Source organism: Streptomyces sp. NPDC088766 (genome assembly GCF_044750845.1).
Taxonomy (GTDB): Bacteria; Actinomycetota; Actinomycetes; order Streptomycetales; family Streptomycetaceae; genus Streptomyces.
This window is the reverse complement of the sequence record NZ_JBIVKQ010000002.1, coordinates 278,269-504,568: the sequence shown is the minus strand read 5'-3', so window position 1 is coordinate 504,568 and position 226,300 is coordinate 278,269. Positions and strand designations below refer to the sequence as shown.

The following is a 226,300-nucleotide window of genomic DNA, read 5'->3' as shown; positions in this document are numbered from 1 at the left end:
CGCCCGGCAGCTGGCCCGGCTGGAGCGCGACACGCGGTCCGAGCTGGGCATGAGTGGTGCCGGGGAGCCGACGCGGGTGACGGTGGCGGTCAACGCGGACTCGCTCGCCACCTGGTTCCTGCCCGCCCTCACCCGCGTACCGCGCGAGCCGCCGTTCTGCTTCGAACTGCACCGGGAGGACGAGACGCGGACGGCGGAACTGCTGCGTGAGGGCCTGGTGATGGCCGCGGTGACCTCCCTGCCGGACGCCGTCACCGGCTGCTCGGTCAGGTCGCTGGGCTCGATGCGCTACTTCGCCGCCGCGAGTCCCGGCTTCGCCGCCGCGTTCCTCGACGGCGTGCCGCTGGGCGAGGGGCTCGCGCGGGCGCCCGTGGTCACCTTCGACCGCCGCGACGACCTCCAGGACGCGTTCGTACGGCGGTTGCGGCGCGGCCCCGACGGTGCGAGCCGGCTGCGGCACGCCGTGCCGACCTCGGAGGGCTTCCTCGACGCGGTGGCGGCCGGGCTCGGCTGGGGCATGGTGCCCGAGTTGCAGGCCCGGAAGCTGCTGACGGCCGGGCGTCTGGTCTCCCTCGCGCCGGAACGTCCCCTCGACGTCCCCTTGTTCTGGCAGCAGTGGAAGCTCGACTCCCCCGCGCTGGCCGCCGTGACGACCGCCGTCGCGGAGACGGCGGCGAAGACCCTGCGGGGCTGAGCGGGTGGCCGGGGCCGCGGCCACCGGTCCGTGCGGCCCGGTTTCACTTCCGTCCTGCCGGTGACCCGATCAGGAGCAAGTATCCGGAACCGCACACGACTTCGATCGCAGGTGACTTCGATGGACGACTGGCGACAGAGCGCCGCGTGCCGCCATGAGGACCCGGAACTCTTCTTCCCGATCGGCACCTCGGGTCCGGCACTTCTGCAGACCGAGCAGGCGAAGGCGGTCTGCCGGGGCTGCCCGGTGCGGGAACAGTGCCTGGAATGGGCGCTGGAGACCGATCAGGGCCTCGGCGTCTGGGGCGGCACGAGCGAGACCGAACGGCGCGCCCTCAAGCGGCGCATCAGGGCACGCCGCAGTTCGTGATCCCCGCGCGGGGCGGGCCGGTTCTCACCGGCCCGCCCCGCGCGTCGGGCCGTCGCGCCTCCTGCCGGGCCGTCTCCTCGCGCCGCGCCGGTCACCGCCGGCCGTGCCACGAGGCCCCCGCCGGTTCAGCCGTCCCGCGGTGCCGCGGCGGCGGGCGGCGGGCGGCGGGCGGCCGCAGGGTGAACACGCTCCCGGCGCCCGGCGTGCTCGCCGCCCGTGCCGTGCCGCCGTGGGCCGCGGTCAGCGGGCCGGGGAGGCCCGGTCGCCCATGACGACGACCGGGTGGCGGGCGAGGGCGAGGAGCAGTTCCTTCATCTGCCGCTCGGCGATGCCGACGCAGCCGTGGGTGGGCCCGCCGTGGTCGACGTGGATCCAGATGCCCCCGCCGCGCCCGGCGCCCGGCGGCCGGGTCCAGTCCAGCAGTGAGGTGCCGGGCTTGCGGTTGCAGTCGATGGCGATCACGCAGGCGAAGGAACCGGCCGACGGTTCGCCCTCGAAGCCGGTGCCGGGCGCGGGGAGAGGCGCGGCACGGGCGCGGTGCGTGATCATGACTCGACCTCGGCCGAGAGGCGTGAGGAACCGGTCGGGTCCTCAGGGCCGGTTGGGCTTTCCCTGGGCGTACAGCCAGGTCCTGAACAGGTTGTCGAGGTTTTTGCCGGACATCTTCTCCGCCAGGCGCTCGAACTGGGCAGTGGTGCCGTGGCCGTTGCGGTGGTCGGACGCCCAGGCGCGCAGGACGCGGAAGAAGGCGCGGTCGCCGACCGTGGTGCGCAGGGCGTGCAGGGCCATGGCGCCGCGGGCGTAGACGGGCGTGCCGAAGATGTTCGCGCCGCTGCCGGGGTCGCCGGGCGGGAATTCCCACAGGCCGTCACTCGCCGGGCGGGCGTACAGCGCGTCGAAGGCGGCCTGGGCGCTCGCGCCGCCGTGCTGTTCGTCGTAGAGCCACTCGGCGTAGGTGGCGAAGCCCTCGTTGAGCCAGATGTCCTTCCAGGAGGTGAGGGAGACGGAGTCGCCGAACCACTGGTGGGCGCTCTCGTGGACGAGGGTGCTCAGGTCGGGCGCGCCGTCGTACACGGGCCGGGTCTGGGTCTCCAGGGCGTAGCCGACGTCCGGGGCGTGGTCCACGATCGACCCGGCCGCGCGGTACGGGTACGGGCCGAACAGGCCGCTCCCCCATGCGAGCACGGAGGGCAGCTTCGCCAGCACGGGCCGGGCGGCGGTCGCCTCGCGGGGGTCGACGGCGTCGTAGACCCTGATGCCGTCGCGGGTGGTGTACTGCCGGACCTGGAAGGTGCCGACGGTGGCCGTGGCGAGGTAGGCGGCCATGGGCTCGGCCTGCCGCCAGCGGTAGGTGGTCCTCCCGTGCGCGGTCCGCTTGCCGAGGAGGACGCCGTTGGCGACGGCCGTACGGCCCTCGGGGACGGTGATGGTGAAGTCGTACGAGGACTTGTCGGTGGGGTGGTTGTTCGCGGGGAACCAGGTCATGGCGCCCTGCGGCTCGCCCGCGACGAACGCGCCGTCGTCGGTGGGGATCCAGCCGTCGGGGGAGCCGTCGGGGTCGGTGACCGGGCCGGGGGTGCCGGAGTAGGTGACGGTCACCTGGAACCGCGCGCCCTTGCGCAGGGCGCGGCGCGGGGTGACGACGAGTTCCTGGCCGTCGCGGCGGTGACCGGCCTTGACGTGGTCGACGGTCAGGGCGGTGACCTTCAGGCCGTTGAGGTCGAGGTCGAAGCGGCTCAGTGACCGGGTGGCGCGGGCGGTGAGGACCGCCTTGCCGTCGAGGTGCCGGGTGGCCGGGTCGTAACGGAGGGTCAGATCGTAGTGGCCGACGTGGTAGCCGCCGTTCCCGGCGAGCGGGAAGTAGGGGTCGCCGACACCGGGCGTGCCCACCGGACCGGCCGCGAGCGCGGGGTCGGCGGCCGTGAGCAGTGCGGCCACGGCCACGGGTACGGCCGCGAGGAGGGCGGGGCGTCTGCGGAGGTGTGTCACGTGCGCTCCTGGGGGGTGACTGGTGGTCAAACATGATCAGACTAGGCACCGGGCCCTTCGGATTCGCCCTCGTTCAGGTCAAGCCGTGCGGCGCGGGCGGACGGTCCGTGCTTACCCTCGGCACCACCGCCCGCCCCGTGGAGAGGCCGCCCATGAGTGTCCGCGTACGCCGCGTGTACGAACCGCCCGAGCCGGAGGACGGCGTCCGCGTCCTCGTCGACCGGCTGTGGCCGCGCGGTCTGGCCAAGGAGGCGGCGCGGGTCGACGAGTGGCCCAAGGCACTGACCCCGTCGAACGAGCTGCGCCGCTGGTACCACGGGGGCGACGGTTCCCACGAGGAGTTCGTGCGCCGTTACGAGGCCGAGCTGACCGAGCCCGAGGCGGAAGAACTCCTGTGTCACGTGAGGGAGTTGGCGGCCTCGGGGCCGGTGACCCTGCTCACCGCGGTGAAGGAGCCGGAACACAGCCACGCGGCGGTCCTGGCCCGTCTCCTCGGCTGAGGACGGGCCGCCTGCCCGGCCCTGGGGCTCTGCGCCTGCCCGGCCCTGGGGCCGGGCAGGCGGCCCGACGGTGGAGCGCACCCCCGCCCGGGCCGCGAGCGCGCGGCCTCCCGGGCCGGGGCTCAGCCCGGTCCCCGGCCGGCCCCTTCACGGCGGCGGTACCCGGTCGACCCCTTCACGGCGGCGGTCCTCGGCCGGCTCCGTGCGGCGCCCGGTACCGGCCAGGGGGGCGCCGCACCGCAGTCGCCGGGGGCAGGCCGGTCCCGGCCTCACCCCGTCTGCCGTGCCGCCGCCCGTCCCGCCGCGCGCCCCGAGAAGAGGCAGCCGCCGAGGAAGGTGCCCTCCAGGGCGTTGTAGCCGTGGACGCCGCCGCCGCCGAACCCGGCGACCTCGCCCGCCGCGTACAGGCCCTCGATCGGGCTGCCGTCGGCGCCGAGGGCGCGCGAGTCCAGGTCGGTCTGGATGCCGCCGAGGGTCTTGCGGGTGAGGACGTGCAGCTTGACGGCGATGAGGGGTCCGGCCGCGGGGTCGAGGATGCGGTGCGGGGTCGCGACGCGGCCGAGGCGGTCGCCGATGTAGCGGCGGGCGTTGCGGATGCCCTGCACCTGGGCGTCCTTGCCGTACGGGTTGGCCATCTGGAGGTCGCGGGCACGGATCTGGCGGCGCAGGCCGTCGGCGTCGAGCAGTGCCTCGTCCGTCAGGCCGTTCATCTTCTCGACCAGCCGGTCCAGGGTGTCGGCGACGACGAAGTCCGCACCGCGGTCGAGGAAGGCCTGCACGGGGGCCGGCGCGCCCTTGCCGATGATGCGGTCGCGCAGGACGGCCTTGCGGTCCTTGGCGGTGACGTCGGGGTTCTGCTCGGAGCCCGACAGCGCGAACTCCTTCTCGACGATCTTCCGGGTGAGGACGAACCAGGAGTGGCCGTACCCGGCGATGTCCTCGGTGGTGCGCAGGTGCCGGAGGGTGCCGAGGGTGTCGTAGCCCGGCAGGCAGGGGTCGGGCAGGCGGCGGCCGAGGGCGTCGAACCACATCGAGGACGGGCCGGGCAGGATGCGGATGCCGTGACCGGGCCAGATGGGGTCCCAGTTGCGGACGCCCTCCGTGTAGTGCCACATGCGGTCGCGGTTGACGAGCCGCACACCGGCCTCGGCGCTGATGTCGAGCATGCGGCCGTCGACGTAGGCGGGGACGCCGGTGACCATCTCGGCGGGCGGGGTGCCGAGGCGTTCGGGCCAGTGGCGGCGGACCATGTCGTGGTTGGCGCCGATGCCGCCGCTGGTGACGACGACGGCCTGGGCGGTCAGCTCGAAGTCGCCGACGCGCTCGCGGCTGGAGGAGACACCGCGCGGCGAGTCGTCGGGCGCGAGGACCGTGCCGCGTACGCCCCGTGCGGCGCCGCCCTCGACGACCAGCTCGTCGACGCGGTGACGGTGGTGGAAGGTGAGCAGCCCGTCCCGGGCGGCCTGCCGGGCGTACCGCACGAACGGCTCGACGACGCCCGTGCCGGTCCCCCACGCGACATGGAAGCGGGGCACGGAGTTGCCGTGCCCGTCGGCGCGCAGGTCGCCGCGCTCGGCCCAGCCGACGGTCGGTACGAAGGAGATGCCGTGCCCGGCGAGCCAGGTCCGCTTCTCCCCCGCCGCGAACTCGACGTAGGCGCGAGCCCAGCGCACCGCCCAGGAGTCCTCGTCGTCGGTGCGGTCGAACCGGGCGCTGCCCTGCCAGTCGCTCCAGGCGAGGTCGAAGGAGTCCTTGACGCCGAGGCGCCGCTGCTCGGGCGAGTCGACGAGGAACAGCCCGCCGAAGGACCAGAACGCCTGGCCGCCGAGGTTGGCGGCGTTCTCCTGGTCGACCAGGGCGACCCGCCTGCCCCTGCTGGTGAGTTCGTGCGCCGCGACCAGGCCGGCGAGGCCCGCTCCGACGACGATGACGTCCGCGTCCATGGCGACCGTTGCCTTTCTCATTCGGGGTGCTTCTCGAGGGCTTTTGCGGGGGCTTTTGCGGGGTGGCGCTCCGGGATGCTCCCGGGGTGGGCGCCGCCTTCGGTCAGCAGCGCGGTGAGGAGCTGCTTGAGCCAGGCACGGGCACCGTCCACGTCCTTGTCGAGCAGCAGTTGGGTGGTGACCCCGTCGTAGGCGGCGACCACCGCGCGGGCGGCGGCGTCGGCGCCGCCGAGGACGGCGGGCAGTGCGTCGGGACCGCGGTCGCGGCCGAGCCGGTCGGCGATGGCGCCGCGGAGCGTCGCGCGGTGTTCGAGCAGGGTCCGGGCGACGGCCGGGTCGCGGGCGGCGTGCACGAGGAAGTCCGTCTTCACCAGCAGCCAGTCGTGGTCGAGGAGCAGCACCTCGGTGACGCGGTCCACGGACGCGGGGACGTCGAGGCCTGGTCCGTCCCCGGCGAGCGCCTCGGCGACCTGCCGGGCGATGAGGTCGGCGCGCTGCCGGTAGAGGGCGAAGAAGAGTTCGTCCAGGCTGGCGAAGTTGGAGTAGAAGGCGCCCCGGCTGTAGCCGGCGGCCTCGCAGACCTCCTCGATGGAGACCCGCCCGAAGCCCTTGGCGGCGAACACCTCGAAGGCGGCGTCGAGGAGGTTGGCCCGGGTGCGCACCCGGCGCCGGGTGACACGCCTCGTCGTCCGTTCCTCCGCCATGTCGGGCCTCCGTTCGATACGGGAATGTATCCGATGCATTCGTGTATCGAAAGGCTCGCGACAACAACAACAGCAGCAACAGTCACGGCCACGGCCAGAGCCACGGCCAGAGCCACGGCCGGAGCGGCGGCACCGGACGTCGCGGGGAACCCGGAGCGGCCGGGAACCGGACCGCGGATCCGCCCCGGCGTCGTCGCCCGCCGGCGATCTGCTTTGCTGTCCCCGTCGGGCACGGACCTCACCCACGGGACGATCATGCGGGCAGACGTACGGCAGGTCGCGGACGGCACCTATCTGGTGCACGGCAGCAACACCAACTGGGTGATCCTCACCGAGGGCGACGCCGTCACCCTGATCGACACCGGCTACCCGGCGGACCGGCAGCGGCTGCTGGACTCCCTCGCCGCGGTGGGCAGTTCACCGCGGGCGGTCACCGCCGTCCTCGTCACCCACGCGCACAACGACCACCTCGGGTCCGCCGAACACCTGCGCACCGCGTACGGCACGCCCGTCCAGCTGCATCCGGCCGAAGTCCCGCACGCCCGGAGGGACTTCCTCCAGCAGGTGAGCGTCGGCACGGTGCTGCGCAACGCCTGGCGGCCCGGGGTCCTGCCGTGGATGGTGCACGCGCTGCGCTCCGGCGGCACCGAACAGCACCCGGTCACCGCCCCGGAGCCGTTCCCCGCCGCCACCGGCAGCACCGGCGCGCTGGACCTGCCGGGCCGGCCCGTGCCCGTGCACACCCCCGGCCACACGGACGGCCACACCGTCTTCCACCTTCCGCAGGCCGGGATCCTCGTCTCCGGTGACGCGCTGGTCAGCGGGCACGCCACCTCGCGGATCCGGGGGCCGCAGCTGCTGCCCGGCATGTTCCACCACGAACGGGCCCGCGCGCTGGCCTCGCTGGACGTGATCGGGTCCCTGGCGGCCGACACCCTGCTGCCCGGCCACGGGCCGGTGCACCGGGGGTCCGTGCGCGAGGCTGCCCAGCGGGCCCGGGAACACGCCGTCTAAGGTCAGGCCATGGCTTTGCAGATCAGCGCCACCAACCCGGAGCACCCGGCCCTCCTGCTGGAGCTGCCCTGGCAGCTTCCGCTGGAGGAGTGGCCCGAGGACATTCTCGTACCGCTGCCGCGCGGCATCTCCCGGCACGTGGTGCGCTACGCCCGCGCCGGCGACGAGGTGATCGCCGTCAAGGAACTGGCCGAGCGCCCGGCGCTGCGCGAGTACGAGCTGCTGCGCGACCTGGACCGGCTGGGCATCCCGGCCGTCGACCCGCTGGCCGTGGTCACCGGCCGCGCCGACCCGGCGGGCGACCCGCTGGAGCCGGTCCTGGTCACCCGGCACCTGGGCGGGTCGATGCCGTACCGGTCGATGTTCGAGACGACCATGCGGCCGGCGACCATGCACCGGCTGATGGACGCCCTGGCGGTGCTGCTGGTGCGGCTGCACCTGGCCGGGTTCGCGTGGGGCGACTGCTCGCTGTCCAACACCCTGTTCCGGCGCGACGCGGGCGCCTACGCCGCGTACCTCGTCGACGCCGAGACCGGTGACCTGCATCCGCAGCTGAGCCCCGGACAGCGTGACTACGACCTCGACCTGGCCCGCGTGAACATCAGCGGCGAGCTGCTCGACCTGGAGGCCTCCGGCGCCCTGCACCCGTCGGTCGACCCGGTCGAGTTCGGCATGGAGATCTGCGCCCGCTACCAGGGGCTGTGGCAGGAGCTGACCCGCACCTCCGTCTACCCGGCGGGCAAGTACCACTACATCGAGCGCCGCATCCGCCGGCTCCACGAGCTGGGCTTCGACGTCGCGGAGATGCAGATCGAGCACTCCTCCAACGGCGACACGGTCACCTTCGTGCCGAAGGTCGTCGACGCGGGCCACCACCAGCGGCAGTTGCTGCGGCTGACCGGCCTGGACACCGAGGAGAACCAGGCCAGGCGGCTGCTGAACGACCTGGAGAGCTGGATGGCCACCCAGGACGACTACGCCCCGGGCGACCCCCTCGCCGCCCGCCCCGAGGTGCTGGCGCACCGCTGGGTGCGGGACGTGTTCCGGCCGACCGTGCGGGCCGTGCCGCTCGAACTGCGCGGCTCCATGGACCCGGCGGAGATCTACCACGAACTCCTCGAACACCGCTGGTACCTGTCGGAGCGCGCACAGCACGACATCGGCCTCGACACGGCCGTGCAGGACTACATCGCCAGGATCCTGCCCCGCGCGCGGGAGACCCTGGAGCCGACGACGCCGGAGTGAGCCGGACGCCCGGGGAGCCGGGGTCCGGCCCGCGTCACTCGTGCGGGACCACGGCCACGGGGCAGTCCGCGTGGTGCAGCACGCCGTGCGCCACCGAGCCGATCCGGGCGCCGACCGCGGTACGGCGGGCCCGCCGGCCGACCACCACCAGCTGGGCCCGCCCGGACACCGACAGCAGCACCTGGCCGGCGCTGCCGATCTCCACGTGCTCCACCACCGGTACGTCGGGGAAGCGTTCGCGCCACGGGGCGAGGGCGTCGGCCAGCGCCTTCTTCTCGTACGGCTCCAGGCCGCCGGCGTCGTCGAGCAGCTTGAGCGAGGCGGGGCTGTACGAGAACACCGGGGGCAGGGTCCAGGCCCGCACCGCGCGGACGGAGGCGCCGCGGGCGGCCGCCGTCTCGAACGCGAACCGCAGGGCGGGCGCGCTGTCCTCGGGCGAGCCGTGCTGGCCGACCACGATCTCGTGCCCGGCCACCTCGGAGCCGGCCTTGTCCCCGGCCCGCACCAGGACGACCGGGCGGCGGGCCTCGGCGATCACCTGCTGGCCGACCGAACCGAGCAGGAAGCCGACGACCGCGCCGTGCCCGCGCGAGCCCAGCACCAGCAGTTCCGCCTCCGCCGCGGCGGCGACCAGTGTGTCCGCCGGCTCGCCCTCCAGGACGTCGCTGGTCACCCGCAGCCCAGGGTGGCGTCCCGAGACCTCGCTGACGGCCTCCCGGACGGCGGCCCGCACCCAGTCCCGCTGGGCGCCCCGGTCCGCCACCTCGGCCGCCGTGTCCGGCTGGAACCGCCAGGCGTGCACCACCCGCAGCGCCAGATCCCGCCGTACGGCCTCCCTCGCCGCCCAGGCAAGTGCCGCCAGGCTCTCTTCCGTTCCGTCGACCCCTGCCGTGATCGGGCCCGTCATCCCGCCGCCTCCCCGCTTCGCTCCACCGAATCGATTCGTCGGGTCCAGTCTTCACCACTGGCCTTCCGGTCATGACCTCGGAGTCGGGACAGGTGATCATCGACGCCGCCGATCCGGTGGCGCCGGGGCGCTGGTGGGCCGGGGCCCTCGGCCGGGTCGTGGTCGACGCCGACGCCGCCGACGCCGACGCCGAGTTCGAGATCGGGCCGGCCCCGGACCGGCTGCCGGGCCCCCTGTTCGTGTCGGTGCCCGGGGCCAGGACGGTCAAGAACCGGCTGCATCTGGACTTCCGGCCCGAGGACCAGCGCGCGGAGGTCGACCGGCTGCTGTCCCTGGGGGCGCGCCCCGCCGACGTGGGGCAGGGCGAGCAGACCTGGGTGGTGCCGGAGGATCCCGAGGGCAACGAGTTCTGCGTGCTGAGCGCCCGCGGGGGCTGGGACCCGTCCCGGTCCGACCGCGCGCGCCCGACCCCCGCCCCCCGCCCCCGCCCCCGTCGGCCGGCGGGCGCCGTGCCGTGTAGACCGACAGTGCCCCGTCCTGTACCGGGAGCGCACGGCCCCACCGGCCCCGGAGCGGACGCGGGCGATCGAACATACGATGGGCGGGAACCGGCGCGGGGCCCGCCGTGCCGCGAGTCCTGAACCCTCGGGGTGGGAGACGTATGGCACAGGCCGCCGAGACCGCGCGGACCGTCATCCTGACCGTGGACGACGACCCGGGGGTCTCCCGCGCCGTCGCCCGCGACCTGCGGCGCCGCTACGGCGGCGCGTACCGGATCGTGCGCGCCGAGTCCGGCGAGTCCGCGCTGGACGCCCTGCGCGAGCTGAAGCTGCGGGGCGACCTGGTGGCCGTGATCCTCGCGGACTACCGCATGCCGCGGATGAACGGCATCGAGTTCCTCGAACAGGCGCTGGACGTGTACCCCGGCGCGCGGCGCGTGCTGCTGACCGCGTACGCCGACACCAACGCGGCGATCGACGCGATCAACGTGGTCGACCTCGACCACTACCTCCTCAAGCCGTGGGACCCGCCGGAGGAGAAGCTCTACCCGGTCCTGGACGACCTGCTCGCGGCCTGGCGCACCAGCGACCACCGGCCCGTGCCGGCCACCAAGGTCGTCGGGCACCGCTGGTCGGCGCGCTCCTCCGACGTGCGGGAGTTCCTGGCCCGCAACCAGGTCCCCTACCGCTGGTACTCCTCCGACGAACCGGAGGGGCGGCGGCTGCTCGCCGCGGCCGGCGCCGACGGCCGGCGGCTGCCGCTGGTGATCACCCCCGACGGCACCCCGCTGACCGAGCCGGACGCCCCCGAGCTGGCCGCCCACGTGGGGCTGGCGACGACCCCGGAGGCCGAGTTCTACGATCTCGTGGTGATCGGCGGCGGCCCGGCCGGGCTCGGCGCGGCCGTCTACGGCGCCTCGGAGGGGCTGCGGACGGTGCTGGTGGAGCGGTCGGCGACCGGCGGGCAGGCCGGGCAGAGCTCCCGCATCGAGAACTACCTCGGCTTCCCCGACGGCGTGTCCGGCGCACAGCTCACCGACCGGGCCCGCCGCCAGGCCACCAGGTTCGGCGCCGAGATCCTCACCGCGCGCGAGGTGACGGGACTCGAGGTAAACGGCCCCGCCCGCGTCGTACGGTTCTCCGACGGCTCGGCGGTCGCCGCGCACAGCGTGATCCTGGCGACCGGTGTGTCGTACCGGCAGCTCCTGGCGCCGGGCTGCGACGACCTGACCGGCTGCGGGGTGTTCTACGGCTCGGCGCTGACCGAGGCGGCCTCCTGCCAGGGGCAGGACGTGTACATCGTGGGCGGCGCCAACTCGGCGGGCCAGGCGGCGATGTACCTGGCGCGGGGCGCCAAGTCGGTGACGCTGCTGGTGCGCGGCGAGTCCCTGGCGTCGTCGATGTCGTACTACCTGATCCAGCAGATCGAGGAGGCGCCGAACATCTCGGTGCGCACCCGTACCGTCGTGGAGGCCGCGCACGGGGAGCAGCACCTGGAGCGGCTCACGCTGCGGGACGTGGACAGCGGGGCGAGCGAACTCGTCGACGCGCAGTGGATGTTCGTGTTCATCGGCGCGGCCCCGCTGACCGACTGGCTGGACGGCACCGTGCTGCGCGACGAGCGCGGGTTCATCCTGGCCGGGCCGGACCTCACCCCGGACGGGCGGCCGCCGGCGGAATGGGAGCTGGACCGGCCGCCGTACCACCTGGAGACCAACATCCCCGGCGTGTTCGTGGCGGGCGACGCGCGCGCCGAGTCCGCCAAGCGCGTCGCGTCCGCCGTCGGAGAGGGAGCCATGGCCGTCATGCTCGTCCACCGTTATCTGGAGCAGTCGTGAGCGGGACGCCGATGCCCTGCGACACGGCCGAGATCAGCACGCTGTTCCTGTTCGAGAAGCTCTCCCCCGAGCAGCTCGGACGGCTGTGCGCCGAGGGGCGGGTGGAACGGTTCGAGGCCGGTCCGGTCTACACCGAGGGCGACCCGGCGACCTGCTTCTACGTGATGATCGAGGGCACGGTGGTGCTGTACCGCCGGGTCGGGGGCGACGACGTCGAGGTCAGCCGCACCTCGCAGCGCGGTGTGTACGGGGGCGCCATGCAGGCCTACCTCGGGGACCGGGTGCCGCAGGTCTACAACAACTCGATGCGGGTGACCGAGCCGACCCGCTTCTTCGTGCTGCCCGCCCAGTCGTTCTCGGACGTCATGCAGGAGTGGTTCCCGATGGCCGCGCACCTGCTGGAGGGGCTGTTCTTCGGTTCGAAGAGCACCCAGCGGGCCGTCGGGCAGCGTGAACGGCTGCTGGCGCTCGGCTCGTTGTCGGCCGGGCTCACGCACGAGCTGAACAACCCGGCCGCCGCGGCCGTACGGGCCACGGCGACGCTGCGGGAGCGGGTGGCGAAGATGCGGCACAAGCTCGCCGTGATCTCGCAGGGCGCCTACTCCCGCGAGGTGCTCGCCGGACTGATCGAGATCCAGGAGCGCACCGCCGAACGGGTCGCCAAGGCCCCGGTGCTGAGCCCCCTGGAGGCCTCCGACCGGGAGGACGAGCTGACCGACTGGCTCGACGACCACGGCATCCCGGAGGGCTGGCGGATCGCGCCGACGTTCGTGCAGGCCGGACTCGACGTGGACTGGCTGGAGCAGGTCGCGGCGGCCGTGGCGGCCGACATCCTGCCCAACGCGATCGGCTGGCTCAACTACACTGTCGAGACCGAGCTGTTGATGGACGAGATCGACGACTCCACCAACCGGATCTCCCATCTAGTCGACGCGGCCAAGCAGTACTCGCAGCTCGACCGCGCCCCCTACCGGGTCGTCGACGTCCACGAACTCCTCGACAGCACCCTGCTGATGCTGTCCGGGAAGATCGGACAGAGCATCGAGGTCGTCAAGGACTACGACCGCAACGTGCCGGACGTCCCCGCGTACCCGGCGGAGCTGAACCAGGTGTGGACGAACCTCGTCGACAACGCGGTCTTCGCCATCAAAAGCGCCGGCGGGGAAGGCACGCTGACCGTGCGGACCGCGCGCGAGGGCGACCGGCTGCTGGTCGAGTTCGGCGACACCGGGCCCGGCATCCCGGCGGACATCCGCAGCCGGATCTTCGACCCCTTCTTCACCACCAAACCGGTCGGCGAGGGCACCGGCCTCGGCCTGGACATCTCCTGGCGGATCGTCGTCAACAAGCACCACGGCAGCCTCCAGGTCGAGTCCGCGCCGGGCGACACCCGCTTCCAGGTACTGCTGCCGCTGACCGCGCCGCCCGCCACGACCGACGCCGGCGTCGGTGCCGGCACCGGCACCGGCACCGGCACAGAAAGCACCTCCGAGACCGCCTCCCACACCGCCGAGGAGCCCGTATGACCGACGCCCACGCCCTCGATCCGAGCGTCCCGCCGAGCGGCACCGGCTGCGTCGAGTGCGACGCGAGCGGCGGCTGGTGGTTCCACCTGCGGCGCTGCGCCCGGTGCGGCCACATCGGCTGCTGCGACTCCTCCCCCGCCCAGCACGCCACCGCGCACTGGAAGTCCACCGGACATCCCCTGGTGCAGAGCTTCGAGCCGGGCGAGGACTGGTTCTGGGACTACGACGGCGACGAGCTGTACGAGTCCGGCCCGGACCTGGCGGAGCCGTCCTGCCACCCCCTGGACCAGCCCGTGCCCGGCCCGGCGGGGCGGGTGCCGGACGACTGGGCGCGGTCGCTGAACCGCTGACGCCCGGCAGCCCCGCCCGGGAGACGGCCGTACGACTGCGGGCGGCGCCGCTGCCGGCGCGGGTGGACGCCCTCGTCCGGCGGGGCCGCCCGGCGCCCGTCGCGTCCGGCCGGAAGGGACCGGCCGTCCTCACGGCCCGCGAACGGGACGTCCTGCGGCTGCTCGCCCTCGGCCGCAGCGACCGGCAGATCGGCGAGGAGCTGTTCATCAGCGGCAAGGCGGCAAGCGTCCACGTCTCCGGCATCCTGGCGAAGCTGAGCGCGGCCGGCCGCACGGAGGCGGTGGCGATCGCCCACCGGGAGGGACTGCTGGAGACGGAGGCGCCGGGCCGAGCGCGGGCGCGGCCCCCTCCCCCGCCGCCCGCCCGCGGCGCCCCGACGGCCCGCCGTACCGCGGCCCGCCCAGTGATCTGCGCCTCACAGGCAACCCGGCCCGCCGCACGCACGTCTTGACCGGCAACGACACGCGGCATCCGGTGACACCCGCCCCGGCCGTCTCTTCGGACGGGGCGATTTCCGGACGCACTATACACGCCATGTATACACACTGTGCATACATGGTGGCCGAAAGGAATCGATGTACGGCAAGGCTTTCGCCCCGGAATACCAGGGCGCCCTCACCACCCTGTCCGTGAACTCGTCCCTGGTCGACGTACTGACCGCCGGCACCGAGCAGTTGGCGGCGGCCGAGCGGGCCGGTGAGCGGGCCGAGGTGGCGCGCTCCGGGCTCGCGGTCGCCGAGGCGCACCGCCGGCTGGGCCAGGTGCGCGAGGCGGACCGGGCCTGGAAGGCGAGCTATCGCGCGGCCCGGGACGCGGGCGACGTGGCGGCGATGGCGTGGGCCCTGTGGAGCGGCGGCACCCTGGCCCGGCAGCGGGGCGCCTTCCCGTTGGCCCGGCGACTGCTGGCGCTGGCGGCCGACCTCGGGGAGCGCGGCGGGGACGTCGTCGTCCGGGGCTACTCGCTGGCCGGGCTCGCGGAGACCGGCCGCATCCAGGGCGACTACGAGGCCGTCGGCAGGCTGCACGAGCAGCTCCTGGCCGAGGCCCGCCGGCGCGGCGAGGCACGGCACACGGTGTGGGCGCTGGAGGGCATCGCGCAGATGCACCGCAACTCCGGGGACTTCGACACCGCCTGCACGCTGTTCCAGGAGGCGGCCGAGATCTCCGCGCGCGCCGACGACCGGCGGGGCCATGCCTGGGCGCTGCGCGGCCTGGCGGACGTCGTCTCCGTGCGGGACGGCGACACCGAACGCGCCCTCGCCCTGCTGGCCGAGGCGGAGACGGCCTGCCGTGCGATGAACCTCACCGGCGCGCTGGCCTACAACCACAAGATGCGCGGCAACGTCCTGTACCGGGCGGCCCGTTACGCCGAGGCGCGGGACCTCTACGAACAGGCCCTCGCGGAGTTCGGCGCGATGAGCGAGCCGCGCGGCACCGCCCTCGCCCGGCTCGGACTGGCCAAGTCGCTGGCCCGCCTGGGCCGTGACCGCTCCGAGACGGCCGCGGAACTGTCTTCACTGGCAGCGGAGTTGGAGCGGATCGGACTGCGGCACGCCCGGGAGATGGTGGCGCGGGCCGAGGAGGAACTCGGCATCAAGGCGGCCGCCGGCCGTCCGGGTGACCAGGCCGCGGAGACCGTACGGTGACGGCGCTCTCCACCACGGCGCTCTCCACCACGGTGGTCCCGCCGGCGTCGACGAAGGGGCCGGCCGCCCCCGCCGCCCCCGCCGTCCTCGACCGCTGCCGCACGCTGGTGCGACCCGCGCTGGCGGAAGCGGTCGGCCGACTGCATCCGTGGGTGGGCGAGATGGCCGCGTACTCCTTCGGCTGGTGCGAGGTGGGCGGGGCGCCCACCGCCGCGTCCGGCGGGAAGGGGCTGCGGCAGGCCCTCGCCGTGCTCGGCGCCGAGGCGGCGGGAGCGCCCGCACGGGCCGGGGTCGCCGCGGCCGTCTCGGTCGAACTCGTGCACGCCTTCTCCCTGTTGCACGACGACATCATGGACGGCGACCCCACGCGAAGGCGCCGCCCCACGGTCTGGAAGGCCTACGGCACGGGGCCCGCGGTCCTCGCCGGTGACGCCCTGTTCGCCCTGGCCGTCGAGACCCTCGCCGCGGCCCCCGGCGGCGCCGGCGGCGTACGGCTGCTGTCCGGGGCGCTCGCCGGGCTGGTCCACGGGCAGGCCGACGACCTGCTGTTCGCCGCGCGGCCCTGGTCGGGGCCCGAGCGGGTGCGGCCGGACGCGTACCGGGCGATGGCCGAGGGCAAGACCGGCGCGCTGCTGGGCTGCGCGGCCGCGCTGGGCGCCGTGCTCGGCGGGGCCCCCGAGGCGACCGTCACCGCGCTGGACCGGGCCGGACGGCATCTCGGGATCGCCTTCCAGGTGGTCGACGACCTGCTGGGGATCTGGGGCGATCCGGCCGTGACCGGCAAACCCGTCCACGGCGACCTGCGCGAGGGCAAGAAGACCTTTCCGGTGCTGGCGGCCCTGGAGTCCCCCCGGCCGGCGGCCCGGCGCCTCGCCCGGCTGCTGGAGTCGGGGGGCGACCCCGTCGAGGCGGCGGCACTGGCCGAGGAGGCCGGAGGCCGGGCGGCGGCACTCGCCGAGGCGCGCCGGCAGGTGTCCGCCGTGCAGTCGGCGCTCGCCGGGGTGCCGCTGCGGGCGGGGGCCGCGGACGACCTGCGGTCGCTGCTGGACTTCCTGGTGCGACGCGACCTCTGACCACCGCCCGGACCCCGGTTGACCCGGTCCACCGCCGCGCGACAGGGTGCGGGGAGCGCGCGCGGCACAGCGCGCAGGAAAGGTGGTCGTCTTGATCGGCATCACGGACATCGAAGCCGCGGCGGAGCGGATCGCCGGGCACGTCGTCCGCACCCCGACCCTCCCGAGCCCCGGACTCTCCGGGCTGCTCGGTGTCCCCGTCACCGTCAAGCTGGAGCTGCTCCAGCGCACCGGTTCCTTCAAGGCGCGCGGGGCAACGGCGAAACTGCTCTCGCTCTCCGAGGCGGAGCGGGCGGCGGGGGTGGTCGCGGTGAGCGGCGGCAACCACGGGATCGCGGTGGCGGTCATGGCCGCCGCCCTCCACGTGAAGGCCACGGTCGTCATGCCGCGTTCGGCGCCCGCCCGTGCCGTCGAGATCGTCGAGGAGGCGGGCGCGTCGGTACGGCTGACGGACGGGATGGGCAGCGCCTTCTCGCTCGTGAACGACCTGCGGGACGAAGGGCTCACCCTGGTCCACCCGTTCGACGACCCGGTGGTGGTCGCCGGTCAGGGCACCGTCGGTCTGGAGTTCGCGCGGGACGCCGACGAGCTGACGGACGTCCTGGTCAGCGTCGGGGGCGGCGGGCTGATCTCCGGTGTCGCCGTGGCCCTGCGGGCGCTGCGGCCGGGGGTGCGGATCTGGGGGGTGGAGACCGAGGGCGCGGAGGCGATGGCCCAGGCGCTGAAGGCCGGCGGTCCGGTGCCGGTGGAGGTGTCGTCCATCTCCACCACGCTGAGCGCGCCGGCCGTCGCGCCGCTGACGTACGAGCACGTCTCGGCGCTGGTGGGCGAGGTGCTCGTGGTGCCGGACCGGGAGGCCGTACGGGGCTGTCTGGAGCTGGCCGAGCACGCGAAGGTGTGGACCGAGCCGGCCGCCGGATGTCTGCTGCCGGCCGCCCGGCGGGTCGTGGAGCGGGTGGGCCCCGACGCCCGGCTGGGGCTGGTGGTCTGCGGGGGCAACGCGTCGGCCGCGGACATGGCGTCCTGGGCCGGGCGTTTCGGTCTGCGCTGAGACCGGAGAGCGTCCGCGGCGGCCGTCGTCGGGGAACGGGCCGACGGCCGCCGCGGTGTTTTTGGCCGGCGCCCGCCGCCGGCGTTTCCGCGGGCGCCCGCCGCCGGCGTTTCCGCGGGCGCCCGACGCGGGCGTTTCCCGGGCGCCCGAAGCGGGTTCACCGCTGGTTGTACGGCCGGACCGCTCGAAGTCATTTCCTCTCCTCGCACATGTGCGCGCCATTTTTTGAATGAAAGACAGAAATCCCGCCCGAGTCGCGCCGCTCTTGAACGCACACCCTCTCGACCGCCGTACCACTGGGAAAGGTGAGCAGACGGGGTTCAGCGAGGGATGACCATGGTCAAGGCGCACGTCTCCACGCACGAGTTGGTCGCCGGTCGCTACCGGCTCCTCGACGTCGTCCACCGCGAGACGAACCGCGTCAGCTGGTACGGGGAGTACGCCGACGAGTCGGCCGGTTCCCGGCCGTGTCTGGTCACCCGGATCGGACTGCCCGCGGACCTCGCCGAGGAGGACGCGCACCGGGCCGCCGAGCGCGTGGTGCGGATGTCCGAGACGATGGCCCGGGTGTGCCCCGGCCGGGTCGCCACCGTCCTCGACGCCCTCGCGGAGGCGGGGTCCCTGTGGACCGTGACCGAGTGGATCGACGGCCTCCCTCTGGGCCAGCTGATCGAGCAGCGGCGCGTGTTCCCGGTCGCCCGCGCCGCCCGGATCGGGCTGGAACTGCTCGACGTGCTGGAGGCGGCCCACGGCGAGGGCATCACCCACGGCGAGCTGAGCCCCGGTCAGGTGTTCGTGCGGACGCGCGGCCCGGTCGTCGTCACCGGCTTCGGCCTCGCGGGCGCGACCCTCGCCCCCCGACTGGCGGCCCCGGCGTACGCCTCCCCCGAGCAGGCACGCGACGAACGCATCGGGCCGGCGGCCGATCTGTGGGCGGTGGGCGCGATCCTCTACACGGTCGCCGAGGGCCGGCCGCCCTACCGGGACCGGGACCGGCCGGAGGCCACGCTGAAGGGCGTGGACCGGCTGCCGCTGCGCACCCCCCTGCGGTCCGGTCCGCTCGGGCCCGCCGTCCAGGGCCTGCTGCGCAAGGACTCACGGGAGCGGATGACCCGGCCGACGGCGCGCCAGAGCCTCGTCCGCGCCCTGGACGAGGACACGCACGCCGTGCCCGCGTCCCGGCCGCGGCGGGCGTACGCCGTCGCGCGGGTCGCCGGTCCGCGGTGGAGCGGGCGGACGGTGGCGGCGGGGACCGCGCTGGCCGTGGTCACGGTGGCGGTCGCCGCGCTGGCCGCGACGGGCCAACTGCCCGGTGTCGAGCGGACGGCGTCGGACGGTGCCCAGGCCGGCCCGGCCGCGCCCGGCGCCACGGCCGGCGAGGACGGCGCCGACAGAGTCACCGGCGTGCCGGCGCCGAGCCCCAGCCGGCCGGCGCCCGCCTCGCCGCCCGTGGCCTCCCCGGAGGCGAGCCCGCCCCCGGCCCCGGCTCCGAGCCCCCCGGCCGCCTCCCCGTCGGGCACCACCGGGACCCTGCCGGCCGGCTTCCGGGTCCTGCGGGCGCCCGAGGGCTTCTCCGTCGCCCTCCCCGAGGGCTGGACCCGGCTGGAGACCGCGCGCTCCGGGGACCTCGCCTACCGGGTCACCTTCGGCGCCGAGGGCGACCCGCGCACCCTCGCGGTCACCTACAGCAAGCGGGTCGGCCCGGATCCGGTGGCCGTCTGGCGCGAGGACGTGGAGCCGGAGCTGCGCAGGGCTGACGGGTTCGAGCGCATCGGGGCGATCGAGGCGACGACGTACCAGGGGTACGAGGCGGCCGACATGGAATGGCTCGTCGACGTCGACGGCACCCGGGTGCGCACCTTCGGCCGCGGTTTCCTGCTCGGCGGCCACCGCGGCTTCTCCCTGCGCTGGACGACCCCCGCCGCCGACTGGGACACCACCGCCAACCGGCAGGCCCTGGACGCCTTCCTCACGACCTTCCGGCCGGGTCAGGCCTGATCCGGCCCGATCCGGCCTGATCGGGCCCGACCCGGACGAGAGACCCCGGGTTCCGCCGGAAGGCCCCCGGCCGCGCGGCGCGCGCAGCCTGCGCAGCGGGCCGCCGTGCAGCGGCTGGGTGGCCCAGCGGGCGGTGAAGGTGCCGTCCGGGAGGGTGCAGGTCACCCGGAGCCGGTGGGGGGTCTCCAGAAAGGCGAGGTCCGCGGTGAGGGTGTCGCCGTCGCTCCAGCCGCCGCTCGCCGCGAGGGGCACGTCTTCCTCGGTCACGGTCCAGGCGCCGGTCCCCAGACGCGGTGTCAGGCGGTCGTCGTCCTCGGCGAGGACCAGCGTCCAGCCGTCGCCGTCCGCCGTGACGGTGACACCGGTGAGGCTCGGCAGGTCGGCACGGACACCGCCGTACGGGTTGAGGGCGGCGCCCCGCCACTCCCGCGGGCGTTTTGGCGGTGCGGGCTTTCCGGGGCGGGCGGAAGGGCGAGGCGGGTGAGAGACGGCCGGCCAGTGCCGTGTCGGCGTCCCGGGGGCCGGGCAGCGGGGCCGGACGGAAAACCCTAGCCGCGTTCCCGGGCGGGGACCGCGTACACCAGCAGGTTCCGCTGGTAGCCGCCGCGTTCGCGGTCGTAGGGGGGCGCGCAGGTGACCAGCGTCAGGACCGGCTGTCCGTGGCGCCGGAACACCTCGTCGGGGAGCCTGTCCTTGTCGACCACCTCGCGGGCCGTCACCTCGTACCGCACGGGGGGCGCGTCCTCGCGGGCCACGGTCACCTCGTCGCCCTTGCGGACCCGGTACAGCTTGGCGAAAGCGCCCAGGTCCCCGGTGCGGTCGTCCACATGGCCGACGAGGACGGCGGAGCCGGCGGAGGCGCCCGGCGCGGGACCGTAGCGGTACCAGCCGGCCTGCCCCGCGTTGTCGGGGACCTCCACCGTGCCGTCGTCGTCGACGCCGACGCCCTGCACCCGGGCGTCCAGGGAGACCCGTGGGACGCGCAGCGCCATCGGCTCGGACACCGGTCCGGACCCGTTCCCCGCCTCGCCCGGTCCGGGGTCGTGGACCCCGAACGAGGTGACGGCCGCGGGCTCCTGGGCCCGCGGCCGGTCACCGAAGTCCGACGGCACCGAGGCCCCGGACGGCCACAACGACCAGACCAGCAGCGCCGCCAGGACGGCGGCGACGACCGCGGCGGCCCGGACGGCCGCCGCGGAGGGCCGCCCGCCCCTGCGGGAGGGACGCACGGCCGTCACTCGCTCCGGGTGTACCGGCGGCGGGCGGCCAGCAGGCCGGCGACCGCGACGGCCCCCGTGGTGCCCCAGGTGAGCCAGGCGGTGGCGGAGTGGTTGTCGGCGGCCATCGCGCCGCTCTCACCGGCGTCCACACCGTTCGGCGCGGAGTCCGTGCCGCTGATCGTCTGTGTCTTCAGCGCGAGGTTCTTGTCCTGGGCGCTCCCCCAGGCGTAGACGACCGTGTGGGAGCCCTCGGCGAGGTCGAGGTCTGCGGGGCCTATGACCACGGTGTCGGTCCCGGCCAGGACGACGTCGGCGTTCACCGTGCCGGCGGGCACCTCGAGCGACTTCTCGTTCGGGTTGGTCAGGCCCTCGACGACCGGCTCGCCGCCCGCGCGGACGTCCACGGCGGGTGCCGCGGCCACGTGGCGGACGGTCAGCCGCGACTGGCCGGCCGGGACCTTGGAGGTGTCGTTGACGAACGCGGTGAGCGTGGGGTTGCCCTGGGCGTCGAGGTGGGCCGCGAGCGTGGCGTTCGCCCCGGCCGGGACGTCGACGCTCTTCCGGATGGCGGGATCACCGTCGGGGCCCTTGCCGTCGGGGAAGACCTCGATGTCGTAGGTGCCCGGGTCCAGGGACTGGGGCTCGGTCAGGGTGCCGGGCTTGAAGTCGGGAAGCAGTTCTTTCCCGTTGGCGTACACGTCGACGGTGAGGCCCGGAACGCCGTGGAACACGGACACGGACGCCTTTCCGTTCTCCTGCGCCGCACCTTCCGCGAAGGCGGGGACGGCCACGGCGAGGGACAGTACGCAGGCACTGGCGGTGGCGGTGGCGATCTTCCTGCTGCGTGAGTTCATGGGAACTCCCTTCGTGGGGGGGGACCCCCGTCACAGGTGGAGCCCGGCTTCCCGACGAGTGGTTCCTCGGGTGCACCGCGCGACGGGTTCCTCGGTCGGAGGCCCGGCCGACCTCTCACCGGCGTACGGTGTACGGCGTGCTGGCGGGGCCGGTGTCACGTGGGCTGCCGGGACGGTGTCACTGCTGATGTCACATGTGCTGTCGGTTGACGGCGGGCCGGCCCGGGCGCCTCTGAACGGGGCCCGGCACTTCGCTCTCCGCCGCCGGGAGGCGACGCAGGCGGTCCTCGGGGAGCGTCCTGCCCCTCGTGACACTTGATCCAGTATGGGATGCCGGGCGCCGGTCCGCCATTTGTCCTCGTACGTCCCGCCCGCGGCCCGTTTCCGCCCCCGTCCGCCGGGGGACCCGGCGCCCATGGTGCGAATCGGATACACGATGATGACCGAGCAGGCCGGCCCCCGTGAACTGGTCGGCCATCTGGTGCGGGCCGAGGAGGCCGGCTTCGACTTCTCGGTGACCTCGGACCACTACTTCCCGTGGCTGCGGTCGCAGGGGCACTCGCCGTACGCGTGGAGCGTGCTGGGCGCCGCCGCCCAGGCCACCTCCCGCATACCGCTGATGACCTACGTGACCTGTCCCACGGTCCGCTACCACCCGGCGATCGTGGCGCAGAAGGCGGCCACGATGCAGCTGCTGTCCGAGGGCCGCTTCCGGCTGGGGCTGGGCTCCGGGGAGAACCTCAACGAGCACGTGGTGGGCGGCGGCTGGCCGCCCGTGAACGTGCGGCACGAGATGCTCGAGGAGGCCGTGGAGATCATCCGCGCGCTCTTCGAGGGCGGCCACGTGACGCGTCACGGCACGCACTTCGACGTCGACTCGGCCCGCCTGTGGGACCTGCCCGACCAGCCGCCGGAGATCGGCATCGCGGTCTCCGGGGAGCAGTCGTGCGCGCTCGCGGGCCGCCTCGCCGACCTGGTGATCGCCACCGAACCGAAGCCGGGGCTGCTGGAGGCCTTCGACCGGCACGGCGGTTCGGGCAAGCCGCGCGTGGGCCAGCTGCCGGTCTCCTACGACCCCGACCGGGACACCGCGGTGAAGCGGGCGCACGCCCAGTTCCGCTGGTTCGGCAGCGGCTGGAAGGTGAACTCCGAGCTGCCGCACCCGGACTCCTTCGAGGCGGCGACCCGGTTCGTCACCCCGGACGACGTGGCCGCGTCGATCCCCTGCGGCGACGACCCGGACGCCTTCGTCGAAGCGGTCCGCCCCTACGCGGAGGCCGGGTTCACCGAGGTGGCCCTGGTGCAGATCGGGGGTGACGCGCAGCCGGCGTATCTGGACTGGTCGGAGAAGACGCTGCTGCCGGCGCTGCGCGAGGCGTTCGCCTGAACGCGTTCGTCCGACCGGGTTGACCCGGCCGTGTGCGCCCCCGCCCCCGTGCGTCCGGCCCGTCCACCCGGTCCCCCGCCGGCGTGACGGGCGCGGGCGGCGCCGGTGGCCGTGTCGCGGCCTGCGCGGGCCCGCGTGCCACGTGCTGAGCGCCCGCGCTGCGCGACCGGGCCACGGATGCCGGACGGGGGGGGGGGGGGGGGGGGGGGGGGGGGCGGGCCCCCCCCCCCCCCCCCCCCGCCCCCGTCCGGAAGGCGCCTCAGCGGGAGGTGTAGCGGTGCCGGGTCCACATCGGGATGCCGAACCAGAACAGCAGGTACCAGGCGACCACCGCGGTGACCAGGTAGGGCACGTAGGCGTCGTGGGTCGCCACCCGCAGGATGAGGAGCAGGGCGGAGGTCATCGTGGCGAGCAGCAGCACCAGGCCGGTGAAGGTCATCCGGGAGGCCCAGGTGACCGCCTCCGGCTTCACCCGCCGCCCGGAGACCAGGCGGTGCAGGGAGACCGGTCCTATCAGGGCGCCCGTCGCGCAGGCGCCCAGGACGACCGTGACGAGGTAGATCGCGTGCTCGGTTTCCCCGAGGCTCGCGTAGCGCGGGGTGAAGACGACCGTGAGCAGGAAACCGAAGAGGATCTGCACGCCCGTCTGGGCGACGCGGACCTCCTGGATCAGCTCGCCCCACTTCCGGTCGGCTCTCTCCTCCTCGGTCTCGTCACGGCCTCTGCGACGCTCGTCCCCCACTGCGGTGCCCACGTGTCCTCCCCGGTTCGAGTAAATGTTCTCCCGGCGAGTACCCGCTGATCGGCGTTTTTCTCCGCCCGGTCGCGGTTCCGGCTACCAGCGGCCCTCGACCTGCTGCTCGATCCGCCGCTCGTACAGGTCCCGGACCGCCGTCAGGGTCTCCTCGGACAGCTCGGGCAGGCGGGCGGCGGCCGCGTTGGCGCGGGCCTGTTCGGGGGAGCGGGCGCCCGGGATCACCGTGGTCACGCCGGGCTGCCGGACGATCCAGCGCAGCGCGAGCTGGGCCGGGGTGTACCCCTCGGGGGCGAGGGCGGCGAACTCGGCGGCGGCCTCGACGCCGGTGGCGTAGTCGATGCCGGAGAAGGTCTCGCCCTGGTCGAAGGACTCGCCGTGCCGGTTGTAGGTGCGGTGGTCGTTCGCCGGGAAGACGGTGTCCTTGGTGTACTTGCCGGACAGCAGGCCGGAGGCGAGCGGCACGCGCGCGATGATGCCGACGCCGGCCTCGCGGGCGGCGGGGAGCACCTCGTGCAGCGGCTTCATGCGGAACGGGTTGAGGATGATCTGCACGCTGGCCACGCCGGGCCGGGCGATCGCCGTGAGGGCCTCGGCGCAGGTCTCCACGCTGACGCCGTAGTGGGCGATGCGCTCCTCCTCCACCAGGGTGTCGAGGGCGTCGAAGACCTCGTCCGTGGAGTAGACGGGGGTGGGCGGGCAGTGCAGCTGCACCAGGTCGATGCGGTCGACGCCGAGGTTGCGGCGGGATCGGTCGTTCCAGGCGCGGAAGTTGTCGAGGACGTAGTTCTCGGGGATCTGGTCGACACGGCGGCCCATCTTGGTGGCGACCAGCACGTGCAGGTCGGGCCGTCCGCTCAGGAAGGCGGCGATGGTCTGCTCGCTGCGGCCGTCGCCGTACACGTCGGCGGTGTCGAAGAAGGTGACGCCCGCCTCGGCGGCCGCCTCCAGTACCGCCAGGGCCTCCTTGTCGTCGACGTCACCCCAGTCGGCGCCCAGTTGCCAGGTACCGAGACCGATGACGGATGCGTGCTGACCAGACCTGCCGAATTCGCGCTCGTCCATGGGGGCAGTCTGTCATCCGTGACGGCCGGGTGCGGAACCGGCCGGTCCGGTCTGTCACCTGCGGTTCGTCCGTCGGCGCGGGCCGGACGGTGGGGGTGCCCGGACCGCCGGGCCGCGGCGGTCGGCGGTCCTCCCGGTGGGGCCGTGCTCAGCGCGGGGTGCCGTGGGGCTGCTTCCGGGCGGCCGGGGTCCTGCTCTGCGCGGTCCTGGCGAGCCGGGGGCCGAGCCAGCGCTTGAGGCGGCGCAGGGCTTCGAGCTGCCCGGCGGCCTTGTCGAGCCGGTAGTACAGCTGGGGCGGGACGTAGGGCAGCAGGGGCGAGTGGCGCTGCCCGAGCAGGGCGAACATCTGCTCCGGGGGCAGGTCGATGTAGCGGTCGAGGTTCTCGTACCACTGGGCGCTGTGCCGGGCGGCGCTCTGCGGGGTCAGCAGGGCCGCGGTGCGGTCGCGCTCGTAGCGGGTGAGGGCCTGGGGGAGGCCGGGGCTGTCCCGCAGGGCGTCGGCGAGCGCGAAGGCGTCCTCCAGGGCGAGGGTGGTGCCGGCGCCGATGGAGTAGTGGGTGGTGTGGGCGGCGTCGCCGAGCAGGACGACGTTGTCCCGGTGCCAGGTGCGGTTGGTCAGGGTGCGGAAGGTCAGCCAGGCGGCGCCGCCGTCGCCGCAGGCGCGGCCGATCAGGGGGTGGCCGTCGAGAATGTGCGCGAACAGCTTCTCCAGCCGCGCCGTTGCGCCGGCGTCCTCCGCCCGGTCGAGGCCGAGGCCGGTCCAGGTCTCGGGGGAGCACTCGATGACGCAGGTGCTCCGTTCGGAGCTGAACGGATAGCCGTAGCACCAGATCCAGCCGTGGCCGGTCTCCACGAAGGCGAAGGTGAAGGAGTCGAAGACCTTGGTGGTGCCGAGCCAGACGTACGGGTTGCGGCCGGAGGTCAGCCGGGTGCCGAAGTGCCGGGTGTGGCGGGTGCGCAGGGCGCTGTGCACGCCGTCGGCCGCGACGACCAGATCCGCCTCGGGCAGGGTGTCGGGAGTGATCTCGCGCTCGAACTCCAGGCGTACGCCGAGTGCGCGGGCGCGGGCGGCGAGGATCTCCAGGAGCTTGTGGCGGCCGATGCCGTGGCCCTCGTCGCCGGGCTGACGGGTCACCAGGTCCCTCACGTGGGCGACGCCCTGGTTCCAGCGGACGGAGTTCTCCTCGACGGCGCGTGCCGACTCGGGGTCGCGGGCGTGGAGTTGGTCGAGCAGTCCCCGCCAGTAGGTGACGCCCCAGCCGTAGGTCGAGCCCTCCGGGTCGCGTTCGTGGACGGTGATGTCGTGGGACGGGTCCTGCCGCTTGAGCAGGATGGAGAGGTACAGGCCGGCGGGCCCGCCGCCGACGCAGGCGACCTTCACGCGCACCCCCAGGAATGACGAATTGTGGCCGATCGACGACGCACAGTAGCAGCAGTCGCGGCCGGTCACGGTGGGACCTCCTTCGCGATTCCATCACTTTCTCCACGTGAGCCACACCACCGGCGGAGCGGTCGCGCGCGAAGGATCACCGCAAGGACCCCTCCGGGGAGAGGAATTGCCCCTGCCGGGGCCGACGGCACCGATACGACACGGCACCTGGGATCGGGGTACGTCCCGGCGGCGGGCACCCCGGACGTGGTGGACCCGCACGGGACCATGAAGCCGTGGAACGACACCACCCCGGCGGACCTGCTCGACCACACCCCTCGCCACGCGTTCGACTCCGCCTGGCACCCCTCGCCACGCCTTCGACTCCGCCCGACCGCGGCCGGATTGGCCACCGGGGTCACGGGTACCCGAGCGCCACGTACCCGCCGAGAGCGAGGAGGAGACGACCGTGACGCAGGTCGAGGAATCCATCGAGGTCAGTGTCCCGGTGCACACGGCCTACAACCAGTGGACGCAGTTCGAGACGTTCCCCGAGTTCATGGGCGGGGTGGAGCGCGTCGAACAGCGCACCGACACGCTCACCCACTGGGTCACGGCGGTGAACGGCGTGCACCGTGAGTTCGACGCCGAGATCACCGAGCAGATCCCGGACGAGCGGGTCGCCTGGACGACGGTGGCCGGACAGGCCCGGCAGGCCGGCGTTGTGACCTTCCACCGCCTCGACGACGACCGCACGAAGGTCATGCTGCAGCTGGAGTTCGAACCCGAGGGTCTCGCCGAGACCGTCGGCGACAAGCTCGGCTTCGTGAAGCGGCAGACCAAGGGCGATCTCAAGCGCTTCAAGGAGTTCATCGAGGAGCGCGGTCTCGAGACCGGCGGCTGGCGCGGCGCGGTCGTCTGACCGGTGCCGCCCAGGTCACCCGGCGGCCGCCGTGCGGCAGTCCGGGTGGCCCCAGCCCTGATCGTTCTTGGCGATCGGTTCCCCCGACGCGTAGGGCCGCCCGCACACGCAGCGGCCGGGGAACTTGGCTTTGATCGTGCGGGCGGACGAACCGCCGGGCCGCCGGGGCGACGTGCCCCCGGCGGCCTTGCGGCGTGCGCCGGACTTCGCCGGGACGTCGGGGGCGGGGGGCGGCTCGGGCGAACCGAGGGCGCTGCCCGCCGGCTCCTGGACGATCGCCGCCTGGCTGGCGGCCCGGTCCGCGAAGTCGTTCAGCTTGTCGCCGTCCACCTGGTGGGCGGGCACGTAACGGAAGTCGACCGTGCGGCCGTCGAGCAGTTCGTCGATGCGCACGACCAGGTCCTGGTTGGCGACCGGCTTGCCCGCGGCGGTCTTCCAGCCGTTGCGCTTCCAGCCGGGCAGCCAGGTGGTGACGGCCTTCATGGCGTACTGCGAGTCCATGCGGATCTCCAGCGGTACGTCCGGGTCGACCGCCGCCAGCAGGCGTTCCAGGGCGGTGAGTTCGGCGACGTTGTTGGTGGCCTTGCCGAGCGGGCCCGCCTCCCAGCGGGCCGGTGCCTCGGCGCCGTCGGAGATCACCCAGGCCCAGGCCGCCGGACCGGGGTTTCCCTTCGAGGCCCCGTCGCACGCGGCCACCACTCGTTCACGCATGCGCACGATCATGCCATGCCCCGGCCGGGGCACTCCGAGGGAGCCCGTGACTGCCCCGCGGATCCTCGCCGCGGTGGCGGCGGTGTCCTGGGCGGCGGGGTGGCGGCACCGTGCGGACCGGCCCTCGGGGCCGGAAACGGGCGGCGCGACGACGGCGACCGTCTCGCCGCCCCCGTGGGCCGGGGTGCGGTCGTCGCGATCCGCACCGGGCCGGAAGGCCCTCACCCGCTTCGAGATCCCCCGGCCGGGATCTCCGTCACCGACCTGCGTGGACAGAACACCTAGTGCTGTGACCGGAAAGGTTCACCGGCTCGCGACGTCCGGCACGGCTCCCCCACGCTCGGCTTCGCTCGCGCGGGAGGGGCCCCCACCGCCGCGTTGTCGCATCACCCGAGTACATCCGGTACGCGGGCAATGCTCCGCCTTGCGATGCACCGCACCGGGCGCCGCGAGCTTTCCGGCAAACCTTTCCGGCCACAGCACTAGGGTTCGCGGGGCGGATCGTCCGGCGTCCCCTTCTGGGACCGGCCGTACGGCATGTCGCCCGCCGTGAGGTGTTCCAGGACCTCGGCCAGTTCCTGGCAGGCCCGCTCCACCGAGCGGCGGGTGTTGCGCTGTTCGGTGATGACGGCCGAGAGCAGCAGGGCGGTCAGGGCCATGGTGCCGTTGAAGGCCTGGAGTTTGCCCATGACCTCCGTCCGCGTCAGGTGCGCGAAGGGGCCGACTCCGTCGGTGGCCGCGACGGTGGCGAGGACCGAGGTGAACAGGGCGCACAGCATGCTGCCGGCGAGCTGGAAGCGCAGGGCCGCCCAGATCAGCAGCGGGTAGACGAGGAAGAGCACACTGACGGAGCTGTTGGTGGCCAGCGGGATCACCGCGAGGGCGATGACGGCCAGGCCCGTGGCCTCCTTCCAGCGGGTCAGGGGCGGCGGCCGACGGGCTGCGTGCACGACGAGCAGGACGGGCGTGACGATGAGGACGCCCATCGCGTCGCCGACCCACCAGGCCAGCCAGACGGGCCAGAAGGCGTGCGCGGGCAGCTGGTCGGTGAGGACGAGGACCCCGACACCCACGGTCGAGCTGATCAGCATCGCGGTCAGCGCCCCGAGGAACACCAGGGCGAGACCGTCGCGCAAGCGGGAGAGGTCGTTGCGGAAGCCCACCCTGCGCAGCATCAGGCAGGCGCAGACGGGGGCGGCGGTGTTGCCCGCCAGGTTGAAGACGATGGCGGGGTCGGGCGAGGTGATCGACAGGATGACGAGCAGCGCCCCGAGCGCGATCCCGGCCCAGCAGCGCAGTCCGAGGATCAGCAGGCAGGCGACGGCGACGCCGGACGGCGGCCAGATGGGGGTGAAGATCGCGCCCTCGACGACGAGCTGCCGCAGCAGGCCCAGCCTTCCGGCCGCGTAGTAGCAGGCCGCGACCGCCGCCGTCTCGGCGGCGAGGACGGCCGCCCGGCGCAGATCGCTGTCACCCACCACAGCAGCCATCAGACACCGGGCCCGTGCCCACGGCGAGGCGGGGGGCGCGGGGACCGGCCCTATGGCTGAACGTGCGGTCCCCGTTCGTCGTCGTCCACCGCGTCGCGTCCGACGACCAGGACGGCCGCGTCGTCCTCGTGCCCGACGCGCTCGGCGCCCCTCATCACGGCGGTGGCGAGGGCAGGGGCGTCCAGGCCGGCGCCGGCGGCGACACCGGCGAGCCGCACGGCCTGGTCCAGGCCCTCGTCGACGCTCATCGAGGGCCCCTCCACGACGCCGTCGGTGAGCAGGACGAACACTCCGCCCCGGGTGAGCCGGTAGCGGGTGACCGGGTACGTCGTCCCCGCCAGGACGCCGAGGGGCGGGCCGCCGTCGTCCTCGGCGATGCCGGACCTGCCGTCCGCGGTCGCCCACACGCAGGGGATGTGACCGGCGCGGGCGCTCTCCAGCACGCCGGTCGACGGGTCGAGGCGTATGAAGGTACAGGTGGCGAAGAGGTCGCCGCCGAGGGAGAGCAGCAGGTCGTTGGTGGCGGCGAGGAGTTCGCCGGGCTCGCCGGTGACGGAGGCGAGGGCGCGCAGGCCGACGCGGACCTGGCCCATGAAGGCGGTCGCCTCGATGTTGTGGCCCTGGACGTCGCCGATGGACAGGCCGATACGGCCGTCGGCCATCCGGAAGGCGTCGTACCAGTCGCCGCCCACGTTGAGGCCGTGGTAGGCGGGCGCGTACCGGACGGCGAGCCGGTAGCCGCGCACGGTGGGCAGGTCCCTGGGGAGCATGCCGCGCTGGAGGGCGATGGCCAGTTCGACGCGGGAGCGCTGCAGCTCCGCGCGTTCGCGCGCCTGGGCGGTGAGCGAGCCGAGCCTGGCCAGCAGTTCGTCGCCGTCGTCCGTCGGGCGCTTGCGGGACATGGCTCCCTCCGGAGAGGACGGTAGCCCCTTCGGGGCGAAATTCACCTTTTACGTTTATTGGATGATACCGACAGGTCCACGGTCGGGAGCGGTGGGCCGAGGCGGGCCGTCCGGGAGCCCGGGGCAGCCGCCGCCCCTGGTCACGGGGATACCGGGCGCCGCCGCGGCGCCCGGCTCTCGGTCCTGCCCCGGAGCGCGCCCGCCCGGGGCCTCGCGCGAAGCAGGACGTCCGCGGCCCCGGGCCGGGCCGCGCCGCCCGCTGCCCCGGCTGCGCGTACGCGGCGCTGCGGTCGGTACCGGAAGGACCGGCACCTGTGGCTGACGCCGTGGACTCGGACGACGGGGCCTCCCGCCTCACCGTCGTCCGAGCCACGGCACGGGCACTACGCGGCACGGGCACCACGCGGCGCGGGCACCACGCGCGCGTCAGCCGCCGAGAGCCGTCATCACCACGTCCTTGGCCTCCTCCTGCACCCGACGGAGGTGGTCGGGGCCGAGGAACGACTCGCCGTAGATCTTGTACACGTCCTCCGTGCCGGAGGGGCGGGCGGCGAACCAGGCGTTCTCGGTGGTCACCTTGATGCCGCCGATGGCCGCGCCGTTGCCGGGCGCCTCGGTGAGGACGCCGGTGACCGGCTCTCCGGCGAGCGTGTCCGCGGTGACCTGCGCGGGCGAGAGCTTGGCGAGCAGCGCCTTCTCCTCGCGGGTCGCGGGGGCGTCGATCCGGGCGTAGGCGGGCTCGCCGAAGCGGGCCGTCAGGGCCGCGTAGTGCTCCGAGGGGGTCTTCCCGGTGACTGCGGTGATCTCGGAGGCGAGCAGCGCCAGGATGATGCCGTCCTTGTCGGTGGTCCACACCGAGCCGTCGCGGCGCAGGAAGGACGCGCCGGCCGACTCCTCCCCGCCGAAGCCGAGTGAGCCGTCGGCCAGACCGTCCACGAACCACTTGAAACCGACGGGCACCTCGACGAGGCGGCGGCCGAGATCGGCGGCCACTCGGTCGATCATGGAGGACGACACCAGGGTCTTGCCGATCCCGGTGTGCTCGGGCCACTGCTCGCGGTGGGCGTAGAGGTAGGCGATGGCGGCGGCCAGGTAGTGGTTGGGGTTCATCAGGCCCGCGTCCGGGGTGACGATCCCGTGCCGGTCGGCGTCGGCGTCGTTGCCGGTGGCGATGTGGAACCGGTCCCGCTGGTCGATGAGCGAGGCCATCGCGTACGGCGACGAGCAGTCCATGCGGATCTTGCCGTCCCAGTCCAGCGTCATGAACCGCCAGGTGGGGTCGGTGAGCGGGTTGACCACGGTCAGGTCGAGCCGGTGCTCCTCGGCGATCCGGCCCCAGTAGGCGACGGAGGCCCCGCCGAGCGGGTCGGCGCCGATGCGGACGCCCGCGGCACGGATCGCGTCCAGGTCCAGCACGGCCGGCAGGTCGGCGACGTACGCGCCGAGGAAGTCGTGGCGGCCCGTGCCGGGGGCGGCGAGCGCCCTGCGGTAAGGGACGCGGCGTACGTCCTTCAGACCGGCCGCGATGATCTCGTTGGCGCGGTCCTGGATCCAGGAGGTCGCGTCCGAGCCGGCCGGGCCGCCGCTGGGCGGGTTGTACTTGAAGCCGCCGTCACCCGGCGGGTTGTGCGATGGGGTGACGACCACGCCGTCCGCGAGGCCCCCCGTACGGCCCCGGTTGTGGGTGAGGACGGCGTGCGAGACGGCCGGGGTGGGCGTGTAGCCGTCGGCGGCGTCGATGAGCACCGTCACGTCGTTGGCGGCGAACACCTCGAGGGCGGTGACCCGGGCGGGCTCGGACAGGGCGTGGCTGTCGGCGCCCAGGAAGAGGGGGCCGTCGGTGCCCTGCGCGGTGCGGTACTCGCAGATGGCCTGGCTCGTCGCGGCGATGTGGTCCTCGTTGAACGCGGTGTTCAGCGAGGAGCCGCGGTGCCCGGACGTGCCGAAGGCCACCCGCTGCGCCGGGTCGGCGGGGTCGGGGTGCAGCGCGTAGTACGCGGTGACCAGCCGGGCCACGTCGACGAGGTCCTCGGGGCCGGCCGGCCGGCCCGCTCGTTCGTGCTGCATGGTCCGTTCCTCCGCTTGGGTTGATCCGTCGCTCGCCGTCCCATCTTTCCTCGTCGGCGGGCCGGTCCGCGAGAGGGCCCGGCCCGCGGCCGCGTGCGGCGACGGCGCGGGTCAGTGTCCCGAACCGTGCCGGCCGCCGAGCTGGTCACGGTGGCGGGGGTCGCCCAGGTACGTGTCCACCTCGAAGACGGGTGCCGACCGCACCTCGTCCTTGGTCCGGGAGACCTGCACGATGCGCGCCCGGTGGTCGACACCCATGACGGCGTCCGCCGGGAGCACCACGTCCTTGCCGAGGAACCAGACGCCGGTGCGCACCACCAGGAACTGCGGGCCGAGGTCGGCCGAGTACTTGCCGATCCTGCCCGCGCGACCGTCCGTGGCGTCCACCTGGTAGCCGGTCAGGTCGTCGTCGGGCGTGTGTCCGGCGGTCGGGACGCTGTGCTCTCGGTATTCGCTCACGATGTCCTCCCTGGGGTCGTGTCCTGGTTCCTGCGTGTGCCCGGTACGGCGCGCGGCAGACGTTCGGGAAGCCGGTTCCGGCGTCCCCGCGCGCGGCGGGCCTTCCGGAAGTCCCTTCCGGCCCGCGCTCGCGCGGGGCCGGGCTCAGATGTCGGAGTCGATGCCCGTGACCGCCGCCGGGCCCAGCGGGGCGTCGCTCTCGTCCAGGCCGGACTCGCGCAACGCCGACTGCGCGAGGAGCCGCGCGCGCTCCTCGGCGTGCGGCGCGCTGTCCGCCTCCACGGTCAGCCGGATGGTGAACGTGTCGTCGTCGTTCAGGGAGAGGGCGTCGAGGTCCTCGGCGTTCCCCATCTGCGTGCGGTGCGGGTCGGCCGGCCTGAGGGAACGGCCGATCCGGGCCCGGGTGTCGGCGTCGACGCCGGTGGTGAAGGTGCCGGGAACGCTGATCACGTAGGTCGTCATGGCGATCCTTTCCTGGGTTGTCTCCTCGCCTACCCCGAGTTCCGCCCGGCCATCGGAACGCTGCCGAACCTGCCCCGATCGGCGGGGTTTCCCGGAGACGAGGTTTCCCGGAGACGGGGTGTCCCGGAGACGGGGTGTCCCGGAGACGGGGTGTCCCGGAGACGGAGAGGTGGCGCGGCACGGGGCCGCCGCCCGGTCCGCACCGCGGCCGATCCGCACCGCGGCCGGTCCGCCCGACGGGCTCCGCAGCGCGCTCGAGCGCCGGGCCGCCCCCTCGCGCACACGTCGGCGGGCCCGCCCCCGGGTTCGGGGGCGGGCCCGGCCGAAGGTGCCTTCAGTGTCTGCGGCCCCGCGCCGACCAGCCCGCGCCGATGCCGCCGACGTGGAGGGCGAGCAGGGTCAGGCCGAGCAGCATGATGTTGGTGGAGGTGAAGGCGTCGTTGGTGGAGATCTCCGCCGCGTTGATCAGAAAGGCGATGAAGAACGCCACCGCCGCGATGATGGCCAGCAAGAGGTCCGTCCCTTCGGGGGTTGGGTGCCGGTGTCGGCCCGGTCGGGTCCGTCATTCTGCGGATGCCCCGGACCGGGCCGTGGACACGGCTCAACTCGCAGAAGTCGTACGGGTGTCTGAGTAGCCGTACTCAGGCGCGGTCGCCGTGCCGCCACGAGACTGGGCTCACTCAGCCGACCCCGACCGGAAAGGGCCCGCCGTGCTCACCCGTGCCGCCTCCGTCCTGGTGCCCCTGTTCGGGCGCCTCACCGTGACCAGTGAACTGCGGATGCGCCTGTCCGCGGGGACCATCTTCGCCGCCAACCACGACTCCCTGGCCGACCCCGCGGTCGTGCTGGCCGCGCTGCGCGGGCTCGGCGTGGAGCCCGTGGTGATGGCGACCGCGGGGCTCTGGCGGGTGCCGGTGCTCGGCCGGGTGCTGGCCCGCGAGGGGCACATCCCCGTCCACCGGCGCTCCGCACGCGCCGCGCACGCCCTCGACGCCGCCGCCGAGGCCCTCGCCGACGGCCGGCACGTCCTGCTCTACGGCGAGGGCGGGCTGCCGGACCGCAGGGACGCGGCGCCCGGCCCGCCGGAGGCCTTCCGCACCGGAGTCGCCCGCCTCGCGCAGGTCTCCGGTGCCCTGGTGGTGCCGGTGGGTCACGTCGGCGCCCGGCGGATCTCCTCGGGTTCGACGGCCAAGCAGATGGCGGGCGCCCTCACGGCACCGCTCCGCCGCCCCCACTGCCACGTCCACGTCGGCGCCCCGATGCGACTCCCCGCGGAGGCCCGCACCGGCACGGCGGCCGCCCGCACCGCCGTCACGGTCGCCTGGCGCACGGCGGCCCGGGCGGCGGGGGAACGGGACTTGGAGCTGGGCCTGGTGTGAAGGGCCGGACCCGGCGGGTGCTGGACGGGGGTCTGCCGGACGGCGGGCAGTGGGGCCGGCCGGCGGGCAGGTGGCAGGGCTGCCGGTCCGCCGGGCAGCAAAGGGCACCCTCCGGCCGGTCCGCCTCAGCCCTCCCCAGAGCCTTTGGCCCGCGGCGGCCCCCCGGAGCCGGCGCCCGGCGGTGGTGCCGTGCTCTCGCGCAGGACCAGGCGGGTCGGTACGAGGGTCGTGCCGCCCGGGAAGCTGTCCCGGCGCATCTTGCTCAGGACCGCCTGCACGCAGAGGCGGCCGACCTCGGCGAAGTCCTGGTGAAGGGTGGTCAGCGGGGGCAGGAAGGAGCCGGCCTCCGGGATGTCGTCGAAGCCGATCACGCTGACGTCCTCGGGGACGCGCCGGCCCCGTTCGTGCAGGGCGCGCAGCAGACCGAGGGCCATCTGGTCGTTGGCGGCGAAGACGGCGGTGCAGTCCTCGCGGGCGGCGAGTTCGAGGCCGGCGCGGTAGCCGGACTCCGCCGACCAGTCGCCCCGGACGAGGGGCGGGACGGGGCGGCCCGCGTCGGTGAGCGCGCCGCGCCAGGCGTCGGCGCGGCGCTGGGCGGCGAAGGACTCCGCGGGTCCCGCCAGGTGCCACACCGTCAGGTGGCCGAGGTCCAGCAGGTGTTGGACGGCCGTGCGGGTGCCGCCCCACTGGTCGGTGTCGACGACGGTGTAGTGGCTGCCGGCGTCGGAGTCGACGACCACGACCTGGACGTGCGGCGGCAGGACGACGGTGGCCGCGTCCAGCAGGTGGACCTCCATGATGACGATGACCGCGTCGACGGCGAGCTCCTCCAGGCGGGAGAACGCGCCGCGCACCTCGTCCTGGGTGGGCACGGCGACCGGCAGCAGCGTCACCGCGTAGCCCTCGGCGGCGGCGGAGGTGGCGATGGCGTCCAGGGTGCGCATGTTGCCGGTCGTGGACAGCGTGAAGGTGATCACGCCTATGGTGCGGAACTCGCCGCGTTTGAGGGCGCGGGCCGCACTGTTCGGCCGGTAGCCCAGCTCCTTCATCGCGGCGAGGACCTGCTGCCGGGTCTCCTCGTTCACACCGGCGTAACCGTTGGACACCCGGGAGACGGTCTGCGAGGACACGCCCGCGAGACGTGCCACGTCCGCCATCGAGGCGGTGGCCCGGCCGCGGCCGCGGGCGCCCCGCTCCTGGACGCCCCCCGCCGGGCCCCCGGCCGTCCCGGCCTCGCCCGCCGGAGCCCTTTCAGCCATCTCCACGCGTTGCCCCCCTCTTCCTCTCGCCGCCGCTTCGAGGGTCTCCGCAGATGACCCTTGACCGTGGTTATCGGGGCAGTGTAGACATGCCGCCATCAGATGTTTACGTAAACATAACAGCTCGCCAGACCTCTTTACGGTGGCTGAATGTTTGCGTAAACATCGTGGCGGTGCACGCGGCACGTCGGCGCGACACCGCCTGTTCCAGGACTGGATGAGCGAGGAACGACATGACGACGCTGCAACCGCCGGTGGCCGCCGAGCCGCGGCCGGCGCCCCCTCCGGCGAAACGGGACCGCCGCTCGTGGACGGGCTGGGGCTTCATCGGCCCCTTCGTGGCCGTGTTCGCCCTGGTCTTCCTGGCGCCGATCGTGTATTCGATCTACCTCAGCCTCTTCCGGGACCAGCTCATCGGCGGCACCCAGTTCGTCGGCTTCGACAACTACACGCAGGCGCTGCAGGACGACCAGTTCTGGAGCGCGCTCGTGCGGGTGTCGCTGTTCCTGGTCGTCCAGGTACCGATCATGCTGGGCATCGCCCTGCTGGTGGCCCTGGCGCTGGACAGCGGCCGGCTCTACGGCAAGAGCTTCTTCCGCATCACGATCTTCCTGCCGTACGCGGTGCCCGCCGTGGTCGCCACCCTCATGTGGGGCTTCATGTACGGCACGAAGTACGGCCTGGTCGGCGACATCAACGGGGCGTTCGACGTATCGCTGCCCGACCCGCTCTCCCCCGACCTGGTGCTGGCCTCCATCGGCAACATCGTCACCTGGGAGTTCGTCGGCTACAACATGCTGATCTTCTACTCGGCGCTGCGCGTCATCCCGAACTCGCTGTACGAGGCGGCGGAGATCGACGGCGCCGGACAGATCCGCGTGATCACCGCGATCAAGCTGCCCGCCATCCGGGGCGCCCTGGTCATCGCGACGATCTTCTCCATCATCGGCAGCTTCCAGCTGTTCAACGAGCCGAACATCCTGCGGCCGCTGGCCCGCAACGCCATCACCACCGACTACACGCCGAACTTCTACACGTACTCGCTGTCCTTCAACGGCCAGCAGCACAACTACTCCGCGACGGTGGCCATCATCATGGGCCTGATCACGATGGTGATCGCCTACGTCGTGCAGCTGCGCGGCATGCGCAAGGGAGCGTGACCCGATGAGCAGCCCTCTCACCACCGCCTCCCCGGCCGCACCCGCCAAGACCCCCGGTCCCGGCCGCGGCGCGCCACGGCTGCGCAAGGCGCGCAGGCACTCCCCCGACAAGCCCAAGCGCAGCGTGCTGCTGACGGTGCTGACCTCGCTGATCGTCGTCTACACCGTCGTGCCGCTGATCTGGCTGGCCATCAACGCCACCAAGACGCAGGCGGGCCTGGCCGACTCGTCCGGGATGTGGTTCGCCGACGACTTCGCGCTGTGGGACAACATCCGCGACACGTTCACCTACCACGACGGCGTGTTCACGCGCTGGCTGCTGAACACCCTGATGTACGTGGTGCTGGGCGCCGGCGGGGCCACCCTGCTGGCGGTCCTCGGCGGATACGCGCTGGCGAAGTTCGACTTCCCCGGCAAGCGCGGCATCTTCGCCACGGTCATCGGCGCGGTGGCGGTCCCCGGCACGGCCCTCGCGGTGCCCACCTTCCTGATGTTCAGCAAGATGGGCCTGACCGACACCCCGTGGGCGGTGATCATCCCCTCGCTGGTCTCGCCGTTCGGCCTGTACCTGATGTGGGTGTTCGCCACCGAGGCCATCCCCACCGAACTCCTCGAGGCCGCCCGCATCGACGGGGCCGGCGAGGCGCGCACCTTCTTCACCGTCGCCCTCCCGCTGCTCGCCCCCGGCATCGTGACCGTCCTGCTGTTCACCACGGTCGCGACCTGGAACAACTACTTCCTGCCGCTGATCATGCTCAAGGACTCGGACTGGTACCCGCTGACGCTCGGTCTGAGCGCGTGGAACTCCCAGGCCGAGACCGTCGGCGGCGAGGTCATCTTCAACCTGGTGATCACCGGTTCGCTGCTCACCATCCTGCCGCTCATCGCCGCGTTCCTGCTGCTCCAGAAGTACTGGCAGTCGGGTCTCGCCGCAGGCAGCGTCAAGGAGTGACCGCGCGGCTCCCCGGCCGCCCCCTCAGCCCCACATCACGCACCACCACCCTCACCCCGTCCCACCCACGAAGAAGTGGAAACACCCTCATGCGCAGAAACACCGGCCGCCTGCTGCGCGGCATAGCCCTCCTGTCCACCGTGGCCCTGGGCGCCACCGCCTGCGGCGGCTCGGACGACGACTCCGCCGAGAAGGCGGTCTCCGCCTCGGACGTCCAGGCGGCCCTGAAGAAGGGCGGCACGGTGACGGTGTGGTCCTGGGAGCCCACGCTGAAGACGGTCGCCGCCGACTTCGAGAAGAAGTACCCGAAGGTCAAGATCAACCTCGTCAGCGAGCGGTCGGGCGACAAGCACTACACCGCGCTGTCGAACGCGATCTCGGCCGAGAAGGGCGTCCCGGACGTCGCGCAGGTCGAGTACTTCGCGGTGAACCAGTACGCCCTCGGCAAGGGCCTCACCGACCTGGCCCCCTTCGGCGCCGACAAGCTGGCGTCCAAGTACACGCCCGGTCCGTGGAACGCCGTGAGCGAGGACAAGGCGGTCTACGGCCTGCCGATGGACTCCGGTCCGATGGCGATGTTCTACAACAAGAAGATCTTCGACAAGTACAAGATCGCCGTCCCGACCACCTGGGACGAGTACGTCGACGCCGCGCGCAAGCTGCACAAGGCCGACCCCAAGGTCTACATCGCCAACGACACCGGCGACGCCGGCTTCACCACCAGCATGCTGTGGCAGGCCGGTTCGCGTCCGTACAAGGTCGACGGCACCAACGTGAAGATCGACTTCAGCGACGCGAAGGCCAAGAAGTACGCGGAGACCTGGCAGAAGCTCATCGACGAGAAGCTCCTCGCCCCGGTCACCGGCTGGACCGACGACTGGTACAAGGGCCTCGGCGACGGCAGCATCGCCACCCTGACCACCGGCGCCTGGATGCCCGCCAACTTCGTCACCGGTGTGCCGAACGCGGCCGGCCAGTGGCGCGCGGCCCCGATGCCGGCCTGGACCAAGGGCGACAAGGCCAGCGCGGAGAACGGCGGCAGCTCGCTGACCCTGCCCTCGCTCGGCAAGAACAAGGAACTCGCCTACGCCTTCGTGGAGTACGCCAACTCCGGTGACGGTGTCCAGACCCGCGTCAAGCAGGGCGCCTTCCCCGCCACCAAGGCGGAGCTGGAGTCCCCCGAGTTCCAGAGCACCAAGTTCGACTACCTCGGCGGCCAGGAGGCGAACAAGATCTTCGCCGAGTCCGCCGCGAACGTCGCCAGCGACTGGACGTACCTGCCGTTCCAGCAGTACGCCCACTCGATCTTCAACGACACGGTCGGCAAGGCCTACGTCTCGAACACCAAGCTCGTGGACGGTCTGAAGGCCTGGCAGGACGCCTCGGTGAAGTACGCCGAGGAGCAGGGCTTCACCGTCGAGAAGTAGGACAGCACCAGACGCAGGGCGGCGCGGACGGACTCCGCGCCGCCCCCGTGCACCACACCCCGGAAGGACCGCCATGATCTCCACCCTCCACTCCCGCCGCCGCGGAGCGGACGGTGACCCCGCCCCCCGACTGGCCTACGGCGCCGACTACAACCCCGAGCAGTGGCCACGGGACGTGTGGGAGGAGGACGTCCGGCTGATGCGTGAGGCCGGCGTCACCGTGGTGTCCGTGGCGATCTTCTCCTGGGCCCGGATCCAGCCCACGCACGACACCTGGGACTTCGGCTGGCTCGACGAGGTCATGGACCTCCTGCACGCCCATGACATCGGTGTCGACCTGGCCACCGCGACCGCCTCCCCGCCGCCGTGGCTGACCACCGCCCACCCGGAGATCCTGCCGGTGACGGCGAACGGCGAGACGGTGTGGCCGGGCGCCCGTCAGCACTGGCGTCCCACCTCCCCCGTCTTCCGCGAGCACGCCCTGCGGCTGGTGCGGGAGCTGGCGGCCCGGTACAAGGACCACCCCGCGCTGGTCGCCTGGCACGTCTCCAACGAGCTGGGCTGCCACAACGTCTACGACTACTCCGACGACGCGGCCCGCGCCTTCCGCGGCTGGCTGCGCGCCCGCTACGGCACGCTGGAGGCCCTCAACAACGCGTGGGGCACGGCGTTCTGGTCGCAGCGCTACAGCGACTGGGAGCAGATCCTGCCGCCGCGGCTGGCCGCCTCGCACCCCAACCCGACGCAGCAGCTGGACTTCAAGCGCTTCTCCTCGGACGCGCTGAAGGACCACCTGCGCGCCGAGCGGGAGATCCTCCGCGAGCTCACCCCCGAAGTGCCGGTCACCACGAACTTCATGGTGATGGGCAACACCAAGGGCATGAACTACGCGGACTGGGCCGACGAGATCGACTTCGTCTCCAACGACCACTACGTCCACCCCGGGCCGCAGGACCGCGACGAGCTGTCCTTCTCGGCGAACCTGACGAGCGGCATCGCCGCCGGGCGGCCCTGGTTCCTGATGGAGCACTCCACCAGCGCCGTGAACTGGCAGCCGGTCAACGTGGCCAAGCGGCCCGGCGAGCTCGCCCGTGACGCGCTGCTGCACGTGGCGCACGGCGCGGACGCGGTCTGCTACTTCCAGTGGCGGCAGTCGGCGGCCGGCGCCGAGAAGTACCACTCGGCGATGGTCCCGCACGCCGGCGCCGACAGCGACCTGTTCCGCGCGGTGACCGCGCTCGGCGCCACCCTGAAGACCCTCGCGCCGGTCGCCGGGACCGAGCGGGAGACCGCCCGGGTCGGCATCCTGTACGACTGGGAGTCGTGGTGGGCCAGCGAGCAGGACTCGCACCCCACCTCCCTGCTCGACTACCGGCAGGAGGCGCTCGACTGGTACTCGGCGCTCCTCGCCCTCGGTGTCCGCGCCGACCTCGTCACCACCCGCGCCGACCTCTCCCGCCACCAGGTGCTGATCGCACCGGTGCTGCACGTGGTCCCCGCCGAGCTGGCCAAGGAGCTGACCCGGTACGCCGAGCGGGGAGGTCACCTGATCACCACGTACTTCTCCGGTGTCGTCGACGAGAACGACCACGTCTGGCTGGGCGGCTACCCCGGCGCCCTGCGCGAGCTGCTCGGCATCCGCGTGGAGGAGTTCGGGCCGCTGCTGGCCGGGGAGAGCGTGGAGCTGGACGACGGGACCACGGGCACCCTGTGGACCGACCGGATCACCGTCGCCGACGCCGACACGCAGGTCCTGGCTGGCTACCGCACCGGTGCGCAGGCCGGACGGCCCGCCGTCACCCGCCGTACCACCGGGGAGGGTTCGGCGTCCTACGTCTCCACCCGCCTCGGCGTCGACGGCCTGGTGTCGCTGCTGCCGCGGCTGCTGGAGCCGGCCGGGGTCGCGAGCGAGCTTCCGCAGGAGGCACGCGGCCGGGTCGAACTGACCGTCCGGCGCGGGGACGCGGGACGCTTCCTGTTCCTGGTGAACCGCACCGACGACACGGTGCCCGTGACCGGACTGGCCGGGGACGTCCTGGTCGGCGCCGGCGGCACCGACGGCGCCCTGGTCCTCGGGCCGCGCGAGGTGGCCGTACTGCGCCAGAGCGCCGGCTGAGGCGAGCGCCACACCCACCGCACGACTCCTCGGCACGGCACGCACCCGTGCCGAGGGCCATGCCCTCCCGCCCCACCGGCGGGAGGGGCCCATGCAGCGACCGCACCGCAGTTGGGAGAACAGATGGCACGCCGTACCCGCAGCAGACGGACCCTCGGGGCCGCCTTACTGACCGCCCTGGCGACGGGGGCCGCCCTGCTCGCCGTTCCGGCGCAGGCCGAGGCCGCCGCGGCCGTCACCGTGACGCCGGACCCGTCGTACCGGCAGGAGAAGTTCGAGGGATGGGGCACCAGCCTCGTCTGGTTCGCCAACGCGACCGGCGACTACCCGGCCGAGATACGCGAGAAGCTCGCGAAGCTCCTCTTCGACGACGACGGGCTGGCGCTCAACATCGCCCGGTACAACATCGGCGGCGGCAACGCCCCGGACGTCGAGGACTACCTGCGGGCCGGCGGCGCCGTCGAGGGCTGGTGGAAGGCGCCCGCGGGCACCACCCGTGAGGACACCGACTGGTGGAGCGCCGACGACCCGGCCGACTGGAACGAGGACGCCGACGCCACCCAGCGCTGGTGGGTCGACCGGATCAAGAACGACATCGACCACTGGGAGACGTTCAGCAACTCCCCGCCGTGGTTCATGACCGTCAGCGGCTACGTCTCCGGCGGGTTCGACTCCGGTGCCGAGCAGCTCAAGCCGGAGTCCGTCGACGACTTCGCCGCCTATCTGGCGGGGGCGACGAAACGGCTGGAGAAGGCCGAGGGCATCAAGGTCGACACGATCGACCCCTTCAACGAGCCGAACACCAACTACTGGGGCACCCGTCTCGGTGCGGACGGCAAGCCGGTCGGCGGCCGCCAGGAGGGCGCCCACATCGGCCCGGCCGTCCAGCAGCAGGTCCTCGCCGCCCTGGCACCGGCGCTGAAGAAGGCGAAGGTCAAGGCGGACATCTCGGCGATGGACGAGACCAACCCGGGCATCTTCGCCACGAACTGGAACTCCTACTCGCAGGCCTCCCGCGACCTCGTCGACCAGATGAACGTCCACACCTACGGCACCGGGCAGCGCACCACCGTGCGGGACCTGGCCAAGGCGGCGGACAAGCCGCTGTGGATGAGCGAGGTCGAGGGCGACTGGGGCGACGGCCAGAGCTTCACCGACATGCGCCCCGGTCTCGGGCTCGCCCAGCAGATCGTGAACGACCTGCGCGAACTGGAGCCCAAGGCCTGGGTGTTCTGGCAGCCGGTCGAGGACCACGACAACATGAGGCCGGGCGGCGAGTCCGCGAAGGGCGGCAACTGGGGCAGCATCCAGCTCCCGTTCAGCTGCACCTCCGAGGACACGCTGGAGTCCTGCCCGATATACACCAACACCAAGTTCGACACCGCGCGCAACTTCACGCACTTCATCAAGCCCGGCGACCGGCTGATCAAGGTGGACGACACCTCCAGCGCCGCCGCCGTCACCGCGGACGGCAAGGGCGCCTCGCTCGTCCACGTCAACAGCACGACCGAGGCCCGCACGGTCACCCTCGACCTGTCGAAGTTCCGCAGGATCGGCAAGGACGCCACCGTCACCCCGGTGGTCACCAGCGCCGACGGCAGGCTCCGGCCGCAGGCGCCGATCGCGGTCGCCGACGGCAGGGCCACGTTCACCGTGCCCGCCCAGTCGGTGACCTCCTTCACCGTCGAGGGAGTCTCCGGCGTCGCCAAGGACGCCCCGCTGATCCGCAAGGGCCACACCTACACGCTGACCGGCGTGCAGAGCGGCAAGGCGGTCACCGTCGCCGCGAACGGCACCGGCCTGGTCCTCGGCACCGGCAACGGCACCGTCGCCCAGCAGTGGCAGCTCGACGCCCGGTACGGCGAGACCGGCGCCCGCCAGCGCTACGTGTTCGCCAACCCGGCCGAGGGCAGGCGGCTGGCCGTCCGTGACAACGTGCCCGTGGTCGAACCCGACACCGGTGAGCGCGACCCCGCCACCGAGTGGATCATGTCGACCACCGGTGACGGGACCTGGACCCTGGTGAACCCCGCCACCGGCCGGGTCCTCGAGGTCGGCGGCCAGGCGACCCACGAGGGCGCCGCCGTCACGACCTGGCCGCCCAACTCCGGCTCCAACCAGCGCTGGAGGGTGACGGACGTGACCGACGCGTCCTGACCCGTGGTACCGCAGTCCCGAGAAGGCCGCGCCCGCACCGTGTCGTCGACGGTGCGGGCGCGGCCCTTCGCGCGCCGGGTGCGGGGCGTCAGGAGCGCTTCGCCCGGCGCCCGCCGCCGCGCTCGGCCGCCCGCCACAGCTCCGGCAGCTCCCGTTCCCGGTCGGCGGCCCCGGCCTGCTCGCGGCCGTACAGCAGCCCCCAGGTGAATCCGGGTTCGCCGGCCCGGTGGGCCGCCACGGCCTGGCGGCGGAGGGTCTCGCGGGCCACGACGCTGTCGTGGTGGTCGCCGAGCGCCTGCTGCACGGCCTTGACGTGCCTGCCGAGGCGTTTCGCGGTGCCGCCGAGGGCCGGCCGGGCCGCCTCGGCCGCGTACCGGACCCGCTTGGCCCCCTTGCGGGCCTGGTGGAGGGCGGCGTCGCGCTCCGGGCCCGTGGGCGTGCGCAGGGCGCGCTCGAGGCGGCGGGCGAGGCGGTCGTGCTCCTTGCGGAGCGCCCCGGGCAGGACCTCGGCCGGCTTCCGGGCGGACTTCGGGCGCAGCGGCGGGTGGGTGGTCAGCCGGTCCAGTGTCTCCAGGAGGGTCACGTAGCGGGGCGAGGACAGTGCCGTGAGAGTGCGGTCGCGGGCCTCGGCCGAGCGGGCGGCGTCCCACATCTGGAGGCGGGCGGAGACCGGGCCGAGGACCAGTTCGCCGGGCAGCGCGTCGACGCCGCCGCGCAGCCGTTCCAGCAGCACCTCCTGGTCGCGTTCGGCGCCCAGTTCACCGCCGAGCCACTTCAGTTCGGCGCGGACCGGCTCGGTGACCGCGCGGTCGAGGAGCGGACGGTAGGAGCGCAGGCAGCTGCGCAGCCGGCGGCAGGCGACGCGCATCCGGTGCACCGAGTCCGGCAGGCCGCGTCGTACGGCCGGGTCGAGGTCGACGATCGCCCGGACCTGCCGGGTCAGGTAGGCGAGCACGTGCGCGCCGGCGGTACCGGGGGTGCCGGCGGTACCGGGGGTGCCGGCGGTACCGGGGGTCGACTGCGGGGCGGGCAGGGCGCCGGGCACGGTGTCGTTCAGGGCGCGGACCGCCTTGGACGGGGCGGCCGAGCGGGTGAAGCCCTCCTTGCCGAGCGCCTTCTCGACCCGCTTCAGCACGGTGGCGGCGGGTTCCTCGGCGACCGCCTCGACCTCCAGCTCCGTCCAGGAGGTGTGGCCGCGGTCGCCGCGCAGCGAATCGGCGCGGACCCGGTCGAGCGTCAGCTCGGCGAGGAGGCCGCCGTCGGCGTCGAGCAGTTCGCGCACGGTCCGGTCGGTGCGCAGGCGCAGCACCGGTTCGAGGCGGGCGCCGCGGGTCCGGGAGAGCACCAGGTCCCGCAGGGCGTCGGGGATGTCGCCCGGGTTGCCGTGATCGTTCGTCCCGAGGGGGGCGCGGATCTCCTCGCGGGTGTCCCCGCCCAGCGGCAGCTTCAGGTGCCAGCCGGCGTCGGAGCCGCCCTCACGGCGGCGCAGGGTGGCAGAGGCGCGCAGCAGGCGCAGGTCGGCGGTGTCGTAGTACACCGCGTCCAGGTCGTGGCGGCCCCCGTCGGCGAGCGACCAGCCGGTGCCCGCGCCGGTCAGCCGGGACAGGCGGGGAAGGTCACCCGCCGCCGGCACCTCGTACTTCCGTTCGATCTCCCGCGTCGACTCGGTCATGCCTACCCGGTTGACACGATCCGCCGGATCAAACCTCCCGCGGGCCCGCGGGCACGGGACTCGGCAGGTCGACGGCGTGCCGGGAGGGCACCGCGGCCGGGATCCGCTCCAGCACGCCGCCCGCGAAGACGTCGTAGAGGGGCAGCGTCTCCAGGTGGACGTAGCCGATGTGGCAGTCGCAGACGGCCAGCGGGCAGGGGCGGGGGCGCAGCGCGGCGCGGTAGGAGCCGTCGTAGAGGTTGCCGAGGGGGGCGGGGACGAAGTGGCAGCGGCGGACCGTGCCCTCGCCGTCGACGGAGACCACGGAGTCGCCGGTGCGGCAGGGCAGGCCGGCACTGGTGTGCGGGTGGCGGCTGTACGGGAACAGCGGGTCGAGGTCCGTCCACCGGGCGGCGTCGGCGTCGCTGTAGGTGTGGCCGTCGGCGGCGTTGATCCACAGGTAGACGTGGTCGGGGAGGTCGGCGCGCAGGCGGCGGGCCGCTTCGAGGTGGCCCGGCAGGCCGACGACGCCGACGCTGAAGCGGATGCCGCGCGTGGCGAGGTCGCGGCACTTGGCGAGGAAGCGGTCGTAGGGGGTCTGGCCGGGGTGGTAGGTGCACCACAGGGCGAGGGTTTCGGGGTCCGCGTCGGCGAGCCAGTCGGTGCGGCAGCTGAGGTTGGTCTGGATGGCGACCCGGCGGATGTGCGGGAGCCGGGACAGGTCGGCGAGGGTGCGCCGGTACCAGGAGCGGACCAGGCCTTCGCCCCAGGGGGTGAACAGCAGGGAGAGGCGGTCGTCGGTCTGCCGCGCGGCCCAGTCGGCGAAGCGCTCCAGGGCGGCGCGGTCGGCGCGGAGCTGTGCGCCGGTGTCGCGCCGCTTGGCGAACGGGCAGTAGGGGCAGTCGTAGTCGCAGGAGGCGAGGGGGCCGCGGTAGAGGAGGGTCAGGTCCATGACCGGTGCTCACTTCCTCTCGTAGGCGGCCATGGCGGCCCGTACGGCCGGGGAGAACAGGGCGGGGCCGATCGCGTCGGAGTGGGCGAGGCCCTCCGGCGTGAGCCGGAGGACGGCCGGGTCGCCGGTCAGCCGGCCCTGGTCGGCGAGGCGTTCGAGTTCGGGGCCGAAGTCGTCGGCGGGGGTGGTGCCGAAGCGGGCCCGGTAGTCGTCGGTGCGCAGGCCGTCGGCCTGGAGGAGGGACTGCAGGAGGTGGCGGCGGCGCGCCTCGTGGCCGTCCATGGCGTGGCCGACCTCGGCGTGGGCGAAGTCGGTGGTGGAGACGTAGTCGTCGATGATCGCGCGGACCTCGTGCATGCCGACGGCGTAGTCGAAGGAGTAGTGCAGGCGGGCCGTGTAGGAGCGGGCGCCGCAGCCGAGTCCGATCATGCCGTCGGTCTGGCAGGCGTAGTCGTCGGCGCCCTGGGAGGGGGCGTCCGTGCGGCGGAACATGCGCATGGACCGCTGGGTGTAGCCGTGGGCGAGGAGGTGGTCGCGGCCGGCCCGGTACAGGCGCAGCCGCTGTTCGTCCCATTCCGGGTCGGGGCCGCCGCGGCGGCGGTCGAGGCCGGTGAGGGGGCGGACGTAGAGGGGGTAGAGGTACAGCTCCTCGGGGCGCCAGGCCAGGGCCGCGTCGAGGGAGTGGCGCCAGGTGTCCTCGGTCTGCCCGTCGATGCCGTAGATGAGGTCGATGTTGAGGACCGGTACGCGGGCGTCGCGGATCCGGCCGAGGGCGGCCTCGACGTCGGCGCGGCGCTGCGGGCGCACGGCGGCGCGGGCCTCGGAGTCGACGAAGCTCTGCACGCCGAGGCTGAGCCGGGTGGCGCCGCGGCCGGCCAGGACGGCGAGCCGGTCGGCGGTGGCGGTGGCGGGCGAGGCCTCGACGGACAGGGGGACGGCACGCAGGTCGGCGCCCATGCGGTGCTCGGCGATGTCGCAGAGGCGGTCCAGTTCGGCCGCGGTGAGGAAGGTGGGGGTGCCGCCGCCGAAGGCCGCGGTGGCGAAGCGCACCTCGTCGGTGTCACCGAGCGCTTCCCGTACGGCGCCGGCCTGGCGTTCGAGCGCGTCGAGGTAGGCGCCGGTCAGGCCGTCGGGGGCGCCGATGCGGGTGAAGAGGTTGCAGAAGCCGCAGCGGACCTCGCAGAACGGGATGTGCAGGTAGAGGGAGAGGGCGTCCTTGGGTTCGGCCGCCCACAGGGTGCTCAGCGCGGGGCGGTCGGGGAGTGCGCGGTAGGCCGTCTTGTGCGGGTAGGCGTAGACGTAGTGCTGGTAGGGGCTGGTGCGGGTGGTCGGCTCGCTGATCGGCTCGGTGGTCGGCTCGGTGGTCGGCTCGGCGGTGGTCATCCGGTGGCCTCCGTCGGACGGGGTGCGGGGTCGAGGAAGAAGTGGGCGTAGGGCACGGTCCACACCGACTCGTGGCCGAGGCGGTGGCCGGTGTAGCCGTCGTCGCCGTAGGCGGTGCCGTGGTCGGAGCAGACGATCGCGAAGCAGCGGCGCCGGCTGCTCGCCGCCGCGAACAGCCGGCCGATGTGCCGGTCGACGTACTCCAGCGCGGCGGCGTGCGACGCGCGGGTGTCTCCGGACTCGCGGGTCGCGCCGGGCAGGTGGAACCAGTTCGGCTGGTGCAGCGCGGAGACGTTGACGAACAGGAACAGGCGCTGTTCGCCGGGTAGTTCTCGTACGACGCGTTCGGCGCGGGCCACCTGGTTCTCGAAGGAGCGGGGCGAGGTGACGCCGAACTCCGGTGCCCAGTGGGACTCGTGGAACAGGCCGGGCAGCACCGAGCCCAGCGGGCCCTGCTTGTTGAAGAAGCCCACTCCCCCGACGCACACGGTGTGGTAGCCCGCCTTCGCCAGGCCGGACACGAGGTCGGGGGTGTCGAAGACGAAGGTCCTGTCGGCGGTGGTCTCGCTGCCGGCGAAGCTCGCCGCGAACAGGCGCGGGTGCGGTCCGGGGGCGGCCGGGGTGGGCAGGAACCCGGCGAAGATCGCCTGGTGGGAGGCGTAGGTGAAGCTGCCGGGGGCGTGCCGCTCCTCCCAGCGGCCGCCGGGGAGGTGGCGGGCCAGGTGGGGGAGGCGGCCGGCGGCGGCGAGTTCGGCGGCGACGTCGTGGCGGAGGGTGTCGAGGGTGACGAGAAGGAGGTCGTGGCTGCCCACCACCTGGTTCATGTCCGGCTGGTCCGGGTCCGGCTGGTCCGGGTCCGGCTGGTTCGGGTCCGGGTCACGCATGGGGTGTTCCTGTTCTGTGGCGGGCGGGGGCGCCGCCCAGGGCTGCGGCCACCTGGGTGGCGTAGGTGTCGAGGCCCTCCGCGCCGCTGCCGGGGAGGCCGGTGAGCCGGGGCAGCAGGTCGCCGAAGGCGTTCACCTCGCCGACGGCGGCTCTGCGCCAGTCGACGGCCGGCAGCAGGTCGACTCCGACGCAGAGGGTGCGGGGGAAGCAGGCGGCGGCCCGTTCGCACACGCCGAGCAGGTCGGACCAGCGGGCGCCCGCCGCCGCCACGGCCTGCCGGACCGCTTCGAGGTCGCCGCGGCTGCCGCCGAGGTGGAGGTTGGTGAGGGGCGAGCGGCTGGTGCGCACCACCGCGTGGGTGGCGCGACCGGCCACGACGACGACCCGCAGATCGGCGGCGCGGCCCTGCTGGGAGGCCTTCGGCAGCCAGCGTTCCAGGTGCAGGCCGTCGGGGGCGAGCGCGTCGACGACGGCCGCGATGTCCCGCTCGTCCTGGTAGCGGCGGACCCGGAGCGAGTTGAACAGGCGCCCGTCGGAGGTGAGTTCCACCGAGGTGGTGGCCCTGATCCGGCCCGGTCCGCCCGTCTCCACGGCCAGCACGCCCGACGCGGACGAACCGTGCGCGGGTTTGACGAACAGCCGCGGCATCCGGTGCTCCCGCATCAGCGCCCGTACGTCGTCCCAGCCGCGTACCGGGGCGGCCGCGGGGCCCGAGGTGGGCGAGGCCGGGACCGGTACGCCGGCGGCGTCGAGGACGGCGTGGCAGCGCCGTTTGTCGAACAGCACGGGGAGGTCGTCGGGATCGTCGAGACGGATGCCGCCGCGCAGGCCGGCGAGCGCGGCGGTGAAACCGGCGTACCAGCGGGCCGAGCCCTCGACGCGGGTGGGGTCGGCGGTGCCGCGCAGCAGCCGGTCGACGTCCGCGTTCTCGCCCGGTGAGTCGATCCGGACGATCTCCTCGGGGCCGAAATCGGCTCCGCCGGCGCGCAGGACCTCCGCCCAGGCGACCACGCGCGGGGCCGGCAGGCCGGCCGCGCGCACGGCGTCCGCGAAGAGGGTGACGCGGCGGTTCCCGGGATTGCCGACGACCGCGAAGCGGGGCCGCCGGGGGGAGGCCGGCCGCTGCATGACGTCCTCTCGTGGGGTGTTCGGGTGCCTGCCCGGTGCAGGGGTGTTCCGGGGTGTGCCGAGGGGAGTGCTCAGGGGGTGTTCACTCCCCCACGGCCACGTACCGCCACACCGTGCCGTCGTCGTCCTGGTCCTCGTCGGCGTCGTCGCGGTCGAGGTCCACCTCGACGCCCTCGGTCTCGACGGTACGGCGGATCCGGTCCGTCAGGGCCTCGCTGAGGTAGTGGTGGTGGAGGTCGAGCTTCTTCAGGTGGGTGAGGGGCTGTCCGGCGAGGAGTGCGGCGCCGCCCTCGTCGGTCAGGACGCCCATGGACAGGTCCAGGACCTCCAGGCGGGCGACCACCGGTGCGGAGGCGACGGCCGCGGCGACGGCGTCCTGCATCTCGCTGTTGCGCAGGGCCAGGTGGCGCAGGCGCGGCAGGCGGGCGCCGGACAGGATCGGCTCCAGGTCGGCGACCTCGCTGTCGCCGCCGTAGTCGGGGGTGCCCAGCCACAGGTCGAGGTGCTCCAGCGCGGGCAGGTCGCTGGCGCCGATGCCGCGCACGACCTCCGCGGGCAGACCGCCGGACTCGATGGTGAGCCGGCGCAGGGCGCCGTGCTTCAGCGCCGGGAAACGCAGGCCCGAGCCGCCGCGGACGCCGAACTCCTCCAGTTCGGGGTAGGCCGCGAGGAGGGGCGTCAGATCGGTCTGGTTGATCCAGGAGATCTCGCACTCCTCCATCACCATGTCCCCGACGAACAGGGCCCGCAGCGCGGGGAACCGCTCGCGGGCCGCCACCAGCGCCTCGACGACGGCGGTGGGCTCGCTGTCGTACGCCTCCTGCCAGGCGCCGACGATCAGCGCACGCACGCGGGTGGTGTCGACGGCGGCGCAGAAGCGGGCGAAGGCCTGCGTCCACTCCTCGTCGGCGTCGTACACGTCGCTGGTGACGCGCCAGGCGAAGGCCTCCGCCTCGGGGAGGTCGCCGGTCGCCGCGTCGGGGCCCGGGAAGGTGTAGGCGGGCAGCCGGTACAGCGCGTCGAGGTGGTCACCGATGGTCATGCGGCTGCTCCTGGGGAGGAAGAGGGTGCGTTCCGTGGTGACCGCAGTTCTACCAACAGGCACTGACAGGACCGGTGGCGGGGCGGTGGTCGGGGCGCGGTCCGGCCGGACGTGGTCCCGGGCGTTGTCAGTGGGGGCGCCTACGGTCTGCGTCATGAGTCCGGCGCGTCCCGCGCCGGCGGGAGGGAGGGCCGTTCGTGTACCGGCAGGGAGACGTGCTGATCGTTCCGGTGGCGGAGGAGGCCGTGCCCGCGCACGTCGCCGCCGCGCCCAAGGAGCCGCGCGACCGGCGGGGCCGGCTGGTGCTGGCGCTGGGCGAGGTCACCGGGCACGCCCACGCGGTCGTCGGGCCGGGGGAACTGGTGCGGGAGCCGGGGCCGTTCGGCCCACTGCTGCTGCATCTGCCGCAGGGCGGCCGGGTGGTGCACGAGGAACATGCGGTGATCCCGCTGCCCAAGGGGTGGTTCCGGGTGATCCGGCAGCGGGAGTACGTGCCGGGGTCCGTGCGGATCGTGGCGGACTGAGCGGGTGGGGACGAAGACGAAGGTGACGGAGGAACGGATGACCGGCACGGGCACCATGGACACGGCGGACACCATGGACGCGGCGGACGTGCAGGAGACCGCGGACACCCGCGGCACCACGGGTACGCGGGGCGCGGCGGACACCCGGGACGCCGCCGGGGAGGTCGGCCTGTGGCGCGCGTGCGCGGCGGCGGCCGTGCCCGCCGACCGCCCGGCCGCCGAGGCCGGTGTCCGGCTGGCGTACCGGCGGGCCGGGCTCGCGGAGCCGGAACGGGTGCTGTGGGCCGCCTCCCCGCGCGAGGCGGTCGCCCTGATACGCACGCTGCGGGACCGCGGCCCCAGTGTCCGCGAGACGGTTCGCACCGCTCCTTGGGCAAACGAACGGGCGCGTTTGCACGACGAGTTGGGGGCGGCGGGGTGGGCGGCGCACTGGGCGGCGACGGGTGGCCGCCTGTGGGAGACCACACAGGCCCTGGTCGAGCGGATCCGGCGGGGCGTGCTGGAGGAGTCGGCGGGCGGGACCGGCCCCGGCGGCCGGGCCGCGGAGACCGAGGTGCGGCTGCTCCTGCTGGACGCCGTGCTCGGGCAGCACGACGCGCCGTGGCTCGCGGCGTTCCCCACCGACCGGGAGCCGCTCGACGGGCTGGCCGCGGTGTGCCGCACGGCCGGCTGGTGGTGGCCGTTCGCCGAGGTCGCGGTGGTGTGCGAACGTCCGGTCGCGCTGCACCGGGACGAGGCGGGCCGACTGGACCGCGGGGACGGCCCGGCGCTGGCGTATCCCGACGGTTTCGCCCTGTACGCCTGGCGCGGCATGCCGGTGCCCGCCGCGTTCCTCGACGAGCTGACGGCCCTGACGCCGGAGCGGATCCGGGCCGAGGAGAACGCCGAGCTGCGCCGGGTGATGCTGGAGCACTACGGCTACGACCGCTATCTGACCGACTCCGGGGCGCGTCCGCTGCACCGGGACGCCACGGGGACCCTGTGGCGGATCGACCTCGACGGCGACGAGCCGGTGGTGATGGTGGAGGTCCTCAACTCCACGCCGGAGCCGGACGGCACCCGGCGCACCTACTGGCTGCGGGTGCCGCCGTCGACCCTGACGGCCCGTGCGGGGGTCGCCTGGACGTTCGGGCTGCAACCGGAGGTCTACGCGCCGGTGCGCGAGACCTGAGCGGGGCGCCGGGAACGGGCCAGGTGTCCGCAGGGCCGGGTCCGGTCTCCGCGGGGCCGGGTCAACCGGGCGTCATCTTCTGCACACGGCGGTGACCGCGGCGAGTCGGCCGCGGTCACCGCCCGAAAAGTTTCCTGCTTCACGGGGCTTGCCGGACCAGAGAAGTCATCAGTTAAATCAAGTCGTGAACTAAGCCGCTGTTCCGACGGGTTGTTCACACCGCGCCGAACCCGCGCGCTCCCGCACCCGTCCGTGCCCACCTGTACTCACCCACCCGCACCCACCCGCACCCACCCGTCCGTACCCACCCGCACTCACCCCGCAGGGAACCAGCATGAGACTCAGATCCCTGGGTGTCGCGCTCGCCGCCACGGCGGCGTTGCTCGCCCTTCCCACGACCCAGCCACCCGCGGCAGCGGCCGACACCCTGCTCTCCCAGGGCCGGACGGCCACCGCGTCGTCGACCGAGAACGCCGGCACCGCCGCCGCCCTCGCCGTGGACGGGAACACCGGCACCCGGTGGTCCTCCGCCGCCACGGACGCGCAGTGGCTCCAGGTCGACCTGGGTGCCACCGCCACCGTCACCCGGGTGGTCCTCCAGTGGGAGACCGCCTACGGGAAGGACTACCGGCTCCAGATCTCGGCGGACGGCAGCAGCTGGACCGACCTGAGGACGGTCACCGGCGGCGACGGCGGCACCGACGCCCACGACGTGTCCGGCCAGGGCCGCTACGTCCGGATGCAGGGCGTGCACCGGGCCACCGCCTGGGGCTACTCCCTCTGGGAGTTCCAGGTGTACGGCACCCCCGGCGGTACCGCTCCCGGCACCTGCGACACCGCGAACGCGGCGCAGGGCAGGCCCGCCACGGCCTCCTCGACGGAGAACGCCGGCACCCCCGCATCCGCCGCGTTCGACGGCGACGACGGCACCCGCTGGTCCAGCCAGGCCTCCGACCCCCAGTGGCTGCGGGTCGACCTGGGCTCGGTGCGGGACCTGTGCGGGATCGACCTGAACTGGGAGGCCGCCCACGCGAAGGACTTCCAGATCCAGGCCTCCGCGGACGGACAGACCTGGAACACCCTGCGCAGCGTGACCGACGCGACCGGGGGCAGGGCGGGTTACGACGTCAGCGGCTCCGGCCGTTACGTGCGGATCAACGGCACCACCCGCGCCACGCCGTACGGCTACTCGCTGTGGGAGGTCGCCGTCCACACCGGCACCGGCGGCACGCCCCCCGTCCAGGGCGGCGGCGACCTGGGGCCCAACGTCATCGTCGTGGACCCGGGCACCCCGAACCTCCAGCAGAAGTTCGACCAGGTCTTCGCCCAGCAGGAGTCGAACCAGTTCGGCTCCGGGCGCTACCAGTTCCTGCTGAAACCCGGCACGTACAACGGCATCAACGCCCAGCTCGGCTTCTACACCTCGATCTCCGGGCTCGGGCTCAACCCCGACGACACGCAGATCAACGGTGACATCACCGTCGACGCGGGCTGGTTCAACGGCAACGCCACCCAGAACTTCTGGCGTTCGGCGGAGAACCTGGCCGTCCGCCCGGTCAACGGCACCGACCGGTGGGCGGTGGCGCAGGCGGCGCCGTTCCGCCGGATCCACGTCCAGGGCGGCCTCAACCTCGCGCCGAACGGCTACGGCTGGGCCTCCGGCGGCTACATCGCCGACTCGAAGATCGACGGCACCGTGGGACCGTACTCCCAGCAGCAGTGGTACACCCGCGACAGCTCGGTCGGCGGCTGGACCAACGGCGTGTGGAACATGACGTTCACCGGTGTCCAGGGCGCCCCGGCCACCAACTTCGACACCGGCCCCTACACCACGCTGGACACCACCCCGGTCTCCCGCGAGAAGCCGTTCCTGTACCTCGACGGCGACGACTACAAGGTGTTCGTGCCCGCCAAGCGCACCGACGCGCGCGGGGTGTCCTGGCCGGCCAACGCGGGCGGCACCTCGATCCCGCTGAGCCGGTTCTACGTCGCCAAGCCGGGCGTGACGGCCGCCACCGTCAACGCCGCGCTCGCCCAGGGCCTGCACCTGCTGTTCACGCCCGGCGTCTACCACCTCGACCGCGCGATCGAGGTGAACCGCGCCGACACGGTCGTGCTGGGTCTCGGCCTGGCCACGCTCGTGCCCGACGGCGGCGTGGACGCGATGCACGTGGCCGACGTCGACGGCGTCCGGCTCGCCGGGTTCCTCATCGACGCGGGCGCGGTCCGCTCCGACGCGCTGCTGCGGATCGGCCCGGCCGGGTCGAGCGCCGACCACGCGGCCAACCCCACCACCATGCAGGACGTGTTCGTCCGCATCGGCGGCGCCGGCCCCGGCCTGGCGACCGACTCGGTGGTGGTCAACAGTGACGACGTGGTCATCGACCACACCTGGATCTGGCGCGCCGACCACGGCGAGGGCGTCGGCTGGGAGACCAACCGCGCCGACTACGGCCTGCGGGTCAACGGCGACGACGTCCTGACCACGGGACTGTTCGTTGAGCACTTCAACAAGTACGACGTCGTCTGGAACGGCGAACGCGGGCGGACGGTCTTCTTCCAGAACGAGAAGGCCTACGACGTCCCGAACGCGGCCGCCGTCACCCACGACGGCATCGTCGGCTACGCGGCCTACAAGGTGGCCGACACGGTGAACGAGCACGAGGCCTGGGGGCTGGGCAGTTACTGCAACTTCACGTCCGACCCCTCGATCGTGCAGCACCACGGCTTCCAGGTCCCGGTGAAACCGGGGGTGAGGCTGCACAGCCTCCAGGTGATCTCCCTGGGCGGCAAGGGCCAGTACGCGCACGTGGTCAACGACACCGGGGCGCCGACCTCGGGCACGGACACCGTCCCGTCCAAGATCACGCAGTTCCCGTGAGACGGACGTGACCGCCTGCCGGTACGGCGACGACGACCGCCGTACCGGCAGGCCCGGCGTACCGGCAGGCCCGGCGTCCGGCCGGGGCTCGCGTCGCGGCGCCCGTCCCGGTCAGACCTCGGCGGAGCGGGCCACGACGTCCGTGACCTGCCGGTGGACGACCGCACGGGCCTCGGCGGGCAGGGCGCCCAACTCCGTGCGGTCCAGAACGTGCAACGCCTCGTCGGGACCGGCCGCGCACGGGACGCTCTCGCTGAGCACCTCGTAGCCGTCGCGGGCGGCGACCCGCAGGAGCCGGCGGCCGTCGCCGTCGGCGTGGACGGCGGTCGCGACGACGAAGGGCGGCGGTCCGCCCGCGTCCGCGGGAGCCTTGTGGTAGCCGCTCACGACGGGGTCGCGCCAGCGCAGTCCGAGCATGAGGTGGCGCTTGGCCACGGTCTCGGCGAGATCGGTCTCGTACACCCGGTCGGACTCGAGGACCGTGGCCCGCGCGTCCAGGACGAGGGCGGCGGGCAGCAGACACCGCAGCGTGCTGCCGACGATGTTGCCGCCGACGGTGGCGGTCCTGCGCACGGCTCCGGTGCCGACGCCGGCGGCCGCCCCGCGCAGCACCTCCGGCGCCTCGCCGCCGATGCGGTGCAGCACCACGGCCGCTCCCAGCGTCCCGCGCCCGACCTCGTTGGCCTCGGGCAACTCCCTGAGCGACATGGCCAGTTCGGGAAAGCCGTCGCGCTGCCAGGTGGCCCACACAAGGGTGGCCCCGCCTATCGGTACGGCACCCTCGGCGAGGCATTCCTGCGCTTCGGACACGGAGGTGGGAAGACGCAACAACACGGCGGCCGACCTTCCTTCCCGGGGAGGCCGGCGGTGCGGAACCGACGCCTCCGCCATGTGGTCACGGGCAGAGCGCATTCTGCCCACGCCCGTGGGGGCGCGTACAGGGCTCACTGCCTCGCCGTGTGCGCCCCTCGGGTGGGGGACGGCCTGGGCGCCGGCGCGGTGGGGCTGGGTGTGGGTGTGGACACCTCCCACGCCGCCGGCGCCCCACGGCGGTACGCCCGCAACGGGACGACCCTGCCCCACGCCGTCGACACCTGGGAGACGGTCGTGGCGGGGTGAGCGGACGCCGGGTCCACCGGCGTTCAGTCCCCGAGGGCGAGCCAGGGCTGCGGGTCGGCGTAGTAGCCGTCGTAGACGACCTCGAAGTGCAGGTGGGGGCCGGTGGACAGGCCCGTCGAGCCGACCCGGCCGATCGGGGTGCCGGTCCGCACGCCCTGCCCGACGGTGACGCCGAGGACGGAGAGGTGGCTGTAGGTGGTCTCCAGCCGTTTGCCGTCGACGGTGCCGTGGTCGATGACCACGCGGTTGCCGTACGCCCTGGTCATCGCCGCGAAGACGACCGTGCCGTCGCGGGCGGCGGTGACCTGCGCGCCCTGCGGGGCGCCGAAGTCCACGCCGGTGTGCAACTTGGTCACGCCGGTGAGGGGATGCTCGCGGGAGCCGTACGGCGACGTGATGACGAGGGTCGTCACGGGTGGGGCCAGGATCGCGTCCGCGGGTCCGCCGCCGGCCGGGGCCTCGCGGTCGAACGCCGCGTAGCGCGGCACGAGCCGCTTCACCTCGGCCAGGTAGGTCCGGGCCCCCGCGGGCACCCGTCCGGCCGCCGCGACCTCGCGGCTGCCCACGGCGTACGCGGCCAGGGTGAGGTCCACCAGGTCGCCGGTGACGGTGCCGTCGGTCCTCAGGCCGGTGATCTCCGCGGCGAGGGCGCAGTCCTGGCGGCCGAGCGCCATGATGGCGTCGGCGTGGTCGCGGGGCGAGGAGCTGCCGTTGCCGTCGTCGTCCTTGCCCCAGGCGCGCCACTCCGCCTCCGTGAACCCGGCGATGCCCTGCTCGCCGGAGAGCCGGCCGGTGTCGTCCCGCCAGCCGGAGAGCTGGTCGATCTGCGCGGCGAGCACGGACGGCGTGACGACGGTGCAGCCGGCCGCGGCCTTGCGCAGCCACGGCACGTAGGACTCGTCGATCCCGGGGACGGTGACCTGTCGCCCGTCCGCGCCGGGAGTCCGGTCCGAGGGGAGCCCACCGGTCAGCGCGAGGACCCCGGCCACCGCGGACAGCGTGAGCAGACCGGGCAGCACCAGCAGGGTGAAGGGTCCGGGGCCGCGGCGTCGAGGGCGGTCGGCGGAGGCGGGCGGAGCGGGAGCGGCACCGGGACCGCCGGACGGGCCGGCGTCCGCGGACTCGTCCTGTCCGGGGAGCGGTTCGGCGGCGGGGAGGGAGGGCCGGTCGACGGCCGTGACGGCCGTGTCCCGGTCCGCGTCCGCCGACCGCCGCTGCCCGGCGGGAGGTTCCGCCGCGGCGGACGGCGAGTGGCCGGCGGCGGACGGCTCTCCGGCGGCGCCGGGGAACCGCTCCCCGGCAGAGCCCTCCTGCGGGCGCGTCTCGACGGCCCCGTTCTCGTTCATGTCACCGGCCGTCGGGGGGAGTTGCTCGTGCTCACGGGCGGACGCTAGCGCGGGCCGCGGGCGGAGTCACCGGACGGGAAGGCAGAGGGAGGTGTCCCCGGGGGCAGATCCGGTACGTCCGTGCGGACGCCGTGGGGGACGGGAAAGCCGGGGAGCGGCGCGGGGACGTGTCCGGCCGGGGCGGGCGGGAGAAGTGCGGGGGTGGGCGGGAGCGGGGCCGGGAGGGGCGGCAGCGGTGGCGGGGCGGGCGGCAGCGGTGCCGGGACGCTGCGCGCCGGTCGCAGCCGCCGGGCCAGCCACAGGACGGCGGCGGTGTAGAGGGCGACTCCGGCCAGGTCGAGTACGACGAGTTGCCAGGGCAGGTCGGCGGCGGTCTCCTCACTCTTCAGACCGTCGACGACGGCGGCCGCGGCGGCGAAGGCGAAGAGGTTGTTGACGGCGTGCAGGCCGATGGCCGCCTCCAGCCCGCCGGTCCGCACGGTCAGCAGGCCCGCGACGGCCCCGAACACCACCAGGTCGGCGAAGCCCCACGGCGTGCCCCAGCCGTGGGCGGCGGCGAACAGCACCGCCTGGGGCAGGACCGCGATCCAGGGCGAGCGGACGAAGGCGCCGACCGCCTGGGTGAGCCAGCCGCGGAAGACGTACTCCTCGGCCGCCGCCTGGAAGGGGACCAGCAGGACCAGCACGGCCAGGGCCGGCCCGAAGACCTCCCAGCCCGCCCACCTCTGCGGCGGCCCGTCCTCCGCGGGCAGCAGGAGCATCGCCCCGCCGGTCACGGCGAGGATCGGCAGGGCCGCGAGCACGCACAGGCCGAGCCACCGCCACCGCAGTCCGCCCGTCACTGAGGAGACCGTGCCGGCCGGGCGGCGACCGGTCCACCGGACCGCGAGGAGCACGAGGGGGATGGCGACGGCGAGCATCGTCAGGTCGACGGCGGTGGTCGTCACCGGCCCGAACTCCACGGTCCCGTCCGGGCCTTCGGGGTAGCCGCGCGCGGCTCCCACGACGGAGACGAGGGCGTAGAGCAGCCCGGTCGTCAGTGTGTACGCCACCGCCAGGAACAGGGTGCCGAGGACGGGCCGCCACCATCGGTGACGGGCCGCGACGCGGGCCAGCCGGTGGTGGCCGAGCGGTTCGGCGAGGTGGCCGGGCGGCGGGACGGCGAAGTGGTCCGGCGGGACGGCGAAGTGGCCCGGCGGGACGACGAGGTGGCCCGGCTGCGGGACGGCGAAGTGGCCCGGCTGCGGGACGGCGACGGGACGGGGAGGGAGCGGAGGCGGTCCGGGGACGGGCGGGTTGGTCATGGCGGCCATCCTCGCCGACCGCCGGTTCCCGGACATCGGCCCGGCGCAGGAACGGCGCCTCCATCGCAGGGTAGAGGGCGGCCTCGTACCGGCGACGGGTGCGGCCCGGCCGGGGCGCGGCCTACGCTCGTCGCGACATGGACACGATACGCAACTGGCTGCTCCCCGCCCTGCTCGCGGCCGGACAGCTCACCTGGTGGGCGACCGGCCCCGACATGGCCGGCGCGGACGCGCCGGGGCCGGTCCGGCTCGCGGCCGCCCTGACCGTCCTGGCCGCCGAGACCGTCGCTCTGGGCCGTCGGCGGCAGGCGCCGGTGCGGTGCCTGGCCTGGACGCTGGGCACCCTGGTGGCCGGCCATGTGGTCTGGGGAGACGGCTACTTGGGCCTGGGCACGCTGGTCTCGCTGTACTCGGTCGCCGTCCGCCGCCCCGTGCCGGTGACCGTCCGCGCGGTCGCCGCGGCCGTCGGCGTCGAGTGGCTGCTGTCGTTCGCGGACATCGGGGTCCGGCCGGCCCTCGCCTCGGAATGGGCGCTCGGCGCGCTGGTGTACCTGGTGTGCGCGGGGCTCGGCGAGGGCCGGCGCCAGTGGCTCGACGGGCGGTCGGCCGTCGCCCGGCGGCTGGCCGGTGCGGAGGAGGCCCGGCGGCGGGCGGCCGACACCGAACGGCGGCGGCTGGCACGCGAGTTGCACGACGTGAGCGCACACCATCTGACGTCCGTCGTCATCAGCGCCGACGCCGCCCGCCGACTGGGTCCGGGAAGACCGGAGCTGACGGCGGAGGCCCTGTCGTTCGCGCAGCGCACCGGCGCCGAGACGCTCACCTCGCTGCAACGGCTCGTCGGGCTGCTGTGGGACACCGACGACGGCGCGCAATCCCGCCCGATGACCGCCCGGATCGAGGAACTCATCGCCGGTTTCGGACGGTTGGGCCGGCCGATCGAGGCCGATCTCCCCGACGACCTGGCCGGTCCCGCCGCGGAGGCGATCCACGGGATCGTCCGCGAGGCCCTCACCAACACCCTGCGTCACGCGCCGGGCTGCGCCGCCCGCGTCGGCGTCCGGCGCGGGGACGGCGTCCTGGAGCTGACCGTGGACAACGCCCCGCCGCGCGGCTCCGCCCCGCCCGGAGTCGGCGGTCTCGGCTCGGGGCGCGGGCTCGCGGGGATGCGGGAGCGGGCGGCTGCCGTCGGCGGGGAACTGACCGCAGGTCCCCGGCCGGACGGGGGCTGGCGGGTCCGGGCCGCGCTGCCCGACACCGCCGGGCCCCGGAGCCCGGCCGAGGGGGCCGGACGCCGGCACGTACTGCGGGAGCAACGGCTGGCCGATCCGGTGCTGGTGTTCTCGGCGGCGGCACTGCCCCTGGTGTCCGCGCTGGTCGCCGCGGAGGACTGGACGGGCGCGAGCCTGCGGGCCGCCCTGCCCGCGCTGTTCGTCCTGGCGGCGCTGCTGACGGTCCACGCGGTGCCGCTGCTGTGGCGCCGTCGTGCCCCGTGGGCGGCTCTGCTCGGGGTGCTGGCCACGTCGTGGCTGTGGCCGGTGACGGTCGTCGTGGCCGACGTCCCGGTGCGGGTGTCGCGGTTCTTCGACGTCGGAGCCGTCGCGGAGCTGCTCGCCGTGTACGCGATGGGTGTCTACGGCCGTGGCGCCGCCCGGACCTGGCCGGCCTCGGGGGTGTCGGCGGTGTCGCTCTCCGCGGTCGTGGTGGTGACGGCCGCGGTGGAGGGGAGACTGACGGGGGCGGCATCGGTACGGCTCACCGCCGTGGTGGTGTTCGTGCCGCTGGTCGTCATGACGGCCGGGGTGTTCGCCGCTCTGTGGGGTGCCGGGCTGGCGGTGCGCCGCAGGCGCCTGCGGGTGCTGGCCCTCGACGACCACGCGCTCGCCACCTCGCTGTGGCACGCGGAGCGGGCGGCGGACGCGGAACGGCGGCGGCTGGCGGCGAAACTGCGCGACGCGGTACTGGAGCGCACGGCCGCGCTGATCGAGCGGGCCCGGCAGGGGCAGTTGGACGAGGTGGCCACGGAGGCCCGGGCGGCGCTGTCGGCGATGCGCGAACTCCTGCACAGTCTGGGCGGGTCCGAGGACCTTGGGCAGCGTCACTCCCCCGCGCCCGCAGCCGCGGACCTCGTCTCGCTGTGCCGGGACCTGTCCTCGTCGGGCCGCCGGGTGACGGTGCGGGGCCTGCCGAAGGCCGGGCGGGACCTGCCGCCCTCGGTGGCGCTGTCGGCGTACGGGATCGTGGAGACGGCGCTCGGCGCGGGTGACCAGGGTCCGGCGCGGGTCACGCTCAGGCGGCACCGGGACACGCTGCGGGTCACCGTGTCGGGCGTGCCGCTGGCGGTGACCGGGCCGGTGGCCGAGCGGCTGCGGGCGCGGGTCGCCGCCGGGGCGGGGCGGATCGTGCTCGAAGCGCCCGGTATCGTAAGGGCGTTGCTGTCGGCCCGGCCGGGTCCGGAGCCCGTTCAGGAGGTGTCCCCGTCGTCACGCGTGTGATGGTCGTCGACGACCAGGCCGTCGTCCGTGCCGGATTCGCCGCCATCGTGGACGCCGAACCCGATCTGACCGTGGTCGCCGAGGCCGGTGACGGGGCGTCGGCGGTGGCGCTGGCCGCCGAGGAGCGGCCCGACCTGGTGCTGATGGACATCCGCATGCCCGGCATGGACGGCCTCACCGCGACCCGTCTCGTCACCGCGGTGCCGGACGGGCCGCGGGTGCTGGTGCTGACCACCTTCGACCTGGACGCCTACGTCTACGAGGCGTTGCGCGCGGGCGCGTCGGGGTTCCTGCTGAAGGACGCCATGCCCGAGGACCTGCTGTCCGCGATCCGGGTCGTCGCCGCCGGCGAGGGCATCCTGGCCCCGACCGTGACGCGCCGCCTGATCGGCACCTTCGCGCAGGGCGCCCCGCAGCCGCCCGCCGTCACCGGTGCGCTGTCCTCGCTCACGCCCCGGGAGAAGGAGGTCCTGCTGCACATCGCGGCGGGGCTGGCCAACGCCGAGATCGGCGCCGCGCTCGGGGTGACCACGGGCACGGTGAAGACCCACGTGAACGCCCTGCTGTCCAAGCTGGGGCTGCGCGACCGCGTGCAGGCCACGATCCTGGCGTACGAGAGCGGGCTGGTGCGGCCGCGCGGCACGGCCGACGCGTAGGGCCTCCCGTTCGGATCGGGCCGACTTCGCGGGCCCTGCCGCACAGGCGGCCCCCGGGGAACCCGGCCCGCACCACCGCCTGTCGGAGCCGGTGGCGTCCCGTCCGCGCGAGGCGCGGGAACCGTCCGGCGTGCGGGCCGGCCCCGACGTCCCGCAGGAGGTACGACGAGGGCTCCGGGCGGTACGTGGCCGGCGGGGAGCGGCCGGCCGCGGGGGCGGGCCGGGCCCGCCCCGGCCGGTTCAGCCCACCTCGACGAGCAGGTCGCCGCCCTCCACCTGCTGGATGCGGTTGACGGCCAGGCGGTTGACCCGGCCGCCCTGCGGGGCGGTGATGGTGGCCTCCATCTTCATCGCCTCGATGGTGGCGACCGTGGCGCCGGCCTCCACCTCGTCGCCCTCGGCGACCGCCAGGGTCACCACGCCCGCGAACGGCGCCGCGACGTGGCCGGGCCTGGACCGGTCGGCCTTCTCGGTGACCGGGATGTCGGAGGCGGCCGCCCGGTCGCGGACCTGGATGGGCCTGAGCTGGCCGTTCAGGGAGGACATCACGGTGCGCAGGCCGCGCTCGTCGGCCTCGCCCACCGCCTGCAGTTCGATCAGCAGCCGCACGCCGGGCTCGAGGTCGACGGCGTACTCCTTGCCCGGCCGCAGTCCGTAGAAGAAGTCCTTGCTGTCCAGGACGCTGGTGTCGCCGTAGGTCTGGCGGTGGGTGTCGAACTCGCGGGTGGGGCCGGGGAACAGCAGCCGGTTGAGGGTGGCGCGGCGGGACTTCTCCAGGCCCTCCCGGTCCTCGCCGGTCAGCTCCGCGACGGGCTTGGCCTCCGTGCGGCCCCGCAGGGCCTTGGTGCGGAACGGCTCGGGCCAGCCGCCGGGCGGGGTGCCGAGCTCGCCGCGCAGGAAGCCGATGACGGAGTCCGGGATGTCGTACGAGTCGGGGTGGGACTCGAAGTCGCCCGGGGACACGCCGGCGCCGACGAGGTGCAGGGCGAGGTCGCCGACCACCTTGGACGACGGGGTGACCTTCACCAGGCGGCCCAGGATGCGGTCGGCGGCTGCGTACATCGCCTCGATGTCCTCGAAGCGGTCGCCGAGGCCGAGCGCGACGGCCTGGGTGCGCAGGTTGGACAGCTGTCCGCCGGGGATCTCGTGGTGGTAGACGCGGCCGGTGGGCGAGGCGAGGCCCGCCTCGAAGGGAGCGTAGATCCGGCGGACGCCCTCCCAGTACGGCTCCAGGTCGCCGACGGCCTGGAGGTCGAGGCCGGTGGGGCGCTCGGAGTGGTCGGTCGCGGCGACCAGTGCCGACAGCGACGGCTGGGAGGTCGTGCCGGCCATGGAGGCCACGGCGCCGTCGACGGCGTCCACGCCGGCCTGGATGGCGGCGAGGTAGGTGGCGAGCTGGCCGCCCGCGGTGTCGTGGGTGTGCAGGTGCACCGGCAGGCCGAACTCGCGGCGCAGCGCGGTGACGAGGGTGGCGGCGGCCGGGGCGCGCAGCAGGCCCGCCATGTCCTTGACGGCCAGGACGTGGGCGCCGGCCTCGACGATCTGCTCGGCCAGGCGCAGGTAGTAGTCGAGGGTGTAGAGGCGTTCGTCCGGGTCGGAGAGGTCGGAGGTGTAGCAGAGGGCGACCTCGGCGATCGCGGTGCCCGTCTCGCGTACGGCGTCGATGGCGGGGCGCATCTGGCCGACGTCGTTGAGGGCGTCGAAGATGCGGAAGATGTCGATGCCGGTGGCGGCGGCCTCCTGCACGAAGGCGTCGGTGACCTCGGTGGGGTAGGGGGTGTAGCCGACGGTGTTGCGGCCGCGCAGCAGCATCTGGAGGCAGATGTTGGGGACGGCCTCGCGCAGGGCGGCCAGCCGCTCCCAGGGGTCCTCGGCGAGGAAGCGCAGGGCGACGTCGTAGGTGGCGCCGCCCCAGCACTCCAGCGAGAGGAGCTGGGGCAGGGTGTGGGCGACGGCCGGGGCGGCGGCGAGGAGGTCCTTGGTGCGCACGCGGGTGGCGAGCAGCGACTGGTGGGCGTCGCGGAAGGTGGTGTCGGTGACGCCGAGCGTCGGCGACTGGCGCAGCCGGCGGGCGAAGCCCTCGGGCCCGAGGTCGACGAGCAGTTGGCGGGAGCCGGCGGGCGGCTCGGCGGCGGGCAGCGGGGGCAGCTTGGTGACGGGGTCGCCCAGGTCGGGCCGTTCGCCGTGCGGCTTGTTCACGGTGACGTCGGCGAGGTAGGTGAGCAGCTTGGTGCCGCGGTCGGCGGAGGAGCGGGCGGTGAGCAGGTGCGGGCGTTCCTCGATGAACGAGGTGGTGACCCGCCCGGCCCGGAAGTCGGGGTCGTCGAGGACGGCCTGGAGGAACGGGATGTTGGTGGCGACGCCGCGGATGCGGAACTCGGCGACGGCGCGCCGGGCGCGGTTGATCGCGGTGGGGAAGTCCCGGCCCCGGCAGGTGAGTTTGACGAGCATCGAGTCGAAGTGGGCGCTGATGTCCGTACCGGCGTGGGTGGTTCCGCCGTCGAGGCGAATGCCGGATCCGCCCGGCGAGCGGTAGGCGCTGATGCGGCCGGTGTCGGGCCGGAAGCCGTTGGCGGGGTCCTCGGTGGTGATGCGGCACTGGAGGGCCGCGCCGCGCAGGGTGACCGTGTCCTGCGACAGGCCGAGGTCGGCCAGGGTCTCGCCGGAGGCGATGCGCAGCTGGGCCTGGACGAGGTCGACGTCGGTGACCTCCTCGGTGACCGTGTGCTCGACCTGGATGCGCGGGTTCATCTCGATGAAGACGTGGTTGCCGTCGCGGTCGAGGAGGAACTCGACGGTGCCGGCGTTGCGGTAGCCGATCTCGCGGGCGAAGCGGACGGCGTCGGCGCAGATCCGGTCGCGCAGCTCCGGTGCCAGGTTCGGGGCGGGCGCCAGTTCGATGACCTTCTGGTGGCGGCGCTGGACCGAGCAGTCGCGTTCGAAGAGGTGGATGACGTCGCCCTCGCCGTCCGCGAGGATCTGCACCTCGATGTGGCGGGGGTCGACGACGGCCTTCTCCAGGAAGACGGTGGGGTCGCCGAACGCGGACGCCGCCTCGCGGGACGCGGCCTCGATGGACTCGCGCAGCCGGTCGGGGTCCTCGACGCGCCGCATGCCGCGTCCGCCGCCGCCGGCGACCGCCTTGACGAAGATCGGGAAGCCGATGGTCCCGGCGGCGCGGAGCAGTTCGTCGATGTCGTCGGAGGGCTGCGAGGAACCGAGGACGGGTACGCCGGCGGCCCGGGCGGCGGCGACCGCGCTGGCCTTGTTCCCGGTCAGTTCCAGGGTGCGGGCGTCGGGCCCGACGAAGGTGATGCCCGCCTCCTCGCAGGCGCGGGCCAGTTCGGGGTTCTCGGAGAGGAACCCGTAGCCGGGGTACACGGCGTCCGCGCCCGCCCGGCGCGCCGCGCCGACGATCTCCTCCACGGACAGGTAGGCCCGGACCGGGTGCCCCGGCTCACCGATCTCGTAGGCCTCGTCGGCCTTCAGCCGGTGCAGCGAGTTGCGGTCCTCGTGCGGGAACACCGCGACGGTGCGCGCGCCCAGCTCGTAGCCGGCGCGGAACGCCCGGATCGCGATCTCGCCACGGTTGGCGACCAGCACCTTGCGGAACATCCTGGATCCCTTCAGCCTGCCGGTGACGGGACCATGGTGTCGGTGCCGTCACCGGAGTGCCATGTGAGTCGGGCCACTCACCCTCACGCCTTCCCCGTTTCCGGGCGGGCGGTGTGGTCGGGATGACCGGCCGTGCGGCGGGCTTCCTTCATCTCCGCCTCGTGGAGGTGGTCCCGGCCCTCGGCCAGCTCGTCGACGGCGGCGCGCTCGAGCCTCTTGAACGCCTCGTAGTAGGTGCGGTCGTAGGCCTCGACGATCTGGAAGGTCCAGTGGCCGGGGATGACGTTGCGGCCGAGGATCTCGGTGCGGACCTTCTCGGCCCATTCGTCGTGCCCGGCCCTGCGGAGCAGGGAGACCGCCTCGTCCAGTTGGAGGTCCGCGGTGCCGGTCAGCTGGTGGAATCCGTAGAGGTGGCCTCTGGCCCGTTCCGTCGTCTCCAGCGCTTTCGACAGTGCGCCGAGGGCCTTCACGGTGTCGTCGCTCACCCCTTCGGGACGGCGGTGGTCGCGGTCGGGTCCGTCCTGGTGCGTGTGCATGATCTCGCCTGTCCCCCGGACCGGACCGGTCATGCCCGGTGCGGTCCGGGTCGTCGGATGTCCGACGTCGCCACGACGGGCTCGTCGCCGTCAGCCGGCGGCCAGTTTCCGCAGTCCGTCCGGGGTTCCGTTGAACCGGTCGTGGTCGCCGACGGTGGGGCCGGTGGAGGTGTACTGCCAGAAGGTGTGGTATGCCCACCCGGCCGGGAGGGTGCCGGGCGTGGCGGCGTACCGGGCGATCCACAGGGGGTTGGTGGCGCCGAACCCGGCGTGGTCGCCGGTGCACTGGGTCCACCAGCTGGTGGCGGTGTAGATGACGGCGTCGCGGCCGGTGCGGGCCTTGTAGCGGGCGAGGAAGCTCGCGATCCAGGAGACCATCGAGGCGCGGGTCTTGCCGAAGCAGGCGTCGCCGTAGGGGTTCCACTCGATGTCGAGGACGCCGGGCAGGGTCGTGCCGTCGGGGGTCCAGCCGCCGCCGTGGTCGACGAAGTAGTCGGCCTGCGCGGCGCCTCCGGAGGTGTCGGGCGTCGCGAAGTGGTAGGCGCCGCGGAGCATGCCGACGGCGCGGGAACCGCCGTACTGCTGGGCGTAGTAGGGGTTGGTGTAGGAGGTTCCCTCGGTGGCCTTGACGTAGGCCCAGGTCACGCCGGAGGCCCACAGCGTCGTCCAGGCGACGTCCCGCTGGTGGCTGGAGACGTCGACGCCCTCGGGCTGGGCGGCCGCGCGGGTGTCCGGGGAGCCGGCCCGGCCGTCGTGGAGGAGGACGCCCATGCCCATGCGTGCGGTGCCGCGGGCGGGGGCGCCGGGCGGCTCCCCACCGGGGGCCGGCGGGGATATGGGCTGGTGCGCGCAGAGGAGCAGGGACAGGGCGACCGGCAGACCGGTCGCGTACAGACGCAGGCGGCCGAACGCCGCTCTCATGGGCCTTCGCATGCCTCCCATCTGATGTGCTGTCGCGGGTGCCCGCACCTTTTCGTCCCTCCGTCGGCCCACCCCCCGGGCGAGGGGGCCCGGGGGGCGGGCGCGACGCGGGAGGTCCCGCGGGGGCCGGCCGGATCAGTTCCGGTCGGCGTCCAGTAGCGTCTGCAAATGGACCATGCAGGGGGTGCAGTGGCGGTCGGTGGTGTTCGTGGCCGTCGCGCCGGTGGCGGAGACATCGGTGCCGCACAGGCTCGTCCCGTGGTGCGGGACCACCACGTGCCACACATGCTCACCGCCACCCGACGCGAGGCCCACCTTCATCTCGTACACGGCTCGTCCCTTCTGTCGGGCGTGCCTCCAGAAGACCGCGCGCGGCGCCCGGCGTCCCCCTGGGGCGGGCCATTCGGGGGAGGCCGTAGCCCGGCCGCACCGCCCGGGTGGCCGGCCGGCGCGGGCCGTGAGACAGTGTCCCGCGCGCCGGCCGGGCCCGCGGGACGGCGGGCTCAGGTGTCCCGGTGGACGGTGAGGGAGGCCACCTCGAAGGACATCTCCGTCACCTCCGGGTCGGGCGCCGGGTGGTAGCGGCCGGCGCACACCGAGAGGTTGACGATGAGGTAGGCGTGCCAGCGCCGGCCGACGCCGCGCCGGTCGGCGAAGACCACCTCGCCGTTCAGGGACCACACGACGTTGCGGGCGCCGAACTCGACGGCGAGGTCGATCCAGCCGCCGGGGCCGACCGCGTCGTCGCGGTGGTAGCGGTGGGCGGCCCGGACGTGGTTGGAGAGTTCCAGCAGGTCCGGGTTGTCGGGGTGGTACTCGAAGACGTCGATCTCCTGGTCGCCGTCGCGCCAGGTCCAGATGGCGGGCCAGGCACCGGTCTCGACGGGCAGCCGCACCCGGGCCTCGAGCCGGTCGCCGGTGCGGGCCATGAAGCCCTCGTCGCTGCCTTCCGTGGTGAGCAGCCCCGTGTCCCAGAGGCCGTCGTCGCGTCGGGTGGCCCGGAAGGTGCCGGTGCGCGAGTAGGCGGGATCGGCCACGAGGTGGTCGAGTTTGTTGTCGTCGGGGTTGACGGGCCCTCCGTCGGGATAGGCCCACGAGCGGCCCGCGACCCACTGGTGGTCCGAGGCGAAATCGGCTCTGAAACAGACGTCGGTCACCGGCGTGCTCCTCGCCCTCGCGCGTTCTGTCACGGAGGGTCTGCCCTTTGCACCCGCACGCACACGGCGGGCGCCCGTAAACAACCCGGGCGAGGGACTGCGGCCCGTACGGGTGGTCAACTCCCGTACGGATGAGCGGAATGTGTGGAACGTGTTCCTCAACTTCCTTCGATGCGAGGCCCGTTGTCGCACATTCCACTTCGTTCGGCCTGTCGGACATTGTTCGAGATCTATTGACGTCGCGCCGATCCCCGTTTGACACTCTCGCAACACCACGTCACACAGCGGAAACGGCGGGCCGACCATGACGCACACCCCACGACGTCGCAGCCACGGCGGACGCCGGGCGGCAGGCCTCGCCGCACTGACCACCGCCTCCCTGCTCCTGGGCCTCACCGGCACCGCGACGTCCGCGCGGGCGGCGGAGGTCACCGACGTCACGGACGGACTCGTGCTGCGGTACGCGCTCGACGGGCCGGCCGGCGTCACCGACTCCTCCGGGCACGGCCGCGACGGCACCGTCCAGGGCACCGCCGACTGGTCGGCCGCCGGTCAGGGGCTCGCCTTCAACGGCTCCGACACCTACGTCAGGCTGCCGAACGACATCATGAAAGGCCTGGACTCGATCTCCGTCTCGACGGAGGTACGCATCGACGCCGCCCAGAGCACGCCGTACTTCCTCTACGGCTTCGGCAACTCCAGCGGCAGCAACGGAAACGGCTACCTCTTCACCACCGGCAACTCCCTGCGCACCTCCGTCGCGAGCGGCAACTGGTCGACCGAGCAGACGACGAAGCCCGCGGACTCGCACAACCTGACCCGCGCGGTGTGGAAGCACCTCACGTACACCCAGACCGGCACCACGGGGGTGCTCTACGAGGACGGCGTGGAGGTCGCCCGCAACACGGCGGTCACCCTCACGCCCGGCGCCATCGGGTCCGGTACCACCACCGCCAACTCGATAGGCAGATCGGTCTACTCGGGGGACAAACTGTTCAAGGGCAGGATGCGCGACTTCCGCGTGTACGACCGGGCGCTGGCCGGCTCCGAGGTCGAGCGGCTCGCGCTCCCCGTGGCCACCCAGGGCGTCGCCGACGACAAGGCCGCGCTCGCTCTCGGCGACACCGACGGCGTCACCTCCGATCTCGTCCTGCCGAGGACCGGGACGGCCGGCGGCTCGTCCATCGGCTGGAAGAGCGACAACCCCGCCGTGGTGTCGGACTCCGGCGCGGTGACCCGCCCCGCCGCCGGGGAACCGGACGGCCACGCCACGCTCACGGCGACCCTGAGGAAGGGAACCGTCAGCGACACCAGGACCTTCGAGGTCACGGTCCGCGCGGCCTTCGACGACAGGACCGCCACCGAGCGGGCCGCCGAGGCGCTGACCGTGCACGACCTCGACGACGTGCGCGGCAACCTCACGCTGCCCGCCGCCGGCGCCCACGGCACGAAGGTCACCTGGTCCTCCGCGAAGCCCGCCGTCGTCTCCGCCGAGGGCATGGTCCGACGCCCCGCGCACGGCGCGGGCGCCACCACCGTCGAACTGACCGCCACCGTCACCAAGGGCGAGGCCGTCACCACCCGCGACTTCACCGCCCGGGTGCCGGAACTGCCCGCGGGGCAGGACCTCGAGGGCTACCTGTTCAGCTACTTCACCGGCGAGGGCACCGCGGACGGCGAACAGGTCCACTTCGCCCTCAGCAAGGGGAACGACCCCCTGAAATGGCGGGAGTTGAACGACGGCAGCCCCGTCCTGACCTCCACCCTCGGCGAGCAGGGCCTGCGCGACCCGTTCATCATCCGCTCCCCCGAGGGCGACAAGTTCTACCAGATCGCCACGGACCTGCGGATCCACGGCAACGGCGACTGGGACGCCGCCCAGCGCACCGGCAGCAGGTCCATCATGGTGTGGGAGTCCACCGACCTGGTGAACTGGACGGACCAGCGCCTGGTCGAGGTCTCCCCGGAAAGCGCCGGCAACACCTGGGCACCGGAGGCCTACTACGACGAGAAGCTCGGCGAGTACGTCGTCTTCTGGGCGTCGAAGCTGTACGCCGACGCCGGCCACTCCGGTGACACCTACAACCGCATGATGTACGCCACCACCCGCGACTTCCACACCTTCAGCGAGCCCAAGGTGTGGATCGACCGCGGCTACTCGGTCATCGACTCCACGGTGATCCGGCACGACGGCACCTACTACCGGCTGTCGAAGGACGAGCGGAACAACTCCTCCTCCACGCCCAACAGCAAGTTCGTCTTCGAGGAGAAGAGCGACTCGCTCCTGGACACCTCGTGGACCGCGGTCGCCGAGGGCATCGGCAAGGGCGCGATGAACGCCGCCGAGGGACCCCTCGTCTTCAAGTCGAACACCGAGGAGAAGTGGTACGCGTTCCTCGACGAGTTCGGCGGCCGCGGCTACATCCCCTTCGAGACGACCGACCTCGGCTCCGGCGTCTGGACCCCGTCCACCGGCTACGACCTGCCTTCCCGGCCCCGCCACGGCACGGTCCTGCCGGTCACCCGGGCCGAGTACGAGCGGCTGCTGAGGACGTACCAGCCGGACCAGCTGCCTGAGAGCGTCGAGGACATCGAGGTCGAGACCCGCATCGGTGACGCCCCCGTGCTGCCCGCCACCGTCGTCGCCCGGTACGCCGACGGCGTCGAGCGGCCCACCGCGGTCACCTGGGAGACCGTCCCCGAGTCGGCGTACGCCCGGGCCGGCACCTTCACCGTGCGGGGAAGCCTGCCCGACGGCACCTCGACCGTCGTCCGCGCCGAGGTCACCGTCTCCGAGGAGGGCCCGGACGTGCCCGCCGACCTCGTCCTGCACTACCGCTTCGACGAGACCGGCGGCAGCGTCGCCCGCGACTCCAGCGGCCACGGCCGGCACGGCACCTACGTCCGCACGCCCGGCTTCGGGACCGGCGTGGACGGCGGCTCGTTCCGGATGTCGGGCGACTCCGCCACCTCCCCGTACGTCAGGATCCCGAACGGGGTGCTGAAGGACGCCGACAGCGTCACCGTCTCCACGTACGCCAAGTGGAAGGGCGGCGACAACTGGCAGTGGCTGTTCGGTCTCGGTCCGGACAGCAGCCGGTACCTCTTCGCCAGTCCCTCCAACGGCTCCTCGAAGCTGTACTCCGCGATCACCGCCGCCGGTTGGCAGGCCGAGCAGAAACTCACGGCGGGCTCACGGCTCACACCCGGCGAGTGGAGACACGTCACCGTCACCCTCGACGGCGCCTCCGGCACCGCGGTCCTCTACGTCGACGGCGTGCAGGCCGCCCGCACGACCGGCGTCAGCGTCAAACCCTCCGAGCTGTACGACGCGGCGAAGGACCACAGCGGTTACATCGGCCGCTCGCTGTACGAAGCCGACCCCTACTTCGGCGGGGAGGTCGACGACTTCCGCGTCCACGACCGGGCCCTGTCCGCGACCGAGGTCCTCGAACTGGCCGGCAACACCACGGGCATCGCGGAGGCGTCCCACCCGGACCTGAAGGTGGACGCGCTCGTCGACGACACGGGCAGCACGATCACCCTGCCGCTGCACGAGGGCACCGATCTCACCGCCCTGGCGCCCGAGTTCACCCTCGCCCACGGCGCGGCGATCAGCCCCGCCTCGGGCAGCGTCCACGACTTCACCTCTCCCGTGACGTACGAGGTGACCGGCTCCGACGGCACCCGGCGCACCTGGACCGTCTCGGCGCTGGTCATGCGGAGCCCGGTGCTGCCCGGGCTCAACGCCGACCCGAACATCGTGCGGTTCGGCGACACCTTCTACCTGTACCCGACCACCGACGGCTTCGAGGGGTGGAGCGGCACGCGGTTCACGGCGTACTCCTCCACCGACCTGGTCCACTGGCGCGACCACGGCGTGATCCTGGACCTCGGGCCGGACGTGTCCTGGGCGGACAGCAGGGCGTGGGCGCCGACGATCGCCGAGAAGGACGGGAAGTACTACTTCTACTTCTCCGCGGACGCGAACATCGGTGTCGCCGTCTCCGACTCGCCGACCGGGCCGTTCGAGGACCCGCTGGGCAAGCCGCTGCTGAAAGCCGGCCGGTACGGCGGCCAGATGATCGACCCGGCGGTGTTCACCGACGACGACGGCCGCTCCTACCTCTACTTCGGCAACGGACACGGATACGTCGTGCCGCTCAACGAGGACATGACGTCCTTCGACGCCTCGAAGGTGCAGGACATCACCCCGAGCGGCTACAACGAGGGCTCCTTCGTCATCAAGCGCGCGGGCACCTACTACTTCATGTGGTCGGAGAACGACACCAGGGACGAGAACTACCGCGTCGCCTACGCGACCGGCCCCTCCCCCACCGGCCCGTGGACCAGGCGCGGCGTGATCCTCGAGAAGGACCTCGCCCTGGGCATCAGGGGCACGGGCCACCACTCGGTCGTCCAGGTCCCCGACAGCGACGACTGGTACATCGCCTACCACCGCTTCGCCCTCCCCGGCGGTGACGGCACCCACCGCGAGACGACGGTCGACAGGCTGGAGTTCGACGCGGACGGCCTGATCAAGAAGGTCGTCCCCACCCTCACGAGCGTCGACCCGGTGACCGTCGTGCACGCCGGTCCCGACGCGGCCGGTGCGGAAGGCGACGCGATCGCCCTGACCGGGAGCGTCTCCGGCGCGGGCGGCGCGCGGTGGACGGTCCCGGCGGGGGCGCCCTGCACCGTCGCCGACCCCGGTACGGCCCGTACGACGCTCACCTGCACGGACGACGGCACCTACCGGCTCACCCTGACCGGCGGCCGCAGCAGCGACTCGGCCACGGTCACCGTCGCCAACGCGGCCCCCGCGATCACCTCCGCCGCCGGCCCGGGCACGCCGGTGGGCGTCCGTCAGCGGGCCGTCGTCACCGTCGGCTTCGCCGACCCGGGCACCTCCGACACCCACACCTGCACCGTCGACTGGAAGGACGGCACGAAGCCGACGCCGGGCACGGTCACCGCCACGGGCTGCCGGGCCGCGCACGTGTACACAGCGGCGGGCGTCCACCGCCCGGTGGTGACCGTCACGGACGACGACGGCGCCTCGGACGGCACGACGCTCCCCGAGCTGATCGTGTACGACCGTGCCGCCGGCCCCGCGGCCGGCGCGGGCCTCGTCGTCTCCCCCGCCGGGGCCTGTCCGGCCGACGCGCACCTCACCGGAAAGGCGGTCTTCTCCCTGGCCGCCGCATACCGCGCGGGCGCGACCGTCCCGACCGGCCGGGTCACCTTCGACTTCGGCCCGGCGCGGCTGAAGTTCCGCTCGACGGGACTCGACTGGCTCGTCGTCACGGGCTCCCGGGCCGTCCTCGAGGGCTCCGGCACCCTCGACGGCGTCGCCGGCCACGCCTTCCGCGTCACCGCCACGGACTCCCCGGACACCTTCCGCATCACCGTCTGGAACAGGTCGACGGGCCACGTCGAGTACGACCTGCCCGACGGGGCGAAGGTCACGGGCACCGTCACCGTCGGCAGCCGGCACCGCTAGAGGGTGTGTCAGGCGACCGTGCGCGGGACGCGGGGTCGGACACGTCCGTCCGGGCGTCGCGCGGTCCGGCACCCCGGCCCGCGCGACGCAGGACCCGGCCCGCGCGTCCGGGAGGCGAGGCACCGCGGCTCCTCCGGCTCGATCCGCCGGAGGAGCCCTGGGACGTACCGGGTCCGCCCGGTGCGAGCGGGCCGTTCCACTGCGACCTGAACGCGGTGGAACGGCCCGTCGCACGTCAGCCGGCCGCCAGCAGCGCCTCCAGCGCCGTCGCGGTCCCCGGGTGACCGGCGAGGAGCGCGGCCCCCCGCGGGGCGTCCGCCGCGGGAGCCTCCCAGCCGCCCTCGCAGCCGAGCAGCTCCGCCAGCGCGTCGCACGTCGCCGGACGCGCGGCGAGGAGGGCGACACCACGGGCCGCGCCGCCCGGCCGGCCCGTCGGGACGGCCACGGGCTCCTGCGGGGCGCGCCACGGCGGCACCCAGGAGTCCAGCTCCGCCAGCCGGGCCGGGAAGACGCGGCCCGCCTCACGGATCAGCAACGGGGCCAGCTCCGCGCCGCCCGCCCGCAGGCTGGTGATCAGCGTCGGCAGCCAGGGCAGCAGCACCGGGTCCGGGAGCCGCGCGAAGGCGTTCGACACCGCCTCGACGACGAAGTCGGCCAGCTGCGGCACCGGTTCCAGGGCGTGCACGAACCCGCTGAGATAGCGCGGGTAGGCGGGCACCACCAGGGGGTTGCCGAGCAGCTCGTCGCAGCGGGCCCGCAGCTCTGCCCGGGACAGCGTGCCGAGGTGGGTCTGCGCCGCCCACAGCAGTGCCGTACGGGACGGCTCCCCCGGATGGGACTGGGCGAGGGCCAGCTCCAGTTGGGTACGGTCGCAGCCCAGGGAGAGCGCGAGGCCCTCCATGCTGAACAGGAACCCCAGCATGGCCGCGACCTGCCGGACGGTGGCGTCCTCGTCGGTGAAAGCCGTCGGCAGCAGCGTGCAGTAGTGCGCGTAGCCGGTCTTGACGAAGGACTCGATCCACGGCGGCAGGACCGGCTCGCTCGTGCGGTAGTACGCCAGCAGGCGGCGCACGCGGCGCAGCACCTCGGGGGCGCCGTCCACGCTGCGCTCCGCCGCGAGGACCTCCAGGGCGCGGGTGCCCAGCTCGTCGGCGAGGCGGCGGCTGCGCAGGTGGAGGACGGCGTCCTCGACGGTCTCCAGGACCTGCGCCGCCGTCGCCTGCGGGGCGTACGCGGCGCGCCGCAGCCGCTGTTCCAGGACCTGCTCGATGCTGACGCCCTCGTAGCCGAGCTCGATGAGGGCGCGCTGATGGGTGCCGAGGGCCAGGTCCCAGGACTCCTGGATGGCGCGCTCCCCGAGACGCCGGTCGCCCATGATCGGCCGGGCGGCGCCCTGGGGGAGCAGCCGGCGCAGCATCCACAGCACGTCGGAGCAGCGCTCCAGTTCGGGCCGGGCGGCGATGTCGAGCAGGGCGCGCTGCACGCCGCGCTGCTGGAGCTTGAGGTTCAGCGGGGCGAGCCGGTCGTGGACGTCCCGGGCGAGGGGCGGCAGCGCGTCGTAGCCGACCTGGCCGATCCGGTCGCCGCCCATCATGATCTCGACGAGCCGGCCGATGTCGCGCCGCCCCGGTACGGTCTCCTTCTCGATGCAGGTGACGGCCGCGTCCTGGAAGTCGTACGGAGTCGGGCGGACCCGGTCGCGCATTCCGGCCAGCAGGATCGACGTCTCGAACACGGCGATGGCGTCGGCGGTGGAGGCGAGGTAGCCGTTGCGCCGCGCGGCCCGCACGATCTCCACCGACCAGCCGAGCAGTTCGGCCTCGTCCAGGGGGTCGAGGGCGGGCGGCCGCTGGAGGAACCCGGTGAGCCGGTCGGCCGGCGGGGCCTGGGCGGCGGGCGGCGCGGGCACCGCCGCCTTCCTCGGCCCGGTGCTCTTCTTCGTGCCGGCCTGTCCTTGCAGGCGGTACGGCCGTACACCGGTCCGCTTGAGGTTCTTGGCCCATTCCGACGCGGCGATGGACACGGATCCGGCGGCGAGGCCGAACTGTGCCTCGATCGCGGCGTGGCTGGAGGGGATGAGTCCGTGCCGCCAGGTGGTGGGGGTGGGCGGGGTGATGGTGAAGGTGTCGCTGCCCCGGACGCCGAACTCCTCGACGCGGCTCGCGGCGTGGAACGCGCCGCAGACGTAGAGGCAGTCGGCGGGGTCGGTGCCGGTGGCCGCGAGGTGCTCGCGCATCCGCGTCCACATGTACCGTTCGCGGTCCTCGTCGACCCGGACCCGGCGCTGGTCACCGGGTGCCAGGCGCCGGAAGAGGCTGCCGATGAGCAGCATGACCTGCCGGTAGGTGTCGTGGTCGCTGTCGCCGAGCGGCAGTTCGACGTACTGGTGCCACCACTCCGACCAGTGCCGCACCCGGCCGTGGCGCAGCAGGTGCTCCTCCAGTTCGGCGAAGCGGGGCCGCAGGTCGCCGATCTCGACGCCGACCGCGTCGCCGTGCAGGACGCTCTCCTCGTCGGCGGGCGGCGCGTCCGGGCCGGCGTCGGCGGCGGGCGGGGTCTCCCACTGGAACACGTGGTCCGAGGAGCGGTCGACGAGGACGAGCTCGACGCCCGGGGTGTCGAGGGCGTAGGCGATCGCCTGGTACTCGGCGGAGGCCTCGGTGACCGGGGCGACCACCGACAGCGGTGACCAGTCGGCGGGGAAGCCCTCCACCTCGGTCGCGAACGCCTGCACCGCCACCGGGAGGCGGCAGTTGCGCAGCTCGGTGAGGAGGGGCGCCATGTCCTCGCACAGCTCCAGGTAGACCACCTTCGGCTGCTTCTCGCGCAGCCGGCGGGCCATGGCGAGCGCCGAGGCCGGGGAGTGGTGGCAGACCGGGAAGATCTCCAGCGGCTCGTGCACGGCGCGCTCGACGTCGTCGACGATGCCGCGGAGGATGCCCTCCAGGGCGTCGGGCCCGTCGGCGAACGCGGTGGCCGCGTCCTGGAGCTGGGTGCGCAGGGCGCCGAACGCGCCCTCGGGCGGGGCGTTCACGACAGGGTCGCGATCGCGTCGCGGCCGCCCTCCAGGAACTCCGGCCAGGAGCCCCCTTCCTCCTTGCTGCGCGGCTCGACGACGCCGTGCAGGTACTTGTTGAGGATGGCGAGGTCCTCGGGTTCGCGGCGGGCGAGGGAGCCGACCAGGGAGGAGGCGAGGGTGCGTGCGGTCAGGGCGCGCTCGCCGAAGAAGTTGCTGTGCAGGACGGCGTCCTCCAGGACACCGATCTGCTCGGCGGTGGACAGCGCGGACTCCAGCTTCTCGTCGTCGCCGGCCGCCGCGGCGGAGGAGGCGCGCAGGTCGGCGAAGCTCTGCAGCAGCACGTCCAGCAGGGTGGGCGGGACGTCCAGTTCGATCTGGTGGCGGCGCAGCAGTTCCTCGGTGCGGAAGCGGACGATCTCCGCCTCGCTCTTCTTGTTCGTCACGACGGGTATGCGGACGAAGTTGAAGCGACGCTTGAGGGCCGAGGACAGGTCGTTGACGCCCCGGTCGCGGCTGTTGGCGGTGGCGATGACGGAGAAGCCCGGCTTGGCGAACACGATGCTGTCGCTGTCGAGTTCGGGGACCGAGATGTACTTCTCGGACAGGATGGAGATCAGGGCGTCCTGGACGTCGCTGGTGGAGCGGGTGAGTTCCTCGAACCGGCCGATCGTGCCGGTCTCCATCGCGGTCATGATCGGCGAGGGGATCATCGATTCGCGGGACTGGCCCTTGGCGATGACCATGGACACGTTCCACGAGTACTTGATGTGGTCCTCGGTGGTGCCGGCCGTGCCCTGGACGACCTGGGTGGAGTTGCGGCAGACGGCGGCGGCGAGCAGCTCGGCCAGCCAGCTCTTGCCGGTGCCGGGATCGCCGATGAGCAGCAGACCGCGGTCGGAGGCGAGGGTGACGATGGCCCGCTCGACGATGCTGCGGTCGCCGAACCACTTCTGGGAGACGTCCCGGTCGAGGCCGTCCGCCCGCTCGGAGCCGAGGACGAACAGCCGGACCATCCTGGGCGACAGCCGCCAGGAGAACGGCTTGGGACCGTCGTCCACCGACTCCAGCCAGTCCAGTTCCTCGGCGTACTTGATCTCGGCGGGGGCGCGCAACAGGTCGGACATCGACGGGCCTTTCTGCGGAAGGTCGAGAGGGAGGAGAGAGGGAGGAGAGAGAGGGGCGGAGCGGGCGTCTCAGGTGAGGAACGTCTTCAGCTCGTGCACGAGCTTGCGGATGTGACCGGAGAGCACGGGTGTGCCGAGGTCCTTGAAGCGTTCCCGGAACCAGGGGTTGACGCTGCCGCGGCCGGAGCTGGTCACCGAGCCGACGGGGATGAACTTGACCCCTGAGCGGTGCAGGGCGGCCATGCTGTCGTAGAGGGGCTCGCCGCGCCACTCGTAGAAGTCGGAGATCCACACCACGACGGTGTTGCGCGGCTCGGCGATCTTCGGCTGGGCCAGGGCCATGGCGACGGTGCCGTCGGTGCCGCCGCCGAGGTTGGTGCGCAGGAGCGTCTCGAAGGGGTCGTGCACCCAGGGCGTCAGGTCGAGCGCCTGGGTGTCGTACGCGATGAGGTGGACGTCGACCTTCGGCAGTCCGGCGAAGATCGAGGCCAGGATGGTGCAGTTGACCATGGAGTCGACCATCGAGCCGGACTGGTCCACCACGACGACGAGCCGCTGCGGTGTCGTCCTGCGGGCGGTGTGCCGGTAGTAGAGGCGGTCGACGTAGAGCCGCTCCTCCTCGGGGCTGTAGTTGGTGAGGTTCTTCCAGATGGTGCGGTCGAGGTCGAGGTTGCGGAACACCCGCTTCGGCGGGACGGACCGGTCGACGGCGCCGACCGTGGTCTTCTCGACCTGGGTGCGCAGCACTTCGGCGACCTCGTCGACGAACCGGCGGATCAGCGCCTTGGCGTTGGCGAGGGCGACTCCGGACAGGTTGTTCTTGTCCCGCAGCAGTTGCTCGATCAGCGACATGCTCGGGGTGAGCCGGGCGGCGAGCGCGGGATCGGCGAGCACCTCGCGCAGGTGCATCCGCTTGACCAGGTCGCCTTCGAGGGCACCGAGTTCGGGTCCGATCTGAGGGATCAGCCGGCTCAGGTCGGGGGTCCGGCCGTTGCCGCCCGAGCCGGACGGGCCGGCGCCGCGGCCGCCGGCCCGTCCGCCGCGCAGGTCGCCGGGCGAGCAGCCGAGCGCCCGTTCCAGCCAGCCGGCGTCGGACTGCCAGCGCGCCAGTCGACCGGCGCTGACGGCTCCGGTGCCGGTGGCGAAGACGTTGAGCAGCACCTTGGAGACGAGGGCCGCGCGCCGTACCTCGGCCGGACGGTCACGCGTGTCGTCGGCATCGGGGCCGGCGGTCGGGTCGGCGTCGGGTTCGGGGACCATCAGGCCGTCGAACTCGGCGGCCAGCTCCGGGTGGCGCTGCACGATGGAGTCGACGGAGGCTCCCGGGTCCAGCAGCGCGGGCGGCAGGCCGATGTCCTCGACGACGGCGAGGCTCGCGGACTCCAGCGCGGCCTGCTCCTCCGGGTCGAAGAGGCGGGCCAGGAGACGCCAGTAGAGGACCTGCCGGCGGTTGTCGTGGGGGTCGTGGGGGGCGGCCTCGGTCTCGGCCGGGTGCTGGACGGCGGTCTCGGGCTCGGTCATTTGCGCAGCAGCCTTCCCGCCCGCTCCCGCAGGACGGTCACGGCGTCCGTGGCGGCCTTCTCGGCCTTGGCGCCGGTCTTGTCGGTGGTGCCGCCCGCCCAGGCGCCCGCCTGGAGGGCGGCGGTCTTCCTGCGCACCGTGGTCTCGACGGCGAGCGGCTGGAGGTGGAACGCGCCGTCGTCCCAGCGCAGCAGGCCGATGCAGGCGCTGGAGGCGGCCACCGCCGCGGGGGTGAGGGGGCCGGCGGCGGGGATGCGGTCGGTGTCCACGGCCAGGGAGTGTCCGGCGAAGCCGAGGGCGAGCGTGAAGTCGTCGTCCTGCCGGACCTCGTAGCCCTCCAGGAACACCGGTTCGGCCAGGCGTGCGGGGTGGCGGTCCAGCGGTGCGGTGGGCGGTGCCGTGGCGGCCGGGAGGGCGACGCGGGCGGCGGCGAAGGCGTCGGCGGGTTCGCCCGCGCGGGCCCGGTCGTCGTCCCAGATCAGGTCGCCGTCCTCGGTGAGGGGCATGTCGGTGAGCTGCATGGAGCGGCCTTCGCCGAGGGCGGTGAGCAGCGCCAGGTGGGGTCGCAGGAGCTGCCAGACGCCGGCCGCGACGACGGTGTCCGGCTTGGGCACGGAGACACTCGCGCGCACCAGGCGGGCCGGGCCGCCGTCCGCGGGCTCGAACACCGCGTGGACCTGCGCCTGGGCGGCCGTCGCGTGTTCGTGCAGGTCGACGCCGAGGGGAAGCAGCCGGCCGGTGGCGGGGGCGGCCGGCGCCGGTTCGGTGGCGCCGGGCCGGGTCAGCAGCAGGGCGCGCGCCCACAGGTCGCCCCAGCGGCGGGCGGGGAAGCGGTCCAGGGCGGCGCCGGGGCAGGAGGCGGCGAGTTCGGCGGCGAAGCCGTCGAGCAGGGTGGCCAGCCGGCGCAGTGCGGGGTCGGGCAGCATGGCGGAGACGATCTGCGCGGCCGAGCCGACGAGTTCGTGGTCGATGCCCTGCCAGCCGGCGCGGGCCAGGTCGGCGAGCCAGGTCCGGGCGGCCAGCAGCAGGTTGACGGTCTGTCGCGGAGCCGGGATGGTCGCCGCGGTCTCGCCACGGGTACGGCCGGTGCTCTCGTCGGCGCGGGCCGTCAGGGCGTCGTGGGCGGCGCCCAGGAGGGCGGTGCGGGCGGCGGCGAGGGCGACGAGGTGGTCCTCGCCCGCGGCTCCCGCAGCCGCCTTCTCGACGGCTTCCGCGACCCGGGCGGCCAGCGGCGAGCCGGCCACGGCGTGGGCGAGTTCCGTCAGGTCGGCGACGCGGGCGGGCTGCGGGCGGAGCAGGCCCGCGACGAGGACCCGGTCGAAGGCGTCGACCGCCGCCAGCGCCTCGTCGAGTCCGTCGACGGGGGCGGTCAGCGGGTGCGCGGACCCCGCTCCGGTTTCCGTGACGGGCTCGGCGGCGCGCGCGGGCGCTCCGGGGGCGTCCGCCGTCCTGGTCGGCGGGAACCACTGCATCTCGGGCAGCGGGGCCGTGGTGGGCGCGAGTTCGAGGTAGGCGAGGTGCCGCAGGAAGCGGCTGAAGACGGAGGCCGCCGAGGTCTTGCCGTCGGCCGGGGCGGGCCGGGCGGCGGTCATGGCGTCGGTGATGCCGGGGGCCGTCGCCTCCCCGCCGGCCGGCTCGACGCGCAGGTAGCGGGCGACGCGCTCGGCGCCGTACTGCAGGACGGCCTCGGTGACCAGGGCGCGGATGTGGTTGCAGTACGAGCCGCGCGCACCGCCGCAGGGGCGGTTGTTGTTGGTGCTGCACGCGAACGCGTACGTCCCCGCGGCCACCGACGAGACGTACACGCGCTCGATGTCCGAGCCGCTGGAGACGACGCCCTGGAGGCGTCCGTCGGCCAGTTCGACGAAGGGGACCTTGGCGAGTTTGCGGGGCCGCGCGGGCGGCACCACGCGGGCCGTGCTCGACCTCTCCCAGTCCGACACGCACCATCTCCTTTGCAGCACGAAACCCGGTCGCGCCGAGTCGGCGCAGCACAGGGGGGCTGTCGCACCGGAGTCGGTGCGACAAGAACGAAGCTACCGGTGACCACTGACAACGCCCCTCGGTCACCTGTGCGGAACGGCTCCGGCACCCGCCGCCGGACCGGCGGGTGGCCGGGACCCGGCACGACGCCGGGCGCCCGCGGCCGGCGCGGGATCAGGTCCGGGGCCGGTCGCGGCAGGGGACGCGGGCGAGTTCACCGGCCTCGCCGACGGTGCTCCACTCGCCGCCGGGCCGGGCCGGTGGCCGCGGCCTGCGGGTGTCGGGCCGGCCGTCGACGACGGCGTCCTCGTGCACGGCGGCGTGCACGACCCGGCCGAGGACCAGGGTGGAGCTGCCGATGCCCGGGGTGGAGTGGAGCCGGCATTCGAGCGCCACCGGAGAGGCGGCCACGCGGGGCGGCGCCACGAGCGGCGAGGGCTCCCGTTCGATGCCGACGCCGTCGAACTCGTCCGCCTCCGCGGGGAAGTCGACCGCGCCGGCGTTGATCTGCCCGGGGAGCGGTTCGGGGGCGAGGCCGACGGCGAACTCGCCGGTGGCCTCGATGGTGCGCGGCGAGTCCTTGCGGCCCACGGAGGTGAACGGGACGATCGGCGGGTCGGTGCGGGCGACGGTGAAGAAGGAGTGCGGTGCGAGGTTCGCGGTGCTGCCGCCTGCCGCCCCGGCCTCAGCCGACGTCCCAGAGGAAACGGTGGGTGTGGATGGCGAAGTAGGGGAACGACTGGACGGCGGCGACGCCTTCGAGCTGCCGGACGGTGTCGTTGACGAAGTCCAGCAGTTCCTTGGCGGTGGGACTGACGACCTCGGCGAAGAGGTCGAACCCGCCCGAGGTGAGCACGGAGTAGACGACCTCGGGGTGGCCGGCGAGCGCGTCGGCGACGGGCCGCGGGTCGCCGTCGGCGGTGATGCCGAGGAGGGCCATGGCCTGCCCTCCCATGGCCATCGGGTCGGTGACGCCGACGACCTGGACGGCGCGGGAGTCCAGCAGGCGTTGCAGTCGCTGCCGGGCCGCGGACGCGGAGAGTCCGACCCTGGGGCCGAGGTCGGCGTACGCGATGCGTCCGTCGGTCTGCAGTTCGCGCAGGATGGCCCGGTCGATCTCGTCCATGGGGTGCGTCCTCTTCCCGTCCTGTTCCTGTCCTGCCGTCGGTGGGGTTGGTCAGCCGGCCAGTTCGGCCAGGGCCGACGCGAACAGCTCGGTGTGCGTGTCCACGTCCTGCTCCGTCGTGTCGGGGCACATCAGGGCCATGTTGTGGAACGGGGTGAGCAGGACGCCCCGGTTGGCGAGGTAGAGGTGCAGGAAGTCCTCCAGCTCGGTGTCGCCGGCCGCCGCGGCCTCGGTGCCGGTGCGGGGCGCCGGGGCGGTGAAGCGGTACTCGGTGCGGGCGCCGAGGCGGCTGACGGACCAGGGCAGGCCGTGGGCTTCGATGCCGGCCCGGACTCCGGCCTCGAAGCGCTCGGACAGCTTGTGCATGTGGGTGAACGCCTCGTCGGTGAGGACGTGTTCGAGGGTGGCGCGGGTCGCGGCGACCGACAGGGCGTTGCCCGCGAGGGTGCCGCCGACGCCGCCCATGTCGACGAGGTCGAGGTCGTCGCGGCCGAGGAGCCGGTCGGCGAGGTCGGCGGACAGGCCGTAGGCGCCCGCCGGGATGCCGCCGCCGATGGCCTTGCCGATGGTCAGGACGTCGGGCTCCAGGTCCCAGGCGGCGGTGCAGCCGCCGGGCCCGGCGGAGAAGGTGTGCGTCTCGTCGTTGATGAGGAGCGCGCCGTGCCGGCGGGTCAGTTCGCGTACGCCCGCGAGATAGCCGGGCTCGGGCAGGACGATGCCGATGTTGGTGAGCGCGGGCTCCATGAGGACGGCGGCCACGTCGCCGTGGGCGAGTTCGCGCTCGAGGTGTTCCAGGTCGTTGAACTCGGCGGCCCGGCTGGTGAGGGTGACGTCGCAGGGCGCTCCGACGTTGCCGGGGCGGGCGTGGCCGTTGCCGTCGGGGCCCGTCACGATCAGGGACTCGTCGACGCTGCCGTGGTAGCAGTAGCTGTTCACCAGGATCTTCGGGCGGTCGGTGACGGCGCGGGCGAGACGGATGGCCCAGCGGTTGGCGTCGGTCGCGGTGAGCGAGAAGCTCCAGCGGGTGAGTCCGAAGCGGCGGGTCAGCTCCGCGCCCACCCATTCCGCGTCCTGTGTGGGCAGCATCGCGGTCGCGCCGCCGAGCGCGGTGAAGCGCCGGTGCACGGCGTCGGCGACGGCGGCGGGAGAGTGGCCCGCCATGGCCCCGGTGTCCCCGAGGCAGAAGTCGATGTACTCGTGCCCGTCGAGGTCGCGGACGCGGGCGCCGCGCGCGGAGTCCAGATACCGGGGGAAGGCGCCGGCCGTCTTGTTCATCCAGGTCATCGGCACGCGTCCGAAGAGGTGGTCGGCGCGGTCGTAGGCGTCCCGGGAGCGGGGGTTGTGCCGCTCGGCGTCCGCGCTCTCACGGGCCAGCAGGTGACGCAGTCGGGCACGGTCCATGGCACACCCCGGATCGACGGAACGAGTGAATACCGGGAACCTACGACCGAAAACGAGAGAAAGGCAAGGCTCGGCGATCGATTCGACGGTCGTTGCGCTCGAATCGGTTGTCGACGCGGCCGTCACCTGCGGGCCGGGTGTCGGCGCGACCGCCACGCTCCCCGGGCCCGGCGCCGATGCGCCCGCACCGCGCGGGTCAACCGTCGACGCGGTCGGCCCTCTCCCCCACCGGGGACGCGGAGCGGACCCGGGCGACGGCCGCCGCCACCTGTTCCCGGACGGCCTCCGGCGGCGGGTCCCCCTCCACGGCGCCGACGAGGTCGCGGGCGAGGTGGTGCAGTTTGGTGTTGGTGCGCTGGGAGGCGTCGACCAGCACCCGCCAGGCGTCCTGCGCGCTCAGGGCGAACGAGGCCATGAGGATGCCGCGGGCGAGGTCGATCACCGGGCGGGTCCGCATGGCCCGCCGCAGCTGGACGACCTCGACGCGCAGGTCCTGCTCGCCGTCGGGGCCCTGCGGCGGGCCGGGGTCGAGCGCGTCGTCCGCGGGGCGGGGATCGGGGCCGGCGTCGGTGAACAGCTGCGCCGTGCCGGTCAGTTCGAGGAGCCGTTCCACCGCCGGTGCGGCCGAGCGGATGACGACCCTCTTGCCCTGCCGCAGGCCCCGCTCGCGCAGTTCGAGCAGCACGTTCAGGGCGGCGCAGTCACAGAACACGACAGCGCCGAGATCCAGTTCCACGGCGCCGGCCGCGGCGGCCAGCGCCGCCCGCAGGGCGTGTTCGAGCTGCTCGGTGGCGTCCAGGTCGAGCTCGCCGCGGATCTCGACGGCCACCCGGTCACCCCGCGCGTGCAGGGAGACCCAGGGCACCGGGCGGATGTGCGGCGTGCCGCCCACCCCGGCCCTCGGGCCGCCCTCTCCCGCGCCGCGCTCCGTGTCGTACGCAGGCTCTGCCATGACCGCCCCCCCGGTCACCGTCCTCACCCTCCCAGATTCACTCCGGTACCCGTGATACGTCAACTGATACACGAAATCTTATTCATGCTTTTGTGTACGTGAATCCTCGGTCGTACGATTGCGCCACGGAAGGAGCACCCGCGCCGCACCCCGGACGGACGCTCCCGACGAACCACGCCCGCGCGCCGGCGGTCATCGCGGACAACCCGACAGCCCGGATCCGCGACATCGCCGCGCGCCGCCGGCCGGGGCGGGACCGACGGTGGCGGCACCGCTCCCCCCGCTCGTCCAGGACGAGGCGCACCGCACCCGCGATCCCGGACCGGACACCGGCGGGACGCGACCGGGCCGGATCGCCACGGCCACGCACACCGGTCACCGCGGACGGTCAACTCGGTCGAAGCCAAACGCCGTTCCGGCAAAGAGAGACCAAGGTCACGAATACGTATCGGACATTTGACCCTTGAATCTTCACACCAGCCACACAAGTTGGCTAGGTTGACGCAAGGCCGCACGACCGACTCCGGCGAACCCCGCCGGCCGCGCGGCCTCCGCCGAGTCCGGGGCCCCACGTGCCGCGGCCGGAGCCGGGACCGTTCACCCGCGGGGTGAGACGCCCGACCGCCCGACGGGGCGGCGAGCACGGGAGCACCCTGCCGCAAGGGCCGTTCCCGGACCCACCGGCCACTCGCCCGGCGGAGCACGGAAGGAGTACGTCTTCCATGGCGACGGATCGCACCGCGCTCCCGACGGGCACAGGTTCCGCACGCATCGAGGACGCCGGCGCGCCGAGCCGTGCGGAGGTCCAGCAGCGGGTCAGCGCCCTGTACGACCGGGCCGAGACCGACACCGGGACCTTCAACGCCACCCGCGCCAGGTCGGGCGGGGGCGGCCGCCGGACCGTCACCTCCGTCGCCAACAGCGGGCGGCCGGCATCCGATCCCTCGCTGGAGGCCGTGACCCGGCAGTGGTTCGACATGGCGCGCGGCCGGATCGGACCGACCACCCCCGCCACCCTGCCCGCCGACCGTCTGCCGGACCGGCCGGCGCCCGTACCGCACCCGCGGAGCGCACCGGAACTGCCGCCCGGCGGCGTTGCGCGGGAGCTGGAGGCGGGCGGCCGGCTCGAACTGGAGGCGGGCGGCCGACGCGCACCGGAGCCGGCCGGGCGGACCGCGGCCGCACTGCCGGCGGCCCCCGGCGCTCCGTCGCAGGCGCCCGGGGCGCTGCCGCCCGTCCCGGCGGCTTCCGCACCCTCCCCCGCCCCGGCCGCCCCGCAGGCGTCCCTGCGCAGCGGCAAGGAGACCGTCCGGCAAAAGCTCACCGTCGCCCGCGAGGTGCTGGCCCGCGCCGTCCCGCAGCCGGTGCCGCCGCTCCCCGCGATCGAGTCGCGGCCGGTCGAGCAGACCTGGGAGACCGGGCAGTGGCAGGCCTACCGACCCGGGACGGACACCTGGGCGGGACAGCGGACCGACACCGGAAACGGCACCCTCACGGCGACCGGCCGCAACGCCGTCGTCCGCCCCGCCGAGACCGGCCCGCCCGTGCCCGCCGCGGAGTCGGGGACGCCCGCGTACGGCTTCCCCGCCCCCGCCTCGGGCTTCGCCGTGCCCCAGCCTCCGCTGGCGGCGCCCCCGAACGTCTTCCCGGAGCCCGAGACGGGCCTCCTGGCTGCCAGTTACGGCGATCTCCTGGCCCCCGCTCCCGGACAGCCGGCCGCGGTCGCCCCGCCCCCGCCGGTCCAGGCCACGCTTCCGGCACCGGAACCGGTGCTCACCGGCGCCGGGTTCACCCTCCCCGCCCCCGAAATCGGTCTCCCGCTGCCCGAGTTCACCCTCCCGACCGCACCGGTGGCCGCACCCGCCCCGTCCTTCCTCGACGTCACCACCCACGCGACCGGGACCGGGTACGTCGGCAAGGCGGACAAGGCCATCGCCTTCGCCCGCGCCCAGATCGGCAGGCCGTGCGTGACGGGTGCCACGGGGCCGGAGTCGTACGACTGCTCCAGCCTCACCCAGGCCGCCTGGCGGGCCGCGGGGGTGACGCTGCCGCGCACGGCGCTCGACCAGGCCCGGGCCTTCACCCGGGTCGCCCTGGACGACCTGCGCCCCGGCGACCTGGTCTTCTTCCACGACGACCTGAGCCACACCGGTCTGTGCACGGGCAACGGCATGATGATCCACGCCCCGGGCCCCGGCGCGGCCATCCGCGAGGACTCGGTCCACGCTCTCGGCGAAGGCGCCCTGCGCGGAGCGGTGAGACCTGCCTGATCCCGCTCCGCCCGGTCACCCGGTGTGACGAGAATCGCTCACCGCACGCCGGAGTTCGCCCGCATCTGCTGCCGGCGAGCGTTGTTGTAGACGCGCAGGAGGTGCTTCGAGACCGCGCACGGCACGGCGTCGTAGTGACACTGCCGACACGTGCGGGCATGGTCCTCGTAGGTGGCAAGGGCTTGCTGCAGAGCGTCCTCGGGCGAGGTCATCGGGGGTCCTCCGAAGGGAACGACGGTCGCGGGGCCCCACCTACCGGCCAGTAGCCCCCTCTCGAAAACAAGAGTGGATCATGTTACTGACGGTAGCGGAAACTCGGATTCCGCCCACTTGCGGAAACCGGCCACGGCGCATCCGGCCCGCCCCTACACTGAGGCGCCGCGCCCCTACTCTGAGGCGCCGTCAGGGCCGCGCGGGCGCGGGGCCCGCCCCACCACGAGGGGAGGCCGGCGTGACCGGCGAGGACGGGAAGCGACGCGCGGCGGCGGTGTTCGACGCGCTCGGGTCCGGGTACGAGAAGGCCTTCGCCCACTCCGAGGGGCATCACGGATCGCTGCGGTGGCTGCTCGGACGGCTCGCTCCGGGCAGCCGGGTGCTGGACGTGGGCAGCGGGACGGGCCGGCCGACGGCCGAGACCCTGGTGGACGCCGGGCACGACGTGCTGGGCGTCGACGTCTCCCCCGTCATGGTCGGCCTCGCCGCCCGGCAGGTCCCCGGAGCGGCATTCCGGTGCGTCGACGTACGGGAACTGCCCCTGGAAGATGGCTCGTTCCACGCGGTCTGCGTCTACTTCTCCCTGCTCCAGATGGACCGCGCCCAGCAGCGCGCTCTGGTCGGCCGGCTGGCACGGGCCCTGGTGCCGGGCGGCAGCCTCGTCCTCGCCACGGTGCCGCTGGACGTGGAGGGCGTGGAGGCGGTGTTCATGGGGCAGCCGGTGCGGGTCACCAGCTTCGCCCGCGACGACCTCGTCGAGATGGTGCGGGACGCGGGGCTGACGGTGCTGGCCGAGGAGAACCTGCTGTTCACCCCCGACCACCCCGAGGCCGTACCCGAGCCGCACGTCTTCCTGCACTGCGGAAGGGAGTAGCCGCCTCCGTCGCCCGCCCGCCCGGCCGGGCCGCCGCCCTCAGCCGTCCAGCCGGGCCGCCGTCCCCAGCACCACGGCCGCCGCCCCCGTCCCGAGGAGCGCGCCGGCCACGACGTCGCCCGGGTAGTGCACCCCGGTGTGGACGCGCGAGTAACCCACCGCGCAGGCGAGCAGGCCCAGCGGGACGGCGGCGACCGGGAACGCCTGGCCGACGGCGGCCGCGAAGGCGACCGCCGACGCCGTGTGACCGGACGGGAACGAGGCGGAGTCCGGCATCGGCACGTGCCGCCCCGGGAACGGCGAGTCGACGGCGCGGTGCGGGCGCGGACGGCGGACGAGTCGCTTGCCGAGCAGGTTGGCGCTCGCCGAGGCGACCCCGATGGCCGCGACGCCCAGGGCAGCGGCGCGCCGGGCCCGGCCGCCGCTCAGGGCGAGCCCACCGGCGATCACGAAGGACAGTTTCGAGTGGTCCGACGCGGCGGACAGCCGGCGCAGCGCGGTGTCCAGGGTGGGCGTCCTGGTCACCGTGACGGTCTCGTAGAGGGCCTGGTCGAGGGTGGCGAGGTCGCGCACCAGATGCGGTGTGCGGCTGCGCGGCTCGGTTCGGCGGTCAGACATCGTGCGTCTCCTGGATCGTGCGGGTGTCGGTGCGGCCGAGTGCGAGGGCGACGATGCGCCGCCAGTCGACGGCGGGGGGTGCGTAGGGGGCGCCCGGACGGTGGCGGGGCACCCGCACCCGGAGCGCGCCGGGCCGCAGCGTGCACACGACCGGGACGGGCAGGTCGAGCGCCTCGCCGTCGACGGCCACCGGGACGTGCCCCCCGGGCGCCTCCACGGTGACCCGGCGGGACGTCACGGACGTGATGCCGCTGGCGCGTTCGCCGAGCAGGACCAGCTCGGCGGCCTGCCCCGGCCCCTCCACGCGGACGCCGATGACGCCGAGCCGGCCGGTGTCCAGGCGGGGGCGGCGGCCCCCGCCGAGCGGGTCGGCGCGGGCATAGGGGTTGTTGCTGACCAGGAGTGCCTGCGGGGCGTGCAGCCGGGTGTCGTCGGTGTGCACGTCGAGGATGGCGCCGGCCTCGCCCGCGAGGAGGTCCGGCAGGTGCTCCAGGAAGGTGGCGGCCTTGGCGTCGCGGTACTCCGGGCTCTGCACGATCTCCGCGTACGCCCCGAACGACACGGTGTTGACGAACGGCCGGCCGTCGACGTCGCCGAGGTCGACGCGGAGCTCCACGCCGTCGGTCAGGGCGTCGAGGCTGCGCACGGGGTCGGCGCGGTCCAGGCCCAGGTCCATGGCGAAGTGGTTGCGGGTGCCGGCGGCGATGACCAGGAAGGGCAGTCCGTGGTCGGCGGCCACGGCCGCGACGAGCGCCTGGGTGCCGTCGCCGCCCGCGACCCCGAGCAGGTCGGCGCCGTCGGCCACGGCCTGCCGGGCCACCCGGGCGGGGTCGGGATAGTTGTCCGGGCCGAGCACGATCACCCGGGCGCCCAGTGCCTCGGCCCGCTTGACCAGGTCGAACCGCTCGACCTTGCCGCCGCCCGAGCGCACGTTCATCAGCAGCACCGGGCGCTTCGGGGGCGGGGTCCTACGGGTGTGCATGCCGCGCGGGCGGCGCAGGTTGCGCAGCGCGGAGCGGGCCGAGGCGAGGGCCGCCGTCCACAGGGCGAGCGCGCCGGCGGCCACGGTCCACAGCCCGGACGCGGCGTACAGCACCAGCACGGCCACGGGTGCGGCCACGGCCAGCGACGCGCCCACCAGCCGGGCCGCGCCGCGGTGTGCCAGCATCCACCAGATGCCGGCCCCGGCGAGGGCGAGACCGGCGAACCCGGTGAGCAGGATCAGCCAGCCGCCGGAGTCGAAGCCCGAGAGGACGACGGCCACGCAGCCGGCGAGCAGGACCAGGGCCAGTCTCGCCCAGCCGCGGGCGCGGCCGATCCCCCCGGAGGGCCGGCCCGTGTCCGTCGTCCTCTTCGCGCTCGTCTCGTTCACCCTGCGCCCGCCATACTCCGAGGTCCCCCTGTTCCACGTGGCCCGCGCCATCGTGCCGCCGTCCGCTCCGGATGTCCGCACCCGGGCCTCGGACCGCCTCCTGCGTCCATCGTGGGGACGGCGGGGCGGCTCGGCATCCCGGGCGGGCGCCGGGTCAATTGTCCATGCCGCAGCAGCCGCTCGTGCCGGGGGCCCCGGACGCGGTGTCGAGACGGCAGAAGCAGGACGTCGCGACGGGTACGTCCGTCAGCGCGTCCGCGAACTTCAGCTGCTGGGCCACGATCCGCGCCTCGCCCTCCTTGCCCAGCCGGACGAGGCATTCGTGCAGTCCGTGCAGGGACCAGATGTTGCCCGGGTGCTGGGAGGACCGGGGCAGCGAGTCGTCGAGGCCCAGGTCGGCCCGGTAGACCGCCTCCGCCTCGGCGATCCGGCCCTGTTCGAGCAGCAGGGCGCCGTACGCGTGCCGGGTGGGCTGCATCCAGCCCCAGGGTTTGTTGTAGTTGGGGCCGAGCGCGTAGGCGATCCCCCAGTGGGCCGTCGCGCAGTCGGGGTCGGCGCGGGCCGCGGTCTCGAAGCAGGCGACGGCCTCCTCGTGGTGGAAGGCGTACGACCAGATGAGGCCGCGGTCGAACCAGCGCTGGGCCTCGGCGGAGGAGGTGGTGACCGTGCGGTGGTGGTCGCCGAGGTCGTAGTACTCCGGGTACTCCGGCCCGGTGTCCGTGGTCGTGTTTCCGTCCTGCATGGGGCTCCCCTCGTCGCGCGGCCGCCCCGCCGGCCCGGGGCCGGCGCCGCTCGGAGCGACCCGTGCGGTCACTCCGAGCGACATATACCGTGCGGCCCGGTGGCGGGGCGGTCTCTCTCGGCAGGGAGCACCCGTTCGTGCCGGTGCCCGCCGGTTGCCCGGCGGAACCTCAGTACGAGCGCTTCGCGGAACGGCGCAGGAGCACGAACCCGCCGATCAGCAGCAGCGCGCCCGCGGCGGCAGGCCACAGGCTGGCGCCGGTCTCGGCCAGACCTCCCTGGGCCTGCGGTGCGGGGACGGGGGGCGGGGTGTCGCCCGTGTCCGCAGCGACCGGGCTCTCCTCGGGGGCCGTCGCGGGGGCACCGACCTCGCCCTCGGCGTCGGCCTCCTGGGCGGGGATCTCCGCCGCCGGCCGGGTCGACTTCGCGGTCGGCTTCGTGTCGACGCGGGGCTCCGCGCTGCGGGGGGTGCCGACGGAGCCGGCGCCGCCCGCGGCGGGCTCGGTCCCGGGCTCCTGCGTGTTCTGGGCGGGGGGCTGCTGCTGGCCTGCGCCCTGGTCCTGGCCGCCCTGATTCTGGCCGCCCTGGTCCTGACCACCCTGGTCGGCGCCACCGGCGTTGTCACCGCCGCCGTTGTCGGCACCGCCGTTGTCACCACCGGCGTTGCCGCCGCCGTTGTCAGCGCCGCCGCCGGCGTTGTCGCCGCCCGTGCCGGCGCCGCAGGTGCGGCCCTCGTTGATGCAGGCGACCATCTCGTTCATCAGGTCCTCGTCGAAGACGTTGATGAAGTCGCCGTGGTCCGTGACCGGCTTGTGCAGCTGCTCGGGGAAGGAGTCCACCGCGAACAGCGGGGTCGTACGGCCGCCGTCCTGGAGGCTCGGCGCGTCGACGTCGTAGACGATGCGCTGCACCAGCTGCGGGATGGCCTTGAAGCCCGCCGGGCAGCTTCCGTCCGCCGCCGCGAACGCCACGTGGGTGCGGTGGTTGGCGCTGTCGATGTTGTTGCCGTCCCAGCAGCTCTGGAAGCGGAAGGTGCGCACGACGTCGCTGCCGTTCGGGCAGAGCGGGTACTTGTCCTTCAGCTGCCGGTCCTCGAAGCCGGTGCAGCTCCACGAGGCGTTGGCGTTGGCCGTGCCGTTGACGAAGGCCTTGGCGTCGCCGGTGATGATGCGCAGCAGCCGGGGCATGGCCGTGACGGTGGAGCGCGGGTTGCCCACGAAGGTCATGGTGGCCTCCTTGGGCGTGACGATCTCGCCCGCGTTGCCCTCGACGCCGCCGCCGGGGGACTGGGCGTCCTTCTCCTGGGCGCCGTTCTGCAGTCGCAGCACGGGCCAGAAGTAGGACGACTTGTCGCCCTGGTCGACGCAGCTTGTCTCGCCGTTCGCGAGGTCGTCGTCCGAGGCGAAGGCGTCGTTGGCCTGGTTGCCCACGTAGTCGTGGAAGTGGTGGGCGCCGTTGGTGACTCCGGGCGCGACGATCACGTTGTCGGAGTTGAACAGGCCGTTCGCGTTGACGCCGCAGCTGGTGGCGAAGGTGCCCTTGGAAGGGCCGGCGCCGGGGTCGGCGGCCTGCCGGGAGGGCTGCACGGACGTGATGTCCGCGAAGTCGGCGGCCACGGGGCCGTTGCCCGCCTGCCCGCCGTTGCCTCCGCCGCCCTGCCGACCGCCGCCTTCGCCGCCGTTGCCCTGCTGCCCGTCGCCGCCCTGCTGCCCGTCGCCCTGGTCCTGCCCGTTGCCTTGGTCCTGGCCGTCCCCTTGGTCCTGGCCGTTGCCTTGGTCCTGGCCGCCCCCACCGTTGCCCCCGGCTTCCTCGCCCGCGTTGTCGTCGGCGGTGCGCAGCGTGCAGGCGGCGAGGTCGGCGAGGCCCTCCGGGCGGTCGCCCACGCGGTCGATGGCGATCCCGATGCGGTCGATCGTCGCGGCGCGCTTCTCCTTCAACGGGTTCATCACCGCGTTGTCGGCGAAGCCCGCGTCGTCGCGCACGGCCTGGGCGGAGTCCTGGAGTTGCCGGTAGGCCGCGGCTGTCTGCTGGTCCAGCAGGGCGAGTTCGCGGTCGACCTCCTCGCCCGCGGCGTCCGGCACCGAGGTCAGCCGGCTGCCCACGTCCGGACAGTCGATGGTGACGGAACCGGAGGTCCAGGGTCCTTGGCCGCCCTCGGTGGCGGAGGCGTAGACGTTCGCGGCCATCAGTCCTCCGCCGCCGAGCATCAGCGCGACCGCGGCGAACGTCGCCCGTCGTCCGCCCGTCGGGCGCCTGCGCCTGTTGTGTCCCACGAAGTGCTCCAAAAAAACGTCGTCGGCGGCCAGGACGTGAAATCCCCGCGGCCTTATACGCGGCGGGGCCCAGGAGTGTTCAACCGCCCCGGAGATTCATGGGAGTTTCTCAGATGTCCACACCCATCCGGGCTTCAGCCCTGGGCGAGGGGGTCTTCGCAACGGTCGGGGCGGCGCTCTCCCGGGCGGCCGACTCGCCTGTGGCGGTCGGGTCAGTGGTCTCCCGGGCGGCCGCCTCTCCCGTGCCGGCCCGTCGGTCCGGCACGGTTCGGCCCGGCGCACGGCCCCCTTCGGGGAACCGGGCGGGCGACCAGGCGCGGAACCGGGCACGGAACAGGGCGGGGCGCCGTCGGCCGTGGAGCAGACCGAGGACGATCGCGGCGGCCACCGCTATCAGGTGCTCACGGCCCGCGAGGTTGGGCCTGGCCACCGACTCCCACACCATCGAGCCGCCGGTGAGCGTGAAGACGACGGGGGCCCGCCGCACGACGGAGATGTAGGTGAACAGGCCCACGACCGCGGCCGACGGGCCCGTGTCGAGCACCTGCCCGGCCTCCGGTGGCAGACCGAACCCCCACCGGTCCGGACCCGCCATGATCATCACCCGTGCGGTGAGGGTGCCGGCCAGCGTGGTCGCGTAGGCGACGGCCAGGGTGCGGGCCCGGCCGATGCTGTTCTCGGCCAGCGCGAAGGCGAGGAACAACTGGGTGATGCCGGCCCAGACCGGCAGGTCGAGCGCGGGGACGTAGAGCGAGACCGGGGTGCGCAGGAGGGTCAGCCACAGCGGGAGGTCGCCCTGGACACCGCCGACGGCCCGCACGACGTCGGCCCCGGCGGGCCGTTGGGCGAGCGCGTGGAAGAAGATGACGCCCCCGACGGCCACACCGGCGAGCAGCAGCCCGGCGGGTCCGCGTCGGAGCAGTCGCCGTACCGGGTCGACGACGATGCCGTGCGCCTCGGCACGCAGCGTGCGCAGGACGAACGCGCCCGCGCCGGTGACGCGGGCCGCCGCGCCGGGCCGCTCGCCCGTCGCGTCGCCGCGCACGGCACGGCCCTCACCGGCGCCGTACCGCCGTTCCTGTGCTGGACGCACGATCCCCAAGGTCTCCCCAACCGCTCGCCGCGCGCGGAGCGCACGGCCGGATCCGGCACCCGCGCGCGGTACCGGCTCGAGGAGCCGGACCCGCACGCCGGGTCATACGCCCATGTAGACGTCGAGAAGGCCTTCGGGGATCACTCCGGGGCTGTGATCAGGCAGAACGCCGGGCCGGGCCCGACCGGGCACCGTCCGCCGAGGTGGTCGTGCCCCGTCCGCCGGTCAGCTCCACAGCTCCTGGCTGTCGCACAGTCGTGCCCCCATGTTGCGTTCCATCATCCGCAGCGCCGCGTCCGCGAGGTCGGCGTGGATGTGGGCGACCGCGTCCCGCGGGACGGTCACCCGGAGGTGGCGGATGTGGGCGTCGAGCGCGGAGTACAGGACGCACTGCTCGGTGACCTGCCCGCACAGGACGAGGTGGTCGATGTCCTGCTGGTCGAGCAGGTAGGCCAGCGGGGTGTCGAAGAAGATCGAGTGCCGGGCCTTGACCACGAAGAGGGAGTCGTCGTCGGGAACCAGCGGCTCGACGAGGTCGGCGTGCGGACCGGAGAGGGCCGTGCCGAGGAGTTCACCGTGGTGGGACCGCCACTCGCCGAAGTTGTCGTTGACGTAGACGACCGGGACGTCCGCCCCGCGCGCCCGCTCCAGCAGCCCGGCCGCCGCCGGGACCACCTCGCGCGCCGACGGCAGGAGCAGGTCGGCGTCGGCGTGGTCGTACGTGTTGATCATGTCGATGACGATCAGCGCGGTGTTGCCCATACCCGCACGGGTTCCCCTCCGGGAGCGAAGACCACGGACTGTCCTCCGACCGGCGGCCCGGCTCGGCGTTGCCGGTGGGAAGGGGTTCCCGGCCGGATCGGACACGGGGGAAGTCGGCGCCGGCCGGGAACGGCCGGGGTTCCCTGGGGAGCCGGCCGCTCCCCCACCGTAGGACGGCCGCCCGGTGTCCGCGCGGCGGGTGGGCGGAGCGGGTGACCGGCGGCGGACAGGCCGGTGGCCCGGGTTCCGGCATCGACCGGAACCCGGGCCACCGGGCCGCTGCGGGGCCCTCAGCCCTGGCGGGCCTTGAAGCGGGGCTCCTTCTTGTTGATGACGAAGGTGACCCCCTTCCGGCGCACGACCTGCGCTCCGGGCCTGGACTTCAGGGAACGCAGGGAATTGCGCACCTTCATGACTGCCTCCTCCTGTGTTGCACTTTCGGGCCGACGCCCTGGGGCGGCCCGGCCTGCGCCTTACGGCAGCGCGCCCCGGCGGGCGGGGCTCAGCGGTTGCGGGGCGCGGCCGGCGAGCGTCCGCCGTTGCGGCTCGGCGCGCTCCCCGGCCGGTGCCCCTCAGCCGGCCCTTCTCGGACGGGCGCCTCGGCCGGCGCGCCTCGGTCAGCGTTCCTCGCGGAACGTGACGTGCCGTCCGGCGACGGAGTCGTACTTGCGCAGGACCAGCCGGTCGGCGTCGTTGCGGCGGTTCTTGCGGGTGACGTAGGTCGCGCCGGTACCGGCCGTGGACCTCAGGGTGACGACGGGGCGCGCCGTACTGCGTGCCATGGGGGCCTCCTTTCACCGGCATCGCCCTCGTTGAGCGGTGCATGCCAGTCGCGCGGTACAACAGCGGAGGGAGCCGGGCCATTCCCGCGCCGAGCGGGGCGCGGCCGACCGGCGGCGGCGCGGACGGCGTCCCCCGGCGACACCCGCCGCGACGACCTGGAGCACCGCCGCCACCTCCCCCTCCGGTGTCGCCCCCGTCTCGGTTACAGTGCTCCGCCGGTATCGAACAAGAAACCGGTTTCGAGCGGAGGAGAGACAGCGGTGCGCTTCGGGGTGGGGAACGGATGGCGGGGCCTGGCGGCGGCCGCCCTCCTGACGGGGCTGGCGGCGGGGTGCGGGGAGTCGGACGACGTACCGGACGCGTCCGGTACGAAGGCGAAGGCGGCGGCCACCGCCGAGGTCGCGGCGCGCGGGGAGAGCATCGGTGCCGTGGGCTCGGCCTGTGAGCTGCCCGTCACGTTCGACATCGCCGAGTTCTGGGAGGCCGAGGCCATCGACGCGGCCTCCCAACAGGGCGAGACCGGCAACGAGATCACCGACGATCTCGCCGACGCGTTCCTGCACCAGGGGCGGGTCACCATGGCCTGCGAGGTCGACGCCAAGCCGGCCGGCAAGCTCGGCTTCCTCCGGGTGTGGACGGGCAGGCCCGGTGATGCCGACGCGCGCGCCGTGCTGGAGGGCTTCGTGACCGCCGAGGAGGGGGCGAGCGGGGCGGAGTACCGCTCGTTCAAGACCGGTTCGCTCTCCGGCACGGAGGTGGAGTACACCACGACGAGCGAGCTGCTGGAGGAGACGAAGAAGGAGCGCGCCCTGGCCGTGAGCACGCCCGACGGCCCCGTCGTCGTCCACCTCGGAGGCATGGACACCGAGGAGCACGAGGCGATGCTGCCGGCGTACGAACTGGCCAAGAAGACGCTCAGGGTGACCGCCTGACGGGGCCGGGCCCGGCCCGGCCCGGCTCATCCCCCACATCGGCGACCAGCTCGCGCATCCGGGCGGCGGCCCGCACGGCCGCGTCGGCGCAGCAGTTGTTGAACAGCACGTGCACCCGCTCGGCCCGGTCGGCGAGCGCGTGCACCCTGGGCAGCCATTCGCGCAGTTCGCCGTCGGTGTACTCGTGCCGGAAGCGGTCCTCCTTGCTGCCGGTCCCCCAGGCGCGGCTGCGGCCGTGGAACCGTACGACCGCCAGCCGTTCGCAGGTCACGGGCGTGACCGGCGGGATCGCGGACGGCAGCGACGGCTCCATGTCGACGGCGACGGCGGAGAAGCCGTACGACCGCAGCAGTTCCGCGGTCGTACGCCGCTGTCGCTCACGCCACCAGTCGGGGTGCCGGAACTCCACGCAGACCGGCCACCCGGCGGTGCGCTCGCGGCAGTCGGCGAGGACGGCACGCGCGCGTGGGCCGGGCCGCAGCCACGGCGGGAACTGGAACAGGACGGCACCCAGCCGCCCCGCCTCACGCAGCGGCAGGATGCCGTCCGAGAAGCGCCGCCACACCTCGTCGAGCGCCTTCGGTGAGCGGACGTCGTCGGGCAGCCCCGGCGGCAGCACCGCGGACCGGGTGGGGTGGCCGGTCAGCAGGGAGAAGGCCTTCACGTCGAACACGAATCCGTCCGGCGTGCGCTGCGCCCACAGCCGACCGGTGCGTTCGGAGGGCAGGGCGTAGTACGTGGCGTCGGCCTCGACCACGGGGAAGTGTTCGGCGTAGTGCCGCAACCGGCCCTCCGCGTCCCGCCGTCCGGACGGGTACCAGCCACTGCCGAGAAGCGCCCGGTCCGTCCACGAACAGGAGCCGATCAGTATCTCGCCCATGGCGGCCGGTTACCCCGGACGGGCGGGGTCAGCCGCGGATCTCTCCGCGGGAGCCGCATCCCGCCGCACCGCGCGGATGCACACCCGCCCCCGCAAGGCGCATTCTTGCTGTGTCGCCCTCCGGGCGGCGCACGGACGAGGTGGGTCGATGACTGGGAGCGCCGGGGACCGGCGGGAGCCGCCCGCTCCGCCAGCCGCGCTGCTGGCCGGGGCCGTGGCGGACGGGCTGCGGACCGGGGGCGGCCGGGCCGGGGGCCTGTACCTGTGCTCCGGCACGCCCGGACTCCTGCGGCTCGCCGTCCTCTCCGGTCTGCCGGGACCCCTGTTCCGTCCCTGGGACCGGGTGAGCGTGGACCGCCCGTTCCCGGTGGCCGACGCCTACCGGCTGGGCGTCCCGGTGGTCCTCGCCAACGCCACGGAGGCCATGCGCCGCTATCCGCAGTTCGCGGCCGGGCTGCCGTTCCAGTTCGGGGCGCTCAACGTGCCCGTCGGCGCGGCGGGCCGGACCTTCGGGGTGATGACCGTGCTGCGGCCGGCAGCCGCCGACGCCGCGGCGGTACTGGCCGAGAGCGACCGCCTGCAGCGCGTCGCCGAGTACCTGGGCGTCGCCCTGCTGCGGAGGGAGGCGGCGGGCGACGGCGTCACCTGGGACGCCGAGCCGCTGTGCGTCCGCCCGCCCGCCGTGGACCGGGCCCCCGGCCGCTTCGGCCACCTGACCTGGGACCCGGCGACGGACGCCGTCACCGCCGACGGTCCCGCCCGCACCCTGCTGGGGCTGCCCGCGGACCGGGAACCGGGCACGCTGGCCGCCCTGACCCGGTCCGTCGACCCGGCCGACGCCCACCGGCTGCCCGCCCTGCTGCGGGAGACCGCCCACGGCCGGCCCCCGCCGCAGCCCGTCCAGGTCCGCCTCGTCGACGGCGGCCTGCGCCTGCTGGAGCTGTGGCCCTCCGCCGCGGCGGCACCCTCCTCCGGCCCGCGTCCCGTCACCGGCGTCCTCCTCGACCCGGGTCCGGGCGCGCTGGCCGACGGCGCCGCCGACCTGCTGCCCGAGGGCGTCTTCTGTCTCGACCGGCTCGGGCTGGTCGTCTACGCCAACCCCCGCGCCGCGCACCTCCTGGGCGTCCCGCGGGACCGGCTGCTCGGCCGGTCCCTGTGGGACGCCGTGCCGTGGCTGAACCAGCCCGCGTGCGAGGAGCACCTGCGCGGCGCCCTGCTGTGCCCGGAGGCGGTGCACTTCCACGTCCGCCGGCCCGACTTCCGGGGGCCCCGGCCGTACGACACCGGCAGCCGGGACAGCCGGCCGGGGCGCGACCGGCCCACGGCCCCGCGCCCGTACGAGGGCGACTGGCTGAGTCTGGCGGTGTACCCCGGCCTCGACGTCCTCACCTGCACCGCCGTACCGGCGAACCGGGTGCCCCACGCCCCGGCGGCCGCCGGGGCCGGCGCCCCGACGGCCGCCGAGCCTCCCGTCGACGTGGAGGCCGGCACTCCCGCGCCCGATCTCGGCGCCTCGACCGCCCCGCCGTACCGGCCCATCGCGCTGGCCATCGCGCTGACGGAGGCGGTGACCGCCCGCCAGGTGTCGGCGGTGGTCATGCAGGAGCTGCTGCCCGCGTTCGGTGGCCGCCGGATCGCCATCTACCTGCTGCAGGAGAGGCACCTGTACCTGGCGTGGGAGAGCGGCTTCCCCGAGGGTTTCCTGGCCCCGTTCGAGGGCGTGGGGCTGGACGCCCGGCTGCCGGGCGTGGAGACGCTCACCACCGGCCGCCCCCTCTTCTTCGACTCGATGGAGCAGATCGCCGAGGCCTACCCCGGCATCCCGATGGACGCGGCGGAGGGCGCCCGTGCCTTCCTCCCGCTGATCGCCTCCGGCCGTGCGGTCGGCTCGTGCATCCTCGGCTTCGACCGCCCGCGCAGCTTCAGCTCCGAGGAGCGCACGGTCCTGACCGCACTCGCCGGACTGATCGCCCACGCGATGGAGAAGGCCCAGCGCTACGACACCGAGGCGGCCCTGGCCCGCGGGCTCCAGCAGGCCCTGCTCCCCCGGCGGCTGTCGCAGCACGCGGGCGTGGAGACCGCCGGACGCTATCTTGCGGGCACCGAGGGCATGGAGGTGGGCGGCGACTGGTACGACGTCGTGGAGGCCGGGGACGGCCTGGCCCTGGTCATCGGAGACGTCCAGGGGCACGGGGTGCAGGCTGCCGCGACCATGGGGCAACTGCGCAGCGCGGTGCGGGCCTTCGCGCTGGGCGACCGGCCGCCCGAAGAGGTCATGGCCGGCACGAACCGCCTGCTGATCGACCTCGACCCCGGCCAGTTCGCCAGCTGCTGCTACGTCCGTCTGGACCCGGCCACCGGTCTGGCCCGGGTGGCCAACGCCGGGCACCTTCCGCCGCTGCTGCGTCACCCGGACGGACGTACACACGTCGCGGACCTGCCGGAGGGGATGGTGCTCGGCGTCGACGCGCGCGCCCACTACGCGGTGGCGGAGCTGCGTCTGGAGCCGGGCGCCGTGCTGGCGCTGTACACGGACGGGCTGGTCGAGCGGCCGGGGCACGACATCGACGACGGCATCGGCGCCCTGCGGGCGGCGCTGGCCGAAGCGGGCGCCCTGCGGGGGCGTTCCCTCGCGGACATGGCCGACCGGCTGACCGCGACCGCCCGCCAGGCGTCCGACCGGCCCGACGACATAGCCCTGCTGCTCGCCACCCGCCGCGACCCGCCGCCGTAGGGCGGCCCGAGCCGCGGACGCCGCGGCGCCGCCGGGATCGACCGTGCCTGCGGACCACCGGCCGCCCGGCGGACCCGCGCCCCGGAGCCGGCACGACCGCCGCCCCGCCCTGTCCCGAAGCCGTCACGGCCCGGACCGAAGCCGTCACGGCCCTCCGCCCGCCGCGCCCGGGCCCCACCCCTCACCGCCACCGCTCTCGCCCGCCCCGCCGGGAGCCGAGACCGGCAGGGCCGCCGGGAGCAACGGGCCGCCGGGCCGCCGGAGCCACCGGACCGCCGGGGCGAACCACCGCGCAGCGGCCGGCAAGGCAGCCGGGACCGGCTCGCGGCACAGGTGCCGCGAGCGCCGCAAGGGTTGCCGCGGTCCATCACACCGCGTAATGCCCCTCGCCTGACGGAGCCGGGCGGTGTAGACATGGCACATGGTCCGACTCCTGGGGCGATCGGGTGCCCGGCCGGCCCGTCGTCCCCGGGCCCCGCTGGTGCGCCGCACGCCCGAGACCTCGCTCGGCGGGCGCAGTCTCGCCGCGCAGGTGTTCGTCCTGCAGGTGGTCGTCGTCCTGTTGCTGGTCGTCGCCGCGGTCGTCGCCCTGGTGCTCCAGGCGCGGCGCGACACCACCGAGGAGGCCCGCAACCGCTCGCTCGCCGTCGCCCAGACCTTCGCGAACTCGCCCGGCATCCTGGCGGCGTTGCGCAGCCCCGACCCGACGGCCGTGCTCCAGCCGCGGGCGGAGGCCGCGCGTGAGGCGTCGGAGGTCGACTTCATCGTCGTCATGGACCCGGACGGCATCCGCTACACCCACCCCAGGCCGGACCGCATCGGCAAGAAGTTCGTCGGCGCGCTGGCCCCGGCGCAGGCCGGCGGGACGGTGGTCGAGGAGATCGACGGGACGATCGGGCGGCTGGTGCAGGCCGTGGTGCCGGTGAAGGCGGCCGACGGCCGGGTCGTGGGGCTGGTGTCGGCCGGCATCACCACCGCCCGCGTCGGCGGGAACGCGAACCGTCAGCTGCCGCTGGTGCTGTCGACGGCCGCGGTGGCGCTGGCCCTGGCCACCGGAGGAACGGCCCTGGTCAGCCGCCGTCTGCTGCGGCAGACGCACGGTCTGGGCCCGCGCGAGATGACCCGCATGTACGAGCACCACGACGCGGTCCTGCACGCCGTGCGCGAAGGGGTCATCATCGTCGGCGGCGAGGGCGACCTGCTCCTCGCCAACGACGAGGCGCACCGGCTGCTGGATCTGCCGCCGGACGCCGAACTGCGCAAGGTGATCGATCTGGGCCTGGACGCCGACACCGCCGAGCTGCTCGCCTCCGGGCGGACGGCGACCGACGAGGTGCACCTGGTCGGGGAGCGGCTGCTGGCGATCAACCAGCGGCCCACCGATGTCGCGGGCGGCCCGGCCGGCAGCGTCGCCACGCTGCGCGACTCGACGGAACTGCGGGCCCTGTCCGGACGGGCGGAGGCGGCGCGCGAGCGCCTGGACATGCTGTACGCGGCCGGGGTGGGCATCGGGACGAGCCTGGACGTGACGCGGACCGCGGAGGAGCTGGCGGAGCTGGCCGTGCCCCGGTTCGCGGACTTCGCGTGCGTCGACCTCTTCGACGCCGTACTGGAGGGCGAGGAGCCGGAGCCGCACGGCGCCCTGCGGCGCACGGCGATGAGCGCGACCCGCGCGGGCGCGCCGCTGTACCCGGCGGGCGGGCGCATCCGGTTCGTGGAATCGTCCCCGCAGGCCCGCAGCCTGGCGGAGGGCCGGCCCGTGCTGGAGGCCCGGCTCGCCGAGTCGCCGGGCTGGCGGGCGCAGGACCTGGAGCGGACCGAGCAGGTGGTGGGGTTCGGCATCCATTCGCTGATCACCGTGCCCGTGCGGGCCGGGGCCCTGGTGCTGGGCGTGGTCAGCTTCTGGCGTTCGGAGCGGCCGGAGCCCTTCGACCCGGAGGAGGTCGCCCTCGCGGAGGAACTGGTGGCGCGGGCCGCGGTCTCCATCGACAACGCGCGCCGCTTCACCCGCGAGCACGGCATGGCCGTCACCCTCCAGCGCAGTCTGCTGCCGCGCACGCTGCCCGAGCAGGGCGCCCTGGACATCGCCTACCGCTACCTGCCCGCGCAGGCGGGTGTCGGCGGCGACTGGTTCGACGTGCTGCCGCTGTCGGGGGCCCGCGTCGCGCTGGTCGTCGGGGACGTCGTCGGGCACGGGCTGCACGCGGCGGCCACCATGGGGCGGCTGCGCACCGCCGTGCACAACTTCTCCGCCCTGGACCTGGCGCCGGAGGAGCTCCTCGGGCTGCTCGACGAGCTGGTCGCGCGCATCGACCAGGACGAGACGGCCGACGGCACCACCGCGCCGGTGGCGGGGGCGACGTGTCTGTACGCGATCTACGACCCGGTGTCCCGGTGCTGCGCCGTCGCCCGCGCCGGCCATCCGCCGCCCGCGCTGGTCCACCCCGACGGGCGGGTGGAGTTCCTCGACGTCCCGGCGGGTCCGCCGCTGGGGCTCGGCGGGCTGCCCTTCGAGACGGCCGAGGTGGAGCTGGCGGAGGGCAGCCGGCTGGTGCTGTACACCGACGGGCTGGTGGAGGACCGCAAGCAGGACATCGACACCGGCCTGGAGCGGCTGCGCACCGCGCTCGCGGACGGCGACGGCTCGCCCGAGGGCACCTGCCGGGTCGTCCTGGAGTCGCTGCTGCCGGCCCGCCCGAACGACGACATCGCGCTGCTCGTGGCCCGTACCCGGGCGCTCGGTGCGGACCGGGTCGCCGAGTGGGCGGTGCCGGTGGACCCGGCGGCCGTCGGCGAGGTGCGGGCGGCGGTGGCCCGGCAGCTGGCGCGCTGGGAGCTGGAGGAGCTGTCGTTCACGACGGAGCTGATCCTCAGCGAGCTGGTCACCAACGCGATCCGGTACGGCAGTCCGCCCGTCCGGGTGCGTCTGCTGCGCGACCGCACGCTGATCTGCGAGGTCTCCGACAGCAGCAACACCTCGCCGCATCTGAGGTACGCGGCCATGACGGACGAGGGCGGGCGCGGGCTGTTCCTGGTCGCCCAGCTCACGGAACGCTGGGGGACCCGCTACACGCCGACGGGGAAGGTGATCTGGGCGGAGCAGCCGCTGCCCTGAACCGGCCGGCGGGGACAGGTCCGGGGCGTTCGGCGGAGTGTTCGGCGGGCGGTCCCGCGAGGGGTCCACAACTCATAAATGGCGCTTATGGGCTCATAGACCGGACCCGCGTACCGGGTTAGGTTTGCCTCAGTTTAGGCTTCCTCCGAGTCGATCTGTCACCGCTCGAAGGGAACCTGATCATGCCCCGCCCCCTGCGGGTAGCCATCGTCGGAGCCGGCCCCGCCGGGATCTACGCCGCCGACGCGCTGCTCAAGTCGGATGTGGCCACCGACCCCGGTGTCTCCATCGACCTCTTCGAGCGCATGCCGGCCCCGTTCGGTCTGATCCGGTACGGCGTGGCCCCCGACCACCCCCGGATCAAGGGCATCATCACCGCCCTGCACCAGGTCCTCGACAAGCCGCAGATACGCCTCTTCGGCAACGTCGACTACCCGGCCGACCTGAACCTGGACGACCTGCGCGCCTTCTACGACGCCGTGATCTTCTCGACCGGCGCCATGGCCGACCGCGAGATGTCGATCCCGGGCATCGGTCTCGACGGCTCCTACGGCGCCGCCGACTTCGTGTCCTGGTACGACGGTCACCCGGACGTGCCGCGCACCTGGCCGCTGGAGGCGGAGAAGGTCGCCGTCCTCGGCGTCGGCAACGTCGCCCTGGACGTGGCCCGCATCCTCGCCAAGACGGCGGACGAGCTGCTGCCCACCGAGATCCCGCCGAACGTCCACGAGGGCCTGAAGGCCAACAAGGCGCTCGAGGTCCACGTCTTCGGCCGCCGCGGCCCGGCGCAGGCGAAGTTCTCCCCGATGGAGCTGCGGGAGCTGGACCACTCCCCCACCATCGAGGTCGTCGTGGACCCCGAGGACATCGACTACGACGAGGGCTCGATCGCCACCCGGCGCGGCAACAAGCAGGCCGACATGGTCGCCAAGACGCTGGAGAACTGGGCGATCCGCGACACCGGCGACCGCCCGCACAAGCTGTTCCTGCACTTCTTCGAGTCGCCCGTGGAGATCCTCGGCGAGGACGGCAGGGTCGTGGGTCTGCGCACCGAGCGCACCGCCCTCGACGGCACCGGCAACGTCAAGGGCACCGGCGAGTTCAAGGACTGGGACGTCACGGCGGTCTACCGCGCCGTCGGCTACCTCTCGGAGAAGCTGCCGAAGCTGCCCTGGGACATCGACTCGGGCACGGTCCCGGACGAGGGCGGCCGGGTCATCGAGGAGAGCGGCGCGCACCTGCAGTCGACGTACGTCACCGGCTGGATCAGGCGCGGCCCGGTCGGTCTGATCGGCCACACCAAGGGCGACGCCAACGAGACGGTGTCGAACCTGCTGGACGACTTCGCCCAGGGCCGTCTGCACACGCCGTCCTCCCCCGCTCCCGAGGCGGTGGACGCGTTCCTCGCCGAGCGGGGCGTCCGCTACACCACCTGGGAGGGCTGGTACAGGCTGGACGCCGCGGAGAAGGCGCTGGGCGAGCCGCAGGGCCGCGAGCGCGTCAAGATCGTCGAGCGTGAGGACATGCTCCGCGAGAGCGGCGCCTGACCGGCCGCGGAAGCGGTGCGCGACCGCTGGTGAGAAGGGGCCGGGCCTGCCGTCCGCGGGCCCGGCCTGATCCGGACGGCAGGCCCTAACCGTCGTCCCGCGGGTGGGTCTCGATGACCCGGCCGCGGAGGTCGGCCTTCAGGTAGGCGCTGCCGTACTCGTCGGAGAGGTAGACGCTCAGGCTCGGGGCGCTGTCGAAGAGGGTGGAGGCCGGGTTGACGATCAGGTAGCGGCCGGTGGGATCGGACACGCCGAGGGTGCGGTCGGCCTTGGTGAGCAGCGCGGGCACGGCGTCCCAGGTGACGTCGTCGAGGTCGAGGGGGACCGAGCCGTCGGTGATCGTGCCGCCGGGTCCGAACTTCACCGCCACGTCCGCGCCCCGGTACATGTAGCGGTCGTACAGCTTGGGGCGGCCCGGCACGGGGGCGGTGGCGATGGCGTACTCCTCGTACACGACCAGGCTGGTGACCTTCGAGCCGCCCGTCGCGCCCGTCAGCTTCGCCACGGCCCTGCGCAGGCCGTCGGCGCTGAGGAGGTCGGTGCGGTCACCGGTGCCGTCTACGGGCGCGGCGCTCGGGGACGGGGTCGTCGTCCCGGTGGTCCGGGACGCGGTGCCGCGCGGCGGGGCCGTGTCGTCGTTCTTCGCGCCCGCGTCCGGGAGCAGCGCCCACACGAGCACACCGCTGAGCACCGTGCTCACGGCGGCCGCGGCGATCGCCGCCCCGCGGGCGCGGCGCGGCCGGCGCGCTCCGGGAGCGGCGGTGACCTGGTCCGGGACGGGGCCCGTCGCCGGGTTCGCCGGCGCGGGGGGCGCGAGCGGATAGGAGGTCCGCAAGGGGGCGGGGGCGTCCGCCACGGGCCGGGGAGCCGGTCCGTCGGTGACGGCGGCCAGCATCCGGTCGACCTGCTCCGCGTCGGGACGGCCCTGCGGCTCCCGGACGAGCAGGGCGGTGAGGACGGGGGTCAGCGGCCCGGCCCGCCGGGGTGCGGGGACGTCCTCGCCGAGCACGGCGGCCAGCGTGGCGAGCGTACTGCCGCGGCGCAGCGGGTGACGGCCCTCGACGGCGACGTACAGCAGCATCGCCAGGGACCACAGGTCGGCGGCGGGGCCGCCCTCCTTGCCGCTGACGCGTTCGGGGGCCATGAAGTCGGGTGAGCCGATGACGGCCCCGGTGGCGGTGAGGCCGACGGACTCGCGGACGGCGGCGATGCCGAAGTCGGTGAGCACGGGCCGGCCGTCGGGGCGCAGCAGGACGTTGGCCGGTTTCACGTCGCGGTGCTCGATGCCGACGGCGTGCGCGGCGCGCAGCGCGGAGAGCACCTCGCGGCCCAGGCGCGCGGCCTCGACGGGCGTCAACGTGCCGCGTTCCAGGCGGTCCTGGAGCGAACCGCCCTCCACCAGTTCCATCACGATCCACGGGTACGTGTCGTCCCCGCCGTCGACGATGTGGTGGATGGTGACGACGTTGGGGTGGTGGACGCGGGCCAGCGCGCGGGCCTCCCGCAGGACGCGCTCGCGCAGCTTACGGGCGCCCTCCGGGTCGTACTCGGCCAGGTCCGGATCGGGGGGCCGCACCTCCTTCACGGCGACGTCGCGGTGCAGCGCGAGGTCGTGCGCCCGCCACACCCAGCCCATTCCCCCGCCGCCGAGCCGTTCGACCAGTTCGAAGCGGCCGTCCACGACCCGTCCGCCGGATCCCCCTGTGCTCATGGAAGGGCAGCTTAGGGCTTCGGCGCGCCCGCCCGTGCCCCGGTGTGACCTCCCCGTGCGCCTGCCGTACGGGCTCGGCGGGAATGGCGTCGTGGGGACACGGGCATGCTGTGGACGAGGTCACCTCCGGTGGGCCGTGCCGGAACCGGAACGCAGTGCCCTTCCCCTTTCCCCGCCCGTGTCGCACGAAGGACATCTGGTCTTGGCTCAAACGTTCCCTGAGGCGCCGTCAGCCCGTCGTCCCGGCCGCTCCTGGACCATTCGTGTGGTCGGGCACCGGGACCGCACCGCGTCGGTCACCTGTTCCTCCGCGTGCGCGATGCCGTCGCGCTCGCGCGATCTCGCGGCCCTGCGCCGCTTCGCCGAAGCCCATGCCGCCGCGCACGCCCGAGCGGCGTCGGTGCGTCACGACGCCGCCTGCGGGTGCCGGCGCGAGCGGTGCGCTCTGCACGAGGGCACGCGGGTCGCCTGCGCGGGCGCGGTCCTGCTGGTGCTGCGGCACGACCCGGCCGTGGGCCAGGTGTGGACGCTCAGCGAGGTCTGCTCCGCCTGCGCCGCCTTGATGCCGCACACCCGGATCATCGGCCGTGCGACGCCGCCACCGGCCCACGCCGGAGGTCCGGGCCCGACGGGCTCCCACGCGGCGGACGTCCGCCCGCCGTCGGCCGCGGCCGTGGCACCGCCGCGGCTGGTGCCCGGCGGCTTCAGCGCACCCGGCGCGCCCCCGGGCGGCGCGGAACGGGTCGTGGGCCGGCGGCGCGGCACCGACCGCCGCCGGGGACGGACGGGGGGCGGCGGCGCGTAGACCTGCTCCGTGGTGCGGGGCGGGGGTGAGGCGCGCAGGCCCGCCCCGCGGTGCGGTCCGCGGCCGGTTCAGCCGCCGTACTCCGAACCCCGCTGGGGTCTGAACTGCCGGGGGATGCGCATCGGCAGGGCGCCCAGGGCGCGGTTCTCGGGTGGGAGCGGGGCGGTGGGAACGGCCGGGTGCGCCGGCTGCGGTGCGGGCCCGGCCGCCATCAGGCCGGCGATGTGGGCGCCGCTGCGCCGGCCTTCGAGGTGCAGGCGGCCGACGTTGGCGCGGTCGTCGGCGAGCAGGGTGAGGACGGCGGTGGGGCCGGCCGCGTACGTGGCGACGTAACCCCCGGCCCCGCGCACGAGGAGTTCGCAGAACTCGCCCCGCGCCGTGAGGTCCACCAGGCGGTGACCGACACCGAGGGCGGCCGCGGTGAGGGCCGCGAGGCCCTCCGGCTGGACGCCGGGCATGTCCTGGGCGAGGACGAATCCGTCGACGCTGGCCGCCAGCGCCCCTGTCAGCTGGGGCATGCGGGTGCGCAACCGGTGCAGTTCGTTCAGGACCTCGGCCTCGACGGCCATGAACCAGTCTCCTTTCGGCGCGAGTCGACGGCGCGGCGGTCACCGGCCCGGCGGGGCCCGGCGGGGCCCGGCAGCGGGCAGCCACCGAGGGCGTGACCCCGAGGTTACGGAAAGTGGCGGTCCCGGGTGGACGCTTTGGCATTTTCCTCCGGAACGTGCGGCCCGGTTCCGGGAAACGGTCCACGGGCTCCGCGAGAGGGCTGTTCCGGGCACGGGAACAGGGCCCGCCCCGACGCGGATGGTGGGCGAGCCCTGTCCGCCGGATCGATTGTCGGCGGCCGTCGCGGCGGGGACCACGGGTGCGTGCCCGCGTCCGTGGTGAACGCCGCACACCCCGTGTGCGGGCCGCGCACGGTCACGGCGGCATCGCGTCGACGTACCGGCCGTACCGGCCGTACCGGCCGCCGTACCGGCCGTCCACACGCAGCGCGCCGCCCGTCTCGCGGAGATGAGCGGCGAACGGCGAACGGCGAGCCGAGGCGGACGACGAGGCCGGCGATCTCCTCCGGTCGGACGGGCCGGTGCGGCGGGGAGCGGGGGCGGAGTTCGCGCACGAAGGCGCGCCGGGCCTCCTGCCGGGCCGGGGCCGACCGCCCCGGAGCGGCCCTCGGGCACCGCCCGCCGCGGTTCCCGAGGCTCCGGTCGAAGGCGGTCGGCGTCCCGTCCGCCGGCGCCCGCGGGGGCTCCGGAGCGGGCCGGACCGGCGGCGACCACCACGCCGCCCCCGCCGATACCCTGGGAGGGGCCCGACACCGGCGCGGTCCGTCCTGTGAGACCGAGTCTCATCGGTGCGTTCCTCCTGCGTACGGTCGGCCGGAAGCCGCTGCCCGCCCCCGCCGGGCCGGCGCGTACGCGCGGCGCGAGGGTCGCCCGGGTGGCCCGCTCCACGCGTGACGCGAGGCTCAGGTGGGAATGCGCACCACGACCTGTTTTGCACCGCCCCCCGCTCGATCACCCGCCCGCCGCGACGGCGATACTGGCACTCCCCCGTCGCCCCCGCTCCTCACGAAGGGACTCATGCTCACCTCCCCGGCCGTCCCGGCCCCGACGCCCTCCACGGTGTGGCTGACCCGCGGCCGCCACACCGGTCCGACCGCGCCGGACGTCCTGCGCAAAAACCTCCGCTCGCTCAAGGACGCCGGCACGCTCCAGGACTTCCTGGAGGTCCCCGACGCCGACACCGCCGAAGGCGAACTGGTTTTCGAAGCCCGCTGGCAGGTGCCCGGGGACATCACCGTGCGGGCCCGGCTGACGCTCGGCGAGTGGTCCGGGCGCGGGCAGGAATGGACGCTGGTCGCGGAGGCCGAGCGGCCGTGGGACCTGCGCTGGCCGTCGCCGGCCGCCATGTTCTGGCCCTGGGACGAGGATGCCCCGTGGGGCCAGGAGACGGTCACCGGCGGCCGCTACCTCGACGTCAGCGCGCTCCCGGCGGACGACAAGGAACTGCGGCGGGTGCTGCGCGGCGCCCAGCGGGACACCTGGACCATCGACCTGCTGGTGCACGAGGCCATGACCCCCGACGAACGGGGCCGCCGCTCCCTGATCCCGCTGCTGCCGCCCGGACTGCACCACCGGGTCGTGGAGCACCGTGCGGCACCGCACCAGCTGCGGACCGCGAACTGGGCGCTGCGCGAGTTCGACGTGGAGCTGCCCCGCGGCGGCGCGCTGGTGCTGCCGGGCTCCCCGGCCCCGGCCGGGTACGAGGCCGCGGGCTTCTCGGTGCGCAGCGTCTTCCTGGACGGCACGCACCCCACCGAGCTGCTGGACGCGGTGACCCGGTTCGCCGCCCTGCCCAAGCCGCTGCCGGACGGCGGCGAGGCCGCGCTGACCGCGCTGCGGGACGAGTGGCGGCTGCTGACGCTGGAGGAGGAGCTGGCCCGCGAGCGCAGCCTCGTGGTCAGGTACCGGGAGGCGCTGGAGGCGATGACGCAGTCCCGTGACCTGTACCGGGAGGCCGCCGAACAGGCGCACGAGGCGCTGACGGCCTACCGGGAGGCGGCCGGGCCGGGCGAGCCTCCGCAGCCGGCCGCCAGGCCCGCCGGCTCACCGTTCCAGCAGCTGGGCCGGACCCTGGAACGCCTCCGCGGGACGGCGAAGGGCCTGCGCCCGGCCACCGCCGAGAGCCCGCGGGAGCGGGGGCCGGCCGGCGACGAGGCCGGGTAGCCCGAACCGGCCCGCCCGCCCCGGCCGGGCCGGCAGTCCCGCCGAGGCCGCCGACGCCTGCGCCTCCCACCCCGGCGCCCGCTCCCAGTTCGTCGGCGGCATGACCACGGGCCTGGGCATGGCGCTGACCGAGGGCAGCACGACGGACGCCGCGTTCGGCGACTTCACGGAGTCCGACCTGGCGTCGTACCACGTGCCCGCGCACGCGGACGTGCCGGACGTCGAGGCGCACTGGGTCGAGGAGGAGGACCCGCACCTCAACCCCATGGGCGGCAAGGGCATCGGGGAGATCGGCATCGTCGGCACGGCCGCCGCGGTGGGCAACGCGGTCCATCACGCGACCGGCGTCCGTTTCCGTGAACTCCCCCTCACCCCGGACCGGGTGCTCACCGCGCTGCCGGAGTCCGGCCGCTGAAGCGGCGCCCGCCCCAAAGACGGAGGAGGAGAGCGACGACCGCGGTGGCAGCGGTGACCGGGCCCGCGATCCGCGGCGGGGCGGGGGTCGCCTCGGTGAGCCCGCGGGGCCCCGGCGGCCCCCGCCCCTCGGACGCGGCGACCGGGTGAGCGCGTCGCGGCCGTCCGGGCCGGGGCCACGGGCGTGTCGAACGACACCCGGTCGGCGCGATTTCCCCGCCCCGGACGGGGCATTCGCCAGACGGGAACGGGGAAATCGACAGTCGGGGAACCACCGGACACCGCGCGACGGACCGCGCACAGGGAGGGCCCGTGGATGCGACCACCACGCTCGTCACCGTCGCCGCGGTAGTGGCGGTGGCGCTGTTCGCCGTGGCCGCCACCGTCATGGTGCGGCTGGTCCGGGCCCGGCGCGGCCTCCGGCAGGCGGGCCTGCCGACCGGACCGCGCTGGGTGTTCTGGGGCGCGGTCGCGTACTTCGTCCTCCCGGCCGACCTGCTGCCCGACCCGGTCTACCTCGACGACATCGGCGTCCTGCTCCTCGCCCTGCGCTCGCTGCGCCGCGCCCCCGGCCACGCGGACACCGCCAACTGACCGCCCGGGAAGACGTTTTCACCCTGCACGAGGCTCATCGCCCCTGCTCAGCTCCCTGTGCCCGGCCCGACCCGGCGGTGATCACGGAGAGTAAGGAAACCAACCACCCGTTCGATTCGTATAAGTGACTGAAGGTCGCACCACAGCAGCGGGCCCGAGTGACGTCGCACGGCGGCACCGCTTGATCGACGCAGTACCGACGAGGGAGAGACGATGCAACCGTTCGCGCTCAACTACGCACGCCCGGCGGCGGAGTTGGAGTTCACCACTCCGTACGCCTATGACCCAGGAATGCAGTTGAACGTGCTCCTCGACGGCCGGATCGCCGCCCGCGACCACGCCCTGCTGAGAGAGCTCGGGACGACGACCTCCACAGCCGGCTCCAAGACGCACTTCGACGACTGAGCGCGGCGGCCGAGATGACCGTGCTCATCCTCACCAGTGAAGAGGACGTCACGGCGGACATGGTGGTCGTGCACCTGAACGCCGCCGGCGTTCCCGTCGTGCGGCTCGATCCCGCCGACCTGACCGGTTCCGTCGCGCTCTCCGGGGAGTACGTGCACGGCGCCTTCCGGGGCCATCTGTCGTCCGCGGGGCGGCTGGTGAGCATCGACTCGCTGCGCTCGGTGTGGGTCCGCCGGCCCGGCGCGGCGGCGGCCCGCGCCCCCGACCCGTCCGCGTGGCTCACGGAGGAGGCCTCGCAGGCGCTGTACGGGATGCTGCGCGGCGGTGAGGCGCGCTGGATGAACCATCCGGACGCCTCCCGGCGGGCGCGGCACAAGCCGTGGCAGCTGCGGCTGGCCCAGCGCAGCGGGCTGCCCGTGCCGGCCACGCTCATCACGACGTTCCCGCAGGCGGCGCGGGAGTTCGCCGAGCGGTACCCCGACCTGGTGGTCAAGCCGGTGTCCGGGGCGCATCCCCAGGATCCGCCCCGGGCGGTGCCCACCACCCGGGTTCCGCCCGGCACCGACTTCGCCGCCGTCGCCTACGGCCCGACGCTGCTGCAACGGCGGGTCGCCAAGCGGGCCGACATCCGGCTGACGGCGGTGGGCGAGCAACTGCTGGCCGCCCGCAAGGCGGCCTGCGGCGACGGCGACCCGGAGGTGGTGGACGTGCGCTTCGCACCGTCGACCGCGCCGTGGCGCCCGGTCGACGTCCCGGCGCGCCTGGCCGAGGCCGTGCGGACGTATCTGCGCGAGGCGGAACTGGCCTACGGCGCCTTCGACTTCGCGGAGGACGCCGACGGCACGTGGTGGTTCCTGGAGTGCAACCAGTCGGGCCAGTTCGGTTTCGTCGAGGTGGACACCGGCCAGCCGATCGCCCGCACCATCGCGGGGTGGCTGGCCGGAACTCCCCCGCGACGGCCGGCCCGGCCCGCGGACCGCTGTGGTTCGGCGGTGCCGTGAGCCGGGCCGGGGGCGACCTCAGACCGCCAGGGACAGGCCGCTCTCCTCGTCCCGCTCGCCGTCCCTCGTCGTGACGTCCTGCGCCGCGTCCTTCTCCTGCTTCGGCAGCCGGGCCGCCGGCGGCCGCACCTCGGCGGCGAGCAGGGCGTCCGCGGCGGCGACCGCCTCACGGACGTCGGACGTGGCCATGAGGACGCACAGCGTGTAGGTGACGTCCTCCAACTCGCGGGCCGTCTGCGGTGCCTCCCGCTCCGCCTGAGCGATCCTCAGCGTCGCGTAGCGGGTGAGCAGCGTCCTGACGGTCTTCGGGTCCGGAACGATCACGAGCGCCCCTTTCTCCAGGTGTGGTGGGCGTCGTGTGCCCGGACCCGGGTGATTCATGCGCGGATGCGGCGCGTGTCACCCTCCGGGGGTATGTTTTTCGCCATCCGGCCCAGCGGTTCTGGAGCCCCGGTCCTGTCGTGCCGATCCGGTGCCGCCCCGGAGGGCGGCCCCCGGCGTCAGGCCGCCTGCCCGCTGTGCAGGGCCGCGTAGGCGCCGTCCCGGCGCAGGAGTTCCTCGTGCGTGCCGGTCTCCAGGATCCGCCCCTCCCCCATGACCACGATCCGGTCGGCGCCGCGCACCGTGGACAGGCGGTGCGCCACCACGAAGGTGGTGCGTCCGTGCAGCAGCCGGGCCAGTGCCTGCTGGACCAGGGCCTCCGAGCGGGTGTCGAGCGCGGAGGTGGCCTCGTCCAGGATGAGCACCTTGGGGTCCCGGATCAGCGCGCGGGCGATCGCCAGCCGCTGCTTCTGTCCCCCCGACAGGCGTGCCCCCCGCTCGCCGACCAGGGTGTCGAGCCCCTGGGGCAACCGGTCGACGAACTCGAGGGCGTTGGCGTCGCGCAGGGCGGCGCGGACCGCTTCCTCGTCGGCCTCGTCCTCCATGCCGTAGGCGACGTTCTCGCGGACGGTGCCGTCGAAGAGGATCGACTCCTGCGGGACCACCGAGACGAACCGCCGGTAGGTGCGCAGGTCGAGGGTGTTCATGTCGGTGCCGTCCAGCAGCAGCCGGCCCGAGGTCGGCCGGATGAAGCCGATGACGAGGTTGAGCACGGTCGACTTGCCCGCGCCGGAGGCGCCGACCAGCGCGACGGTCTCGCCCGGCGCAACGGACAGGGTGAAGTCGCGCACCGAGGGCCGGCCGCCCTCGTAGGCGTGTCCGACGCCCTCGAAGCTCACCGCGCCGTGCAGTGCCGTCAGTTCGGCCTTGCCCTCGTTGTCCTCCAGTTCGGGCGCCTGGAGGACCTCGCCGACCGAGCGGACCGACTCCAGGCCCTTGGTGATGACCGGCGCCAGGCCGGTCAGCGTGGTCGTGGAGTTGGTCAGGGTGGTGAGGAAGGCGCTGAGCATGACGACGTCACCGGGGGTGACGCCCCAGACCTCGTAGTACGACACGAGGGCAGCGCCCGCCAGGACCAGCACGCCGACCACGTTGAGCACGACCCAGGAGATCGAGCCGAAGCGGCCGTTGACCAGGTCGAGGCGCATCCCGGAGGTCAGCAGGCGGCGCAGGGTGCCGTCCATGCGGGTGATGGCCTTGCCCTCCAGGCCGTGGGCGCGGGTGACCGGGATCAGCCGGGTCATCTCCGTGACGCGTGAGGAGAGGGTCTCCACCTCGTGGCGGAAGTGCTCGTTGTGGGTGCGCAGCCGGGACCGCAGGCGGGCCACGACGAACGCGGCGACGGGCACCACGATCAGGAAGACGGGCACGAACTCGGGGGTGCGGACGGCGATGATGACGAGGCCGCCGATGAGTACGGTGATCGCGCCGAGCCCGTTCTCCGCGGTCTGCTGCACCATCTGCTCGACGGCCTCGACGTCCCGGACGACCTTGGCCTGGAGCACTCCGGCGCTGACCCGTGAGTGGTAGCCGATGGACAGTTGCTGCATGCGGGTGCACAGGGCGGAGCGCAGGGTGGTGCCCATGCGGCGGACGCTGCCGTACAGGAGGCGGACGTAGAGCAGGTGGAGCGGGTAGTTGACGATCAGGATGAAGAGGATGACGCCGGTGCTGGTCCACAGGCGGCCGATGGGCTGGTGCTCGACGACGGTGTCGATGATGGACGCGGTGATGAGCGGCAGCAGCCAGATGGGGCTGTGCTTGACGGTGAAGACGACGACCGCGCCGGCCAGCCGGTGCCGGTCGGCGCGGAAGAGGTAGGCGAGCGTGCGGATCGGGTGCTCGTCGCGGTAGCGGTGGTCGAGGGGTCTGTCGAGCGACGACGCCATCGGCGGTGGTCCTTCCCCGGGTGCGGGATGCGGGATGCGGGAATCAGGTGGGGCGTGTGGCTCCCGAGCGTAGAGCAAGCGCTTTCTATCCCTGGTCGGCAGGGCTGCGCCGCCGGTGGCTCGTCCCGGCGGCGTGGCCCGTTTCTGCGTCCCGTCGGCGCGCCGGGTCAGGCCGCGTCCAGCTCCGCCAGCTCCTCCGCCGTGAGGACCAGCTCGGCCGCCGCGGCCGAGTCGCGGATCGTCTCCGGGCGGCTGGCACCCGGAATGGGCACCACCACCGGCGACTTGGCGAGCATCCAGGCCAGGCACACGCGCTGCGGACTCACCCCGTGCCGCTCGGCGATCCGGGCGAACGACGCGTGGGCGGAACCGAGTCCACCGGCACGGGAGATGCCGCCGAGCGGGCTCCAGGGCAGGAAGGCGATGCCCAGTTCGTCGCACAGGCGCAGTTCGGGCTCGCTGGAGCGGAAGGCGGGCGAGAACTGGTTCTGCACGGAGACCAGCCGGCCGCCCAGGATGTCGTTCGCCAGCCTGATCCGGCCGGGGTCGGCGTTGGAGATGCCGGCCGCGAGGATCTTTCCCTCGTCGAGCAGTTCGCGCACCGCGCCGACCGAGTCGGCGTACGGGACGCGCGGGTCGGGGCGGTGGAACTGGTAGAGGCCGATCGCCTCCACGCCGAGCCTGCGCAGCGAGGCCTCGCAGGCCTCCTTGAGGTGCCGGGGGCTGCCGTCGAGGGTCCAACTGCCGTCCCCGGGGCGCAGATGGCCGCCCTTGGTGGCGACCAGCACGTCGGCGCCCCGGTCGTGGGAGGCGAGGGCCTTGGCGACGAGGGTCTCGTTGTGGCCGACCTCGTCGGCGTGCAGGTGGTAGGCGTCCGCGGTGTCGATCAGGGTGACGCCGGCGTCCAGCGCGGCGTGCACGGTGGCGAGGGAGCGTGCCTCGTCGGGGCGGCCCTCGATCGACATGGGCATGGCTCCCAGCCCGATCGCGCTGACCTCGACGTCACCGATGCGGCGGGTGTGCATGGCTCGTGACCTCTCTCGGCGGTGGGCGTGACGAAGTCCGGTGCACCGGAAGGTGATCGCGGTGCACCGGACGCGTTCCAGCCTGGCCCCGGCGGGCCTCGGAGGTCCAATGGAAGAAAGCGAACGCATTCAGCAGCGGGGCCGCTGAATGCGGGCCCGGTTCAGGACTTCGACGCCAGGTACTCCTCCACTCCCGGCGCCTGGTGCGCGTCCTCGACGCCCACCACGCCGCCGGCCGCCTTCGCGTCCGGCTTCAGTACGTACGTCGACAGTGCGGCGGGCCGGTCGACGTCGGTGAAGTTCTGCGGGCTGCCGAGGCCGGTGTCGACGTCCTTCTGCGAACGGTGCGCCTTCACCACGTCCTCGCGGGCGAGGCTGCCGCCCTCGCAGGCCTTCTTCAGGTCGGCGCCGAGGAGCTGGGCCGCGTTGTAGCCGGACAGTGCCCCGGAGTCGACCGGGGAGGCCGGGTACTTCTTCGTGTAGGCGGTGACCATGTTCTTGACGCCGGGGATGTCGGAGCTGACGGCCGGGGCGCCGCTGACGATGCTCAGCATGGCCGTCAGGGCCGGTGCGGCGGGGGTCTTCATCAGCTGCGGGGCGAAGCCCGGCGCGCTGCTGACGACGGGGACGCGCAGGCCGCGGGAGGCGGCGACGCCGACCAGGGAGGCCGTCTGGGCGGGCCCGGCGCTGATCAGGATCGCCTTCACACCGTCCTTCTTCAGCGCCGTCACCTGGGCGGAGAGGTCGGTGTCCGTCGCCTTGATCTTCTGGCCCGCGATCTTCAGCCCGGCCTTCTTCGCCGCCCAGGTGGAACCCTCGAGCGCGTTGGCGCCGTAGTCGCCCTCGAAGTAGACGTGCCCGACGGTGTCGCCCTTGGCCAGGCCCTTGGTGCGGGTGAGGAAGTCGACCGCGGCGATCATGTCGAGGTCGTACGTGGTGGCCATGACCTGGACGGAGTCCTTGCCGAGCAGGGAGGCGGCCCAGGCCTGGGGGTAGGTGAGCAGGTGGTCGCGTTCGATGTCGTCGAGCAGGGCCGCGACGACCGGGGAACCGATGACCTGGGGCAGGGCGACGACGTCCGGGGAGATGTCGGCGTAGGCGGTGACGGCCTTCTGGACGTCGTAGCCGTGGTCCTTGACGACGATCTCGACCTTGCGGCCGCAGATGCCGCCCTTGGCGTTGGTCTCGTCGGCCCACATCTGCTGGGCCTGCACGATGGACTTGCCGAGCGTGGCGTAGGGGCCGGTGAGGTCGGTGAGGGCGCCCAGCCTGATGGCCCTGTCGGTCACTCCGGGACCGGACGTGACGCCGTCGGCGCCGTCGGAGGTGGTGCCGCCGTCCGCTTTGGAGCTACAGCCGGTGGCCGCGATCAGCAGGGCAGCCAGTGCCGCGGTGAGGGCGGTGCCGCGGGTGCGGTGCTTGGGGTTCACGGGGTGTGCTCCTTGGCTCGTGCCGGTGAGGCGGGCGGGGCGTCGGTGGTGGTCGGCGGGGGTGCGGACGGGGTCCGGCCGGGTGAGCGGGCGGGCCGCAGGCGGGCGCGTACCCGACGGGTCAGGCCGTGCAGTCCGTCGGGGGCGTACAGGAGGATGACGACGATCGCGGCGCCGTAGAGGTAGCGGGCGGCCTCGGTCGGGCCGACGGCGCCCTCACCGCCGGTGCCGGGAGCGGTGACCAGCGGGAGCCGGTCGGCGTACCGGGTCATCAGCAGGGGCAGCGCGGTGACGAAGAAGGCTCCCGCGGTGGCTCCGGCGACGGATCCGAGGCCGCCGATGACGATCATGGCGAGGTAGTCGACGGAGAGGGCCAGGCCGAAGTAGTCGGGTACCACCCGGCGGAAGGAGAGGGCCAGGAGGACCCCGGCCAGACCGGCGTACATCGACGACACGACGAAGGCGGCCGAACGGTAGCGGGCCACGTTCACGCCCATGACGGCCGCCGCGGTCTCGCTGTCGCGGACGGCCGCGAGGGCCCGGCCGGGACGGCCGCGCAGCAGTCCGCGCGCGGTGAACCAGGTGAGGGCGAACAGGGCGAGACCGAGGTACCAGAGGCGTTCCTCGGCGCCGAACGGCACGCCCAGCACGGTGAGTTCGGGGTCGTCGGCGGTGAACCCGAAGCCGCCGAGGGTGAGCGGGGGCACCGAGCGGCCGTTGAAGCCTCCGGTGACGGAGTCGGCGGTGAGCAGCAGATGGTGGCCGAGGAAGACCAGCGCGAGGGTGGCGATGCCCAGGTAGATGCCGCGCACCCGTCCGGCGACGGGGCTGAACAGGCCGCCCGCCGCACCCGCCAGCAGCACGGCGAGGACGGCGGCGAGCGCCGGCGGCAGGGCCGGGCCGGGGTCGCCGGCCAGCCAGGTGTAGCCGTACGCCCCCACGGCGAGGAAGAAGGCGTGGCCGAGGGAGAGTTGGCCGGCGGTGCCGCTGAGCAGGCCGAGGCCGACGGCGCCGATGGCGGCGGCCAGCGAGAACAGGCCGATGCGCAGCCAGAAGGCGTCGAGGTAGAAGGGCAGGGCGCACAGCACGAGGGCGGGCAGCAGCAGCCTGGCCCACTTCGGGACGATTTCAGACACGGACCGCTCCCTTCGCGCCGAACAGACCGGTGGGCCGCACCAGCAGGACGACCACCATCACGGCGTAGGGCGCGACGTCGCCGAACCCCTCGCCGAGGACGTGCAGTTCGGACTGGTAGCCCGCCACGAGGGCCTCGGTCAGGCCGATCAGCAGGCTGCCCGCGAGGGCGCCGGGCGGTGAGGCCATGCCGCCGAGGATGGCCGCGGGAAAGGCCTTGAGGGCTATCTGGCCGGTGGTGCGCTCCAGGCCCGGCGCCGGGAAGGCGGCGAGGAACACGGCGGCGAGCGCGGCGAGCGCACCGGCCAGGCACCAGGCGAGCATGCGGACCCGGCTCAGCCGTACGCCCATCAGGGCGGCGGCCTCCACGTCCTCGGCCGCCGCGCGCAGGGACAGGCCCCAGGGTGTGAACCGGAAGAGGGCGAAGACGGCGGCGATGACGACGGCGGAGACGGCGATCGCGGCGAGCCGGCTGTCGGCGACGGTCACCGGGCCGAGGCCGGTCACCGCGTCGCCCCACGGGTCGCCGAGGGTGAGGAGGTCGCCGCCGATGCGCCGGGACAGGTCGGTCACCAGCACGATGTCCACGCCGATGGTGACGATGGTCTGCACGTGGGCGGCCTTGGGGTCCGGGTCGCCGCGTTGCAGCAGCAGCCGGTCGAGGGCGCCGGCCACGGCCCCGGTCGCCAGGACGGCCACCGCGAGGGCGCCGGCGAAGCCGAGGTCGTCGTGGAGGACGGCGACGAGGTAGCCGCCGAGCAGGAGCAGCGAGCCGTGGGCGAAGTTGAGGACGCCGGAAGCCTTGAAGATGACCACGAAGCCGAGGGCGACGAGGGCGTAGACGGCGCCGAGGGCGAGGCCGTTGAGGAGGGTGTCGAGGAGGGTGGTCACTGAGCGTTCTCCCCGGGGGGTTCGGTCACGTCGGTCTCTTCGCGGGTCTCGGCCGTGTCGGCCGTGTCGGCCGTGTCGGCCGTGTCGGCCGTGTCGGCCGTGTCGGTGGTCCTGGGTGGTGTCCTGTCGGCTTCGCCGGTCCCATCGGCCTCGTCGGGGGCGCCGGTGCCCAGGTAGGCGCGCAGCACCTCGGGGTGGCGGCGGATCTCCTCGGGTGTGCCGTGGGCGAGCCGGCGGCCGAAGTCGAGGACGGTGACCTCGTCGGCGAGGCGCATGACGAGGCCCATGTCGTGCTCCACGAGGACGACGGACAGGCCGAGTTGTTCACGGACCGTGCGGACGACGCCGGCGGTGGCGGCGCGTTCGGCGCCGTTCATGCCGGCCACCGGCTCGTCGAGCAGCAGCACGCGCGGTTCCAGGCAGAGCGCACGGGCGAGTTCGACACGTTTGCGGTCGCCGTAGGACAGCAGGGCCACCGGGGTGTCGACGTGGGCGGCGAGGCCGGTGAGTTCGGCGATCTCGCGGACCCGGTCCAGGTGGGCGCGCTGTTCGCGTACGGCGCTCGGCAGACGCAGGGCGCTGGCGGCGAAGCCGGCGCGGGACAGGGCGTGCCGGCCGAGCATGAGGTTGTCGGCGACCGTGCCCTCGGTCGTGACGATGTTCTGGAAGGTGCGGGCCACGCCGAGCGCGGCGATCCGGTGCGGGGCGAGTCCCGTCAGGTCGGTGTCGCCGAGCAGGACCTGGCCGGCGGCCGGGCGGCACAGGCCCGACAGGACGTTGAAGCAGGTGGACTTGCCCGCGCCGTTGGGTCCGATCAGGGCGTGCACCGAGCCCGGGGCCACGGTGAAGGAGACCGAGTCGAGGGCGGTGAGACCGGCGAAGCGGACGGTGACGTCACGGACGTGGAGCGCCGGGGGTGCGGCCGGGGAACCGGCGGTGGCGCGGGCGGCCGTACGGCCGGTGGTGCGGATGTTCACGCGGCCCCCTGGTCGCCGGCCGGTTCGTCGGCGCTCTCGCCGAGGTAGAGGCGGCGTACGGCGTCCGTGCGGGCGAGTTCGTCGGCGGGGCCGGAGAGCCGGATCTCGCCCACCTCGAGGACGTGTGCGTGGTCGGCGAGGGACAGGGCCATGCCGGCGTTCTGCTCGACCAGCAGTACGGCGGTGCCCTGCTCGTTGATCTCGCGGACGACCTCGGCGATGCGGAACACCATGCGCGGGGCGAGGCCGAGGGACGGCTCGTCGAGCAGGAGCAGGCGGGGGGCGGCCATCAGGGCGCGGCCGATGGCGAGCATCTGCTGCTCGCCCCCGGACAGCAGGCCGGCCGCCTGCCGGCTGCGTTCGGCGAGGACGGGGAACAGGCCGTACACGCGGTCGCGGGACTCCCGGACCAGCGCGGGAGCGCGCCGGCCGAGGCCGAGGCCGCCGGTGCGCAGGTTCTCCTCGACGGTGAGGCCGGCGAAGACCCGTCTGCCCTCGGGGACCTGGACGACTCCGGCCCGGACCGCGGCGACCGGGTCGCGTCCGTCGAGTTCCGTGTCGCCGTAGCGGACGCGGCCCGCGGTGACGGTGCCGCGGTGCAGGCGCAGGGTGCCCGAGACGGCCCTCAGCAGCGTGGTCTTGCCGGCGCCGTTCGCGCCGAGCAGTGCGACGACCGCGCCGTGCGGAACGGTCAGGGACACGGAACGCAGGGCTGACAGGGCCCGCCCGTACATGACGTCGAGCCCCTCGACGTGCAGCGCGGGCGGATCCTGCGGTGGTGCTTCGGGCATCGCGGCTCCTCGGGTCCGTGCCGGCCGGTCACGGCACTTCGGGGACGGGGGCGCTCACCACAGCACGGGGCCGAGGGGCCGGTACAGGCGCGGGGGCGGGCTCGCTGCGCAGGCCCAGTGCGGGAGGCGGGGGGTTGTGCGGGTGCCCAGGCGGGCGACGCGTGCCGCCGTGGCGGCGGGGCGAGGGGGTGCGCGGGTCACGGGCGAGGCGGTGAGCGGCGGTACGGGCACGGGCGGTGCGGCGGTACGGCCCGCACCGCCGCACCCCCGCACCCCCGCACCCCCGCGCCGCCTCGCCGCGGAGGCCGTCAGCGGGCGGCCGGGCCGCTGGGACCAGGCCGGGCCCGCCAAGAAGCACCGGCCGGGAAGCACCGGCTGAACGCGCTCCGCCCCGGAGCCGGAGCGCGCACGCGGGCACGCGGGCACGCGGGCACGCAGAGACACACGCGGGGACGCGGGGACACGGGGACACGGGGACGGTTCCATGGCGGGGCGGCGGTCCGCACCGCCGTGCCGTCTCCCTCGCCCTGGCGGCCCGTCAGCGGGCGGGCCGGGCCGCCAGGGCGAGGGTGATCTCGACGACGTCCGTCGGGCGGGAGAGGCTGCGGCCGGTGAGCTGTTCGTAGCGGCGGAGGCGGTTGAGGACGGTGTTGCGGTGGCAGTAGAGGCGTTCGCCCGCCCGCTGGGCGGAGCCGTCGCAGGCCAGCCAGGTGGCGAGGGTGTCCAGGAGGACGGCCGCGTCGGCGGGTTCCAGGGTTCTCAGGGGGCCGAACACCCGGTCGGCGAGGGCGGTGGCGAGGTCGGGCGCGGAGATCACCAGGGCCGCGGGGAGGTGTTCGGTCAGGCGTATCGTGCCGCCGCTCCCCGGGCACATGCGCAGCGCGGTGTCCGCGAGCCGGCGGGCGTCGCCGACGGCGGCCAGGCCCGACACGGCCGTACCGACGCCGACGCGCGCGCCCGAGGGCGGGCCGCCGTCGACCGCCGTCCCGTCCTGGCCGTCGCCGAGCAGGACGATGCCGTAGTCCACCTCGACCCCGGTGTGCCAGTGCACACGCGCGCCGCGTCCCACCGCGGCACGTGCACCGGCCGCCTCCGACGGGGACCCTCCGGACACCGCGACGACGACGTAGCGGCCCTGCTCGGGCAGGTCCAGGGCCTGCGCGGCCTCGGGCAGGTCGGCGATGCGGCTGGTGCCCTCCAGGAGGGCGGCGGCGAGCAGCCGCAGCCGGTTCTCGCGCCGCCAGGCGAGCTGTCGTTCGACCTGCCGGTAGGCGTCCGCGACGAGCGTGCAGTGTTCGTCGACGAAGTTCCAGACGTCGGCGGCCACGTGCACGAGGAGGCGTACGTCCTCGGGGGCGGAGCGGGAGGTCTCCTCGACCAGGCCCTGCCAGACCAGGGAGCCGCCGAGCCGGAAGGCGTGCAGCAGGGCGTCCAGGGGCAGGCCCTGTTCGGCCCGGGTGGCGCCGATCTTCCAGGAGCAGCGGCGGGCGGCGTCCCGGTTGCCGCGCGGGTCGAGGAGCGAGTTCACGCTGTGCCGCAGTGAGCGGTGGACCTCCTGCCAGGTGGCGGCGGGGTCGCTCTCCACGGCGACGCGGTAGGCGGGCTCCTGCTCCTGGAGGACGGCGACGAGCCGGTCGGTGAGGTCGGGCAGGTCGTCGAGCAGTACCCGCGCGGCGCGGTGCAGCACGCGCAGGGCGTCGGCGTCGATCAGCGACCGGACGCGCGGCCGCGGCCGCGGGCCCGGTCCGGCGGGGCCAGCCGGTGCCGGGCGCACCGCAATCCGTGGCCGAAGGGCGTGGTGCATCGCGGTCCTCCCCCAGGGGTCGGTGACCCGGCGGCTCCCGCACGGTGGTGCTCCGTCCGGCTCGGGCCGGCCGTGGAGGTCCGCGCGGATCCCGCCGGCCGGCGGGTCCTGCCCCGAAGGATGACATACCGTCCGGTCGGTCCCTAGGGGTGTGCACCGGTCTTTTCCGCCTGCTCGACCAGCCGGGCCAGTTCCAGCCGGGACCGCACACCGAGCGTGGCGAACACCTTCCGCAGGTGGTAGTCGACGGTGCGGGTGCTCACGGACAGCGTCAGCGCGACCTCCCGGTTGGTCGCGCCCTCGGCGACCCGGCGGGCGATGCGCAGCTGCTGCGGGGTCAGTCCCGCCAGGTCGGCGGGCCCGTTCGGGCGCGGTCCGCCGGCCGCGGCGCCGCCCGCGCGCAGCTCGTCACGGGTCTGCTCGGCCCAGGCGCGGGCCCCGCACCGTTCGAAGCCGACGAGGGCGGCGCCGAGCCGGTCGCGGGCCTCGCGCAGACGGCGCCGGCGGCGCAGCCACTTGCCGTAAAGGAGTTCGGTGCGGGCCCGCTCGAAATCGCCGCCGGCCGATTCGTGCAGGTCGAGGGCGCGCCGGTAGAGGGTGTCCGCCCGGTCCTGCGGGGCCAGCAGGGCGCGGCAGCGCAGGAGCTGGGCGGGGGCCTGGGGGTCGGCGCCGAAGACCGCCCACCGGGCGAAGTCCTCGACGACGGTCCGGGCGCCCTCGGGCTGCCCGGCGGAGACGGCGGCCTCCACGTAGCAGGGAACGGCGAGCATCCACAGCGCGAAGTGCCCGCGCCGGGTGCCCGGCCGCACGAGGGGCCCGAGCCGGTCCGCGGCCTCCTGGGGCCGGCCGCGCCCCAGGTCGGCGCGGGCCGCCGCCCACTCCGCCAGCGTCGCCGCCTGCGCGAGGCCGTGCCGGCGGGCGGTGCCGAGCGCGGCCGCCACATGCCCGGCGACCCGTTCGGTCTCCCCCTCGATCGAGGCGGCCAGCGCCAGTACGGCGTGCTGGTGGGCGGCCGTGTTGCGCTGCCCGGCCCGGTGCGCGGCGCGCAGTCCCTCCTCGGCGTGGGTGCGCGCGAGCGCGTGCCGGCCGGCGCGCAGTTCGGCGTAGGCGAGGTACTCCCGCGCCCGGGGCACGGCCGCGACGGTGTCCAGGGTGCGGGCGGCGGCCAGGGCCCGCGCGCCCGCCCGGCGGGCGCCGGCGAGGTCGCCGAGCATGAGCGCCGCCGCGGCGGCCCGCAGACCGTCCTCCGGGTCGCCGGAGCCGTCCGGGTCCGGCACCACCCGCCGCAGCCGGACCGCGGCCTCCTCGAACCGCGCCTCCAGCAGGGCCCGTAGCCCCAGGCGGTAGTCGGCGCGGGGATCGCCCGGGGCGGGGACTTCCGTGACCTGCCCGCAGCGTTCGAGTGCGGCGAGGCATCCCGCCGGGTCGCCCGCCGCCCACGCCGCGTCGCAGGCGGCCAGTGCGGCGGTCGCGGCGTCGGCCGGGGAGTGGGCGGCGAGCAGGGAGGTGGCGAGCAGGAGGGAGGCCTGGGCCTCGTCGACGGGTCCGTCACGCAGCGCCGTCGTGCCGCGCAGCAGTGCGGCACGGCCGCGCAGGCCGGCGGGTGCGCTGCCGGTCCGGGCCGCGTCGAGGAGCCGCAGCGCCCGGTGCGAGCGTCCGTCGAGCAGGGCCTGGCCGGCGGCGGCCGTGTACCGCTCGGCGCGCCGCGGGCCGTCGTCGCACAGTTCGGCGGCACGGGTGTACGCGGCGCAGCGCAGCCGCCGGGACGGCAGGTCCCCGGCGACCGCCTCCAGTTCGTCCCCGCGTACGGCTCCGGCCCAGGCCCGGTGCAGCAGGGCCCGCGGGTCCCCTTCCTCCAGCTCGCGGGCCAGCGCGAGGTGCGCGGCCCGCCGCCGCTCGTCCGGCGCCGCCGCGTACACCGTCCGGCGCAGCAGCTCGCTGTGGAAGCGGACCTCGTCGTCGGCGACCGCGAGCAGATCGGGCAGCGGTGCGGCGCCGTCGTGCCCGAGGTGCCGAACCGCCCGCAGGACGAACCCGAGGCCGACGCCCGTGTCCTCGTCGTCGCGGGCGGCGGCCGCCGCGGTCAGCAGCAGGTCGCGGCGGCCGGGGGCGAGGCCGTCCAGGTACCCGCCGGCCAGGCCCGTCAGCACCTCGGCGCCGGGCAGCGGGCGGGGCGGGGGACGGTCCCCGCGCAGCTGGGCGGGCGAGAGCCGCCGTACGAGGGCCAGGAGGAGGGCCGGGTTGCCCTCGGCGGCGTCCACGAGCTCGTCCCGGACTCCCCCGTCGAGGGCTTTGCCGGTGACCTCGTCGAGGAGCACCGCCGCCTCGGGCGGGGTGAGCGGGTCCATCCTCACCACCGGCAGTCCGGCGAACTCCGGAGCGGGCGGGCGGTGTCCGGGGACCGTGAGCAGCAGGCGCGCCGCCGTCGTCGTACGGCACAGCTGCCGGGCGGCGTCGCCCAGCACGGCGCGGGAGACCGGGTCCCACAGGTGGGCGTCGTCGACGCACACGAGCAGCGGGGACGGAGCGGCGGACAGCGTGTCGAGCAGGGCCGGCCCGGAGCCGCCGGCCGGCGTGCGGCCGGTGGCGTCGCCGAGCGCGCGCAGCAGGGTGCGCAGGCCGCCGCCGGGGACGGCCGACCGGGCGGGGTCCGCCCGTACCCGCACGGCGGGCCCGGCGAAGGCGCGGGCGGCGCGCTCGAGGAACCGGGTGCGGCCGCAGCCCGGTTCGCCCGTGACGACGTGCACGCCGCCGTCGAGCCGGTCCGCGGCGGCGTTCGCCCGGTGCGGCGCCGGGCCGGGGGTCGCGGTCGTCTGTGCGGTCATTCCCGTGACGTTACGCACGCGTAACGTGAGGCGGAAGTCGCTCGTCCGGGTGGATGCGGCCCCGATTCCGGCCCGCCACCTGGGCGTTCGCGGGTGGGGCCCGGTGTGCGGGCTTGTGCCGGTGCCCAATCGCCGCCCGTCCGCGCCGTGATCGTGCACAACGGCGGCGACGGCGGTCGCGCGAGGGTGGGCGCGACCGCCGCCGTCGTGCGGCTTCGGGAGGTGTCGGGGGTGTCAGGAGGTGTGCGGGCAGTTGCCCCGGTACTCCTCGACGGTCGAGCTCGGGGTCGGCAGCGGGCACAGGAACTGCTCGTAGCGGGTGTCGTTGTCGATGAACCGCTTCAGCCAGGAGACGCTGTACTTCGCGATCGTGGTGTTCGAGCTGGTCGGGGCGGAGTGGGTGGCGCCGTTCAGCTCCAGGTAGGCGCGGTCCAGGGACGACGGCAGCGAGGTGTAGAAGGGCTCGGCGTGGCTGGCGACGGGGGCGACGGTGTCGCCGTCGGCACCGACGATCAGGGTGGGCGTGCTGACCTCCGGCCACGTCTTGTCGGTGTTCCACGGCGTCAGCGGGATGGCCGCCTGGAGGGAGGGGCGGGTCTTGGCGGCCTCGAGGCTGCCGCCGCCGCCCATCGAGTGGCCCATCACGCCGAGCCGGGTGCCGTCGACGCGGGCCCGGACCGAGCTGCGCCCGGTGAGGTAGTCCAGGGCCGCGAGCAGCTGCTTCCCGCGCGAGGCGGGTTGGTCGAGCGTCGAGGTCGTGTCGATGGTGAAGACGACGAAGCCCTGGGAGGCGAGCCGCGGGCCCAGCCAGGAGACGGAGGACTGGGTGCCGGTGAAGCCGGGCGAGACGGCGACCGCGCCGAAGGTGCCGTCGGCGGTGCTGGTCGGGTAGTAGATCGTGCCCCCGCCGAAGCCGGTGACGGCGGTGGAGGAGACCGTGGTCTGCGAGACGGCGTACGGGCCCCGTGCCGCCTCGATGCTCGACGTGGTCGGCGCCGGGCCGCGCTCGTAGGGGTTGTCCGCGGCCTGCGCCGCGGGCTGGCCGAGGGTGGTGAGACCGACGACAGCGGCGATCGCCGTCGCCAGGCCGGCGAACCGGCCGCGTCCGCGGTGGGGGGAACCGGTGGGCACCCGGTGGGCGGCACCGGTGCGCGCTTGCTGCTGCACGACGAGTCGTCCTCTCTGTCGTGGCGGCCCGCCCGGCCGGGCGGGCCCTCGTGGGGGCTGGCCGTGCCACTCTGGGGCACGGTCGCCGCCGGGGGACCGGCAATGTCGCCGGTCTCGTGCGGCCCGCCCGCCGCCCACGGCGTCGTCCGCGGTCGCCGTACTCCCCCGCCCGGGACGAAGCTGGAGATGACCGTCCCCGCCCGGCACCGAAGGAGGCCCTCACGTGGTGCTCCCCGCCGACGACGACACCCGCCCCACCGGCGGCACCCGCCCCACCTGCGTCGACCGTTCCGCCGGCTTCGACCGTTCCGCCCGCGTCCCGGCCGCCCTGCGCCGGGCCGTGGCCGACGGGCTGATCGGCGAGGACCGGCCGCTGGCCGCCTTCGTCGACGTGCAGGGTGTGCGCGACGGCGTCGCCGCCCTGCACGGGGCGTTCGCACACGTCCCCGACGTGCTGCACACGTTCGCGGCGAAGGCGTGCGCGCTGGTGCCCGTGCTGCGGCTGCTCGCCGACGCGGGGATGGGCTGCGAGGCGGCGAGCCCGGGCGAGCTGCGGCTGGCGCTGGACGCCGGTTTCGCGCCGGCCCGCATCGTGCTGGACTCGCCCGCGAAGACCCGCGCGGAGATCCGCGAGGCCCTCGCCCTGGGCGTGGCGCTGAACGCCGACAACCTGGCCGAGCTGGAGCGCGTGGCCGACCTGCGCCCGCCCGGCTGCGCCTCGGTCCTCGGGCTGCGGGTGAACCCGCAGGTCGGCGGCGGCACCATCGGCCCGATGAGCACGGCGACGGCGCATTCCAAGTTCGGTGTCGCCCTGCGGGACCCGGGGGCCCGTGAGCGCGTCGTCGAGGCCTTCGCGCGCCGCCCGTGGCTGACCCGCCTGCACGCGCACGTGGGGTCGCAGGGCTGTCCCCTCCCGCTGATCGCCGAGGGGGTCGCGGCCCTGCACGACCTCGCCGAGGAGATCGACGCCCGGTGCGGCCGTCGGCAGGTCACCAGCCTCGATCTGGGGGGCGGCCTGCCGGTGAACTTCGACGGCGACACCGTCACCCCCACCTACGCCGACTACGTGTCCGCGCTCACCGCCGTCCGGCCGGCCGTGCTGGACGGCCGCTACCGGCTGGTCACCGAGTTCGGCCGTTCCCTGCTCGCCAAGAACGGCTTCCTCGCGGCCCGCGTCGAGTACGTCAAGGACGCCGGCGGCCGCCGGGTCGCGCTCACCCACGCCGGCGCCCAGGTCGCCACGCGCACGGTGTTCATGCCGCGGGCCTGGCCGCTGCGGGTGTCCGCGTACGGCCCGGACGGCACCCCGAAGGACGCGCCGCGGCTGCGCCAGGACGTGACCGGGCCGCTCTGCTTCGCCGGTGACGTCGTGGCGCACGACCGCCCGCTGCCCGAACTCGCCGAGGGCGACCTGGTCGTCCTGCACGACGCGGGCGCCTACTGCTTCTCCGCGCCCTGGGCGTACAACAGCCTGCCCCGGCCGGGGGTGTACGGCTTCGCGTTCCGGGCCGGCGGCGTCGGGTTCGTCACGGTGCGGCCGGCCCAGACCCTGCGGGAGGTGTCGCAGGAGAGCGGGCTCGCCCAGGCGGACGCGCTGCTGGACGGTTTCACGGATCCTTCACGTCCCTGACGGCGTTTCCCGGTCGTCTGCGCGCATCAACGGCGTGCATCGGTGCACCCGGAGCGGGTCGCCGGACGAGGAGGGACGCCGTGCTCTGGGTCGCCGTACTGCTGCTGCCGACACTGTCCGTCCTGCTGGTGGTCGTGGACCGCGTGGAGGACCGGGTCCTCGCCCCCGCTCGGCCCAGGCGCCGGCATGCCGGGCGCAGGAGGCACCTGCACCTGGTCCGGGACACGTCGCGGAGCCCGGGACCGGCCGCGCACAAGGCCGCCCGCAAGGCCGCCGGCGAGGCCGCAGCGGGGACCCGCGCCGCCTGACGGCCGGGCCGCGGCCGCGGTGATCTCCCCGAGGGGTGCGTTCCGGGGCCGTTCGTGTGCGAGGCTCGCCGTGGACGGCGTCCGGCGCGGCGTCCGGCGTCACCCCGACCGGCAGCAGGGAGAGTCAGCGGCATGCGTATCGGTCTGCTCGGCACCGGCCCCTGGGCGCGGATGGTCCACGCGCCCGTCCTGAGCGCGCACGAGGGTCTCGACCTCGTCGGGGTGTGGGGCAGGCGCCCCGCCGCCGCGAAGGAGCTGGCGGACCGTCACGGCACCCGGGCCTTCGACGACGTGGACGAGTTGTTCGCGGAGGTCGACGCGGTGGCGGTGGCGCTGCCGCCGGACGTGCAGGCGGACCTCGCGGTCCGGGCCGCCGGGGCCGGTCGTCATCTCCTGCTGGACAAGCCCCTCGCCGCGACGGTGGCGGGGGCGCGTGACGTGGTGCGTGCCGTGCAAAAGGCGCGGGTCGCCTCGGTGGTCTTCTTCACCACCCGTTTCCTCCCCGAGCCCGAGGCGTGGATCGCCGAACAGGCGGAGGCGGGCGGCTGGTTCACGGGGCACGCGCAGTGGCTGGGCTCGGTGTTCACCGGCGAGGACCATCCGTTCGCCACGCCGTGGCGACGGGAGAAGGGCGCCCTGTGGGACGTCGGCCCGCACGCGTTGTCCGTGCTGCTGCCGGTCCTCGGCGACGTCAGCCGGGTGGCTGCCGCGGCTCCGGGGCCCGGCGACAGCGTCCACCTGGTCCTGGACCATTGCGGCGGTGCCTCCAGCACGCTGACGCTCAGTCTGACCGCCCCGTCGGCGGCGGCCGGTTCGGGCGTGGAGATCCGTGGGGAGGCCGGGGTGGCGCGTCTCCCGGAGAGTGCCGCGGACGCCTCGACAGCACTCGGCCGGGCCGCGGACGCGCTGTGCGCCGCGGCCCGTGACGGGCGTCCGCATCCGTGCGATGCGGGATTCGGCCTGCGGGTCACCGAGATCCTCGCCGAGGCCGAGGGCCTGACGGCCTCCGACTCGGGCTGAGTTCACGGCCGCGAAGGGCCGGTCAGGCGTGCCGGTGCGTCCGCTTGTTGCCGGTGACGGCCCGGTAGAGGACCAGCAGGATGAGCGAGCCGACGATCGCGGCGATCCAGGTGGACAGGTCGAAGAAACCGTCGATCGAGTCCACGCCGAAGATCACCTTGCCGAGCCAGCCGCCGAGCAGACCACCGACGACGCCGATCAGCATGGTGACGATGATGCCGCCGGGGTCCTTCCCGGGCAGGAGCATCTTGGCAATGGCACCGGCGAGCAGGCCTATCAGAATCCAGGCGATGATGCCCACGGTTCCTCCGATCTCCGTTGGAAAGTCTGTACGTCTTCCGAATGCACGGCGAGGGGCATCGCAAACCTGCCGGTGCGCGTCAACCGTCCTCGAAGGGCTCCTCGCCCCACCGGGACCAGGCCCGGTCACCTCGGAGGCGCCGCAGGAGTTCCGTGCCGTCAGCCCGAGTTCACGGACGAACAGGGGGCGTGAAGTCCACCCGCTTCCGTACGACCGGGTAGCCGGCCTTCGTGAAGTGCGCGGCCGTGGGGAAGCCGCCCCGGCCGGTCGCGCCGGCGGTGAACTCCGCGCCGCGGGCGACGAGGTGGTGGGTGCGCTCGGCGAGCAGGCCGTAGGCGTAGCCGTGGCCCCGGTGTTCGGGCACGACGCCGAGGAGGCCGATGCACGGTCCGGAGGGGTTGCGGGCCGGGATGCGGAGGCCGGCCGGGTCACCGTCCGGGGTGCGGGCGGTCCGCCACCGCTCGCGGGGACGGGCACCGGCGGAGGAAGCCGAGTTCCTCCCGGGCGGCCGGGCCGAGGCCGCCCTCGGCGACGGCCTTGCGGGCGTGCGCGTCGAGGGTGACGGAGTGGACGCGGCGCAGGGCGTCGAAGAACACGGCGCCGTCCGGTTCGGGGGGCGTGGGGCGTCCGGGGCGCTCGGGCAGGCCGCGCTCGCGGGTCGGACGCGGCACGCCGGGGCCACGGGGCGGGAGCGCGGGCACCGCGGGAACGTGGACCGCGTGGCGCTCGCCTCCTTCCGTGGTCGTCGGGCGTGCGGTCACACCGTAGGGACTCCCCCGCCGGGCCGTCCCCCGCTTTCCCCTTCCCCGGCGGCTGCGGGGCGCTCCGGCTCCGTCCGCTCCGGCGCCCCTCCGCCCTCGGCGTCGAGGTGGGGCAGGACCCGGTCCAGCCACCGCGGCGTCCACCAGGCGTGCCGGCCCGGCGGGGTCGTCACCGCCGGGACCACGAGCAGCCGTACGACGGTGGCGTCGGCGAGCACGCCGACCGCGAGGCCCGGGCCGGGCGTCTTCACGACGATGTTGTCGCCGACGACGGACATCCGGGGTGGAAGGGTCCTCGTCCGCCCCCGCCCCCGCCCTCCTGCGGTCCCGGCTCCCCGAACGCCGGAGGGGCTCGCGTCCGGCCCGTCCGGCGGGCACCGGGCCCCCGGGATGCACACTTCGCTCCGGCGATGAATGGTGTTAGTGGACCCCATGACCGCACCGGGGCCGCAGCAGCCCTCCGGACCGAGGAGCCGTGACCATGCCGACCACCGAGCCCGATCCCTCCCGGCCGCCCTCCGAGCGCGCCACCCCGGACAACCTGCTCCACACCCGCACCGGCACCGAGGTGTCGCCCGAGGACATGGTCCTGGCCGCCGGCCGGGACCTCACCCCGCGCAACCTCGAGTGGGCCCGGCGCAAGCTGGAGGCGGAGGGGCCGGACTGCATCGAGAAGATGCTTCCCTGACCCGACCCCGTGGTGAACCGGTTGCCGCCCGGTGCCGGACGCTGCCGGTTCACCCTCTTCCGGACGGGCCCTCCGCACTGCCGGACCCCGGAGGCGCCCGTCTTCGACGTGCTCGTCGGACCCGGCCCCGACGGCCGGAAGGCCGCCGTCGCCGCGACCGGCCCCGGCAGCCGCGCGGCCGTCGTCGACCGCCCCGTCGTGCCGGGCTGCGTCGCCTTCCCCACGGTCCTCGCCCGCCCGGCACCCGCCGCCTCCCGCGGGGCCGCCGCGCCCGACGCCACCGGCCGGCGGCGGAAGCCGGACCGCACCGCACCGGGGACCGGGAGCCCCTAGGGGAGGTCGTGGTCGTCCACGATGTGCACGGCGGCCTCCTCCGCGCCCGCGGCGCCGCCGTCGATGCCGACGTCCTCGGCGATCTCCTCCTTGGTGGCGTCCGGATGTGCGCCCTCGTCCGGCGCGACCAGGCGGCCGGCCCGTGCCTCGCCGGCCTCCGGGTCGACCGGTTCGCCCTCGCCCCGCGGCAGGTCGCCGACGCCGTCCCCGGCGGGCTCGGACACGTCCGGGACCTCCTGCGCCAGGCGCTGGTCGAGGCTCTCCCCCTCGTGCTGCTCGGCCGCGGTGGTGCCGTACTTGGTGACGCCGAGCGGCTTCTCCGGCGGGGAGTAGCCCTCGTCCAGCATGTCGTCGTAGGTACGTTCGTCGAGCGCGTCCTGGAGGTCGAGCGGCGCCGCGTCCTCCTGCTCCTCGTTGGTGCCGGTGGGCTGATAGGCGTCGTCTGCGGTCGTCTCGGGCTCCGTGCCCATGAATGCCTCCCGGGGCTGTTCCGGCTGCTCTGTCCCCGTCCGCGTATCCCGTCGCACGCGCCCCAACCGTGGCACATGGCCACCGCACGGGCGGACGCGGACGTCACCCGTGCGTCCCTCCCGGAAGACCGGACGGTGGGGCGGTCGCCACTCGCGCACCCGGGGTGACCGTCCCCGACGCGGCGGCGGGACGGTGTGCCCCACGCCCGTCCCGCCCGCGTGGCGAGGCCGTCCGCCGCCGGTCCGCCGCGCGCGGCGGTCATCGTGTCCGGCCGCCCGGCGGCGAGGGCGCGAGGTGCAGGTCGAGTCCGGCGGACGGACGGGTCCGCCAGCCGCGGGCGTACGGCGGCGGTGGGCCGCCGGGCGGGGAGAGGGCGGCGGTGGGGACCCGGTCGGCGGTGCGCGCGATGTCCGCCTCGGTGGTGTTGGCGTTGTGGCCGCGCGGGTTGGCCGAGGAGCAGCCGGCGTAGTAGGCGACCGGGATGGCCTCCGTGCCGGTGACCAGACAGGGCGGGCGTACCCCGAACCGGTGCAGGTCGGCGGCGGTGCGGGTCCAGTCGCGGCGGTCGGCGGCGATCCGGTCCACGGCCCGGTCCAGGACGACGTACTGCACCGCCAGATGTCCGGCGAGGGCGAGCGCGAGGAGTCCGGCGGCGACCGGGCGCACTCGGCCGTCCCGCGCGGTGACCAGGTGGGACAGCGCGTCGGCGACCGGGACGGCGAGCAGCGCGTACACGGGCAGCAGGAAGCGCGGGGCGGCGTAGCCGATCAGGAAGAGGTACGGCACGGCGGCGGTCGCGGCGCAGGCCAGCGGCAGCAGCGTCGGCGTGGTGCGGCGGGCCCTGGCCGCGACGGCGAGACCGGCGGCGGCCGCCAGGGGCAGCAGGCACCACCAGGCGACGATCACCGGGTCGGGCATGGAGCCGGTGCAGGGGCGGCACAGGGTCCGGCCGACGAGGCTGCGCAGCTGGTCGTCGACGGCGACGTGCCAGCCGAGGCCGCCCTGGATGCGGGAGGCCTCGGAGAGCCGTTGTGCGAGACCGCCGTGGCTGAGCTGGGCCTCGGCGATCCACTGGCCGCCGCCGGTGGCGAGGCCCGCGAGGAGGGCGAGGGCCAGGCGGCCGCTGCGGGCCGGGATCAGCAGGACGAGCAGCGGGAGGGTGGTCCAGACGGCGTCGGTGGGACGCATCCAGGCCATGAGGGCGGCGCCCGCCGCGACGCCCCACAGGGCCGCCCGGTCGGCGTGGTCGGCGCGGGCCCGCAGGAAGCAGCCGACGCAGGCGAGGGCGCCGATCGCGACCCAGTGGTTGGGCATGGCCGCAGGGCCGTAGAACAGCGTCACCCACAGGGACGCGAAGAGGGCGCCCGCGCCGGCCAGGACGCGGGGCGGGAAGAAGGGGCGCCAGACCCGCAGGGCCAGGTAGAGCCCGAGCCCGGACAGCACGGCGAGGTAGCCGCGCAGCAGTCCGGTCGAGGTCGACCAGGACGTCACCGGCGCGACCAGCAGGGAGACGCCGCGGGCGCGCGGCGCGCTGAAGAAGGCGGGCGGGGCCTGGGCGGAGATCTGGCTGACGTACACCGTCTCGTCCCAGCCGAGGCCCAGGCCCGGCCCGACGAGGACCAGTTGGGCGACGGTGAAGGCCGCGGCGACGGCCGCGAGCGGCCCGGAGCCGTGCGCCCGCCAGGACGCGCCGGGCACGCCCGTCGGCGCGCCCCGTCGCGCGCCGACGAGCGTGGCGTTCCTGCCGTCGGCCATGTCCATCCCTTGCCCGTCGGTTGCCCGTAACCGGAAAAACATGGCCAAACTAACGCGGGAGGGGCGGGCACGCAGGGGATGTACGGCCAGGTGCGCGCACAGCGCGCAGCCGCCGGACCCACCGGATCTACCAGATCTGACGGATCTGACGGATCTACCGGACCTGGCGGACGTGCGGGCGGCGGTGCCGCGGCTGCTCGGGGGCCGGGCGTGCGGGGGCGGGCGGGACGGGCCGCACCGCGGGTCCGTCGCCGTTGAGGTGGACCGGCGTGCCGTGGTGGTCGATCGTCAGCGGCGGCCCGGACAGCAGGGTGTACGTGGCCTTCTCGGGGCCTATCTCCACGTGCAGGCGGCGGCCGAGGAACTGGAGGGAGAAGGCCAGGCGGCTGAACGCCTCCGGCAGCCGGGGCGAGAAGTACAGGGTCCGGTCGCCGTCCCGGCGCAGCCCGCCGAACCCGGCGACCAGTGCCATCCAGGTGCCGGCCAGCGAGGCGATGTGCAGTCCGTCGCTCGTGTTCTGCTCCAGGTCGGCCAGGTCCATGAGGGCGGCCTCGGCCGTGTAGGCGTAGGCCAGTTCCAGATGGCCCGCCTGGGCGGCTATGACGGCCTGGCAGCAGGCCGAGAGGGAGGAGTCGCGGACGGTGAGCGGCTCGTAGTAGGCGAAGTTGCGGGCGATCTGCTCCGCGTCGAAGAAGTCGCCGCAGGTGTACATCGCCAGCACCAGGTCGGCCTGCTTGACGACCTGTTTGCGGTAGAGGTCGAAGTAAGGGAAGTGCAGCAGCAGGGGGTACTGGTCGGGGCGCGTGCCGTCGAAGTCCCAGCGCTGGTAGCGGGTGAACCCGGCGTGCTGTTCGTGGACGCCGAGTTCGTCGTTGTAGGGGATGTGCACGGCCGCGGCGGCGTCCCGCCAGGCCGCGGACTCCTCCTCGTCGACGCCGAGCCGGGCCGCCGCCTCCGGGTGGCGCTCGACGGCGCCGGCGGCGGCCAGGAGGTTCGCCCGCGCCATGAGGTTGGTGTACGTGTTGTCGTCGGCGACCGCGCTGTACTCGTCGGGGCCGGTGACGCCGTCGATGTGGAAGACGCCGTGCGCGTCGTGGTGGCCGAGGGAGCGCCACAGGCGGGCGGTCTCCACCAGCAGTTCGACGCCGGTGTCCCGCTCGAACGCGGTGTCCCCGGTCGCCGCGACGTACCGGACGACGGCGTCGGCGATGTCGGCGTTGACGTGGAAGGCGGCGGTGCCGGCAGGCCAGTACGCCGATCCTTCCGAACCCTCGATGGTGCGCCAGGGGAACGCGGCGCCGCCCAGTCCGAGCTGGGCGGCCCGCTCGCGGGCGGCGTCCAGGGTGGACTGCCGCCAGCGCAGGGCCTCGGCGACGGCGTCGGGCGCGGTGTAGGTGAGGACGGGCAGGACGAAGGTCTCGGTGTCCCAGAAGGCGTGGCCGTCGTAGCCGGAGCCGGTGAGGCCCTTGGCGGGGATGGCGCGCCGCTCGGCGCGGGCGCCGGCCTGCAGGACGTGGAAGAGGGCGAAGCGGACGGCCTGCTGGATCTCCTCGTCGCCGTCGACCTCCACGTCGGCGCGGGCCCAGAAGTCGTCGAGGTAGTCCCGCTGTTCGTCGAGGAGGCCCTGCCAGCCGCTGTGTCCGGCCGCCGCGAGCGCCGCCTCCACCTGGTCGCTCATCGCGGGCCGGGAGCGGGCGCCGGACCAGCCGTGCGCGACCAGTTTCTCCACCCGGAGCGTCTCGCCGGGCTCCAGCACGGAGGTGACGGTGAGACGGGAGACGTCCACGTTGCTCTCGCTGCTGGTGGTCGTGCTCCCGGGGCCGGTGATGGTGTGGTCTGCGGCGACGGCGACGCGCAGTCCGCTGCGCCGGGTGCGGTGCACCAGCCGCAGCCGGCGGCCGACGGCGACGTCCTCCTCCGGTTCCAGCGGCGACTTCAGCGCCCGCGCGGCCCGCGGGTCGGCGGTGGGCTCGGGCAGGCTCTCGTTGGCGACGAGTTCGGACTGGACGACGACGCGGCAGCGGCTGTCGACGGCCTCCACCTCGTAGGCGACGGCGGCGACGGCGCGCTGGCTGAGGGAGACCAGCCGGGTGGAGCGCACCCGGACCGTCGAGCCGGCCGGCGAGGTCCATTCGCAGGTGCGTTCCAGGACGCCCCGGCGCAGGTCGAGGACGCGTTCGTGGGAGACGAGCCGGCCGTAGCGCAGGTCGAACGGCTCGTCGTCGACCAGCAGCCGCAGGATCTTGCCGTTGGTGACGTTGATCACGGTCTGGCCGGACTCCGGATAGCCGTACCCCGCCTCGGCGTAGGGCAGGGGGTGCAGTTCGTGCACGCCGTTGAGGTAGGTGCCGGGCAGGCCGTGGGGTTCGCCCTCGTCGAGGTTGCCGCGCCAGCCGACGTGCCCGTTGGACAGGGCGAACACCGACTCGCTCCGGGCGAGGGCGTCGAGGTCGAGGTGCGTCTCGCGCACCCGCCAGGGCTCGACGGCGTAGGGCCGGTCGGCGATCACTCGTGTTCCCCCAGTTCCCCCGGTGCGGCCAGGTCGGCCAGGTCCTTCACGACGACGTCCGCGCCGTGGGCGTACAGGGCGTCGCTCTGCCCCACCCGGTCGACGCCCACCACGTACCCGAAGTGCCCGGCGCGGCCCGCGTCCATGCCGGCCAGCGCGTCCTCGAAGACGGCGGCCCGCTCCGGTGCGACGCCGAGTTCGCGGGCGGCGGCGAGGAAGGTGTCGGGGTGCGGCTTGCCCGGCAGTCCCCGCTCGGCGGCGACCACGCCGTCGACGCGCACCTCGAAGAGGTCCTCGGCGCCGATCGAGCGCAGCACGTCACGGGTGTTGGCGCTGGAGGAGACGACCGCCGTGCGCAGGCCCCGCGCGCGGGCGGCCCGCAGATAGCCGAGGGTGCTCTCGTAGGCCTCGACGCCGTCGGTGCGGATCTTCGCCAGGAGCAGCTCGTTCTTGCGGTTGCCGAGGCCGTGGACCGTCGCCGCGTCCGGCGGGTCGTCAGGGGAGCCCTCGGGCAGGTGGATGCCGCGGGAGGCGAGGAAGGTGCGGACGCCGTCCGCGCGCGGGCGGCCGTCGACGAACTCGTCGTAGTCGTGGGGGTCGAACGGCCGGTGGTCCGGGCCGTCGCGTTCGCGCAGGAACGCGTCGAACATCTCCTTCCAGGCCGCCGCGTGCACCACGGCCGTCCGCGTGACGACCCCGTCGAGGTCGAAGAGGCAGGCCTGGATCGTGTCCGGAAGACCGAGCGTCGTCGTCATACAGGTCCCGTTCCCCTTCCGCGGGCTCCTCACCGGGTGGCGCGCGCCACATGGTGGTGCGCGCGGCCGTGCATGTGGCCGTGCGGTGGCCGTGCGGTCACACCTGGGGTCAGTCGTGCGGGAACGAGTGGTGCTCGTGGGCGATCACCCAGCGGCCGCGCAGCTTGCGCAGACCGAACGTCAGCCGCAGCCGCAGGGTGGGCCGTTCGGCCAGTTCCCCGGGGGTGCCGCAGCGCAGCAGGGTGTGCGCGAAGGCGACCTCCGGGTCGGCGGTGACGTCGAGGACGTCGATCTCGAACAGCGCGCCCCGGACCTGCCGGGCGAAGAACGGCGGCCACAGCGCCCGGTGGGCGGCGAGTCCGCGGATGCCGTCGTCGGGCGGGGTCACGTGGTACAGCCGGAGGTCCTCGGCGTGGTCGGCGAGCACGGCCTCCAGGTCGCCACGGTGGACCGCGTCGGCCCAGCGCGTGATCAGCGCGCGGATCCGCCTCTCGTCCTCCGGCATGTTCCGTCCCGCTCCTTGTCCCCGCCCGGCCCCTCCGGGTTCCCTGCCGGGCTGCGACACTGTGCTGTGTGCTCACCCATGACGACCTGCTGCCCCGCGCGCGTGCGCTCACCCGGCCGGGGCGGCGCGCGATCCTCGGCATCGCCGGCGCTCCGGGCTCGGGCAAGACGACGCTCGCGAAGCGCCTGGTGCGGGAGCTGAACGGCACCGGGGAGCCCTGGGCGGCGCACGTGCCGATGGACGGCTTCCACCTGGCCGACGCCGAACTGGACCGGCTCGGCCGCCGCGACCGCAAGGGGGCGCCCGACACGTTCGACGCGGCCGGGTACGCGGCCCTGCTGCGCCGGCTGCGGGAGGAGGCGGACGGCGACGACGTCGTGTACGCGCCCGGCTTCGAGCGGGTCCTGGAGCAGCCGGTCGCGGGCGCCGTGCCGGTGTCGCCGGGCACCCGTCTCGTGGTGACGGAGGGCAACTACCTGCTGCTGGGCACGGGCGCGTGGGCGCGCGTGCGCTCCGAGCTGGACGCGGTGTGGTTCTGCGAGGTCGACGAGGAGGAACGCGTCCGCCGACTGGTCGCCCGTCACGAGGAGTTCGGCAAGTCCCACGAGGAGGCGGTCGCCTGGGTCCGGGGCCCGGACCGGCACAACGCCGACCTGGTGGCGGCCACGCGCGACCGCGCGGATCTGGTCGTGCGGGACGCCACGGGGCGGCAGGACGGCCCCGGAGCGGGAGCGGACCCCGCCGGCTGAACGGGCGGGCCCCCGCCGGGGGGCCGCGCGGGACGTACGGCGCCGTGCGGCCCGGCCGGCGGCCGGCCGGGCCGCACGCTCAGAGCGCGCTCAGGGTCAGCTCCGGTTCTCCGTGGGCGTCGTCACCGCCGAGGACGGCCGTGAAGGCGGCGGTGCGGATGACCAGGCCCGACCCGTCCCGGGTGGCGGACACCGTCAGCGGGTCGGACGAGCCGTACCGCACGGCGAAGACGTGCAGGTCCTCGGGGGTGTCCGGGACGGGGCCGGCCTCCAGGGCCGTCGAGTCGACCAGGTGCCGCCAGCCCTCGTCCGGGTTGCCGTAGCCACGCGGGTCGGCGGCGAGGGCGAACGCGGCCTGTTCCTGAGTGAGTTCGCCCCGGGCGTCGAAGTGTTCCGGGCCCTCGGCCCGCGGGTGCGTCAGGCGCAGGGGGCCGGCCGAGGCGACCTCGCCGCGTGCCGTGCGCCGCACCCGGTCGCCGTCGTCCTCGGCGTACGGCAGGCCGGCCAGCAGGTACGGCGTGCCGTCGAGGCGTTCGACGGCCACCGTCGTCCACAGCAGGGTGCCGTCGGTGACGTACAGGGAGCGGACGTACCGCAGGACGTGGTCGCGGCCGACGACCGGCTTGGTGACCAGCTTGGCCGTCAGGCCCCCGGCGCGGACGTCGCGGACCCGGACCTCGCCCATCGGGCGGCACAGCAGGAAGCCGTCGGTGACGGGGCCGAAGCCGTGCTGCCGGGCGACGGCGGCGGGCAGCCAGTAGGTGCCGCCCGCCTCGACGAGGGAGGGGGTCATCCGGTCGTCGAAGGCCACCGAGACCGTGCCGGCGCGCAGTTGGTGGCGTGCGGTGCCCACGGCGGGCCCGCGGTGCCAGCGGGTGGTGTCCTGGATCTGCCATACCAGCATCCACGCGAAGTGACCGTCGACGCCGCCGTCGGTCTTCACCGCGTGCCGGCCCCAGCGGGTGTCGCCCCGGTAGCGGCCGAGGTCGGAGCCGATCCGGTGGCCGAAGTAGCGCAGGCCGAGGACCGACTCGAAGCCGGAGTGCTGCTCGCTGTATCGGGGGCCGCCGTTGTCGAAGCCGCCGTTGGTCAGCCGGGCGTCGAGGTAGCGGGCGAGCGCGTCGCCGTCGCGGGCGAACACCTCCTCGCCACTGACCCGGTGGGCCTGGGCGAGGAAGGACAGCGAGATCGGGCCGTAGTTGTTGTCGTAGGCGCCGCCGTGCTCGGGGGGCAGGAGGGCACCGCGGTCGCGCACCCGGTGGGCGCGGATCTCCTGCTCGTACAGGCTCATGGCCCGGGCGCGCACCGACTCCCCGTCGGGTTGCGGTAGTTGCCGGGCCAGCATGAGACCGCCGACGACGCAGCCGATGGCCTGGTTGGCGGCCTCCTGCGGGTTGAAGAAGGTCGCCTCGGTCAGCCAGCGCCAGTAGCCGTGCGCGACCTGGAGCAGCTCGTGGCGGAGTCCGTCGTCGAGCAGGCCGGCCGCCGCCTCGGTCACGTTCACCGCCTGGAGCAGCGCCCAGACCGTGCTCGGCCAGTCCCCGACGGGGTGCGCGCCCGGTGCGAGGGTGTAACGGGCGTAGGGCAGGCCGGAGTCGCGGATCCTCAGGTTCGGGTAGCCGGGGTTGTCCCGGCGGTAGACCCGCTCGCGCAGATGGAAGCGGACGCTGCGGCGCACGGCCTCCGGCAGGCGCGGGTCCCCGGAGCGCTGCCAGGCCAGGGCCAGCAGGGAGGTGACGCCGAGGGAGGTGTCGCCGATGTCGTCGACGCAGTCGGGGTGTTCGAGGCTGCCCTCGGGCGTCAGCCGGGCCAGGGCCTGCTCGGTGACGTCGGCGAGGACGGCGTCGTAGGCCTCGGGGGTGTCCGGGAGATCGTGCAGCGGGCCGCGCTGGTGCGGGAGGTGCATGTCGGCTCAGCCCTTCATGCCGGAGGTCGCCAGGCCTTCGACCAGCCGCTTCTGGAAGATGAGGAAGCAGATGAGCGTCGGCAGGAGGGCGAGGGTCGACATGGCGAACATGGCGCCGTAGGAGGAGCCGCTGGTCTGGTCCAGGAAGAGGGTCAGGCCGAGGGGGACGGTGAACTTGTCGTTCTGCTGGAGGTAGACGAGCTGGTGCAGGAAGTCGTCGTAGGTCCAGATGAAGGTGAAGATGGTGGTGGTGACCAGGGCGGGCTTCATCAGCGGCAGGATGATCTTCCAGTAGATCTGCCAGGGGTTGGCGCCGTCCATCATGGCCGCGTGGTCGAGTTCACGGGGGATGGAGCGGATGAACTGGACCATCAGGAAGATGAAGAAGGCGTCCACCGCGAGGAACTTCGGGACGATCAGCGGCAGGTAGGTGTTGATCCAGGTCAGGTTGTAGAAGATCGTGTACTGCGGGATGAGGACGGCCTGGGTGGGCAGCATCAGCGTGCCGAGCATCAGGCCGAACCAGATCTTCTTGCCGCGGAACTCGAAGCGCGCGAAGGCGTAGGCGGCCAGCGAGCAGGAGACCACGTTGCCGATCACCGCGCCGATCGTGACGATCAGCGAGTTGGTGATGTAGAGGGAGAAGGAGTTGCCGGACCCGCTCCAGCCGTCGGCGTAGTTCTGCGGGTTCAGCTCGTTCGGGATCAGCCCGGGGTGGGTGAAGATCTCGGTGTCGGGCTTGATCGAGCTGCTGAGCATCCACAGCAGCGGGTACAGCATGACGACCGCGACGCCGATGAGCAGGGTGTGGAGGAAGATCCGGCGGGCGCCGGTGGCCGAGCGCAGCTTCTTCAGCGGCGAGGCTGCGGGGGTGGTGGTGACGGACATGGTGGGAAGGACTCCTCGCTCGGACGCCGGGCGTCAGTCGTCGTAGTGGACCCAGTAACGGCCGGCGATGAAGTTGACCGCCGTGAAGCCTGCGATGACCAGGAACAGCACCCAGGCCAGGGCCGAGGCGTATCCCATCTGGAGGTCCGTGAAGCCCTTCTTGTACAGGTAGAGGGAGTACAGCATCGTCGAGTTGAGGGGTCCGCCGCTGCCGTTGCTGATGACGAAGGCGGGGGTGAACGTCTTGAACGCGTCGATGATCTGGAGGACGACGTTGAAGAAGACGATCGGGGTCAGCAGCGGCAGGGTGATCCTGAAGAAGCGGGTGGCGGGTCCGACGCCGTCGATCGCGGCCGCCTCGTAGACGTCCTTCGGCAACTGCTTGAGGCCGGCGAGGAAGATGACCATCGGGGTGCCGAACTGCCAGACGGCGAGCAGGATCAGCGTGTAGATCGCGGTGTCGGGGCTGGAGATCCAGTCCTGGCCCTCGATGCCGAACCAGCCGAGGAAGTCGTTGAACAGGCCGTCGCCGCCGAAGACCTGGCGCCACACGATGGCCACGGCCACCGCACCGCCGAGCAGCGAGGGCAGGTAGAAGGCGGCCCGGTACAGGCCGATGCCCTTCAGGTCCCGGTTGAGGAGCATCGCCACCCCGAGCGCCAGGGCGAGCTTCAGCGGGACCGACACCACGACGTAGAGGAGGGTGGCGTGCACCGTGTCCCAGAAGACCGGGTCGTCGGTGAACATCCGCTCGTAGTTGCCGGTGCCGGCCCACTGCGGCGGCGTCAGCAGGTCGAAGTCGGTGAAGGACAGGTACAGCGAGTCGAGCATCGGGTAGATCGTCAGGCCGAACAGGCCGACGAACCAGGGGGCCAGGAAGACGTAGGGCCACCAGCCCCCGCCTCGTTTTCTGGCGAGGCGGCGTCGCATCCGTTCGCGTTCCCGCTGGCCGGAAGGGGTCGCCGGGACCGGCGTCTCCTTCACGACCTCGTCGGACTTCGCGGTGGTCATACTCATCTCCCTGACCCTCTCCCGGTCTTCCTGCGTGCGGTGCGGGTTACGCGGACAGGACGCCTGCCGCCTGGTCGAAGAACTGGCTGGACTGCGCCTTGATCGACTTCTTGCCGAAGGCGACGGCGAGGTTGGACTGGAACAGCAGGTCCCAGACCTGGTCGGCGCCCTGCGGCGGGGGCACCGGGTTGGGCAGCGCGTCGGTCGCCTTCGCCACCCGCTGGGAGATGTAGTCGGCGTTGGCCATGTTCAGCTTGTCCGTCTCGGACAGGCCGGCGGAGATCAGGTTGCGGGCCTTGTCGGTCGGCGGGATGCCGCGCAGCAGCTGGAAGTCCTTGATCGCGGCGTCGTCCTGCGCGATGAACGAGATGATCTTGACGGAGTCGGCCACCCGCTTGCTCTTCTTCGTGGCGCTCAGCAGCACACCGCCGTTGACGAAGTTGCCCTCGCGCGCTCCCGACCAGTCGCCTCGCGGGGTGGGCAGGAAGTCCAGCTGCGCGTCGGTGATCGAGCCGCCCGCGCCGTAGACGCCGGAGTCGAAGGTGAACAGGGCCTTGCCGATGACGACCGCGTTCTTGGTGAGGTCGTTGTGCGCGGCGGAGGTGACGGCCGGCGGCGGGCAGGCGTTCAGCTTGCGCATCTCGGCCCAGTACTCCCACCACTCCTGGAGGGTGTCGGCGGTGAAGCCGATCTTCTTGCCGTCCTCGGAGAAGAAGGTCTGGCCCTTCTCCCGGGCGAAGATCTCGAAGCACTGGAGGGTGCTGCCGCCGCCGTCGTCGACGCCGTAGGTCTTGCCGCCGCTCTTCTTGTGGACCTGCTGGGCGATCGACCTGAGGTCGGCCCAGGTCCACTCGCGGTCCGGCAGCTCCAGACCGAGCGCCTCCAGGCCGCTGCGGTTGACGGTGAGCTGGTTGACGCCGATGCCGGACGGGACGCCGTAGAGCTTGCCGTCGACGGTGCCGTTGGCCAGGAGCGTCTTGGAGAAGCCGGTGAGGTCCAGGTCCTTGCCGACGTACTCGTCGAGGGGGGCGAGGACCCCCTTGCGGGCGTACTGGGCGACCAGCGCGGTGTCCATCTGCATGAGGTCGGGCGCGCTGCCGCCGGCGACGTTGGTGTTGAACTTGTCGAAGTACCCGTCGTACCCGGAGTAGGTCTCCTGGATCTTGATCTTCGGGTTGGCCTTCTGGAATGCAGCAAGCGCTTTCTTGTAGGCCGCGTGCCGCTCGTCGCTGCCCCACCAGGTCATGGTCAGCTTGCTGGTGGTGCTGCCGGCCCCGGTGCCGCCGGAACAGGCCGCGAGCGAGCTGCCGAGCGCGCCGGCGACGGCGAGACCGCTCGCGGTGCGGAAGAGGGTTCTGCGCGAGATCTGGTGACCCACCGGGTCCTCCCTGAGGTGCGTGATGGATGTCCCGGCCGGTCGATGCGGCACGGGCATGCTGCTCGGAATGACGCCTTCCGGTGGAGCGGCCTCGCCCGGCCGCGCCATCCTGACGGGTGAGGATCCCCGGCTGCCATGGCCGTCGTCACACGAGCACGCCCTCGTGCGGCTGCCGTACCTCGGGTACGGGCGGGACGCCTGCCCCAAGCCGGCGTCCCGGCCGGCTTAGAAAGCGCTTGTCCGGACATTGGCAGACCGAGTCGGAGGCCGTCAATCCTTCGTCCGCGCCGCCTCGGTCACGGTTTGGACTCCCCGGGCCACCGCGAGCCGGGCCGCGCCGACGACGGTGCCCAGGTCACCGACGGTGCTGCTGACCACCTCGGTGGGCCAGCTCAGCCGCTCCACCTCGGCCCGCACACCGGGGAGCAGCAGCGGGTCGGCGCCGGTGCTGCCGCCGAGCACGACCAGCCCCGGGTCCAGTACGGCGATCACGGCGGCGGCGAGCCGCCCCACGTCCACGGCGTGCCGGTCCAGGACGGCGCGGGCCGGGGCGCTGCCCTTCGCCGCCAGGGCGAGCAGCCGGTCCGTGGTGCGCGGGCACGGCCCGTCGTCCTCGCGCCAGACCCCGGCGGCGCGCCGCAGCAGGGCGCGGGCGCCCATGTACTCCTCCAGGGCCTCGTGCCGCGGCTCGCGGCCGTCGGCCCAGGGATAGGGCAGCCGGGCCAGCTCTCCGGCGGCCCCGTTCGCCCCGCGCAGCACCCGTCCGCCCACCACGATGCCGAGGCCGATGCCGACGCCGATCCGCAGGTAGCCGAAGGTGTGCCGGCCCCGCGCCGCACCCTCGTGCAGCTCCGCCAGCGCGGCGCAGTTCACGTTGTTCTCCAGGTGGACCGGCACTCCCGGCGGCAGCGCCACGGCCACGGCGTCGAAGACCGGACCGGCCTTGGCGGTCGCCGGGCGCACACCGCCGCCCCGCTCCCCGGGCGCGGTGACATCACCCACGGCGACGACGATCGTGCGCAGCGGGGCGTCCGCCGGCAGCGCGTCGAGCGCCTCCCGTACGACGTCGGCGGCGCCCGCCCGCGGGCCGGTGGCCTCGGCGAGCAGCGTGCCGTCCAGGGCGCAGCCGCGCACCCGGGTCAGGGCCGGGCCGAGATCCACGGCGAGTACGGCCCCGGCGGCCGGACCGAGCCGGTAGACGGCCGCCGAGCGGCCCGTACCGCCGGAGGAGGTGCCGGAGTGGGCCGCGAGGCGGACGCCCTCCAGCTCGGCGACGGCCGAGGACACCGTCGGCTTGGACAGGCCCGCCATGGTCGCGAGCTGCGGCCGGGTGGCGCTGCCCGCCTCGGCCAGCACGGCGAACACCGCGCCCGCGCTCTCGGTCAGGCGGGGGGCTCTTGCCACGACGTGTTCCACGGTTCCCCCACTCAAGGTCACGGGCCACTCAGGTCACGGGCCGCGCTCACGAAGGCGATCATCCCTGTGATCGGCCCCGCGGAACACGGCCGCGGAAGGGCCGGCGTCACGCACTCCCGGCCCGGCCGGAACGCGCCCGGACCCGAGCGCGCGACGACTCTTGACGCACTGTACTTCGTTAGTTAACTTCCTAACGAACATCACGGTACTCGCCTGCCGTGCTCCGCCAGAGGCCCGTCCCGGGGCTTCGCCACCTTTCCCTTCTCCTGCTTTTCTCCTGTCCCCAGGACACGGTTCGCCCGCCGTCGCAGCCCAGCGCAACGACGAAAGAGGATCCGTGCAGGAATCCCCTCCCGCGTGCCCCCTGCTGGTCGGCATCGACGTGGGCGGCACCAAGACGCATCTCCGCGCGCTCGCGGGCGGCGACCTCGTCGCCGACCACGTCCGCACCAGCGGCGGCTGGCGGCCGCACGACCCGGCCGCCGCCGCCGACTGGCTGGCCGCGCTGGTGCGCGGCGCACTGCCGGCCGGCGCCCGCCCGTCCGCCCTCGCCGTCGGCGCCCACGCGTGCGAGACCCCCCGCCAGGGCGCCGCGATCGGCGCCGCCGTCAGCACCCTCCTCGGCGTGCCCGCACGGGTCGTCGGCGACGCCGAACTCCTCGTCCCCGCCGCCGGACTCGACAAGGGCGTCGGCCTGGTCGCCGGCACCGGCTCGGTGGCCGTGGGCCGGCTGCCCGACGGCACCGCCGTCCAGGTGGGCGGCTGGGGCGCGGTCCTCGGCGACGAGGGCGGCGCCGCCGGTCTGGTGCGGGAGGCGGCCCGCGCCGTGTGGGCCGCCCACGACCGCGGGGAGCGCCCCGAACGCCTCGCGCGCGGGCTGCTCGACTCGGTCGGGGTGCCGGAGGTGCCGGCGCTCGGCGCGGCCCTGGAGGCCGCCGCCGACCTCTCCGCCGAGTGGGGCCGGCACGCCCCCGCCGTTTTCGCGGCCGCCGCCGACGGCTCCCCGCTCGCCCGCACCGTGATCACCGGGGCCGGCGGGGCGCTCGCCGCACTGGTCGCCCGGCTCGCCGCCCGCGGGGTCGTCGTGGACGACGTCGTGGTCGCGGGCGGCACCGTGCTCGCGCAACCGGCGCTGTTCGAGGCGTTCACCACGGCACTCGCGACGGCCCTGCCGAAGGCGCGGGCGAGAGCGCTGCGGGTACCGCCCGTGCAGGGGGCGATCGCGCTGGCCCGAGGCCTGCCGTGACGGGGTGTCCGTGATCCGGCGGTCGCCGCAGCCCTCGCAGCGGCCCCGTCTCCCCGGCCTCCCGCTGCGCCCCCTCCTCACCCCGCCCGCCCGCTCACGCCCCGGGACACCGGCGGCGCGTTCACCCGTGAGACATGCCGTGGTCGCCGGAGCCTCGCCGACGGGACACGACACGGCCGTAGATCTTCGCACGTACGCACCGACCGGCTCACGGCTCGACACCACCGCTCAGAGCCGCACCCGATCCCTCGACCTCCCCGGCCGCACGGCCGAACCATCCCAGAGAGGCACCTCCATGCCGTCAACCGCCGGGCCCCGCACGCCGTCCGCCGTGAACCGACGCGGCTTCCTCAAGGCGTCGCTGGGCGGCTCCGCCGCGCTGCTCGCCGCCCCCACCCTGGTCTCCTGGCTCGCCGCCGCCGACGCCAAGGCCGCCACGGCCGCACCGGCGTTCGTCGACGACTACCGGAGCAACGTCATGGCGAACCTCACGCCCGAGACCAACGCCGTGGTGCGGGTCCTCGGCGGCATGGCGCAGGTCTGGAAGACGGGTGCGGCCTGGGACACCGGCACCGCGCTGCGGCCCGACGTGCTGCGCGCCAACATGCGCTACTGCGCCCGCGTCACCGCCGCCCGCACGGAGGCGCAGGCCAGGGAGGCGTTCGTCCACGACCGCCAGCACCAGAGCTACGCGATGATCGGCGCCCTGGGCCCGCTCGCCGACCTCTACCGCGCGGGCGCCAGGGCGGTCACCTCGATCACCACCGCCCCCGACACCACTCCCCCGGCCACGGTCAGCGACGCCGTTCCCGCCGACGCCCCGCCCGGTTCCGCGCTCGGCGCCGGGTCGCACACCTCCGACCTCGGTCAGGTGGCCAGGCTCGTCGACACCGTGCGCGGCCCGTTCGCCTCCGGCAACCCCGGCAAGTACGCCTTCCAGTACCCGCGTCCGTGGCGCATGAACGAGGACAGCGAGGTCGTCGACACCGGCCGCACCGACGCCCTCGGCTACCCGGTCTACGACTCGGAGGTGGTCGTCGTCACCCAGCTGCTGCGGCAGCGCAGCACCTCCCCCGTCGACGACGGCGGCTTCCCCAGCGGGCACACCAACGCCTTCCACCTGGCCGCGCTGGCCTTCGCGTACGCGGTGCCCGAACGGTTCCAGGAGCTCGTCACGCGCGCCTTCGAGCTGAGCCACACCCGGATCGTCTCCGGCATGCACTCCACCGTCGACGTCATCGGCGGGCGCGTCATGGCCACCGCCCTCGCCGCCGCCGCACTGGCCGACCCCGCCAACGCCGAGCTGAAGAAGGCCGCGCGGGCGCAGGCCCTGGCCTACTTCACCCGGCAGACCGGCACCACGGCCGACACCCTGTACGCCCACGCGCACTCCGACGCCGGCGACCGCTACGCCGACCGGAGCGCCAACCACCGTGCCGTGCGGGACCGGTTGACGTACGTGCTCACCCGCGAGGGGCGCGACGAGCCGCTCACCGTGCCCAAGGGTGCGGAGGTGCTGCTGGAGACCCGGCTGCCGTACCTGACCGCGGCCCAGCGCCGCGAGGTGCTGCGTACGACGGCGCTGCCCGCCGGGTACGTCCTGCTGGACGGCTTCGAACAGTGGGGCCGTCTCGACCTGTTCACCGCCGCGGACGGCTACGGCTCCTTCGACACGGACGTGACGGTCGCGCCGGACGCGTCGGCGGGCGGCTTCCAGGCGGCCGACGCCTGGCGCAACGACATCGGCGGCCGGGGCGGTCTGACGAAGGGGGGCACCGGCACGCTCACCCTGACCGGCCGCAACCGGTACACCGGCGGGACCGTCGTGCGGGACGGCGTGCTGGTGTCGGCGTCGGCGCACGCACTGGGCCACGGTGACGTCCGGGTGCTGGGCGGGACCCTCCGCGTCGACGAACCGGTCCAGGTGCACGGCCTGTTCGCCCAGGAGTCCGGCACGCTGGAGCCGACCCTGCGCGCCGGCCGGCACAAGGCGGTCCTGACCGTGACGCGCCGGGTCGTGCTGGGCGCGGACAGCGTGCTGTCGCTGCGCCTGGACGAGGAACACCCCCCGGCCGTGGGCAGTACCGTCCGCGTGATCGGCGCCCCGGCGCTGCGCGGCCGCTTCGACCGGGTCGAGCTGAGCTCGGGCTCCGACCGGCTGCGGGCCGTGCCGGTGTACACGGCGGACGGTCTGTCCGTGCGCATCGAGCGGCGCTGACGCCCTGACGGGCGGGAGCGGTCCGCCGACGGGCCGGCGTCCGTGCCCGTGCGCGCCTGCACCTGCATCTGCACCTGCATCTGCGGACCGCTCCCGCCCGCACGCCGCCGCTCCCGTCCCGCCGGGCCCTCCCGCCGCACGCCCCCGCTCCCCTCCCCCGCACACCTTCGCCCGCATCCCCCGCACCCCTTCGCCCGCACCTCCTCGCTTCCCTCCTCCGGACCCCTCCGGCCCGCCCGCGCGTCCCGCCCCGTGCCGCGGGCCGCCTCCCTCCGACCTGCCGCCCGCTCCCCGGCCCCGGTCCCGCCTCTCGCGCACCCGGCCGGGCACGGTCCGTGAGCTATGTTGAGCTTCGTGGGAGAACACGGAGGAGGACCGGTGCCATCGCCTCAGCAGGCACGCGCACAGGCGACCACGATCACCTCGGGCAAGACCGATCCGGAGGCGGAGGTGTCCGCGACCTCCCGGCTCAGGGCGCTTTTCGACGGGCCCCATCTGTCCCCGGGGCAGCGGCGCATCGCCCAGTACCTGATCGAGCACCTCACCGAGGCGGCGTTCCTGTCGATCACCGACCTCGCCGAGCGGGTCGGGGTCAGCCAGCCCTCGGTGACCCGGTTCGCGGCGGCGGTCGGCTTCAGCGGTTATCCGGCGCTGCGGGAGCGGCTCCAGTCGATCGCGCTCGGCACGCTCTCGGGCGGCCCGGCGGCGGCCGAGGAGAACCGGAGCAACGAACTCCAGGCGGCGGTCGACGCGGAGCTGGAGAACCTGGAGAACCTGCGCCGCGACTTCGCCGACCCGGACCGGGTCATCGACGTGGGCCGGCAGCTGTCGGCCTCCACCCCGCTGACCATCCTGGGCCTGCGCATCTCGGTCTCGCTGGCGGAGTACTTCGCCTACGCGGCCCGCCGCATCCACCCGGACGTACGGCTGGTGACCCGGGGCGGCAGCGTCGCGTACGACGCCCTGCTGCAGTCCCGGGAGGCGGGCGGGACGTGGGTGCTGGCGTTCTCGATGCCCCGGCACGCGCAGGAGACGCTGACCGCGGTGCGGGTCGCGCGCAGCGCCGGCCTCAAGGTCGCGCTGGTCACCGACCTGGCGCTGGGTCCGGTGGCCGACGAGGCCGACGTCACGTTCGCCACCGGGACCGGCTCCCGGCTGGTGTTCGACTCCTACGCCGCCCCCGGCGTGATGGCCGCGGCGCTGCTCCAGGCCATGACGGACGCCGGTCCGGAACGGACCCAGGCGCGGCTCGAGGAGTACGAGCAGATCGCCGAGCAGCACCAGTTCTTCCTGCGGGAATGACCCGGCGCCGGCCGCCGGCTCCCCCACCCCCCGCCCCTCGGAATCGCCTGCGGATCATTGCGAACAAATCGCGCATGAATGTTTTCATACGTCTTGCAAAGCAGACGGCATATATAAATACTGCTCACGGCCGCACCCGCCCGCCAAGGGCACCAGAACGAGCACCCGAAGCCGCCGTCCCCTACCCACGCCGGCGCCCCGGGTGCCCGGGGCCTCGCCGGAGCGAGCTCCCGCGGCGGCCCCGGCCATCCCCTGGGCCGGGGCCGCCCAGAACCGTCGGACCACCCGTCACGACGACACACACCCGGAAGCGATCACCATGCCTGTGACGACGACGCGCATCAGCCCGGACTGGCCGTGCCAGGTCAAGACCCCCGGCAGCTACGACTGGGAACGCTCCGCCGCCAAGTGGCTGCGCGAGCTGGTACCCGCGCGCTACGCGAGCTACCCCGCGCTGCTGCGCCACCCGGTGCTGCTCGCCCGCCATGCGCAGATCCAGGTCCAGCACGAGATCCGGGTGGCCCGCACCGCGCTCCAGACCGCCCGCGCCGACCTGCCGCGCCTCGGCCTGCCCGAGTCCGTCATCGAACACACGATCAAGCTGTACGCCGCCGAGGCGATGCAGCTCCAGCACATCGCCCGCAGTGTCCGGGCCGTCTCCGACGCGCTCGTGGAGAGCGGCTCCGGACGCTGAACGGCATCTTCCGCTTCCCCGCTCCGCCCGGCATCACCGCTGGCGGGAGCGATATCGGAAGACCGTGCTCGGCCCCCGGCCGGTATGCGATGCTCAAGACGTGACGAGCGAAGCCGCCCGGCCCTCCGAGGCCGGTGCCGTACCCGATCTGGCCGCCCTGGCCAAGGTCGTGGCGCGCCAGCGCGCCGAGCTCGACCGGCTCCAGGAGACGGCCGCGACCTCGGTGGTGCTGGAACGCGCCAAGGGCGCCCTCATGGCCCGCACCGGCTGCTCCCTGGACGCCGCCCACGAGGAGCTTCAGCAGCGGGCCAAGGACGCCCGGCGGACCCTGCTCGAGGAGTGCTGGATCACGCTCGGGGGCCTGGCCCCGTCCGACCGCACGGCCGTGCGGCAGCCCCGGGCCGACGACGTCACCGACCGGCCGCCGTCGCCCGCGCCGCCCGGCGCGGAACCCGACGGCGAGGCCCTGGCCCGTTTCGCCCGGGCGCTGGTCCGGGTCGGCGGACCGCAGGACCTCGCCCGCTGCCTGCTCGACCACCTCCCGTCGGGCATCGGGGCCGAGGCCGTGATGATCTTCACGCGGCTGCCGGTCGGCGGACTCGAACTCATCGGGCACGCGGGCGTGGACGACGTCCTCGCCGAGCAGTGGCGCCGGGTGCCGCCGCTGAGCGGGATCGCCGCGCTGGACGTCCTCGACTCCGGTGAGGCGTGCTGGCTGGAGAACGCGCAGGCGGACCGGTGGCGCTACCGGCTGATCGGGGAACCCGCCGAGCGGTGGCCGACCCGCGCCTGGCTGCCCGTGACCGACGCGGGACGGCCCGCCGACGTCGCCATCGGCGTACTCCGGCGCCGCACGGAGCCGTTCGCCCCCGACGCCCGTCAGCACCTGCTCGCCGCCGCCCGGCTGTGCGCGGGTCCACTGCGGATGTTCGGCATCCGGCAGAACCCCGCGATCGGCGCGGACGCGGACGCGGTGCGGACCGTGTTCGACCGGCTCCCGGGCACCTCGGTACTGCTCACCCCGCTGCGCTCCCCGGCCGGGGACGTCGAGGACTTCCGCATCGACGCCGCCACCGCGGACACCTCGGACACCGTCGGCCGCCGCGGCCGGGAACTGCTCGGTCTGCGCTTTCGGGAGTGCTGGCCGGGGACGGCCGGGGAACCCCTGTGGCAGGGCTGCCTGGACACCCTGGCCTCCGGACGGCCGTACGAGAGCGAGCCGTTCGCCCGGCAGCACGTCGTGGCCGGGGTCGGCGAGCTGGCCACCTACTCGGCGCGGGTGGCGCGGCTGGGCGACGGGCTGGTCCTCAACTGGATCCGGCACGCCCCCTCGGACCGGCAGGAACAGCGCCTCGCGGACGTGCAGCGGCTCGGCAACCTCGGCTGGGCCAACTGGCACCTGGCCACCGACGAGGTGAACTGGTCCTCACAGGTCTTCGCCATCCTCGGCCGCGACCCCGCGCAGGGCGCCGTGCCGCTGGCCCAGCTGCCGAGCCTGGCGCTGCCCGCGGACATGCCCGCGGTGGCCCGCGCCGTCACGGACCTGGTGCTGGAGGGCCTGCCGTGCGACGTGCCGTTCCGGATCGCCACCCGCGACGGGGCACGGCACCTGCGGGTCGTCGCCGAGGCCGTGCCGGACGACCGGGGCACCCCGGTCGAGGTCCACGGTTTCGTCCAGGACATCACCGCACAGCGCAGCGCCGAACTCGCCCTCGTCGCCAGCGAACGGGCCGTCCTCACCCAGCGCGGCGTGCTCCAGGCCGAACGCACGATGGCGGCCCGGCTCCAGGACGCGCTGCTCCCGCTGCCGAAGCAGCCCGTACGGCTCTCGGGACTGCGGGTCGACATCGCGTACCTGCCCGCCCAGTCGGGCCTCAACGTCGGCGGCGACTGGTTCAGCGCCATCGAACTGCCCGACGGCGACGCCCTGTTCGTGGTGGGCGACGTGGCCGGGCACGGCGTCGACGCGGTCGCCGCGATGGCCCTGCTGCGCTTCACCGCCAAGGGCATGGTCATCACCGGCTCGTCGCTGACCGGCGCGCTCGCCCGGCTCAACGCCCTGCTGCTGCACTCCCGCGATCCGCAGGGCACGGCGACCATGGTCCTGGCCCGCTACAACCCCCGCGAACGGCGGCTGGTCTGGGCGCAGGCGGGCCATCCGCCGCCCCTGCTGGTGCGGGACGGCAAGGCCCGCTACCTCGACCGGCCCTTCGGGATGCTGCTCGGCGCGGCCGACACCGCGCGCTACGAGGAGTCCGAGTGCCGCCTCGCGCCCGGCGACCGCCTGGTGCTGTACACCGACGGCCTGGTCGAGCAGCCCTCGGAGTGCATCGACCGCGGCCTGGAGCGGCTGGCCCGCGCCGCCGTGCTGCCGGGCGGGGGCGGCTCGGCCCCGCTGGACCGGCTGCTCGGGGCGCTGCTGGAGCCGGAGCGGCGGGACGACGTGTGCGTGCTGGACATCCAGGTGCCCGGCGAGAACGAACAGCCCTGACGAGCCGGTGCACGGTGGGCGGGGGGACGTCGAGCCTGGACGGTTGGTCATCGCCGGGTGGTGGGGAACCCGACGCGTGCGGTGATCATCGGCAATCGGCGGATCACGGGTCCGACCACCGAAGTGGAAGTGATCGCCGGTCCCGTCGGCGGGATCGGACCGTTGCTGCATGAGCGTCACCGGGCGAGGGCTGTCCCCGACCGCGGAGGCGGGCCGTGGGCGCCGGTGCGAAGCACCGACCGGTGTTCGTCGACCGGCCCTCGGCCACGCTCACCCCTCCTCGTCACGGGGTCCCCCATGCCGTGCCGGCCTGCTGGTTCGGAGTGGACCGCTCCACCCTCACCCGGACCATCGGTGAGGTACGGCCCCTGCGCGCCGAGCGAGGCCGCACCGTCACCACCGACGTGCGGCTGCGCTCTCCGGCCGAGGTCGTCGACCGTCCCGGCGCGAGCGGGACGACCGGCATCGTCGACGGCACCGAGATCCGGGGCGGTCGGCCCGTCCCGGAAACTCTGCGGACACCACCCGCGCCCGCCGGTCGGGGCTGGTCGGGCTTCTGGCCGACGGGCCTGCGGCCGGGAACCCCGCTGATGCCGGCCACCGAGGAGTGGGTGCCCGGACCGGTGGCCGGGCGGTGACACCACCGCACCGCAGGTTCGGGAAGAACGCCCCGGACCGGTACGGGGAACGGACCCGGGTCGATGCGCCGCGTCTCAGCCCCGAGGACTGTCGGCCCCGGCGGCTGCGGGCCGGGAGACCCTCGCGGGGCAGCAGCCGACCGGGCAGCGGTCGTGACTCGCGCCGAGGGAACCGAGGACGCAGCGCTCGGCATCGATGCCGCGTTCGGCGGCGGCCCGCTCCAGCAGGAGGTCACGGACGGCGGCGGCGAAGCGGGGGTCGGCCCCGACGGTGGCGGAGCGGCGCACCGGCAGTCCCAGTTCGGCGGCCTTGGCGGTGGCCTCGGTGTCGAGGTCGTAGAGGATCTCCATGTGGTCCGACACGAAGCCGATCGGGACCATGACCGCCGCCGGCGCACCGGCCCGGTGCAGCTCCTCCAGGTGGTCGCAGATGTCCGGCTCCAGCCACGGGATGTGGGGGGCGCCGCTGCGGGACTGGTAGACGAGCTGCCAGGGGTGCTCGACCCCGGTCTCGTCGCGGACGGCGTCGGCGACGAGACGGGCCACCTCCAGGTGCTGGCGGACGTAGGCGCCGCCGTCGCCGTGCTCGTCCTCGGGCCCCGAGGAGTCGGCCGCGGAGGTGGGGACGGAGTGGGTGGTGAACGCCAGGTGCGCCCCGGCCCTGGCCTCCTCGGGCAGCTCCGCCAGCGACGCGAGGACGCCCTCGGTCATCGGGCGGACGAAGCCCGGGTGGTTGAAGTAGTGGCGCAACTTGTCCACCCGCGGCGGGCGCAGTCCCTCGGACTCCAGGACGGCGATCGCGTCGGCCAGGTTCTCGCGGTACTGGCGGCAGCCGGAGTACGAGGCGTAGGCGCTGGTCACGAAGACCGCGACGCGCCGGTGTCCGGCCTCGGTCATCTCGCGCAGGGTGTCGGTCAGGTACGGGGCCCAGTTGCGGTTGCCCCAGTACACCGGCAGGTCGAGGGCGTGGTCCGCGAAGTCCTTGCGCAGCGCGTCCAGGAGCGCCCGGTTCTGGTCGTTGATGGGGCTCACGCCACCGAAGAGGAAGTAGTGCTGCCCCACCTCCTCGAGACGCTCCGTGGGAATGCCGCGGCCACGGGTCACGTTCTGGAGGAACGGGAGCACGTCGTCGGGTCCTTCGGGACCGCCGAAGGAGAGCAGCAGAAGGGCGTCGTAGGGCGCTGGATCACGCAGATCGGACATGTGACAGGTGCTTTCTGCAGGGTTCTGACGGTCGGGACGGCGCGACGGACGGTGCGCACCGGGGCGGATGCCTGCCGTGGTCAGGGCATCCACCCCGGGGGTGGACGGTGGTCAGCAGAGCGGTTCGGGGCGCTGGACGCCGCCGTCCTGACGCGTCAGGCGCAGCTCACAGGCATCGGCACCGGCGGCGGTGAAGGCCTGCACCGCCGCGGCCGTGTCCGCGGCCCCCAGCGCCGGCGTGCGGGAGAGGAGGAACCCCGCGGAGCGGTCGTCGTTGGTCACCGCTGCCCACGTGTAGTCCGCGGCAAGTCCCACGATCACGTAGTTGGCGTCCTTGCCGTTCAGGAATCCGCCGCCGGGCCGGGGCACGAACGAGACGTTCAGGCGCGTGTTGGAGGCGTCGAGCGGGCGCGCGCCACCGTTCACCGCGCTGGTCGATCCCCACCAGGTGGTGCAGGTGTTGCGGACCCCGACGCTGCCGTCGGCCTGCGGGGTGTACAGGGCCTTCACGTTCTTCTTGCACTGGATCTCGAACAGCTGGGGCACTGCGGCCACCTGATACCAGGCTCCCGCGTACCGCGTCAGGTCGACGGCGTCGACCTGACGGTCCACGGAGGCAGGGGCGGCGGTGGCGGTCGCGGTGGCGGTCGCGGTCAGGGACAGCGCGGAACAGGCGAGGACGACTGCTGCACGGCGAGCAGGACGGCGAACGGGCATGCTTACTCCTCGGTCGAGAACGACGACACGCTGTGTTCGCCGCCGGGAGTCGTTTCGGATTCACCGTTTTCGAGGCAACCCATGCCGGCACGCCCCGCGGCGGCCGCTCGCCCCTTCCCGCATCCGGGCCGACAACCCGTCGGACACCGGCGTTCCGAGGCGAGTCGCAGTGTTCCGTCAGAAGTTCCGAGCGTTCTCGCCGAGGCCGGGCCCGGCACGGTCCCGGCGGCACAGGGCGTGTCAGCCGGTGCGCGACTCCAGGTCGCGGCGGGTGTCGTCGCCGTAGACGCCGCTCTCGTCGCCGCGGATGCCGTACCAGAGCTGGAAGCGGGCCACGGCCTCGGTGAGGACGGTGTCGTAGCGGCCGTCGGTGGCGCCGTCGTCGTAGACGTTCGGGATGCGCCGCAGGCGCTGCTGGAGGTCGGTGACCTCGGGGCCGGTGGCGCCCTCGCGGAGGGTGCCGGGGCCGTCGGGGTCGGCCGGGGGCGCGGTGGTGACGGGCACGGTGGTGACGGGTGTGGCGGCGCCCGGGAGGGTCCGGGCGGCGGTCTCCCGGCCGTCGTCCGGCAGCAGGAGGGCGCAGCCGAACCCGACGAGCGCCGCCGTGAGCACGGCGGCCGCGGCGACGGCGGCCCGGCGCGGTCGGGGGCCGCGGGCGGCGGGCGGCTTCGCGGCCGGCACCGGCGGGAGTTCCTGGGTCCGTTCGTCGGCCGGCAGGGGGACGCTGTCGTAATCCTCGGTGTCCTCGGTGTCCTGGGCGTCCTGGGCGAGCTCGGTGAGCTCGCGGAACAGCTCCGCGAGGGCGTCGGTGTTGCGCGGTCTGAGGACCCGTACGGGTTCCAGGACCGGGCGCTCGTGCGGCCTTCCGGGCTCGTCCGCTGTCGGCACGCTGCTCTCCCTCCGTACCGGGCTCCGTACCGGGTTCCGTACCGGTCTCCCCGCGTTCCCGGGGAGAGATACGGGCGCGGGGTCGGCGGGGTTCAGCCGGCGAGGAAGCCGTGCAGGGAACGGGTCACGGCGACGACGAAGGCGTCCCGTGTCCTGTCGTCCAGAACGTCCAGGGAGAGGTACGGGTTGAGGTCCTCCAGCTCGACCAGCAGCAGCTCGCCGTCCGGGGCGCGGCAGGCGTCGACGCGCTGGATGCCGTGCGGAAGGCCGTTCCAGTCGACGAAGCGGCGGGCGAACTCCAGGTCCCGCGCGGAGGCGTCGTACGGCTCCAGCTGCCAGCGCCGGTCGGGGTGCGGGGCGTACAGGGCGTACTGGAAGTCGTCGTCGACGAAGTAGAAGGAGATCTCGTGGGCGAAGTCGACGCACGGCTGGACGAGGGTGGCGCCGTCGGCGAGGGCCGGCAGGGCGTCGGGGGCGACGATCCGCAGGCCTATGGAGTCGGCGCCCAGCTTGGGCTTGACCACGTAGCGGTCGGACTCGGGCAGCAGGTGCAGGTCCTCGGGGCGGTCGACGGTGGGGATCACCGGGAAACCGGCGGCGCTCAGGTCGAGGAGGTACTGCTTGCCGGCCATGTCGGCGCGGCCCGTGAGCGGGTTGTAGACGCGGGTGCCGGCGCTCAGCGCCCGCTCGCGGAAGGCGTCGTACTCCTCGCGGTGGCCGAGGACGGGGCCGCTGTTGCGGACGACGACGGCGTCGAAGGCGTCCATCAGCGCGGCCGCCTCCAGGGGGTGGCACAGGGCGAGGTCGAAGTGGGCGCGCAGCCGGGAGGTGAGGAAGACGTCCTCGTCGCCGTAACGGCGCCCGCGGGCCTCGTAGGCGAGGTCGGTGACGTAGAGGAGACGGCGGCGGACGGCGGACATGCGGGACTCCTCGGCGGTGCGGGCGGTGCGGGCAGCGTACGTCGGGGGCCTGGGGAGGGTCCGTCCGGGGCCCGGCGGCGGGCGTCCTCGCCGGGGCGGGCCCGGTGCGGGCGGGACGTACGATGACGGGGTCGGGTGTCGGATCGTGTGAACCGGTCCGGGACAGCGTCGTCTCCCCCCGTCGTCTCCGCTGTACGTCTTCGGTACTCCTGAAGGGCTCGCGACTTTCGTGACCACCGCAACACTCCTGGACGGCAAGGCCGCCGCGGCCGACATCAAGAACGAACTCGCCCTGCGCGTGCAGGCGTTGAAGGAGCGCGGCATCACCCCGGGGCTCGGCACGATCCTCGTCGGCGACGATCCGGGCAGCCGCTCCTACGTCGGCGGCAAGCACCGCGACTGCGCCCAGGTCGGCATCGCGTCGATCCGCGTCGAGCTGCCCGCCACCGCCTCGCAGGCCGACGTGGAGGCGGCGGTGCTGCGGCTGAACGCCGACCCGGCGTGCACCGGGTTCATCGTGCAGCTCCCGCTGCCCGCCCACATCGACACGCACGCCGTGCTGGAGCTGATCGACCCGGTGAAGGACGCCGACGGTCTGCACCCGGCCAACCTGGGCCGGCTGGTGCTCGGCATACCGGCGCCGCTGCCCTGCACCCCGCGCGGCATCATCGACCTGCTGCGCCGCAACCACGTGGCCATCACCGGCCAGCAGTTCTGCGTCATCGGCTGCGGGGTGACGGTGGGCCGGCCGCTGGGCCTGATGCTGACCCGCAGCTCCGAGCACGCCACCGTGACCCTGTGCCACGAGGCCACCCAGGACGTCGCCGCGCACGCGCGCGTGGCGGACGTGGTCGTCGCGGCGGCCGGTGTCGCGCACATGGTGACGCCGGACTGGATCAAGCCGGGCGCCACCGTGCTGTCCGTCGGTCTCACCCGCACCGTCGAGGGCATCCTCGGTGACGTCCACCCGGACGTGAGCGGTGTCGCGGGGTCGTTCGCGCCGTCGGTCGGCGGGGTCGGCCCGATGACGCGGGCGATGCTGCTGACCAACGTGGTCGAGGCGGCCGAACGGTTCTGACGGCGCCACCCAGGCGACTGCACTCGGTTCCCCACGGGAGGGAACTGAGTGCCATCGCCGCCGGTCGGGTGTTACGTTCCCTGCCATGAGCTCCAGTGACAGCGCCGAGGCGGCCGGCGCCAAGCCGCCCATGCGGGACGCCCTGGTCGCGGCGGCCTTCCGGCTTTTCCTGGAGCGGGGCTACGAACAGACCACCGTCGACGACATCGTGGCCCTCGCGGGGGTGGGACGGCGGTCGTTCTTCCGCTACTTCCCCTCCAAGGAGGACGTGGTCTTCCCCGACCACGAGCGCTGCCTGGCCGACATGACCGCCTTCCTCGCCGCGAGCGACGAGGGTCACGAGCCGGTGCGCCGGGTGTGCGACGCCGCCCGGCTCGTGCTGCGGATGTACGCCGAGAACCCCTCCTTCTCCGTGCAGCGCTACCGCCTCACCAAACAGGTGCCGGGACTGCGCGCGTACGAGCTGTCGGTGGTGTGGCGCTACGAGCGCGCCCTCGCCGAGTACCTCCGGGGCCGCTTCACCGGCCGGCCCGACGGAAACCTGCGGGCCGACGTGATCGCGGCAGCCGTGGTGGCCGCCCACAACAACGCGCTGCGGTCCTGGCTGCGTTCGGACGGCACGGGCGACGCGAGCACGACGGTGGACCACGCCCTCGGCTACGTGCAGTCCGCGTTCGGCACCCCGCCCGCAGCTCCGGACACCCCGGCCGCCCCGGCGCCGGGGCGGCCGCAGCGCCCCGGCCGCCCCGGGGGCGTCGAGGACCCCGAACGCCCGGAGGACGTGGTCGTCGTCGTGTCGCGGCGCGGAGCCCCCCTGTGGCGGGTGGTGCAGGAGATCGAGACGGCCCTCGGGCGCGGGTAGGGCGGCAGCGACCCCCGCCAGATTGGGGGTACGCAGTACCTTTACGGGTGGCACTGAGTGCCATACCCTGTGGGCGTGCACGGTGGCACGGCGAACCGCGCACGCCCGTGCCCGGGTGCGCCGCGCACGGCGCATTCCGGCCGAAGTGCAGGGAGTTGACCAGCGTGTACCACCACTCAGGAAGCGCCGTTCAGCAGGCGGCGGGCACCTCGGCGAGCCTTCTCGACCGCAAGGCCGCCACGGACACGGACGCGATCCTCTTCCAGCGCTGCACCTGGTGCGGCACCGCCATGTACCACCGGCTGCTGTGCCCGGTGTGCCAGGGCAGCGACCTGCGCACGGAGCGCAGTGAGGGCACCGGTACGGTCCGCCACGCGACGGTGGTGCACCGCAACACCCCGTCCGCGCGCAACGTGTCCCTGGTCGAGATGGCCGAGGGCTTCGTGGTGCGCGGCCGGGTGACGGGCCCGCTCATCGGCATCCACAGCGGCGACCGGGTCCGGCTGTCCACGGCCAAGGACCCGGTGCGGGGCGAGCCGGTCTTCCAGCTGCTCGACGAACCGTACCGGGCCTGGCACTGACCCTTCGCTCCGCCCGCTCGCGGACGGCCCGGTCCTCGCTGGTGCGGCGGCACCTGGCGAAATGGGCCGGCCGGGCCGCCCGCCCCGGCACCTCCCCGGCACCGCCCCGGCGGCCGTGCGCGGCGCCGTCGTCGGCTCCTACCGGGGCGGTGTCACCGTGGAGAACGACGACCCCGAGCCCGAGGCGACCCTGGCCCCGGTCACGGACCGGGTGACCGAGGGCGGAACGCTGACCTGGCGGACCTCCCTGTCCGAGCCGGCGGACGTGGAGTTCTGGCAGCCGGTGCGGGTGCTCGCGGTCGCCGAGGGCGCCGAGCCGTCCACCAAGGACGTCGGCCAAGGACGTCGACCCGCGGTGGCTGATGGACCGGACCGGTGAACTGCCCGACCCGGAACGCCCGTTGTCACAGGCGGGTCTGTGGGTCTGGGTGAACGTCCCGGCCGGGACCACCACCGCCGACTTCACCGTGGTGACGGCGGCGGACCAGGTGGCCGAGCCGGCCGAGTCGGTGCGCCTGGCGCTCACCGACGACGAGGGCGAGCCGCTGCCCGGCCGTCCCGTCCGCACCGGAACGGTGACGGACACGCCATGACCCCCGCGGCCGCGGGGAGGCGACGTAGCCCGCGCGGCCGTGGGCAGGAGGGGGCGGGGCCGGACGGTCCCCGCCCCCTCACCCGTTCAGGGTCACGCGGATCCCGACCGTGCCGTCCGGGCCCCGCCGAAGCCTGCTGCCGAGCAGCGTGAGGCGGCCGACGACGCCGTACTTGCGGGCGAGCAGGGTGCGGTAGCGGGCGGTGGTCCGCGCGTCGCAGATCTCGGCACGGGCCGGGATCTGCTCTCCGGTGGGGTTGCCGCGCACGTCGCAGGGACCGACCATGACGTCGCCGCGGGCCCTGATCCGCTTCACCTTCCAGGAGTCGGCGACCGTCCAGACCCCGAGGGCGTCCCCGTCGCGCACCACCCACACCGGGGTGGCGACCCCGGTCCCGTTCTTCCGGTAACTGGTGATCAGCAGGTACTTCCCTGCTCCGAGCCGGTCGAGCGCCTTGTCGTCCATGCCCGCAGTGTATGCAGGTGCGCCAGTGGTCAGCGCAGTGCGGCGGCCATCCTGCGCACCCCCTCGGTGAGGATGTCGGGCGAGGTCGCGAGGTTCAGCCGTACGTGCCCGGCGCCGCCGGTGCCGAAATCCGGGCCGGGGCTGAGCGCGACCCGGCCCCGCTCGAGGAAGACCCGCGCCGGGTCGTCGCCGAGGCCGAGCGCCCGGCAGTCCAGCCAGGCCAGGTACGTCCCCTCGCCGGGCCGGTACCCGACGCCGGGCAGCTGGTCGGCGAGGAGGGCGGCGAGCAGCCGGCGGTTGTCGTCGAGGCCGGCGAGCAGCGCGTCCAGCCAGGCCGTGCCGTCGCGCAGGGCGGCGGTGTGGGCGAGGACGCCGACATGGCTGGGACCGTGCCCGACCTCCTCCGGCAGCCGTGCCAGATCGGCTTCGGCCGCGGGGCCCGCGACGGCGAGGGCGGCCTTGAGCCCGGCCAGGTTCCACGCCTTCGACGCCGACATCAGCGACAGGCCGCTGTCCGCGCCGGGCACGCTCAGGTACGGCACGAAGTCGACGCCGGCGGCCGTGAGCGGGGCGTGGATCTCGTCGGCGACGACACGGACGCCGTACCGGTCGGCGAGGGCGGCCACGGCGGCGAGTTCGCCGGCGGTGTGGACGGTGCCGGTCGGGTTGTGCGGGCTGCACAGCAGGTGCGCGGCGCGCCCTCCGCCCGCGGCTGCCCGCCGGTAGACCGCTTCCAGGACATCGAGGTCGAGCCGCCCGTCCGCGCCGAGCGGCGCCTCGGCGATCCGGCGGTCCATGTGCTCGACGAACGCGAAGAACGGCGGATACACCGGCGGGTTGACCACGACCGGGTCACCGGGCCCGGTCACGAGCCGGAGCATCTCGACGACGCCCAGCATCACGTCGGGCACGATCGCCGTCCGCTCGACCGCGAGGCCGTGCCGGCCCCACCGTTTCGCGGCGAACGCGGCCAGCGCCTCGGCGTAGCCGCTGCCCGCCGGATAGCCCGTGTCGCCCAGGGTCATCGCGTCGCCGACCGCCCGGACGACCGGCTCGGCGAGCGGGACGTCCATCTCGGCGACCCACAGCGGCAGGACGTCGTCGGGATGGGTGCGCCACTTCATGCTCGTACGGCGTCGGAGGCGGTCGAGGGTGAGGGCGCGCAGCGGATTCGGTTCACCGGACGATTCGTGCGGGATCCTGGTCATGGGCTCACGATAGGGCGCCGCCGTCTGCGGCCGGCAGCGGCGGCGGCGCGAAGCGGCGGACGGGGCCCGCTTCTTCGGCGGCCCGGAGCTGCTGGAGCCGGGCGTGGTGTCCGGCTCGCGCCGGCGGCCGGAGGAGACCGGCGGGGCGGAGCCGGCCGGGGTCGCCGTGTCCGGCGGGGCGGCCCGCGAGCCGTGAGGTGATCGTTTCCGGGCTGAACGCGGCCGGGCCCCGGCACGTAAGGGAGTGAGGGTCCTCGACGACCGGAGGACCCCGCGGTGTCGGTACCGCGCGTTCGCTGTTCCCGGGAGCCAGGCATGAGGCACGTACGACGACGGATCGTCAGGCGAGCGACACGGCTGGCGGCCGTCGGCGGGCTCCTCCTGGGGGGCGCCATGGTCACGCAGGCCGCCATGGCGAGCGAGACGCCCGCCACCACGACCGTGCCGGGCGGCGCGGCGCGGTCCGTCGCGAGCACCGGCGCGGATCTGGTGAAGCGGCTCGGCACCTCACGGACGGCGGGCACCTGGGTCGACTCCGCGGGACGTCCGGTCGTCGCGGTCACCGACGAGGCCACGGCCGCGACGGTCCGCGCGGCGGGCGCCGAGGCGAAGGTGGTCGGGCACAGCATGAACGAGCTGAAGTCGGCCGCGGCGGCGCTGCGTTCGGCTCCCCGGGTGGCCGGCACCGCCTGGGTGATGGACTACAGGTCCAACCAGGTCGTCGTGCGCGGCGACAGCACCGTGTCCGCCTCCGACTGGGGGCGGATGACGGACGTGGCGTCGGGCATCGGCAGTTTCGTCCGCATGGAGCGCACCGAGGGCACCTTCACCACCCGGCTCAACGGCGCCCAGCCCATCCTGTCGACCGGCGGGCGCTGTTCGGCGGGCTTCAACGTGACCAACGGGTCGAACGACTTCATCCTCACCGCCGGACACTGCGGCCCCGCCGGGGCCAGCTGGTTCGCGGACAACCAGGGCACCCGGCAGGTGGGCAGGACGGTCAACTCGACGTTCCCCGGCTCCGACTTCTCGCTCGTGCAGTACGCCGACGGGGAGGCCGGCCCGGGGGCGGACATCGTGGCCATCGGCGACGGCAACGGTGTGCGGATCACGGGCGTCGGCGACGCGGCCGTGGGACAGCGGGTGTTCCGCAGCGGCAGCACAACCGGCCTGCGCGACGGCGAGGTGACCGGCCTCGACGCGACGGTCAACTATCCGGAGGGCACCGTCTCCGGCCTGATCGAGACGACCGTGTGCGCCGAGTCCGGCGACAGCGGCGGGCCGATGTTCTCCGAGGGCATCGCGCTCGGCGTCACCTCGGGCGGCAGCGGTGACTGCACGACGGGCGGTACGACCTTCTTCCAGCCGGTGACGAAGGCGCTGGCGCAGCTCGGGGTGCAGCTGATCGTGGCGGCACCGTCCGACGCCGCGGGGAACGGCGCCTCGCCCGCGCCGTCCGAGGGCGCTCCCGAGCCGTCGTCGTCACCGACGCAGGCGGCGGTGGCCCCGGGCTCGGTCACGCCGGGCTCGACGACGCCGGTGGCGGGCGGCACGGACGCCGTGTCGCTGGCGGCGCGGCTCACCGATCCGCGCAACATCGGGCCGGGCCTGCTGGTGATCGCGGGCAGTCTGGTCGCGCTGGTGGCGACCCGGTACATCCGGGCGGAGCAGGACCGCAAGGCGTACCAGCGGCAGTACTCCGCGAGTTGGGGGTGAGGTGACGCAGGGCACGGTGGCACGGGGTCCGGTGACGTCCCCTCAGTGACGCAGGGCACGGTGACGCGGGACACGGTGACGTGGGGCGCAGTGGCGCGGGACACGGTGACGTGAGGCAGAGTGATGCCGGGCGGCTTCGGTGTCGCCGGACAACGAGAAGGGCACCCGCGAGGGGTGCCCGGACGGATTCGCGGGGGCGGAGCTGCGAGGCGGAAGACCCCGCGGCCGGAGGGCCGTCAGGCCGCCTCGACCGATTGCGGGGCCACGGCGGCCCACTCCAGGACGAGCCGCCGGTACTCCTCGCGCTGCTCGCCCGTCAGTGTCCCGCCCGACCGGAGCCACAGGGCCCTGATCTCCTCGTTGACCTCCGCGGCCGATCGCGCCGAGCGCTCGGAGAGGTGTTCAACAGTGGTGGACATGGTGTGAATCTTACGGTGCCCGGGGTGAAGGCGAGGTGAGTAATACACGAGTTAAACAGACAAAACGGACGTGTCACTGATCACGTCCGTTCTGCCGCGTCCGCTCGCCCGCCGCCGGTCGAGTGCCGGTCAGGTGCCCGGCTTGCGGCCGTACACGAAGACGTCGTCGCCGGTCTTGAGCAGGGACCAGTACTTCTTCGCGGTCGTCTTCGTCATGTTGACGCAGCCGTGCGAACCGGGCGGGTTCCACATGCTGACGCCGACCGAGTGGAAGGCCTGGCCCCCGTCGAAGAACTGGCTGTACGGCATCGGCACGTTGTAGATGCTCGACACGTGGTCGATGTTGCGCCAGTAGATCTTCTTCAGGCCGGTACGGGTCTCGTAGCCGTCGCGTCCGGTGCGGACCGGGACCGGCCCGTAGACGAGGCGGCTGCCGTCCTGGATCCAGCTGATCTGGAGGGTGAGGTTCACACAGGCGATGCGGCCCTTGTTGGTCGGGCACTTGCCCGCCTTGTTGGGCTTGGTGCCCACCGCCTTCTGCTTGTTCATGAGATCCATCACACCCCAGGTGACGGGTCCCGCGTAGCCGATGTTCGGCGTGATGCCGTGCTTGTTCTGGAAGGCCTGGACGGCCTTGCAGTCGGCCGACGACTGCTTCCCGTCGACCGGCCGGCCGAGGAACTTCTCGACCTGCTTCTGGTACGGCCCGGCCTGCGTGGTGCAGCTCGCGGCCTGTGCGGGCGCCGCGCCCAGCGCGAGCGTCAGCGGCGCGATCAGCCCCGTGACCCCGAGCGCGACGGCACCTCGTCTGCGTATGTCCCCCATGACTGCCACTGCCTCTCCCTGGCCCGATTCCGGCGACTCCACCCACTAGACCCGTTCGCCGACGCTTCGGTTGTGGTGCGGCCCGTTCTGTGACGAAACGGTGAACTTCCCCGCGGTCCACTTCCTCGTGAGTGGACCGGGCGCGGTGGCCGGCTCCCTGCCCGGGTCACCGCATGGACCGCATCCTCGCAGACGGCCTCGCCCGGCTTCCCGAGCTCCTCCGGTCCGCCCGTGACTTCGCCGCCCGTGACTTCGCCGCCCGTGAGGTGAGCGGTCTCGCCGGGCGCCCGGCTGACGGGGCGCCCGGCCGGGGGCCGCTGCCGGCCACTGGCGTACGACGGCGGAGGACTGCGGAGGACGGCGAGCGGGTGCTCGCGGCGCTCGCCGCCGCACTGGCCGGCCGACCCCGGCCGGTCCCGCCCGACCGCGGCTGATCCCGGCCGACCCCGGCCGATCCCGGCTGCGGGCCGGGAAGCGCGGGCTCGGGCCGGGAAGCGCGGGCTCGGGCCGGGAAGGGCGGGCCGGCGTCCCGGCCGGGGCCGGGTCACCCGTGGGACCGGTTCACCGGTAGCCCGTCGTGTCCGCCGGCCTGCCCGCGTCCTGGACCTCGACGAGATAGCGCCAGGCGTCGGGGCGGCTGCCGTCGAGGTCGGTGAAGCCGTACTCGGCGGCGAGTGAGCCGCTGGACAGCGACTGCCCGTTGCGGCGGGCGACGTCGGGGTCGGCGGCGAGGGCGGCGACGGCGCGGCCGACGTAGCGGGGTGTCTCGGAGATGGCGAAGTGCGGGACCGTCTCGAGGGCGTCGCGCCAGTTGTCCTCGCGCACCCCGAACTGGTCGAGCATGATCTCGGAGCGCATCCAGCCGGGGGTGAGCGCGAGGGCGGTGGCGCCGCGCGGGCCGAGTTCGTGGGCGAGGGCGAAGGCCATCCGCAGGACGGAGGCCTTGGCCAGGTCGTAGAAGAAGTTCACGCGGTAGGTGTCGCGGTTGTACTCGGCGGTGCCGTCGGTGAGCTCGACGACCAGGCCGCCCGGCCGGCGCAGCAGGAGCGGCAGGGCGTGGTGGCTGGTGATCGCGTGGGTCTCGACGGCGAGCCGCAGCAGCCGCAGGCCGTCGTCGAGGTCGTGCTCCCAGACGGGGGTGTCCCAGGCGAAGAGGTTCTCGCCGCCCCAGATGTCGTTGACGAGGAGGTCGAGGCGGTCCTGCTCGGCGGCGATCCGGTCGACGAGCGCGCGGACCTGGGCGGGTTCGAGGTGGTCGGTGGGTACGGCGATGCCGTGGCCGCCCGCCTCGGTGACCAGGTCGGCGGTGTCCTCGATCGTCTCGGGGCGGTCGTACTCGGAGCGGCGGGCGCGGGTGGAGCGGCCGGTGACGTAGACGGTGGCGCCGGCCGCCCCCAGTTCCACGGCGATGCCCCGCCCCGCTCCCCGGGTCGCCCCGGCGACCAGGGCGACCCTGCCTTCCAGCGGACCGGACATGTGCGACCTCCTGTGGGTGTCTGCGTCGACGACGTCATCGCCGTCGATCGAGGATCACGTGGAAGCCGGACATCTTCTGTCGCCTTTTGCGGCGGGGTCGCCCGGTCGGCCGAGGACGGGGGCCGGGCGGGCCGGTCAGTGGCCCCGTGCGATCCATTCCTGGAGGTGGGGGGCCTCCGCGCCGATGGTGGTCGGGTCGCCGTGGCCGGTGAGGACCTTCGTCTCGGGCGGGAGGGTCAGGAGGCGGTCGCGGATGGAGTCGATGATGGTCGGGAAGTGGGAGTAGGAGCGGCCGGTGGCGCCGGGGCCGCCCTGGAAGAGGGTGTCGCCGGTGAAGAGGACGCCGAGCCCCGGCTCGTACAGGCAGACCGCGCCGGGGGCGTGGCCGGGCGTGTGCAGCACGGTGAGGTCGGCGCCGGCGGCCTCGATGACCTGGCCGTCGACCAGGTGGGCGTCGGGCTCGCGGTCGGGGTGGGTCATCCGCCACAGCGGGAGGTCGTCGGGGTGCAGCCAGACGGTGGCGCCGGTCGCGTCGGCGAGGGCGGGCGCGGCGTCGATGTGGTCGTTGTGGGCGTGGGTGCACACGATGGCGGTCAGCCGGCGGTCGCCGAGGGCGGCGAGGACTGCGTCGGCGTCGTGGGCGGCGTCGATGACGACGGCCTCGTGGTCGTCGCCGACGATCCAGACGTTGTTGTCGACGTCCCAGGTGCCGCCGTCGAGGCTGAAGCTGCCGGAGGTGACGACGCGTTCGATGCGGGTGGCCATCACAGCACCACCACCGAGCGCAGCACGTCGCCGTGGTGCATCCGCTCGAAGGCCTGTTCCACCTCGTCGAGTCCGATGGTCTCGGTGACGAACGCGCCGAGGTCCAGGCGGCCTTGCTGGTGCAGGTCGATCAGCATGGGGAAGTCGCGGGAGGGCAGGCAGTCGCCGTACCAGGACGACTTGAGCGCGCCGCCGCGTCCGAAGACGTCCAGCAGCGGCAGTTCCAGCTTCATCTCCGGGGTGGGCACGCCCACCAGCACGACGGTGCCGGCGAGGTCGCGGGCGTAGAACGCCTGCCGGTACGTCTCCGGGCGGCCGACCGCCTCGATCACCACGTCGGCGCCGAAGCCGCCGGTCAGCTCGCGGATCGCCTCGACCGGGTCCGTCTCCTTGGAGTTGACGGTGTGGGTGGCGCCCATCGTGCGGGCGGTGGCCAGTTTGCGGTCGTCGATGTCGACGGCGATGATCTTCGCCGCGCCCGCCAGGTTCGCCCCGGCGACCGCCGCGTCGCCGACCCCGCCGCAGCCGATGACGGCGACGGTGTCGCCACGGCCGACGTTGCCGGTGTTGATCGCCGCGCCGATGCCGGCCATCACGCCGCAGCCCAGCAGTCCGGCCACCGCGGGCGAGACGGACGGGTCGACCTTGGTGCACTGGCCGGCGGCGACCAGCGTCTTCTCCGCGAAGGCGCCGATGCCCAGCGCCGGGGACAGCTCCTGCCCGGTCGCGGCGAGGGTCATCCTCTGGGTCGCGTTGTGGGTGTCGAAGCAGTACCAGGGGCGTCCGCGCAGACAGGCCCGGCACTGGCCGCACACGGCCCGCCAGTTCAGGATAACGAAGTCGCCGGGGGCCACGTCGGTGACGCCCGCGCCGACCGCCTCCACGACGCCGGCCGCCTCGTGGCCCAGCAGGAAGGGGAAGTCGTCGTTGATGCCGCCCTGCTTGTAGTGCAGGTCGGTGTGGCACACCCCGCAGGCCTGGATCTGCACCACGGCTTCCCCGGGTCCGGGGTCGGGTACGAGAATCGTCTCCACCCGCACCGCTTCGTTCTTCCCCGGTGCGATCACTGCGCGCACTTCCTGCGCCATGGTGCTGTTCCTTTCGTCGGCGGCCGACCGTCCGCCTCCGACCCTACGCGTGACTGATCGGTAGGCGACACACATCGAGCCAGGTCACCGGCCGGAAGGCCGTTCCCGGGGCCGGTCGCGCGGGGCGCGACGTAGCCTGAACGCCGCAACCCGACCGGCATCGAGGAGTCTCGTGAGCATCGCAGAGACGGCCGCCGTCCAGCCCCCGTGGCGGCTGCTGCTCCACTACGTCAGACCGCACCGCTGGACGCTGCTGGCGGGGGCGCTGCTCTCGCTGGTCACCGGAGCGACCGGACTGCTGCTGCCGCTGGTGGCCAAGGGGTTGATCGACGACCTGTCCCACGACCGGGCGATCACCGGCGCGTTGGTGCTGCTGTCGGTCCTCGTCGTCGCCAACGCGGCGGTGGGAGCGCTGGGTTCGTACGTGCTGCGGCGCACGGCCGAGTCGGTGGTGCTGAGCGCGCGGCGGGCGCTGTCGTCGTACCTGCTGCGGCTGCGGATCGCGGCGGTGGACCGCAGCGAGCCCGGTGACCTGATGGCCCGCATCACCTCGGACACGACCCTGCTGCGGGAGGTCACCACCGACTCGCTGGTCGGCCTCGGCACCGGCGGGCTCACGCTCGTCGGGACGGTGGTGCTGATGGGAGTGGTGGACCCGGTGCTGCTCGGGGTGACCCTCTCGGTGATCCTGGTCGCCGGGACGGTCATCGGGGTGATCGTGCCGCGCATCAACCGGGCCAGCCGCCGGGCGCAGGACGCGGTCGGGGTGATGGGCGCCTCGCTGGAGCGGGTGCTGGGCGCGCTGCGCACGGTGAAGGCGGCGGGTGCCGAGGACCGTGAGGAGAAGGCGCTGCACGCGGCGGCACAGGACTCGTGGCGGCAGAGCGTGTCGGCCGCGAAGTGGTCGGCGGCCGCGGGCAACACGGCCGGTCTGGCGATGCAGAGCGCATTCATCACGGTGCTGGCGGTGGGCGGGGCGCGGGTGGCCACGGGCGCGATCGACATCGCGACGCTGGTGGCGTTCCTGCTGTACGTCTTCTACCTGATGTCGCCGATCCAGCAGGTGATCGGCGCCGTCGTGCAGTACCAGGCGGGCTCGGCGGCGCTCGGCCGCATCCAGGAGACGCTGCTGCTGCCCGCCGAGCCGGCGTCCCGTCCCGCGCCCCTGCCCTCGCCGACGGCCGAACCGGCCTCGCTGGCCTTCACCGACGTCCGCTTCCGGTACGCCGACGATCTGCCGTACGTCCACCACGGGGTGACGTTCGACGTGCCGGCGCGCGGCATGACCGCGTTCGTCGGCCCGTCCGGCGCCGGCAAGACGACGGTGTTCTCGCTGATCGAGCGGTTCTACGACCCCGACTCCGGGGCGATCACCCTCGACGGCCGTGCGCTGCCGGACTGGGATCTGGGGGCGCTGCGCGCGGCCATCGGCTACGTCGAGCAGGACGCCCCGGTGCTGTCGGGGACGCTGCGCGACAACCTGCTGCTGGGAAACGCGGAGGCCGACGAGGACACCGTGCGGCGGGTGCTGAAGACGACCCGCCTCGACACGCTGGTCGGCGGTCTGCCGGACGGGCTCGACACGCTGGTCGGGCACCGCGGGACCAAGCTGTCCGGCGGTGAGCGCCAGCGGGTGGCGATCGCCCGCGCCCTGCTGCGCAGCCCGCGGCTGCTGCTGCTGGACGAGGCGACCTCCCAGCTGGACGCGGTGAACGAGGCGGCCCTGCGCGACACCGTCGCGGACGTGGCCCGCACGACCACCGTCCTCGTGGTGGCCCACCGGCTGTCGACGGTGACGTCGGCCGACCGGATCGTGGTCATGGAGGCCGGGCGGGTGCGGGCGGTGGGCACCCACCGTGAGCTGGTGGCCGCCGACCCGCTCTACGCCGAGCTGGCGGCGACGCAGTTCCTGGCGACGGCGGGCTGAACGCCGGTGGGGGCCGCCCGGACGCGGGGCGGCCCCCACCGGGGCACCGGGAACACGCGGCAGCTGTCAGGCCTGGACGGCCGGCAGGAGCCCGGTGACGGGGGCGACGAGGTCGGTGACCTGGTGCAGTTCGTTCAGTTGCCGGAGCTGGTTCACCTTGTTCAGCTCGTTCAGCCGGCCCGAGACCGGTGGCAGTTCGCCCCGCTGCGCGGCGGGGACCTGTGCCTCGGCGAGCGAGTCCAGCGCGCTGAGCGGGTTCAGCTTGCCCGTGGACGGGGCTTCGGTGGCGCTCGCCAGGGGTGCGGCGAGGCCGGTGACCCCGGCGGCGAGAGCGGCGACGGCGAGGATGCGACGAGTGGAGATCATGTCTGGAGCAACGCGCGGGGCGGCCCCGCGGACACGGGTGCCGGGCGGCGCTCACCCGACGGACGCAACGGCGGGTCTGCGCTTGCCGAGCGCGGTGCGGCGGAGGAGTCTCGAAGGGTGAGGGCCCGCCGGGCCGTCCCCCGCGGTCCGTGGTCCTCGAAGGAGGTCACCATGGGCACCGCGACAGGTTCCGCCTTCGACTCCGAGACCCTGCGCAGAGGTATAGAAGGCAAGACGCCGGCGACACTGCTGTCGCTCTACGCGGACGACGCGGAGATCCGCGTCGTGGACCGCAACAGCCAGCCCAGCCACCCGGCGGTCCTGCACGGCCGCGACGAGATCGCCGGGATGCTCGAGGACGTGTACAGCCGGGACATGACGCACCGGCTGGAGGACTGCGTGGTACAGGGCGACCGCGCCGCCTTCAGCGAGTCGTGCGAGTACGCGGACGGCGTCCGCGTCCTGTCCGAGTCGATGATCACCCTGCGCGACGGCAAGATCGTCGGGCAGACGATGATCCAGGCGTGGGACGAGTAGGCAGAGGACGCCGGCCGCGGACGAGACCGGGGGCGGCGTGAGGGGGTTACGTGAGGGGGTCAGGTGAGGAGGCCGGCCCGGCGGCCGGTGCGGCAGTGCGGACCGGCCGTCAGCGGGTCCCCTCCGGGTTTCCTTGCGGGCTCCGTTCCGCGGGCCGCAGGATGCCCAGCAGCTGCCGCACCAGTTCGTCCACCACCTCGTCGAGGGTGGCGTCCACCCAGCCCGCGCTCCAGTCGTGCAGGAGGCCGTTGACGCTGCCGATGAAGGCCGTCGCGGCGAGGCGGTAGTCGCGGGGGGCGGCCTCGCCCCGGCCGGCGGCGGCGTCGGCCTCGGCGCAGATGAGCTCGACCCAGCGGGCGCGCCGCGCGAGGCGCTGTTCCTCCATGCGCGGACTGACGCCGACGATCTCGACGAAGGTGATGCGGATGCGGCGCGGGTCGGCTGTGACGCTGCCGGCGTAGGCGCGGAAGAACGCGGCGACCCGCTCCGCGAGCGGCAGGTCGCGGGCGGCGGCGAAGGCGGCCACGACCGCTTCCTCCGCCCAGTCGTTGACCTGGAGGTGCAGCGCGGCCAGGACGTCCTCGAGGGTGCGGAACTCCTCGTAGAACTGCCGCGTCGACAGGCCGGCCGCCTCGCTGAGCGCCGCGACCGTGGTGCTCCGGTAACCGGGGGTGTCGCCGAACAGCCGCAGCGCCGCGTCCAGGAATCTGCGCCGCCGCTCGGCCTGCCGCTCCGCGGCGGACTTGCCGGCGTATCGGCCGGTCGGCGCCCTCAGCCTGCCCGCCACGGTTCCTCCCTCGTCGTTGCGTCTCCCGATTTTGTCGTGCACGTGGTCTTGTGGCGAAGGGCACCCCTTCCTTACTTTCCAGTAAGTCAACTTTGAACGCTTCCGTGTTCAGATTCGGGACCTCCCTGCACAGCTGCCCGCACGTGCCCCCACCCCAGAGGAGAGAGCAGCCATGGCTGCCTTCAGAACCAGGCACCTTTGCTCCGTAGCCGCCGCCCTCGTCCTGACCGTCACCGCCCCCACCGCCGTCGCCACCGCCGCGACCTCCGCCACCGACGCCGCCGCGCTGCGCCAGGTGCTGCTGGTCGCCAACAACTGGGACGGCACCGCGGACGTCATCAAGTCCACCGGGGACTACGCGAAGATCGGCCGGATCAACGTCATTCCCGACAAGGACCAGCGGATGGCGGAGATCAACGCCGACCCGATCCGGTGGATCGCCTTCATGACGATCCGCAACAGCGTCGGCGAGGGTCACGACCAGTTCGTCGACGACATGTACTCCACCCCGGACGGCGCCTCCGTGGTGGTCTCCCGGCCCAGCTTCGCCGACGTCGTCTCGATCGACGTGGCGACGGGAGCCGTCAACTGGCGCTTCCCGGTGTCGGGTTACCGGGCCGACCACATGGCCGTCTCCCCCGACGGCAAGCGGGTCGCGGTCTCCGCGTCGACGTCGAACACCGTCCACGTGCTCGACATCGACACCGGGAAGCAGCTCGGTTCGTACTCCACGGGCGACAAGCCGCACGAGAACATCTTCACCAAGGACGGCAAGTACATCTGGACCATGTCGATCGGCGACGTGACCACCGCCCTCGACGCGCCCTGGCTGGACTGGACCAAGGGCGACCGGCGCATCACCGTCGTCGACGCGACGACGTACCGGCCGGTGAAGACGATCGACATGCGGCAGCGGCTGGACGCGATCGGACTCTCGGACCACTCGGACGCCGTGCGCCCGGCCGCGTTCTCGCCGGACGAGTCCAAGCTGTACTTCCAGGTCTCGTTCTTCAACGGGTTCTTCGAGTACGACGTCGCCACGGACCGGATCACCCGGACCAAGACGCTGCCGGAGAACCCCGCCACGAACGACGACCGCACCACGTTCGTCAACGACTCCCGGCACCACGGGCTGTCGATGCGGCCGGACGGCAGCAAGCTGTGCGTGGCGGGCACGATGGACGACTACGCGACCGTCGTCGACCGCGCCACCCTCCAGGAGGGCCCGCTGGTCCCCGTCTCCAAGCCGTACTGGGCGACGGTCGGCGGCGACGGCAAGGACTGCGTCGTCTCCGAGAGCGGGGCCGACCAGGTCACGGCGATCGACTTCGCCACCGGCCGCAAGGTCGTCTCGGTGCCGGTGGGCGACCACCCGCAGCGGGTGCGGCTCGGCCACGTCGCGGCCGACTGGACGTCTCCGGCGGGCTGAGCCGGGACGGCCGCCCGTGCGCCGGGGCCGGACGGGCCCGGCGCACGGGCGGGCCCGTCACCCGCCGATCCGCTGCGCCGCCCAGGCGGCCAGCTCACCGCGGGCCGCGGCCAGCAGGGCCGGGGCCGGGGCGGTGGCGCCGTTGGTCACCAGGGCGTAGTGCACGGTGCCCGAGTCGGTGTCGGTGAGCAGCAGTCGCCGGCTTCCGGTGCCGCCCGGCTCGGCGGCGACACCGACCGGGGTGGTGCCGCTGTACGCCGGTGGGGCGTGGGCGGTGCCGAGGTCGGAGACCACGGTCGTCGACCCGGTCGGGAACGAGGCGGGCAGGTGCAGCTCGGTCGGCGCCGAGCCGCTGCCGGAGCGCCACACGAGCAGCCCGTACTGCCCGGAGCCCACGAGCTGCGCCACGCCGGGCAGCGAACTCGGCACCGGGTTCCAGGTGAGGGTGGTCGAGCCGTCGCGGGAGCGGTCCTCGTAGGTGAAGGCCAGGGTGGTGCCGGAGGTGGCGCTGGGGTAGATCCGGTCGAGCAGCCGCGCGTCCTGACGGAGCGTCGCCCTGCCGCCGTCGTCGAGACGTACGGCGGAGAGGTCCTCGTCGTTCCAGGCGTCGCCGGTGGTGAGCACCTTGTCGGGGTTGCCGTTCATCGGCTCGTGATGGCGGCCGTGGTAGATGTCCCACTGCCACTGGTTGCCGGAGAGGACCGGTCCGGAGCCGGCCGGGTTCGTCCACCAGGCCGCACCCTTCACCCGCGAGTCGAGGGCCTGGTACATGGCCTTGAGGACGGTCGGCGCCTTGTCGGAGACCGTGCCGGCGAGGGGATGGCCGAACTCGCTGACCACGGCGGTCGTCCCGGCCGCCGCCGCCCGGTCGCGGACGGCGGTGAAGTCGGTGACGTACTGCCCGTCGGCCGCCTTGCCCCACATCAGGATCGCGGAGATGGCCTTCTGGTCGTAGAAGTGGGTGTTGAAGACGTAGCGGGAGCCGAGGGTGCCCGCGTCGAGGAGGCCGCCCTCCTGTTTCTGGGAGGCGATGTTGGCGTTCCAGAACATGTTCGGCTCGACGAGGGCGGGCTTGTCCTGCCAGCCGGCCGCGTCCATCCGGGCCCGGAACCTCACGTAGAAGGGCCACAGCAGATCGCGTTCCCAGGTGCGGCTGCCCTGGCCGGAGTCGTAGGTGCCGGCATAGGGCTCGTTGTAGGGGTCGAAGCCGACGACGCCGGCGAACTCCTCGGCGCTCAGGTGCTGCCGGACGTACGTCATGGTCTGCTGGGCGGTGGCGAGGAAGGCGTCCTGGAGGCCGTGGGCGTTGTGCCAGAAGTCGTGCTGGGCGGCCTTCACCGCGCCGTTCTGGGTGATGTTCTGGCCCCAGAACAGGCAGATCCCGCAGGACTCGTCGGGGTAGTCGCCGAGTTCCACCGCCCACCGGGGGGCGCCGTCGCCCGTGTACCAGCTGTCGGGGTCGAAGAGGTGACGGGAGTGGAGGTCCTGGTGGAAGTCGGGGTAGACGCGGATGCCGGCGTCGAGGAAGGCGCGCAGCTGGTCGGTGGCGGCGGCCAGGTAGGCGGTGTCGACCTGGCCGCGCACCGGCTCGGCGTAGGCCCAGGAGAGCAGGAAGCGCACGGAGTTGCCGCCGCCGAGGGCGCGCAGGGCGGCCGCCGACTTCTTCGCGTCGGCGACCGAGGCGAAGGGCAGGCCAGCGTTCTCGGCGAGCTTGGTCTCGCCGGAGACGTTGTAGCCGCGCAGCACGACCTCGCGGCCGGTGCCGTCCACGAAGCGGCCGCCGGACACGGTGAGCGCGGTGCCGTCGAAGGGGAGGGAGTCGGGGAGGGGGGCGGCGGTGGCGGCCGGGGTGCCCGCCGCCGTCAGGAATCCGCAGAGTCCGCAGAGGACGACCAGAACAGCGAGCAGACGTGCCCGAACATTCGGCATGTCCACTACAGTCCGGCCCTTTCCGGACACCGTCAATACCTTCTGACCCAGGAGTAAGTTGATTGCCCGTCACCACTGCTCGCGCCTCGACGGTGATGCCGCGCCGGCGTTCCGGTGCGAGGGTGTCGGTGGGTGTGCCGACGGCGTCGACGCCGCCGGGTTCGCCGGTGGCGGGGCGGCAGCGGGGTCGCGCCGACGGCGACGACGGGGGCGGTCCGCCCCTCGCGCGCCGCGCGTCGGCCGCTCGCGTCAGCGGGGCGGCAGCCGGTGCAGGACGACGTCCGTCAGCCGCCCCGCGTCCACGGCGGCCGTCAGGCAGGTGTGGTGCGGTTGGCGCCGGCGGTCGGTCGGGGAACCCGGGTTGAGCAGGCGCAGCCCGCCGGGGGCGGTGGTGTCCCACGGGATGTGGCTGTGGCCGAAGACCAGGACGTCGACGTCGGGGAAGCGGGCGGCACAGCGGGCCTCCCGGCCACGGGCGGGGCCGGTCTCGTGGACCACCGCGAGGCGCAGCCCGCCGAGGTCGGCGTACGCGGTCCCGGGGAGGCGGGCGCGCAGTTCGGGGCCGTCGTTGTTGCCGTACACGCCGATCAGGCGGCGGCTGCGGCGCTCCAGCAGGTCCAGGGTGGCCGTGTCGACCCAGTCCCCGGCGTGCACGACGACGTCGGCCTCCGCGAGCGCGTCCAGCAGCGGCGCGGGGAGCACCTTGGCACGCCGGGGGAGGTGGGTGTCGGACATCAGCAGCAGGCGCACGGCGTCAGCGTACGGCGGCGGGTTCCCGCGGGGTCCTCTCAGTCCTCACCCCTGACGATGTTGCCCTCCGGGCCGCCGCGCGTCGCGGGCGCGGCGCCGGGGAGTTCCACGGCCGGTATCCAGGTGCGGAGCCCGGCCTTGCCACCGCGCAGCCGGCGGGCCGTGGCCCAGCCCGTCTCGGGCCCGCGGGCGGTGGGCCGGTCGGCCAGGGGTGAGGTCGTCACGGTCGTTCATCGCCTTTCTGCGTCACGGTCAGCGGGCACCGGGGCCGCCGCTGCCGAAGGAACCGCCGGACCCGGAGTTCCAGCGGGGGCGGCTCTGGTCCTCGCTCTCGCGGCCGCCGGTGGGCCGCAGCTCGTGCGGGGTGAGGCGCTCCCCGTTCTGCGACCGCGGCATCTCGTTGGGCTCGCGCGCCCCGTGGCTCTCCCGCACCGGGCCCGACGCGGGCATCCGGGGCTGTTCCTCGGGACGCGGCGGGGCGGGCTCGCGGCTGCGGATCCTGGCGCCGAGCCGGAAGGCCCAGATCAGACCGCCGACGAGCGCGACGCCCACGACGACGAAGGCGACGGTGGCCAGAGCCGACTTTCCGGAGGCCGCCAGCACGGCGGTGGCAAGGGTGTTCATGGACGCCGGGTACCCTGCGTGCGCTCAGGAACACCCGGAGCACCGCCGGGACTCCTGCGGCTCGTCCCTCCCGCTCATCCCTCCACCAGCAGCTCGCTCCACACCTGCTTGCCGCCGCTGACCGGCAGCGCTCCCCAGGTGTCGGACACGGCTTCCACGAGGAGGATGCCGCGGCCTCCGGTGGCCTCCCAGCCCAGGCTGGTCGGTTTGACGGGCGTACGGGGCGAGGCGTCGGTGACGGAGATGCGCAGCCGGTGGCCGACGAGCACGAGGTCGAGGCGGACCGGGCCGTCGGTGTGCACGAGGGCGTTGGTGACGAGTTCGGAGACGACCAGCAGGGCCGCGTCCATGGCGTCCGCCGGCACCCCCCAGCCGCGCAGGGTGCGCCGGGTGAAGCGGCGGGCGTGCCGGGCGGCCTCGGGAACCCGCCACACCGTCCAGCCCTCGCGCAGCGGCTGTACGGCCATGCCGTCGTAGCGCATCAGGAGCAGGGCGACGTCGTCGTCGCGGTGGGCGTTGCCGAGCAGGGCGTCGGCGACGAGACCCAGGTGGGCGGGGTCGGACACGGACAGTTCGTGCGCGAGGCGGTCCATGCCGGTGTCGATGTCCATGGCGGCGGTCTCCACGAGCCCGTCCGTGGTCAGGGCGATCACAGTGCCGGGCACCATCCGCAGCGGGGTCATCGGGAAGTCTGCCTGGGTGACGACGCCGAGCGGGGGGCCGCCGTCGGACTCGGCGATCTCCGTTGCGCCGTCCGGACGGCGCAGCACGGGCGGCGGGTGCCCGGCGCGGACGCACCATGCGGTGCCGGCCTCCAGGTCGACCTCGACGTAGCAGCAGGTGACGAAGAGGTCCGTCTCCAGCTCCATCAGGAGCCGGTTGGCGTGCGAGACCACCACGTCCGGCGGGTGCCCCTCGGCCGCGTAGGCACGCAGGGCGGTGCGCATCTGGCCCATGAGCGTGGCGGCACCGGTGCTGTGCCCCTGGACGTCGCCGATGACGAGGGCGACGCGGTTGTCGGGCAGCGGGATCACGTCGTACCAGTCGCCGCCGACCTCCAGACCGGCGGTGGCCGGCAGATAGCGGGCGACGGCGACCGCGCCGGGGAGTTTCGGCAGCCGGCGGGGCAGCAGCTGGCGCTGGAGCATGCCGACGAGTTCGTGCTCGGCGTCGAAGGCGTGGGCGCGCATCAGGGCCTGGCCGACGAGGCCGGCGGAGGCGGTGAGCAGGGCGCGTTCGTCGGGCCCGAAGTCGTGCGGGGTGTCCCAGCCGATCAGGCAGGCGCCGGCCATGCGGCCCCCGGCGGACAGCGGCAGGACGGCGAGGCCGCCGGGGCCGACGTCGGCGAGGGCCGGCTCCAGGGTGGTGCCGGCGGGCCAGATCCCGGCCCGCCCCTCACGGAGGGCGGCGGCGAGGGTGGGCATGCTGCGCACGGGCGCGTCCGGCCACTCGGTGCGCCACTCCAGCCGCCACAGTTCGGGCCAGGACTCGGGTTCGGGAGGGTCGAGGACGGTCACGACGAGGCGGTCGTTCTCCAGCTCGGCCAGCGCGATCCGGTCGGCCCGCAGCGGGAGCCGCAGCGCGGACACGACGGCCTGGCTGACGTCACGGACCGTGCCCGCGGTGGCGAGGGCGGCGGCCAGCCGTTGCACGCGGGCCACGTCGGTGACGCCGGAGCGCACGGTGGAGACGTCGGCGACGGTCCCGGCGAGCCGGGCCGGGTGCCCCTCGCCGCCGGGCAGGAGACGGCCGCGCAGCCGCAGCCAGCGGGGCGGGCCGCCGTCGGCCCGCAGCACCCGGAACTCCAGCTCGCGTTCGCCGATGGACATGTGGTCGGCCTCGACCACGGACATCAGCGCGGGCAGGTCGTCCGGGACGGTGTGGCCGAGCAGGGTCTCGACCCGGCCGTCGAAGTCGGTCCGGCGCAGGCCGAACAGGTCCAGGATCTCGTCGCCGACCTCGACCCGGCCGGTGTCCATGGCGAGGCTGAAGGAGTTGGCGCGCAGCTCCTCGACCGCGTCGGGCTCGCCGGGGGCGGGCAGGGAGACGGCTTCGGCGACGAGTTCCAGACAGGCGCGGTCGTCGGTGTCGAAGCCGCGGGGATGATCGCTGACGGCGATCAGGCAGCCGCCGTCGCGCACGGGCAGGACGGCGAGGTGGACGCCCGCGGCGGGCATCCGGCGCGAGTCCGCGCAGTCGGCGAGCTGCTCGGGGCCCAGCCAGAGGGGAACCCCGGTGCGGTGGGCGTCGGCGGCCGGGGACCGTGCGTCGAGGGGATAGCTCTCCCGCAGCCCGTACAGGGTCCTGGGGGCGCCGGCCGACTCGATCAGACAGAGCAGGTCGCCGTTCTCGCCGGGCGTGTAGACGGCGGCCAGGCTCGCGCTCGAGAAGACCAGGGCCTGTTCGAGAACGCGCCGCATCCGGTCCGGTGAGGCGGGGCCGCCCGTGACCGTCTTCAGGGCAACTTCGACACGCAGGGCTCTCGCCTTGCGCTCCGCAGCACCCTGACTGACCACGACCGTAATTACAGCGCTTATGCGACGTTCCCGCAGCCCTTGCGACGACACGCACAGGTCGCCGGGGGCGCGGGGACGGGGGCCAGGCAGGCCTGCGGACGCATGCGCGGCCCGGCCGCTCGCCCCTCACCGCCCCTTCCTCCCCCGCCCTGCCGGCCCTGAGCGGACCGGGCCCCGGACCCCGTGCCGGTCCACGGCGTACGGCCGCTCGACCGCCCGCGCCGCTCTCGCCGTGCGCTCACGGTCGGCAGGGGGCAGATTTGGTTGCCCGGGATCGTACGGTCGGGCGAGGAGGTGGGCGCCGTGTCCGAGGGACAGCGGGCCGGCCGGACGCCCGGGGATCCGGTCGGGCGGGCGGTGCTGTCGCCGGCGCTGACGGCGATGATGGACGCCGTCGGGGCGCACTCCGGTGCGGTCTACCTGCTGCCGGGCGAGGAGCCGGTGCTGGAGATGGCGGTGATGGCGGGGCTGCCGCGGTCGTTCGCGGCGCCCTGGGAGCGGGTGGGGCTCGGTGCGCCGGTCCCGGTGGCCCGCGCGGTGCGTGAACGGCGGCTGGTGTGGGTGGGCGGCGAGGAGGAGATGGCCCGCTCCTACCCGCGGATCGCCGTCGTCCTGCCGTACCCGTTCGCGCTGGCGGCGCTGCCGCTGGCGACCGGTTCGAAGGTGTACGGCGCGGTCTTCGTGACCTGGCCCGGCTCGCACCCGCCGGAGCTGTCGGACCGGGAGCGGCACGAGCTGCAGACGGGCTGCGAGCGGCTGGCGCTGCGGCTGGAGCGGGCCGCCGCCGAGAACCGTCCAGTACGCGCCGAGGCCGATCCGCCGGCCGCGGGGCGGGACAAGACCGCGGACACGCTGGGCACGGTGGAGGCTGCGCGGCTGGTGGCCCGGCTGCCGTACGGGCTCTGCTCGCTGGATCCGACCGGGCGGGTGGGGTTCGCCAACCAGGCCGCGGCCGACCTGCTCGGTGTCCCGGTGGACGGGCTGCTGGGCGCCCCGCTGTGGGCGTCGGTGCCGTGGCTGGCCGATCCGATGTACGAGGAGCGCTACCGGGCCGCGTTGATCAGCCGGCACGTCACCTCCTTCGTGGCGCTGCGCCCGCCCTCGGACTGGCTGTCCTTCCGGCTGTACCCCAGCGCCACGGGGACCACCGTGCGGGTGGTCCGGGCACGGGCGGTGTCGGTGACGGCCCCGCCCGCGGCCGTGCGCGGCGAGGACACCCCGCCCCCGCTGGTGTCGATGTCCCAGGCGCTGAGTCTGGCCGGGGCGCTGACCGAGACGGTGAGCGTGCAGGACGTGGTGCGGCTGGTGGCCGAGGAGATCGCGCCGACCGTGGGCAGCGGGGCCCTGGCGCTGCTCGGCGCGCGGGCGGGCCGGCTGCACGTGCTCGGGCACCACGGCTACCGGGACCCGCACGTGGTGGAGCGGTTCGACGGGATGCCGCTGGCCTCCCCCACCCCCGGAACGCACGCGGTCACCCACGGCGTGCCCGCCTTCTTCGGCTCCCGCAGCCGGCTGGAGCACTTCTACCCCGCGCGGCAGTTCACCGCCGACGGCTTCGCCGCCTGGGCCTATCTGCCGCTGATCGCCTCGGGCCGCCCGGTGGGGGTGTGCGTCCTGGCCTACGCCGAACCGCACGACTTCTCCACGCACGAACGCGCGGTCCTGACCAGCCTGGCCGGGCTGATCGCGCAGGCCCTGGACCGGGCCCTGCTGTACGACGCCAAGCACCGGCTCGCGCACGGCCTCCAGGCGGCCCTGCTCCCGCACTCGCTGCCGTCCCTGCCCGGCATCGAGGCGAGCGCCCGCTACCTGCCGGCCTCCCACGGGATGGAGATCGGCGGCGACTTCTACGACCTGGTGCCCTCGTGGCCGCTGCCGGCGGCCGTGATCGGGGACGTGCAGGGGCACAACGTGACGGCGGCGGGCCTGATGGGGCAGCTCCGCACGGCCGTACGGGCGTACACGACCGTGGGCCAGGAGCCGGCCGAGGTGATGCGCAGCACCAACCGGCTGATGATCGACCTGGGCACGGACCTGTTCGCGAGCTGCCTGTACCTTCGGCTCGACCCGGCGCGCGGTCGGGCGGTGATGGCGCGGGCCGGGCATCCGCCGCCCCTGCTGCGGCGGCCGGACGGGCGGGTGCGGGTCCTCGACCTGGCGGGCGGCCCGCTGCTGGGCATCGACCCGGAGGCGACGTACCCGACCACGGAGATCGAGCTGTCGCCCGGCTGTGTGCTCGTCCTCTACACCGACGGGCTGATCGAGTCGCCGGGGGTGGACATCGAGGAGGCGGTGGCCGGCCTGGGGCGGCGGCTGGGCGAGGCGGGCGATCTGCCGCTGGAGGAGCTGGCCGACGAACTGACGGGGCACGACGCGGCGGCGGAGGAACGGATCGACGACGTGGCGCTGCTGTTGCTGCGCGCGACGGGCCGGGATGGTGACTGACGGTCCGTCAGGAGGGTTTTCGCGACGGGGAGACGCCACGGTCCGGCCCTCCCGTCGGAGGGCCGGACCGTGGCACCGGCCGGACCGGTGGAAGCGTCCGGAGAACGGTGCTGGTGCTGTGACCGGGTCGAGCGGTGCGTCAGTGGGTCTCGGTCAGCCCGGAGTCGTCCTGGACGCCGCCGCCGTTGTGGCCCTCGGCACCGACACCGGCGTCGGCACCGGCATCACCGCCGGCGTCCTGGCCGCCCGCTGCCTGACCGGCCTCCTCAGCGGCGCCGTCACCGGCACCGGCGTCACCGCCGGCCTCCTCAGCGGCACCGGCACCCGCGTCGGCCCCGTCACCGGCGCCGGCATCCGCGCCCGCGTCGGCACCCGCGCCGGCCTCCTCGCCGCCGACGCCGTCGTCGGCACCGACCCCGGCGCCGGCCCCGCCGTCGCCGAGGGTCGCACCGACCGCCTCCAGGGCGGTGGTCACCGGCTGGAAGAAGGTCTCGCCGCCGGCCGTGCAGTCGCCGCTGCCGCCGGAGGTCAGGCCGATCGCGAGGCCGTCCTGCGTGAACAGCGAGCCGCCGCTGTCGCCGGGCTCGGCGCACACGTCGGTCTGGATGAGGCCCGTGACGGTGCCCTCGGGGTAGTTGACGGTGGCGTCGAGACCGAGGACCTGTCCGTCGGCGAGGCCGGTGGTGCTGCCCATCCGGAAGACCTGGGTGCCGACGGTCGCGTCGGCGGCCTGCGAGATCTGGACGGTCTGCTGGCCGAGATCGACCTCGCTGGGTGCGACCGTGGCCGGGTCGTCGTACTTCACGAGTGCGAAGTCGCCGTTGCCGGGGAAGACGGCCTGGTCGACGGTGGCGATGGGCTCGCCGGCCTCGGAGTCGGACCAGGCCTCGGCCGCGACCCCGCAGTGACCGGCCGTCAGGAAGGCCGGGGAGCCGTCTCCCGCGGTGACGTTGAAGCCGAGCGAGCAGCGTGCGCCGCCGGCGAAGATGGCGTCGCCGCCCGAGGCGAAGGTCTTGAAGGTGCCGGCCGACTTCTTGATGGTGGCCGTTCCGTCGCCGAGGCCGCGGACGGTCGACTCCAGCCGGTCCCACTTGCCGCCGGTGACGGTGGAGTCGGCGGTGACGAGGATCTTGTTGGTCCGCGGGTCGACCGCCCAGGCGGTGCCCGGGATGGTGGCGTCGGCCTTGAGGGTCTTGGCGGCGGCCTCGAGTTCGGCGGTGCTGTTCTCGACCTCGCGTATCTTCGCGCCGGCCTTCTCGGCCTGGACGATGACGTTGTTCCGGTCACCGGAGACGTCGACGACGTTGACGACGAGCTGCTTGCTGCCGGTGTCGTAGTACGAGCCCGCGAAGGCTTCGCCGAGGAGGTTCTGCAGCTGGGAGGCGAGGTCCGAGGCGTCCGCCGCCTTCAGGGTCTTCGGTGCCGCGGCGGCCGTGTCGCCGCCGTCCTGGGAGGCGTTGGCGTGCGGGAGCAGGAGTGCCGCCGCTCCGAGCGCAGCGACACCGCCCAGTGCTATCGCGGCCTTGCGCTTCGGAATTCGCTTGTGACTCAAGAAACTCGACCTCCTGGGGGGACGGGGTCCGGCTGCCGGGGGCGGCAGCTCCGTACAGCGGCGCCTGGTTGCCGATGGGTACGCAGGAGGAGCGCGGTGTGTTCAACGCCGTTTGCCAACTTCCTTTGCGAACCCGTGAATCGGCCATGACCGGAGCCCGGGACCGCCGACCGGGAGCAACCGCCCGCACGTCGATGACGACCGCCGAGGCCGACAGGGTCCTTTCCGCCTGCTTCGCGCCCCGGGCGCGCACGCCGAGGCTGTCCGTGGCAGCGCGGGAGGAAGACCGGGCGACCCTGTGTCCGCCCTGGCCGACGGAGTCGGCCCCCAGGGGGGCGGCGGACCGTCGGGGAAGGTCCTGACGGCGGCCGCCGTCTCGGCGGCCCGGGGAGACCCTCCTGCCGAGGACGGCGGTGCAGCGGTCGACGTCCTTCCGACGCGTGGCGCGCTGTCTGCGGCGGACTTCCTCACCTTCAACACGTCGATGACGATGCTCCTCACCTCGGTGACCTCGCTGACCGGCGCATTCGTGTCGACGGTGCTGGACGCCGACCGGGTCGTGGTCATGGAGGACGGCAGGGTCGCCGTCCCAGTTGCTCGCGGACACCGGCGGCCGGCTGCGCGAACTGGTGCGGCGGCAGCCGGCCTGAGGCGGCGGCACCCGTCGTCGGGCCGCGCGGTCCCCGGCGCCCGCGGCGTCCGTGTGAGGAAGTCGGCAGCCGCGGCGCGACGTAGGGGGCGGCCCCGCCGGGTACTCGCCCGGCCATGAGAATCAGCGTGCTGGACGTGGGATCCACCACCGTGCGGCTGGTGGTGGCGGACGCGCAGGACGGCGTACCGCTGCCGGTGCACACGGCGAAGTGGCGGCTGCGGCTGTCCGAACGGGTCAAGCCGGGCGAACCCATACCCGACGAGGCGATCGAGTACCTGGTCGACGCGGTCGCCGCCGCGAACCGTACGGCGGCCCACTGGGGCGCGACGAGCCCGCTGGCCTTCGCGACGGCCATGGTGCGCAACGCCCCGAACCGGCGGGAGGTGCTGCGCACGGTCACCGCGCGCAGCGGTGTCCCGCTGTGCACCCTGCCCGGCGAGGTGGAGGCCGAGCTGACGTTCCTCGGGGCGCGGCGCTGGATGGGCTGGCGGGCGGGGCCGCTCGCGCTGATGGACATCGGCGGCGGCTCCTTCGAGGTGGCGTTCGGGCGGGGCCGGCTGCCGGACTTCGTGGCGTCGTTGCCGCTGGGGGCCGGACGGCTGACCCACGAGTTCTTCGCGGACCAGGACCCGCCGCCCTCGCACCGGGTGCGCGAGCTGCGCCGCAAGGTCCGCCACCAGCTCCGGGACGTGGCCGCCCGGATCCGCTGGGAGGGGCCGCGCACCGCAGTGGTCACCTCCCGTACGTTCCAGCAGCTGGCCCGGTTGTGCGGGGCGCCGCCCGGCCGCCACGGCCCGTTCGTCGCCCGCACGCTGAACTCCGCCGATCTGGGCGAGGCGGTGATCCGGCTGGCGCAGCTGCCCGCCGCGGCGCGTGCCGAACTGCCCGGCATCTCCGCGCCGCGCGCCGCGCAGAGCCTGGCCGGCGCGGTGGTCGGGCACACGGCGATGAAGCTGATCGGCCTCAGGACGGTCACCGTCTGCCCGTGGGCGATCCGCGAGGGCGTCCTGCTGCGGCACATCGAGGACGGCTCGTCCTGGTGGGCGGAGGTGATCCGGCGCTCCGAGGAGCCGGCGCCCGTGGAGTTGACGCCCGTGGAGTTGACGCCCGTGGAGTTGACGCCCGTGGAGTTGGTGCCCTTGCGGGTCGCGGCCGCCGCCGCCACGAACTGACCGAAACCGGCCGGAGACCGCGCGGAAGCACGCGGCCCGGCATCGAGAGGAAGGGAGCCGTCCATGTCAGAGGACGCCAAGCACCCCGGGGACCGGCACGAACACAAGGAGCAAGACGTCGGCAAGGACCGGCGGGACCCGCCCCGGACCGCGCTCGAAGAGGTGCTGCGGGAGATAGAGGAGGCCGAGCGCCGCACCGACGAGGAGCGGGAGACCCGCCGCGGCCGGGGTGAGGCCGCCGAGGCCATCACCCCGAACACCCAAGCCCAGGAGGAGTCCCGCGAGGACTGACGGCGCCGTGGGGCCGGAGCCGCCGGGCGACGCCCCGGGGCGGGTCCGGGGCTCGGCCCTGGCGGGCCGGAGGGTCGGCCCGACGGCTCCGGCCGACGGCTCCGGCCGACGGCCGACCCCACGGGGTCGGCCCGGCGGTGGCGACCTGGCCGGCTCGGCCGGCGGGCTCGGCCGGCGGGCTCGGCCGGCGGGCCCGGTGGCGGCTCAGCCGGGCGGCGCCCCCAGGGGCCGCCGGGCGAGCGCCCGCGCGACCCCGGCCAGGTCGGCGGCCACCGCCCGCCCCGTACGGTGCGACCGGTCCCGGCCCCGCTCGTCGTCGAGGTGGCCGGGGGCGGCTCCGGGCCCCGGGTGCCGGCAGTGCCGGGTATCCCTCCGGGCCCGGTCGGCCCGGTCGGCCCGGTCGCCCGGGTGGGTGACCGGCGGCCAGGGGGGTACCCGGCGCTCATGGCACACGAAGGACCACGGCTGCCCGCCGCCCGCGGCCCCGTCTCCGCGGCTGTCCGGGAGTATCTGCGGGGCGCGGGCCCCCTGCCGCCCGCCGGGGCGGTGGCGGGTGCGCCCGCGTACGGTGACGACCTCCAGCTGGCCCTCTACCTCTGCTACGAGCTGCACTACCGCGGCTTCGCCGGGGTGAGCGCCGGCCTGGAGTGGGATCCCGACCTGCTGCGGCTGCGCGCCGCGCTCGAGCACCGCTTCCTGACCGCCCTGCGCGCCGACACGCCGGTTCACGACAGCGTCGAGGACGCGCTCGCGGAACTGCTGGTCGAGCCGGTGGACGGCAGCGGCGTCTCCCATTTCCTGTGTGACGAGGGCGAGTTGTGGCAGCTGCGCGAGTACGCGGCCCAGCGCTCCCTCTACCACCTCAAGGAGGCCGACCCGCACGCCTGGGTGCTGCCGAGGCTGTGGGGGCGCGCCAAGGCGGGGATGGCGGCGGTGGAGTTCGACGAGTACGGCGGCGGCCGCCCCGACCGGGTGCACGCGCGGTTGTTCGCTGACCTGATGACGGACCTCGGCCTGGACACCACGTACGGCCGCTACCTGGACGCCGCGTGCGCCGAGACGCTGGCCACGGTCAACGTCATGTCGCTGCTCGGCCTGCACCGTGGTCTGCGCGGTGCGCTGGTCGGCCACTTCGCGACGGTGGAGATCACCTCCTCGCCGGGTTCCCGGCGGCTCGCGGAGGCGATGCGCCGCACGGACGCCGGCCCGGCCGCCGCGCACTTCTACGACGAGCACGTCGAGGCGGACGCGGTGCACGAGCAGGTCGTACGGCACGACGTGATCGGCGGTCTCCTCGACGAGGAGCCGCATCTGGCCGCCGACGTGGCGTTCGGCATAGGCGTCACCACCTTGCTGGAGGACCGGCTGGCTGCACGGCTGCTCACCTCCTGGCGTGCCGGCCGTTCCTCGCTGCGCACTCCCCTCCATTCCGAAATGGCTCATATTTCTTGATTGTCGGGGTACTCGGCGGGCGTGAATCCGCTGGTGCTTCCGGGCGTGTACGCCCCTCAGGAGGACACCGACCTGCTGGCCGGGGCGCTGTCCGAAGAACCTCTGCCGCCGGGTGCCGACGTCCTCGACGTCGGCACCGGCTCCGGCGCGCTGGCCCTGGAGGCCGCGCGGCTCGGGACCCGTGTGACCGCCGTCGACGTGTCGCGGCGAGCGGTGTACGCCGCCCGCTGGAACGCCCGGCGGGCCGGGCTGCCGGTGCGCGTGCTGCGCGGGAACCTCTTCGAACCGGTGCGCGACCGGACCTTCGACCTGGTCCTGGCCAACCCGCCCTACGTACCCGCTCCGACCGGCGGGCGCGCGCCGCGCGGACCGGCCCGCGCCTGGGACGCGGGCGGCGACGGCCGGCTGGTGCTGGACCGGATCTGCCGCGAGGCGCCGGGGCTGCTGCGGCCGGGCGGGGTGCTGCTGCTGGTGCACTCCGCGCTGAGCGATCCGGACCGGACCGTCCGGCATCTGTGCGCGGCGGACCTGAAGGCGTCCGTGACGCGCAGGCGCCGCATTCCGTTCGGGCCGGTCCTGCGCTCCCGGGAGGAGTGGCTGCGGCGGCGGGGCCTGCTGTCCGGTGACGAGAACAACGAGGAACTGGTGGTCGTCCGTGCCGAACTCCCCCGCTGACCGGCCGCGCCGGATCGGTGTGCAGCGCAAGGGGCCCCTGCTCGTCGAGGGGCCCGTCGAGGTGGAACTGGAGGACGGTTCCACGGTCGTCTCCGACCGCTTCCGGGTCGCCCTGTGCACCTGTCGGCGCAGCCGCCGCTACCCGTGGTGCGACACGAGTCACCGCGACCGGGCCTGAACCGGCCCGCTCCGCGGGACTTCGCGCACCCATGTGCCAGGGCCCGGCGGGCGGCCCCACTCCGCCCGCCGGCCCCTGCCGCGGGATCGCCGTGGCTGTCCGTGTCAGTGGCTCGCACTCCCCACGTCACGAGCCGTTCGCATTGCCCACGGAGCCACGCGAGCCCGGTCTCAGAACGCGAAGAGGGCACTCCCGGAGGAGTTCTTCACGCACTCGTTGGAGAAGGTGCGCTCGTAGGAGACGCGCCGGCCCTGCCAGACGCCGTCGACGGTGATGACCACCGGGTCGTACTGCCTGGTGCACCAGACGTCACCCGGGTCGGCCAGCACCTCGAGGTCGCCGCCCGTCGCCCGCAGTTCGGCGCAGGCCAGGGCAGGGGCGGGATGGCTGCCGGAGGGTCCCGGCGCGCAGGTGAGGGTGACGGCACGGGCCGGGCTGACGGCGGCGGCGCTCTCTCCGTGCCCGAGGGTCAGCACCAGGGCCGACGGGGCGTAGAGCGAGGCCGGGGCGGCCGGGGCGGCGAGCGCGGACCCGGTGAGGGGTCCGCAGACTGCGGTGGCCGTGAGGCCGAGGGTCGCTGCCCAGCGCGCGGTGTTCCGCATTGTGTGCATCCTTCCGCTCGTTTCGGGGGTGTGCCGGTCCGACTCGGTCGGTGCCGAACGCGGCGAGCGCGAGTCTGCCGACTCCGCCGCCGGAACTCACATCGACCCCACGGGTTTCAGTAACCTTGCGTATTGAATCAGTGGCGTGAAGTAACGGAATTCGAACGTTCCAACCGCCGGGGCAAGCGCTTCATGATCCCTTCGCCGGTCGGGGTGTCCGGTTTCCGTAGGCCCGTCAATCGTCCGGAAACATTCCCCGTGAAGCGGCGCGCCTCCTCCGCGAGAGGGCGGCCGCTCCTGTGCTACCGGCCGGTATGGTCGCCGTGGAGCGCGGCTCGACGACGAGAGGCGGGGCGTACGGATGGCCAGGCACTGGGCGGACTTCCAGTACGAGATCTATCTGAACGGCATGACGGGCGCGGTGCCCCGGCTGCCCACCGACCTGGGCCGGCTGGAGGAGCTGACCGAGCGGCGGCTCGGTCCCGGACCGGTGGGCTATGTGGCGGGCGGCGCGGGTGACGGCAGCACCGCCCGCGCCAACCGGGCGGCCCTGGAGCGCCGCCGGATCGTGCCGCGGATGCTGCGGGACGTCGCCGAGCGCGATCTGTCGGTGGAGGTGTTCGGCCGCTCACTGCCCGCGCCGGTGGCCCTGGCGCCGGTGGGCGTGCTGTCGGTCATGCATCCGCAGGCCGAGCCGGCGGCGGCGCGGGCCGCCGCCGCGCAGGGCGTGCCGTTCATCCTGTCGTCGGCGTCGAGCACGCCGATGGAGGAGGTCGCGGCCGCGATGGGGGACGCCGAGCGCTGGTTCCAGCTGTACTGGTCCAAGGACCGTGAGGTGGTGCGGAGTTTCCTGGGCCGGGCGCGGGCGTCGGGTTTCTCGGTGCTGGTCGTCACCCTGGACACTCCGCTGCTCGCCTGGCGGCCGCGGGACCTCGACCGGGCGTACCTGCCGTTCCTGCACGGGGCGGGCACCGCCAACTACTTCAGCGATCCGGCGTTCCGGGCGGGTCTGGCCAGGCCGGTGCAGGAGGACCCGGACGCGGCGGTGATGCACTTCGTGAACCTGTTCGCGGACCCCGGCAGGACCTGGCCGGACCTGGCGTTCCTGCGGGAGCACTGGGACGGGCCCATCGTGCTGAAGGGCGTGCTGCATCCGGACGACGCCCGGCTGGCCGCCGACGCCGGCATGGACGGCGTGGTGGTCTCCAACCACGGCGGGCGGCAGGTGGCGGGTTCGGTCGCCGCCGCCGACGCGCTGCCGCGGGTCGCGGCGGCGGTCGGCGACCGGCTGGGCGTGCTGTTCGACAGCGGGGTGCGCGGCGGCGCCGACGTGTTCAAGGCGCTCGCGCTCGGCGCCCGGGCGGTGCTCCTGGGCCGCCCGTACGTCTACGGTCTCGGCCTGGACGGACAGCCCGGCGTGGAGCATGTGATCCGCTGTCTGCTGGCCGAACTGGACCTCACGCTGGCCCTGTCCGGTCACACCGGGCCGGCGACCGTCGGCCCGGCGGACCTGGAGGAGGACGCCGGGTGACGGCCGGTGGTCCGGCGGGCCCGGCGCTCAGGCGGTGTCGTCCGGCAGTTCGACGGGCCGCGCCGCGGGCGGTTCGGTGCCGGTGATCGACAGCGAGCCGGTGGCGGCCGGGATCGCGTCGGTCTGCCAGCGCTGTCCGTCGGAGCGGTCGCGGACCTTGACGACGACGTCCGCACCGGGGTCCGCGCCGGCCGGGGCGAGGGCGAGGGAGTCGCTCCAGCGGGGCAGCAACTCCCCCCGCGGCGTGAGGTCGTAGCGGACGTCGTCGGCGCGCGGGGCGTCGGCGCCCGTGCACGCCTCGAGGATGACGACGCCGGCGTCCGCGTGGGAGTCCACGCACAGCTGCGGCTCGGCCAGGCTGCGCAGCTGCCCGTCCTCCTCGTACGACCACTGCTGGGAGCGGTCGTTCGAGCAGTCCGCCAGCTCCAGGGCGGCGCCCGCCCTCACCTCGTCCCGGACGTCCAGGCACAGGTCGGCGGCGAGGTTGCGCAGCCGGGTCTGCCGCGGCGCGTCGGGGAGTTGGGCGGTGCCGGGGCCCGAGGGGACCGTGGGGGCGGCCTGGGACCCGGCGTCGGAGGAGGCCGTGCCGCCGACCGGGGAGGCGTCCGGGCCGGCGGTGCCGTCGTCGGTCCACAGGCCGGCGGCGAGCAGGGTGGTGAGCAGACCGGCACCGGCGAGGCCCACGCCCGTGAACAGGGCTCGTGGGGAGCGCGGGCCGGCGCCGGGTTCGCGGCGGCCGGGCGAGGGGGTGCGGGTGAACAGCGCGGCGGCGCGGCGCGTGCCGCGGGGGCGGCCGCCGCGGTGCCGGGCGGAGCCGCGCAGGCGCACGGGCTGCCGGTCGGCGCGGCCGGGCCGGGACTCGACGTAGCGGCGGGCTCCCCAGCCCAGGACCGCCTCGGCGAGCAGGATGCCCAGGCCGCCCTCGAAGTGGCCGAGCTGTTCCGCCGCGGCACGGCAGTAGCGGCAGGCGTCCAGGTGCCGGCGGACGTCCGGCAGGAGCTCGCCGCCGCGGCCTATGGGCACGTCGAGGAGACGGTTGTAGAACCGGCATTCCTTGCTGGGTGCGAGGTCCCGGTGGGCGCGGACGCACCCCTCGCGCAGCTTCTCCCGGGCCTGTTCGTGGACGCCGGTCACGGTGTCGGTGTCCATGCCGAGCAGGCCGGCGGCGACGGTGACGCGCTCGGCCTCGACCTCGATGTGCCAGAGCACGCAGCGGGCGACCGGGGGCAGGGCCTCGAAGGCGCGTTCCGTGAGCAGCCGGTTCTCGGGGGTCAGGGACGTGGCGGCCTTCATCCCCCGGGCGCCGGCCGGCTTCCCGAGGTCGGGCAGGGCTCCGGAGAGCGACTCGTCGGCGGCCCACCGGCGGACGGTGTCGCGCACGGTGAGCAGGAGGCGGGGGCGCAGCGCGGTGCCGGGCTCACCCAGCTTCAGCCGGTCGAGGACCTGGTGGAAGGCGGCGGTGGTGACCATGGAGGCGACGCCGGTGGACGAGGCGAGGCAGATCACCGCGTAGTCGTGCACCGGCTGCCAGTGCCGCGCGATGAGCATCGCGGTGGACTGGGCCACCTCGCTGTCCGTCCCTCCGCGGGTCCCCGCGGCGAGGGACTCGTCGGATTCCCCGGGTCCCGAGCCGGGCGGGGGGTAGGGCGGGCGAGGGGGCTGGGGGGTGAGCACGGTGCGGCTTCCTTCGGTACGTACCTGTCCGGCGCGTCGGGAGCACGTGTTCGCCTCCGCCGGCGAACACGGGACACCCGGCCCCGGCCCCCGCACGAGTGGCTCACCTTCGCACAACCGAGTCGCGCGCAACAAGCCGCCGGAGGTTCCCGGCCACTGTTGAAAAGATGTCGACAGGTGGCGCCCTTTTCACCCCGCTTTCGCCGGTTCCGGCTCTCCCGGTGCGCCGTTTCGCTTTCGCCGGCTCCCCCTCCCCCGCCCGCACGCCTTCCCGGGTCCCGTGCAGCCGTGCGCCCCGTGTGAAGCACGCGCACACGGCGGTGCGGCGCACACGTTCCCGGCGTGCGCGGCGCGTAGTGGACTGGGAGCGGCCCTTCCCCGGAGGCCACGCGCGGGACGGCGGCTCTCCTCGCGCGAAACGGCCGCCGGCCCTGTTCCTCCCGCCCTCGGCCGGCGGCCCGGGAAGGCCCCTTCCTCAGATCTGCCAGGAACGCAGCCGGTCGGCCGCGCCGTAGACGTCGGTCTTGCCGTCGATCAGGTCACGGGTCAGGTCGACGAGGGCGCCGTAGGGCGGGTCGATGCCGACGCCGCTGACGAACATGTAGGCCACCGCCGTCGCGCTGGCGAAGCGGGCGTTGGCCGAGGGCAGGGGCTTGAGCAGCGCGAGGGTGTGCAGCAGCGCGGCGGCCCGCCAGGCCGGGTCGGAGTCCACGCCGAGCCGCGGCGGGTCGACCCGGTGACGGGCGACGGCGGCGACGAGCGCGGAGAAGTCGTTGATGGTCGGCTGGTCCGGCAGGACCTCTTCGTGGCGCTGGAGCAGCCAGGGCACGTCGATGTGGATGACTGGTGTCATCGGTCAGGCGACCCGCCCCTCGCCCCTGACGGGCGCCTCGTCGTCGGGGAACGCCGCGGCGAACTCGTCGGCGTGGGTGGCGAAGAACCTGCGGAAGGCCTCCGCCCCCTCCTGGAGCGCCCGGTGCCTGGCTATGTCGGCGGCGGCGGCCTCCCGGACGAGCGCCTTCATCGACGTACCGCGTTCCTTGGCGATCTGCCGCAGGTCCTCCAGCTCGCGATCGCTGAATTCCACGTTGAGGGCTGGCATGTCCTTCACGGTACCGCTCGGGTACTTACTCGTAAATATCCCCTGTTCACACCAGCGGGAAGACGGTACCGAACGGTGCCCGAGCGATCCTGCCGCCGGTCATTTCCGGGCAGGCTCGGACACCGTTCGGCCGCAAGCGGTCCCTCTGCGGCTCTTGCCGCCGGCCGCTACCCCTGGTCGGCCACGAAGGAGGCCATCCGGGCCAGGGCCGCGTTCCAGTTGATCGCCGTCTCGTTCGTCGACCAGGACTGGATGTCGTCGATGTAGCAGAACTGCCCGACGCAGCCGCCCAGTTTCGCCTGGGCGAGGGGGTCCTGGATGCTGGAGTTCGGGCCGCCCGCGAGCGTGCCGTCCGGAGGACTCGGCAGCTTGGGGTCGAGCTGGTGGGCGTACCAGCGGCTGTGCTGCTGATGGGCGGCGACGTCGCCGTAGCCGGTGACGTAGGAGATGTTCAGCGCGTTGCGGCCGAGGATGTTGTCCATCGCCTGGACGGCTCCGTCGCGGTACTTCGAGGCGCCGGTGATGTCGTAGGCGGTGGCGACGACCACGGCGTTGTTGAGGACCTGGTGGGCGGAGCCCCAGTCGTAGCGGTTGCCCTCCGGCGCGTACGGCATCCCGTACGCCTGGTCGCGCAGCGTTGCGAGGTAGGCGTCCGCGCCCTTGACCACCGAGCGGCGCACCTTGTCGCGGCCGGGCAGGCGGCTGGGGACGGTCGCGAGGTCGAGGCGGGCCGCGGCGGCGGTCCTCGACCAGTCGAAGCCCCTGGGGACGAAGACGTCGGCCGTGTGCACCGGGGAGTTCAGGACGTGGTCGGCGAACTGCCCCTCACCGGTGGTGAGATACAGCTCCGCGGCCGCCCAGTAGAACTCGTCGCTGACGTCGTCGTCGTTGTAGGCGCCGCCGCCGGTGCCGTCGGCCGGGTCGGCGTACACGGCTGGGTGGGCGAGCGCGGCCGCATAGGCCTTGCGGGCGGCGGTCAGCGCGCGGGCGGCGAAGGCCCTGTCGTAGGGCTTGTACAGGCGGGCCGCCTGGGCGGCGGTCGCGGCCAGGTTCAGGGTCGCGGCGGTGGTGGGCGGGTGCAGTTCGCGCTTCTGCGGGTCGTCGGCCGGCAGCAGCGGCAGGCCGGTCCACTGCTCGTCGTGGACCTTGTGGTGGGCCATGCCGGCCAGCGGCCGGCCGTCCGGCACCTGCATCTTCAGCAGGAACTCCAGTTCCCAACGGGCCTCGTCGAGGACGTCCGGCACCCTGTTGCCGCTCTCGGGGAGCGCGAGGGTGCCGTCGCCGAGCTTCGCCGGGTCGCCGGTGCGGGCCGTCAGGGCGCGTTCGTGGGTGCTGAGCAGCTCCCAGGTGGCGATGCCGCCGTTCACGACGTACTTGCCGTGGTCGCCGGCGTCGTACCAGCCGCCGGAGACGTCGAGGGTGTAGTCGCACACGCCCGGTTGGCACGGCACGGAGGTGTCGCCCCGGTTCGGGGCGACGCCGAGGTGACCTGCGGCCCTGCCGTAGCCGGGCCGCAGGTCGTTGCGGATCGCGATGCCGCTGCGCTGCGGGTAGTAGTACTTGACGGCGTCCAGGCGGAGCCGTTCGTAGGCGGCCGTGCCGATGTCGAAGGGGTGGCTGGTCTCGCCGTCGACGACCAGCGTGAAGCCGGTGCCACGGGTGCGGTAGGCGCCGAAGTCGACGGAGTGGACGTTCTGCCCGGAGGACGCGTCGAGGCCGCGCGGCACGGTCCAGCCGCGCGCGACGGTCGCGCCGGCGGCGCTCCTCAGCTCCCAGGGCAGCTTCGCGGTGGCGTCGGTGACCAGGGTGGCGTTCTTCGGGCCGGCGGGCAGATAGGCGACCTGGTTGACGCGCACCCGCGGCCCGGTGTCCGGCTCGTACGCCTCCGGCGGCACTCCGCCCAGCAGGGACACGTCGTCGAGGCAGAACCGCCACGGGTCGGCGCTGCCGCCGACCTGGAAGGCCACCTGGCCCTCGGTGGAGTCGACCTGCGAGGTGAAGGTGTAGGAGTACGACCCGGCCGGCTCGCCCAGCACCGGGCTCGCCTCCTGCCAGGTGTCGTACGGCGCGACGGCCTGGCCGACGATCGCCCGCACCACGTGCCCCTCGGGCACGCCGGACGCCTTGAAGGAGAACCGGTAGGTCTCCCCCGCGACCAGGGTGATGCCGCTCTGTCCGACGGCGGAGTCCCAGCGGTTGACGGTGCCGCCCGGCACGTCCGCGCACAGCCGGCCCTCCGACGGGGCGGCGGTGACGTTGCTGGACCACCACGCGTCGGCGCCGGCGTCGAAGGTGCCGTTCCTGATCTGCTCGACCTCCTCGGCCCCGGCCTGCGGCACGGGCAGCGCGGTGAGGGCCGCGCCCAGCAGGGCCGCCAGGGACAGCAGGGTGGTTCTGCGTCGTTTCACGTCCGGGCTCCTCCGGGAGGGGCGGGAACGCTCGGCAGCAGTGCGGTGGGAGCGCTCCCAATGACGGTCGGAGGATATGTTTGTTGCAGTCATGACACCCCGTCAACGGTCAGGACGGGACGGTTTGGCCGGCACGCCCGCCCGCCCCGCCCGGATCCGGCCGGTTCCTTTCCGGCGTGCCGACGGTGACGGCCTCTTGGACCTCCCCGGGGCGACTGCCCGTCGGGGTGGGCCGGGACCGGGGGCCGCGGACGGCTTCGGAGGCGGTCACCGGCGTCCGGTCCGGGGCGTCCGCCCACCCGACGGCCTGCCCCGGTCGAAGGGCCGCGCCTGAGCCGGACGGTCTAGGCTGGAGCGGACGTGGCGCGCCCGTTCACTGTGAGTTCCCGCGATGGAGTGGCGACGATGAGCCCGGAGTACCCGTTCGACGAGGCCGCGACGGCCCGGGTGGTCATCGACGACACCGGCACGGTCGTCGGCTGGAACGAGGGTGCGCGAGCCCTGCTGGGCTGGGCCCCGGCCGAGGTCGTGGGACGGCCCGCCGGTGAGCTGCTGGCCGAGGGGGACCTCCCCGCGGCCGCCGCCCCCCGCTGGGACGGCACGCTCACCCTGCGCCACCGGGACGGCCGGTCCGTACGGGTCTGGCTGCTCGCCCACCACCGCCCGCCCCGCGCCGGCGCCCCGGCCACCTGGCTCGTCGTGACCCCGCTCCCCCGCGCCGGCGCTCGCTCCCACGACGACGTCCTGGCCACGGCAGCGCTGACGCAGTCGCCGTGCGCGGTCGCCGTCTACGACGAGCGGCTGCGGCTGGTCCGGATCAACGACGCCATGGCCCAGGTCATCGGGCTCCCCGAGGAGCGCGTCAGGGGGCTGAGGGTCTCCGAGATCGGCGGCCGGCCGCAGAGCGCGGAACTGGAGGGGCACATGCTCCGGGTGCTCGCCGACGGGCGGGCCAAGGACGTCGAGATCCACACGCGCACCGGCGGCGAGAAGCGCGCGCACGCCTGGCTGGCCAGGTTCGCGCCGGTCACCGACGCCGCGGGCCGCGTGCGCGGGGTGTGCCTGGCCGCGCACGACTTCACCGAGAACCACCTCGCCCGCGCGCGGCTGCAACTGGTCAACGAGGCGAGTGTGCGGATCGGCAGCACCCTCGACGTCACCCGGACGGCTCAGGAACTGGCCCAGGTCTGTGTGCCCGCGCTCGCCGACTTCGTCAGCGTCGACCTGCTGGACCCGTGGGAGGAGGCGGACCCGCCGGCCCGGTTCGCCGCTCCGATCGGCCTGCGCCGCACCGCTCACCACTCGGTCGATCCCGGCAGTCCGATAGCCGTGACCGAGCCGGGCGAGGTCCAGGAGTACCCGGCGGGATCGCCGCAGACCGACTCCCTGGTGGCGGGACGCACCGTCGTCGCCTCCGGGGACCGGCTCGACGCCTGGCTGACCTGGGACACCCTGCGCGGTGAGCGGGTCCGCGAGTTCGGCGTCCACGCCACGATGTCCGTACCCGTGAAGGCCCGCGGCGTGACCCTCGGGGTGGCGGTCTTCACCCGGTACCGGCGGCCGGACCCCTTCACCCCGGACGACGTGCTGCTCGCCGAGGAGATCACCGCCCGGGCCGCCGTCTGCATCGACAACGCACGCCGCTACTCCCGCGAACGGGACACGGCCCTCGCCCTGCAGCGCAGCCTGCTCCCCCGCACCCTGCCGGACACCCTCGCCGTCGACGCCGCGTCCCGCTACCTGCCGGCCGCCCGCACCGGGGTGGGCGGCGACTGGTTCGACGTGATCCCGCTGTCCGGGATGCGGGTCGCCATGGTCGTCGGGGACGTGGTCGGACAGGGCATCCAGGCCTCCGCCACGATGGGCCGGCTGCGGACCGCGGTGCGCACGCTCGCCGACATCGACCTGGCCCCCGACGAGCTGCTCACCCACCTCGACGACCTCGTCGTACGGCTGTCGGAGGAGGCCGGCGGCGAGGGCAACCCCGGCGAAGTGGGCGCGAGCTGTCTCTACGCGGTGTACGACCCCGTGTCCCGGCGCTGCACGCTCGCACGGGCCGGGCACCCCCCGCCGGTGCTGCTGCGGCCGGACGGAGAGCCTCGCCGGGTCGAACTGCCCGCCGGTCCCGCCCTGGGGGTCGGCGGACTGCCCTTCGAGTCGGCCGAGCTGGAGCTGGCCGAGGGCAGCGTGCTGGCCTTCTACACGGACGGCCTGATCGAGTCCCGCGAGCGGGACGCGGACACCGGGCTGCGGATGCTGAACAAGGCCCTCGCCGCGTACTCGGACTCCCTCGACGAGACCTGCGACCGGGTGCTGCACGCCCTGCTGCCGCAGGGCGGGGCCTCCGACGACGTGGCCCTGCTGCTCGCCCGCACCCGCGGGCTGCCCTCCTCGCAGGTCGCCACCTGGGACATCCCCGCGGACCCCGCGCTCGTCGCACCGATCCGCAGGCAGGTGGTTGAGCAGCTCGGGCGCTGGGAACTGAGCGAGCACTCGTTCACGGCGGAGCTGGTGGTCAGCGAGCTGGTCACCAACGCCATCCGGTACGGCGCCAAGCCCATCCGGTTGCGGCTGATCCACGACGCGACCACCCTGATCTGCGAGGTCTCCGACACCAGCCACACCGCGCCGCACCTGCGCCGGGCGAAGACGTTCGACGAGGGCGGCCGGGGGCTGCTGCTGGTGGCCCAGCTCACCCAGCGGTGGGGCAGCCGGCACAACGCGGAGGGCAAGACGATCTGGGCGGAGCTGGGACTGCTCGGGGACGACTGAGAGCGGTCGGGGCCGACGGGTGAGCGGTGTGTCGGCCGCGCCCCGGCGGGCACTCGCCCGGGGTACCCGGAGCGGGATGACGCGGCATCGGAGGGTGGAGTGATGACGGATTCGGCTCTGGCGCATGCGGACCGGTCGTCCACGGACCTGGCACGCCCGTCCCCGGCCCGGTCGTCACGGGCTCGCCCGTCCCCGGCGCGCCGGTCGCGCCGGGGTCGGCGTCAGGCCGTTCTGGCGGCGGGCGCCCTGGCGGTGCTGGGGTCGCTGAGCGCCTGCGGCGGAGGCGGTGCGGACGGTACGGGCTCCGCGTCCGCACCCGCGTCCTCGTCGTCGGTGTCGTCGGCGTCGGTTGCGTCCCCGCCGTCCCCGTCGACGGCGACGTCCGCGCAGGTGTCCACGGCGCCGGCCGCCGCCTCCACCGCCCCCTCCCCCGCCCGGTCCGCCGCGGGCGGTCGCTGCCACACCTCGGAGCTGCGTGCTTTCGTCGGACGCAACGATCCCGGGGCCGGGCAGGAGAACTTCCCCGTCGTCCTCACCAACGCCTCCGAGCGGACGTGCACCGTGCGCGGCTACCCCGGCGCCGCCTTCCTGGACGCCTCCGGCAGGCAACTGGGCCCCGATCCCCGGCGCGAACCGGGGTCCGGGCCGGTCACCGTGACGCTGGCGCCGGGCCGCAGCGCGTGGGCGGGGCTGACGTTCTCCAACCCGGAGGTCAGCGGGGCCGAGGCGGCGACCCCCACGACGCTCGTGGTGACCCCGCCCGACGAGCGGGACCCGCTGCGGGTGCCGTGGACGGGCGGGAAGGTCCCCGTGGCGGGCAACGCGTCCTCGGTACGGCTCACCGTGCTCGCGCCCGGCACCGGCCCCTGACCCCGCGTCCGGCCCGGTCCACGACCGCGGCGCCCGGAGGTGCTCCGGGCGACCGCGCCGTCAGCGGCGGCCGTCCGAGCCGAAGTCTCCGTCGCCGGAGCCACCGTGGCCGTAACCGCCGTAGCCGTACTCCGGGGTGCCGCCGCCCGAGCAGTAGGTCCCGTAGGGGTATGCGCAGACGGTGGCTCCGGGGGCGGGGGTGGCGCTCGGGGCCGCGGCGGACGTCGGGGCCGGCTCCGGGGCGGGCGTGGGGGCCGGGGGTTCCGACGCCTCGGGGGCGGGCGGCGGGGTCGAGGTCCGGGTGTCCGAGAGGGCGCTGCCGGTGCCCCAGTTGACGACCTGCATCTGGGGGTCCGGCTGCGAGGTGTCGATCACCCAGCGCTGGGCGCCGCTGTCCGTGCGGTTCTTCAGGACGAGGGCGCCGGAGCCGTCGGTGGCGGCGGGCGCCAGGGCGAGGTTCTGGTTGGAGCGCGGGACGAGCGTGCCCTGGAGGGTGAAGTCGTAGCGGACGCTTCTGGCGTCGGACTGCGAGGCGCCCGCGCAGGGCGACAGCCGCACCGAGTATCCGAGGCGGGAGTCGAGGCAGAGATCCGGGTCGGCGGTGCTGCGCAGCTGCCCGTCGCCCTCGTACGACCACTGCTGGCCCGCGTCCGAGGAGCAGGTGGCCAGCTCGGTCTCGGCGTCCCTCACGGCCTTCGCGCCGACGATGCCGATGCACAGCCCCGAGGCGACGTTGTGCAGGCGGCCGCGCAGGGTGCCCTGGGTCTCCTCGCCCGCGCCCGCCCAGGACGGGCCGGGGGTGGAGGCGTCCGTGCCGGGTGCCGGGGTGGCCGCTGTGTCGTCGCCGGAGGGGGCGGCGTCGCCGGACAGCGCCGACCACAGGACCAGCGGGAGGACGACCAGCCCGCTGACGGTGAGCACGGCGACGGCGAGATTGCGGCGCCGGGCCCGGCGGGCCGCCTTGTGGGCCGAACGGCGGGAGACGGGGCGGGGGTTCCCGCCGGAGCCGGAGGGGGCGCCGGCGTGCGGTTCCGTGCCCGGCGCGGGTGCCCCGGTGCGCTCGTCGGTGCCGGTCGTCCCGGCTGGGGGCGCGGCAGCGGGCGTGTCGTCGGTGAACGCCTCGCCGACGGAGGCCGGCCGCAGCGGGGGCGGTGGCGCGGGGGCGTCGGTGGAGGGTTCCGTCCTGGCCCGCAGGTAGGCGGCGGCGCCCCAGCCGAGGACGCCCTCGGCGAGGGCGATGCCGAGGCCCGCGCCGAACTGGCCCAACTGGTCGGCGGTGTGCGCGCAGTGCCGGCAGTGACCGAGGTGGGCGCCCAGGTCGGGGTCGACGTCGATGCCGCCGCGGCGGCAGGTCACGTCGAGAAGCCGGTGGTAGCGGTGGCAGTCCTCGTCGACGGCGAGTTCATGGTGGCCCTGGAGGCACTCCTCGCGGAGGCGCTCGCGGGCCCGGCGCAGTTCGACGCGGGCGCCCTCCTCCTCGAGGCCGAGCAGCCCGGCCGGGACGGCGAGGGGTTCGGCCTCGATCTCGGTGTGCCACAGCAGGCAGCGGGCGGACTGGGGCAGCCGCCGGAACGCCCGGGACAGCAGCCGGCGGTGCACGGGCGGCAGCAGCCGGGCGGCCGGCCGTTCGCCGTCGTCCTCGGCGGCACGCAGGTCGGGGTGGAGCAGGTCCCGGCGGCCGTCGGAGTCCCACTCCGCGGCGATGCGGCGCACGGTGACCAGAAGGTGGGGGCGCCAGGCGGAGGTCGGACCGTCCTGGCGAAGGGTCTCACCGAAGAGCCGGGTGAAGGCCGCCGTGGTGAGCATGCCGGCCGCACGCTCGCCGTCGGCGCACAGCCGCGCGTAGGCGAAGGCCGCCTCCCAGTGCCGGTCCAGCAGTTCACCGACGGGGTGCAACGCGGGCGAGGCGCCCGTCCAGTCCTTGAGCTCGGCGCTCAGTTGTTCGTCCGTCACCTCGAAGCGGCGCGCCGAAGAGATTTTCGACAGGCCTGCGTCTTTCACGGCTGCATTCCTCCCGGGGGCATGCGGCATAAAGTCCGTACCAAACCAAAGGGGCGCACGAACCCGCCCTCGCAGTGACGGGGTTCCTTGCGCACGGCGTTCGGCATCCCGAACGTCCGTCGGGTGCGGCTCTTTTGGAGTGTGGGGGTGAGGACGGGGATGCCTCGTGCGCACAGCCGGGGAAAAGGCTCCCCGTGCGCCGACAAGGCCCCACCTTGACACAGGCGGACCAGACAGAACAAGTGATCCCACGGTTTCGCGCATTACTCACCGCGGCAATGGTTTTGACAGTCCGTCAATTGCGATCGCCATTCGGGGCGGTCGCGGTAATGGTGTCCCTTTTCGGGAGGTAATTGCGGGCGCATTCCGTCCCGGATGCGGCGGGCGCCGGACAGCGCCTGCCGGATGAACGGCCGGGACGCGCCCGCACCGAGGGTCCACTCGCGCGTGCCCCGGCCGGGGAGTCCGAAGGCCGTACGGCCAAGACGGATCCGCGACACGTCCAGACCCGCCGAACCGAGCTTCACGCACCGCATCGCCGTCACCCCTGACGTCGGCCTGGTCGCGGGATACGGCATCGCCGTCCCCGTCGGCGCGATCGGGACCCACCTCGTCGCCCTCACCGCCCGTACCTCCCTGCGCACCGGTGCGAGCGCCGCGCTCGGCGTCGCCACCGCCGACAGGCTCTACGCCCTGCTCGCCACCCTCGGCGGCTCGGCCCTGGCCGCCCCGCGGTGCGCCCCGTGCTCGGTCCGCCGCGCTGGACCTCGGCCCTGGTGCTGCCGGCCCTCGCGGCCGGGGGCGCGACGACGGCCGTACGCCGCTTTCGCGCCCGTCTGCTCACCACCCGGACGGTCCCTCCCCCACCGGGCCCGGCGCGGGCCTGGCTGAGCCCGTTCGGCCTCACCCTCCTGAACCCGACCACCGTGGTCTACTTCACGGCACTCGTCCTCGGCACCGGCACCGGCACCGCGGACGCCGTACGCCCCTCGGAGCAGGGCGTGTTCGTGCCGGCGGCCCTCGCCGCGTCCGCGAGCCGGCAGCTGCTGCTCGCCGGGAGCGGCGCCCTGCTGGGCCGGGCCCCGACCGGCCACCGGGGGCGGCTGCTGACCGCGCTCGGGTCGAGCGCGGTCATGACCGTGCCGGCTCTGCGCATGGTGGTCTGACCGTGCCGGCGCGGGATGGGGTGGGGTGGGGGTGTGTCGCGCGGCGGATGAAACGCGCCGGTGCCAGTGTTGAGGGTGGTTGCCGGTCGACGACATGACGAAGGGACGGATGCCATGCCTCTCGAGGGCGAGTACGAACCGAGCCCGACCCAGTGGGTGCGCGAGCAGGTGGAGTTGTACGAGAGTTCAGGCGGCACCCGGGGGACCACGCTCCTGGACACCGGAAAGCCCGTGATCGTCCTGACGACCGTGGGCTCGAGGAGCGGGAAGATCCGCAAGACGCCCCTGATGCGGGTGGAACACGAGGGACACTACGCCGCGGTCGCCTCGCTGGGCGGGGCCCCCAAGCATCCGGTCTGGTACTTCAACGTGAAGGCCGATCCGCGCGTGGAGCTCCAGGACGGGCCGGTGAAGCAGGACATGAGGGCCCGTGAGGTGAGCGGCGAGGAGAAGGCGCGGTGGTGGGAGCGCGCGGTCGCCGCGTTCCCGCAGTACGCCGAGTACCAGGAGAAGACGGACCGGGAGATCCCCGTGTTCGTCCTGGAGCCGGTCGACCGGCCGCACTGATCCTCCGGCCTGCGCAGTGACGCCGGCCGGCAAAACGGCCGGCGTCCGCCGGAGGGCTCCCGGGGAAGAATCTGCCCACCACAGGCATGGCCGTCTGCGTGCCGGGCAGTCGACTGTCAGGCCCCGCCGCGCTCCCCCGTCGCGGCGGGGCTTTCGTCGTGCTCCCGGCAGGCGCGGTCGGTCACGTCGAGGAAGATCTGGTCGGCCTCGGGGACGACACCGGCGAGGGAACGCTTGATGCGCATCGCGACCTCCTCGACGCGCTCGCTGTCCATCCCCGGCACCAGGTCGACGCGGGCGGCCACCAGCGCCGAGTCGACGCCCGTGCGCATCGTGAACAGTCCCTCCACGCTGTCGATCTCCGGCTGCGCGTCCAGCAGGGCGCGGATCCGGCCGGCGGTCCCGGGGTCGGCGGCCTCGCCGATCAGCTGGTCGCGGGCCTCGCGGCCGAGGCCGTAGGCGACGCAGACGAGGAGCGCGCCGATCGCGAGCGAGGCGGACGCCTCCCAGACCACCTGGCCGGTGACCATGTGCAGGGCCATGCCGGTCGCGGCGAGGGCGACGCCGAGCACCGCGGTGCCGTCCTCGGCGAGGACCGTGCGCAGGGCCGGGTCGCGCAGCCCCTCGGTGCCGCCCTGGCGGCGCGCCTGGTGCAGGGCCCGCAACAGTGAGGCCCCCTCCGCGAGGAAGGCCACGCCGAGCACGGCCAGGCCGGCCACATAGCCGCTGAACTTCTCCTCGGTTTCGGCGTGCAGGGCCTCGACGCCCTGGAAGAAGGAGAAGCAGCCGCCCATGACGAAGATGCCCACGGCCGCGAGGAGCGACCAGAAGAAGCGTTCCTTGCCGTAGCCGAAGGGGTGCCGGCGGTCGGCGGGGCGGCGGCTGCGGCGCAGCGCGGCGAGCAGGAAGACCTCGTTGAGGCTGTCGGCGACGGAGTGCGCCGCCTCGGACAGCAGCGCGGGCGAGCCCGCGAGCAGGCCCCCGACCAGTTTGGCGACCGCGATGACCAGATTGGCCGCGAGCGCCACCAGCACGGTGACGCGGGTACTGCGGTCGGCGGCGGGTTCGGCGGTGCTCTTCGCGCTCGCCCCTCGGGCCGCCGCGCTGTCCGGGCCCGTGTTCCGCGCGGTCGTGCCGTCCGGGGCCGCCGTCTGCGAGGTGGCGGCTTCCGCGGTCGTGGCTTTCGATGAAGTACCGGTCACTTCCGCCGGTTGCCCCGGCCGATCCGACTCATACCGTGCGGGCGGCGGAAAACGGGGAACGCGGTGGACGACGTACGCACGCACCACGAACGGGAGGAACCATGGCGGGCCGGGCCGACGGCAACAGCGCCTACGGGCACGAGGCGTTCGAGCGGGCCGAGAGCCACTTCGCCGACCGGATCACCGCGGACGGCCGCGACGGGTGGCCGGTGGCGGCCGGCCGGTACCGCCTGGTGGTCAGCCGGGCCTGCCCGTGGGCGAGCCGCGCCGTGATCTCCCGGCGGCTGCTCGGGCTGGAGGACGCCCTGTCGATGGCGGTCGCCGGCCCGGTCCAGGACGACCGCAGCTGGCGTTTCACCCTCGATCCCGGCGGCCGGGACCCGGTGCTCGGCATCCGGTTCCTCGCCGAGGCCTACGAACGGCGCGCGAAGGACCACCCAGGCGGGGTGAGCGTGCCGGCGATCGTGGACGTCACCGACGGGAAGCCGGTCACCAACGACTACCGGCGGATCACCCTCGACCTCGCCACGGAGTGGAGCGCCCTGCACCGGGAAGGGGCGCCCGACCTCTGCCCGGAGCCGCTGCGCGACGAGATCGACACGGTCGTGGCCGAGGTGTACGAGGACGTCGACAACGGTGTGTACCGGGCGGGGTTCGCCCACGGGCAGAGCGAGTACGAGGAGGCCTGCGCGGCGGTCTTCCGGCGGCTGGAGCTGCTGGCGACCCGGCTGGCCGGGCAGCGGTACCTCGTCGGCGACACGATCACCGAGGCGGACATCCGGCTGTTCACCACGCTGGTGCGGTTCGACGCCGTGTACCACGGTCACTTCAAGTGCAACCGGTGGAAGCTGACGGAGAACGAGGTGCTGTGGGCGTACGCCCGTGACCTCTTCCAGACGCCGGGGTTCGGTGACACCGTCGACTTCGATCACATCAAGCGCCACCACCACCAGGTCCACACCGGCATCAACCCGACCCGGATCGTCCCCCTCGGACCCGACCTGTCCGGCTGGCTGAGCCCGCACCACCGGGAGCGGCTCGGCGGGCGGCCGTTCGGCGACGGGACGCCGCCGGGTCCGGTACGGCCGGGTGAGGAGGTCCCGGCGCAGGGCCGGCCCTGACCCCCCGCACACCCCTTTCCGTCCCTACTTTCCGTCCCCGAACATCAGGAGGTACACGTGGGAAAGAAGCAGAAGCTCCCGCTCGTCTACCAGCCCGTCGGATTCGTCTTCGGCTGGGCCGGCGGCGCACTGGCGGGGATGGCCTTCCGCAAGATCTGGAAGGCCGTCCGTCACGAGGACGACGCGCCGGACGCCCTGGACCGGGACCGCAGCTGGGGGGAGGTCATCCTGGCCGCGGCGGTCCAGGGGGCGATCTTCGCCGCGGTCCGCAGCGCGGCGGACCGTACGGGCGCGAAGGCCATCGAACGGTCGACCGGCGTGTGGCCGGCGAAGGACAAGAGCGGCCGCGACTGACGGACACGGCCGGCGCCGCCCCTTCGCGGGGCGGCGCCGCCCCTTCGCGGGGCGGCGCCGCCCTCAGTCCTGCTTGGGTGCCGTGGACGGCCGCAGGCGCAGGGTGAAGGAGTGCCCGGCCGGATCGGCGTACTGGCGTTCCTCGTGCGCGCCGGCGGCGCCCTTCGTCTCCAGGGGGCGCCCGGCCAGGCCCACGATCCGGCGTTCCGTCTCGTCCAGGTCCTCCACCAGGAACTCGAGGTGGGCCTGGAGCGAGGCCTCGGGGCGGGGCCAGCTGGGCAGGGTCGCGTTGACGTCGCGCCGGAAGCCCAGCCGGGTGCCGGCGGCGCCCGTGATCTCCACGAGGTTGGCGGACGCGTGGGTCACCTCGGCGTCCAGCAGGCCCGCGTAGAACTCGGCGAGCTTCTCGGGCTCGGCGCAGTCGAGCACCACGGTGCCCGCTTTCACCAGTGACATGTCTCCTCCGCGAGGTTCAGGTGGCGGGGCGGACCCGTGCCGCCCCCGAATCCTGCGGTTACCCCGGATTCAGCCGGCCACCAGCCACTCACCGTCCCGCATCAGCTCCCGTCCCGCCGGTTCGTCCGTCTCGCGCCAGGCCTGGATCCGGCGCGGCCGGACGTAGAAGTACAGGTGGGGCGTGGCCAGTTCGCGCGGGTCGAAGCCGGTCTTGGCAGCGAAGATCTCGGCGTCCTCCTCCGGCAGGTCGGCGGGCTCCACCGCCAGGACGGACCCCTCGACGAGCACGACGTCCCGGGTGGAACCGATCCCGAGGCGGGCGACGCCGGTGGCGCGCAGGTTCCGTCCGGTGCGGCTCGCGGCCGGGGTGGCGATCAGCAGGGTCGCGCCGTCCCAGACGTAGGAGAGCGGGATCAGGTGGGGGGCCGCGCCGTCCTCGGCGGCGGTGGCGACCCAGGCGTCGACGTCGTGTTCCAGCCGGTGCAGGGTGTCGTGCTTGCGCTGCCGCGGGGAGCGTGCGGGTGCTGAGGTCATGATCCCAGTGTGGCCGCGGACCGCTGTCCGCGCAGGGCGCCCCGGCGGCCGGCCTTCTTGGACACCCGTCCAGCTATAGTGGACACCTGTCCAAGAAATGGGGAAGACGATGGAAGCCGTCGCCGACGTTCTCGTGGGGCTGGTCGCCGCACTGCACGCCTACATCCTGGTGCTGGAGATGTTCCTGTGGCAGGGGAAGCGGGGGCGCGCCTTCCACGGCTTCGACGCGGAGATGGCCCGGGCGACCGCCGCGCTGGCCGCCAACCAGGGCCTGTACAACGGGTTCCTGGCGGCAGGCCTGGTCTGGGGGCTGGTCGCCGGTGACCCGACCGGCTTCCGGGCGCAGGTGTTCTTCCTGTGCTGCGTGATCGTCGCGGGCGTCTACGGCGCGGTGACGGCGAACCGCCGGATCCTGGTCGCGCAGGCGCTGCCCGGCGCCCTGGCCCTGACCGCCGTGCTGATCGCGCGGTGACCCGCGGCGAGCCCGAGGACCCGCGGGCGGCCCGCACCCGGGCGAGGCTGCGCGCCGCGCTCCTCGACGAGTGCGCGGAGCGGCCGCTGGCGGAGGTCGGTGTCGCCGCGCTGGTCCGCCGCGCCGGCGTCGGCCGGGCCACCTTCTACGTCCACTACGACGACCTGGAGGCCCTCGCCGTCGACGCCTGCGCGGACGTCGTGGGTGAGGCGGTGGAGGCGCTGCACGCCTGGCGGGGGCGGCCCGACCCGGTGCACGCCCCCGCGGCGCTCGCGGAGTTCTTCGCGTCGCTGACCCCGCACGCGGCGCTGTACCGCGCCCTGTTGACACCGGGTGGCGGGGGCCCGCTGGGCCGGGTGCTGCACCGGGACCTGCGGGCGTACAGCCTGCGGGAGCGCGAGCGGGCGGGGGCGGCCGACGCGCCGCTCGTCGCCTCGGCCGTCGCCGCGACCTTCGCCGGGGTGCTCGCGGACTGGCTGCACGGCCTGCTGGACGCGGGGCCCGCCGAGATCGCCGACCAGGTGTGGCAGTTGCTGGTCTCCCTGCACGCGAGCCGCTGAGCCCTCACATGCAGGCCGGCACGTCCGTCGCCGCGGGCCAGGCCTCGACGCCGCCGGGGGTGCGGACGTACGCCGTCCTGTGGTCGTCCGTCAGCCACAACTGCCCTTCCCCGTACCGGTACCCGGTGTCGCGCGCGTCGGCGGGAAGCGGCGCGTCGGGGTCGTACGGGGCGGTCAGCAGGTCGGCTCCGAGGGTGCCGCCGGGGTCGCGGACGTAGGTCGTGGCCGTCTCGCCGCGGCCGAGGGTCAGGAAGCGCGCGGACTGCCAACCGCAGTGCTCCGGGCCGGTGGAGCTGTGGATGCGGGCGACGGGCTGCCGCTCGCCCCGGGCGTCCGTCCAGAACTCGTACCGCCCCGACCCGGCGAAGTCGGCGGGGAGTTCGGCCGGGTCGCAGGAGGCGCTTGTCTCGGGGCCCCAGCCGGGCCGGCCCTTCTGGTCGTGGGCGACGACGACGGCCACCTTGGTCCGGCCGCCGACGTCGAAGGAGTACAGCACCCGTTCGTCCTCGCGGCGTTCCACGCGGTAGCCGGAGCGGGGCACTTCGGGGTCGAGGAGCGCGAAGTGGAGCCGCAGGCCGTCCTGCGGGGTGTCGCCTCCGTCTCCGCCGCTCCAGCCGTCGGGTCCGTTGCCCTCGAAGATCTCGCCCTCGCACTCCAGGGCCCGGCCCGCGGCGCCGGTGACGGCGAGCAGGGCCTGCGCGGTGCTCCCGTCCTCTTCCCTGGTGGGGAGGTCGAGCGGGCCGCTGTACGGGGTGGCCGGCGCGGTCCCCTCGACGACCAGGTCCTCACCCCCGGCGCCGCATCCCACGGCCACGGCCGCCAGCGCCGTCACCGCCACAAGTCCTCCGCGCATTCCCGCTCCCGTCCCTTCGGCCGTCCTCACGCTTCTGCGACGCGGCGGGGGCCCAGAACGTTCAGCGGGCCGCCCGGAACGTCCTCCGGTACGCCCGGGGCGGGACACCGGTCGCGGCGCGCAGGTGCCGGCGGAGGTCGGCACCGGCCCGGCGGCACCGGCCGGGCCGTCGGCAAACCGGCCCCGCCCGTCGCCCGACGCCCGACGCCCGGCGGAGCGTCACTCCCCGGCGGCGGGCACCGGCTCGACGGTCCCGCCCCAGGGACGACGGTGCCGCCCCGGTGATGTCCCGTACCCGCGGCAGACCCTTTCGCAGGCCGCCGTACGCCCGCCGTAGGGGTATCCTTCACCACTTCGTTCACGACACGAAAAAACTCGGTCGAGACACGCCGTTATTTCGAAGACATATGTCAACCGAACATGCTGGAATTCACTCGTTCGGGGGTAACTTGCTGGGTGGGGAACTGCCTTGCGCACCCCCGCCGTTGGAGGCTCCCGACCGGTGGAGCTGTGTGGGAGGCGATGTCGTCGTGCAGCAGGAACCCTCCGCGGACACCCCGCATCTGCGCGTCCGCGAGGACCGGGGGTACACGGTGCTGGAGTTCCGTGGCGAGATCGACATCGTTGCCGCGGCGGAGATCGGCTCCCGCCTGGACAGCGCGACGGCCGGCCCCGCACCGCGCGTCGTGCTCGACCTGAGCGGGATCGAGTTCTTCGACTGCTCGGGGCTGCGCCTGCTCTACCGCGCCCGAGCCCGGGTCCGCGACCACGGCGGTGACCTGCACCTGGTCTGCACCCACGCGCTGACGCTGCGCGTCCTGCGGGCCACCGGCCTGTCCCGGCTGCTGCCGCCCGCGGCCAGCCTGGAGGCGGCCCTGGAGCGGCCGGGGGCCACGTCCGGCTCGTTATGACCCCGCCCGGGGTCTATTCGGTACGGTCCGCGTCGAAGAGGGCGCTGACCGACTCACCGTTGTGAATGCGCCGTACGGCCTCGGCGAGGGCCGGGGCGATGGACAGCACGCGCAGCTTGTCCGTGTGTTCCTCCGCCGCCACGGGCACGGTGTTGGTGCACACGATCTCCAGCACGTCCGGCTGCTCGCTGAGCCGTTTGAGGGCACCTCCCGCGAAGAGTCCGTGCGTGCAGGCCACCCGGATCGACCGGGGCCCCGACTCCCTGAGCCGGTCCAGGAGTTCGAGGACGGTGCTGCCCTTGGCGATCTCGTCGTCCAGCACGATCACGTCCCGCCCGGCGACCTCGCCGATCACCGTGTTGATGCTGACCCGGTCGTCGGCGTACCGCTGCTTGGCCCCGGCCGCCACCTGCGCGCCGAGCATCCGGGCGAAGGCGGCGGCCTCCTTGGCGTTGCCGAGGTCGGGCGAGACGACGGTGGTCCGGGTGAGGTCGTAGCGGCGGAAGTGGGCGGCGAGTTCCCGGTGGGCGTGCAGGTGGTCGACGGGGACCGAGAAGAAGCCGTGCACCTGGGGCGAGTGCAGCGTCATGGTGAGGACGCGGTGCACTCCCGCCGCCGCCATCAGGTCGGCGACCAGCCGTCCGCCCAGGGAGATGCGGGGCGCGTCCTTCTTGTCGGAGCGGGCGTAGGAGTAGTGCGGCATGACGACGGTGATCCGGCCCGCGGACGCCCCGCGGGCCGCGTCGCACATCAGCAGCAGTTCCACCAGGTGCTCCTGCACGGGCCGGACCAGGGGCTGCACGAGGAAGACGTCGCGTTCCCGGCAGTTCGCCCGGAGCTGGACCTCCAGGCAGTCGTTGGCGAACCTGCTGAGCCGCGACGGGCTGAGGGGCACGCCGAGGTGGGCGCAGACCTCGGCGGCCAGGTCGGGATGGGCACTGCCGCTGAACACGGAGATGTCACGCACTGGGGCTCCTCGGATGAACCGGGTCCGGCGGGATCTCCCATGCTGGCCGATGTCACCCTCCCCGTCACCCTCACCGGTACGCCGTCCGGGCCGCCCCCCTCGCCCGGAACCGTCCCGGGCGCCCGTGTCACAGCTCCTCAACAGGCGTGCCTGTCAAGGCGTTTGACGGGCATCAGGTGAGCAGGAAGGAGGGAGCGCCGACATGACGACTTCCATCAAGCGCCTCCCCAGGCGCATGCCCGGTTGGGCCAAGGTGCTCACCGCCGTCGCGGTCGTGCTCGTCGTGATGTTCGCAGGGATCCGGTTCAGCCTGCTGCCGGGACTGCGCGACGTCTTCGGCACCGAGACCCACGACCGTTCGGGGCCCGCGCTGCTCAGGTCCATCCAGGACATGAGCCGCTACGAGGCCGCCTCCGGCAACTTCCAGGTCGTCGTCGACCTGGAGAAGGACGCCAAGTACCTCCCCGACGCGCTCCGCGGCACCAGGACCCTGTACGTCGGGGCGGGCACCGTGGACGCCTACGTCGACCTCGGCAAGGTGGGCGACAAGGACGTGACGGTCGACGGCGACCGTACGTCGGCCACCCTCCGGCTGCCGCACGCACGGCTCGGCACACCCGCCCTCGACCCCGACCGCTCCTACGCCGTCTCCAAGCAGCGCGGCCTCCTGGACCGGCTCGGCGACCTCTTCTCGGACAATCCCAACGGTGAGCAGGCCGTGCAGAAGCTCGCGGTCCGGCACATCGGCGACGCGGCGAAGGACAGCGAACTGACCGCGCGCGCCGAGACCAACACCACCGCCATGCTCCAGGGCCTGCTGCGCTCCCTCGGCTTCAAGGAGGTGCGCGTGACCTACGGCACGTGACCCGATCCGCCGCCCGGCCCGCGGGACGACCTGACCTGGCCGGCCCGCGGCGGGCGGTCACGGGGGCAGCCGGCGCCGCGGGCACCAGGAAGGACGACGGTCCCGGAGGGGAGCCGGCACCGCGAGGACCAGGCAGGGCGAGCGCGGCGCGGAGCGCGCGAGCGGAAGCGGCGGGGGCGGGGATCCCGGCCGCGGGCCCTCGCATCCTCCGCGCATTCGGGGGTAACCGCCCCACCACGCAGGGAAGTTGAAGACTGGAGGACCGCATGGACCGTGCAGCCCTACGTCCGCGTGCCGCCGCGTTGCGCGCACGCACCGCGTTTCGTCTGCGCACCGCGAAGCCCGAACCGCCGGCGAAGCCCGAACCGGCCGCGGCGACCGGGCCGGCCGAGCGCGGCAAGAAGGCGAAGTCCGCCGGGCGGGCGAAGTCCGGCAGCGCCGAGCAGGGCGGGCGCCGCCCGTTGCCGCTCCCCCTGCGGCTGCTGGCGATGCTGATCGCCTTCGTGTTCATGGTGGGATTCGCCGTCGTGCTGGCCCGGCTCACCCTGGAGCCGTCCCCCGCCTCCGAGGCGCTCGTGCACTCGAATCTGCGGCCCGGCCAGTCGCTGAGGGCGTACCTGGACCAGCCGGAGCTGCGCGACGCGGTGAAGCAGATCGGCGGGAACCTGCTGCTCGGCGTGCCGTTCGGCGTGCTGGTGCCGGTCGTCGCGCCCCGGGCGCGCGGACTGGTACGGGTCCTGCTGCTGACCGCGAGCGTGATGCTGCTGGTGGAGTTCGCCCAGGGCGCGCTGGTCACCGGGCGCGCCTTCGACGTCGACGACGTCATCCTCAACACGACGGGCGCGCTCATCGGATATCTGCTGGTGGGCCGGCGGATGAGCCGGGCCGTGCACGCGCGGGAGCGCCGGGTGACGACGCGGGTGTGATGACGCGCGGGGCGGTGAACCTGCGTCTCCAGCTGTGGCGCTGTGGCCGTGCCGGTGTGTGCGCCAGCGGCGCTGTGCCGGCACGCTGCCGTCCGTGGCCTGGCCGCTGATCGCTCAGGTGTGCCGCAGCGTCGCGGTAGCGATCTCCTGGAAGTCGCGCAGCAGCTTCTCGCGCCGGTCCGCGAGGACGGCCAGGCACGTCTCGACCCCTGGGACGTCCGTGACGGGGAGGTGGGCGAGGTCGGGGCGGGAGTAGGAGCGCGCGACGCTCAGCGGGATGAGCGCGATGCCGTGCCCGGAGGCGATGAGCTCGAATTTCTCTTCGAGTGAGGACGTTCGCCGCGTCGGTGTGTCGAGCATCCGCTCGTCGGCGAGGTCCGCGGAGGTGAGCTCGCCACGGCACGCCAGCGAGTGCGCCGCGGGCATGCAGGCGACCCTGGGTTCGTGGCCGATGGGGGTGATGTGCAGCCCCGAGTCGTCGAACGGCCGCCGCAGGTAACCCACCTGGGCCCGGCCGTCCCGGAGCGGCGCGTCCTGCTCCCACCAGCGCGCCGGGACGACGTCGGTCTCGACATGCGGGTGGCGCAGTGTGAACGCCCGGATCGCGTCCGACACATGCAGCCCGGGGGAGAAAGCCACAACGAGCCGTTGGACGCCGTGGTCGACGTCGTGCACGCGTCGCACCGCCGCCGCGACGGCCGCGAGGATGCCCTGCGCCTCCTCGTAGAGCTGCTTCCCGGCGGGGGTCAACTCCACGCTGCGGGTGGTCCGCACGAGCAGAGTGCACTCCAGCTCCTGCTCGAAGGCCCTGACCTGACGGCTGAGAACCGGCTGGGTGATGTACAGCTGTTCCGCCGCCCGGCCGAAGTGTCGGTGCTCGGCCACCGCGACGAAGTAGCGGAGCTTGCGCAGGTCGAGATCCATGCCTTCAAGGTATCAATCGCCGGGAAGGGTATTGGACGTCGCAGGTGGCACGCGCCGAGACTCGAAACATGATCGTCATCACTGCTCCCACCGGCCAGATCGGCAGCCGGCTCCTGGACATCCTGCTCAACGAGGCCCCCGCTCGCGATGAAGAGCTGCGCGTCATCGTGCGCGACCCCGGGAATCTCCCCGACGCGGTCCGCGCCCGCGTCGACGTCGTCACCGGCTCGCACGGCGATGCCGAGGTCGTCGACCGGGCCTTCGCCGGCGCGGACGCCGTCTTCTGGCTGGTCCCGCCGGCCGCCCCGCAGCCACCGAGCCTGGACGCCGTGTACTCCGGGTTCACTCGCGCAGCCGCGAAGGCGTTCACGACCCATGGAGTCGGACACGTCGTCGGCGTCTCGGCGCTCGGCCGCGGCACTCCCGTCGCCGGCCGCGCCGGGCAGGTGACGGCGTCGCTGGCCATGGACGACCTCATCGCGAGTACGGGCGTGGCCTACCGGGCGCTCGCAAACCCGACTTTCATGGATAATCTTCTGCGGCAGGTGGCTTCGATCCACGACGACGGCGTGTTCACCGACACCGTCGCCGCCGACCGCAAAGCACCGATGGTCGCCACCCAAGACATCGCCCAGGCCGCCGCCGGCCTGCTGCTCGACAGGTCGTGGACGGGCACGGGCGAGGTCCCGGTGCTGGGCCCCGAGGACCTTTCGGCGAACGACATGGCGCGCATCATGTCCGACGTACTCGGCCGCCCGGTCCGCTACGAGCGGCAGTCGCTCGACGACTTCCGCGCCGCACTCGCCGGACGCGGCATCGGGGACGCGCTCGTGCAGGGCTACGTCGACATGATGCGCTCCAAGGACGACGGCCTCGACGACGGCGTGCGGCGCACCCCTCGGACCGCGAGCCCGACGACCTTCCGCGAGTGGTGTGAGGAGGTCCTCAAGCCGGTGGTCCGGGCATGAACGCCAAGACCGCTCTCATCGTCGGGACATCCCGCACCCTCGGACTCGGCCTCGCCACCGAGTACGCGCACCGCGGCCGGGACGTCATCGGGACTGTCCGGGGGGATCGGCGCACCGGCCTCCACGACCTGGCCGAGGAGGCGTCCGGGGGTCGAGCCACTGTCGAGTCGCTGGACATGACGAAGCCGGAGCAGGTCGCCGCGCTGCGCGAGCGCCTGGCGGAGCGCACCCTCGACCTGCTGTTCGTCGACGCCGCCGTCACGAGGGGCAGCATTCCGATCGGCGACGTCCCCGCGGAGATGTTCGTCGAGGTCATGGTCACGAACGCGCTCAGCCCGATGCACATGGCCGAGTCCTTCCGCTCGCTGGTCGCACCGGGCGGGACCAGCGGCATCATCTCCTCGCGCCAGGGCAGCGTCAGCTTGAACACCAACGGCGGTCAGGACGTCTACCGCGCCGGCAAGGCCGCCCCTGAACCAGCTGATGCGCAGCTACGCCGCCCGGTACGCCGACGCCGCGCACACACTGCTGCTCATCCGCCCCGGCCATGTCCGCACCGAACTCGGCGGTCCGGACGCACCGCTGACCATCGACCGGTCCGTCCCAGGCGGGTGGACACGATCGACCGCGACAGCGGCGAACCGGGCCTGAAATTCCTCAACCACCAGGACCAGCCAGTGCCCTGGTAGGGGCGCCGGTAAAGCTCGAAAGCCATCCCTGCGCATCCCGGACGGTGCCTTCCAGACCATCAGGCTCCGGAGCATGCGCCATGGATGACAGGGACGCTGGTCCACGCGGAGCCGTTCTGGCGGCATGACGCAGTCGGCCTCCGTGCTCCCGCAGCTGTGGGTCCGACAGGTGGCGGAGCAGAACGATCGTCCGGACGGCACGGCCGACCTCACGGAAGACCCTGTAGATCCGGTTCTTGCGGGAGTGGTTGTTCATGCGCCGCAGGAGGGTGACGGAGGACACGGCGCCTTCCCCTACCGACAGGCCGACCTGCATGAGGTCTTTCCAGCCGCTCTCGATGAGCTGCCAGTCGATGCAGGTACCCGGATCGGCGGAGAACAGCGCGTCGATCCGCCGGTGGCGCATCCGGGAATCGGGGCGGTGGAAGGTGAGGTCCTGGAAGTTCCGGATCCGCGGCAGCAGGTCGATGCCGCGCAGGGCGGTCAGCACGTCCCGGAAGGCGGCCAAGAGCTGCTCGGTGGTCTCCTTCTGCCGCTTCTCGATCTCCAGCAGCCCTTCCTGGGCCCGCTCGAGGTGCCGGGACATGCGCTTGGAGAGCATCACCACGGTCTCGTCCCGCACCGCCGCCTGCACCTGCGCGAGCAGGCACACGGTCATCGCGGTGCGGCGGGGCTCGGCGATCTCCTTCATCTCGCCCGCCGACAGCACTCTCGCCTGCTCTGCCGGCGCGGCCACCTTCGCCGGCGGTGTCTTCCCCACCCAGAAGACGGCATCTCCCAGGCCGTCCACCCTCTCCATCCGCTCCGCATGGGCCCGGAACCGCGACCAACGGAGCCAGGGGCAGATCACGGAGCGTGTGCACACTCACCGTATTCGAGTGTCGCGCTCTGCTACGAAGTGGCGGCTATTACGCGTATCTCCTCCGCCCTCCCTCAACGGTGTCGGGGTTTCCAGGTGTACCGGTCACCACCCACCCAGCGCACCACGTCCGGGTCGTCGAGGTCGTGGACGGTGATGCCGTACGCGGCGGCTGTCTCGAGGACGTCGGTGACGTCCCTGGCCTTGCCGACCACCTCTCCGTCGATTTCCACGATGCGGAACGGTGACTCGCACGGCTGTACCCCGAGCACCGTGATCCGCGGTTGGGAGATGTAAGGGCTCGCGCTTTCGGTCATGTCATAGAGCGTAAATCGCAACCGGCCGGTATGAATCACCTGATTCTTCCGCCGTCTCCGCAGCCCTCGCCGTCGGGCAGGTCCAGCACCGCCGCCTCGACGGCACCCTGGACGGCGGGCCGCCCGAAGGCACCGCGTTCACCCGTTCGGGTGAGCGCGAGAACGACGGTGCGGCCCTCGTCGAACAGCCCTCGTCGAACAGCTCGAAGACGCGCGGGCCGGTACGGGGCCCGGCAGACGGCGGGCGTGGCGGGCGTGGCGGGCGGCTGACGTGGTACCCGGTGCGGGCCGCGCAAGCGGGCGGAACCGCCCCGCGCGGGTGATGCCCCGTACGACGAAAGGAACCCCGGATGGAACGCGCCGCCGTCTTCGACGTCGACGGCACCCTCGTCGACACCAACCACCTGCACGTCGTGACCTGGTGGGAGGCCTTCCGCCAGGCGGGCCACCGGGTGCCCATGCACACCGTGCACCGGGCGATCGGGCTCGGGTCCACCGACCTGATCGCCCATGTGCTGGGCGAGGACCGGGACGGGGACCGGGACGCCGGGCTGAGCGCCGCCCACAAGGCCCTGTACGGCCAGTACTTCGACCGGCTGCCCGCGCTGCGGGACGCCGGGTCGCTGCTGCGGCGGCTGCACGAGGACGGGTGGAAGGTGGTGCTCGCCACCTCGGCGAGCGGTACGGAGCTGGCGGCGCTGCGGCGGGCCCTCGACGCCGACGAGGCGATCACCGCCACGGCGAGCGCGGACGACGTCGAGGAGGGCAAGCCCGCGCCCGAGCCCGTCGAGCACGCCCTGGAGCTGGCCGGGGTCCCCGCCGGGCGGGCCGTCTTCGTCGGCGACACCGTGTGGGACATGCGGGCGGGCCGCCGGGCCGGGGTCCGCTGCGTCGGCGTGCTGTCCGGCGGCATTCCGCACTCCGACCTGGAGGAGGCGGGCGCCGAGGCGGTCTACGACGATCCGGCCCACCTGCTGGCGGCCCTGGAGGACAGCCCGCTGGCATGAGCGTCCGCGGTGGAACAGAGGCGGAGGAGGCGCCCCGGGGGCGGCGCCTGACGGAGGCGGTACGACGGGAGGCGGCCGGCGTCGGCAGGGCCGTTGCGCGCGCTGCACCGGCTCCCCATGGACGTGCCGCCGGAGACCGAGGACGCCCGCTGGGGCCGGGTCACCGACCATGTCGTGGCCCTCACCCGCACGCTGGCGGTGGCGGCCGACGGCGAACGCGCCTCCGCCCCGCCCGGGACGGCGGCGCTGCGGACGTACGCCCGGCTGCTGGAGCTGCTCGGCAACGCCTGCCGGGCCGCAGCGGAGCGGGCCGGAACCGCCGGGGCGGACAGCGCGGAGAGGACGGCGGAGCCGGACGAGCCGGACGAGCCGCGGCTCCGTCTGCAGGACAGCCTGCGCGACCACGCCGCGCGGGGCGCGGCGCACACGGCGGTCCTGGGGGCGTTGCTGCTCCAGGCGGAGAACCTCTGGGCCGAGGTCCTCCCGGCCCCCGGGAGGCGGACCGGAGCCGGTGACCCACGTCACCGCAGGGGGCGGCGGGGCCGGGAACACCCGCGGGCGGTTCGCCGTTGAACAGACCGTGGGTGCGGACGGAACAGTGTCCCCGGGCCTCACCTTTCACCCACAGGGAAGATCGTTCGGCTGAAGCCCTGTGGAGTCTTTCGCCGAGAGGCGACCGCCGTCCGTGCCCACACCCGGACCGCCCCGGCCGTGATTCCCCCGTCACGGCCGGGGCTCTTCGCTGCCCGCCCCCTCTCCCCAGGTATCGACCCCGTACCGGCCGGCCGCGGCGAGGTGGAGTGGCGGCGCCCATCTGCTCCGGTCGTTCGCGTGCCCCGCACGGAACGGGGGTACTCGTCGCGCTCAGCCGACGGCGGCGAGAGGAGTCGAAGGTGAGCAGCGGGTCGGGCAAGAGGGTCGTGGTCACCGGGGCGACCGGCAACGTCGGCACGAGTGTGGTGCGGCTGCTGGCGGAGGATCCCGAGGTGGAGTCGGTGGTGGGGCTGGCCCGGCGGCTGCCGGACCGGAGGCCGCCCGGCACGCAGTGGTCGACGGTCGACCTGGGTGCCGAGGAGGCCGGTCTCGCCGAGGTGTTCGAGGGCGCGGACGCGGTGGTGCATCTGGCGTGGGCGTTCCGGCCGACGCACGATCCCGCGGTGACGTGGCGGACCAATGTGCTGGGCAGCCTGCGGGTGTTCCGGGCGGTGGCGGCGGCGGACGTGCCGGTGCTGGTGCACGCCTCGTCGGTGGGCGCGTACTCGCCGGGGCCGAAGGAGCGCGCGGTGGGCGAGTCGTGGCCCACGCACGGCTGGCCGGACGCCGCGTACTGCCGGGAGAAGGCGTATCTGGAGCGGGTTCTGGACACCTTCGAACGCGATCATCCGGGCATCCGGGTGGCCCGGATGCGGCCGGCGTTCCTGTTCAAGCGGGAGTCCGCGAGCGAGCAGCGCCGCATCTTCGGCGGCCGGTTCCTGCCGGGGCCGGTCCTCCGTCCCGAGCTGCTGCCCTTCCTGCCGGACGTGCCGGGGCTGCGGATGCAGGCCCTGCACACCGAGGACGCCGCGGAGGCGTACCGGCTCGCCGTGCGCACGGACGTGGGCGGACCCTTCAACCTCGCGGCCGACCCGCCCCTGGACGCGGCGCTGCTCGCCGAGATGTTCGGCGCCCGCCTCGTGCGGCTGCCCCGGCCGGCGGCACGCGCGGCGATCGCCGCCGCGTGGGGCCTGCGGCTGCTGCCCGCCTCCCCGCACCTGTTCGACGCGGTCCTGCGGCTGCCGCTGATGGACTGCACCCGCGCGCGCGTCGAACTGGGCTGGCGCCCGCAGCGTACGGCGACGGAGGTCCTGGCGGAGTTCCTGCACGGAGTCCGCGCCGGCGCGGGCGCGCCGACGGAACCGCTGCGAGGGCGCAAGGTGGGCTGACCGCCGGCCCGGACCGGCTCGGGGGTCGGCGCGCCCGGACCGGACACGGCCCACCACCGCGTCCCTCTGCCCCCAGGTACGGCCGCCTGCGTCCGGCCGGCCGGGAGCCGTCGTCCGGCCGCTGCACCCCGTGCCGGGGCCCGCTCCATGGGTGCGGCCGACGCCCGGCCCACGTGCGCCTCCGGCGGCACGACGGAGCCGGGGGCCGCACGGGAGTGCTCGTCCTCGTCCCCACGGTCCGCCCGGAGGCCGGGCCGCCCACCCGGGACACCGGGCGGCCGTCTCCCCGGCCTGCAGAAGCGCGCCGACCGGCCCTCCTCGGCCGGCTCCCGGGGCGGCCCGGCAGGCGAGGGGCCGGGCCGCCGTCGAGTCGGGCCTGCGTGTTCGGAGAAGGCCCGCCGCTTCACGGGGGTCGTCACGGCGCCGCGGGCGGGCGCGACCGGACGGCGGGCAGGGCCGTGCCGGGACCGGCCGGCAGGTCGAGGCCGAGCCCGCCGCGCCGGGGCGTGCCCCGTTCGGCTCGTGCGTGCCCGGTGCGCCGTCCTGCGGCACCGCGACGAAAGCCGTCCGGTCGGCCGTGCGGACGATCGTCGCAAGGCGCCGGACGGCAGGTCGTCGGGTTCGTGCGGGGGCGCCGGTCTCAGCCGGACGGCTCGTCGGGGGTGGGGTGGTCGGGGTCGACGGTGGCCGGGCGGGGTGCGCCCCGACGGCCGGTGCCCGCCTCGTCCGTGTCGGGGACGTCGGCATCGGGGTCGGCATCGTGGGGGTCGTCGCTCTTCCCGGGGTTCTCGTCCGACCGGACGGGGGCGATGTCCCAGCGGTCCTCGCCTCCGTCGGCCTGCTGGTCGGGCAGGTCGCGCGGGACGGGGGTGCCGTTCTCTCCGGGTCCTTCGAGGCGGTGATCGGCCACGACGTCCTCCCTCCGGGATCGTGTCGTACGGAGCGGAACGCGAGTACCTCCCGGCTGACCGGCGAAACCTCGCTGACCGGCGAAACCTCGGTGCGGGGCGCGTTCCTCCAGCGCGGTGCGCCAGGCGGGCGCCGGACCGCTCGGCAGGGGCTCGGGGCGCCGGCCGCCGCGGGAGAAGAAGTCGGCGAGCGGCAGGATCGCGGCGCCCACGGTCACCGCGTCGGGCCCGAGCCGGCCCAGTTCGACGGTGACCTTCTCCGCCGGGTGGCGCAGCGCGTACGCCGTGGCGTGGCGGCGTACGGCGGGCAGGAAGCGGGTGCCGAGCTGGAGGCCGGCCCAGCCGCCGATGAGGATGCGCTCGGGCTGGAAGAGGTTGATCAGGTCGGAGAGCCCGGCGCCCAGGTACTCGGCGGTCTCCTCCAGCACGGCGAGCGCGACCGGGTCGGGTTCGGTGCCGTCGGCCGGGTAGGCGGCGGCGAGCATCGCGGTGAGCGCGGTCTCCTCGTCGGCGCCGCGAGGGGGCCGGCCGCCCTCCTCGCGCCAGCGGTCGAGGAGCGCCTCGGCGCCCGCGTACGCCTCCAGGCAGCCGAGCGCCCCGCAGCGGCAGCGGCGGCCGCGCACCCGCACGGTCAGGTGCCCCCACTCGACGGCCCGGCCGTTCTCCACGTCGGGGGTGACCAGGCAGGCGCCGACGCCCGAGCCGAACAGGACGACGCAGGCGTTGTGGGCCCCGCGGCCGCCGCCGAACCACATCTCGGCCTGGCCGAGGGTCCTGGCGCCGTTGTCGATGAAGTACGGGACGCTCTCGGGGAGCGGGGAGCCCGCCCGCAGCAGTTCCTCCAGCGGGACGGCGTCCCAGCCGATCGTCTGACCGTGCACGACGGCGCCGTGCTCGGGGCCGCGTTCGACGATGCCGGGAACACCGATGCCGACGCCGAGCAGCCGCTCGGGGGCGAGGTCCGCGGCGGCGAGCACCTCGGCGAAGCCGTCGCGGATGTGGCCGACGATGCCCTCGACCTCGTACCGCCGCTGTTCCAGCGGCCGTTCCGCGCGCGCGAGTTCGGTGAGGGTGAGGTCGAACAGCTCGACGCGCACGCGGGTCTCGCCGACGTCCACGCCGATCATGTGGCCGCTGGCGGGCGCCACGCGCAGCAGGGTGCGGGGCCGGCCGCCGTCGGAGTCGACGCTGCCGGCCTCCTCCACGAGCCCGTCGGCGACCAGGTCGGCGACGACATTGCTGACGGAGCCGGAGCTGAGGCCGGTGGCCGGGCCCAGCTCGAAGCGGCTGAGGGGGCCGTCGAAGTAGAGCCGTTGCAGGACGGCCGTGCGGTTGGCCCGCCTGAGATCGCGTACCGTACGCCCGCTGCGCCCCGCCATGTCGGCCCCCTTAGAACCCTGCCCGACCTGCAACATACCTGTGCGGGTGGGGTCTGCGCGACATTCGTCCGACCCTTAGTTCACGGTGTGAGCTAAGAGACGGCAGCCTTCTCGGCCTCCTCGAGGGCCGCGAGCGGCGCGGGGGCGAGCGTCCGCGGCGCTTCGCGCGCCTGCGCGGCGGGCGTGCCGGTGGCAGCGGTGCGGGCCGCGGCATGGCGCACGGCTGCCCGCGCCCATGGCGAAGTGTCCTTATGGAAAAACACTGGCTACCCTTCGGGTAATGCCTTTATGCTTAGGACATAACCTAGAGCCCCAAGGAAACGGCAACCCGGCCCGCCGGTCACCGCGGGCCGCGGGCCGCGGGCCGCACAATTCAGGAGACTCCCGATGAGGACACTCACCGAGCACGACATCCGCAATTCCTTTGTGAACTGTTCCAAGGGGGAGGCCAAGCGGCTGGCGGTGCCGCGGGACCTCGACTCGCGGCCCTGGGCCGATCTGGACTTCCTGGGATGGCGCGATCCCGGTGCTCCCGACCGCAGCTACCTGGTGACCGAACGGGACGGGCGTCCGACGGGTGTGACCCTGCGGTTCCCGGCCTCGCAGCGCGGCTTCCTGCACCGCAGCATGTGCTCGCTGTGCCTGACCACCCACCCCGGCGGCGGGGTGTCGCTGATGACGGCCCGCAAGGCGGGCGCGGCGGGGCGCGAGGGCAACTCCGTGGGCCTCTACATGTGCACCGACCTGGCCTGTTCGCTCTACGTGCGCGGGAAGAAGGTCCCGGAGTCGGGGGGCCGGTTCGAGGAGAGCCTCACCCTGGAGGAGCAGATCGCGCGGACGACCGGCAACCTGGCCGCCTTCCTCGACAAATTGTTCGACTGACCTCCGGACCGGTCCCCTGTCCGGCATACGGCCCGGCCTCCTGTCCGGCCTCCGGCCCGCCGACTCCGTCGCACGCCTCCGTTCGAGGTGGGTGACGGAAGAGACGTTCGAGGCAGGTGAGGAACGGGAACTGGCCAAGGGATGCTTGATGTACGTGAGCGTGCCGCACCGCTCGTGCGGTTCGTGCGGCGCCGCCGGGAACCCGCGGTCGTCCAGGCCCTGCGATCCTCCGCAGCCGCGACGATCGCCTACGTCATCGCGCTGCACCTGAGCCCCGAGGCCGCCCCCCTCACCGCGCCGCTGACCGCGCTGCTGGTCGTCCAGGTCACCCTGTACGCCACGCTCACCAACGGTGTGCGGCGCGTCAACGCGGTGGTGGCGGGCGTACTCGTCGCCATCGCGTTCAGCCTGCTCGTGGGGCTGACCTGGTGGAGCCTCGGGCTGCTGATCGTGGCCGCGCTGGCCGTCGGCCATCTGGTGCGGGTCGACGAGTACGTGCCCGAGGTGGCGATCAGCGCCATGCTGGTGCTGGGCGTGACCACGGTCGGGGACACGGCCTGGGCGCGGGTGCTGGAGACCCTGATCGGGGCGGTGGTCGGGCTCAGCATCAACCTGCTGCTGCCGCCCCCGGTGTGGGTGGAGGAGGCGGGCGAGTCCATCGAGGACCTGGCCCGCCGGGTGCGGCAGCTGATGCTGCGGATCGGCGAGGAGGCCACCGGCCGCATGCCCGCCGAGCAGGCCGCCGCCCGGTTGCACGAGGCACGCCGCCTGGACCACGACATCATCGAGGTGGACGCCGCCCTGCGGCAGGCGGAGGACAGTCTGCGGCTCAATCCCCGGGTCCGGGAGGGCGTGCTGCACCGGGTGGTGCTGCGCACCGGCCTGGACACGCTGGAGATCTGCACGGTCGTCCTGAGGGTGCTCGCCCGCACGCTCACGGACCTCACGAAGGAGCGCGAGGCCCGGACGCTGTTCCCGGCGGAGACCGGCACCACCCTGGAACGGCTGCTGTCGGAGATCGCGGACGCGGTGGTCAGCTTCGCGGTACTGGTCACCACGCACGTCAGCGAGAACGCGGAGTCCGCCGAGGAGCGCCTCACCTCGCAGTTGCGGCAGGCCGCGGCCACCCGCGACAAGCTCGCCCAGCTGCTGCTGGAGCAGCTCCAGCACGACGCCCGGCAGTGGCAGTTGCACGGTGCGGTGCTGACCGAGGTCAACCGCATGATCGACGAACTCGACACCGAACACCGCTCGCACCGCCTCCTGGAGGAGCTGGACCGCGCCACGCGGGAGCAGGACCGGCGGCTGCCCTGGCTGTCCCGGCTGCGCGGGCGCATCCACCGGCGGCTGCGTGTTCCCGACCGGCTGCGGTGGAACCGGCGGGGGGACTCCCGTCGTTCCAGGTGATGACGCCGTCCGGGCTTGGCGTCCGGGCTTGGCGTGCGGTCTTGGCGTCCGGCTTTGCGTTCGACTGTCCTCGCGGGCCAGGGTGGCGGTCACGACGGCGGTGGACGACGACCCGAGGTGCGGCACATGGGCAGTGGGACGGAACCGGCACGCGCGGGCTGGAGCAGGCGCCGTTTCGCGGGGGCCCTCGCCGGGGCCGTCGCCGCCCCGGCCCTGGCCGGCTGCGGGGACGGCGCCCCGCCGCCGGCCGTGGCTCCGGGAGGCGGGCCGGCGAGCGGCACCCCGGCTCAGCCGTCCGTCCCGTCCCGGGCCCCGACGGCTCCACCCGGTCCCAGGCCGCTCTACCTCGGCACCTACACCTCCGTGGAGGGCGGCGGCAGCGGCATCGGCGTCGCCGCGTACGACCCCGCGTCCGGCCGCGTCACCGGCTCCGGCACGATCACCGGCGTCCCGGATCCGTCGTACCTCGCGATCCACCCGGACGGCCGGACGCTGTACGCCGTCCAGGAACGCGAGCGCGGGGCCGTGACCGCCGTACGCACGGCGGACCGTGAGGTGCTGGGGAGCCGCGCGACGGGCGGGGCCCACACCTGTCATCTGTCGGTGCATCCGGGCGGGCGCTGGCTGCTGAGCGCCGACTACGGCTCGGGCACGGTCGCCGTGCACCCGATCGACGCCTCGGGGGCGCTCGGCGAGCGCACCGACCTGGTCACCCCCGGCCGTCCGGTACCCGGACCGGGTCAGCAGGGCCCGCACGCGCACCAGATCGTCACCGCCCCGGACGGCGGGCACGTCCTCGCCGTGGATCTGGGCACCGACACGGTCCACACCTACCGGCTGGACGAGAGGGCGGGCACGCTGACCGAGGTCGCCAGGGCCCGCACCCGGCCGGGCGCCGGTCCGCGCCACCTCACCTTCCACCCCGGCGGCCGGTACGCGTACCTGGCCGACGAGGTCGACGACACGGTCGCGGTCTGCTCGTACGACCCGTCGTCCGGCCGTCTGACGATCGGCGGGGCGCAGTCCACGGGCGCGCGGGCGGGCACCAACCACCCGGCGCAGTTCGCCGTCACACCGGACGGCAGGTACGCCTTCCTCGCCAACCGCGGTGACGACACGATCGCGCGCTACGCCGTCGGGGCGGACGGGGCGCGGCTGCGGCTGCTCGGCACGGTGCCGTCCGGCGGGGAGTTCCCCCGGCAGCTCGCCCTCTCCCCCGACGGCGGCCTGCTGTTCGCCGCGAACCAGCGCTCGGGCACGGTCGCCGTGTTCCACGTGGACGGCCGCGACGGCGGCCTGCGGCGCGCGGGCGAGCCGTTCGCGTCACCCGTCGCGGTCTGTGCGCTGCCGCTGTAGGGCGCGGGGGCAGGACGCGGTGCCCGCCTGCGCGAGGAGGACGTGGATGCGTTCGGTGAGCTGCCCGACGTCGTCGGCCGGCGCGTGGAAGGGCAGGCGTACGTCGCCGTGGGCGCGGGCGCGTTCGATGCGCAGCGTGAGTCCGTGGCGGTCGACGGCGAGCGGCTGGACCCGGACGGCTCCGTGCAGGTTCTCCTTGCGGACGAGCCGGGTGAGGCGTTCCACGGCGTCGGGGTGGGCGTCGGCGAGGTGGGTGAGCAGCCGGGCCTCGGCCGCCGCCAGCGGGTCGGGCGCGGCGGCGGCGAATTCGTCGAGGGCGACGACGACCGCGCCGGAGGACTCCTTCAGCACGACGCGGGTGGCGCGGAAGGCGAGCCGGCCGTCCTCGGGGACGAACCAGCCGGCCAGCCAGAGCCGGGCGCGGACCCGGTCGCGGACGGGGACGGGTGCGACGTCCGCGAACTCCAGCACGGCGGACGGCTCCCCGCGCGGCGCGCAGATCGCCGCCGTCAGCAGCGCGCTGTCCTCCGGCACGCGGAGCAACACCCGTCCGTCGTCGGCGGCGGTGTGCGCGCCGACGAACTCCTCGCGGCCGCCCTGCGCGGTCACCGCGCAGGACCATGCCGCGGCGAGCACGGACCGGGCCCGTTCCGCCACGCCGGGTACGGCCGTCCAGTTGCCGCTGTCACCCATCCCAGGACCTTCTTAGGTAAGCCTTGCCTAACCTATCGGAGATCGGGGTGTACGCCAACCGGGACCCGTGGCCCCGTACGGCACCCGTCAGCGGGTGATGACGCCGAGCAGCGCCCGCGCGCACAACTCGCGGACCTGCTCCCGGGACAGCGCGTCCTCGGACCCGCGCAGCCGCTCCAGGCACACCGCCGTGGTGAACGCCAGCCGGCCGCGCACCGCGAGGCACACGTCGGCGCGCTCGCCGAACAGCGGGCCGAACTCGGGGTCGGCGGCGAGGGCCGCGAGGATCTGCCGCTCCCGGGCGGCCGGCGCCCGCCGGTAGACGCGGCGCACGGCCCGGTCGCCGGCCGCGTCCGCCCGGTGGAAGGCGCGGTAGCCGTGCGCGTGGGCGCGGACGTACTCCAGGTACGCGTCCGGGCCGGCGCCGAGGAGTTCGGCCCGGACCGCTTCGAGGCGGCAGCGATACGCGCGCGTGCCCCGCACACCTTCAAGCCGTTCGGCACCGGGGCACGGGCCTGCGTCGGACGGCAGTTCGCGCTGAACGAGGCCACGCTGGTGCCCGGTCTGCTGCTGCGCCGCTGCGAGCTGGTCCCCGACCCCGGCCACCGGCTGCGGGTGACCGAACGGCCGACCCTGATGCCGGAGGGACTGCGGCTGCGGCCGGAGCGGCGCACGCCGGCGGCCACGGCGACGGGCGTGCGGGGAACCGGCGCGCGGGAGCCCGCCTCAGCGCCCCGCCGTCCAGTGCGCGGGCCGGTCGACTGATCCCGGCAGCCTGGTCCCGGCGCTCCCCCGGGCCGCGGTGAGCTGCGGCTGGGTCAGGAAGATCGCGCCGGTCAGGTCGGCGTCGGCGAGGTCGGCGTCGCGCAGGTCGGCACCGATGAGGTCGGCACCGCGCAGGTCGGCACCGCGCAGGTCGGCGGCGACGAGCAGGGCACCGCGCAGGTTGGCGCCGCGCAGGTCGGCGCCCCTGAGCCG

The 226,300-nt window shown here is 74.1% G+C and carries 191 protein-coding genes and 16 pseudogenes (2 of these 207 running past the window's edge); 92 read left to right on the top strand and 115 right to left on the bottom strand.

The window, feature by feature from the left end:
* Together ACIP5W_RS05065 and ACIP5W_RS05060 are read left to right on the top strand one after the other, a co-directional pair.
* Positions 1 to 694, top strand: the 3' portion of a protein-coding gene (locus tag ACIP5W_RS05065) for a LysR family transcriptional regulator ArgP (protein ID WP_401466843.1). 206 nt of this gene lie to the left of the window's left edge; 694 of the gene's 900 nt are visible here — the last part of the coding sequence; its start codon lies off the left edge, out of view; the stop codon is at positions 692 to 694.
* 120 nt (positions 695 to 814) lie between these two features.
* Positions 815 to 1,063 (top strand): WhiB family transcriptional regulator, encoded by a 249-nt coding sequence (locus ACIP5W_RS05060; RefSeq protein WP_401466840.1) that lies wholly within the window; start codon positions 815 to 817, stop codon positions 1,061 to 1,063.
* A gap of 240 nt (positions 1,064 to 1,303) precedes the next feature.
* Here the strand turns inward: ACIP5W_RS05060 and ACIP5W_RS05055 are convergent.
* Together ACIP5W_RS05055 and ACIP5W_RS05050 are read right to left on the bottom strand one after the other, a co-directional pair.
* Positions 1,304 to 1,624, bottom strand: a pseudogene (locus tag ACIP5W_RS05055) (hypothetical protein); the annotation flags it as partial.
* A 30-nt stretch (positions 1,625 to 1,654) separates the two neighbouring features.
* Complete coding sequence (locus ACIP5W_RS05050; RefSeq protein ID WP_401466837.1) at positions 1,655 to 3,052, bottom strand: M1 family metallopeptidase; 1,398 nt, start codon at positions 3,050 to 3,052, stop codon at positions 1,655 to 1,657.
* 152 nt (positions 3,053 to 3,204) lie between these two features.
* Between ACIP5W_RS05050 and ACIP5W_RS05045 the strand changes: the two genes are divergently transcribed.
* Positions 3,205 to 3,552 carry a DUF488 domain-containing protein gene (locus ACIP5W_RS05045; RefSeq protein WP_401466834.1) on the top strand — a complete coding sequence of 116 codons (348 nt, stop codon included), beginning with the start codon at positions 3,205 to 3,207 and terminating at the stop codon, positions 3,550 to 3,552.
* A gap of 269 nt (positions 3,553 to 3,821) precedes the next feature.
* Here ACIP5W_RS05045 and ACIP5W_RS05040 read toward each other — a convergent pair whose 3' ends face one another.
* Positions 3,822 to 5,495, bottom strand: a complete 1,674-nt coding sequence (locus ACIP5W_RS05040) for an FAD-binding dehydrogenase (protein ID WP_401467002.1) — start codon at positions 5,493 to 5,495, stop codon at positions 3,822 to 3,824.
* Positions 5,496 to 5,512: 17 nt separating this feature from the next.
* Complete coding sequence (locus ACIP5W_RS05035; protein WP_401466831.1) at positions 5,513 to 6,199, bottom strand: TetR/AcrR family transcriptional regulator; 687 nt, start codon at positions 6,197 to 6,199, stop codon at positions 5,513 to 5,515.
* 255 nt (positions 6,200 to 6,454) lie between these two features.
* Between ACIP5W_RS05035 and ACIP5W_RS05030 the strand changes: the two genes are divergently transcribed.
* Positions 6,455 to 7,213, top strand: a complete 759-nt coding sequence (locus ACIP5W_RS05030; protein ID WP_401466828.1) for an MBL fold metallo-hydrolase — start codon at positions 6,455 to 6,457, stop codon at positions 7,211 to 7,213.
* Between the two features lie 9 nt (positions 7,214 to 7,222).
* Positions 7,223 to 8,458, top strand: coding sequence for a DUF4032 domain-containing protein (locus tag ACIP5W_RS05025; protein ID WP_401466826.1), 1,236 nt, complete (start codon positions 7,223 to 7,225; stop codon positions 8,456 to 8,458).
* A gap of 34 nt (positions 8,459 to 8,492) precedes the next feature.
* On the opposite strand, the gene ACIP5W_RS05020 is transcribed toward ACIP5W_RS05025, so the two are convergent.
* The gene (locus ACIP5W_RS05020) at positions 8,493 to 9,365 is read right to left on the bottom strand and encodes a universal stress protein (protein WP_401466823.1); all 873 of its coding nucleotides are present in this window, start codon (positions 9,363 to 9,365) and stop codon (positions 8,493 to 8,495) included.
* Between the two features lie 71 nt (positions 9,366 to 9,436).
* Here ACIP5W_RS05020 and ACIP5W_RS05015 point away from each other — a divergent pair.
* The 9 genes and pseudogenes from ACIP5W_RS05015 to ACIP5W_RS04975 form a co-directional block, all read left to right on the top strand.
* A pseudogene (locus ACIP5W_RS05015) lies at positions 9,437 to 9,793 on the top strand (VOC family protein); the annotation flags it as partial.
* A gap of 233 nt (positions 9,794 to 10,026) precedes the next feature.
* A complete protein-coding gene (locus ACIP5W_RS05010) occupies positions 10,027 to 11,703 on the top strand; it encodes an FAD-dependent oxidoreductase (RefSeq protein ID WP_401466820.1) in 1,677 nt (558 codons plus the stop codon).
* An 11-nt stretch (positions 11,704 to 11,714) separates the two neighbouring features.
* Entirely contained in the window at positions 11,715 to 13,229 is a 1,515-nt protein-coding gene (locus ACIP5W_RS05005) for an ATP-binding protein (protein WP_401466999.1), read from the top strand.
* A complete protein-coding gene (locus ACIP5W_RS05000; protein ID WP_401466817.1) occupies positions 13,226 to 13,579 on the top strand; it encodes a UBP-type zinc finger domain-containing protein in 354 nt (117 codons plus the stop codon). The genes ACIP5W_RS05005 and ACIP5W_RS05000 overlap by 4 nt, the downstream gene beginning before the upstream one ends.
* A gap of 14 nt (positions 13,580 to 13,593) precedes the next feature.
* Positions 13,594 to 13,899, top strand: a pseudogene (locus ACIP5W_RS04995) (LuxR C-terminal-related transcriptional regulator); the annotation flags it as partial.
* Between the two features lie 256 nt (positions 13,900 to 14,155).
* Positions 14,156 to 15,226, top strand: coding sequence for a tetratricopeptide repeat protein (locus ACIP5W_RS04990; RefSeq protein WP_401466814.1), 1,071 nt, complete (start codon positions 14,156 to 14,158; stop codon positions 15,224 to 15,226).
* Positions 15,223 to 16,299, top strand: coding sequence for a polyprenyl synthetase family protein (locus tag ACIP5W_RS04985; RefSeq protein WP_401466811.1), 1,077 nt, complete (start codon positions 15,223 to 15,225; stop codon positions 16,297 to 16,299). The genes ACIP5W_RS04990 and ACIP5W_RS04985 overlap by 4 nt, the downstream gene beginning before the upstream one ends.
* Before the next feature lie 91 nt (positions 16,300 to 16,390).
* On the top strand, positions 16,391 to 17,350 hold the full coding sequence (locus ACIP5W_RS04980; protein ID WP_401466808.1) for a threonine/serine dehydratase: 960 nt from the start codon (positions 16,391 to 16,393) through the stop codon (positions 17,348 to 17,350).
* 330 nt (positions 17,351 to 17,680) lie between these two features.
* Positions 17,681 to 19,348: a protein kinase gene (locus ACIP5W_RS04975; RefSeq protein WP_401466805.1), complete on the top strand. Its 1,668-nt coding sequence runs from the start codon at positions 17,681 to 17,683 to the stop codon at positions 19,346 to 19,348.
* Positions 19,349 to 19,896: 548 nt separating this feature from the next.
* Here the strand turns inward: ACIP5W_RS04975 and ACIP5W_RS04970 are convergent.
* Both ACIP5W_RS04970 and ACIP5W_RS04965 read right to left on the bottom strand, forming a co-directional pair.
* Entirely contained in the window at positions 19,897 to 20,586 is a 690-nt protein-coding gene (locus tag ACIP5W_RS04970; RefSeq protein WP_401466802.1) for a class F sortase, read from the bottom strand.
* A complete protein-coding gene (locus tag ACIP5W_RS04965; RefSeq protein ID WP_401466799.1) occupies positions 20,583 to 21,422 on the bottom strand; it encodes a DUF4397 domain-containing protein in 840 nt (279 codons plus the stop codon). The genes ACIP5W_RS04970 and ACIP5W_RS04965 overlap by 4 nt, the downstream gene beginning before the upstream one ends.
* 415 nt (positions 21,423 to 21,837) lie before the next feature.
* Here ACIP5W_RS04965 and ACIP5W_RS04960 point away from each other — a divergent pair, with 415 nt between their 5' ends.
* Positions 21,838 to 22,809 carry an LLM class F420-dependent oxidoreductase gene (locus ACIP5W_RS04960; protein WP_401466796.1) on the top strand — a complete coding sequence of 324 codons (972 nt, stop codon included), beginning with the start codon at positions 21,838 to 21,840 and terminating at the stop codon, positions 22,807 to 22,809.
* 259 nt (positions 22,810 to 23,068) lie between these two features.
* On the opposite strand, the gene ACIP5W_RS04955 is transcribed toward ACIP5W_RS04960, so the two are convergent.
* From ACIP5W_RS04955 to ACIP5W_RS04945, 3 genes are all read right to left on the bottom strand, one after another.
* Positions 23,069 to 23,563, bottom strand: coding sequence for a DUF6328 family protein (locus ACIP5W_RS04955; RefSeq protein WP_401466793.1), 495 nt, complete (start codon positions 23,561 to 23,563; stop codon positions 23,069 to 23,071).
* An 81-nt stretch (positions 23,564 to 23,644) separates the two neighbouring features.
* Entirely contained in the window at positions 23,645 to 24,628 is a 984-nt protein-coding gene (locus ACIP5W_RS04950; protein ID WP_401466790.1) for an aldo/keto reductase, read from the bottom strand.
* A gap of 148 nt (positions 24,629 to 24,776) precedes the next feature.
* Positions 24,777 to 26,009 (bottom strand): FAD-dependent monooxygenase, encoded by a 1,233-nt coding sequence (locus ACIP5W_RS04945; RefSeq protein ID WP_401466996.1) that lies wholly within the window; start codon positions 26,007 to 26,009, stop codon positions 24,777 to 24,779.
* Between the two features lie 210 nt (positions 26,010 to 26,219).
* Here ACIP5W_RS04945 and ACIP5W_RS04940 point away from each other — a divergent pair.
* Positions 26,220 to 26,357 (top strand): annotated as a pseudogene (locus ACIP5W_RS04940) (tyrosinase family protein); the annotation flags it as partial.
* Between the two features lie 109 nt (positions 26,358 to 26,466).
* Positions 26,467 to 26,919: an SRPBCC family protein gene (locus tag ACIP5W_RS04935; RefSeq protein WP_401466787.1), complete on the top strand. Its 453-nt coding sequence runs from the start codon at positions 26,467 to 26,469 to the stop codon at positions 26,917 to 26,919.
* Positions 26,920 to 26,934: 15 nt separating this feature from the next.
* Here the strand turns inward: ACIP5W_RS04935 and ACIP5W_RS04930 are convergent, their stop codons facing one another.
* The 7 genes from ACIP5W_RS04930 to ACIP5W_RS04900 form a co-directional block, all read right to left on the bottom strand.
* Positions 26,935 to 27,642 (bottom strand): ribonuclease H, encoded by a 708-nt coding sequence (locus tag ACIP5W_RS04930; RefSeq protein ID WP_401466784.1) that lies wholly within the window; start codon positions 27,640 to 27,642, stop codon positions 26,935 to 26,937.
* A 470-nt stretch (positions 27,643 to 28,112) separates the two neighbouring features.
* Positions 28,113 to 29,111 (bottom strand): MASE1 domain-containing protein, encoded by a 999-nt coding sequence (locus ACIP5W_RS04925; RefSeq protein ID WP_401466993.1) that lies wholly within the window; start codon positions 29,109 to 29,111, stop codon positions 28,113 to 28,115.
* Between the two features lie 59 nt (positions 29,112 to 29,170).
* On the bottom strand, positions 29,171 to 30,022 hold the full coding sequence (locus ACIP5W_RS04920) for a PP2C family protein-serine/threonine phosphatase (protein WP_401466781.1): 852 nt from the start codon (positions 30,020 to 30,022) through the stop codon (positions 29,171 to 29,173).
* 426 nt (positions 30,023 to 30,448) lie between these two features.
* Entirely contained in the window at positions 30,449 to 32,089 is a 1,641-nt protein-coding gene (gene pgm, locus ACIP5W_RS04915) for a phosphoglucomutase (alpha-D-glucose-1,6-bisphosphate-dependent) (RefSeq protein ID WP_401466778.1), read from the bottom strand.
* A gap of 111 nt (positions 32,090 to 32,200) precedes the next feature.
* Entirely contained in the window at positions 32,201 to 32,548 is a 348-nt protein-coding gene (locus ACIP5W_RS04910; RefSeq protein ID WP_401466775.1) for a PRC-barrel domain containing protein, read from the bottom strand.
* 144 nt (positions 32,549 to 32,692) lie between these two features.
* Entirely contained in the window at positions 32,693 to 33,010 is a 318-nt protein-coding gene (locus tag ACIP5W_RS04905; protein ID WP_401466772.1) for a hypothetical protein, read from the bottom strand.
* Positions 33,011 to 33,344: 334 nt separating this feature from the next.
* Positions 33,345 to 33,521, bottom strand: coding sequence for a hypothetical protein (locus tag ACIP5W_RS04900; protein ID WP_363089968.1), 177 nt, complete (start codon positions 33,519 to 33,521; stop codon positions 33,345 to 33,347).
* Positions 33,522 to 33,720: 199 nt separating this feature from the next.
* On the opposite strand from ACIP5W_RS04900, the gene ACIP5W_RS04895 reads away from it, so the two are divergent.
* Positions 33,721 to 34,389, top strand: a complete 669-nt coding sequence (locus ACIP5W_RS04895; protein WP_401466768.1) for a lysophospholipid acyltransferase family protein — start codon at positions 33,721 to 33,723, stop codon at positions 34,387 to 34,389.
* 125 nt (positions 34,390 to 34,514) lie between these two features.
* Here the strand turns inward: ACIP5W_RS04895 and ACIP5W_RS04890 are convergent, their stop codons facing one another.
* A complete protein-coding gene (locus ACIP5W_RS04890; protein ID WP_401466990.1) occupies positions 34,515 to 35,546 on the bottom strand; it encodes a LacI family DNA-binding transcriptional regulator in 1,032 nt (343 codons plus the stop codon).
* 335 nt (positions 35,547 to 35,881) lie between these two features.
* Here ACIP5W_RS04890 and ACIP5W_RS04885 point away from each other — a divergent pair, with 335 nt between their 5' ends.
* The 5 genes from ACIP5W_RS04885 (at position 35,882) to ACIP5W_RS04865 (ending at position 43,460) form a co-directional block, all read left to right on the top strand.
* Complete coding sequence (locus tag ACIP5W_RS04885; RefSeq protein WP_366056382.1) at positions 35,882 to 36,808, top strand: sugar ABC transporter permease; 927 nt, start codon at positions 35,882 to 35,884, stop codon at positions 36,806 to 36,808.
* Positions 36,809 to 36,812: 4 nt separating this feature from the next.
* Entirely contained in the window at positions 36,813 to 37,760 is a 948-nt protein-coding gene (locus ACIP5W_RS04880; RefSeq protein WP_401466764.1) for a carbohydrate ABC transporter permease, read from the top strand.
* A gap of 89 nt (positions 37,761 to 37,849) precedes the next feature.
* A complete protein-coding gene (locus tag ACIP5W_RS04875) occupies positions 37,850 to 39,187 on the top strand; it encodes an ABC transporter substrate-binding protein (RefSeq protein WP_401466761.1) in 1,338 nt (445 codons plus the stop codon).
* Between the two features lie 73 nt (positions 39,188 to 39,260).
* Positions 39,261 to 41,303 (top strand): beta-galactosidase, encoded by a 2,043-nt coding sequence (locus tag ACIP5W_RS04870; RefSeq protein WP_401466758.1) that lies wholly within the window; start codon positions 39,261 to 39,263, stop codon positions 41,301 to 41,303.
* A gap of 123 nt (positions 41,304 to 41,426) precedes the next feature.
* Positions 41,427 to 43,460, top strand: a complete 2,034-nt coding sequence (locus ACIP5W_RS04865) for an RICIN domain-containing protein (RefSeq protein WP_401466755.1) — start codon at positions 41,427 to 41,429, stop codon at positions 43,458 to 43,460.
* 88 nt (positions 43,461 to 43,548) lie between these two features.
* On the opposite strand, the gene ACIP5W_RS04860 is transcribed toward ACIP5W_RS04865, so the two are convergent.
* The 6 genes from ACIP5W_RS04860 to ACIP5W_RS04835 form a co-directional block, all read right to left on the bottom strand.
* Positions 43,549 to 45,132, bottom strand: coding sequence for a CHAD domain-containing protein (locus ACIP5W_RS04860; RefSeq protein ID WP_401466753.1), 1,584 nt, complete (start codon positions 45,130 to 45,132; stop codon positions 43,549 to 43,551).
* Between the two features lie 28 nt (positions 45,133 to 45,160).
* Complete coding sequence (locus tag ACIP5W_RS04855) at positions 45,161 to 46,063, bottom strand: STM4011 family radical SAM protein (protein WP_401466750.1); 903 nt, start codon at positions 46,061 to 46,063, stop codon at positions 45,161 to 45,163.
* Positions 46,064 to 46,072: 9 nt separating this feature from the next.
* Complete coding sequence (locus ACIP5W_RS04850) at positions 46,073 to 47,446, bottom strand: STM4012 family radical SAM protein (protein ID WP_401466747.1); 1,374 nt, start codon at positions 47,444 to 47,446, stop codon at positions 46,073 to 46,075.
* Positions 47,443 to 48,270, bottom strand: coding sequence for an STM4013/SEN3800 family hydrolase (locus ACIP5W_RS04845; protein WP_401466987.1), 828 nt, complete (start codon positions 48,268 to 48,270; stop codon positions 47,443 to 47,445). Before ACIP5W_RS04845 ends, ACIP5W_RS04850 begins: the two co-directional genes overlap by 4 nt.
* A 52-nt stretch (positions 48,271 to 48,322) precedes the next feature.
* Entirely contained in the window at positions 48,323 to 49,459 is a 1,137-nt protein-coding gene (locus tag ACIP5W_RS04840) for an STM4014 family protein (RefSeq protein WP_401466744.1), read from the bottom strand.
* Positions 49,460 to 49,541: 82 nt separating this feature from the next.
* On the bottom strand, positions 49,542 to 50,501 hold the full coding sequence (locus ACIP5W_RS04835) for an STM4015 family protein (protein ID WP_401466741.1): 960 nt from the start codon (positions 50,499 to 50,501) through the stop codon (positions 49,542 to 49,544).
* Between the two features lie 197 nt (positions 50,502 to 50,698).
* Here ACIP5W_RS04835 and ACIP5W_RS04830 point away from each other — a divergent pair, with 197 nt between their 5' ends.
* The 3 genes from ACIP5W_RS04830 to ACIP5W_RS04820 all read left to right on the top strand — a co-directional run bounded on the left by ACIP5W_RS04830 (position 50,699) and on the right by ACIP5W_RS04820 (position 55,077).
* Positions 50,699 to 51,025, top strand: coding sequence for a hypothetical protein (locus ACIP5W_RS04830; RefSeq protein WP_382795304.1), 327 nt, complete (start codon positions 50,699 to 50,701; stop codon positions 51,023 to 51,025).
* Between the two features lie 37 nt (positions 51,026 to 51,062).
* Positions 51,063 to 52,196 (top strand): DUF6745 domain-containing protein, encoded by a 1,134-nt coding sequence (locus tag ACIP5W_RS04825; protein ID WP_401466738.1) that lies wholly within the window; start codon positions 51,063 to 51,065, stop codon positions 52,194 to 52,196.
* Between the two features lie 334 nt (positions 52,197 to 52,530).
* Positions 52,531 to 55,077 carry a discoidin domain-containing protein gene (locus ACIP5W_RS04820; RefSeq protein WP_401466735.1) on the top strand — a complete coding sequence of 849 codons (2,547 nt, stop codon included), beginning with the start codon at positions 52,531 to 52,533 and terminating at the stop codon, positions 55,075 to 55,077.
* Between the two features lie 111 nt (positions 55,078 to 55,188).
* Here the strand turns inward: ACIP5W_RS04820 and ACIP5W_RS04815 are convergent, their stop codons facing one another.
* From ACIP5W_RS04815 to ACIP5W_RS04805, 3 genes are all read right to left on the bottom strand, one after another.
* Positions 55,189 to 55,911, bottom strand: coding sequence for an FAD binding domain-containing protein (locus ACIP5W_RS04815; RefSeq protein WP_401466732.1), 723 nt, complete (start codon positions 55,909 to 55,911; stop codon positions 55,189 to 55,191).
* Positions 55,912 to 56,219: 308 nt separating this feature from the next.
* Complete coding sequence (locus ACIP5W_RS04810; RefSeq protein WP_401466729.1) at positions 56,220 to 57,542, bottom strand: M23 family metallopeptidase; 1,323 nt, start codon at positions 57,540 to 57,542, stop codon at positions 56,220 to 56,222.
* Between the two features lie 44 nt (positions 57,543 to 57,586).
* Entirely contained in the window at positions 57,587 to 58,846 is a 1,260-nt protein-coding gene (locus tag ACIP5W_RS04805; protein ID WP_401466726.1) for a lysostaphin resistance A-like protein, read from the bottom strand.
* Between the two features lie 137 nt (positions 58,847 to 58,983).
* Between ACIP5W_RS04805 and ACIP5W_RS04800 the strand changes: the two genes are divergently transcribed.
* Both ACIP5W_RS04800 and ACIP5W_RS04795 read left to right on the top strand, forming a co-directional pair.
* Positions 58,984 to 61,341: a histidine kinase gene (locus ACIP5W_RS04800; protein WP_401466723.1), complete on the top strand. Its 2,358-nt coding sequence runs from the start codon at positions 58,984 to 58,986 to the stop codon at positions 61,339 to 61,341.
* Positions 61,341 to 61,997 (top strand): response regulator, encoded by a 657-nt coding sequence (locus ACIP5W_RS04795; protein WP_401466984.1) that lies wholly within the window; start codon positions 61,341 to 61,343, stop codon positions 61,995 to 61,997. Before ACIP5W_RS04800 ends, ACIP5W_RS04795 begins: the two co-directional genes overlap by 1 nt.
* A 240-nt stretch (positions 61,998 to 62,237) precedes the next feature.
* Here the strand turns inward: ACIP5W_RS04795 and ACIP5W_RS04790 are convergent, their stop codons facing one another.
* From ACIP5W_RS04790 to ACIP5W_RS04770, 5 genes are all read right to left on the bottom strand, one after another.
* Positions 62,238 to 65,612, bottom strand: coding sequence for a pyruvate carboxylase (locus tag ACIP5W_RS04790; protein ID WP_401466720.1), 3,375 nt, complete (start codon positions 65,610 to 65,612; stop codon positions 62,238 to 62,240).
* 83 nt (positions 65,613 to 65,695) lie between these two features.
* Positions 65,696 to 66,148 carry a hypothetical protein gene (locus tag ACIP5W_RS04785; RefSeq protein ID WP_401466717.1) on the bottom strand — a complete coding sequence of 151 codons (453 nt, stop codon included), beginning with the start codon at positions 66,146 to 66,148 and terminating at the stop codon, positions 65,696 to 65,698.
* Between the two features lie 90 nt (positions 66,149 to 66,238).
* Positions 66,239 to 67,081, bottom strand: a complete 843-nt coding sequence (locus ACIP5W_RS04780) for a lysozyme (RefSeq protein ID WP_401466714.1) — start codon at positions 67,079 to 67,081, stop codon at positions 66,239 to 66,241.
* Between the two features lie 123 nt (positions 67,082 to 67,204).
* Positions 67,205 to 67,399, bottom strand: coding sequence for a hypothetical protein (locus ACIP5W_RS04775; protein ID WP_401466711.1), 195 nt, complete (start codon positions 67,397 to 67,399; stop codon positions 67,205 to 67,207).
* Positions 67,400 to 67,572: 173 nt separating this feature from the next.
* Positions 67,573 to 68,226, bottom strand: a complete 654-nt coding sequence (locus ACIP5W_RS04770; RefSeq protein WP_401466708.1) for a beta-glucanase — start codon at positions 68,224 to 68,226, stop codon at positions 67,573 to 67,575.
* A gap of 304 nt (positions 68,227 to 68,530) precedes the next feature.
* On the opposite strand from ACIP5W_RS04770, the gene ACIP5W_RS04765 reads away from it, so the two are divergent.
* Positions 68,531 to 73,729 carry a family 43 glycosylhydrolase gene (locus ACIP5W_RS04765; protein ID WP_401466705.1) on the top strand — a complete coding sequence of 1,733 codons (5,199 nt, stop codon included), beginning with the start codon at positions 68,531 to 68,533 and terminating at the stop codon, positions 73,727 to 73,729.
* A gap of 235 nt (positions 73,730 to 73,964) precedes the next feature.
* Here ACIP5W_RS04765 and ACIP5W_RS04760 read toward each other — a convergent pair whose 3' ends face one another.
* From ACIP5W_RS04760 to ACIP5W_RS04720, 9 genes and pseudogenes are all read right to left on the bottom strand, one after another.
* Complete coding sequence (locus ACIP5W_RS04760; protein ID WP_401466702.1) at positions 73,965 to 76,763, bottom strand: hypothetical protein; 2,799 nt, start codon at positions 76,761 to 76,763, stop codon at positions 73,965 to 73,967.
* The gene (locus ACIP5W_RS04755; RefSeq protein WP_401466700.1) at positions 76,760 to 77,872 is read right to left on the bottom strand and encodes an AAA family ATPase; all 1,113 of its coding nucleotides are present in this window, start codon (positions 77,870 to 77,872) and stop codon (positions 76,760 to 76,762) included. The genes ACIP5W_RS04760 and ACIP5W_RS04755 overlap by 4 nt, the downstream gene beginning before the upstream one ends.
* Before the next feature lie 69 nt (positions 77,873 to 77,941).
* Entirely contained in the window at positions 77,942 to 79,393 is a 1,452-nt protein-coding gene (locus tag ACIP5W_RS04750) for a VWA domain-containing protein (RefSeq protein ID WP_401466698.1), read from the bottom strand.
* Positions 79,390 to 80,766, bottom strand: a complete 1,377-nt coding sequence (locus ACIP5W_RS04745; RefSeq protein WP_401466981.1) for a hypothetical protein — start codon at positions 80,764 to 80,766, stop codon at positions 79,390 to 79,392. Before ACIP5W_RS04745 ends, ACIP5W_RS04750 begins: the two co-directional genes overlap by 4 nt.
* Positions 80,767 to 80,841: 75 nt before the next feature.
* A pseudogene (locus tag ACIP5W_RS04740) lies at positions 80,842 to 81,303 on the bottom strand (hypothetical protein); the annotation flags it as partial.
* A 247-nt stretch (positions 81,304 to 81,550) separates the two neighbouring features.
* A pseudogene (locus ACIP5W_RS04735) lies at positions 81,551 to 82,036 on the bottom strand (flavin reductase family protein); the annotation flags it as partial.
* A gap of 25 nt (positions 82,037 to 82,061) precedes the next feature.
* Positions 82,062 to 82,502: an Lrp/AsnC family transcriptional regulator gene (locus ACIP5W_RS04730; protein WP_366056408.1), complete on the bottom strand. Its 441-nt coding sequence runs from the start codon at positions 82,500 to 82,502 to the stop codon at positions 82,062 to 82,064.
* A gap of 51 nt (positions 82,503 to 82,553) precedes the next feature.
* Positions 82,554 to 83,903 carry a transaminase gene (locus ACIP5W_RS04725; protein WP_401466693.1) on the bottom strand — a complete coding sequence of 450 codons (1,350 nt, stop codon included), beginning with the start codon at positions 83,901 to 83,903 and terminating at the stop codon, positions 82,554 to 82,556.
* A 196-nt stretch (positions 83,904 to 84,099) separates the two neighbouring features.
* Complete coding sequence (locus ACIP5W_RS04720) at positions 84,100 to 84,855, bottom strand: anti-sigma factor antagonist (protein WP_401466691.1); 756 nt, start codon at positions 84,853 to 84,855, stop codon at positions 84,100 to 84,102.
* Between the two features lie 722 nt (positions 84,856 to 85,577).
* On the opposite strand from ACIP5W_RS04720, the gene ACIP5W_RS04715 reads away from it, so the two are divergent.
* Positions 85,578 to 87,125 carry an NlpC/P60 family protein gene (locus tag ACIP5W_RS04715; RefSeq protein ID WP_401466688.1) on the top strand — a complete coding sequence of 516 codons (1,548 nt, stop codon included), beginning with the start codon at positions 85,578 to 85,580 and terminating at the stop codon, positions 87,123 to 87,125.
* 38 nt (positions 87,126 to 87,163) lie between these two features.
* On the opposite strand, the gene ACIP5W_RS04710 is transcribed toward ACIP5W_RS04715, so the two are convergent.
* On the bottom strand, positions 87,164 to 87,337 hold the full coding sequence (locus ACIP5W_RS04710; protein WP_401466685.1) for a hypothetical protein: 174 nt from the start codon (positions 87,335 to 87,337) through the stop codon (positions 87,164 to 87,166).
* Positions 87,338 to 87,576: 239 nt separating this feature from the next.
* Here ACIP5W_RS04710 and ACIP5W_RS04705 point away from each other — a divergent pair, with 239 nt between their 5' ends.
* Positions 87,577 to 88,212, top strand: a complete 636-nt coding sequence (locus ACIP5W_RS04705) for a class I SAM-dependent methyltransferase (RefSeq protein WP_401466682.1) — start codon at positions 87,577 to 87,579, stop codon at positions 88,210 to 88,212.
* 39 nt (positions 88,213 to 88,251) lie between these two features.
* Here ACIP5W_RS04705 and ACIP5W_RS04700 read toward each other — a convergent pair whose 3' ends face one another.
* The 8 genes and pseudogenes from ACIP5W_RS04700 to rpmG all read right to left on the bottom strand — a co-directional run bounded on the left by ACIP5W_RS04700 (position 88,252) and on the right by rpmG (position 95,853).
* Entirely contained in the window at positions 88,252 to 88,830 is a 579-nt protein-coding gene (locus ACIP5W_RS04700; protein WP_401466679.1) for a phosphatase PAP2 family protein, read from the bottom strand.
* Positions 88,823 to 90,202 carry a diacylglycerol/lipid kinase family protein gene (locus ACIP5W_RS04695; protein ID WP_401466676.1) on the bottom strand — a complete coding sequence of 460 codons (1,380 nt, stop codon included), beginning with the start codon at positions 90,200 to 90,202 and terminating at the stop codon, positions 88,823 to 88,825. Before ACIP5W_RS04695 ends, ACIP5W_RS04700 begins: the two co-directional genes overlap by 8 nt.
* A gap of 154 nt (positions 90,203 to 90,356) precedes the next feature.
* Positions 90,357 to 90,701, bottom strand: a pseudogene (locus ACIP5W_RS04690) (hypothetical protein); the annotation flags it as partial.
* A 412-nt stretch (positions 90,702 to 91,113) separates the two neighbouring features.
* Positions 91,114 to 93,129 (bottom strand): DUF1996 domain-containing protein, encoded by a 2,016-nt coding sequence (locus ACIP5W_RS04685; RefSeq protein ID WP_401466978.1) that lies wholly within the window; start codon positions 93,127 to 93,129, stop codon positions 91,114 to 91,116.
* Positions 93,130 to 93,325: 196 nt separating this feature from the next.
* Positions 93,326 to 94,309 (bottom strand): hypothetical protein, encoded by a 984-nt coding sequence (locus tag ACIP5W_RS04680; RefSeq protein ID WP_401466673.1) that lies wholly within the window; start codon positions 94,307 to 94,309, stop codon positions 93,326 to 93,328.
* A gap of 225 nt (positions 94,310 to 94,534) precedes the next feature.
* A complete protein-coding gene (locus tag ACIP5W_RS04675) occupies positions 94,535 to 95,071 on the bottom strand; it encodes an isochorismatase family cysteine hydrolase (protein ID WP_401466670.1) in 537 nt (178 codons plus the stop codon).
* A 290-nt stretch (positions 95,072 to 95,361) separates the two neighbouring features.
* Positions 95,362 to 95,484: a type B 50S ribosomal protein L36 gene (ykgO, locus tag ACIP5W_RS04670; protein WP_073498960.1), complete on the bottom strand. Its 123-nt coding sequence runs from the start codon at positions 95,482 to 95,484 to the stop codon at positions 95,362 to 95,364.
* A 204-nt stretch (positions 95,485 to 95,688) separates the two neighbouring features.
* A complete protein-coding gene (rpmG, locus tag ACIP5W_RS04665) occupies positions 95,689 to 95,853 on the bottom strand; it encodes a 50S ribosomal protein L33 (RefSeq protein WP_073498959.1) in 165 nt (54 codons plus the stop codon).
* Between the two features lie 261 nt (positions 95,854 to 96,114).
* On the opposite strand from rpmG, the gene ACIP5W_RS04660 reads away from it, so the two are divergent.
* Positions 96,115 to 96,786 carry a lipoprotein gene (locus tag ACIP5W_RS04660; RefSeq protein WP_401466665.1) on the top strand — a complete coding sequence of 224 codons (672 nt, stop codon included), beginning with the start codon at positions 96,115 to 96,117 and terminating at the stop codon, positions 96,784 to 96,786.
* Here ACIP5W_RS04660 and ACIP5W_RS04655 read toward each other — a convergent pair.
* Positions 96,770 to 97,666: a DUF72 domain-containing protein gene (locus ACIP5W_RS04655; protein ID WP_401466662.1), complete on the bottom strand. Its 897-nt coding sequence runs from the start codon at positions 97,664 to 97,666 to the stop codon at positions 96,770 to 96,772. The genes ACIP5W_RS04660 and ACIP5W_RS04655 overlap by 17 nt on opposite strands.
* A 148-nt stretch (positions 97,667 to 97,814) precedes the next feature.
* Between ACIP5W_RS04655 and ACIP5W_RS04650 the strand changes: the two genes are divergently transcribed.
* The 3 genes from ACIP5W_RS04650 (at position 97,815) to ACIP5W_RS04640 (ending at position 105,062) form a co-directional block, all read left to right on the top strand.
* The gene (locus ACIP5W_RS04650; RefSeq protein ID WP_401466659.1) at positions 97,815 to 100,400 is read left to right on the top strand and encodes a SpoIIE family protein phosphatase; all 2,586 of its coding nucleotides are present in this window, start codon (positions 97,815 to 97,817) and stop codon (positions 100,398 to 100,400) included.
* A 421-nt stretch (positions 100,401 to 100,821) separates the two neighbouring features.
* Positions 100,822 to 103,515 carry a SpoIIE family protein phosphatase gene (locus ACIP5W_RS04645; protein WP_401466656.1) on the top strand — a complete coding sequence of 898 codons (2,694 nt, stop codon included), beginning with the start codon at positions 100,822 to 100,824 and terminating at the stop codon, positions 103,513 to 103,515.
* A 182-nt stretch (positions 103,516 to 103,697) separates the two neighbouring features.
* On the top strand, positions 103,698 to 105,062 hold the full coding sequence (locus tag ACIP5W_RS04640) for an FAD-dependent oxidoreductase (protein WP_401466653.1): 1,365 nt from the start codon (positions 103,698 to 103,700) through the stop codon (positions 105,060 to 105,062).
* 85 nt (positions 105,063 to 105,147) lie between these two features.
* On the opposite strand, the gene ACIP5W_RS04635 is transcribed toward ACIP5W_RS04640, so the two are convergent.
* A complete protein-coding gene (locus ACIP5W_RS04635; RefSeq protein ID WP_401466650.1) occupies positions 105,148 to 106,773 on the bottom strand; it encodes a serine/threonine-protein kinase in 1,626 nt (541 codons plus the stop codon).
* 265 nt (positions 106,774 to 107,038) lie between these two features.
* Here ACIP5W_RS04635 and ACIP5W_RS04630 point away from each other — a divergent pair, with 265 nt between their 5' ends.
* On the top strand, positions 107,039 to 107,578 hold the full coding sequence (locus ACIP5W_RS04630) for a hypothetical protein (RefSeq protein ID WP_401466647.1): 540 nt from the start codon (positions 107,039 to 107,041) through the stop codon (positions 107,576 to 107,578).
* A gap of 68 nt (positions 107,579 to 107,646) precedes the next feature.
* Here the strand turns inward: ACIP5W_RS04630 and ACIP5W_RS04625 are convergent, their stop codons facing one another.
* On the bottom strand, positions 107,647 to 108,147 hold the full coding sequence (locus ACIP5W_RS04625) for a roadblock/LC7 domain-containing protein (RefSeq protein WP_401466644.1): 501 nt from the start codon (positions 108,145 to 108,147) through the stop codon (positions 107,647 to 107,649).
* A gap of 1,017 nt (positions 108,148 to 109,164) precedes the next feature.
* Between ACIP5W_RS04625 and ACIP5W_RS04620 the strand changes: the two genes are divergently transcribed.
* From ACIP5W_RS04620 to tgmB, 5 genes and pseudogenes are all read left to right on the top strand, one after another.
* Entirely contained in the window at positions 109,165 to 110,310 is a 1,146-nt protein-coding gene (locus tag ACIP5W_RS04620) for a hypothetical protein (RefSeq protein ID WP_401466641.1), read from the top strand.
* Between the two features lie 76 nt (positions 110,311 to 110,386).
* A pseudogene (locus ACIP5W_RS04615) lies at positions 110,387 to 110,725 on the top strand (molybdopterin cofactor-binding domain-containing protein); the annotation flags it as partial.
* Positions 110,726 to 111,036: 311 nt separating this feature from the next.
* On the top strand, positions 111,037 to 111,318 hold the full coding sequence (locus ACIP5W_RS04610; protein ID WP_401466638.1) for a DUF1232 domain-containing protein: 282 nt from the start codon (positions 111,037 to 111,039) through the stop codon (positions 111,316 to 111,318).
* 213 nt (positions 111,319 to 111,531) lie between these two features.
* Complete coding sequence (gene tgmA, locus ACIP5W_RS04605; protein ID WP_363090027.1) at positions 111,532 to 111,723, top strand: putative ATP-grasp-modified RiPP; 192 nt, start codon at positions 111,532 to 111,534, stop codon at positions 111,721 to 111,723.
* Positions 111,724 to 111,737: 14 nt separating this feature from the next.
* Positions 111,738 to 112,724: an ATP-grasp ribosomal peptide maturase gene (gene tgmB / locus ACIP5W_RS04600; RefSeq protein WP_401466635.1), complete on the top strand. Its 987-nt coding sequence runs from the start codon at positions 111,738 to 111,740 to the stop codon at positions 112,722 to 112,724.
* An 18-nt stretch (positions 112,725 to 112,742) separates the two neighbouring features.
* Here the strand turns inward: tgmB and ACIP5W_RS04595 are convergent, their stop codons facing one another.
* The 8 genes from ACIP5W_RS04595 to ACIP5W_RS04560 all read right to left on the bottom strand — a co-directional run bounded on the left by ACIP5W_RS04595 (position 112,743) and on the right by ACIP5W_RS04560 (position 121,242).
* Positions 112,743 to 113,048, bottom strand: coding sequence for a DUF5133 domain-containing protein (locus tag ACIP5W_RS04595; RefSeq protein ID WP_401466632.1), 306 nt, complete (start codon positions 113,046 to 113,048; stop codon positions 112,743 to 112,745).
* 176 nt (positions 113,049 to 113,224) lie between these two features.
* Positions 113,225 to 114,994: an ABC transporter ATP-binding protein gene (locus ACIP5W_RS04590; RefSeq protein ID WP_401466629.1), complete on the bottom strand. Its 1,770-nt coding sequence runs from the start codon at positions 114,992 to 114,994 to the stop codon at positions 113,225 to 113,227.
* A 167-nt stretch (positions 114,995 to 115,161) separates the two neighbouring features.
* Positions 115,162 to 116,019, bottom strand: coding sequence for an aldo/keto reductase (locus ACIP5W_RS04585; RefSeq protein WP_401466626.1), 858 nt, complete (start codon positions 116,017 to 116,019; stop codon positions 115,162 to 115,164).
* Positions 116,020 to 116,180: 161 nt separating this feature from the next.
* Positions 116,181 to 117,449, bottom strand: coding sequence for an ABC transporter substrate-binding protein (locus tag ACIP5W_RS04580; protein ID WP_401466623.1), 1,269 nt, complete (start codon positions 117,447 to 117,449; stop codon positions 116,181 to 116,183).
* Positions 117,446 to 118,585 (bottom strand): branched-chain amino acid ABC transporter permease, encoded by a 1,140-nt coding sequence (locus ACIP5W_RS04575; RefSeq protein ID WP_401466620.1) that lies wholly within the window; start codon positions 118,583 to 118,585, stop codon positions 117,446 to 117,448. Before ACIP5W_RS04575 ends, ACIP5W_RS04580 begins: the two co-directional genes overlap by 4 nt.
* Positions 118,578 to 119,474 carry a branched-chain amino acid ABC transporter permease gene (locus tag ACIP5W_RS04570; RefSeq protein ID WP_366056443.1) on the bottom strand — a complete coding sequence of 299 codons (897 nt, stop codon included), beginning with the start codon at positions 119,472 to 119,474 and terminating at the stop codon, positions 118,578 to 118,580. The genes ACIP5W_RS04575 and ACIP5W_RS04570 overlap by 8 nt, the downstream gene beginning before the upstream one ends.
* Entirely contained in the window at positions 119,471 to 120,451 is a 981-nt protein-coding gene (locus tag ACIP5W_RS04565) for an ABC transporter ATP-binding protein (protein ID WP_401466617.1), read from the bottom strand. The genes ACIP5W_RS04570 and ACIP5W_RS04565 overlap by 4 nt, the downstream gene beginning before the upstream one ends.
* Positions 120,448 to 121,242, bottom strand: coding sequence for an ABC transporter ATP-binding protein (locus tag ACIP5W_RS04560; protein ID WP_401466614.1), 795 nt, complete (start codon positions 121,240 to 121,242; stop codon positions 120,448 to 120,450). Before ACIP5W_RS04560 ends, ACIP5W_RS04565 begins: the two co-directional genes overlap by 4 nt.
* Before the next feature lie 211 nt (positions 121,243 to 121,453).
* On the opposite strand from ACIP5W_RS04560, the gene ACIP5W_RS04555 reads away from it, so the two are divergent.
* On the top strand, positions 121,454 to 121,621 hold the full coding sequence (locus ACIP5W_RS04555) for a hypothetical protein (protein ID WP_401466611.1): 168 nt from the start codon (positions 121,454 to 121,456) through the stop codon (positions 121,619 to 121,621).
* 159 nt (positions 121,622 to 121,780) lie between these two features.
* On the opposite strand, the gene ACIP5W_RS04550 is transcribed toward ACIP5W_RS04555, so the two are convergent.
* The 3 genes from ACIP5W_RS04550 to ACIP5W_RS04540 all read right to left on the bottom strand — a co-directional run bounded on the left by ACIP5W_RS04550 (position 121,781) and on the right by ACIP5W_RS04540 (position 127,002).
* A complete protein-coding gene (locus ACIP5W_RS04550; protein ID WP_401466608.1) occupies positions 121,781 to 123,046 on the bottom strand; it encodes a PucR family transcriptional regulator in 1,266 nt (421 codons plus the stop codon).
* A gap of 143 nt (positions 123,047 to 123,189) precedes the next feature.
* Positions 123,190 to 125,871: a LuxR C-terminal-related transcriptional regulator gene (locus ACIP5W_RS04545; protein ID WP_401466605.1), complete on the bottom strand. Its 2,682-nt coding sequence runs from the start codon at positions 125,869 to 125,871 to the stop codon at positions 123,190 to 123,192.
* 234 nt (positions 125,872 to 126,105) lie between these two features.
* Positions 126,106 to 127,002 carry an alpha/beta hydrolase gene (locus ACIP5W_RS04540; RefSeq protein WP_401466975.1) on the bottom strand — a complete coding sequence of 299 codons (897 nt, stop codon included), beginning with the start codon at positions 127,000 to 127,002 and terminating at the stop codon, positions 126,106 to 126,108.
* 259 nt (positions 127,003 to 127,261) lie between these two features.
* Here ACIP5W_RS04540 and ACIP5W_RS04535 point away from each other — a divergent pair, with 259 nt between their 5' ends.
* The 3 genes from ACIP5W_RS04535 to ACIP5W_RS04525 all read left to right on the top strand — a co-directional run bounded on the left by ACIP5W_RS04535 (position 127,262) and on the right by ACIP5W_RS04525 (position 129,996).
* Positions 127,262 to 128,668: a diaminopimelate decarboxylase gene (locus tag ACIP5W_RS04535; RefSeq protein WP_401466602.1), complete on the top strand. Its 1,407-nt coding sequence runs from the start codon at positions 127,262 to 127,264 to the stop codon at positions 128,666 to 128,668.
* 80 nt (positions 128,669 to 128,748) lie between these two features.
* Positions 128,749 to 128,976 carry a hypothetical protein gene (locus ACIP5W_RS04530; RefSeq protein WP_401466599.1) on the top strand — a complete coding sequence of 76 codons (228 nt, stop codon included), beginning with the start codon at positions 128,749 to 128,751 and terminating at the stop codon, positions 128,974 to 128,976.
* Between the two features lie 132 nt (positions 128,977 to 129,108).
* Positions 129,109 to 129,996 (top strand): Gfo/Idh/MocA family protein, encoded by an 888-nt coding sequence (locus ACIP5W_RS04525; RefSeq protein WP_401466596.1) that lies wholly within the window; start codon positions 129,109 to 129,111, stop codon positions 129,994 to 129,996.
* A gap of 22 nt (positions 129,997 to 130,018) precedes the next feature.
* Here ACIP5W_RS04525 and ACIP5W_RS04520 read toward each other — a convergent pair whose 3' ends face one another.
* The 3 genes and pseudogenes from ACIP5W_RS04520 to ACIP5W_RS04510 all read right to left on the bottom strand — a co-directional run.
* Positions 130,019 to 130,297, bottom strand: a complete 279-nt coding sequence (locus ACIP5W_RS04520) for a GlsB/YeaQ/YmgE family stress response membrane protein (RefSeq protein ID WP_363090077.1) — start codon at positions 130,295 to 130,297, stop codon at positions 130,019 to 130,021.
* A gap of 169 nt (positions 130,298 to 130,466) precedes the next feature.
* A pseudogene (locus tag ACIP5W_RS04515) lies at positions 130,467 to 130,962 on the bottom strand (GNAT family N-acetyltransferase); the annotation flags it as partial.
* Between the two features lie 92 nt (positions 130,963 to 131,054).
* A pseudogene (locus ACIP5W_RS04510) lies at positions 131,055 to 131,330 on the bottom strand (hypothetical protein); the annotation flags it as partial.
* Positions 131,331 to 131,539: 209 nt separating this feature from the next.
* Here ACIP5W_RS04510 and ACIP5W_RS04505 point away from each other — a divergent pair.
* Both ACIP5W_RS04505 and ACIP5W_RS04500 read left to right on the top strand, forming a co-directional pair.
* The gene (locus tag ACIP5W_RS04505) at positions 131,540 to 131,746 is read left to right on the top strand and encodes a hypothetical protein (protein ID WP_401466592.1); all 207 of its coding nucleotides are present in this window, start codon (positions 131,540 to 131,542) and stop codon (positions 131,744 to 131,746) included.
* 108 nt (positions 131,747 to 131,854) lie between these two features.
* Positions 131,855 to 132,079: a hypothetical protein gene (locus tag ACIP5W_RS04500; RefSeq protein ID WP_401466589.1), complete on the top strand. Its 225-nt coding sequence runs from the start codon at positions 131,855 to 131,857 to the stop codon at positions 132,077 to 132,079.
* On the opposite strand, the gene ACIP5W_RS04495 is transcribed toward ACIP5W_RS04500, so the two are convergent.
* The 5 genes from ACIP5W_RS04495 to ACIP5W_RS04475 form a co-directional block, all read right to left on the bottom strand.
* Positions 132,076 to 132,549, bottom strand: coding sequence for a DUF5709 domain-containing protein (locus ACIP5W_RS04495; RefSeq protein ID WP_401466587.1), 474 nt, complete (start codon positions 132,547 to 132,549; stop codon positions 132,076 to 132,078). The two genes, ACIP5W_RS04500 and ACIP5W_RS04495, sit on opposite strands and share 4 nt — an antisense overlap.
* A 259-nt stretch (positions 132,550 to 132,808) precedes the next feature.
* A complete protein-coding gene (locus ACIP5W_RS04490; protein WP_401466584.1) occupies positions 132,809 to 134,305 on the bottom strand; it encodes a hypothetical protein in 1,497 nt (498 codons plus the stop codon).
* A gap of 154 nt (positions 134,306 to 134,459) precedes the next feature.
* Complete coding sequence (locus ACIP5W_RS04485) at positions 134,460 to 136,814, bottom strand: glycoside hydrolase family 65 protein (RefSeq protein WP_401466581.1); 2,355 nt, start codon at positions 136,812 to 136,814, stop codon at positions 134,460 to 134,462.
* Positions 136,811 to 137,569, bottom strand: coding sequence for an HAD family hydrolase (locus tag ACIP5W_RS04480; protein ID WP_401466578.1), 759 nt, complete (start codon positions 137,567 to 137,569; stop codon positions 136,811 to 136,813). The genes ACIP5W_RS04485 and ACIP5W_RS04480 overlap by 4 nt, the downstream gene beginning before the upstream one ends.
* A 109-nt stretch (positions 137,570 to 137,678) precedes the next feature.
* Positions 137,679 to 138,074: a nuclear transport factor 2 family protein gene (locus ACIP5W_RS04475; RefSeq protein WP_401466575.1), complete on the bottom strand. Its 396-nt coding sequence runs from the start codon at positions 138,072 to 138,074 to the stop codon at positions 137,679 to 137,681.
* 68 nt (positions 138,075 to 138,142) lie between these two features.
* Between ACIP5W_RS04475 and ACIP5W_RS04470 the strand changes: the two genes are divergently transcribed.
* Positions 138,143 to 138,823 (top strand): nucleoside/nucleotide kinase family protein, encoded by a 681-nt coding sequence (locus ACIP5W_RS04470; protein WP_401466572.1) that lies wholly within the window; start codon positions 138,143 to 138,145, stop codon positions 138,821 to 138,823.
* A gap of 79 nt (positions 138,824 to 138,902) precedes the next feature.
* Here ACIP5W_RS04470 and ACIP5W_RS04465 read toward each other — a convergent pair whose 3' ends face one another.
* The 5 genes from ACIP5W_RS04465 to ACIP5W_RS04445 form a co-directional block, all read right to left on the bottom strand.
* Positions 138,903 to 140,729 carry a hypothetical protein gene (locus ACIP5W_RS04465; RefSeq protein WP_401466569.1) on the bottom strand — a complete coding sequence of 609 codons (1,827 nt, stop codon included), beginning with the start codon at positions 140,727 to 140,729 and terminating at the stop codon, positions 138,903 to 138,905.
* Between the two features lie 6 nt (positions 140,730 to 140,735).
* Complete coding sequence (locus tag ACIP5W_RS04460) at positions 140,736 to 141,617, bottom strand: carbohydrate ABC transporter permease (protein ID WP_401466566.1); 882 nt, start codon at positions 141,615 to 141,617, stop codon at positions 140,736 to 140,738.
* Positions 141,618 to 141,650: 33 nt separating this feature from the next.
* On the bottom strand, positions 141,651 to 142,628 hold the full coding sequence (locus ACIP5W_RS04455; protein WP_401466563.1) for a carbohydrate ABC transporter permease: 978 nt from the start codon (positions 142,626 to 142,628) through the stop codon (positions 141,651 to 141,653).
* Positions 142,629 to 142,674: 46 nt separating this feature from the next.
* On the bottom strand, positions 142,675 to 144,006 hold the full coding sequence (locus ACIP5W_RS04450; protein WP_401466560.1) for an ABC transporter substrate-binding protein: 1,332 nt from the start codon (positions 144,004 to 144,006) through the stop codon (positions 142,675 to 142,677).
* A 270-nt stretch (positions 144,007 to 144,276) separates the two neighbouring features.
* Entirely contained in the window at positions 144,277 to 145,410 is a 1,134-nt protein-coding gene (locus ACIP5W_RS04445) for an ROK family protein (protein WP_401466557.1), read from the bottom strand.
* A 349-nt stretch (positions 145,411 to 145,759) separates the two neighbouring features.
* Between ACIP5W_RS04445 and ACIP5W_RS04440 the strand changes: the two genes are divergently transcribed.
* From ACIP5W_RS04440 to ACIP5W_RS04415, 6 genes are all read left to right on the top strand, one after another.
* Positions 145,760 to 146,668: a BadF/BadG/BcrA/BcrD ATPase family protein gene (locus ACIP5W_RS04440; RefSeq protein ID WP_401466554.1), complete on the top strand. Its 909-nt coding sequence runs from the start codon at positions 145,760 to 145,762 to the stop codon at positions 146,666 to 146,668.
* Positions 146,669 to 146,963: 295 nt separating this feature from the next.
* A complete protein-coding gene (locus tag ACIP5W_RS04435; protein ID WP_401466551.1) occupies positions 146,964 to 148,886 on the top strand; it encodes a phosphatase PAP2 family protein in 1,923 nt (640 codons plus the stop codon).
* A 378-nt stretch (positions 148,887 to 149,264) separates the two neighbouring features.
* A complete protein-coding gene (locus ACIP5W_RS04430; protein ID WP_401466548.1) occupies positions 149,265 to 150,188 on the top strand; it encodes a MurR/RpiR family transcriptional regulator in 924 nt (307 codons plus the stop codon).
* A 319-nt stretch (positions 150,189 to 150,507) separates the two neighbouring features.
* Positions 150,508 to 150,882: a hypothetical protein gene (locus ACIP5W_RS04425; RefSeq protein WP_401466545.1), complete on the top strand. Its 375-nt coding sequence runs from the start codon at positions 150,508 to 150,510 to the stop codon at positions 150,880 to 150,882.
* 100 nt (positions 150,883 to 150,982) lie between these two features.
* Entirely contained in the window at positions 150,983 to 153,373 is a 2,391-nt protein-coding gene (locus tag ACIP5W_RS04420; RefSeq protein ID WP_401466542.1) for a SpoIIE family protein phosphatase, read from the top strand.
* A gap of 215 nt (positions 153,374 to 153,588) precedes the next feature.
* Positions 153,589 to 154,011 carry a transposase family protein gene (locus ACIP5W_RS04415; RefSeq protein WP_401466539.1) on the top strand — a complete coding sequence of 141 codons (423 nt, stop codon included), beginning with the start codon at positions 153,589 to 153,591 and terminating at the stop codon, positions 154,009 to 154,011.
* Between the two features lie 75 nt (positions 154,012 to 154,086).
* Here the strand turns inward: ACIP5W_RS04415 and ACIP5W_RS04410 are convergent, their stop codons facing one another.
* The 4 genes from ACIP5W_RS04410 to ACIP5W_RS04395 form a co-directional block, all read right to left on the bottom strand.
* Complete coding sequence (locus tag ACIP5W_RS04410; RefSeq protein ID WP_401466537.1) at positions 154,087 to 155,214, bottom strand: ferrochelatase; 1,128 nt, start codon at positions 155,212 to 155,214, stop codon at positions 154,087 to 154,089.
* Between the two features lie 111 nt (positions 155,215 to 155,325).
* Positions 155,326 to 155,931, bottom strand: a complete 606-nt coding sequence (locus ACIP5W_RS04405) for a lipocalin family protein (protein WP_401466534.1) — start codon at positions 155,929 to 155,931, stop codon at positions 155,326 to 155,328.
* A 240-nt stretch (positions 155,932 to 156,171) separates the two neighbouring features.
* Complete coding sequence (locus tag ACIP5W_RS04400; RefSeq protein WP_401466531.1) at positions 156,172 to 156,819, bottom strand: peptidoglycan-binding protein; 648 nt, start codon at positions 156,817 to 156,819, stop codon at positions 156,172 to 156,174.
* Positions 156,820 to 156,911: 92 nt separating this feature from the next.
* The gene (locus ACIP5W_RS04395) at positions 156,912 to 157,739 is read right to left on the bottom strand and encodes a hypothetical protein (RefSeq protein ID WP_401466528.1); all 828 of its coding nucleotides are present in this window, start codon (positions 157,737 to 157,739) and stop codon (positions 156,912 to 156,914) included.
* 229 nt (positions 157,740 to 157,968) lie between these two features.
* Here ACIP5W_RS04395 and ACIP5W_RS04390 point away from each other — a divergent pair, with 229 nt between their 5' ends.
* The 5 genes from ACIP5W_RS04390 (at position 157,969) to ACIP5W_RS04370 (ending at position 160,853) form a co-directional block, all read left to right on the top strand.
* Positions 157,969 to 158,817, top strand: a complete 849-nt coding sequence (locus ACIP5W_RS04390; protein ID WP_401466525.1) for a bifunctional methylenetetrahydrofolate dehydrogenase/methenyltetrahydrofolate cyclohydrolase — start codon at positions 157,969 to 157,971, stop codon at positions 158,815 to 158,817.
* Positions 158,818 to 158,947: 130 nt separating this feature from the next.
* The gene (locus ACIP5W_RS04385; RefSeq protein WP_401466972.1) at positions 158,948 to 159,679 is read left to right on the top strand and encodes a TetR family transcriptional regulator; all 732 of its coding nucleotides are present in this window, start codon (positions 158,948 to 158,950) and stop codon (positions 159,677 to 159,679) included.
* A gap of 164 nt (positions 159,680 to 159,843) precedes the next feature.
* Positions 159,844 to 160,260, top strand: a complete 417-nt coding sequence (locus ACIP5W_RS04380; protein WP_366056475.1) for a zinc ribbon domain-containing protein — start codon at positions 159,844 to 159,846, stop codon at positions 160,258 to 160,260.
* A 61-nt stretch (positions 160,261 to 160,321) separates the two neighbouring features.
* Complete coding sequence (locus ACIP5W_RS04375) at positions 160,322 to 160,639, top strand: hypothetical protein (protein ID WP_401466521.1); 318 nt, start codon at positions 160,322 to 160,324, stop codon at positions 160,637 to 160,639.
* On the top strand, positions 160,623 to 160,853 hold the full coding sequence (locus ACIP5W_RS04370; protein ID WP_401466518.1) for a hypothetical protein: 231 nt from the start codon (positions 160,623 to 160,625) through the stop codon (positions 160,851 to 160,853). Before ACIP5W_RS04375 ends, ACIP5W_RS04370 begins: the two co-directional genes overlap by 17 nt.
* A gap of 78 nt (positions 160,854 to 160,931) precedes the next feature.
* On the opposite strand, the gene ACIP5W_RS04365 is transcribed toward ACIP5W_RS04370, so the two are convergent.
* The gene (locus ACIP5W_RS04365; protein ID WP_401466515.1) at positions 160,932 to 161,318 is read right to left on the bottom strand and encodes a PPOX class F420-dependent oxidoreductase; all 387 of its coding nucleotides are present in this window, start codon (positions 161,316 to 161,318) and stop codon (positions 160,932 to 160,934) included.
* A 29-nt stretch (positions 161,319 to 161,347) separates the two neighbouring features.
* Positions 161,348 to 162,526, bottom strand: a complete 1,179-nt coding sequence (locus tag ACIP5W_RS04360; protein WP_401466512.1) for a MalY/PatB family protein — start codon at positions 162,524 to 162,526, stop codon at positions 161,348 to 161,350.
* Between the two features lie 315 nt (positions 162,527 to 162,841).
* Between ACIP5W_RS04360 and ACIP5W_RS04355 the strand changes: the two genes are divergently transcribed.
* The gene (locus tag ACIP5W_RS04355) at positions 162,842 to 164,242 is read left to right on the top strand and encodes a S1 family peptidase (protein ID WP_401466509.1); all 1,401 of its coding nucleotides are present in this window, start codon (positions 162,842 to 162,844) and stop codon (positions 164,240 to 164,242) included.
* 236 nt (positions 164,243 to 164,478) lie between these two features.
* On the opposite strand, the gene ACIP5W_RS04350 is transcribed toward ACIP5W_RS04355, so the two are convergent.
* Positions 164,479 to 164,661 carry a hypothetical protein gene (locus ACIP5W_RS04350; protein WP_401466506.1) on the bottom strand — a complete coding sequence of 61 codons (183 nt, stop codon included), beginning with the start codon at positions 164,659 to 164,661 and terminating at the stop codon, positions 164,479 to 164,481.
* A gap of 129 nt (positions 164,662 to 164,790) precedes the next feature.
* Positions 164,791 to 165,486 (bottom strand): L,D-transpeptidase family protein, encoded by a 696-nt coding sequence (locus ACIP5W_RS04345; RefSeq protein WP_401466969.1) that lies wholly within the window; start codon positions 165,484 to 165,486, stop codon positions 164,791 to 164,793.
* Positions 165,487 to 165,659: 173 nt separating this feature from the next.
* On the opposite strand from ACIP5W_RS04345, the gene ACIP5W_RS04340 reads away from it, so the two are divergent.
* Complete coding sequence (locus tag ACIP5W_RS04340) at positions 165,660 to 165,920, top strand: hypothetical protein (RefSeq protein ID WP_401466503.1); 261 nt, start codon at positions 165,660 to 165,662, stop codon at positions 165,918 to 165,920.
* A 127-nt stretch (positions 165,921 to 166,047) separates the two neighbouring features.
* Here ACIP5W_RS04340 and ACIP5W_RS04335 read toward each other — a convergent pair whose 3' ends face one another.
* From ACIP5W_RS04335 to ACIP5W_RS04325, 3 genes are all read right to left on the bottom strand, one after another.
* Complete coding sequence (locus ACIP5W_RS04335; RefSeq protein ID WP_401466501.1) at positions 166,048 to 166,962, bottom strand: SDR family oxidoreductase; 915 nt, start codon at positions 166,960 to 166,962, stop codon at positions 166,048 to 166,050.
* A 135-nt stretch (positions 166,963 to 167,097) separates the two neighbouring features.
* Complete coding sequence (locus ACIP5W_RS04330; RefSeq protein ID WP_401466498.1) at positions 167,098 to 167,727, bottom strand: MBL fold metallo-hydrolase; 630 nt, start codon at positions 167,725 to 167,727, stop codon at positions 167,098 to 167,100.
* On the bottom strand, positions 167,727 to 168,815 hold the full coding sequence (locus ACIP5W_RS04325) for an S-(hydroxymethyl)mycothiol dehydrogenase (protein ID WP_401466495.1): 1,089 nt from the start codon (positions 168,813 to 168,815) through the stop codon (positions 167,727 to 167,729). The genes ACIP5W_RS04330 and ACIP5W_RS04325 overlap by 1 nt, the downstream gene beginning before the upstream one ends.
* Positions 168,816 to 168,987: 172 nt before the next feature.
* On the opposite strand from ACIP5W_RS04325, the gene ACIP5W_RS04320 reads away from it, so the two are divergent.
* A complete protein-coding gene (locus tag ACIP5W_RS04320) occupies positions 168,988 to 170,742 on the top strand; it encodes an ABC transporter ATP-binding protein (protein WP_401466492.1) in 1,755 nt (584 codons plus the stop codon).
* Positions 170,743 to 170,808: 66 nt separating this feature from the next.
* Here ACIP5W_RS04320 and ACIP5W_RS04315 read toward each other — a convergent pair whose 3' ends face one another.
* Positions 170,809 to 171,108 (bottom strand): hypothetical protein, encoded by a 300-nt coding sequence (locus ACIP5W_RS04315; protein ID WP_401466489.1) that lies wholly within the window; start codon positions 171,106 to 171,108, stop codon positions 170,809 to 170,811.
* 171 nt (positions 171,109 to 171,279) lie between these two features.
* On the opposite strand from ACIP5W_RS04315, the gene ACIP5W_RS04310 reads away from it, so the two are divergent.
* Complete coding sequence (locus ACIP5W_RS04310; protein WP_401466486.1) at positions 171,280 to 171,645, top strand: nuclear transport factor 2 family protein; 366 nt, start codon at positions 171,280 to 171,282, stop codon at positions 171,643 to 171,645.
* Positions 171,646 to 171,754: 109 nt separating this feature from the next.
* On the opposite strand, the gene ACIP5W_RS04305 is transcribed toward ACIP5W_RS04310, so the two are convergent.
* Positions 171,755 to 172,432: a TetR/AcrR family transcriptional regulator gene (locus ACIP5W_RS04305; protein WP_401466483.1), complete on the bottom strand. Its 678-nt coding sequence runs from the start codon at positions 172,430 to 172,432 to the stop codon at positions 171,755 to 171,757.
* 172 nt (positions 172,433 to 172,604) lie between these two features.
* Between ACIP5W_RS04305 and ACIP5W_RS04300 the strand changes: the two genes are divergently transcribed.
* On the top strand, positions 172,605 to 173,861 hold the full coding sequence (locus ACIP5W_RS04300) for a YncE family protein (protein WP_401466480.1): 1,257 nt from the start codon (positions 172,605 to 172,607) through the stop codon (positions 173,859 to 173,861).
* A gap of 57 nt (positions 173,862 to 173,918) precedes the next feature.
* Here ACIP5W_RS04300 and ACIP5W_RS04295 read toward each other — a convergent pair whose 3' ends face one another.
* From ACIP5W_RS04295 to ACIP5W_RS04275, 5 genes are all read right to left on the bottom strand, one after another.
* Complete coding sequence (locus ACIP5W_RS04295) at positions 173,919 to 175,790, bottom strand: cellulase family glycosylhydrolase (RefSeq protein ID WP_401466477.1); 1,872 nt, start codon at positions 175,788 to 175,790, stop codon at positions 173,919 to 173,921.
* Positions 175,791 to 176,039: 249 nt separating this feature from the next.
* Complete coding sequence (locus ACIP5W_RS04290) at positions 176,040 to 176,540, bottom strand: metallophosphoesterase family protein (protein ID WP_401466474.1); 501 nt, start codon at positions 176,538 to 176,540, stop codon at positions 176,040 to 176,042.
* A 38-nt stretch (positions 176,541 to 176,578) separates the two neighbouring features.
* Positions 176,579 to 176,764, bottom strand: a complete 186-nt coding sequence (locus ACIP5W_RS04285) for a hypothetical protein (protein ID WP_401466471.1) — start codon at positions 176,762 to 176,764, stop codon at positions 176,579 to 176,581.
* A gap of 28 nt (positions 176,765 to 176,792) precedes the next feature.
* Positions 176,793 to 177,164, bottom strand: a complete 372-nt coding sequence (locus tag ACIP5W_RS04280) for a DUF6479 family protein (RefSeq protein ID WP_401466468.1) — start codon at positions 177,162 to 177,164, stop codon at positions 176,793 to 176,795.
* A gap of 74 nt (positions 177,165 to 177,238) precedes the next feature.
* A complete protein-coding gene (locus tag ACIP5W_RS04275) occupies positions 177,239 to 179,680 on the bottom strand; it encodes a SpoIIE family protein phosphatase (protein WP_401466465.1) in 2,442 nt (813 codons plus the stop codon).
* 294 nt (positions 179,681 to 179,974) lie between these two features.
* Between ACIP5W_RS04275 and ACIP5W_RS04270 the strand changes: the two genes are divergently transcribed.
* A complete protein-coding gene (locus ACIP5W_RS04270) occupies positions 179,975 to 182,125 on the top strand; it encodes a SpoIIE family protein phosphatase (protein ID WP_401466966.1) in 2,151 nt (716 codons plus the stop codon).
* 139 nt (positions 182,126 to 182,264) lie between these two features.
* Here ACIP5W_RS04270 and ACIP5W_RS04265 read toward each other — a convergent pair whose 3' ends face one another.
* On the bottom strand, positions 182,265 to 183,677 hold the full coding sequence (locus ACIP5W_RS04265; RefSeq protein ID WP_401466462.1) for a S1 family peptidase: 1,413 nt from the start codon (positions 183,675 to 183,677) through the stop codon (positions 182,265 to 182,267).
* A gap of 433 nt (positions 183,678 to 184,110) precedes the next feature.
* On the opposite strand from ACIP5W_RS04265, the pseudogene ACIP5W_RS04260 reads away from it, so the two are divergent.
* The 6 genes and pseudogenes from ACIP5W_RS04260 to ACIP5W_RS04235 form a co-directional block, all read left to right on the top strand.
* Positions 184,111 to 184,327, top strand: a pseudogene (locus ACIP5W_RS04260) (hypothetical protein); the annotation flags it as partial.
* Between the two features lie 115 nt (positions 184,328 to 184,442).
* On the top strand, positions 184,443 to 185,501 hold the full coding sequence (locus tag ACIP5W_RS04255; protein WP_401466459.1) for a Ppx/GppA family phosphatase: 1,059 nt from the start codon (positions 184,443 to 184,445) through the stop codon (positions 185,499 to 185,501).
* 63 nt (positions 185,502 to 185,564) lie between these two features.
* The gene (locus ACIP5W_RS04250) at positions 185,565 to 185,792 is read left to right on the top strand and encodes a hypothetical protein (RefSeq protein WP_401466456.1); all 228 of its coding nucleotides are present in this window, start codon (positions 185,565 to 185,567) and stop codon (positions 185,790 to 185,792) included.
* A gap of 444 nt (positions 185,793 to 186,236) precedes the next feature.
* Positions 186,237 to 187,244 carry an iron-containing redox enzyme family protein gene (locus tag ACIP5W_RS04245; RefSeq protein ID WP_401466453.1) on the top strand — a complete coding sequence of 336 codons (1,008 nt, stop codon included), beginning with the start codon at positions 186,237 to 186,239 and terminating at the stop codon, positions 187,242 to 187,244.
* Positions 187,245 to 187,265: 21 nt separating this feature from the next.
* The gene (locus ACIP5W_RS04240) at positions 187,266 to 187,919 is read left to right on the top strand and encodes a HemK2/MTQ2 family protein methyltransferase (RefSeq protein WP_401466451.1); all 654 of its coding nucleotides are present in this window, start codon (positions 187,266 to 187,268) and stop codon (positions 187,917 to 187,919) included.
* Positions 187,900 to 188,097: a CDGSH iron-sulfur domain-containing protein gene (locus ACIP5W_RS04235; RefSeq protein ID WP_401466449.1), complete on the top strand. Its 198-nt coding sequence runs from the start codon at positions 187,900 to 187,902 to the stop codon at positions 188,095 to 188,097. Before ACIP5W_RS04240 ends, ACIP5W_RS04235 begins: the two co-directional genes overlap by 20 nt.
* A gap of 170 nt (positions 188,098 to 188,267) precedes the next feature.
* Here the strand turns inward: ACIP5W_RS04235 and ACIP5W_RS04230 are convergent, their stop codons facing one another.
* The gene (locus tag ACIP5W_RS04230; RefSeq protein ID WP_401466446.1) at positions 188,268 to 188,699 is read right to left on the bottom strand and encodes a protease inhibitor; all 432 of its coding nucleotides are present in this window, start codon (positions 188,697 to 188,699) and stop codon (positions 188,268 to 188,270) included.
* Between the two features lie 361 nt (positions 188,700 to 189,060).
* On the opposite strand from ACIP5W_RS04230, the gene ACIP5W_RS04225 reads away from it, so the two are divergent.
* Complete coding sequence (locus tag ACIP5W_RS04225; RefSeq protein WP_401466443.1) at positions 189,061 to 190,230, top strand: lactate 2-monooxygenase; 1,170 nt, start codon at positions 189,061 to 189,063, stop codon at positions 190,228 to 190,230.
* Between the two features lie 27 nt (positions 190,231 to 190,257).
* Here ACIP5W_RS04225 and ACIP5W_RS04220 read toward each other — a convergent pair whose 3' ends face one another.
* The 4 genes from ACIP5W_RS04220 to ACIP5W_RS04205 form a co-directional block, all read right to left on the bottom strand.
* Positions 190,258 to 191,904, bottom strand: coding sequence for an RICIN domain-containing protein (locus ACIP5W_RS04220; protein WP_401466441.1), 1,647 nt, complete (start codon positions 191,902 to 191,904; stop codon positions 190,258 to 190,260).
* A 475-nt stretch (positions 191,905 to 192,379) separates the two neighbouring features.
* Positions 192,380 to 192,757 (bottom strand): toxin Doc, encoded by a 378-nt coding sequence (locus tag ACIP5W_RS04215; protein ID WP_356565833.1) that lies wholly within the window; start codon positions 192,755 to 192,757, stop codon positions 192,380 to 192,382.
* Positions 192,758 to 192,760: 3 nt separating this feature from the next.
* Positions 192,761 to 193,006 (bottom strand): hypothetical protein, encoded by a 246-nt coding sequence (locus tag ACIP5W_RS04210; protein ID WP_363088026.1) that lies wholly within the window; start codon positions 193,004 to 193,006, stop codon positions 192,761 to 192,763.
* Positions 193,007 to 193,173: 167 nt separating this feature from the next.
* Positions 193,174 to 195,414: a glycoside hydrolase family 9 protein gene (locus ACIP5W_RS04205; protein ID WP_401466437.1), complete on the bottom strand. Its 2,241-nt coding sequence runs from the start codon at positions 195,412 to 195,414 to the stop codon at positions 193,174 to 193,176.
* Positions 195,415 to 195,819: 405 nt separating this feature from the next.
* On the opposite strand from ACIP5W_RS04205, the gene ACIP5W_RS04200 reads away from it, so the two are divergent.
* Together ACIP5W_RS04200 and ACIP5W_RS04195 are read left to right on the top strand one after the other, a co-directional pair.
* Positions 195,820 to 198,186, top strand: coding sequence for a SpoIIE family protein phosphatase (locus ACIP5W_RS04200; RefSeq protein ID WP_401466434.1), 2,367 nt, complete (start codon positions 195,820 to 195,822; stop codon positions 198,184 to 198,186).
* A gap of 102 nt (positions 198,187 to 198,288) precedes the next feature.
* On the top strand, positions 198,289 to 199,056 hold the full coding sequence (locus ACIP5W_RS04195) for a DUF4232 domain-containing protein (protein ID WP_401466431.1): 768 nt from the start codon (positions 198,289 to 198,291) through the stop codon (positions 199,054 to 199,056).
* 60 nt (positions 199,057 to 199,116) lie between these two features.
* On the opposite strand, the gene ACIP5W_RS04190 is transcribed toward ACIP5W_RS04195, so the two are convergent.
* Positions 199,117 to 201,057: an RICIN domain-containing protein gene (locus tag ACIP5W_RS04190; RefSeq protein ID WP_401466428.1), complete on the bottom strand. Its 1,941-nt coding sequence runs from the start codon at positions 201,055 to 201,057 to the stop codon at positions 199,117 to 199,119.
* 392 nt (positions 201,058 to 201,449) lie between these two features.
* Positions 201,450 to 201,593, bottom strand: a pseudogene (locus ACIP5W_RS04185) (aldo/keto reductase); the annotation flags it as partial.
* Between ACIP5W_RS04185 and ACIP5W_RS04180 the strand changes: the two are divergent.
* Both ACIP5W_RS04180 and ACIP5W_RS04175 read left to right on the top strand, forming a co-directional pair.
* Positions 201,592 to 202,223: pseudogene (locus tag ACIP5W_RS04180) on the top strand (LysE family transporter). The pseudogenes ACIP5W_RS04185 and ACIP5W_RS04180 overlap by 2 nt on opposite strands.
* Before the next feature lie 114 nt (positions 202,224 to 202,337).
* Positions 202,338 to 202,790 carry a nitroreductase family deazaflavin-dependent oxidoreductase gene (locus ACIP5W_RS04175; RefSeq protein WP_401466425.1) on the top strand — a complete coding sequence of 151 codons (453 nt, stop codon included), beginning with the start codon at positions 202,338 to 202,340 and terminating at the stop codon, positions 202,788 to 202,790.
* A gap of 116 nt (positions 202,791 to 202,906) precedes the next feature.
* On the opposite strand, the gene ACIP5W_RS04170 is transcribed toward ACIP5W_RS04175, so the two are convergent.
* On the bottom strand, positions 202,907 to 203,992 hold the full coding sequence (locus ACIP5W_RS04170) for a cation diffusion facilitator family transporter (protein WP_401466422.1): 1,086 nt from the start codon (positions 203,990 to 203,992) through the stop codon (positions 202,907 to 202,909).
* Between the two features lie 101 nt (positions 203,993 to 204,093).
* Here ACIP5W_RS04170 and ACIP5W_RS04165 point away from each other — a divergent pair, with 101 nt between their 5' ends.
* Both ACIP5W_RS04165 and ACIP5W_RS04160 read left to right on the top strand, forming a co-directional pair.
* A complete protein-coding gene (locus ACIP5W_RS04165; protein WP_401466419.1) occupies positions 204,094 to 205,113 on the top strand; it encodes a glutathione S-transferase family protein in 1,020 nt (339 codons plus the stop codon).
* 57 nt (positions 205,114 to 205,170) lie between these two features.
* Positions 205,171 to 205,467 carry a DUF4235 domain-containing protein gene (locus tag ACIP5W_RS04160; protein ID WP_401466416.1) on the top strand — a complete coding sequence of 99 codons (297 nt, stop codon included), beginning with the start codon at positions 205,171 to 205,173 and terminating at the stop codon, positions 205,465 to 205,467.
* 63 nt (positions 205,468 to 205,530) lie between these two features.
* Here ACIP5W_RS04160 and ACIP5W_RS04155 read toward each other — a convergent pair whose 3' ends face one another.
* Both ACIP5W_RS04155 and ACIP5W_RS04150 read right to left on the bottom strand, forming a co-directional pair.
* Positions 205,531 to 205,923, bottom strand: a complete 393-nt coding sequence (locus ACIP5W_RS04155; RefSeq protein WP_401466413.1) for a VOC family protein — start codon at positions 205,921 to 205,923, stop codon at positions 205,531 to 205,533.
* Positions 205,924 to 205,992: 69 nt separating this feature from the next.
* Complete coding sequence (locus ACIP5W_RS04150; protein WP_401466410.1) at positions 205,993 to 206,457, bottom strand: pyridoxamine 5'-phosphate oxidase family protein; 465 nt, start codon at positions 206,455 to 206,457, stop codon at positions 205,993 to 205,995.
* A gap of 109 nt (positions 206,458 to 206,566) precedes the next feature.
* Between ACIP5W_RS04150 and ACIP5W_RS04145 the strand changes: the two genes are divergently transcribed.
* Entirely contained in the window at positions 206,567 to 206,929 is a 363-nt protein-coding gene (locus ACIP5W_RS04145) for a DUF1304 domain-containing protein (protein ID WP_401466963.1), read from the top strand.
* Positions 206,926 to 207,489 carry a TetR/AcrR family transcriptional regulator gene (locus ACIP5W_RS04140; protein ID WP_401466407.1) on the top strand — a complete coding sequence of 188 codons (564 nt, stop codon included), beginning with the start codon at positions 206,926 to 206,928 and terminating at the stop codon, positions 207,487 to 207,489. The genes ACIP5W_RS04145 and ACIP5W_RS04140 overlap by 4 nt, the downstream gene beginning before the upstream one ends.
* Positions 207,490 to 207,493: 4 nt before the next feature.
* Here ACIP5W_RS04140 and ACIP5W_RS04135 read toward each other — a convergent pair whose 3' ends face one another.
* The gene (locus tag ACIP5W_RS04135) at positions 207,494 to 208,342 is read right to left on the bottom strand and encodes a hypothetical protein (RefSeq protein ID WP_401466404.1); all 849 of its coding nucleotides are present in this window, start codon (positions 208,340 to 208,342) and stop codon (positions 207,494 to 207,496) included.
* 530 nt (positions 208,343 to 208,872) lie between these two features.
* Between ACIP5W_RS04135 and ACIP5W_RS04130 the strand changes: the two genes are divergently transcribed.
* A complete protein-coding gene (locus ACIP5W_RS04130) occupies positions 208,873 to 209,253 on the top strand; it encodes an anti-sigma factor antagonist (protein WP_401466401.1) in 381 nt (126 codons plus the stop codon).
* Positions 209,254 to 209,266: 13 nt separating this feature from the next.
* On the opposite strand, the gene ACIP5W_RS04125 is transcribed toward ACIP5W_RS04130, so the two are convergent.
* Positions 209,267 to 210,220, bottom strand: a complete 954-nt coding sequence (locus tag ACIP5W_RS04125) for a ribose-phosphate diphosphokinase (protein ID WP_401466399.1) — start codon at positions 210,218 to 210,220, stop codon at positions 209,267 to 209,269.
* Between the two features lie 202 nt (positions 210,221 to 210,422).
* Between ACIP5W_RS04125 and ACIP5W_RS04120 the strand changes: the two genes are divergently transcribed.
* Together ACIP5W_RS04120 and ACIP5W_RS04115 are read left to right on the top strand one after the other, a co-directional pair.
* Positions 210,423 to 211,085 (top strand): DUF4230 domain-containing protein, encoded by a 663-nt coding sequence (locus ACIP5W_RS04120; protein ID WP_401466396.1) that lies wholly within the window; start codon positions 210,423 to 210,425, stop codon positions 211,083 to 211,085.
* Positions 211,086 to 211,351: 266 nt separating this feature from the next.
* Positions 211,352 to 212,011, top strand: a complete 660-nt coding sequence (locus tag ACIP5W_RS04115; protein WP_401466393.1) for a VanZ family protein — start codon at positions 211,352 to 211,354, stop codon at positions 212,009 to 212,011.
* A 114-nt stretch (positions 212,012 to 212,125) separates the two neighbouring features.
* Here ACIP5W_RS04115 and ACIP5W_RS04110 read toward each other — a convergent pair whose 3' ends face one another.
* Positions 212,126 to 212,935 carry a LysR family transcriptional regulator gene (locus tag ACIP5W_RS04110; RefSeq protein WP_401466390.1) on the bottom strand — a complete coding sequence of 270 codons (810 nt, stop codon included), beginning with the start codon at positions 212,933 to 212,935 and terminating at the stop codon, positions 212,126 to 212,128.
* A 68-nt stretch (positions 212,936 to 213,003) separates the two neighbouring features.
* Between ACIP5W_RS04110 and ACIP5W_RS04105 the strand changes: the two genes are divergently transcribed.
* Positions 213,004 to 213,903 carry an NAD(P)H-binding protein gene (locus tag ACIP5W_RS04105; protein ID WP_401466387.1) on the top strand — a complete coding sequence of 300 codons (900 nt, stop codon included), beginning with the start codon at positions 213,004 to 213,006 and terminating at the stop codon, positions 213,901 to 213,903.
* The gene (locus ACIP5W_RS04100; RefSeq protein ID WP_401466384.1) at positions 213,900 to 214,592 is read left to right on the top strand and encodes an SDR family oxidoreductase; all 693 of its coding nucleotides are present in this window, start codon (positions 213,900 to 213,902) and stop codon (positions 214,590 to 214,592) included. Before ACIP5W_RS04105 ends, ACIP5W_RS04100 begins: the two co-directional genes overlap by 4 nt.
* On the opposite strand, the gene ACIP5W_RS04095 is transcribed toward ACIP5W_RS04100, so the two are convergent.
* Positions 214,561 to 215,391, bottom strand: coding sequence for a Tn3 family transposase (locus tag ACIP5W_RS04095; RefSeq protein WP_401466381.1), 831 nt, complete (start codon positions 215,389 to 215,391; stop codon positions 214,561 to 214,563). The two genes, ACIP5W_RS04100 and ACIP5W_RS04095, sit on opposite strands and share 32 nt — an antisense overlap.
* A 134-nt stretch (positions 215,392 to 215,525) precedes the next feature.
* Positions 215,526 to 215,768 carry a hypothetical protein gene (locus ACIP5W_RS04090; RefSeq protein WP_401466378.1) on the bottom strand — a complete coding sequence of 81 codons (243 nt, stop codon included), beginning with the start codon at positions 215,766 to 215,768 and terminating at the stop codon, positions 215,526 to 215,528.
* Between the two features lie 350 nt (positions 215,769 to 216,118).
* Between ACIP5W_RS04090 and ACIP5W_RS04085 the strand changes: the two genes are divergently transcribed.
* From ACIP5W_RS04085 to ACIP5W_RS04075, 3 genes are all read left to right on the top strand, one after another.
* Positions 216,119 to 216,775: an HAD family hydrolase gene (locus ACIP5W_RS04085; protein WP_401466375.1), complete on the top strand. Its 657-nt coding sequence runs from the start codon at positions 216,119 to 216,121 to the stop codon at positions 216,773 to 216,775.
* Positions 216,776 to 216,892: 117 nt separating this feature from the next.
* The gene (locus ACIP5W_RS04080) at positions 216,893 to 217,348 is read left to right on the top strand and encodes a hypothetical protein (protein ID WP_401466372.1); all 456 of its coding nucleotides are present in this window, start codon (positions 216,893 to 216,895) and stop codon (positions 217,346 to 217,348) included.
* Between the two features lie 320 nt (positions 217,349 to 217,668).
* Positions 217,669 to 218,697 carry an NAD-dependent epimerase/dehydratase family protein gene (locus ACIP5W_RS04075; RefSeq protein WP_401466369.1) on the top strand — a complete coding sequence of 343 codons (1,029 nt, stop codon included), beginning with the start codon at positions 217,669 to 217,671 and terminating at the stop codon, positions 218,695 to 218,697.
* A 1,000-nt stretch (positions 218,698 to 219,697) separates the two neighbouring features.
* On the opposite strand, the pseudogene ACIP5W_RS04070 reads toward ACIP5W_RS04075, so the two are convergent.
* Positions 219,698 to 220,984 (bottom strand): annotated as a pseudogene (locus ACIP5W_RS04070) (ROK family protein); the annotation flags it as partial.
* 387 nt (positions 220,985 to 221,371) lie between these two features.
* Here ACIP5W_RS04070 and ACIP5W_RS04065 point away from each other — a divergent pair.
* The 3 genes from ACIP5W_RS04065 to ACIP5W_RS04055 all read left to right on the top strand — a co-directional run bounded on the left by ACIP5W_RS04065 (position 221,372) and on the right by ACIP5W_RS04055 (position 224,629).
* On the top strand, positions 221,372 to 221,866 hold the full coding sequence (locus tag ACIP5W_RS04065) for an FBP domain-containing protein (protein WP_401466366.1): 495 nt from the start codon (positions 221,372 to 221,374) through the stop codon (positions 221,864 to 221,866).
* A gap of 141 nt (positions 221,867 to 222,007) precedes the next feature.
* Complete coding sequence (locus ACIP5W_RS04060; protein WP_401466363.1) at positions 222,008 to 223,273, top strand: aromatic acid exporter family protein; 1,266 nt, start codon at positions 222,008 to 222,010, stop codon at positions 223,271 to 223,273.
* A gap of 126 nt (positions 223,274 to 223,399) precedes the next feature.
* Complete coding sequence (locus tag ACIP5W_RS04055; RefSeq protein WP_401466360.1) at positions 223,400 to 224,629, top strand: lactonase family protein; 1,230 nt, start codon at positions 223,400 to 223,402, stop codon at positions 224,627 to 224,629.
* Here the strand turns inward: ACIP5W_RS04055 and ACIP5W_RS04050 are convergent.
* Positions 224,597 to 225,322: a DUF2470 domain-containing protein gene (locus tag ACIP5W_RS04050; RefSeq protein ID WP_401466357.1), complete on the bottom strand. Its 726-nt coding sequence runs from the start codon at positions 225,320 to 225,322 to the stop codon at positions 224,597 to 224,599. The genes ACIP5W_RS04055 and ACIP5W_RS04050 overlap by 33 nt on opposite strands.
* Before the next feature lie 87 nt (positions 225,323 to 225,409).
* Positions 225,410 to 225,757 (bottom strand): annotated as a pseudogene (locus ACIP5W_RS04045) (TetR/AcrR family transcriptional regulator); the annotation flags it as partial.
* On the opposite strand from ACIP5W_RS04045, the pseudogene ACIP5W_RS04040 reads away from it, so the two are divergent.
* Positions 225,740 to 226,087, top strand: a pseudogene (locus tag ACIP5W_RS04040) (cytochrome P450); the annotation flags it as partial. The pseudogenes ACIP5W_RS04045 and ACIP5W_RS04040 overlap by 18 nt on opposite strands.
* Here ACIP5W_RS04040 and ACIP5W_RS04035 read toward each other — a convergent pair.
* On the bottom strand, positions 226,049 to 226,300 hold the final stretch of the coding sequence (locus ACIP5W_RS04035) for a pentapeptide repeat-containing protein (protein ID WP_401466354.1). It continues 579 nt past the right edge of the window; the window shows 252 of its 831 coding nt (coding positions 580-831); the start codon falls outside the window, past its right edge — the gene reads right to left on this strand; the stop codon is at positions 226,049 to 226,051. The pseudogene ACIP5W_RS04040 and the gene ACIP5W_RS04035 sit on opposite strands and share 39 nt — an antisense overlap.

Bases quoted from the DNA above. Each gene is read 5' to 3' on its own strand.
- ACIP5W_RS04280 (WP_401466468.1), bottom strand. From the start codon at position 177,164: ATGAACACCCTTGCCACCGCCGTGCTGGCGGCCTCCGGAAAGTCGGCT.
- ACIP5W_RS05060 (WP_401466840.1), top strand. From the start codon at position 815: ATGGACGACTGGCGACAGAGCGCCGCGTGCCGCCATGAGGACCCGGAA.
- ACIP5W_RS04880 (WP_401466764.1), top strand. From the start codon at position 36,813: ATGAGCAGCCCTCTCACCACCGCCTCCCCGGCCGCACCCGCCAAGACC.
- ACIP5W_RS04685 (WP_401466978.1), bottom strand. From the start codon at position 93,129: ATGGCCGCGAACGTCTACGCCTCCGCCACCGAGGGCGGCCAAGGACCC.
- ACIP5W_RS04335 (WP_401466501.1), bottom strand. From the start codon at position 166,962: ATGTCCGGTCCGCTGGAAGGCAGGGTCGCCCTGGTCGCCGGGGCGACC.
- ACIP5W_RS04195 (WP_401466431.1), top strand. From the start codon at position 198,289: ATGACGGATTCGGCTCTGGCGCATGCGGACCGGTCGTCCACGGACCTG.
- ACIP5W_RS04790 (WP_401466720.1), bottom strand. From the start codon at position 65,612: ATGTTCCGCAAGGTGCTGGTCGCCAACCGTGGCGAGATCGCGATCCGG.
- ACIP5W_RS04455 (WP_401466563.1), bottom strand. From the start codon at position 142,628: ATGACCACCGCGAAGTCCGACGAGGTCGTGAAGGAGACGCCGGTCCCG.
- ACIP5W_RS04715 (WP_401466688.1), top strand. From the start codon at position 85,578: ATGGCGACGGATCGCACCGCGCTCCCGACGGGCACAGGTTCCGCACGC.
- ACIP5W_RS04785 (WP_401466717.1), bottom strand. From the start codon at position 66,148: ATGCACACGCACCAGGACGGACCCGACCGCGACCACCGCCGTCCCGAA.
- pgm (WP_401466778.1), bottom strand. From the start codon at position 32,089: ATGCAGCACGAACGAGCGGGCCGGCCGGCCGGCCCCGAGGACCTCGTC.
- ACIP5W_RS04155 (WP_401466413.1), bottom strand. From the start codon at position 205,923: ATGTCACTGGTGAAAGCGGGCACCGTGGTGCTCGACTGCGCCGAGCCC.
- ACIP5W_RS04585 (WP_401466626.1), bottom strand. From the start codon at position 116,019: ATGCACACCCGCCGCATCGGTGACGTCGAGGTCAGCGCGATCGGGCTG.
- ACIP5W_RS04825 (WP_401466738.1), top strand. From the start codon at position 51,063: ATGACCGGCACGGGCACCATGGACACGGCGGACACCATGGACGCGGCG.
- ACIP5W_RS04890 (WP_401466990.1), bottom strand. From the start codon at position 35,546: ATGGCGGACGTGGCACGTCTCGCGGGCGTGTCCTCGCAGACCGTCTCC.
- ACIP5W_RS04050 (WP_401466357.1), bottom strand. From the start codon at position 225,322: ATGGGTGACAGCGGCAACTGGACGGCCGTACCCGGCGTGGCGGAACGG.
- ACIP5W_RS04750 (WP_401466698.1), bottom strand. From the start codon at position 79,393: ATGACCGAGCCCGAGACCGCCGTCCAGCACCCGGCCGAGACCGAGGCC.
- ACIP5W_RS04930 (WP_401466784.1), bottom strand. From the start codon at position 27,642: ATGATCGTGCGCATGCGTGAACGAGTGGTGGCCGCGTGCGACGGGGCC.
- ACIP5W_RS04755 (WP_401466700.1), bottom strand. From the start codon at position 77,872: ATGTCCGACCTGTTGCGCGCCCCCGCCGAGATCAAGTACGCCGAGGAA.
- ACIP5W_RS04990 (WP_401466814.1), top strand. From the start codon at position 14,156: ATGTACGGCAAGGCTTTCGCCCCGGAATACCAGGGCGCCCTCACCACC.
- ACIP5W_RS04435 (WP_401466551.1), top strand. From the start codon at position 146,964: ATGCCGTCAACCGCCGGGCCCCGCACGCCGTCCGCCGTGAACCGACGC.
- ACIP5W_RS04315 (WP_401466489.1), bottom strand. From the start codon at position 171,108: ATGATCTCCACTCGTCGCATCCTCGCCGTCGCCGCTCTCGCCGCCGGG.
- ACIP5W_RS05035 (WP_401466831.1), bottom strand. From the start codon at position 6,199: ATGGCGGAGGAACGGACGACGAGGCGTGTCACCCGGCGCCGGGTGCGC.
- ACIP5W_RS04505 (WP_401466592.1), top strand. From the start codon at position 131,540: ATGCCGACCACCGAGCCCGATCCCTCCCGGCCGCCCTCCGAGCGCGCC.
- ACIP5W_RS05020 (WP_401466823.1), bottom strand. From the start codon at position 9,365: ATGACGGGCCCGATCACGGCAGGGGTCGACGGAACGGAAGAGAGCCTG.
- ACIP5W_RS04625 (WP_401466644.1), bottom strand. From the start codon at position 108,147: ATGGCCGTCGAGGCCGAGGTCCTGAACGAACTGCACCGGTTGCGCACC.
- ACIP5W_RS04465 (WP_401466569.1), bottom strand. From the start codon at position 140,729: ATGCACCTCCCGCACCAGCGCGGCCCGCTGCACGATCTCCCGGACACC.
- ACIP5W_RS04115 (WP_401466393.1), top strand. From the start codon at position 211,352: ATGGACCGTGCAGCCCTACGTCCGCGTGCCGCCGCGTTGCGCGCACGC.
- ACIP5W_RS04640 (WP_401466653.1), top strand. From the start codon at position 103,698: ATGCCCCGCCCCCTGCGGGTAGCCATCGTCGGAGCCGGCCCCGCCGGG.
- ACIP5W_RS04355 (WP_401466509.1), top strand. From the start codon at position 162,842: ATGAGGCACGTACGACGACGGATCGTCAGGCGAGCGACACGGCTGGCG.
- ACIP5W_RS04920 (WP_401466781.1), bottom strand. From the start codon at position 30,022: ATGTCCCGCAAGCGCCCGACGGACGACGGCGACGAACTGCTGGCCAGG.
- ACIP5W_RS04845 (WP_401466987.1), bottom strand. From the start codon at position 48,270: ATGAACCAGGTGGTGGGCAGCCACGACCTCCTTCTCGTCACCCTCGAC.
- ACIP5W_RS04375 (WP_401466521.1), top strand. From the start codon at position 160,322: ATGGGCCGGCCGGGCCGCCCGCCCCGGCACCTCCCCGGCACCGCCCCG.
- ACIP5W_RS04635 (WP_401466650.1), bottom strand. From the start codon at position 106,773: ATGAGCACAGGGGGATCCGGCGGACGGGTCGTGGACGGCCGCTTCGAA.
- ACIP5W_RS04475 (WP_401466575.1), bottom strand. From the start codon at position 138,074: ATGCCGGAGGACGAGAGGCGGATCCGCGCGCTGATCACGCGCTGGGCC.
- ACIP5W_RS04725 (WP_401466693.1), bottom strand. From the start codon at position 83,903: ATGGACCGTGCCCGACTGCGTCACCTGCTGGCCCGTGAGAGCGCGGAC.
- ACIP5W_RS04385 (WP_401466972.1), top strand. From the start codon at position 158,948: ATGCGGGACGCCCTGGTCGCGGCGGCCTTCCGGCTTTTCCTGGAGCGG.
- ACIP5W_RS05030 (WP_401466828.1), top strand. From the start codon at position 6,455: ATGCGGGCAGACGTACGGCAGGTCGCGGACGGCACCTATCTGGTGCAC.
- ACIP5W_RS04965 (WP_401466799.1), bottom strand. From the start codon at position 21,422: ATGAACTCACGCAGCAGGAAGATCGCCACCGCCACCGCCAGTGCCTGC.
- ACIP5W_RS04145 (WP_401466963.1), top strand. From the start codon at position 206,567: ATGGAAGCCGTCGCCGACGTTCTCGTGGGGCTGGTCGCCGCACTGCAC.
- ACIP5W_RS04460 (WP_401466566.1), bottom strand. From the start codon at position 141,617: ATGTCCGTCACCACCACCCCCGCAGCCTCGCCGCTGAAGAAGCTGCGC.
- ACIP5W_RS04730 (WP_366056408.1), bottom strand. From the start codon at position 82,502: ATGGACGAGATCGACCGGGCCATCCTGCGCGAACTGCAGACCGACGGA.
- ACIP5W_RS04850 (WP_401466747.1), bottom strand. From the start codon at position 47,446: ATGACCACCGCCGAGCCGACCACCGAGCCGACCACCGAGCCGATCAGC.
- ACIP5W_RS04340 (WP_401466503.1), top strand. From the start codon at position 165,660: ATGGACCGCATCCTCGCAGACGGCCTCGCCCGGCTTCCCGAGCTCCTC.
- ACIP5W_RS04410 (WP_401466537.1), bottom strand. From the start codon at position 155,214: ATGTCCGATCTGCGTGATCCAGCGCCCTACGACGCCCTTCTGCTGCTC.
- ACIP5W_RS04495 (WP_401466587.1), bottom strand. From the start codon at position 132,549: ATGGGCACGGAGCCCGAGACGACCGCAGACGACGCCTATCAGCCCACC.
- ACIP5W_RS04550 (WP_401466608.1), bottom strand. From the start codon at position 123,046: ATGCACCACGCCCTTCGGCCACGGATTGCGGTGCGCCCGGCACCGGCT.
- ACIP5W_RS04590 (WP_401466629.1), bottom strand. From the start codon at position 114,994: ATGGCGTCGTCGCTCGACAGACCCCTCGACCACCGCTACCGCGACGAG.
- ACIP5W_RS04135 (WP_401466404.1), bottom strand. From the start codon at position 208,342: ATGCGCGGAGGACTTGTGGCGGTGACGGCGCTGGCGGCCGTGGCCGTG.
- ACIP5W_RS04620 (WP_401466641.1), top strand. From the start codon at position 109,165: ATGCTCACCTCCCCGGCCGTCCCGGCCCCGACGCCCTCCACGGTGTGG.
- ACIP5W_RS04860 (WP_401466753.1), bottom strand. From the start codon at position 45,132: ATGACCGAGTCGACGCGGGAGATCGAACGGAAGTACGAGGTGCCGGCG.
- ACIP5W_RS04150 (WP_401466410.1), bottom strand. From the start codon at position 206,457: ATGACCTCAGCACCCGCACGCTCCCCGCGGCAGCGCAAGCACGACACC.
- ACIP5W_RS04490 (WP_401466584.1), bottom strand. From the start codon at position 134,305: ATGGCCGACGGCAGGAACGCCACGCTCGTCGGCGCGCGACGGGGCGCG.
- ACIP5W_RS05005 (WP_401466999.1), top strand. From the start codon at position 11,715: ATGCCCTGCGACACGGCCGAGATCAGCACGCTGTTCCTGTTCGAGAAG.
- ACIP5W_RS04700 (WP_401466679.1), bottom strand. From the start codon at position 88,830: ATGTCTGACCGCCGAACCGAGCCGCGCAGCCGCACACCGCATCTGGTG.
- ACIP5W_RS04065 (WP_401466366.1), top strand. From the start codon at position 221,372: ATGAGGACACTCACCGAGCACGACATCCGCAATTCCTTTGTGAACTGT.
- ACIP5W_RS04105 (WP_401466387.1), top strand. From the start codon at position 213,004: ATGATCGTCATCACTGCTCCCACCGGCCAGATCGGCAGCCGGCTCCTG.
- ACIP5W_RS04200 (WP_401466434.1), top strand. From the start codon at position 195,820: ATGAGCCCGGAGTACCCGTTCGACGAGGCCGCGACGGCCCGGGTGGTC.
- ACIP5W_RS04250 (WP_401466456.1), top strand. From the start codon at position 185,565: ATGTCAGAGGACGCCAAGCACCCCGGGGACCGGCACGAACACAAGGAG.
- ACIP5W_RS04060 (WP_401466363.1), top strand. From the start codon at position 222,008: ATGCTTGATGTACGTGAGCGTGCCGCACCGCTCGTGCGGTTCGTGCGG.
- ACIP5W_RS04110 (WP_401466390.1), bottom strand. From the start codon at position 212,935: ATGGATCTCGACCTGCGCAAGCTCCGCTACTTCGTCGCGGTGGCCGAG.
- ACIP5W_RS04855 (WP_401466750.1), bottom strand. From the start codon at position 46,063: ATGGACCTGACCCTCCTCTACCGCGGCCCCCTCGCCTCCTGCGACTAC.
- ACIP5W_RS04645 (WP_401466656.1), top strand. From the start codon at position 100,822: ATGGTCCGACTCCTGGGGCGATCGGGTGCCCGGCCGGCCCGTCGTCCC.
- ACIP5W_RS04525 (WP_401466596.1), top strand. From the start codon at position 129,109: ATGCGTATCGGTCTGCTCGGCACCGGCCCCTGGGCGCGGATGGTCCAC.
- ykgO (WP_073498960.1), bottom strand. From the start codon at position 95,484: ATGAAGGTGCGCAATTCCCTGCGTTCCCTGAAGTCCAGGCCCGGAGCG.
- ACIP5W_RS04165 (WP_401466419.1), top strand. From the start codon at position 204,094: ATGGCGGGCCGGGCCGACGGCAACAGCGCCTACGGGCACGAGGCGTTC.
- ACIP5W_RS04905 (WP_401466772.1), bottom strand. From the start codon at position 33,010: ATGACGACCTACGTGATCAGCGTTCCCGGCACCTTCACCACCGGCGTC.
- ACIP5W_RS04975 (WP_401466805.1), top strand. From the start codon at position 17,681: ATGACCATGGTCAAGGCGCACGTCTCCACGCACGAGTTGGTCGCCGGT.
- ACIP5W_RS04295 (WP_401466477.1), bottom strand. From the start codon at position 175,790: ATGCCGAATGTTCGGGCACGTCTGCTCGCTGTTCTGGTCGTCCTCTGC.
- ACIP5W_RS04225 (WP_401466443.1), top strand. From the start codon at position 189,061: ATGGCCAGGCACTGGGCGGACTTCCAGTACGAGATCTATCTGAACGGC.
- ACIP5W_RS04095 (WP_401466381.1), bottom strand. From the start codon at position 215,391: ATGGAGAGGGTGGACGGCCTGGGAGATGCCGTCTTCTGGGTGGGGAAG.
- ACIP5W_RS04300 (WP_401466480.1), top strand. From the start codon at position 172,605: ATGGCTGCCTTCAGAACCAGGCACCTTTGCTCCGTAGCCGCCGCCCTC.
- ACIP5W_RS04120 (WP_401466396.1), top strand. From the start codon at position 210,423: ATGACGACTTCCATCAAGCGCCTCCCCAGGCGCATGCCCGGTTGGGCC.
- tgmB (WP_401466635.1), top strand. From the start codon at position 111,738: ATGACCGTGCTCATCCTCACCAGTGAAGAGGACGTCACGGCGGACATG.
- ACIP5W_RS04100 (WP_401466384.1), top strand. From the start codon at position 213,900: ATGAACGCCAAGACCGCTCTCATCGTCGGGACATCCCGCACCCTCGGA.
- ACIP5W_RS05040 (WP_401467002.1), bottom strand. From the start codon at position 5,495: ATGGACGCGGACGTCATCGTCGTCGGAGCGGGCCTCGCCGGCCTGGTC.
- ACIP5W_RS04080 (WP_401466372.1), top strand. From the start codon at position 216,893: ATGGACGTGCCGCCGGAGACCGAGGACGCCCGCTGGGGCCGGGTCACC.
- ACIP5W_RS04325 (WP_401466495.1), bottom strand. From the start codon at position 168,815: ATGGCGCAGGAAGTGCGCGCAGTGATCGCACCGGGGAAGAACGAAGCG.
- ACIP5W_RS04360 (WP_401466512.1), bottom strand. From the start codon at position 162,526: ATGACCAGGATCCCGCACGAATCGTCCGGTGAACCGAATCCGCTGCGC.
- ACIP5W_RS04395 (WP_401466528.1), bottom strand. From the start codon at position 157,739: ATGTCCGCCGTCCGCCGCCGTCTCCTCTACGTCACCGACCTCGCCTAC.
- ACIP5W_RS04255 (WP_401466459.1), top strand. From the start codon at position 184,443: ATGAGAATCAGCGTGCTGGACGTGGGATCCACCACCGTGCGGCTGGTG.
- ACIP5W_RS04655 (WP_401466662.1), bottom strand. From the start codon at position 97,666: ATGGGCGAGATACTGATCGGCTCCTGTTCGTGGACGGACCGGGCGCTT.
- ACIP5W_RS04650 (WP_401466659.1), top strand. From the start codon at position 97,815: ATGACTGGGAGCGCCGGGGACCGGCGGGAGCCGCCCGCTCCGCCAGCC.
- ACIP5W_RS04960 (WP_401466796.1), top strand. From the start codon at position 21,838: ATGGTGCGAATCGGATACACGATGATGACCGAGCAGGCCGGCCCCCGT.
- ACIP5W_RS04345 (WP_401466969.1), bottom strand. From the start codon at position 165,486: ATGGGGGACATACGCAGACGAGGTGCCGTCGCGCTCGGGGTCACGGGG.
- ACIP5W_RS04370 (WP_401466518.1), top strand. From the start codon at position 160,623: ATGGACCGGACCGGTGAACTGCCCGACCCGGAACGCCCGTTGTCACAG.
- ACIP5W_RS04870 (WP_401466758.1), top strand. From the start codon at position 39,261: ATGATCTCCACCCTCCACTCCCGCCGCCGCGGAGCGGACGGTGACCCC.
- ACIP5W_RS04560 (WP_401466614.1), bottom strand. From the start codon at position 121,242: ATGCCCGAAGCACCACCGCAGGATCCGCCCGCGCTGCACGTCGAGGGG.
- ACIP5W_RS05025 (WP_401466826.1), top strand. From the start codon at position 7,223: ATGGCTTTGCAGATCAGCGCCACCAACCCGGAGCACCCGGCCCTCCTG.
- ACIP5W_RS04840 (WP_401466744.1), bottom strand. From the start codon at position 49,459: ATGCAGCGGCCGGCCTCCCCCCGGCGGCCCCGCTTCGCGGTCGTCGGC.
- ACIP5W_RS05000 (WP_401466817.1), top strand. From the start codon at position 13,226: ATGACCGACGCCCACGCCCTCGATCCGAGCGTCCCGCCGAGCGGCACC.
- ACIP5W_RS04365 (WP_401466515.1), bottom strand. From the start codon at position 161,318: ATGGACGACAAGGCGCTCGACCGGCTCGGAGCAGGGAAGTACCTGCTG.
- ACIP5W_RS04405 (WP_401466534.1), bottom strand. From the start codon at position 155,931: ATGCCCGTTCGCCGTCCTGCTCGCCGTGCAGCAGTCGTCCTCGCCTGT.
- ACIP5W_RS04805 (WP_401466726.1), bottom strand. From the start codon at position 58,846: ATGACCAACCCGCCCGTCCCCGGACCGCCTCCGCTCCCTCCCCGTCCC.
- ACIP5W_RS04175 (WP_401466425.1), top strand. From the start codon at position 202,338: ATGCCTCTCGAGGGCGAGTACGAACCGAGCCCGACCCAGTGGGTGCGC.
- ACIP5W_RS04950 (WP_401466790.1), bottom strand. From the start codon at position 24,628: ATGGACGAGCGCGAATTCGGCAGGTCTGGTCAGCACGCATCCGTCATC.
- ACIP5W_RS04820 (WP_401466735.1), top strand. From the start codon at position 52,531: ATGAGACTCAGATCCCTGGGTGTCGCGCTCGCCGCCACGGCGGCGTTG.
- ACIP5W_RS04800 (WP_401466723.1), top strand. From the start codon at position 58,984: ATGGACACGATACGCAACTGGCTGCTCCCCGCCCTGCTCGCGGCCGGA.
- ACIP5W_RS04710 (WP_401466685.1), bottom strand. From the start codon at position 87,337: ATGACCTCGCCCGAGGACGCTCTGCAGCAAGCCCTTGCCACCTACGAG.
- ACIP5W_RS05010 (WP_401466820.1), top strand. From the start codon at position 10,027: ATGGCACAGGCCGCCGAGACCGCGCGGACCGTCATCCTGACCGTGGAC.
- ACIP5W_RS04765 (WP_401466705.1), top strand. From the start codon at position 68,531: ATGACGCACACCCCACGACGTCGCAGCCACGGCGGACGCCGGGCGGCA.
- ACIP5W_RS04310 (WP_401466486.1), top strand. From the start codon at position 171,280: ATGGGCACCGCGACAGGTTCCGCCTTCGACTCCGAGACCCTGCGCAGA.
- ACIP5W_RS04425 (WP_401466545.1), top strand. From the start codon at position 150,508: ATGCCTGTGACGACGACGCGCATCAGCCCGGACTGGCCGTGCCAGGTC.
- ACIP5W_RS04795 (WP_401466984.1), top strand. From the start codon at position 61,341: ATGGTCGTCGACGACCAGGCCGTCGTCCGTGCCGGATTCGCCGCCATC.
- ACIP5W_RS05045 (WP_401466834.1), top strand. From the start codon at position 3,205: ATGAGTGTCCGCGTACGCCGCGTGTACGAACCGCCCGAGCCGGAGGAC.
- ACIP5W_RS04835 (WP_401466741.1), bottom strand. From the start codon at position 50,501: ATGACCATCGGTGACCACCTCGACGCGCTGTACCGGCTGCCCGCCTAC.
- ACIP5W_RS04545 (WP_401466605.1), bottom strand. From the start codon at position 125,871: ATGACCGCACAGACGACCGCGACCCCCGGCCCGGCGCCGCACCGGGCG.
- ACIP5W_RS04810 (WP_401466729.1), bottom strand. From the start codon at position 57,542: ATGAACGAGAACGGGGCCGTCGAGACGCGCCCGCAGGAGGGCTCTGCC.
- ACIP5W_RS04875 (WP_401466761.1), top strand. From the start codon at position 37,850: ATGCGCAGAAACACCGGCCGCCTGCTGCGCGGCATAGCCCTCCTGTCC.
- ACIP5W_RS04675 (WP_401466670.1), bottom strand. From the start codon at position 95,071: ATGGGCAACACCGCGCTGATCGTCATCGACATGATCAACACGTACGAC.
- ACIP5W_RS04885 (WP_366056382.1), top strand. From the start codon at position 35,882: ATGACGACGCTGCAACCGCCGGTGGCCGCCGAGCCGCGGCCGGCGCCC.
- ACIP5W_RS04780 (WP_401466714.1), bottom strand. From the start codon at position 67,081: ATGCGAAGGCCCATGAGAGCGGCGTTCGGCCGCCTGCGTCTGTACGCG.
- ACIP5W_RS04230 (WP_401466446.1), bottom strand. From the start codon at position 188,699: ATGCGGAACACCGCGCGCTGGGCAGCGACCCTCGGCCTCACGGCCACC.
- tgmA (WP_363090027.1), top strand. From the start codon at position 111,532: ATGCAACCGTTCGCGCTCAACTACGCACGCCCGGCGGCGGAGTTGGAG.
- ACIP5W_RS04350 (WP_401466506.1), bottom strand. From the start codon at position 164,661: ATGTCCACCACTGTTGAACACCTCTCCGAGCGCTCGGCGCGATCGGCC.
- ACIP5W_RS04720 (WP_401466691.1), bottom strand. From the start codon at position 84,855: ATGGCAGAGCCTGCGTACGACACGGAGCGCGGCGCGGGAGAGGGCGGC.
- ACIP5W_RS04330 (WP_401466498.1), bottom strand. From the start codon at position 167,727: ATGGCCACCCGCATCGAACGCGTCGTCACCTCCGGCAGCTTCAGCCTC.
- ACIP5W_RS04245 (WP_401466453.1), top strand. From the start codon at position 186,237: ATGGCACACGAAGGACCACGGCTGCCCGCCGCCCGCGGCCCCGTCTCC.
- ACIP5W_RS04090 (WP_401466378.1), bottom strand. From the start codon at position 215,768: ATGACCGAAAGCGCGAGCCCTTACATCTCCCAACCGCGGATCACGGTG.
- ACIP5W_RS04480 (WP_401466578.1), bottom strand. From the start codon at position 137,569: ATGACGACGACGCTCGGTCTTCCGGACACGATCCAGGCCTGCCTCTTC.
- rpmG (WP_073498959.1), bottom strand. From the start codon at position 95,853: ATGGCACGCAGTACGGCGCGCCCCGTCGTCACCCTGAGGTCCACGGCC.
- ACIP5W_RS04210 (WP_363088026.1), bottom strand. From the start codon at position 193,006: ATGCCAGCCCTCAACGTGGAATTCAGCGATCGCGAGCTGGAGGACCTG.
- ACIP5W_RS04215 (WP_356565833.1), bottom strand. From the start codon at position 192,757: ATGACACCAGTCATCCACATCGACGTGCCCTGGCTGCTCCAGCGCCAC.
- ACIP5W_RS04085 (WP_401466375.1), top strand. From the start codon at position 216,119: ATGGAACGCGCCGCCGTCTTCGACGTCGACGGCACCCTCGTCGACACC.
- ACIP5W_RS04865 (WP_401466755.1), top strand. From the start codon at position 41,427: ATGGCACGCCGTACCCGCAGCAGACGGACCCTCGGGGCCGCCTTACTG.
- ACIP5W_RS04055 (WP_401466360.1), top strand. From the start codon at position 223,400: ATGGGCAGTGGGACGGAACCGGCACGCGCGGGCTGGAGCAGGCGCCGT.